Here is a 181,974-nt window from a genome sequence, read left to right on the forward strand (position 1 = left end):
GCAACGCCGAAATTACGTGCCGTAGGTACGACACATCGTAGCATACCTACGGCATGCAAAATCGTTTGTTATTTGGGGTTACCAACATTTTGCGCCGATGGCGCATTGATGTGCAATATAGCCAGACCCCATTGGGGTCAAATGTTGGTAACAACAATGCAAAAGCCAAGAAATACGTGCCGTAGGTACGACACATCGTAGCGTACCTACGGCATGCAAAATTGTTTATTATTTGGTGTTACCAACATTTTGCGCCGATGGCGCATTGAAGTTATTATTAATAAATTTTTTGTGCCCTTAATATACCTAAAAAGCACCCTACCCTTCATCCCTTGGCATATATTCCAGCTTCCTTTGAAAATACTTATCCCAGCTAATTTGCTGCACACGATTAGTCATATGCTGCGTATCTTCATCATAATCCAGGTTTAACTGTTTGTATTTTACATCAATGCGATCAAATATTTCCTGCGCCCGGTATAGGTAATCGGCCTCAAAACGTGTTCTGCCCACCTCTCGAAGTAATTCCTGCTGTTCCATGTAGGCAATATTGTAGTGCCCCTGCTCATGCTTCAATACTTCGGCAAGCATTTGTGATGAGGTGATCCGCGACCTATCCATCCACGACATATTCCGGTTCATAACCAGTCGAATATTAAAAAACAACTGGTAATAGCCATTTTTGCGATGCGCCTGGTACTTAAAATCAATAGTACAATGCGTATAAGCTATCGTTAATGAATGCGTTTGCGGCGCACCTCCAAAATCCTCAGCAGTTAGCTGACGATATTCCTGTGCCGAAGCCACCCGATGGCAGCCAACATACAGCGCAATAGCACATATCGCCCTCCTAAAAATCAACCTCATGAAATTTGATTAAAGTAAAAATTTTACTTTTTGACTTTATCAGACTGCAAAAGGTTTAAACTCATTACTTCTTTCATGGTACGCTCCATTGATGCAGTTGAGCCATCAAGGAATATCACATTACCTTCCGAGTTCTCAGCAAAATGTTTGATCGACTCGGTCCACATCGTAAATAAAATTACTGAAGTGTCCATATGAGCCTGCTCCATCTCTTTGGCAGCAGCAGTCATACCTTTAGCTACTTCCTGCCTGAACAAGGCTATACCCTGGCCTCTTAACTGTGCTGCCTGGCGCTCTGCTTCAGCAGCAATTTTAATCGCATTACCTTCCGCTTCTGCTGCTTTTGTCTTAGTGATCAATAAAGCCTGGCCTTCGTTTTCAGCAGCTGCCTTTAAGTTATTCGATGCCACTACCTGGCTCATTGATTTCAATATCACTTCATCAAAAGTGATATCGTTTAATTGCAGATCCTGCAGGTGGTAACCCCATGTTTCCAGTATTGTATCCAATTGCTCCTTTACGTGTTCTACTATATCCTTTCGCAGTATCAATACATCAGCCTGGCGTTTAGTTGCCACATACGCCCTGATCGATCCCTCAATAGTACGTATCAGAGCCTGCATCAGGTTACGTTCATCAACAAATTTAAAAGCCACATTTTTGATAGTTTCTTCGTTTTGATCCAGCACAGAATAAAGCAGCATCGCTTTAAAATAAACATTGGCCTGGTCAACGGTTACCGCCTGGAATTCCAATTCAACTGAACGGTTTTGGATAGATATCCTGCTGTAAACCTGTTCAATAAGCGGCAGTTTAAAATTAAGGCCCGGGCGCATGATCCTGCGGTATTTTCCAAATACGGTAACAACGGCAATAGTGCCCTGTTTTACAGTCACAAATGAGGAGAAGAGTATGACTAATACAATAAATCCAACAATCAATAAAGGTATTTGAGCGTTCATAATGGTGTTTTTATAGGGAATAAATATAGACTTTATTTTCTGGTGCGCTATTTGTTTTCTTCTAAATACGAATACCGATATCATCAATATGAACTTAAAGCGCGTTTTCGGAGGGATACTTACTTTATTAGGAATTGGCGGTCTGATCTATACCGGAGCTAGTATTATACAGCACGATGCTCAATTTACAACCCTGGCAGTAGTGGGCATTATTTCCCTGTTATTTTTCTTCGCAGGAATTAATTTGATAAAAACCACCGCCGACCAAACCTGAACGTTAATCGACTACATTAATTGATCCATCATCATCAATACTCAATCCTGATTCCGGGAAATCTATTTCTGTAAGCAACTGGATTCGTTTGACTGCACCGTTTAGTGTATCCAACATCAGCCCTCTGGCATGTGTTTGTCTGAACGAAATGATATTCCCGCTAATAAACTCACCTTTCTTATTAAGGTATACTTTCAGTAACGGGGCCATACCGCAAACACCTATTACACTCACACTTTTGTAAGTACAAAAATTACCAAGACTGTAAGCGATCAATCGCCCCTTATATTTTTCCATCGCCCTGCTTACATGCGGACCGTTACCCAATACAATATCAGCCCCCGAATCAATTGCAGCATGCGCAAAAACATGCACATCTCCTCTTTTGGCATTCAGATACGATTCCATTTTAAAAGGCACATGCTCATAAGAAGCACCCTCCGCCCCTCCATGAAAAGACACGATCAGGATATCACATTGTTGTTTAAGATCATGGATAATATGTCCGGCAATATTTAAGTCGAGCAGCGGCAGGGTATGTGCGTTGGGAGCAAATGCACAAAAGCCGTATTTAATGCCGTTCCGGGTAAAAACAGTATGGGGATAGATATCCAATCCGGCATAATTTATTCCGTAAGCATCCAGGGTTTTAACAGTGCTCTCATAGCCATTTTTGTCGAAATCAGTAATGTGGTTGTTGGCTAAACTTAATAAGTTAAAACCCGCGTCCTTTAACACCTTTCCATATTGCGTTGGCATCCTGAACAGGTAGGCTGAATCGAGTTTCTTCTTCCTGGCAGCCGGCATCCCTGTGTCCAGCAGTGTACCTTCCAGGTTACCGAAGACCACATCGGCACCTTCAAAGTATTTTACTGCAGGCATAAAACTACCTTTGGCACTATCGGGCGGTAATTTGCTGATATCCGGATAAGAAGAGCCCAGCATGATATCACCTACTGCGGCGATGCAGATGGTATCATGCACAACAACATACTTAACAACAGCTTTCTTAGTGGAAATTAACTTTTTATGGACGACATGCTTTTTTGCTACGTAGCCATCCTGCTCGCAGCCGGCCAGCATTAATGTTATTATAATTGTGAATAGGTAAAGAGATAATCTCATAACAAAAAAAAATCCTTTCGGTTAAGAAAGGATTAAATATCTTTTAGATTTCAGACAGAATGATAAGCTTTTTTCTCATATCTCACATCCGATATCTCAAATTTATTGTTGTGCGTTGCTATTGCTACTGCTAGCATCCGGCGATTCATCAAGTTCCTTTTTAAAGGCCTCTAACAAACGTCCTCCTTTATAAAAGTACCGGCTGTAATAACTATCATCCAAACTACTAATAGCTACACCTCTTGAAGAGGCATGTGCAAATCTGTTGTTTCCTAAATATATACCTATATGACTTATGCTACGGCTGTGTATTTTAAAGAAAACCAAATCACCTTCTTTCAAGTCATCTTTACTAACAGGGCTTACCATGCTAAAAATATCACGTGAGTTACGTTTGATGGTAAGGTTAAATACTTTACTATATACTTCTTTAGTAAAAGCAGAACAATCAATACCTTTTCTTGACTCACCGCCAAAATGGTACGGGGTGCCTACCCAGTCATATACGAATTGAAAAAGTTTAACATTAGAGGTGGTCGACAAAGCGACCCCCATAATTTGGGAGAAATATTCTTTAACTAAACCATCCTGCTCGTCCGGTGCTTTTTCAGTAGCAGCGGGTTGAGGGGGGGTAACTTTTGTTTGGGCCTGCACCGCACATATACTCAGGCTCAAAGCAATCGCAAGGATAATTTTCTTCATTTAATCTTTTTTTCTTTGTTGAATTAGGGACAACAGAGCGCTATAAAACAAGACGTTATGTCTTTCGTACGCTGCAAAACTATCTTAATTTTTTATAATTACAAATAAATGACACCTTTTTTTCAAATATCATAATCTATTATACGAGGTAAAAATTAAAATGGTTGCACAATTAATAAATTTAACTAATTGTTTTGCAGGACGATAGCTATTGCTTATCAGTTAATAATCATATCATTAATTTCTTTACAACAAATTTGTTGCGGTTTCGATATTTTCAAGGATATAATTAGATTTGCGCTTCTTAATAAGAAATTGATCGTTTACAGATGAGTTCAATCGAAATAAATAAAGACACCTACCTGATGTGGTATGAGTCTATGCTATTAATGCGCAAGTTCGAAGAAAAAGCAGGCCAATTATATGGTCAGCAAAAGATTCGTGGATTTTGCCATTTATATATCGGACAGGAAGCAGTTCTGGCCGGTGCTATGTCGGTACTGAAACCCGAGGATAGTTTGATCACCGCATATCGCGACCATGCGCACGCTATCGCCAAAGGTGTATCATCCAATTCCATCATGGCCGAATTATATGGTAAGGCTACCGGATGTTCAAAAGGCAAAGGTGGTTCTATGCACATGTTCTCAAAGGAAAAACACTTTTACGGTGGCCACGGAATTGTTGGCGGACAAATCCCGTTGGGAGCAGGTATCGCTTTTGCTGAAAAGTACAAGGGTACCGAATTTGTGAACGTAGCTTATATGGGCGACGGTGCAGTACGCCAGGGAGCTTTGAACGAAACCTTTAATATGGCTGCGCTTTGGAAACTACCTGTAATATTTGTTTGCGAAAACAATGGTTATGCCATGGGTACTTCATTGGAACGTACTACCATACAAACTGACATCTACAAAATAGGCTTACCTTATGGTATCCCTTCATCAGCGGTAGATGGTATGGACCCGGTTGCAGTTCATAATGCAATGGACGAAGCCGCTCAGCGTGCCCGAGCAGGCGAAGGACCGACATTTTTGGAAATGCGCACCTATCGTTATAAAGGTCACTCCATGTCTGATCCGCAGAAATACCGTACCAAAGAAGAGTTAGAAAGCTATAAAGCAAAAGATCCTATCGATGCGGTTAAAGACACTATTCTGAAAAAGAAATATGCTGATGAAGCATGGTTTGAGCAAATAGAAGAAAAAGTAAAAGCCGAAGTAGACGAATCTGTAAAATTTGCAGAAGAATCACCATGGCCGGAAGCTTCAGAACTATACACTGATGTGTATGTAGAAAAGGATTATCCTTTTATTATGAGCTAACCGTTATAATTATTATTAGATTTAAACACACAACTATTCAACAATAGTATATGGCCGAAGTAGTTAAAATGCCTAAAATGAGCGATACCATGACCGAAGGGGTATTGGCGAAATGGCATAAAAAAGTGGGCGATAAGGTAAAATCGGGCGATGTATTGGCCGAGATAGAAACTGACAAAGCCACGATGGATTTTGAATCGTACCAGGACGGAACCTTGTTATATATCGGTGTAGAGGAGGGTAAAGCTGTTCCTGTAGATGCTGTTATTGGTGTGATAGGTAAGGATGGCGAGGACTATAAAGCGGCATTATCTGCCGATAGCCCTGCACCCGCTGCCGAAAAGAAAGAAGCTGCTCCTGTTGAAGATAAAAAACCTGCCGCTACTGCTGCACCAAAGGTTGATACTTCAAAAATACCCGCTACTGTTATCCGTATGCCCGCCTTGAGCGATACCATGACAGAAGGCATTATTAACAAATGGAACTTTAAAGTTGGCGATAAAGTTAAGTCTGACGATTCATTAGCTGATGTGGAAACCGATAAGGCTACCATGGAAGTAGTAGGATACGAAGCCGGTACTTTATTATACATCGGTCCAAAAGAAGGCGAAGCTGCTCCTGTAAATGGGATCATTGCTATTGTAGGTAAAGAAGGCACCGACATTACTCCTTTGTTACAGGATACTGGAGGCTCTGCCCCAGTAGCAGCAGGAAGTAGCAGTAGCAGTGAATCTGCCGCATCTGCTACTCAGGAAACAACTGCCGCTGCTACTACTACTGCCACTTCAAGTGACGATAGCCGCGTAAAAGCATCGCCGCTGGCACGTAAAATAGCAAAGGATAAAGGCATCAACCTAAATGACGTTAAAGGATCTGCCGAAGGCGGCCGTATCATCAAAAAGGATGTGGAAGACTTTAAAGGAGCGCCTAAAGAAGTAGCGAGTAGCAGTAGCACTCCTGAAAAAACTGCCACTGCTCCTGCAACTGCCACTATTCCTCAGTACGTTGGACAGGAAAAATATACCGACAAGCCGGTTACGCAGATGCGCAAAACCATCACAAGGCGTTTATCTGAAAGCTTCCTGATCCCGCATTTCTATGTGACCATCACTGTTGATATGGATCAGGCTGTTGCTGCACGTGGTAAAATGAACGACGTAGCTCCGGTTAAAATATCTTTTAACGATCTTGTATTGAAAGCCTGTGCTGTTTCCTTAAAACAACACCCTGCTGTAAATGCATCATGGATGGGCGAAAGCATCCGTTATAACGAGCATGTGAACATTGGCGTTGCCGTAGCGGTTGACGAAGGTTTACTGGTACCAACAGTACGTTTTGCTGATGGCAAGTCATTAACCCAGATATCTGCCGAAGTAAAAGATTTTGCACAACGTGCTAAAGCTAAAAAACTGCAACTGCCGGAAATGGAAGGCTCAACCTTCACCATATCTAACTTAGGTATGTTTGGTGTTGATGAGTTTACAGCTATTATAAACCCTCCTGCTGCCTGTATTCTTGCTGTAAGCGGTATACAACAGGTACCGGTAGTGAAAAATGGCGCAGTAGTACCCGGAAACGTTATGAAACTAACCTTAACCTGCGATCACCGTGTTGTTGATGGCGCAACAGGTTCGGCATTCCTGCAAACGCTTAAAGCTATGCTTGAGGAACCTGTAAGGCTTTTAATTTGATGACGGAAGTCGGAGGTCAGAAAGTCAGATTTCAGAGGTCTGAGTTCAGAATTAGGATTTAGAGTTTAGAATTTCGAATTTAATACAGAGCGATGGGTTAATACCTGTCGCTTTTTTGTTGCTGAGAAGTGGTTTTGGTTTTTCCGCTAAATTCCTACCTTTAAAAAATCACGAACAGCCTCACGATGAAAAAAATTACTTTTTTATTTACTATAGCTGCATTAATTAACAGCTATACCTTTGCACAACAAATGAATATAAAGCCTCTTCCCTACCCTCAAACCAAAAAAGTTGATACCGTAAATACCTATTTCGGCACCCCTGTGCCCGATCCTTATCGCTGGCTGGAAAACGACCGGGCGGATGATACCAAAGAATGGGTAAAAGAAGAAAATAAAGTTACTCAAAACTACCTGGGCCAGATACCTTACCGCGATGCTATCCGCCAACGCCTCGAGGTATTATGGAACTACGAAAAATACAGTGCCCCGTTTAAAGAAGGCAAGTACACCTATTTCTATAAAAACGATGGCCTGCAAAGCCAGGCAGTATTATGGCGACAAATAGGTGATGGCGCTCCCGAAATATTCCTTGATCCAAATAAATTCTCGGCTGATGGCACCACCTCAATGCAAGGCATTGATTTCACCAAAGACGGTAGCATGGCCGCCTACCAGTTATCCGAAGGTGGTTCGGATTGGCGTAAAGTGATCGTAATAAAAACTACGGATAAATCGATCGTGGGTGATACGCTGATGGATCTGAAGTTTACCGGCATTGCCTGGAAAGGCAACGAAGGCTTTTACTATAGCACATATGATAAACCAAAAGTGGGCAGCCAGTTATCAGGCATGACACAATATCATAAACTATATTACCACGTATTAGGCACACCCCAAAGCCAGGATAAGTTAATATTTGGTGGAGAACAAGCCCCACGCCGGTATATTGGTGCTTACCTTACCGAGGATGAGCGTTTCCTTGTAATTAACGCTGCGGAAAGCACCACAGGTAACGAGCTCTATATCCAGGACCTGAGCAAACCGGGCAGCGGTATTGTAAACGTGGTGAATAATTTCGACAACCAGCACAACGTGCTCGATAATGTGGGCAGCAAACTATACATCCTCACCAATCTTTATACACCTAATTTCAAAATTGTAACGGTCGATGCTGATAATCCTAAACCGATCAATTGGAAAGACCTGATACCGGGCACCAAGAATGTACTAACTGCATCAACAGGGGGTGGAAAGATATTTGCTGAGTACCTGAAAGATGCCACCTCGTTTGTACAGCAATATAGTATGGACGGTAAACTGGAGCGTACTATTGCATTGCCTTCGGTAGGTACAGCAGGCGGCTTTGGCACAAAAAAAGAAGAAAAAGAGACTTACTATACTTTTACTAACTACGTTTACCCACCTACTATTTTTAAATACGATATTGTCACAGGCCAATCAACTGTTTATAAAAAAGCGGGGGTGCAGTTTGATCCTACGCAATTTGAATCAAAACAGGTTTTCTACAAATCAAAGGATGGCGCCAAAATCCCAATGCTCATCACCTATAAAAAAGGCACTGTAATGAATGGTAAAAACCCTTTATTGCTTTATGCCTATGGTGGTTTTGGGGTAAGCCTGACACCTGCGTTCAGTACATCCAATATTGTTTTAATGGAACATGGCGGTATTTATGCAGTACCTAACCTACGGGGTGGTGGCGAGTATGGCGAGAACTGGCATAAGGCCGGCATTAAAATGAAAAAGCAAAATGTTTTTGATGACTTTATTGCCGCTGCTGAATACCTGATCGCTAACAAATATACTTCTAAAGATTACCTGGCTATTTCCGGCGGATCAAATGGGGGCTTATTAATTGGTGCTGTTATGACCCAACGCCCTGATCTGTGCAAGGTGGCTTTCCCGGCAGTTGGTGTAATGGATATGCTGCGTTACAACCAGTTTACTGCAGGTGCAGGATGGAGCTATGATTACGGCACCGCAGAGGACAGCAAGGAGATGTTTGAGTACTTGTACAACTATTCACCATACCATGCGCTTAAACCGGCTAATTACCCGGCCACCATGGTAACTACTGCCGATCATGATGACCGCGTGGTACCTGCACATTCTTTCAAGTTTGGCGCTCGATTGCAGGAATATCAAAAAGGTCCTGCTCCTGTATTGATCCGCATCGAAACAAAAGCCGGTCATGGCGCAGGCCAGTCAACCGCGCAGATCATCAGCGGGCAGGCAGATAAATGGTCATTCATGTTCCAAAACATGGGCTTAGATTGGAAATAAAAATAAAAACCAAGTCATTGCTGTAAGGAGCAGGGCGGTTGGCGTGAAAGGCGCGACGAAGCAATCGCGAACTATGCATATCGGCTATGCACGGTTCGCGATTGCCTCCACCTATTGGCGGATCAATGACATAGTTAATAATTACTATGGGGAAAAATAATATCTTACTTTTTGTACTGTTGATTTTAATAAGCAGTTCGCAGCTTATCGCCCAAAAAAAGAACCTCAATATCGTTTATATCGGCGACAGCATTACGGCGGGCGGGCAGTTGAGTGATCCGGCTACAGAAGCACCTCCTGCAACTGCAAGTGATTGGCTCCGAAAGCAAAAGGATATAGGTACAGTCAAGTTCTCAAATCAAGGGGTAAGCGGTTTTACTACGGTTGATTTTTTACCATCGACGCATACAGTCTTTGCTAATGTCGATAAGGCGGCTAAAGCCTTTGATGATAAACAAGCCACACTCATATTTTCGATCATGCTGGGTACTAATGACAGTGCCTGCGATGGGCCTAATGGTTCTCCGGTATCTGCCGATCGATATCATGATAATTTAAAGACTATCATCGATAGCCTGTTAACGGGTTTCCCGGAGTGCAAAATTATTATTCAGCGGCCAACATGGTATAGCCCCAATACTTGCAATAGTGCCCGTTATTTACAGGAGGGGTTAACCAGGTTACAAAGCTATTTTCCTCAAGTAGATAAACTGATTGCTGAATATTCGGTAAGTAATCCCAAACATGTTTTTGCATCCGGCGAAGAAGCATTCCAATATTTCAAAGCTAATTATCTTACTGATTCCAATCCGGAGCAAGGTCAGGAAGGCATATTCTACTTGCATCCAAATAAAAAAGGTTCTGTAGCATTGGGTAACATCTGGGCTGCTGCAATCTATCAGCAAATCGTTAAAAACCAATAGCTTTTAAAAGCAAACAGGCTTCTCTTTTTGGGAGAAGCCTGTTATCTATTTTTAAACTATGATTTAGTGGTCGCGATCATGTCCATGACCGTGGTCACCATGATCACCATGTCCGTGGTCACCATGATCGCCATGTCCGTGATCATCACCATGTCCGCGTCCGTCACCGTGATCATGGCCGTAATGATTACCATTATCTTCATGCCAATGGTTACGATATCTTGCATCATGGCTATCGCGAATAACTACCTGGTCTCTACGGCCCCTGTAGCCTGCATATCTTGCCCTATAATTAGCATTGTGCATCCATGGATTGGGCTGATTCACCACTACCTTATATCCATGGTACATATCGTAGTTACGGTATGCGCCGGGTAAATAAGCCGCATGTATCCATGCATGGTTTTGAAAATAAACATATTGATGAGCCGGAACGTCATAATAAGCATCCACATCAGGAATATAATAATAGTCAACATGATCGTAACCAACAGGGCCCCATTCTGGCTGGGCGCCAATATTAATACCCACACTTAAGTGAACCTGGGCATTAGCTAATTTAAATGTTAAGCAGCTTAATAATATTGCTGCAGTAAAAATGAATCGTTTCATATAGTTAATTTAATTATTTGCTATTTGGTAGGTATGACAATAATTGTGTTAAAAAGTTTAATCCTTTTCTGCACTTGGTTGTATGTAAGCTTAATAAAATCCATAACGGGACGACGTCTCTTGACCAGAGGCTTTCAATTGCTCAACATAATTTTGCAGTGTTTACGTATTATTGATCCTGAGTGTTCTCTTTGTCTTCTACTTTTTTAGCGATCATGGCAAGTTGGGGTTTGCCTATTACTTTATAATCTCCATCCCCTTTTAATATGGCTGCAACCTGGTTTTTATCCTGCATTATTTTTATGGATTGCGCCAGCTCTTTGTCATACTTAAAGTTGGTTTCGTAACGACCTCTTTCATAATAGTAACGGGATGCTATTTCATTTTCGAGAATCTGTTTTATCTCCTCTTTATTTTGCTGCAGATCATTTTTCTTGCTGCTTGCCAGTTTAGCTTTTAAAGCGTCGTATTCGGTTTGTATATTATCAAACTGTTTTTCCTTGGTGGCTTCTGTTTTTAGATTATTAACAAGCTTTTCAGTAGAAGTGGTATAATTATAGTTTTTACCAGACAAGTATTTCGCAAAATCATTAAACTCAGCATCAGTTAAGTGGAAATCACGCGGATCACTTATTTTATCATGGCTATTACGATAAATAGTGGCGTAATCAAATATGAGCAGTTTTGAAACCAAAGCCTGTGTGATGTTTGCAAAACGGTCCTGCTTCACAAAAATATCCGGATAAACACCGCCACCATCATAAACAGAACGGCCATCTTTGGTTTTAAATTCATGCATCAGTGAGTCGGCAACTTTTACTACACTGCCATCATCCTTACGATGGGTATAATCAAGTGCTTGCACACAACGGCCTGATGGAATATAATACTTAGCAATGGTAATCTTTACCAGGCTATTGTAAGGCAAATTAAATGTTTGCTGAACCAGCCCTTTACCATAACTGCGTTGCCCGATGATTACTGCACGGTCAAGATCCTGCAATGAACCTGCAACAATTTCTGATGCAGAAGCGGAACGCCCATTTACCAATACGATTAAAGGCAAATTTGGCTCCGTAGGTGTATTTTGGGTACTATAGGTAAAATTCTTTTCTTTTATTTTCCCTTTTTGGGATACTACCTCTACCCCCTTCGGCACAAACAAGTTCACAATTTTTACAGCTTCCTGTAATATACCGCCGCCATTTGATCGCAGGTCAAGGATTATTCCGTTGGGATTATTCTTTTTGATATTGGTCAGCGCATTGGTCACCTCATCAGATGAGTTCTCCAGGAACTTATCCAGCTTGATGTAACCCATATTGCCGTCAACCATACCGTAATAGGTAACATTCGGTTGTTTTATTTCATCACGTACCAGGTTTTTTTCAACCGGTTCGGCCTCACCGCGTTTGATCAACAACTTAATTGTAGCGCCCTTTGTACCCTTTAAAAGCTGGCTAACCTGGTCGTTGTTTTTACCGGTAAGATCTACATTGTTAATTTTTACTAATTGATCACCTGCCCTGATATCCCCCTTTTGTGCCGGGAAACCCTGGAACACGTCAGATATATACACTTTTCCCTCTCTTGCAAAAATTCCTGCACCTATACCACCATATTGTGTACTAACATAGTGTAGCTTATACTCTTCAATTTCTGATTCCGGAACAAATTCTGTGTAAGGATCCAAACCATCCAGCATGGCATCCACACCGGTCTTTATCATCTTTGACGAGTTAATATCATCTACATAATTAATATTAACCTCTTTGTAAACAGAAGCAAAAACATCCAGGTTTTTTGATATCTGGAAAAGATCGTCGTTAAAACCCCATATACCTACAGCCAGCATTAGAATACCTGCCGCAAAACCCCACTTTTTATAATTACTTTTCATCACTATATGAGATATTAGACTTAAATAAAAGACAGCAAATCCTATACAAAAACTTGCAGAGTATAAAATTAATTAAAAGGTTTGATATATAAGCATATAAGGCACTTTAAGTGCCTCGATGGCTATTATTTTACCCCTATTAAAGCCTGTTATTATCTATATTGACTAAGGCTTTTTTCAAGGTAAATACCACGTACTTACGGTCGCGGTTTACCATCTCCATTATTCTACTGATCAGGCTGTCTTCCTGCCCTTCATTATATTGCAATTCTTCGTCGGTAAGATGGTTGTATTTGCGTTGTAATTTGATTTTTACACGTTCCCAGTCTTTACTGCTTATGGTGATTTCTGCCATTGTCAAATAAATGTTTTAGCAAAAATAGAAAAAATCGCTGACGACCGGAGTAATAATTTGGCTCGCAAATTGTTAAACCCCTGTCATAATAAACATCTAACTATTTATAAACTAAACTTGAATTTAAATGAAAAAGTATCTGTTAAGTGTCGCATTGCTGATAGCGGTTTGTATCAGTGCAAAGGCACAGTTCTCTGTCGGTATTAAAGGCGGTGTAAATTTCTCGCAAATCAATACCGATAATTTGAATGAATCAACCCGTACGGGTTACCAGGTAGGTGCATTTGCACGTTTTGGAAATGCATGGTATTTACAGCCAGAACTTTACCTGAGCAGCACTGGTGGAAAATTTAGCACCACCGATAATAACTTTAAAGCCCAGGTAAATTTCACAAACCTGAGTGTTCCATTATTATTAGGTCATTCATTTGGCTCCAAAGACCTGAATTTCAGATTGATGGCTGGACCGGTGTATACTTATGCGCTAAGCAAGAGTCAAGATCTTTCTGGTAATTTCAATGGAGCTATTGACGATTTTGGTCATTACAACAATAGCACTTTAGGTTTTCAGGCAGGCGGTGGTGTCGATATCGGCCCTATCACTGCCGACTTACGCTATGAAGGTGGCCTGACTAAAATAAATCCAGATTTTGGCCAAAAACAACACCTTTGGGCCTTGAGCGTAGGACTTAAGTTTTTCTAAACTGAATAGAAATCCAACAAAAAACGCCTCTTAATATTGGGAGGCGTTTTTATTTAAGTGATTTGTCTGTAGCGTAGCATCACACTTGATGCTTTCTCAGCTACACCTGTTTTGGCAAATCTTAACAAATCGCAAACCGTTAAATTCTGGTGCTTTTATCTCCGTAAAGTGCTCATGCTAATCCGTATTAGTCAGTTTTTTTGGCCATAGTTCAAATTAATTAAACCTTATTTAAAACTATTTCGTAGTAACTTTAAATTATTATATTCGGCCTAACCAACCCTTATTGCTTGAAAAAATTATTTACTCTCCTTTTTTTATTGTCTGTTACTTTTTCACTGAAAGCTCAAACCCAGGCTTATGGTGTGGTAGATACTGCTGATCTCAAATTGTCTTCCTGTGAGTTTGAAAAGGATGCAAATGCAATGGTGCTATTTAATACGTGTATGGCACATTATGACTATGGCTCTTTGCTATTGGAACATCATATACGTTTAAAAATATTTAACTCCAGTGCATATGATTTAGGAAATATTAATATTGACTTCCCAAGTAATAATGAAATAGAATCAATTCACGATTTACGTGCCGAAACCATCAATTTGAATCATGGAAAGGTTGAGATTATACCATTAAACAAAAAGGATATTTACAAACGAAAATTAGATAAGTGGAGATCCCAATACAGTTTTTCGTTTCCATCAATAAAGGATGGTTCAATCTTAGACTATTCCTATACTCAATGGATAAGCTACACCAACATTATACCCGAATGGTATTTTCAGGACAAGTTACCTGTTAAATTCAGCGAAATTAAGGTAATACCTCTTTCTGGCCGTGCCTTTACCTCCCATTTGCATGTAAAGCAGGAATTGGTTGAAAATGCAGATACTATAGTCGCAATGGCAAATATCCATTCTTTGCCCGAAGAACCATTTATGGATTCATATATCAATAATCTGCAATCAGTGTCATTTTCATTCGTAACCAGTTACGGTACAGACAAAAAACCCAATAATATAAAGAATACATGGACGGATATAGGAAGCGCATTAATATTTACAAAGGGTTATGGCCAGCAGTTAAAGATTAAACTTAAAGGTGAGGATCTAATAATTGAACAGGCAAAAGGTCTTAGTCCAGAGGGAAAAATAGCCTTTTTATTCAAAAAAGTCAAGGATTTGATGAGTTGTTACGATAGTGATAATTTATTTACACAGGAGCCCATCTATGACGCATGGCTAAGAAAGAAAGGAAGTCCATCTGAGATCAACCTGATTCTTTGCCGGTTGTTAACACAATCCGGATTGGTTACTTCTCCCTTGGGCGTAAGTACAGATTCTGACTCAAGAATAGATGCTAACGATGTTGAAACAAGAAATTTTGACAGAACGGTAGCTTATGTAAGTGTTAGTGGGAAGAATTATGTGCTTGATGCGTCTGAAAAAGACAATAAGTGGTATCAAATTCCTTTTGCTTTATTAAATACATACGGGCTATATATGAATGTAGAAACCCCATCAACAGGACTAATCCTTATTGAAGATAATGTGCCCGCCAAGGATATCGTGTATGTAAATGCTGAAATAATGCCCGAAGGAAAAATGATTGGGACAACTCAAATTAGCAGCTTTAGCTACAACAAAATAGATAAACTTTTACAGTATGACAAGCTTGGCGAAAAAAAATACGCTGAGCTTTTATATAGTGAAAACCATGATTTGAAAGTTGATTCTATTCGATTTCAAAATACGGAAAAGGATACAATACCGTTTATTCAAAATATCGCTTTTAAACTCAATCTTTCTGCATCAGACGAAAACTACATCTATTTTAACCCAAACCTATTTACACTTTTACAACAAAATCCGTTTTTAAGTGAGAATAGATACTCTGATATTAATTTTACCTACCGCAGATATTACGTGATTAGTGGAAGATATAAGATACCTGTTGGATACAAACTCAATGCCATACCAAAAACTGTTAATTTATTGATGCCTGATAAAAGCATTAGTTTTAAAAGAATAGCAGCTGAAGATGATGGGTATATACAAATTCACTATGTAATTAAGTTTGATAAATCACTTTTCCCTAAAGAGGAGTATTCAGGGTTGCGTGAATTCTACAAACGAATGCATGAAATGCTGAATGAACAGATCGTTTTAAAAAAACAATATCATTAAGAACTCTTACTTTTTTTTATGGAAAAATAACATTTTAAACATCTTAATAGTATATTCAACCAACCAAACCATACACAATGAACAAACTTTTTACCCTGCTGTTGCTGGGTGCTGTATCTCTTACAGCCAACGCGCAAACAGCCCCCACGCCTGCTACACAACCCTTTGGCAAGGTGGACCAATCCGATCTTGAAATGAAGACCTGCGATTTTGAAAAAGATGCTAATGCAGAAGTGCTTTTTGATAAAGGCACAGTTTCATTTACCGTAAACTATGATCTGGTTTTCGAGCGCCACGTACGCATTAAAATATTCAATGAAAAAGGCAAAGACCAGGCAAATGTTAAAATAGATTATTGGGGAGGCGGCGGTTTGGAAAATATGTCTAGAGTACAAGCCGAAACAATTAACCTTAACGACGGGAAAATTGAAATCATCAAAGTCGACAAAAAATCAATCTATACCCAAACCGTTGACAAACAACGCTCTGCACTGGTTTTTTCATTTCCAAATGTGCAACCAGGATCAATCATAGAGTTTAAATATACTTTAATGACCGAATCGATTGACGACTTTCCGGATTGGTATTTTCAGGATCGTATTCCTACCCGCTACAGCGAATTAAATACTTCCATACCCGGAGTTCTGACTTACAAGAATTTGGTTATGGTAAATATGCCATTTGTAAAAAACACACCTGATGTTAAGGCAATGTCCAATATACCTTCCCTGCCGGATGAGCCTTATATGGGTGCCCGCCATGATAATTATCAACGCATACTTTACCAACTATTAAGTATTAATGCGGGAGCAAATTCAAAAACTTATTCAGATACCTGGAAAAAGATAGGAGAAAATGAAGTTGGTTTTGATGATTTTGGAGGTGAGTTTAACCGGAAGCTAACTGGCGAAGACGCAATTATCAGCAAAGCAAAAAGCCTAAGTTCACAAGATGCAAAAATTGCTTATGTTTTTGATGAGGTTAAAAAAAACATGAAGTGGAATGAAGTAGATGTCCGCTATACTAATGATGGCACTCAAAAAGCATGGGATAAAAAAATAGGTAACTCTACTGAAATAAATCTTATTCTATATCATTTGCTTCATAAAGTGGGTGTTACTGGTTATCCAACATTGGTGAGCACAAAGAAAAATGGCAAAGTAAATCCTGCCTATCCTAGCAGGTATCAATTTAACAGAACCGTAGTATATATACCTATTGACACAGCAAGGTATTATTTGCTTGATGCGACAAACAAATACAATTCATATAAAGATGTGCCTGAAACCCTGTTAAATAGTTTTGGCCTATCTATTAATAAGGAAGATAAAAAATATGACCTTGTTTTTCTGCAGAAAACCGATCCTGTTAGATACGTGGCGCTAATAAACGCCGAAATTAAACCAGGTGGTAAGATGAACGGGACTGCTCAATTGAATAACTTTAGTTATGACCGTGCTTATGCAATAGAGAAATATAAAACCGATGGTGAAAAAAAATATATCGACTATTTGCGCAATGATGACAATAATTTAAAAATATCATCCATAAAATTTGACAATATGGATGTAGATACACTAGCACTAACACAGAACCTCGATTTTGATCTTGATCTTACGGGCTCGGATGAAAACTATATTTATTTTAATCCAAATTTATTTACAACTCTGGAGACCAATCAGTTCATAAATGAAAATCGCCATACTGACATCGACTTTGGGTATAAGAGCAATTATTCTATAAATGGCGTTTATAAAATCCCTGCAGGCTATAAGATTGATGCTATGCCTAAACCAATAACCATGACAATGCCTGATAATAGTATTATTTTCAGACGGATTGTAGGTGAGCAAGATGGGTCCGTGGTTATAAGGTTCTCAGTAAACTACAATAAATCACTCTATTTTAAAGAGACCTATCCCGAACTTCATGAATTTTTTAAGAAAATGCATGAAATGCTGAATGAACAAATCATATTAAAAAAAAGCTAAGAAATGTGCTATAATAAATATTTGAAGTGCCTGGTATTTACAATTTTGATATGCTTTTTAAATGTTGTAAGTGCCCACAGCCAGAATAAAGATATCCCCCAGGAGCTTTATAAAGCTTCTGGTATTCCTGATTCATTGAAAGATGATGCAAATTCGGTAGTGCGTTATAATTTGGAGGAATACAATGTATTGGGTCCTGGCAAAGAGATATATACTGCTCATACTATAGTAACTGTTTTGAACGAAAAAGGAAATCATGAGGCTGAAATCAGTTTTCCTTATAATAGAAAGTTCAGTGCTGTAACCGCCTTCGAAATGCGTATATACGACGCAACAGGCAACCTGATAAAAAAATATCATAAAAGTGATCTTTATGAACATGTTGCCGAAGGATATGAATCATTGGTAACAGATGACCGTGTCAAAGAAATCCGACATACCATTGCCAACTATCCAACTACTGTTGAAATGACCTATGAGATAGATCAGAATAGCCTGATAGGCCTTGGTGATTGGGGTATTCAAGGGCCTGAACAAAGTATTCAGAACTCTACCTGCAAAGTAAGCATAGCTGCCAATTCCGGTTTTCGATATCTCAACAAGAATACTTTTATAAAGCCTCAAGTAAGTGATGAGCATGACAAACAGGTTTATGCCTGGACCGTTTCAAATTTAAAAGCATTTAAACTTGAAGAAGGGGCGATGGCATGGTGTGTGATGCCTAGAATAGAGTTCGTACAAGACAAGTTTGAATATTACGGGTTGCCCGGAAATATAAGCACATGGCAGACTTATGGAAATTGGCAGCAGGCGCTCAATGCGGATGTTTGTAACTTAAGCCCACAGCGAGTATCTGAAATAAAGGCAATGACTGATACCATTAAAACCGATAAAGGAAAAGCTCGGTTTTTGTATAAATACATGCAGCAAAATATGCGCTATGTAAATATCAAATTGGGGGTGGGAGGATTAAAGCCCTTTCCGGCACAATTTGTAGATGAGAAGAAATATGGTGATTGTAAGGCATTATCTAATTATATGCATGCATTACTAAAGGCGGTAAATATAAATTCATATTATGCTAAGATAAATGCTGGCGAGAATGAAGAGCCAGCGACATATTCTTTCCCCATTGACTATTCTAATCATATTATTCTATGCGTACCTTTTAAAAATGATACCACGTGGCTTGAATGCACAAGTAACACAATGCCATTTGGGGTGTTGGGATCATTCACAGAAAATCGTAATGCATTACTAATTACGGAAGATGGGGGTAAGCTCGTTAATACACCTAAAAGTGCTGCGCAAGAGAATCAGTTTAATAGCGAAGCGCATATTATATTGGATCCAGAAGGTGGGGCGAAAACACAAGTGAAAATATTTAGCACCGGCGAGTACAGAGAGTTGTATTTAGCGATGTCCGCTAGAAAAATGGATGATCAGAAAGAATTTTTGATACGCAATTTGAATATTAAACAACCTTCGGCATTTGATTTCAAGTCGGAAAAGGATGAGAACGGGGCAAAAGAAATTGATCTTAGTCTTGAGTATGATCAATTTTGCGATGTGAAGGCTGGCGATAAACAATTCTATCGACCTTCGGCATTTTTATTATGGAGTACTAGCGTTCCGGTACTCGAAAAAAGGAAAACCAATTACTACTGGGACTACCCACGAATAAAGACATGTTCCACTACAATTGATCTACCCACAGGATTTGAAGTAGAAACTTTACCGGCTAATGCCAGTCTTAAATTCACTTATGGTAATTACGAGATAAACTACGTTTACAACAAGGATAAAAACCAGGTGGTAAGCACAGCTAAATTTGTTTTGAACAACCAGGTGATACCCGCTGCAAAATATACCGAGATGCAGCAATACATGGATGGCATTGCAAAAGCACAGAATAAAAAGCTGGTAATACGCAAGAAGGCATAAATTTGCCTGATGATATTCAGGCTGGATGAACGTTTATTATTCCCCGACCCCTCATATGCTGAAGAGGATGGACTTTTGGCAGTGGGGGGCGATCTTTCAACCAGCCGACTTTTATTGGCGTATCAGAGTGGTATATTCCCCTGGTACAGTGATGATACGCCAATACTATGGTACTCTCCGCACGAAAGATTTGTGTTGTTTCCCGATGAACTGAAGATATCTAAAAGCATGCGTCAGGTCATCAAATCAGGCAGGTTCGTTGTTACTCGGGATAAGTATTTTGAAAAAGTTATTGACGCATGTTCAGCTATTGGTCGCAAAGATCAGGATGGCACGTGGATAACTGATGATATGAAAAATGCTTATCTCCGTTTACACAATGAAGGCTACGCGCATTCTGTTGAAGTTTGGGAGCAGGATAATCTGGTTGGCGGTTTATACGGAGTGCAGATAGGTACAGTATTTTGCGGCGAAAGCATGTTCAGCCTGGTAAGCAATGCCTCAAAAATGGCTTTGATCAATCTATGCAACAGCGGCAAATACACTTTAATAGATTGCCAGGTACATACAGAGCATCTGGAATCAATGGGTGCACGGATGATAGACAGAAAAGAATATATGGCTATACTGCAAAATAACCCGGTATAAATTTAGTTTTGTAGTGTATGGAGCAGATAAACGTAAAAGAACGTATAATATTAGGCATCGACCCCGGAACAGCGGTTATGGGTTATGGCCTCCTGAAAGAAATCGGCTCCAAAATAGAACTGATCAGTCTTGGCGTGGTTAAAATGGAAAAGATAGACGACCACATGCTAAAACTGCAACGTATTTTTGAAAAGACCGTGCAATTGATAGATAATTATCACCCTGATTGCCTGGCAATAGAAGCCCCTTTCTATGGTAAAAACATTCAGGTAATGCTTAAGCTAGGACGTGCGCAGGGAGTTGCAATGGCAGCCGCACTTTCCCGCAATGTGACTATTACGGAATATTCGCCCCGTAAAATAAAACAGTCTATAACCGGTAATGGTAACGCCACCAAAGAGCAGGTTGCAGCCATGCTGCAAAATCTATTAAAGTTTAGTGAAACCCCCGAATTTCTGGATGCTACCGATGGCCTTGCTGTAGCCGTGTGCCATTCTTTTCAAAAGATCAGCACAAGTACCGGAAAAAGCAGCAGCAAAAAATCTTATTCTGGCTGGGACACTTTTGTGAAGGATAATCAGAAGAGAATTATTTGATGTGCAAATATGCAGATGTGCAGATTCTTATCGAGTTTATAAATCATTTGCACATCCGCACATCTGCACATCTGCACATTTTCACATCCGCAGAGCTTCCTTTATCTTTTCAGCAGTAGCTTCTAACTGTTCAGGTGTAAAGCTCAGCTTCGGTCTGGCAAAATTTAAGTCGCTTACATTGTTCATAGGGATCAGGTGGATATGCGCGTGCGGCACTTCGAGGCCAATAACAGCCACTCCTATCCTTTTGCAGGGTATGGCTTTCCGTAATCCTGTTGCAACTATTTTAGCGAAAATTTGCAGGCCAGTATATGTTTCGTCATCCAGATCGAATAAATAGTCAACCTCTTTTTTAGGGATCACCAATACATGCCCTTCAGCAAGCGGACTAATATCCAGAAACGCTAAAAACTCAACTGTTTCAGCCACCTTATATGCCGGTATTTCACCTGCTACTATTTTTGAGAAGATTGTCATTTTTGTGTTTTGGTTGATTGTGTTGATTAAGTTGAATGGTTGATTGAGTTTAAAAACTGCTTAACTTAATCAACCACTCACACAATCAACTAACGACTGATTTCCAGTATCTCAAATTCCATTTTACCCGCAGGTACGGTTATCTCTGTTTTTTCACCTACTTTTTTGCCCAATAAACCTTTAGCAATTGGTGAGCTTACCGATATCTTACCCGATTTAAGGTCGGCTTCACTTTCAGATACCAGTTGGTAGCTCATGGTAGCCCCGTTTTTTATATTTTTTATCTTGACAATAGACAGTGCCAGTACTTTTGATGTATCCAGTTTACTTTCGTCAAGCAAGCGCGCGCTGGCCAATAATTCCTGCATCTGCGAAATTTTAGCCTCGTGCAAACCTTGTGCTTCTTTAGCGGCATCATATTCTGCATTTTCAGAAAGATCGCCCTTATCTCTTGCTTCCGCAATGGCTTTAGATATAGCCGACCTGCCGGTTGTTTTCAATCGTTGTAATTCTTCCCTTAATTTTTCTAAACCTTCTTTGGTATAGTATGCTACCTCTGCCATAGTCTCCTTTATTAATTTCTTAGTTTGTAAATTGATACTAAAAAAAAATTGCCCTCCCAAATGTAGAAGGACGCGATTCCTTTAAAAACAAACAAGACTACATCGGCTATTGCCTACATAGTCTTGCTTATCAGTAAAACGAAGATAAGTGATTTAAGTTTTAATATCCAAATTTTTTGGCCGATAAATTAGACCCGTTCACACGTTCAATTTACTTAATTTATCTGCCATTACTTCGCTGATTCGCCTGTAAGAGTCGAATGTCCAGCCTGCTACGTGCGGGGTAAGTATCACTTTATTTGATCGGCGCAACTCATCAAACCAGTCCTGTTCTGCCAATGCCGGGAACTTCTCAACTTCCAGCACATCTAAACCTGCACCTAGTATTTTTCCCTGTTTTATTGCGTTTAAAACAGCTTTAATTTGCACTACCTTACCTCTTGAGGTATTCAGCAAAAAAATCGGTTTTTTAAAATGGAAAAGATATTCATCATTAACCAACCCCTTCGTTTCGGCAGTTAACGGAACGTGGAAACTTACTATATCGGCATGTTTCACAATTTCTTCCATGCTTACCTCGCGGGCATATTTATCGCTGAACCCGGTTTTATATTTGTCGTAAGCGATCACGTTCACATCAAAGCCCGACAGTTTCCTTGCAAAACTGCCGCCCATAAAGCCGTAGCCAATTATACCAACGGTTTTCCCCTTTAGTTCATAGCCGCGGTTTGCTTCCCTATTCCAGGTACCCTCTCTTACTTCAGAGTCCGAACGGTTAATATTATTCATCAGATTAAGTAGCATCCCAATAGCATGCTCGCCTACCGCATCCATATTACCCTCGGGGGCATTGATCAGTAAAATCCCCTTTTCCCTGGCATAATCTTCATCAATATTATCCATTCCTGCCCCTGCTCTGCAAATAAACCGGAGATTTTTACTGAGGTCGATAATCTTTTTGTCAACCAGGAATTTAGAACGGATCACCAATCCTTCGTAATCGCCTATGATCTCATATGCTTGCTCTGATTTTATAGTTGGTTGATAATAGCAATGATAGCCCAGGGTCTTCGCCTGCTCTATAAAAATGGGGTGTATATCGTCAACTATAAGTATATTTTTCTTTTCCATTTATTTTAACACAATTGCACCGGCCAATATATACGGTTTTAACTTATCATATTTCACAAACCACTCTCTTTCAGGCTCAAAGTTTTTTACATCATCGGATAAGATATTTTCTGTAGTAAACCAAATTCCTTTATCTGTAAACACATAGGTTCTTAATAATTGATCAGACGTAAGCGTATCGGCTGCTTCCATTAAACCATTATAAATATCAGTGTAGTTCTCCTTAATCTTTTCTTTGTCTATCTTATTTTCGTCATCTAAGATGCGCTTTTTCAATAATTCCTTATAGTTGGTGTATAACCACTTTAATCCTTCCGGACTAATTTCCTTATATATAGGATAAGTTTTACCCGTATGGATATTTAAGGTAAGCCATTGCTGGGCACCATCCGTATCATCACCTGTCATTTCATAATATGTCTTAAGGGATATCACATCGTTATTTACAAAAGTTACATTATAACTAAAGAAGATATGGCCCCTTTTTTCCCTTTGGTAGCGTTGAATAATGGTGTCTAAATTGTCGCCAAAAAATAAATTAGTATCGCACAAAGCTTTTTTTAACTCCGGATATTTATCTGATACCACAGGGATCATCAAGCTATCAGCCTCATCATCCTGATACTTCAGTATGATCTTTTTTGTAGTGATAATATTGCTGTAATCAGAAGTTTCTCTCCTTTGGGCATAGCTACAGCTAAAAAACAAGATAAATATAGATAAGAATAAGAAGTGTTTCATTACCGGTTTGCAGTGATCTTATTGGTCAAATTAACAAAATCGTCTACACTCAATCGTTCAGCACGCAGATCAAGCATTGGTTCACCGGTCAATTTTTCTTTGTTGATCAATGATGAAAGCGCATTACGTAATGTCTTTCGTCGCTGATTAAAACCAGCCTTTACCACCTGCCAGAAAAGTTTTTCATCGCAGTTTAATTGCTCCGCATTATTACGGGTTAGTCTTATTACTGCAGATAACACTTTGGGCGGCGGATTAAAAACACCGGCCTTTACTGTAAACAAGTATTCCACTTTATAATAAGCTTGCAAAAAAACACTGAGTATACCATATTCCTTACTCCCGGCTTTTGCACTGCAGCGTTCGGCCACCTCTTTTTGAAACATGCCTACCACTTCAATCACCTTTTGCCGGTTGTCCAATACCTTAAACAATATCTGTGAAGAAATATTATAGGGAAAGTTGCCAATGATCCCGAATGGCTCCGTAAAAACCTTGTTAAAATCCATCTCCAAAAAATCGTCGTTGATCAGACGTTCACCCAGTTGCGGGTATTTTTTTTGAAGAAACTCGTACGACTCCGTATCAATGTCGATCAGGTAAGTTTGCAAATCGGTCCGCTGTAAAAGAAAGTCGGATAATATCCCCATGCCCGGTCCAACTTCAAGCACCTGTGTATAGCCTACTGCCAACTGCAAACTGCCAACTATTTTGGCCGCAATGTTTTTATCAGTAAGAAAGTGCTGACCGAGATGCTTTTTTGCTCTTACCAATGACATTATTAATTCAATTATTTGCGCAAATTACGTCATATTTGTGCTTTAATCAGATTTTATAAGCCTAAAATCTTTTATTTGTATGTTTGTGGGTGCGGTTGACGCAAAGTGTTGGCTAGACAATCAATCAGTGTAATCATAACAAATCGGTGTAATCGTGTCAGAAAAACTTAAAATAGGTATTAGTATAGGTGATGTTAACGGAATAGGGCTTGAAGTAATTATCAAAACACTTGTTGACAACCATATATATGATTATTTCACACCTATAGTTTATGGCCACACCAAAGTGGCGTCTTTTCACCGCCGCACAATTAATGCAGCCGAACTAAATTTCCATGTGATCAATCATCCTTCACAAGCTCAGCACAAAAAACCCAATATGATCAACTGCTGGGAAGAGGATGTAAAGATCGAGTTGGGTACAGTTAGTGAAATCGGGGGTAAATATGCTTTGCTATCATTACAACGCGCAACTGCCGACCTTGTGAATGGCGACATCGATGCCTTGGTTACTGCTCCTATTAATAAAGATAATATTCAAAGCGACGAATTTAAATTTCCTGGCCATACAGAATACTTGCAGGAAATGGCCGGCGCTGCTGAATCATTGATGTTCTTGGTGAGCGACACCTTGCGTGTAGGCGTAGTAACCGGCCACATACCATTAAAAAATGTTGCCGAAACAATTACTGCAGATAAGATACTGGCAAAACTAAAATTGATGGATACCAGCCTTCAGCAGGACTTTTGGATACGCAAACCGAGAATCGCCGTTTTGGGCCTTAACCCGCACGCCGGCGACAATGGCCTGATAGGGAGCGAGGAAAAAGATGTTATTATACCGGCTATTGAAGAAGCCAGGTCAAATGACATATTGGCTTTCGGGCCATATCCTGCGGATGGATTTTTCGCCAATGGTACTTACATGCAGTTTGATGCCGTATTGGCCATGTACCACGATCAGGGGTTGATCCCTTTTAAACAAATATCTTTTGAATCCGGCGTTAATTTTACCGCCGGCCTAAATTTCGTACGCACCTCTCCAGATCATGGAACTGCCTATGATATTGCCGGAAAAAACCTTGCTTCAGAGATATCCTTCCGTGAAGCCATATTTACTGCTCTTCATATCGTTAAACACCGTCGGGAAACAGCTGTTCTCACAGAAAACCCACTGATTATCACGAAACTCTCCCGTGATAGAGACTAAATTTTTGCTTTAGTTCTGATTTTTTAAAATAAAAATCAAAAAAAGTTACATCTTTTTAAATTTTTTTATAAAGATTTATACCTTTATAAGGTTTTTATTGGCTCCCGCTAATAAAAGCACTGAACTGAACCATTAATTAAAACCAAAAACACTATGAAATCTACTCTACGATTTTCAAAAGTTTGGTGTTTAACGGCGTTATGTTTGCTCTTTTTGAGTGAAACCCATGCTGCTGAGCACCGGAATGTAGCAGGTATGTTAAATAACATATCTCCAAACAAAAAGGCCCTTGAACAAGCTCAAATAAAAGGGATTGTCAAGGATGAAACAGGATTGCCGCTCCCGGGCGTTTCTGTAAAAATAAAAGGCACAAGTACGGGTACACAAACTGGCGTTGACGGGTCATATACCCTTAATGCGCAAACAGGAGATGTACTGGTATTTACTTACGTTGGCTATTTAGTAAAAGAGGTAACTGTAGGAACCGGAGATACTGCCAATGTAACATTAACCCCAGACTCGAAAAACCTTAATGAGGTAGTAGTTACAGCATTGGGCATTACCAAATCATCAGCATCTATAAGCTACGACCAACAAACCGTAAGTGGTAAAGAATTGCAGGTAGCCAAAAGCCCAAGCTTTATTAACAGTCTTGATGGTAAAGTATCAGGTTTGCAGATAACCCAAAGTTCATCTGGTGCGGGCGGTTCAACTAAGGTGGTTTTAAGAGGTAACAAATCCATCGCCGGAAACAATAATGTTTTATACGTTGTTGATGGCGTTCCTCTCAATCCTCTTACCAGTGGACAGCCTAATGGACCATTTTCCTATGGCCCTGACGGCGGTGATGGTATTTCAAACATTAATCCTGACGATATCGAAAGTATGAGCGTATTAAAAGGCGCCTCTGCATCAGCTCTTTATGGAAGTGCCGCCGCAAATGGTGTAATTTTGATTACAACCAAAAAAGGTAAAGCCGGTAAAACATCTGTAACACTCAACTCGTCAACAACATTTGACAAAGCCGTTTTAACGCCAAAATTACAAACCACATATGCTCGCGGTGATACTGGTGTTACAAATAACACAGCTATCAATTCATGGGGCGCAAAGGAAGTTGCTGGTAGTCCAAATTTCCAGCCATCAGAGTTCTTTAAGACGGGTGTAAATGCCATCAATTCATTTTCATTAAGTACCGGCAGCGATAAAAACCAAACTTTTATATCATATGCCAATACGCATTCTACAGGAATAGAGCCCAATAACTCGTTTACTCGTAACAATATCACAGTTCACAATACAACAAAATTGTTGAGCGATAAAATGACACTTGATGTAAATGCAAGTTATATTTTCCAAAATACGGTTGACAGACCGGGTGTGGGTACTTATTTTAACCCTTTAACAAGTACTTATTTATTCCCAAGGGGAACTGACTTTAACCAGTATAAGAACTTCGAATCATACGACCCAACACGGAATATTCAATTACCAAATTGGATCACTCCTTATAATAATCCAGGCGCGGGCGGCGACGCTCTGCAAAATCCATATTGGATACAGTACCGCAACCTTAATAATCAGGGCCTAAATCGTTTACTGGCAACAGTACTGGTTAAATACGAGTTTAATAGCTGGCTAAATCTACAGGCGCGCGTAAGCCTGGATAAAGCCGATCAAACCAGTGACCAAAAGCTTTTTGCAGGTAGTACTACACTATTATCTGGTTTGGCTGGTAATTATACATATACATCAAGCGGGTCTAATCAGGTTTACAGCGATTTGCTGCTCAATTTTAACCGAGATCTGTCGCATGATTTTAATATCAATGGCACTTTAGGTGCTAGTATACAGGATAACCAAAATAGTTCGCTGGGTTTTGGTGGAAAGTTGGGTAATATTCCTAATTTCTTCAATGTTTCTAACCTGAGTCTTGCTTCAGGAAACCCGTTCAATCAAACTACTAAACAAGAAAATCAAGTACAATCAGTCTTCGCAAGTGTTGATTTAAACTATAAAAAGTATCTGTTTTTAGATATAACTGGCCGTACTGACTGGTCCTCAACTTTAGGTTATACAGTAGGTAATTCATTTTTCTATCCATCTGTGGGTTTAAGTGATGTTTTGAGTAGTATGTTTAAAATGCCTGATTTTATCAGTTTCAGTAAATTGCGCGTTTCATACTCTGATGTCGGCAATGGGCTTTTGCCTTACGCTGCTATTTCACAATACCCAATAACTAATGGCTCTCTCAGTTTTAACCTGACTGCACCTTTCCCAAATTTAAAACCTGAAAAAACCAGCTCATTTGAAGTTGGTACCGAATGGAGATTCTTTAATGATCATTTGAGTTTTGATGCGACTTATTATCACACAAATACACACAATCAACTGTTCAACGTTCCTGCTCCTATTGCTGGTGGATATAGCAACTATTATGTAAATGGTGGTAACGTCCGGAACGAGGGTTTTGAAGGCAGTTTAGGCTATAAAGGTAAAATCGCTGGTGATCTTCAATGGAATTCAACCGTAACATTTTCCCTGAACCGGAATAAAGTACTAGCATTATTTACTGATGCTACGGGAACTGTACATAATGAGTTCGAATTTGGAAATGCTTTTGACAGCTATTCATTACAGGCAAGGGTGGGGCAACCATATGGCGAGATTTATGCCAAGGACTTTAAAAGGGACGCCAGCGGAAATGTTGTAGTTGTTGGCGGTCTTCCTCAGCTGCAGGATACTCCGAATGGTAGTTTCTCGTATAAAGATGTGGGTAATCCTAGCCCGAGATTCTCCTTAGGATGGACAAATACATTCAAGCTTTCCAATTTTGATCTTGCTTTTACAATAGATGGGCGCTTCGGTGGTACAGTATTGGATATGACTGGTGCTTATTTAGATCAATATGGTGTATCGCAAGCTTCAGCAAATGCCAGGAATGCTACCGATGGCAGCCAGCCAAGCCTAGCCGCTGTACAAAAGTATTATCAGGTACAAGGTGGCCGCACTGGTGCCCTTGCGACATATGCTTACTCTGCCACGAATGTGCGTTTCAGAGAAGCAGCTTTAGGATATACCTTCCCGGGCAGTGTATTTAATAACAAAATAGAAAATATACGCGTTGCTTTGACAGGGCGTAATTTGTTCTTCTTTTACCTCAAAGCTCCTTTCGATCCGGAAACGACCCTTTCAACTAATAATACCTTACAAGGAATTGATCTGTTTGGACAACCAAGTGTAAGAACTTTGGGTTTCAACGTATCAGCAAGATTTTAATAATTAATATCAAAATTATAAGACATGAAAACGATATTTAAAAAAAGCAGGGTATTATGTATGGGCGCCGCTCTTGGCCTTCTTGCTATAAGCTCTTGTACAAAACAGTTTGACGCCTTCAACACGAATCCTAACCTGGTGACCAAAGCCCAGGCAGGAGGCGACTTTCAGTATATTGGGGGATTTATTCCGGTTATGCAGCAAAATATTTTTAGCCCTATTGATTATGTATACCAGTTGCAGCAAAACTTAAATGCGGATGTTTATTCGGGTTATATGATGTCGGGTGACCCATTCGGCGGCCCGAATAATACTAATTATTTTATGAAATCCGAATGGAATACCACAACCTTTGACCAGGCTTATGGTAATATTATGAACGGTTGGGCTACGGTAAAATCCTTAGCCAGACCGCAGGATCAGCATTTTGTTGCAATCGCCCTTATTCTTAAGGTAGAAGGCATGCATCGGGTAACCGATGTTTACGGGCCGCTACCTTACTCAAAATATGCAAGCAATGCATTTGCGATCCCATATGATAGCCAGCAAGCTATATATACCCGTTTTTTCAGCGAATTGGACACCGCTGTAAATATACTTACTGCTTACGTAAAAGATAATCCCGGTGCGAAACCTCTAGCCCCATTTGACACGTTTTACGGTGGCGATTATAAAGAATGGTTGAAATTTGCCAATTCGTTACGACTTCGTTTGGCAATGCGTTTAGCTTATGCAGATCCGGCAACTGCAAAAACACAAGCTGAGAAGGCTGCGGCTGATCCAAACGGATTATTAAGCACGGTTGCAGACGGTGCTTATTTAAATATGGTAAATGGCTTAAGCTATCAAAATCCAATATGGAATATCACTAATGCATACGGTGACATAGACATGGGAGCGCCGATGGAATCTATATTAAAAGGCTATAATGATCCGCGCATAAGTAATTATTTTCTTACTTCAACAGCAGTTCCTGGCACTCAAAAAGGAATCCGGAATGGTATTAATATAAGTAGTGGTAGTCAATATGCCGGTTTCTCATTAATTAATGATGCAGCGAATACACCAATTCTGATAATGGTGGCTTCAGAAAGTTACTTTTTAAAAGCTGAAGGGGCTTTACGTGGGTGGAATATGGGCAGTGGTACAGCTCAGTCATTTTATAATCAAGGTGTCGCTGTTGCCTTCCAGGAGAAAGGCGTAAATATGCCAGCTGGATATCTTTCAGATGCTACAAGTACAGCTGCTCCTTATGTTGATCCAACCAATGCCACCAACAGTGTAGGTGCAGGCTCTCCTTATCTTAACAATATTACCATCGCATGGAATCTTGGTGATCCATTCGAAAAAAGTCTGCAAAGGATAATTACCCAAAAATGGATCGCTATGTTTCCTGATGGTGAAGAAGCATGGGCTGAATATAGAAGGACAGGGTATCCCAAATTGTTCCCTGTAGTGGTTAATAACAGTGGTGGTACTATCCCTACCATTCCAGGCATTCGTCGTTTGCCCTTCCCGGCAGATGAGGTTACCAATAACCCAACAGGGGTTCAATCCGGTATCACTGAACTTGGTGGCCCTGATAATGGTGGCACTAAGCTATGGTGGGACAAAAATCCGAACCATTAATTCTAAACTTATAAATCGAAAGCCGGTCTCAAAACCGGCTTTTTTTATGCCCCTTCAAACCTGGTTTTCTATATTTAAACTTTTTTTTCAACAATTACTATTTTTCCATACATTTGCGGGCTAATTGTCGCTCATTGAAATCGCTTAAAACATACTCGATTCCTTTTACCGGCCTAAAACTGGGGAAGCATATTTTTGATTATGTGATCACAAATGCATTTTTTGACGAGTTCGAATATTCGCTTGTTAAGAAGGCTGATCTGCAATGTAAGGTTGAACTGGACAAACAGGAAACCATGCTGATACTGACATTCCATATCAATGGAACTATCAATATGGCGTGTGACAAATGCCTGGCCGAGTATCCGCAACCTGTAGAAATACACGAGCAGCAGATAGCCAAATTTAGCGAAGAGGATATTGATGAAAATGAAGAGATCCTCACCCTGTCAAAAAACGATCACGAGATCAATATTGCAGGGCTGATCTATGAATATGTAAATGTTGCCGCTCCTTTTATTGCGGTTTGTAGTGATGAAGGGAACACCCCATATTGCGATAAAGAAATGATTGATCGGTTAAATCAACTTTCAGGCAATGGCGGAGAAGATGAAAAAACGGACCCAAGATGGGACGTTTTGAAAAAAATTAAATGATATAATATTAGGAAGTTATGCCACATCCAAAAAGAAAATTTTCAAAATCAAGGACAGCAAAACGTAGAACACACTACAAAGCTGAAGCACCTACTTTAACTACTTGTCAAACAACCGGTGCCGTACATTTACCTCACAGAGCTTATACTGTTGATGGCAATTTATACTACAACGGCAAAGTCCTTATCGAAAACACAGCAGTAGCCTAAGTTTAATTTTCAAATATGAAGATTGGCTTAGATATTATGGGCGGTGATTTTGCTCCCAAAGCCACAGTTTTAGGAGCAATTGAAGCTTGTAAGGCTTTGTCGGGCGACCAAAAGTTAGTACTTATTGGCGATAAAGAAATTGCTGTATCCATTCTTCACGAAAATAATTTCAGCTCCGACCATTTCGAGTTCGTGCACACAACCGAAGTGATCGGCATGGCAGAACATCCCACCAAGGCTGTTGTTCAGAAACCAAATTCGAGTATTAGCCTGGGATTTCAGTTGCTTAAAAACAATGAGATACAAGCCTTTTCATCAGCAGGCAACACTGGTGCTATGCTGGTGGGTTCCATGTTCAGTGTAAAAACCATACCGGGTGTTTCGCGCCCTGCTATGACTACCATTGTACCCAAACTAAAAGGTGGCGTAGGTATATTGCTGGATGTAGGCGCTAACGCGGATTGCAAAGCAGAAAACTTATTTCAATTCGGTGTATTGGGCAGCCTGTTTGCCCAATGTGTCTATAATATCAAAGATCCGCGTGTTGCTTTGGTGAACATAGGCGAAGAAGAGGAAAAAGGTAATATTCTTTACCAGGCCACTTATCCTTTAATGAAAGAAACTAACCTGTTCAACTTTATTGGCAACGTAGAAGGGCGCGACTTCTTTAATGAAAGTGCAGATGTATATGTAGCTGATGGCTTTACAGGAAACGTGGCTCTAAAAATGGCCGAATCCTTTTATGTTCTCGGGCTTAAATTAAAGATAAAGGACGCTTTTTTTGACCGCTTTAATTACGAGCAATATGGCGGTAGCCCAATACTTGGTGTTAATGCGCCTGTAGTGGTTGGGCATGGGATATCAAGTCCCGAAGCGATCAAAAACATGGTTCTTTTATCAAGAGATATGGTTGAAAGCGACCTTGTGAATAAAATAAAAAACGCATTTCAGTAAATTCTATCTATATATAATGAATAAAATTCATGCTGCTATTACTGCTGTAAATGGATATGTTCCGGATTATGTTTTAACTAACCATGAGCTGGAAACAATGGTGGAGACGAATGACGAGTGGATAACAAGCAGAACTGGAATAAAAGAACGCCGCATACTAAAAGGCGAAGGCCTTGCTACCTCGGATATGGCAGTACCTGCCGTTGAAGGCTTACTGAAAAAAAGAGGAATAAGCGCCGAAGAAATAGAACTGATTATATTCTGCACTACTACACCTGATATGCCTTTTCCGGCTACAGCGAATATACTGGCTGATAAAATTGGTGCAAAAAATGCCTGGGGATATGACCTGCAGGCAGCCTGTTCAGGGTTTGTTTTTGGCCTGGCCACAGGTGCACAGTTTATTGAAAGCGGAAAACATACCAAAGTATTAGTAGTGGGTGGCGATAAAATGTCGGCTATAGTGAACTATAAGGACCGTGCTACCTGCATTATTTTCGGGGATGGTTGCGGAGCTGTCCTGCTTGAGCCAAATACCGAAGGCTATGGGGTACTGGATTCGATATTAAAAAGTGACGGTTCTGGCCGTAACTTTCTCCATCAAAAAGCAGGGGGTTCATTAAAACCGGCTACTCACGAAACTATAGATGCCCACGAACATTACGCATACCAGGAAGGACAAGCAGTATTTAAATTCGCGGTAACCAATATGGCCGATGTAGCTGCCGAAGTAATGGAGCGCAACAATCTAAATTCAGACGATATTGCATGGTTGGTACCGCACCAGGCCAATAAACGTATCATTGATGCTACCGCTAACCGTACCGGTGTAAGTGCCGATAAAGTGATCATTAATATTGAACGTTACGGTAACACAACAAATGGCACCATACCACTTTGTTTGTGGGAGTGGGAAAGTAAATTTAAAAAAGGCGACAACCTGATCCTTGCCGCATTTGGCGGTGGATTTACATGGGGTTCGATTTATTTAAAATGGGCGTATTGATGTGCAGATGTGTAAATATGCAGATGTGCAAATGCTCATTATAGAGATTATTTAATTTGAACTATATTAAATATGTTTTGTTAATTTGTTAATTACTAAATCAACTAACTTGTTCATCTGCATATTTGCATATCTGCACATCTGAAATTGGCATATTTGCACATCTGCACATTAACATATAACTTAGATATAATTCTTCAAAAACCAATTTATTCCAAACATGGATATCAAACAAATTCAGGACCTTATACGCTTTGTTTCAAAGTCGGGGGTAAATGAAGTTTCAATTGAACAGAACGATTTTAAGATCACAATAAAAACCAACCAGGCACCTACTTATGTGACCGCGGGCGTTCCTCCTGCGCAGCCTATGTATGAGCATGCACCTGTTGCTGCAAGCAGCGTCCCTGCAGCGATTGCTGAAACAGCACCAACTGTTGCTCCTGTTGCCGATACCTCACACTACATTACCGTTAGGTCACCAATGATTGGTACATTTTATCGTTCATCAACTCCTGAGAAACCGATGTTTGTTAACGTAGGTGATGAAATAAAACCAGGTACCGTATTATGCATTATCGAGGCGATGAAGTTGTTTAACGAGATCGAATCAGAAGTTTCAGGTCGTATTGTTAAAATACTGGCTGATAATGCATCGCCGGTTGAGTACGACCAGCCATTATTTTTGGTAGAACCTATTTAATATGTGCGAATATGCAGATGAGAAAATGTGCAAATGATTATTCTATCTGCATATTTGTAATCTGCACATCTGCACATCTACAATCTGCACATTAAAACTATGTTTAAAAAAATACTAATAGCTAACCGTGGTGAAATTGCCCTCCGTATTATACGTACGTGTAAGGAGATGGGCATTAAAACCGTAGCTGTATATTCTACCGCTGACAGGGATAGCCTTCACGTACGCTTTGCTGATGAAGCAGTGTGTATAGGTCCTCCAGCCAGCCGCGATTCTTACTTAAGTATTCCCAACCTTATATCAGCTGCAGAGTTAACCAATGCAGATGCTATACATCCGGGTTATGGATTTTTATCTGAAAATGCCAAATTCTCGGCCATATGTGCTGATTACGGCATTAAGTTTATCGGAGCTACTGCCGATCAGATCAATGCAATGGGTGATAAAGCCTCTGCAAAGGCGACCATGAAAAAAGCGGGTGTTCCTACTATCCCCGGTTCCGAAGGTTTGCTCCAGGATATAAAAGAAGGAATTGCTATTGCCAATAAAATAGGTTATCCGGTGATATTAAAAGCTACCGCAGGCGGTGGCGGTCGTGGTATGCGTGTAGTTTGGAAGGATTCGGAGTTTGAACCGGCCTGGGATTCGGCACGTACAGAATCTGCCGCTGCTTTTGGCAATGACGGGCTTTACCTGGAAAAATATGTAGAAGATCCCCGCCACATAGAGATACAGGTTGTGGGTGATCAATATGGCAAAGTATGTCATCTTTCAGAACGTGACTGCTCTATACAACGTCGTCACCAAAAACTGGTGGAAGAATCACCATCTCCCTTTATGACAGACAAACTGCGTAAAAAGATGGGCGATGCCGCTATAAAAGGTGCAAAGGCTGTAAAATACGAAGGTGCCGGAACAATTGAATTTTTAGTTGATAAACACCGCAATTTCTATTTTATGGAGATGAACACCCGTATCCAGGTAGAACATCCGGTTACGGAAGAAGTGATCAACTTTGACCTTATAAAAGAACAAATAAAGGTTGCTGCCGGTATCCCGATATCAGGTAAAAATTATGAACCAACCATGCATGCGGTAGAATGCCGTATAAATGCGGAAGATCCGTTCAATAATTTCCGTCCGGCACCCGGTAAGATCACCAATTTCCACTCACCTGGGGGGCATGGTGTGCGTATAGATACGCATGTGTATTCGGGTTATGTAATACCTCCTAACTACGATTCCATGATAGCTAAGGTGATATGCGTGGCACAAACCCGCGATGAAGCTTTAAGTACAATGGAGCGTGCATTAAGTGAGTTTGTTATTGAAGGGGTTAAAACAACCATTCCGTTCCACTTAAAATTATTGCAGGACCCTAATTTTAGGGCCGGTAATTTTACCACCAAGTTTATGGATACCTTCGAATTCACTAAATAAAAATCTTCATTAGTAAATTAAATCGTAAATAGCATTCTGAATAGCAGAATGCTATTTTTATACGGCAATGAGCAAAACAAGCGATAAAATAATCAAAGCGATAAAAGATAAGGGACAAAGCCTTGAGGGCGAAATGTCATTCTTTGACCATCTGGAAGCATTAAGGTGGCACCTTATCCGTTCGGCTTTGGCCATTGTCGTATTTACTATCGGCGTATTCATATATTATGATTGGATCTACGATCATATCATCATGGCGCCAAGCAATTCTAATTTCTGGACTTTCAGAATGATGTGTGACCTCGGGCAGTTTCTTCATCGCGATATGTGCCCCAGTAAGATCAATATCCAATTGATCAATACAGAAATGGCCGGTCAATTTACTCTGCAGATCGATTCATCATTGATGATCGGTTTAGTTTTGGGTATCCCCTATTTGCTATATGAATTGTGGCGATTTATCAAACCAGCCTTACACGAAAAGGAGCGTAAAGCAGCAAGCGGTTTTGTTTTTTATGCATCGGTTCTGTTCTTAAGCGGTGTAATGTTCGGTTACTATATCATAACCCCTATATCGCTTAACTTCCTGGCCGGTTATACTGTAAGTGCCAGTATTCAGAATTTATTTTCTATTGATTCCTATATATCGTCTGTTTCTACTTTAACCTTAGCTACAGGAATAGTGTTCGAGCTACCCATTCTGATTTACATTTTAGCAAATCTTGGTATAGCTACGCCTAAGTTCATGCGCGAAACACGTCGCTATGCTATCGTTATTATATTGATCATAGCAGCTGTTGTTACACCAACTCCTGATATGCTTACTATGACTGTTGTGGCTATCCCTTTGCTTTTATTATATGAATTAAGTATTGGTGTGGCAGCAGCTGTGGAAAGAAGAAAGAGGAAAAAAGCTGAAGAAGCAGATGCTTCATAATCTTTAAGGGTTTCTAACAAAATCTTTACCTTCGCTGCTTAAATTTATTAAATAGATTTGAGTAATGAATAACGACTTAAAACTCGCCATTGGTGCAGACCATGCCGGATTTGATTATAAACAGGCTATAACCAAATGGTTAAAGGCTGATAATTTGAAAGATTTTGGGACCTATTCCCCGGATTCTGTAGATTATCCGGACTTTGCGCACCCCGTTGCATCAGCAGTTGAAAGTGGTGAATTTGATTTCGGCATACTCATTTGTGGCAGTGCTAACGGTGTTGCCATTACTGCTAACAAGCACCAGGGCATCCGTGCAGCTATTTGCTGGAACGAAGAACTGGCCTCGTTAGCACGTAAGCATAACAATGCCAATATTGTGTGTATCCCTGCCCGTTTTATTTCGATAGACGAGGCTGAGAAGATCGTAAAAACTTTTCTGGAAACTGATTTCGAAGGCGGGCGACATGCAAACCGGGTTGGTAAAATAGCGTGTTAAATAAATTCTAAAAACTAAGTTCTAAACTCTAAAACAGAAATTAACTGATAACTAGTCTCTAACTAACAAATCTCTCATAATTAGCTGATCATTAACTGATGAAAAAATTATCCTTATGCATTGCGGCATTTGCATTAACTGCTTGCGCGTATGCACAAAAAAACACTGATCCTGAAAAGTACGCCAGGTACATTAATGCCGAAGACGCAAAGAAACATCTGAGCATTCTTGCTTCTGATGAATTTGAAGGCCGTGAAACCGGTAAACCAGGCGCTGACAAAGCTGCAAACTACATTGCAACTGAATTTAAAAAGCTGGGACTACAGGCTCCGGTAAATGGTTCATATTTTTTAGATGTTCCATTAGTAGAAAATTCTACTAAAATTTCATTTACTTTAAATGACCAGACCTTCACAAATGGCCAGGATTTTTATACCCGGTCGTCAATAGCAAATAAGTCAATTAATGCAATCGAAGTTGTATTTGTTGGTTATGGAACCGATGCCGAAATAGCCAACACCGATATTAGCGGAAAAATACTATTATGGATAAATGAGGACAAACCTGAAGCCGGTAAAACACCTAACACAAGTTACCGCCCATCCACCGCACGCACGCAAATAATTAAAAATCTGCAAAGCAAAAACCCGGCTTTGATATTAGCTGCCAATCCGGAAATTGCCGGCATGCTTAAAAAGTTCGGATCTTCAGTATTAGGAGGCCGTTTAACTATTAAAACAGATGATGCTAAACCCGTAAGCCAACTGGCAGCTGTAGTAAATATTACTACTGCATTGGCTGATCAACTGGTAAAAGCAAGCGGTAAAACTTTTGATGCGTTAAAAACCGGTGCTGCAAGTGCCACTGCCCCGGCACAATCTTTTAAAGCTGATATCAAAGTAAATGTCCAAATAGAAACTAAAGATGTAAAAGCTGTAGACGTATTGGGCTATTTACCTGGTACAGACCTAAAGGACGAGGTTTTAGTTTTCTCAGCACATTATGACCACATTGGTTTACTTTCAGATCCGAACGCGAAAGATAAAGTAAACAATGGCGCTGATGATGACGGCTCAGGAACAACAGGTATACTGGAGATTGCCAGGGCATTTACAGAAGCTAAAAAAGATGGCCATGGCCCTCGCCGCAGCATTTTATTTTTAGGCAATGTGGGTGAAGAAAAAGGATTATTAGGTTCTGAATATTATACCGATCATCCTGTATTCCCATTGGCCAATACTATTACAGATTTGAACATTGATATGATCGGTCGTGTGGGTTTTGAATATATAGGCAAGCCTGATTCTGCAAACTACGTGTATACTATTGGATCAGCTATGCTGAGTAAAGAACTGCACCAAATAAATGAGGATGCCAATAAAAAATACACCCACATTGAGCAGGATTATAAATATGATGATCCTAATGATCCTAACAGGTTCTACTACCGTTCAGACCACTATAACTTTGCCAAACATGGTGTGCCAATCATTTTTTACTTCAATGGTGTGCATGCCGATTACCACCAGCCTGGTGATGAAGTAAGCAAGATCAATTTCCCGCTTTTAGCTAAACGCGCACAACTGGTTTATTATACTGGTTGGGAATTGGCCAACAGGGATAAACGTCCTGTGGTGGATGCCGGTACAAAATAAGATCGTTTAACATAGTCTTAAAAAAAAATCAAAGGGTAGCCATTATTGTTACCCTTTTTTTTATAAAAAACTTAACTTAGCCAAATGGGAAGCACTGCGGATGAGTTTTTGGTTGCCTCTGAGCATAAGGCCTTTGATATGGACCACCGTCGTATCATCAATTACAACATTGGTAAATACGATGCAGCGGTTGACAAGGGCTTATCCCGGATCACCAACCTTGAAAATGCCAAACGCAAAGGGCATGTGATCAAATGGAAAGTGATGGAAAACCTGGATAAGTTTTTACCAGAGTTCGAATTAAACTTTCAAAGACGCGGCGGCAAAGTGATATGGGCCAATGATGCCGAAGAAGCCAACCGTGAGATATTAAATATCATCAAAAAAGCAGGCGCTAAAACTGTAGTCAAGTCCAAGTCAATGGTAACTGAAGAAATTCATCTGAATGAATATCTGGAGAGTAACCATATCGAATCCTTAGAAACAGACCTGGGCGAATATATAGTGCAGTTATTGGGGCAAAGGCCATATCATATTGTTACCCCAGCAATGCATCTATCCAAAGAAGATATTGCCAAATTATTTAATGAACGTTTCGGTACACCAATAGATGCCACGCCAGAGCAGTTGACCTTAAAGGCCCGAGAATTACTGCGCGAAAAATATGTACAGGCGGATGTAGGTATTACTGGAGCGAATTTTCTAATTGCCGATACAGGCAGCATCGCCATAAGCGAAAATGAAGGCAACGCGCGTTTGAGTATCAGTTTCCCTAAAATACATATTGCGATAGTCGGTATCGAAAAGCTCATACCATCTATGGCAGATCTGGATCTTTTTTGGCCTATGCTGGCCACCCATGGTACCGGGCAAAATCTAACGGTATACAACACCATATTGAGCGGCCCGCGCCAGCAAGATGAAACCGACGGCCCGGACGAAATGTATGTGGTATTGCTAGATAATGGCCGCACTAATCTGCTTGCTCAAAAAGATCAAAGACAGGGTCTGTACTGTATTCGTTGTGGCGCCTGTTTAAACGCTTGCCCCGTTTATAAAAACATTGGTGGTCATACTTATGAAACTACTTACAGCGGCCCTATAGGCTCCATTATAACGCCCCATATGCGTGGCATGGAAGAGTTTAAACACCTGAGCTACGCATCAAGCCTGTGCGGTAAATGCACCGAGGTTTGCCCGGTAAAGATCGATATACACAAAATGCTTTTACTTAACCGCAGGGATTCTGTGAAAGCAGAGATTTTTACTAAAAAAGAGCAATGGGGCTGGGCCATCTGGAAAAAAGGAATGCTTAGCCGTAAGCTGACAGACTTTTTTAGTGGAAAAACAAAAAATTATCTTTTAAAAAGGTTTTTCAAAAGCACCTGGGGGCACTTACGTGAGATGCCAAAAGTTGCCGAGAAATCATTCAGCAAAATGTGGAGCGAACGGAATGGGGAGTCTTAAGTTCTGAGTCTCGAGTCTTAAGTCAGCATAAAAAAAACTTAAGACTTAAAACTCAAGACTTACGACTTCACTAGTGTTTATTCCCAAACCCGAATTCCTTATAAGTATTTGGCATTTCGTCGCTGCTGCTGAAGGCAAAAGAATAGGTGGTCATCCAGGTTTCATAATCGGCACTTTTATCCTTTGATGGCTCCAGGTACAATGCACGTAAAACATAGATACCCTCCCTGGTCAATTTGAAATAGATCTGTCCCTGTTTATCCGACGATAGCTTTTGTGCGAATATATCTTTACCTGTAGCCGTCCCTATAAAAAGGGTGACAACCACATTTGCCGCTGGCTTACCTTTCAATCTTACTTCGGCAGTAATGTCTTTACCATAATTACCTTTATAAGGATTATCCTTTAATACTATTTCAAAGTCTTCATTCAGCGGTTTATCAAAATTATTAGCGCTGTTTTTTTCAACCTGCACCAAAGATTTCATGAACCAAGTGTATCTCTCCCTGAAACTGTCTTTGCTGCTGTTCTTTGCTTTTTCAGAATATTGGGTGAAACCCTCATCCTCCAATATTTTTATAAAATCATCGCTTTCAATATCATCAACAACAGGTTTGCGCACCATGCTGATCATATTCAATCCATCATTTGCAAGAGGTATAGAAAGTATTGGAGAAGCATTTGGCTTGGCTAATGTAGCAAGGTCTGTTTTCTTTGAGCCGGCATAATCCATAAACTTTGCCGTTTTTGACGATTCGTAATTGAGTTCATCCTGTTTAACAAGCTGGTTGGTGGTTATCAAATGCAGATCGAGCTTATCCCCTTTTTTTAAAAAGAAGTTCTCAGGCAGCAAAACATAGTCCTGAGCAACAGCTTTTAATGTGGTTAAAATAAATAAGCAAAAAATTAGGGTATAAGTTCGTTTCATAGTATAAAGATTGAAATCATGTAAACATACAAAGTTTTAAAAACTTCAGTAGTTTAGCTTCATGATTTTTAATCGTAAAAACATAGATAATGCCAAATTGGTGTCATTTTATAAAGCTTTATTATGGCCGCGCCTGATAGAAGAGAAAATGCTGATCCTTTTGAGACAAGGGCGCATTGGCAAATGGTTCTCAGGCATTGGACAGGAAGCCATCGCTGTAGGCAGTACTTTGGCTATGCAGCCTAATGAATATATCCTGCCCATGCACCGTAATCTTGGTGTTTTCACCACACGGGAAATTCCACTTTCGCGATTGATGGCGCAATGGCAGGGAAAAGCTTCCGGCTTTACAAAGGGACGTGATCGATCCTTTCATTTCGGCACCCAGCAATATAAAATTATCGGGATGATCTCACACCTCGGTCCACAAATGGCTTTGGCTGATGGTATTGCCCTGGCAGATGTGCTAAGCAAGAAAAACCGTGCAACGCTGGTTTTTACTGGAGAAGGCGGTACAAGTGAGGGGGATTTTCACGAGGCGGTTAACGTTGCGTCGGTCTGGAATCTACCTGTTATTTTCTTAATAGAGAATAATGGATATGGATTATCCACCCCTGTTAATGAGCAATATAAATGTGAGCAATTAAGCGACCGGGCAATTGGCTACGGCATAGAAGGCAGAACCATTGATGGTAATAACATATTAGAAGTTTACCATACCATCAATGAACTGGCCGAAGATATACGGCAAAACCCACGACCAATTTTGCTGGAATGTATGACCTTCAGGATGCGCGGGCACGAGGAAGCCTCCGGTACTAAGTATGTTCCTCAGCATCTGTTTGATGAGTGGAAGGAAAAAGACCCGGTAACTAACTTTGAAAAATTTTTATTGGATGAGGGTGCACTTATACCAGAATCCATACAGGTGATCCGTAGTGCTTTTACTTCACTTATTGATATTGAGATTGAGAAAGTGTTTAACGAACCGGATATTGTACCCAATGTAAGTACAGAAATAGCCGATATGTACGAGCCATTCTACTTCACTGATACGCATCCATCCGGCAATAAAACTAGCAAACGATATATTGATGCCATAAGCGATGGCTTGAGGCAGGGAATGCAGAAGCATGAAAAACTGGTGATTATGGGCCAGGATATAGCCGAATACGGCGGCGCTTTTAAAATAACACAGGGCTTTGTGGAAGAATTCGGCAGAGAACGTGTACGAAACACGCCTATTTGTGAATCGGGGATAGTAGGTGCCGCGATGGGCTTGTCGATAAACGGATACAAAGCAATAGTAGAGATGCAGTTTGCAGATTTTGTAACCTGCGCCTTTAACCAGGTGATCAACAACCTGGCAAAAACACATTACCGCTGGGATGAAAATGTGGATGTGGTGATCCGGATGCCTACAGGTGCGGGAACAGGCGCAGGCCCGTTCCACTCGCAAAGCAATGAGGCATGGTTTACGAAAACTCCCGGATTAAAAGTCGTTTATCCGGCCTTCCCGTCAGATGCTAAAGGTCTATTGCTTGCCGCGATAGAAGACCCTAACCCGGTTATTTATTTTGAGCACAAATATCTGTACCGCAGTATCAGTGAAGATATATATGATGAGGAATATATTATCGAAATCGGTAAAGCCAGAATCGTGGAAGAAGGTAACCAAGCCAGTATCATCACCTATGGCTTAGGAGTTCATTGGGCTTTGGAATATGCAAAGAGTCACCTTGAACAATCCATTGAGATCATCGACTTGCGCACCCTGCAACCATGGGACAAAAAAGCAGTTGAAACTAGTGCAAAGAAAACAGGCAGAGTATTGATATTACATGAAGACACGCTGACCAATGGCTTTGGCAGTGAGATCGCCGCTCACCTTGCCGAGTACTGTTTTGCATCGCTTGATGCCCCAATTATGCGTTGTGCAAGCCTAGATACCGCTATACCAATGAATAAGGCATTGGAGGACCAGTTTTTGGCAAAAGCGAGGTTGGGGGAGATAATGGAGAAATTGTTGAAATATTAGTGGTAACTTAGTATTTATGATGACGCTTGAAGATATTTACAAAGAAGACCCAACTCAACGTATTATTGACGAAGGTGCTGGTTGGGGTGCTGAGCAAATGCTTAAGGCCGGTGTACCTATTTTCTATAGGAATGAAAGATATCCTGAAACCCTAAAAGGAAATCTTTTTGTTAAAGAATATCCTAATGGCGCTAAGTTTTTAGTCCGGAAGGAACTTACAAGTGATTATCGTTTATTGGAAGAGATTATCAAACCACTAGACAAATAAATGCCTACTTTAGTTGTTATTGGTGGGCCCAACGGCTCAGGCAAAACTACGCTTACTTCATACCTGATTCAAAAGGGAAGGATTAAATCCTCGGTCATTAATCCAGACGAAATTGCTTTAAAAGAGTTTGGCAACTATAGTTTTCATGTGAAAGCAGCAAGGGTTGCTTTAGAAAGGCGAAAACAAGCAATTATTCAAAATGTCGATTTTGCGTTCGAAACAACTTTTTCCGGAAATTCGGAAATTGGTGAGGTTTTGGCCGCAAAATCAGCGGGATATAAAACAATACTTTATTACATTGCCTTAGAATCGATGCTGGATAATTTGACAAGGGTAGAAGAACGCACAACTAATTTAGGGCACCATGTTGAAAGAGAAGATATTGTAAGAAGGCACGAGAAAAGCAAGATTAATTTAATAAAACACATTGGCTTGTTTGATAAAGCCTACCTGTTTGATAATTCAGATACAAACCGTTCCCGCGTAGCAATTTTTGAAAATGGGAAACTGTTATGGTCAAACGAAAAACATATAAGTCATCCTTTTTATGAGGATCTTTTTAAACCATAATTATAAACTCGAACCATCCATATATTAAAGACATCACAACTTCTGATAATACTCCACTATAATTTCATGAAACCCATAATTATCCGGCGTAACCAGTTTAAAAGTGGTAGGGCTTAATTGTATTATTGATTTAACAAGTGTTGGCCCTGCCGGTATCGCGATCATGTACTTTAAATTGGGAATAGAATAAGTAAACGCCTGAATATAATTGTTCACCTGGTAACTAATACCGGCAGTTGATGTTGCAAAATTTAACGTATCAGCAACTAAAGTACCGGCACTGGCCGAAGAAGTATAATTAGGCGACCCGATAGAATTGTAGGTCGTATCACCTGCAAATGTTTCAACCTGTACTGAAGGATATGCGGTTGCATAAGCAGTAGTATCTGCCATTTTGTATAAAACCCATTTACCGGATATCCATGTAGGTTGATTAGAGTTATCCGAATTATTGGATTGATTACTTGCTGAATTACCAGAATTAGGATTTTCTTTTTTGCATGAGCATAAAAATGCAATTGCGCAAAACAGGATAATAAGACTCTTTTTCATGTCTGTAAGATTTAGAACAAATCAAATACAGTGCTTATACGGATGAAATCGGGTTAGGTATGAAAAATTATGAATTAAATCAGCTCGCTACCAGCTCCACCTCTGCAATCGGGCTAAATAAATAGATCCGCCGGGTTTGTATTTCGGTGCATTTATAGCGTTTTCTCAACTTTTCCTCCTTACGGAAAACACGGCCATTTTTTAGTTTAAACAGCGCATTCATCGGCACTTTTTCAACCGTAAGATGGGCTTCCGGCTTTGGCGCATCATATAAACGTAGCGATTTATATAAATGCAAATCAGTACAGCTTGATGCTGCAGGATTATTCAGATATCTTACAATAGCATGCTTTACATCAGGCGGAAAGATCTCCTGCTCAAAAAAGGGCTGCATCATTTTTTTGAAGTTGGTTTTCCACTCCGTGCCATGTGGTTTGGCTTTGTGTTTATGTTCATTCCAGGTATGTAAATGAGCAAACTCATGCACAGTAGTCACCAAAAATGCATAAACATTTAAATCGTAGTTGACGGAGATACGGTGGCCTTTTCCGGCATGTGGCGGGCGGTAATCGCCAAACTTACTGTTTCGGTTTCGGGAAATCTTAAACTCACACTTAAAGTAATCTATCCAACGGGCTATCAGCGGCGCAGCCGCCGGCGGAAGATACCTTTCTAATACTTTTACTTTATCCAATTTTACCTCATTGCAAAAATACTGTTTTTGAGCGGAAAGCAGAAAGTCCAAAGCTGAAAGCTCAGAGAAATCGCTTTTAGATGACGGGCGTATAAATTTGAGGCTAAAGCCATTTTAATGATTCCAGTTGTCCGTTGGCTGAAGCCAACGGCAATGAATAGTAAAAAAGTATAAAATTCATTGCCGTCCCATTTATGGGGCGGAAAGTATAAGAAGGTAAAGGGGCTTTAGCCAAAAAATCAGCGATAAGGTTTTAAAAGCGATTTCCCTGGCTTAAAACTATTTGAAAAAGCTTTTCGCTTTCAGCTTTATGCCTTTAGCTTATTTCAACAAATGGTAAGTAATCAAGCTTGCCAGATAAGCCAGCACCGTCATATAAGCAAACTGAGAAGCCGGCCAGCGCCAGTTTTTAGTTTCGCGGTAAACTACAGCTACTGTACTGGCGCATTGCATAGCAAAGGCGTAAAACATCATTAAGGAGAATGCTACAGCAACTGTAAATACAGGATTTCCATCGGGGTTTTTAGCCGTATGCATTTTTTGTTGTACGGATTCCATTTTCTCAGCATCGCCATCCACACTGTAAATTGTAGCCATCGTGCCGACAAATACTTCACGTGCAGCAAATGAGGTAATCAATGCAATGCCTATTTTCCAGTCAAAGCCAAGCGGTTTTATCACTGGTTCTATTACGTGACCCAGTACTCCGGCATAAGAGTTTTCCAGTTTTTCAGAAGCAACAACGCGATGGAGATCATCAGGTTTTAAATGCTGTGCGTATTGTGGTTGCTTGTATTTCTGTTCGATACGTTCAAAACGGTCACCCGGCCCATAGGATGCAAGCACCCATAATATCACGGATACCGCTATAATAACTTTGCCTGCCTGCAAAACAAATGCCTTGGCTCTATCGTACATCGAATAACCAACGTTTTTCCACCTGGGCATACGATATACCGGCAATTCCATAATAAAGTAGCCGCGCTCACGTGCCTTCAGTAAATATTTCATCACAAAGGCTACCGTTACAGCAGAAATAAGGCTGAACAAATACATCCCTGTTAAGGCCAACCCCGGCAAATTAAATACCCACCAAACATTTTTGTTAGGGACAACAAGAGCAATAAGCAACGTATAAACCGGTAAACGTGCCGAACAGGTAACCAATGGTGTAACCATTATGGTGATCATCCTGTCTTTCCAGTTCTCAATATTACGAGTACTCATAATGGATGGTACAGCACAGGCAAAGCCACCGATAAGCGGGACCACTGATTTACCATTCAACCCAACTTTACGCATGATCCTGTCCATCATAAACGTAACGCGCGACATGTAACCCGTATCTTCCAGTATCGAAATAAACCCAAACAGGATAGCTATCTGTGGTATAAATACCATTACACCACTTAAGCCTGCTATCACGCCATCGACTAAAAGGTTTGTCAGCGGACCAGCAGGTAGTATTGTATGCAATGAGCTTTGTACCCATACAAACAAGTCGCCGATCAACTCCATTGGGTAAGCAGACCATGCAAAAATCGACTGAAAAATAAATAGCAGGATGGCGAAGAAAATAATAAAGCCAAAGGTTTTATGCGTTAATACCTTATCGATCTTATTGCTCACGGACTCGTCCTGCGCCGTTTCCTGCCTCTTTACGGTGTCATAAAGCAAGTCATTAATAAAGTTATATCTCGCTATGGTTTCGGATGCCTGGGCTTTTTGAGAATGAAAATTAAACTCCTGTTCCAGCTCTTCAATGCGGTCGCTTTCGGCAGACGTTAAAAAATTGATGGTTTCGTGCTGATGTGCCAATTGCAGGGCATAATATGGGTTATCCACCTGCATCTCTTCGCTTATTTTAGCGATCAGTTGCGGAGCCATTGCCTCCACATCAATAGTATCTTCTTGTAGTGCTATTTTATTCGCGTAATTAATAGCAGATTTTAACTGATCAATCCCCTCATTTTTCCTGGCAGATATCGGCACAACAGGAACACCCAATTTCTGTGCAAATGCATTGACATCAATAGTTATCCCGCCTTTTTTGGCAAGATCCATCATGTTTAAGGCTACTACAACGGGCAGTTTCAGGTCGGCTACCTGGGTATAGAGTAATAAATTTCTTTTGAGGTTAGATGCATCCAGTATCACCACCACCAGATCAGGCCGGAGTGGATTTGACTTATCAGCTAAAACAGAGAACACAATAGATTCGTCCCTGCTTTTAGGATAAAGGCTATATGTACCCGGAAGATCTATGATTTGTGCGCGACGCCCATCGGGCAGGTCGCAAAAGCCGGTTTTTTTATCAACAGTAACACCCGGAAAGTTTCCTATTTTTTGATTGAGACCGGTAAGTACATTAAAGAGCGTTGATTTACCGGTATTGGGATTTCCTACAAGCGCTACTTTTATATCAGCATTCACTTATTATAACTAATGTAGAATAATCGTTGAAGCTTCTCTTTTACGCAGACTTAGCTGGTAACCTGATACATGAATGGCTATTGGGTCACCAAGCGGAGCTATACGCGAAACAGTGATCTGTTCGCCCGGTAAACATCCCATTTCCATCAACTTTACCGACATTTCCAAGTCAGTAAATTCCTTAACAATCCCAGTTTCTCCTACTTCAAGTTGTGAAAGCCTCATGTTGTTTATTCTTAAATCAAACAAATGTATACCTTATTTAAATTAAATCCAAATAAGAACAATTATATTACAATTCGACTTCTTTTTTGACTTTTCTTCTGAAGATCAGGCGAGTTTAGCAAAAGTGTTGCTGAATTTAGGATTTACTTTGATCTTACTAACATGCGGGCATCCGCAGCCTTTTCTAAAGATACCGCATGATGATAAGCTTATCACCGCAACCAAAACAAAAATATACTTAGCTTTTTTCATAATTTACTGCCCTTGATATCAGTATTACGCTAAAAATCCCCATAAAGGCGCCTATTGCATCAGCAAAAAGATCTGGCCATTCGCCGCTGCGCCATGTAAAGATGGTTAATTGTAATATCTCAATTAAGCCACCGAATAGTATGGAAATTATGGTGACTATAATTGCCGATTTATACGATAACAACTGTTCTTTTTGTTGCCTTATAATACCATTGCACCATAAAATCACCAGCATAAAGTAGAACCCGCTGTGCACCAGCTTATCAAAGCCCGGAAAAAATAAAGGTTCATGGCTAACACTTTCGCTAATTTTGATGGAACACATCAAAAAAACAAACAAGGCCCACAAAATAGTGAGCCTCTGATATTTTAAAACAATCTTCATTTAAACATTAAGCACCTACAAGTGATTGGTAAGCCTCTGCTGATAACAGACCTGCGATTTCTGAAGCGTCTTTTATGCTGATCTTAACCATCCATCCCTGGCCATACGGGTCGGTATTTACCAGTTCAGGCTGGCTGTCAAGTGCCGGGTTAGTCTCATTTACAGTACCTGTAAGCGGCATAAACAGGTCGGATACTGTTTTTACGGCTTCAACAGTGCCAAAAACTTCTTCTTTAGCCACCTCTTTCCCTTTTGAAGAGACATCTACATAAACAATATCGCCCAGTTCGTGCTGTGCAAATTCGGTAATACCTATGTAGGCATCATTACCTTCAACCCTTATCCATTCGTGGTCTTTGGTGTATTTTAATTCAGATGGGAAATTCATATTGATGTGCTTTTTAGTGGTTCAAAAATAAGAAAACTTTTAGATAACATGACTTAAATAACTTTCTTAAGAAGTAAAGAAAGGAAACTTAATACTGTAATCATTGTTAACTATTTATAACAACCAATAAACTACCATGAAAATGAAAAAATTAAGTTCAATTATGATGATCGCACTGGCGGCCTTAGCTTTCCAGGCGTGTAAAAGCGGGGTTAAGGACAGTAAAGATGCTGCAGACAGTTTGAATAAAACTAAAGATACTACACAAAACGCCGCAGCAACCGGTGGAATAGCCGTAACTGCTGATGATGCAAAATTTGCAACCACAGCAGCAGGTGATGGTGAGGCCGAAGTAAATGCAGGTAAAATGGCCCAAACTAAAGCAGTAAGCACTCGGGTGAAAGAGTTTGCCACAATGATGGTAAATGATCATACCAAAGCCGGTGATGAGCTGGCAGCGCTTGCAAAAACTAAAAATATTTCATTACCATTAACGCCTGACGCAGAAGGTCAAAAAGCAGCATCCGATTTAGCAGCAAAATCCGGGAAGGCCTTTGACAAGGCTTATATTAATGCCATGCTCGACGGGCATAAAAAAGCAGTAAAATTATTTGAAGACGCTTCACAAAATTGTAAAGATCCCGATCTGAAAGCATTTGCTACTAAAACATTGCCAACGCTAAAAATGCATCTTGATTCTGTTCAGGCTATTCATAAAAGTATGAAATAACAGAATAAACTATTTATTATAAAGGGTAAGTGAACAGCTTACCCTTTTTTATTGGATAAGCCTGAATAAAACAATATTTTTAATGCTCAATTCAGTCGCACCAATGAAGAAATTTTACTTTATCCTTTTTCTCCTTATCAGTTCGTTTCAGGCAATTAAAGCGCAAAAAAATAGTGAGTTCGAATCCAAAACTAAAGGATTAACCAAATACAGCGGCTACTTTAATTTCTATTGGAATGAGAAAACCGGCCAGATACTGTTGGAGGTTGATCGTTTTAATAATGAGTTTCTTTATGTGAATTCTTTGCCCGCCGGGGTTGGTTCAAATGACCTGGGTATGGACAGGGGGCAGATCGGAGGCTCGCGGATCGTTAAGTTTATCAGGATTGGCAACAAGGTACTGCTGGTACAACCCAATTACAATTACCGTGCGGTAAGTAATAATGCTGATGAGCGAAAATCTGTTGAAGAAGCATTTGCACAATCAGTTTTATGGGGATTTACTACCGAAGCGCAGGATAGCAGTAGGGCATTGATAGATATTACCCATTTTCTATTGCACGATAGTCACCAGGTGGCACGCAGGCTTGGTAATAATAACCAGGGAAATTATCATGAAGACGAAAGCAGGTCGGCCATTTACTTGCCTAACTCTAAAAGTTTCCCGGATAATACAGAGTTTGAAGCGATAGTTACCCTGGCGGGGACCGGAACCGGAGCTCAGATCAGTTCTGTTGCCCCTGATCCTGATTTTGTTACTGTGAGGATGCATCAGTCATTCATAAAACTGCCCGATGGTAATTATAAACCCCGCAAGTTTGATCCGCGTTCAGGGTTTTATGATAATGAATATATGGATTACGCCACTCCTATCGATAAACCTATTGTTAAGCGTTTCCTAACCCGGCACCGGCTTGAAAAGAAAGATCCTTCGGCTACAATGAGCGAAGCAGTTAAACCGATTGTGTATTATGTTGACCGTGGCGCGCCCGAGCCTGTTCGTACCGCACTGCTGGAAGGAGCATCATGGTGGAACCAGGCGTTTGAGGCTGCTGGTTATAAAAATGCCTTCCAGGTAAAACTGTTACCGGAGGATGCTGACCCGATGGATATTCGGTATAATGTTATCCAGTGGATACATCGGTCAACCCGGGGCTGGTCATATGGTTCATCCATTGATGATCCTCGTACTGGTGAGATCATTAAAGGGCAGGTTTCATTAGGTTCATTACGCGACAGACAGGATTTTTTAATAGCCGAAGGACTGGTACAACCTTATGAAGATGGTAAACCCACAAGCGATAAAATGATGAAACTGGCGCTCGCCCGCTTGCACCAACTGGCAGCACATGAGGTAGGGCATACATTGGGTATGCAGCACAACTTTACGGCAAGTGTAAATAACCGGGCATCAGTAATGGATTATCCGCCACCAGTTGTAAGTTTAAATCCAGACGGCACAATTGATTTAACCAAAGCTTATACTACTGAAATTGGCGGATGGGATAAACGAGCTATTTTGTATGGCTATCAGAATTTTCCTGCCGGAACAGATGATGACAAGGCGTTAAAAGATATCATGACCGAAACCTTGAAGGAAGGCTATTTATTTATTTCGGATGATGATGCCCGGCCGGCTGGTAGCGCTCATCCACAAGCACACCTTTGGGATGCAGGCACAAATGCAGCTGACGAATTGAACAGGCTGATGGATATCCGCAAACATGTTTTAGCCAATTTTTCAGAAAAAGCGATCAGACAGGATGCCCCAATGGCTACTCTGGAAGAAGTATTGGTACCGATGTACCTGATGCACCGTTACCAGGTAGAAGCAGCATCGAAGATGTTAGGTGGCTTGTATTATACATTCGCCCTTAAAAACGACGGCCAAACAGTCACCAAATTTGTACCACCAGCAGAGCAATGGAAAGCTTTTAACGCTTTAATGGGAACCATAACACCTGATGCATTGGCCCTACCGGAAAAACTGATCGAAAAGATACCTCCCCGTCCTATCGGCTATCCGCGTACAAGGGAAACCTTCAAATCGCGCACCGGGTTAACTTTTGACCCAATGGCTGCAGCCGAATCAGTAGCAAGCTATACGCTGGAATTTATGCTGGAGCCACAGCGCGCAACGCGTTTGGTTGAATATCATTCGAGAGATAATACCCAACCCGGTCTTTATACTGTATTAAACAAATTAGTAGACCAAACCTGGAAAGCTCCGCAACCGACAGGCTACAAAGGCGGGCTGCAGCGTTTGGTGAACGACCTGACTTTAAAGCAAATATTGGAATTGGCTGCCAATACAAAAGCACCGGAGAGTGTAAGAGGCATCGCCCTGCTGCAAATTGATGAACTGAAAAAATGGATGAATAAAACTGCATTAACAGCCGGTAATGAACAAAAGGCTAACTTATTATTTGGTTTATCGCAAATTAATGAGTTTGAAAACAACCCGGACAAATTTAAACCTGCTGAAACATTAAACATGCCCGATGGTTCGCCAATTGGGATGGATGAATATTAATTTCGGTACATAACATGCTATGAATTCTATAATATCGAATAATGAATTTTGAATGATGAACGTCGAAGTAACTACTTCATCATTCGATATTCTGTATTCGGTGTTCAATATTAAAAGATACTTATGAAAACACCTATAAAAACCGGTTTAATGGCTTACGGAATGTCCGGCAGGGTATTTCATGCACCGTTTATTAATGGGCATCCGGGTTTTGAATTGAGCGCTGTGGTTGAACGTCATGAGAAAAAGGCTGTGCAACGGTATCCGGGCATAAAAAGCTACAACCAAACAGAAGAGTTGTTGAGTGATAAGGAGATCGAACTGGTCATTATCAATACGCCTAATAACACGCATTTCGACCTTGCTAAACAGGCTTTGCAAGCAGGCAAAAATGTATTGGTCGAAAAACCCATTGCAGCAACCACTGCCGAAGTAAAAGAACTGTACGATCTGAGCCGGCAGGTAAATAAGCACCTGATGGTTTATCAAAACCGCCGTTGGGATAGTGATTTCTTATCAGTAAAAGAAGTCATAGAAAGCGGCCGATTAGGCGAACTTATCGAGGTACATTTTCGATTTGACAGATACAAGCCCATGCTTAGTCCCAAACTGTTTAAGGAAAATAAAAGCTCGGCACCTAACGGTTTGACCTATGATCTCGGTCCGCACCTCATCGACCAGGCAATCAGTCTTTTCGGTAGACCATTACGTTTTAGAAAAACTACCGGCACATACCGGGAAGGTTCTGAAGTTAATGATTATTTTAATTACCACCTGTCCTATCCTCATCAGTTGAATGTCAATTTAACTTCGGGACTACTTATTGCGGAACCATTGGCAGCTTTTGTCGTGCATGGCACATTGGGAAGTTATATTAAAGACCGGGTGGATGTGCAGGAAGCACAGTTAGGTAATTCGGTATCGCCCACCTGTCCCGAATATGGCATTGAGCCGACAGGCAGCGAGGGCAAGCTGGTGACTATGGGATTGGACAACCAGAAAAACACAGAGTTAGTTGAATCAGAACGGGGCCAGTATATGCAGTTGTTCGATGCAGTTTATCATACAATCCGTAATAACACGTTATATCCGATAACCGAAGAACATATTGCATGGCAGATTGAAATGCTGGAGGCCAATGGTTAATATTTTAAAATGATTGTAAATTTACAGTGGCATCAGTACTGACAATGATAAAAAGACTTACATTTATCGCCATAATGAAGAAATTGCTTTTGTTTTTTAGCCTGATCATCATAACAGGATGCACACAGGCCCAGATGGTTAAACAGGATATTACAAAAATACCTCCCTTTAAAATATTAAGGCCCGATAGTACTTACTTTACACCGGCCAATCTGAAAAAGAACAAACCGGTAATGATCATCTATTTCTCGCCGGATTGCAGCCATTGCCAGCACCTGGTGTATGAGATGAAACCTGAAATGAAGCAATTTGGCGACATACAAATAGTAATGGTAACTTTTACAGATTTTACCATGCTAAAAATGATAAAAAACTTTACCCGTGATTTCGATCTGGCAAAATACCCTAATATTACCGTTGGGACTGAAGGCCATACCTATGTAGTTCAGCAATATTACCAGGTAAGAACTACACCTTATATTGCTGTGTACGACCATAAAGGAAAGCTGGTAAAGGCATATGACAAGGTGCCTTCCATGAATGAATTGATCGCTACGGTAAAAAAGGCATAGCCTCAAACATATTGTTAATCAGCATGTTTAGAAGACGCAGGTAATAAAAAAATTACCCCGCCTGCTATTTTCTTATCAATAAAGTTACAAGCTTTCCTTCTAAGAAAATTTTAAAAAGGCCATTTTTGCTGTATGAGTTTTAATTCTGCTTATAAAATATTTTTTTCGCTTCTGCTATTTTTTGCTTTTGAAGCCAATGCACAGCAATCTGCCGTGAGTGCAGGCTCTGGAACCATATCAGGCAAACTGATTGATGCCAGCAATAATCAAACATTACCATTTGCGTCGGTTGCTCTGACAAGAAAGTCGGATAACAAGGCTTTAAATTTACAGACTGACATAAATGGAAATTTTACACTAACTGACCTAGCTGATGGTATTTATGCAATGAAGATCAGCTTCACGGGTTATCTGACTATTCATAAAGATAATATCAGTATCAGCGAGAATAATCGTGTAATCAATCTGGGCACTATAAAGATTAGCCCTGCCAAGGGAGTTTTAAAAGAAGTAGTAATATCTTCACATAAGGACCTGGTACAAGTAGGTATTGATAAAAAATCATTCAGTGTTGACCAAAGCCTGGTTAGCCAGGGCGGTTCGGCTACAGATCTGTTAACCAATATACCAACCGTGCAGGTTGATGTGGATGGTAACGTGAGCCTGAGAGGATCAAACAATGTGAAGGTATTGATCAATGGCAAACCATCAGCCTTAACAGGTAATGACCTGACCGATATTCTGCAATCTATCCCCGCAAGTTCTATTGAAACGATTGAAGTGATCACCAACCCATCCGCAAAATATGACTCAGAGGGTGATTCTGGCATCATTAATATTATTTTAAAGAAAAATGTAGCCATCGGGTTTAATGGCTCGGCCTCGGCAAGTGTGGGTACGCACAATACTTATAACGGCACGCTTAACCTGGCTTATCAAAATAGTAAAATAAACATTTATACCAATTACAGTTACCGCAAGGCTGACCGTATTGGCAATGGATCATCTGACAAGACAACCGGCTTTTTAAACAGCAACACCCAGCAAGAACAAAATCAGGTATCTGATCAGAAATTTACGTTCAGCGGTCATAATATCCGCAGTGGTATTGATTATAATATCGACCCAAAAACTACGATAAGCTTCTCAGATAACATCAACATCCGCGACCGTGACCGCGATCAAAACGGCAATACGCAAATAACCAATGATGGCGCTTTGCTACAGACGCTTGTCCAAAACAATACCACCCACAGCACCGGTACCAACCTGGATTTTAACCTGGATTTTAATCATAAATTCAAGAAAAAAGATGAGGAATTGACCGCTAATATTGGTTACTCAACCAGCCATGATAATGAATATGATTATCTTAATACAGCTTATAGCTTTTATAATCCTGACAGCGCTTATAATTACCAGCAAAACAATCACATTATAGGTCACCAGCACAACTGGAACCTGCAGGCAGATTATGTGCTACCACTGAATAACAATAATAAATTGGAAATGGGTTACCGCAGCACTTTCAGCACAAATGATAACAATTACCTGGTTGATACGGTGAATTCTATAACACAGGCACTAGATTATGACCCTGTGTTGAGTAACCATTTTATTTATCATGAGCAGGTGCATGCCATATATACTAACTATCAGCAGCAGTTTGGAAAGTTTGGTATACAGGCGGGATTACGTTTGGAGGAAGCACGCATCAATACAACTTTAACAGATACGCTGACGGAAAAACATTCTCAAAACTACCTGCGGCTATACCCGAGTTTGTTTCTGACTGAAAAGCTGACAGATAATCAAACCCTGCAATTCAGCTATAGTCGCAGGGTAACCCGTCCGCGGGGTAACCAAATATCACCGTTTATCGATAAAAGTGACCCGCTGAATTATACACAAGGTAATCCCAATTTGCAGCCACAGGATATCCACTCATTTGAGCTGAGCTATATTAATTATTGGAAGACGCTTACTTTGACATCATCTTTATACTACCGTCTTACTAACGATAATATTCAAAGGATCATCTCGCCGGTTACGTCCGAGATCAGCCTAACACAATTTGAAAACGTAAAAAGTGCTTCAAATGCCGGTTATGAATTGATTGCCAAAGTAAGTCCGTCAAATACTTTTGATCTAACGGGCAACCTGAACATCTATTATAAAAACATTGACGGTGATCCCTCATTGGGCCTGCAACCAACATCCGGTTTTTCATGGAACGCCAACCTGACCGCCAACATTAAGCCTTTCAAAAAGCTGGGGTTCCAGATAAGGGGTGATTACCAGGGCCCGCAGGTGATACCACAAGGACGAGCCGACGCTGTATATGGTATTGATGGGGGTGTTCGTTATGATATCAGTAAAAAACTATCATTCAGCTTCAACGGCCGCGACTTGTTAAATACCCGCAAATTTGCTAATACTGTAACTTACAATAATCCTGTAGAGAATTATTATTCAAACCAATACTCACAGCGCAGGTTTGCTACCGGAGTATATATAGCTACATTATCTTATAGATTTGGCGGCACACCAGGAAGGAATAAGAAGGATAAAAGCAAAGATCAACAACAGCAGGATCAAGATGTACCGGATGACACTAATTCTGCCCCAACTGGAGGAGGTGCCCCTGCTGGCGGTGGACCGGCTATGCAACGTTAACGGGAAGTTGCCCTGTAATATTTAAAGTAAAAGCTCTCTTTGCTTTGCAAGAGGGCTTTTATTTTTATTGCTGCTGCTGTTGTTGCTGCATCATTTCCATATAGCGCTGGTAACTGTTTTTTACAAACTCGTTCACAGGTTTAAATTTGGGCACTTCAACAACTTCTGTATTACTAACAATTTCATCATCCTCGTAGCCAACTGAAACTGCTACTTCGAGCATATGCTCTGATGCACCTTTGTATATTCCCTTTACCGGTGAACAATCGGAAAAATTACGACCTACGGCTAAGCGTACATGCGTTTCGTTAGCAATACAATTGTTAGTTGGGTCGATGCCAAGCCAGCCATAATCAGGGATGTATGCTTCGGCCCAGGCATGTGTAGCGCCTTCCCCACGCATGGTGGAATTTCGATGCGTGCAGATATATCCGCTTACATAGCGTGCGGGTATATTCACTAACCTGAGCATCAGGGTTAAAATATGAGCGAAATCCTGGCATACGCCGGCTTTTAATTTCCATATTTCATCCAACGTAGTCTCAACAGTAGTCACCCCCTTTATGTATTTAAAATTATCATACACATATCTGGAAAAACGCAGGGCAACCTGGTAGGGCGTATCATCCTTTGATTTTTCAGATTCAACCAATGCCTTAAGTTCATCAAAGCCCTCAAAATATTCCCGTTTCAGAAAATCGATATATGGCACCATATAGCGCAGATGCTTCAAATCCTCCCATTGCTGGGCCGGGAAAATATCGTTGCCCGGTAGCGGTCTATATTTTGTGTCAACCCATATTCTTGAACTGATCATCAGCGATGAATGCGGTTCACTGTAAGTAAAGCTACCCACTTTGTTGCCGTAATAATCAATATAAGTATCAATCGACGGGTCGCCGGTAATATTCAGTTCCTGCCTTACTACTTCCTGGTATTCGTCCTGTATCGGATATAAAATGATCTGATTAGCACCATCCCGTACCGGCGCCGGGTAAGAATATTTGGTGACATGCTGTATTTTAAATTCAGGCATAGTAAATTGTATTAATATATTATCTATCAGGAATTTGCAAAATAATGATTGTTCAAGGCATCGCCAATACCAAAGAGCTGGCTCCGTATCTGCGTCAAAAACAAATGCAGGCCTTCATCCTTTATCGTTTTTACCGAGCTGTATTTGATATGGCTTTGCAACCTGCCGATATAGAATGACAGTTCACGGTAATTATCCATATTGCTATCGTTCTTTAGTCGCTCGAAATAAAGTTGAATATGATTAACCGAATAAATTACCGATCGCGGAAAGTCATTATTTAACACCACCTGCTCCAGCACATTTTCGGCCTCGAAGCCCTCACGATAGGTTTTTAGGTAGATCTCATATCCCCCCAATGATTGTAACAAGTGTTTCCAGTAGGTAGTATCCATAAGCAGGTCAGGATTATCGTCTATCGATCCAAATTTGGTATCCAAAATATCTACCGACTGTATCCCACGCTCGAGGTATTTACCAATGTTCATATAACTACGCCCCTCACCACGCTCCATCGTTATCTCCACCGTGCCATAGTATAGCATCACCTGTTTGATCAATATATCCAGTACACTAATGGGATCATCCCTCCGAAGTGCATTATCTATTTTACCATCTTTTACGGTATGGTAATACTCGTTAAGACATTGCCACAAGTCTTTGGTAATATGCTCCTGTACGCCTCTTGCATTCTCACGGGCAAGCGTAATAATATTTAATATGGAATTTGGGTTGTTCTTCCCTGTCACCATATGCCGGATCACCGCCCGGCTGTCATTACCCAGTTTCTCTGTTTCTTCGCCACGGCCGGAAAATATCCTGATCACGGGTTCCCATGTAAACTCCTGCACTGTATCCTGCGACGATGCATAATTTATTTTGAGCATCCGCAAAATACCGTCGCTGCGCTCCACATAACGGCTTAACCAATATAAACTTGCTGCTACTCTGCTTAACATGTTGTGATATTTCGGATTTTTCGCTTTTGTTTGTTTTTTAATTGTGCTCAAGAGAGCTTCGCAGTTTCGGATGTTCGATTTCGGATTTTGATTATATAAATGCCTTTAAATTTAACCCATCTGCATATCTGCACATTTTCTCATCTGCACATCTACTTCTACGCCAACACCCATGTATCCTTACTGCCACCACCCTGCGAACTGTTTACCACCAGTGAGCCTTCTTTTAATGCCACTCGTGTTAATCCGCCGGGCACTATTTCGATACCATCCGGTCCACACAGGGCATAAGGTCTCAGGTCTATACGGCGTGGTTGTAATGCACCCTGGATATAGCATGGTGCTGCTGATAAGCTGATGGTTGGCTGTGCAATAAAATTGCGCGGATCTTTCAGTATCTCTTTTTTATAATCTTTTATTTCTTCCTCTGTTGATGCATGGCCCATCAGCATACCATATCCGCCGCTTCCATTGGTCTTTTTCACCACCATATTGTTGATGTTGGCGAACACATGTTTCCGTTCATCTACGTTGCCCAACTGGTAAGTTGGTACATTTTTAAGTATAGGTTCTTCATTCAGATAATAGCGGATCATCTCGGGTACATACACATAAACCGCCTTATCGTCCGCCACTCCATTACCAATCGCATTTACTATAGCCACATTGCCTTTACGGTAAGCACCCATAATACCCGCCACACCTAATATGCTTGACGGATTGAACACTAGCGGATCGAGATATTCATCATCCACCCTTCTGTAGATCACATCTACCTGCTGCAGGCCGGTGGTGGTTTTCATATAAACTTTCTGATTCTTCACCACCAGGTCGCGCCCTTCTACCAATTCAACACCCATTAACCTTGCAAGGGTGGTATGCTCAAAATAAGCTGAGTTATAAATACCAGGGCTCAGTAAAACGATGGTAGGATTGCTGATCTGCCTTGGTGAAAGCGATAGCAGGTTTTTGTACAGGATGTTTGGATAACCCGTTACGCTTCGAACACCGCACTGCGGCATCAGATCAGGGAAAAGGCGCTTAGTGATCTCCCGGTTCTCAAGCATATAACTCACGCCTGATGGTGTACGCAAGTTATCTTCGAGCACATAAAATGTTCCATCGTGATCCCTTATCAGGTCGATGCCGGCAATGTGCACATAAATATCATAGGGCACCTGCAACTGGTACATCTCACGCAAAAAATGCGGACAAGAGTAAATAATATCGATAGGCACAATCCCGTCCTTTACAATAAACTGGTTATTGTACACATCTTTCAAGAAAAGGTTGAGCGCATTAAGGCGTTGTTTGATTCCCTTCTCTACAAAGGCCCATTCTTCGGCAGTAATAATGCGGGGGATAATGTCGAAAGGAAATATCTTTTCGATCCCTTCACCGCTACTGTAAACTGTAAAGGTGATGCCCTGGCTCATGAAAAGCCTTTTAGCCAGTTCCTCTTTCCTTGTAAGGTCATCGGTCGACTCTTTTGACAGATAATCTATCACTTTACTGTAGTGGCTTCTTATGCTGTCGGCACCGTACATCTCGTCCCAAACACCATCGATTGGGCTATACTGATTAAAATAAGCTGGTTCCTGCATACTTTTCCACCTAAAAAACGACCATCTATTTATTAAAAATTGTAATTTATGAAGTATCCTACTAAAAAAGTAAATGGTTTTTGATAAATTTTCATAAAAATGTAGCTGAATATATGAAATTATTATCAATATTTACTATATACCTTAAAAATTCATAATAAAATCTAGTTTATTTAGATCAAAAACCCTAAATATTCTGAAATATCAAGTTTTAAACAGAAGCAAATAAGGATAGATATTCGAAATGGTTCAGGCTTGTTTTGATGCACATCCACTATAATACATTTAGTATATTAGCTTTGTTTCTTTATCACGATAAATGGCTGATCAAAACACTTCCAACAAATTAGGATTATGGACAAGCACCTCGCTTGTTGTTGGTAATATGATAGGTTCCGGTGTCTTTCTGATGCCGGCTGCGATGGCTGCTTTCGGAGGCATCGGTTTATTGGGGTGGCTGTTTTCCGCTATAGGCTCCTTCTTCCTCGCTAAAGTTTTCAGCAACCTTAGCAAGTTGATACCCAATAAAACAGGCGGTCCTTATGTGTACACACGGGCCGGATTTGGTGATTTTGCAGGCTTCCTGGTAGCATGGGGATATTGGATAGCCAACTGCGGAGCTAATGCGGCTATTGTTATTTCCTTCATCAGCGCGATGAGCGTATTTTTCCCATTCATGGCTACCAATACCGCGGCAGCTATCACTATTGGATTAGCATCGATCTGGTTAATTACAGGCATCAATTCATTAGGGGTAGCTTTATCCGGCAGATTTCAATTGGTTACTACTATTTTAAAATTACTGCCATTGGTTTTGATATCCGTTGGTGGTCTATTCTTTATAAAAACACAAAATTTTCATCCTTTTAATTTAAGCGGAAAGCCAATCTTTTCAGTAATAACCATCACAGCTACCATGACTATGTTTGCCTTTGTAGGTATTGAGTCCGCTACCATCCCGGCAGGCAGTACTGAACATTCAGAGAAAACCGTTTCACGTGCAACAATGCTGGGTATGCTGATCTCGACCATTGTCTATATCCTGGGGAGTATCAGCATTATGGGTATTATTCCGGCTGCCCAGTTGCAGCAATCCGCTACGCCTTATGCTGATGCTGCTGCCATTATTTATGGCCCCGCTGCAAGATACCTCGCGAGTGTGGGCGTGGCTATTGCCGCTTTCGGTGCGCTTAATGGCTGGACATTGATACAAGGACAGGTGCCTTATGCTGTGGCAAAAGATAAACTGTTCCCCGGTGTATTTGGCAGATTAAATAAGAAAGGTGTACCGGGCATCGGTATGGCCATCAGCAGCGGAATGACTTCCTTACTTTTGCTGATGAACTTTACCAAAGGACTGGTAGAGCAATTTAAATTTTTGCTGCTGTTAGCTACTCTTAGTATACTGATACCTTACCTGCTTTCTGCGGGTGCCTATATTATCCTTGGGACCAAGAAGCATGCTTTGCATAAAGCCAGTCGGGTAAGCGTGGTCGTACTTGGCTTGCTGGCTTTTGTTTATTCTTTATGGGAGATCTATGGATCTGGCGCAGAGACGGTTTATTATGGCTTTCTGTTCCTGATGGCTGGAGTGCCATTTTATATCTGGTTGAGTTATAAAAAGCATAGGGCGGAGGAGTAAAAGTATAATGCTTCTTAAATCATGCTAAAATCAAGTACACAACAAATAATACACAGTATTATTGATTCAATTTCAGCTTTCCCTGATTATACTGAGTTATCCATTGGTATTTATGAAAACGAATTAATGGACTATGTTGGCTTGCTGAAGGAAAATAATGTTATTAAACAGATTGACAATAAGAATACATCATTTGAAACGGGGTCTATAACAAAAGTCTTCACTGCGAATATCCTCGTACAATTATTTATGGAGAGCGGAGTGGAATTTGACGATCTGATTAGTAAATACTTATCGTTTAGTATAAAAGGAAACCCTTCTATAACATTAAAACACTTGGCAAGCCACACTTCAGGTTTACCAAGATTACCCGAAAACTTTTTCTCCTATCCCGAATATGTTTCAGATAATCCATATCTGAATTATGACGAGAAGAGGTTGATTACCTATTTAACAAAGGAATTGGAGCTTATTAGTCAGCCAGGCAAAGAATTTTTGTATTCGAATTTGGGAATGGGTGTATTAAGTTATGTGCTTTCAAAAACAGAAAACAAACCATTTTCTCAATTAGTAGAGGATCGAATTTTTAATAAGTTAGATATGTCGAATTCAACGTTTGATAGTAATGAACTTAATACACGAACAGCCAAAGCTATCAATAACGAAGGGGGGCATGTTGGCTATTGGGATGGGGGTATTTTAAATGGTTGTGTTGGTATCATATCCACTGCTGAAGATATGATGAGATTTGCAAAAAATGTACTGGATACAAGCAACAAAGTTTCTGATTTGCAAATGCGGGAAATGGCTACTGTCCGCCCCGGAGTAATGATGTGTATGGGATGGGCAAAGGGAATAGATAATGATGGAGCATCGGTTTATTGGCATAATGGAGGCACTGCTGGTAGCGCCGCTTCGTTGGCTGTCAATAGAGAAAAGTGTTCTGCTGTAATTATATTATCTAACATTGACCCTGAAAAGTACATGAAGCAGGTTGAACCTTTTGTATTAAAATTATTAAAATAAAAAAACGCCCTGAATTTCTTCAAGGCGGCTACTATATAATGCAGTTTTTTATTCTCCCTGCGACTGCTCATGCAATTCTTCCTGCCTAAACAGTTTAGCGCTGAAGAAATCGTTATTCATGCGGCCGATATTAGTCAGGGTGATCTCTTTAGGGCATTCTGCTTCGCAGGCACGGGTGTTGGTACAGTTACCAAAGCCTTCTTCGTCCATCTGTGCTACCATAGATTGTACACGACGGTAACGCTCTGGCTGACCCTGCGGCAACATACCTAATTGAGATACTTTAGCCGATACAAACAGCATAGCTGAAGCATTTTTACAAGCAGCCACACAAGCACCACAACCAATACAGGTAGCAGAGTTGAAAGCCTCGTCAGCAATTACTTTTGGAATGGCTATTTCGTTAGCATCAGGTACACCACCTGTATTTACAGATACATAGCCACCGGCCTGTTGTATACGGTCGAACGCTGAGCGGTCAACCGCCAAATCCTTTATTACCGGGAACGGTGCAGCACGCCATGGTTCGATAGTGATGGTTTGTCCATCATGGAAACTGCGCATGTGCAGCTGACAAGTGGTGATAGCCCTTTTTGGTCCGTGAGGATGGCCGTTGATGTACAGCGAGCACATACCGCAAATACCTTCACGGCAGTCATGGTCAAAATATATAGGGTCTTCTCCCTTGTGTACAAGGCTTTCATTCACCACATCCAGCATTTCAAGGAAAGACATATCCGGCGAAATACCATCCGCTTTATAAGTCACAAATTTACCCGCTGTTTGCGCATTCTTTTGGCGCCATACTTTCAGCGTCAGGTTCATGTTGTTAGCACTACTCATTCTTTATTAGATTTGAGATCTGAGATTTGAGATTTGAGATAAAGCCAATAGCTCTTTACAAAGTCAATACCAAATCTTGTAATTAAATTCTTACTTAGTTAAAACTTGTTGAAAAGCATAATTCATTTTCTGCAATTCATCAATTTGCTTTAACAAAGCATTTAATATATCATCGTTTAATAAACTTAATCGGTTCGCTATTACCAATTGTGTTTGCAACTCGTAAGATGAACCATTTGCTATACCTAAAAAGTTGCAAAACTCTTTGTTAGAGTTCCTTCCGGCACCCTCAGCAATATTTGAAGGAATTGAGACTGCTGACCTGCGTGATTGACTTGTCAAACCAAAACGTTCGTCAGAAGGAAATTGTGCGGTAGCCTTATAAACTTCAATAGTAAGGTCCATCGCTTTATTCCATATCTTCAATTCTTTCAGGTTGTGCATAGTTATATAGATTTTATATGAGGTGTTAGATATAAGAAACTGAAACACTCTGTCTCAAATCTCATATCTAACATCTCAAATCTTATTTATAGCTTCTTTGTGTTAAATGAACATTTTCAAATTCCAGCACTTCTTTGTTCAATACTTCAGGCTGGTTGTCGCCTTTATACTCCCATACGGCTACGAATGCAAAGTTATCGTCATCACGAAGTGCTTCACCTTCCGGTGTTTGTGATTCAACCCTGAAGTGGCCACCGCATGATTCTTTGCGCATCAGTGCATCGTCAACCATCAGCTCTCCCAATTCAAGGAAATCGGCTACACGACCTGCTTTCTCCAGCGATTGGTTCAATTCTTCATTCTCGCCTAATACAATGGCATTCTTCCAAAAATCAGCACGCAGGGTTTGAATTAAAACTTTAGCTTTTTTCAGACCTTCTTCGTTACGCGCCATACCGCAATACTCCCACATGATGTGACCTAGCTCACGGTGATATTCATCCACCGTTTTGGTACCTCTTAATGAAAGTAATTTTTGGATACGTTCTTCTACTTCTTGCTTGGTTTTTGCGAAAGCCGGGTTATTGGCATCAATAGGTTTTGGACCGATAGTTGCCAGGTAATCACCCAAAGTATAAGGGATCACAAAATATCCATCAGCCAATCCCTGCATCAATGCAGATGCACCCAAACGGTTTGCGCCGTGGTCAGAGAAATTAGCCTCACCTAAGCAATACAAGCCCGGCACATTGGTCATCAGGTTATAATCAACCCAAAGGCCACCCATGGTGTAGTGCACAGCCGGGTAAATACGCATTGGCTGTTTGTAAGGGTTCTCATCGGTGATCTGGTAGTACATGTCAAACAGGTTACCATATTTTGCCCTTACCGCATCTTCGCCCAAACGGGAGATCGCATCAGCAAAGTCAAGGAAAACGGCCACACCGGTAGAGCCTACGCCCCTTCCTTCATCAACCATTTCTTTGCCATTACGAGATGCAACGTCACGAGGTACGAGGTTGCCGAATGATGGATATTTTCTTTCAAGGAAGTAATCCCTGTCTTCTTCTTTTAAGTCGGTTACTTTCAGCTCACCTTTACGCAGTTTCTGAGCAAGCTCTACTGTTTTTGGAGCCCATACACGTCCGTCATTACGCAGTGATTCAGACATCAGCGTTAATTTAGACTGATGGTCACCAGTTACCGGGATACAAGTTGGGTGTATTTGCGTATAGCATGGGTTGGCAAAAAAAGCACCGCGTTTGTGGGCCCTCCAGGCTGCAGTAACGTTACATCCCATAGCATTGGTAGACAAATAGAACACGTTTCCGTAACCACCTGTACACAACAATACCGCATGACCTGAATGTGTTTCCACTTTGCCTGTCTCCAAATTACGGGTTACGATACCCTGTGCTTTGCCGTCAACAATAACCACGTCCAGCATTTCGCTACGGGTGTACATTTTTACTTTACCGGCATTGATCTGGCGGTTCAAAGCTGAATATGCGCCCAATAACAATTGCTGTCCGGTTTGACCCCTTGCGTAAAAAGTACGCGATACCTGTGCGCCACCGAATGACCGGTTATCCAGTAGCCCCCCGTACTCACGGGCAAAAGGAACACCCTGTGCCACACACTGGTCAATAATATTTACAGATACCTCTGCTAAACGGTAAACGTTTCCTTCGCGGGCACGATAGTCACCACCTTTAATGGTATCGTAAAACAAACGGTAAACACTGTCACCATCGTTACGGTAGTTTTTTGCAGCGTTGATGCCACCCTGTGCAGCAATAGAGTGTGCGCGGCGCGGACTATCCTGGAAACAGTATGCCTTTACATTATAACCCAGCTCGGCCAGTGAAGCAGCTGCCGAAGCACCCGCCAAACCGGTTCCTACCACAATCACATCGTATTTACGCTTATTGGCCGGGTTAACCAGTTTAAGGTTAAACTTATGCGTACTCCATTTTTCGGCTAAAGGGCCTTTTGGAATTTTAGCATCTAAACTCATATCGTGAAATTATAATCTCTAAATTCTAAACTCTAACTAACCTCAGTCTATCAGACTTACGGATTAAATTAACTATTATGGTACAATATCCAGTATATCACAGGCATAGCAGTAAACCCTAACGGGATGATTACCGCGAACAGCCAGGTACCAACAAATTCTACTATAGGCGTATACTTACGATGCACCCATCCCAGCGTCCGGAAGGCGCTCTGGAAACCATGCTTAAGGTGAAACGCTACTGCGACCATCGCTATCACGTAAAAGAGAACATACCACCATTGCTTAAAGCTTGTCTTGACACGGTCGTGCAGGTCTTTCACCCTTACAATCTCAAAGTTATTAACCGTTTGCACCGAGTTTTCAAAATCGGGTGAGGCTGGACTGAATTCAATCGACTGGGTTTGGCCCGATGACAGATCAGTCCGATATTCTTTGTAGGTCATACTGCCACTGTATTTGTAGCGGTACCAGAAGTCACTCATGTGTATCACTATGAACAAAAACAGGATAGCGCCCAAAAAGCCCATGTTTTTCGACTGCCATGTAGCATTGTCAGATGCTGTAACAGCATATCTTACCGGCCTTGCCTTGCGGTTAAGTGTAGTAAGCACAATGGCATAAATGGTATGCACCAATATGGACAGGTACAACAGGTAAGCGACCACCTCTATCGGCGGAAAATGCGTCAGGAAATTGGCGTAAACATTAAATGCAAAACCATCATCATGTTTAAACAACAACAGGTTACCCCCCACGTGCACGATTAGAAAGGTACACAAAAACAAGCCTGTTAAAGCCATGATCAGCTTTTTGCCCAGCGATGAGTTAAAGGTTTGTTTAAATTCGCTCATTACTTATTTAGATTTATTTAGCAAAAGTATTTATTATATGACAAAAGATAGAAATGCTTTGCGGTAATTGACAAGCAAACCGTTATTTAGAAACGTTCTAAGTTTAGTTGATTGAGTTAAGTGGTTGGTTAAGTTGATTTGGTTATAAATAATCAAACTAATAGAACCCGATCTAACTTAGTCTAACTTAATCCAACCTAATCAACCTATTACAATCACCTTATCTTCCAGCACCCCAAATATCCTATCATCTTTTTGCTGTCGGATGGCAACCCTGCCAGTGAATCTGCCGAATGATGGCAGTATGGCCTGTCTTTCTCCAAAGGCGAAACAGGGAATAGTGATACTTTGCCTGCCACGGCCCCTTAATGATACTCCGGGGTGGATATGACCACAGAACACATAACCCTCAGTTTGTTGTAATTTCTCTTCGCTAAGCGGATGGTGCAGCATCAGAAAAGGATCGATCAGTAATTCATCATGCAGTGCGATATTGAGATCGATATAATGCTGATCATTAATAATGTCGTGATTACCGCGAATGAGAATGATCTCCAGCTTAACGAATTGCTGTCGCCACAACCTGAACCATTCCCAGTCGGCATTCATATCGCTGTGAAAAAAGTCGCCGAGGAAAATGAGTTTTTGGGGCTTGTGCTCAAATATCAGGTCTGACAGTGTAGCCAGATCACTCTGCTCCATATTACGCGGAACGGCAATACCCGCCTTGCGGAAATGCCCTACCTTGCCCAAATGCACATCGGCGGCGATTAAGGCTTTTTGTTGTTTCCAGTAAATGGCTTTTTGCGGTAATAATATCAGGTCCTGATCAAGGAAATTAAAGTCGAGTCCGGCACAGATCGTCATGGAGCAAATTTAATAAATTATGATTACACCTGTAAGTATTGAGGTGTAGCGCTACGCTACATCTGCTACAGGATGCTATACCTGTAATCCGTGTATAGGTTTACACTTTATTTTTTGTCTGAACCAGAATTTTACTGAATTCTGGAAATTCTGTAATTGTGAAAATTCTGATTCAAACAGTTTTTCAATTTAGATTAAGTACCCTTCGGAACTTAAACTGGGAATTAATAATAAACGATGGATAACTAATAAAAAAATAAACTAACCATTTTTTGGTAATTTGATGAATTGTTTTTACATTTGATTAACCAAATCCAATGAATATGAAAAAACCAGTCAAAGCAGCAGTATTTAATCAAACGTAGCAATGGAGGTAATCATTGAAGACCGCTTTCTAGGTGAAGTGGCCAGTATTGGAAAGGTGCATGGAAAATCACCATATCCGCCAGAAGTGCTAATAGCTTTTAAAAAGCGATTGTTTCAGATCAAACAGGCAAATAATACTATTGATCTAAGAAATAACAAAAGCTTGCATTTTGAAAAATTGAAGGAAAAGAAATATGAAGGTAAATATTCAATCAGATTGAATATTGCTTACCGTTTAATATTTCGTATTGAAAACAATCAGAGTAGCCGATTAGAAATAATTTGCATAGAAGAAATAAACAATCACTACTCGTAACTTTAATCGTCCAGGAGGCGTTATACTTTTATGAATAATAATCAAGTATTAGATCATAACGGTAATGAAATTGAAATAGAGGCATTCCACCCTGGTGAATTTTTACAGGAGGAAATAGAAGCAAGAGAAATCCTAAAAAAGGATATTGCAAAATCTCTTGACATTTTGCCCCAACATTTAAGCGAAATTTTCGCTGGGAAAAGAAATATATCAGCAAGGCTTGCTGTAAAGCTTGAAAAGATTTTAGGAATCAGTTCCCATTACTGGCTAGGCTTACAAATGGAATATGATCTGTTTGTGGCCAAACAATTAGAAGCTCAAGTTTAATTTGAGCTTTTTTTATTTATAACCCACGCTCCTGCATGCATTCAGCTTGAGGTTATAACTTATCCAATTAATAATATGCTAAAGCAATATCAAACCTTTGAGTTGATTAAAGACCTCAATCCTGTAATCAAAAAAGGAATGCTTGGAGTAATATTGGAAATATACGATGCAGATAACTATGAGGTTGAATTTATAAAAGAGGATGGTACTAATTATGAATATGAGGGGCAAGGTACATTCACGATAAAATCCGACATAATAAAATAACATTCCACTGGTTTAAGAGTTCAGCACAGCGCTCTTAAATCACAAATGATAACGTTAAATCCTATAAATCAAGGTTCAGACAAACAAGGAGGCCCCCGATAAATCGGGGGCCTCTTGCTATTTATTAATCACTTAAACTATTATTTCTTACTGATCTCCATCACCTTGCTGAAACACGTTGTTAAACGCAGTTCCGTCAGGATAGTAACCGGTAATTACCAGGTTGCCGTTTCTCAGGCTTGGTAGTGCCCTGCTAATATCGTCAGAGTTATTAACCGGTTGTTTGTTTATGCTGGTGATGATAGAGCCTACAGGGATCTGTGTATCGTCGAACATCAATCCCGGACGAACCTGTGTAACCACCACACCAGAACGTACATGGAACTTAGCTTTTTCTGCTGAGCTCAACGGCCTGAAGCTTGCGCCCATTTTATTGTACAGTTCCTCAGATGATTTGCTGCCACCACGGCGTGCAACTAAATTACCTGCATCCGCTTTTAGCGTTACTGATACATTCTTTTCGTCATTACCACGCAATACGGTCAGGTCAATTTTATCGCCTGGCTGTAAACGTCCTACAGGCTCCTGCAAGTCTGATGACTCGTACACAGTTTTCCCACCTACTTTGGTAATAATATCGCCATGCTGCAAGCCTGCCTGTGCAGCTCCGCTGCCCTGGGCAACATCGTCAATATATAAGCCTACAGTTTTGCTGATGTGTAAGGCATCTGCCGCATCCTGGTCAAGCTCTTTGAAGCTTACACCCAAATAACCACGTTTTACGGCACCATATTTTTCAATATCATTCAACACTTTTTTAGCCAGGTTAATAGGGATGGCAAAACCATAACCCTCGTATGACCCGGTTTGTGAAGCAATAGCCGAGTTAATACCGATCAGCTCACCTTTAGTGTTCACCAATGCACCACCGCTGTTACCAGGGTTAATAGCCGCATCCGTCTGTATAAATGATTCGATACCAGAGTTCAGTTGTTTACGCTGACCGCGTTGACCCCCAAAAGGTGATTGCTGGTCGCGATCCTCGCTGCCGATAATGCCTATACCACGACCTTTAGCACTCACAATACCCGCAGTAACTGTTGATGTCAGTCTGAAGGGGTTACCTACAGCCAGTACCCACTCGCCTACTTTCACGGCGTCAGAGTTACCAAATTTTACGATAGGCAGGTCGCTTGCACTTACTTTGATCAATGCAAGGTCTGTATTAGGGTCAGTACCGATCACTTTCGCAGTATAGTGTTTGTGATCGTTAGTTACCACTTCAATTTTATCTGCTTTTTCAACCACGTGGTTGTTGGTAACGATAAAACCATCAGGAGAGATGATCACACCTGAACCTGAAGCCATCTGCGGACCCTGTGGCACTGCACGCTGACCAAACATATCACCAAATAATTGCTGCATCTGGTTCTGTCCGCTGCTCGCATCTGCCGCATAAGTAGTACGGATATAAACTACGGCAGGTGTTACTTCGGCGGCAGCAACCGTAAGGTCAACCTCCCCGGCCGATGATAAATTGGATGATGGTAATGGGTTATTTGTAAAATAGACTTTCTGTTTTTCTTCCAGGCTCATGTTGCCGGCATACTTATTCTCGATCACTTTGTATGTACCTAACGCCAGAGCACCGCCTAAAAACGCGGTAAGAATTGTTAAACCAAATTTTTTCATTTTCTCTAATCTGTTTTTTAAAATCATAATGAAGCTATAATTGCTCATTTTTAGTTAACTATGCTAATGCTGTTACACTTAGCATGTCAAATTTAATACCATTAAGACGTCATAATCAATGTTAAGTTATAGGGATTTTTGTTAAAATTTGTTAAAATTGATGGCTGTAATAAATTTACGATTATCAGGGCTTATTGCCCAATTGTAAATTTACTTAAAAGTTAAGCAAAATAAGTGAAAATAAGATTCTATAAATACCAGGGCGCAGGCAACGATTTTATTTTGGTTGATAACCGGAAAAATATTGTAAATCATCATGATCCTAAGCTGATAGCACACCTGTGCGACCGCAGGTTTGGCATTGGCGGCGATGGCATGATGTTTTTACAAGACAAGCCCGGCTATGATTTTGAGATGATTTACTACAATGCCAATGGGCAGCCAAGCAGCATGTGCGGCAATGGCGGGCGCTGTATTGTTGCTTTTGCCAAGTTTTTAGGAGTGATTGACACGGAGACTAACTTTTTGGCAGTCGACGGGCCGCATTATGCCAAAATTTCAGCAAGCGGCGATTGGGTGAGCCTGCAAATGATCGATGTAAACGAGATCAGCCAGGATAAAGACGCTTATGTGCTCAATACCGGTTCGCCGCATTATATCGAAATGGCTACCGGCTTAAAGGATAAAAATGTCTACCGCGATGGTTACGCCATCCGCAATAATGATACTTATAAAGCAAAAGGTATCAACGTAAATTTTGTTGAACCATTAAACGACGGTTACTTTGTGCGCACCTTTGAGCGCGGCGTTGAAGACGAAACCTTTGCCTGCGGAACAGGTGTTACAGCCGTAGCTCTGGCCATGGCCAAACACAACCATCAAACCGGCAAACTCAATACCCCCATCAAAGTATTAGGCGGCGATCTCAACATCCGCTTTGAGACCGACGGCACCAACTTCAGCAATATCTTTTTAGAAGGCCCGGCCGTGCAGGTGTTTGAAGGGGAAGTGGAGATTTGATTGTCATTGGTCATTGTGTCATTAGTCATTGGGAGAGATAATCATTAAGCACAAACAAATTCTTATTTCCTTGGGTTGATAAATAATGGCGAATGATAGAATCGAACTGGTTCGGGGTGATATCACCAAAATGCAGGTGGATGCAATTGTTAATGCAGCCAATACTTCTTTGCTGGGTGGCGGCGGTGTGGATGGAGCTATCCACCGTGCAGGCGGCAAAGCCATACTAGACGAATGCATCAAAATAAGAAACAAACAGGGCAGCTGTGAAGTTGGTGAGGCGGTAATTACTACAGCCGGTAACATGCCCTCAAAATATGTGATCCATACAGTAGGCCCGGTCTGGAGCCGAACCAAAAAGGACGCAGACGAATTACTTGCCAACGCCTACCGCAACAGCCTGAAACTGGTAGTAGAAAACAAAGTAAAAACCATCGCCTTCCCCAATATTAGTACCGGCATTTATCATTTCCCAAAAGATAAAGCTGCTGAAATTGCCGTCAAAACAGTAAAAGATTTTTTGTCACCAAATCAGCAGATAGACAAGGTGATATTTGTTTGTTTTGATGAGGAGAATTATGGAATATATGAAAAGATATTAGGTGAGTAGTTATATTTACGACTACTTAAACAATACTAACCTAAACCAAAAATGAAACTTGACCGCTACGAGCTAAAGGCTGGTAATAATTTAACTACGTTTGAGTTTATCAGTGAAGGTCCAAAGGGTCAAATCCCTAAACTAATTCAGTTTACTCCAACCAACTATAAAGATTTATATAACCTCGCCTTTGGAGATAAAAATTCTGAAACAGAACAAATTGACGATATTGTTATTTCGAACAATGGGGATAGTGAACTCGTATTAGCTACTGTTGTGGCAACTTTATATGCCTTTACAGATAAATATCCTGACACCTTGGTTTATGCTACAGGCAGTACAAAGGCTCGAACACGACTTTATAGAATGGGCATTTCTAAATATTTTGGAGATGCGCAAAGCGACTTCGAAATTTTTGGTCAGATTCACAATGAGTGGGAGCCTTTTGCTAAAGGGACGGATTATGAAGCATTTGTAGTGAAAAGAAAATTGTTTAATTTTGAGGTATGAGAACAATAAAAGAACTTAATAAGAAAAAAGTACCTGTTGTTCGTATTGACGAAACATTGGACAAGTATAACGATGTCGTATTGTTCCCTGAAAAAGTTGCCCAGGCTAATGAAATGCTACGCAAAGTTGGTCTTCCCAAGGAAAAAAATGACCAAACGTCAATTTCCAAATGATTAATCCACAGTGTTAACAATTATTTAACACCATTTACTTTTAATTAAGCAGAAAACTGTTTAGGTTTGAATTTTTTTGTTGATGTAACTTCTCTTACTTTTTTACCTATAAGAGAATGTTACGCGTCGACAGTTCAAAACCATGCCAGATAATTTATGCCGTTTGCCGGCATGAGTATCTCTCGTATGTGCTTGAACCACACATAGTTCAGCTAAATCCCAACGGCGAATTTTCATTAACCTACCAACGCCTTTTCTCAAATACCGCACAGGAATTCAGCGAATTTTTGGACGAAACGGACTTTAAACTGATCAAGCTGCTGGAGGAAATGGAGCAGGGCCATATCATCAAAAAGTTCTATAAAAAACCTATACGTCCGTTCGAGTTTTTCAGTAAGATATTTAACGAACAGCTTTTTGACACCATCCGCCCAAAAATAGAAAAGCGTATGGCCGATGCCCTGGCGCTATTACCCGGCAAGCAGATCTACTCCATGAGCAAGGAAGGCTACCCTGCCGAGCGCAAACTGCAAATAGCAGAGGAACCAGCTTCGGTGCTGTTCCACTTCAGGCGTGACGATACGGAGATCAGGTATTTCCCTACCATCAAATACCAGGGCATGCGCATCGAGTTCATGTTCAAAAATGCCGAGATTGTCTGTAACCAACCTGCATGGATGCTGCTGGATGATATTTTATATTATTTTGATAAAGGCATCGAAGGTAAAAAGCTTGTCCCTTTTCTCAACAAAAGATATATCGCGATCCCAAGATCGTCAGAGCAATCATACTTTGAAAAATTTGTGGCACCGCTGATAGAGAAGCACAACGTTTATGCCGAGGGCTTTACCATCAATACCGAAAAACATGAGGCTACACCTGTTTTAAAACCGATCTATATTGAAGGTGGCACATCGCAACTCCAGCTTTATTTTAAATATTCAGGCTACATTTTTCCTTATGGTGATGGACGCCAGGTTTCAGTAAGGATGGAGCGCAATGGCGATGATTATCTTTTCCATCGTATCAAACGTTCAGTTACCTGGGAGAAAAATAAGCTGACGTTTTTGGAGGAACTTGGCCTGCAAACCGTATCCACCCTGTTCCAAAACCTGGAAGTAGCAGGCACCGTAGAGGATGAGGACCGCTCCTTCTCAGTATTTGAATGGCTCAATCAGCACCACGACCAGCTACTGGCCGAGAGCTTTGAAATAGAACAACCCGAAGGGCAAAAACGCTACCTGTTTGGCAGCAGCAAAATAGACCTCGAGGTAACCGAAAATAACGACTGGTTTGATATTTATGCCGTAGTGTATTTCGGTAATTATAAGATACCTTTCATCCAGCTAAAAAATCATATTCTTAACCGTAAAAAGGAGTTTACACTGCCCAACGGCGAGATAGCTGTTATCCCCGAAAAATGGTTTTCGCAATACGGCAACCTGCTACATTTTTCTGAAGGTAGCGATGGGATCAAATTGCGCCGCCATCACATCGGCCTCGTAAATGAATTGGCCGAAGGCGAATTGGCCAGTATAACCATGAGCCGTAAACTCCAAAAATTAAGCGACTACGAGGACATGGGCGACATTGCTATGCCACATAGTTTCAAAGGCAGTTTAAGACCGTACCAAAAAGCGGGCTTTAACTGGTTCCACTTTTTGCAGTATTATCATTTTGGTGGCTGTCTGGCGGATGACATGGGTTTAGGTAAAACCATACAGACGCTTGCCCTCCTGCAAAAACACAAAGAGGACACAGAGACAAACGGCAGCAAGAGTACCTCGCTTATTATTATGCCTACCTCGCTCATCTATAACTGGCTCAACGAGGCTAAAAAATTTACGCCCAAACTGCGCATGATGGTACATACGGGCACGCTTCGTTACAAATCGCCGGAAGTATTTACCAATTACGATGTGGTGATCACTACTTACGGCATTACGCGTATAGATATTGAGTTGTTCAAGACCTATTTCTTTGATTATATAATTCTTGATGAGAGTCAGAATATCAAGAACCCTTCATCTAAATCTTACCAATCCGTAAAGCAGCTAAAATCACGCTTTAAGCTGATACTGAGCGGTACGCCGGTTGAAAATTCAGTGAATGATCTATGGACGCAGATGTCGTTCATTAATCCGGGATTATTGGGCAGTCAGCAGTTTTTCCAAAACGAATTTGTGACGCCGATAGAAAAGAAAAAGGATGAAGACAAAGCCCGCAAGCTGCAGGCGCTGATCAAACCTTTTGTTCTTCGTCGTACCAAGGAACAGGTAGCAACTGAATTACCACCAAAGACAGAAAACCTGTTCTACTGTAAAATGAGCGATGAACAGGCCAGCGTTTACGAGAAGGTAAAATCAGAATACCGCAACGAACTGCTGAAGAGTTTGGAAGACGGCACCTTTGCTAAAACTCAGATACAGGTTTTAACCGGATTAACCAAGCTAAGGCAGATCGCTAATCATCCGTCTATGATCGATGAACAGTATGAGGGCGACTCGGGTAAATTTGAGGATGTGGTACACACGCTTTCAAACGTGCTGGATGGCGGGCATAAGGTACTCGTGTTCTCCCAATTTGTAAAACAGCTAACTATCTACCGCAATTATTTTGATGAAAAAGGCATCCCTTATGTTTATTTGGATGGCAGCACCCAAAATCGCGGGGATGTAGTAAAACGTTTCCAGGAAGATGAGAAAACAAGGGTATTTCTGATCTCGATAAAAGCCGGTGGCGTAGGTCTTAACCTAACGGAAGCCGACTATGTTTTCATCCTTGACCCATGGTGGAACCCGGCTGTGGAACAGCAGGCAATCGACCGTACGCACCGCATCGGACAAACCAAAAACGTGTTCATCTATAAATTCATCACCAAAGATTCTGTTGAGGAAAAGATACTGGCGCTTCAACATCGCAAATTAAAAGTAGCCCAGTCACTCATCACCACCGAAGAAAGCTTTATCAAATCGCTCTCTGCAGATGATATTAAAGAGATCCTGGGCTAATTTATTCTGTCGTGAATTTAAATATCTATTGGACCAGGTAATTTAGCGGGATCTATTTCATCGCCGGGGCTCACATCCCCGCTGGTCAAAAAATTAATAAAGTTTTATCGCCGGGCAACATTTACACTATGTCTCGTCGTAATTAAGGTTAACTATAAACAAATTCATGTTTATATTGTATAAACATTACTCAAAACCACAACGACAATGAAAACACTATCCCTTTTCGCCTTGATGATCTTTTGCAGTGCCTTTGCATTTAGCCAAAGTAAAAAAGTAGCTGTCTGCTGCAGTCAGTCAACATCATCTACGCAAATGTTTGCCATGCTGGCGTCTGATAAAAAATTCGTTTTATCACACCCTAACCCAAAGCCATATCACTTTCAAAGCAGTATTGGCAAGGCTATTACCTATAAAACCGCCGATGGAAAAGACGCCAATGCTTTTGAAATGAAAGCAAAAAAATCTACCAATAATTGGCTTTTGGTAATACATGAGTGGTATGGATTGAATGATTTTATAAAACACGAATCGGAAAAATTATACGACGATCTGGGCGATGTGAATATACTTGACCTTGACCTATATGATGGAAAAGTAGCAACTAACCGCGATGATGCCGGCAAATACATGCAGGCGGTAAAAGAAGACCGTGCCCAGGCTATTATTAAAGGTGCCATAGCTTATGTAGGCCCTAAAGCACATATCGCAACTATAGGCTGGTGCTTTGGCGGTGGATGGAGTTTGCAGGCAAGTATTTTAGCCGGCAAACAGGATGTAGCTTGTGTAATGTACTACGGCATGCCCGAGCAGGATGTAAATAAGCTAAAAACATTAAACGGAGATGTATTAGGAAATTTTGGCAACAAAGACGCCTGGATCAACCCAAAAGTGGTAGCCAAATTTGAGACAGATATGAAAGCCGCCGGTAAAAAATTGGAATTGCATCAGTTTGACGCCGATCATGGTTTTGCCAACCCGAGCAACCCTATTTATGATAGCCAGGCAACAAAAGATGCCTACGGATATACCTTAGCGTTTCTGAAACCAAGGCTGAAGTAGATTTAGTTCATAGGTCATTGTTGATAGTTCATAGCAATAAAGGATGAACAATAAGTATCTTTTGCAATTACTATGAACTATCAACCATGAACCATCTGCTATAAAGTTTTTCGTAACATTGCACAAATTTTCACCTGTTGACTACTGCCTCCAAGAAAATATTCTCCTACCTGCTCAAAGCTGTAATTCTAGTTTTAGCAGGTATTTTTATTTATCATCGGGTAAACAACAATGATAATCTAAAGCAATTTGAAAATCTGATAGGCCACATCAGTCGTAGTCAGGTAATTGTCACCATGTCATTCGTTATATTTTTAATGGTGGTAAACTGGGTATTAGAGTCGCTTAAGTGGCAGTACCTAACCCGTACATTGGTTAAAATAACTACATGGGAGGCAATTGAGGCAGTATTTTGCGGTTTAACCTGGGCCATATTTACCCCCAATCGCATTGGCGAGTATGGTGGCCGGGTATTGTTTTTACCTAACCGCAGGCGCATACATGGTGTATTTGCTATGGCTGTAGGTTCATTCGGGCAAAATGTAATTACCAATGTGCTCGGCCTTATTGCGTTGATGTGGTTTGCTTTTACGTATCAACCCATTAATTTATGGCTGGCAGGCGGATTGTCAGTTGGTGCCATTGGCTTTATTGTTTTGATACTGGTATTTTATTTTCACATTCGCTGGCTTGTTACGCTATTAAATAAGATCCGTTTTCTTAAAAAATATCATCGTTTTTTTGACATCATAGGACGTTACGGGTTCCACGAGTTACTCAACATCATGTGGTTTTGCCTGGCCCGCTTTTTTGTTTTTTCATTCCAGTATTACCTGGTGATACATTTATTAATGCCGCAAATACCGGTTTTCCAGATGATGATGATGGTATTTATATTATTCTTTATCCAATCGGCCCTGCCTTCGCTTGACCTGATCGATGTTGGTGTGCGTAGTATGACAGCGTCTGCCTTTTTTGTTTATATTACCGACCAAAAATTAGCAGTTATTGCAGCGGTATCATCCATCTGGCTGATCAATCTGATTATTCCTGCTATTTTAGGTTCAGTATTCGTTTTAAAACTCAAATTCTTTGATCGCGCTTCTTAGTTGTATATCATTATTACTTACAGCCCTGTACCTTTTAGTACTGGTGTATCTTATTAAAGGATGGGCAAATCTAAAGCGTCCAAAAAATACAAACAATGCTCCTGCAACCAAAGTAACCATACTGATAGCTGCCCGCAATGAAGAAGCACGGATAAATTATACCATTGATGATATACTAGCGCAGGACTATCCCAAAAATCTTACTGAGATCATTTTTGTAGATGATCACTCAACTGACCGCACTGCTGAAATCATCCGTAGCTATGCAGATCGTGGAGTAAAGCTGCTGCAATTAAATGAGGATAAACCGCTTAATTCTTATAAAAAGAAAGCAATTGCTAAAGCAATTGACATGTCTACAAGCGATTTAATGGTAGCTACAGATGCCGATTGCCGCATGGGCAATAAATGGTTATCATCCATAGTCAATTATTTTGAAACAAGCGATTCGGTAATGATCTCATCACCAGTAGCTTATTTTGAAGAACGCAGCCTGTTTGAATATATGCAGACATTGGAGTTTGCTTACCTTATCGGTATCGGAGCTTCGTTCATCGGCAATAAAAGAGCATCTACCTGTAATGGCGCCAACCTGGCCTACCGCAAAGATGTATTTTATGAAGTTGGTGGTTTTAAAGGCATAGACGATCTGGCATCTGGCGATGATGAACTGTTACTACAAAAGGTAGCAGAGCGCTATCCCGGACGCATCGGTTTTTTAAAATTAAGAGAGGCAATTGTGTATACTCATGCCAAACATACATTGAATGAGTTTTTGCAGCAACGCCGCCGCTGGGCATCCAAATCAACTAAATATAAAGACAAAAAAATAGTTGCTTTAGCGGTTAGTATCTGGCTGTTCAACTTATCGTTACTGTTTAATGCGGGGTTAGGCTTCTATAATATTTATTTTTTCAAGCTTTTTGCCTTGCAGTTTCTATTAAAGTATCTATTTGAACTGGCTTTTCTGGTACCTATTACCGCATTTCTAAAACGCACAGGCCTGGTAGCTTTACTGCTACTGCTTATCCCTCTGCATATTATTTATTTTGTATACATCGGCCTGATGGGTAATACCCGAAAATATGTGTGGAAAGGCCGTGTAGTGCGATAAAACTTTGTTTTTGATATTAAATACGCGATATTTATCCAACTGATCTATTAAAAACAATTGGCCGAACTAACCCCATCCCAGCGCACCTGGAAAGAATTCAAACGCAACAAAATTGCTGTTGCTGGCCTTGTATTTATCTTACTTTCAGTACTTATAGCTGTACTCGGTTATCTGGTAATGCCCGATTCAACCCCGCTTGCCAATAAAATGACCATCCAACTCAGCATCAAAAAACCAGGAGCTACTTTCACTATGCTGCGTATCCGCAAAAGCGAACCGGTGGATACCGTTAACTTATTTACAAAAATGTTACATGGGCAGCCTTCTTTTTATACAGATGTCCCCATTACAGGCTATCATTTTGCAATGGACTCTATTTATGTGGATGAGTATATTGGGGAAGAAGATAAGCCGGAAAAAAAAGCGTATAGCGTGGTTGAAGTTATTACCGGAAAAAAATTACCTGATCTGGTCAATAAGCATCCCGCTTTTGGACCGAAATTGGTAAATGCTAAACAATTGGACGAAAAAATTATTTCAGAACAGATCATAAAACGGACCTTCTGGTTGGGTACAGATACTTATGGCCGTGATTTATTGAGCCGGCTTATTCTTGGCGCGCGGGTATCGTTGGCGGTAGGTTTTATGTCGGTAATTATTAGTCTGCTGTTGGGTATTACAGTGGGTGCAGTAGCCGGTTATTTTGGCGGATGGGTTGATTTATCATTAAGCTGGCTGATGAATATTTTGTGGGCTCTCCCCGCCCTGCTATTAGTTATTGCAATATCGTTTGCATTGGGCAAAGGATTGTGGGAAGTATTTATTGCCGTAGGCTTGTCTATGTGGGTCGAGGTGGGACGATTAGTAAGGGGGCAGGTATTAGGCTTAAAACAAGTAGAGTTTATCGAGGCTGCACGGTCAATGGGTTTTAATAACGCACGCATAATCCGTCGCCATATTTTGCCCAATATTATCGGGCCGATATTGGTGCTGGCTTCATCAAATTTCGCTTCGGCTATATTGCTTGAGGCAGGGCTCAGTTTCCTGGGCTTTGGCGCTCAACCGCCTATGCCTACATGGGGAAGTATGATAAAAGAACATTATGGATACATTATTATGAATTCTGCCTATCTTGCCATATTACCAGGATTGGCCATTATGCTAATGGTATATGCCTTTAACCTGGTGACTGTGGGATTGAGGGATGCATTCGATATAAAATCACAAAGTACACGTATTTAAAAAATTTATTCATTATTTTGAGCAGTCTCTAAACCACCAATGCAAAGTATCGAGGAAATCTCCGGGGAAGATGAGCTAATACGGCTGTTGCTTAAAAGGCAGTCAGAATTAAACTCATTACTTGAAGTTACCAGGGCCATCAACAAAAACATTTCGACACCTGTACTGATCCAGATGCTCGAAGTGATTATGCAGAATTATCTGCAGATAGGTAAGCTACGCTTTTTAATTGAGCATGAGGGCAGCTTTGTATGCATTTCCAGTTATGGTGGCGATGTTGAAAGTGCCAAGACATTGCATCAGGCGTGCAAAAAAATGAAAACCAAGTCGCCGGCGCCATTATCGAAGCACGAAGATCCCCTGCTAAAAAAGTACGACTATTTTATCCCCTTCCATCATAAAACCAAAGCCCTGGCCTACGCCCTGATCGGTGATTTTAATACAACCGATGAGATGCTGAACAATGATCTGAACTTTATCCAGACATTAATCAATGTGATTGTTGTGGCCTTGGAAAACAAGAAGCTTTTCCGTGAACGGATGGAGTCCGAACGTTTTAAGCGCGAAATGGAGCTTGCCCAGGAAGTACAAAATATGCTGATCCCACTCCGATTGCATAAAGAACCCGGTGTAGAGATAGGAGCCAAATATTTCCCGCATCAAAATATTGGTGGCGACTATTTCGACTTTGTGCGCATCAACGACCATGAGTTTTTATGGTGTATAGCAGATGTATCAGGAAAAGGAATATCGGCAGCTCTGCTGATGGCTAATTTCCAGGCAAGCTTACGTGCATGGGCCGCGGTAGAGGATGACCTCACCAATATTGTTGACCGCCTGAACCAAATCGTATTAAAAAACACAAAAGGCGAGCGTTTTATAACCCTCTTTGTGGCTAAATATAATGAGCATACAAGGAAGCTAAACTTTATAAATGCAGGCCATAATCCCTCTATATTATATAGCAACGGCCAGGCTGTATCACTTAAGCTGGGCACTACTATGATTGGGGTGTTTGATGAACTGCCCTTTTTAAACCAGGGAGAAGTAGATGTTGAACCCGGAAGTTTAATTTTTAATTATACCGATGGGCTAATGGATTACGATGTACCCACCCCAAAATTGTGGAACGAGGATAAATTGCTGAGTTTCGTAATAAATAACGGTAACCTTTCGCCAGATAAGTTTAACCAGACACTGCTGGATCACTTAAACCTGATCATCAAAGGCAAACCTATTGATGATATTACGCTGCTTACGATAAGGATATCTTAGGTTTTATAGTTGATTAAGTTAGAATGGTTGATTGAGTTGAAAAATTGAGTCAGTAGAAACCACTTAACCTAATCAACTAAATCTAACTTAATCAACCACCTTTCTCAAAAAAACATATTTTTGCAATATGCTATTGGCAAGGTATCAGTACGAATTGGTTGAGGCGGGTTGTGATGAAGCCGGACGTGGCTGCCTTGCCGGACCTGTATTTGCAGCAGCAGTAATATTACCTCACGATTTTGACCATCCCCTGCTTAATGATTCCAAGCAACTATCCGAAGAAATAAGATATAAGCTAAGAACCGAGATCGAAGAAAAGGCTATTGCCTATGCCGTAGCATTAGTTGACAATATAGAGATCGATGAGATCAATATCCTCAACGCGTCTTTCCTGGCTATGCACCGTGCTATCGAAAAGCTTAGTATCGATCCGCAGTTTTTAATTATCGACGGTAACCGCTTCAATAAATACAAAAAAACTCCTCATCAATGTATTGTTGAGGGTGATGCCAAATATTTCAGTATCGCCGCGGCTTCAATTCTCGCCAAAACTTATCGCGATGATTTTATGAAGCAGATTGCAACCGAGCATCCTGAATATGACTGGCATAGCAATAAAGGCTATCCAACCATAAAACATCGCGAGACTGTATTGAAAATGGGATTTACACCTTATCATCGCCGCACCTTCAGGGTAACAGACCCGCAACTAAGTATTTTCTAAAAGATGTTTTGATTAGGTGCTAACGGTTTTTACATTTGTTGAAACCACCAAACCAAAAATTGAAGGTCCTGATTCTGACACATCGCGTTCCATTCCCTCAAAATGGGGGTTATCCCATTGTGGTTTGCAATACCATACTCGGCCTGGTTAATTTGGGTCATGAGGTATCCCTGGTCTCTCTTAATGCTAAAAAACATATTCACGAAACCGAAGAGAAGGATGAACTACTCGATAGGATCAATTACCGCGTTTATGATATAGACACCAGTGTCTCGCTCTTTGACGGCTTACTGGATATTTTCAGTAAAAGCACCTATAACATCGATCGTTATTTCGACGAGGAATTTGAAAAATTGTTAATACGCACGGTAAAAAATACCAAATACGATATCATCCAGTTTGAAGGTTTATTTGTGGCGCCATATGTAGATGCAGTGCGAAAAAATTGCACATCCAAACTGGTTTATCGTGCACACAATATCGAGCACCAGATATGGGAAATGATGGCCCAGCAAAAGACCGATCCTTTTAAAAAGTTCTACCTTAAGTTGATGGCCCGGCGGATAAAGAAATACGAACTGTCGCATATCAATAAATTTAATGCAATAGCGGTATTTACCGGTCAGGATAAAAATGCTATGCTGCATTACGGAGCAACAGTACCGGTAGAGATGGTACCCCTGGGGGTCGAGCTTGATCATTATCATCCTGATTTTTCTAAAACAGAATTTCCAAGCCTATTTTTTTTAGGCTCGCTTGACTGGATGCCCAACCGGGAAGGAATAGAGTGGTTTCTGAAAACTTTTCATAATGATTTTGTGAATGATGACTTGCGTGCACGCTTCTATGTAGCCGGCAATGAGATTCCCGAAGAATTTGATGATTACGATGTAATGGGCAAGATATTTATACAAGGCGAAGTAGACGACGGGCTGGAATTTGTGAACAGTAAATCTATCATGATCGTACCGCTGCTTTCCGGCGGTGGTATGCGCGTTAAAATTGTGGAGGGGATGGCCATGCAAAAATGTATCATCTCCACCTCGCTCGGAGCAGAAGGAATTAACTATAAAAATGGCGTAAATATATTGATAGCCAATAACCGCGAAGAGTTTTTCAAGGCCATCAGGCGCTGCATAGCTGATGAAGATTATTGCAAGGCTGTCGGTTTAAACGCCCGCAAACTGATAGAGCAACAACACGATGTAAACAAGGTATCGGATATTTTAGTTGCCATGTATCAGTCGTTGTTGTAGAGTGGTTGTAGAAGTTGTAGATATTAGAAAGGTTGTAGAAGTGAAAAACCGTATGGGGCTCTATATATAAACTCCAGCAACTACAACCTCTCCAACAATTACAACCTTTTTAACAATTACGACGAAAGCAACAATTACAACCAAAGCAAATTATTACTTTTGCGACCAATTAATTTTTTATGAAGAATACGGCTTTAACCGATAAACATATTCGATTGGGTGCCAAAATGGTGCCTTTTGCGGGGTATAATATGCCTGTGCAATATGCAGGGATCAATGCAGAACATGAGACTGTGCGCAAGGGAGTGGGGGTATTTGATGTAAGTCATATGGGCGAATTTATTTTAAAAGGTGATAAAGCCCTCGATCTGATACAACGCGTAACCAGCAATGACGCATCCAAACTATATGACGGTAAAGTGCAATACTCTTGCTTGCCCAATGAAGATGGCGGTATCGTAGACGATCTGCTTGTTTACCGTATCGACGAAAAGACATACATGCTGGTGGTTAATGCCTCCAATATCGAAAAGGATTGGAATTGGATATCAAAATTCAATACCGATGGTGCCGATATGAAAGACATCTCTGACCGCACTTCTTTATTGGCTGTACAGGGGCCAAAAGCTGCCGAAGCATTGCAAAGCCTGACAGATATTGATCTTGGTTCAATGGAATATTATACCTTTAAAAAGGGAAAATTTGCAGGGATCGATAACGTATTATTATCAGCTACCGGATACACAGGTGCCGGTGGTTTCGAGATCTATGTAGATAATAAAGATGCCGAAAAGGTTTGGGATGCTGTTTTTAAAGCGGGTGAAGCTTTCGGTATTAAACCAATTGGCTTAGGTGCACGTGATACCTTACGTTTAGAGATGGGCTTTTGCCTTTACGGAAATGATATTGACGATGCAACTTCACCATTAGAGGCCGGACTGGGATGGGTAACTAAATTCAATAAGGAATTTACTAATTCAGCAGCCTTACAACAACAAAAGCAGGACGGAACGAAACGTAAACTGGTAGGTTTTGAAATGATAGACCGGGGCATCCCACGTCATGATTATGAAATTGTTGATGCTGATGGAAATATAATCGGTAAAGTAACATCGGGTACGCAATCGCCTTCATTACAAAAAGCAATCGGCATGGGTTATGTAAAAAACGAATTTGCCAAAGAAGGCACTGAAATATTTATCAATATAAGGGATAATAAAATTAAGGCGAAGATTGTAAAACCACCTTTCTATAAATAAACCCCCTACCCCCTAAAGGGGAAATAAATTAAAATATAAATATTCCATTGAAAATAGACGATCATCTTTCTCCCCCTTCAGGGGGCCGGGGGGCTAAACTTGAAGTTTGTTTATCCCCCGCTCTTCTATCCCTTTACAACGTAGAGGAATACATTGTTGTGATTGTAGATATATTCAGGGCAACCTCATCCATTTGTTACGGCATTGAGAATGGTGCCGAAGCGATTATTCCTGTTGCCGAAGTTGATGAATGCCTGGCCTATCGCGATAAGCAAGCCGGCTACCTGCTGGCAGCAGAGCGCAACGGCGAGGTTGTAAAAGGATTTGATTTTGGTAATTCACCATTTTCATACACAAAAGAAAAAGTGGCGGGCAAAACTGTAGTGCTTACTACCACAAACGGTACCCAGGCACTGCACTTATCGCGCTCAGCCAAAAAAGTGGTGATCGGTTCGTTTCTAAATCTTACCGCTTTGTGTAACTGGCTCAAAACGCAAAACGAGAACATCCTGCTGGTTTGTGCAGGTTGGAAAAACAACTTTAACCTGGAAGACACCTTGTTTTCGGGAGCAGTGGTAGAGCAGCTAAAATCCGGCGATTATAAAACCGATGATTCGGCAATAGCCGCCAATGATCTTTACCGGTTAGGCAAAAACGACCTTAACGCTTATCTGGCTAAAACGTCACACAGCGAACGATTGAAAAAATTAGGTATTGAAGCTGATATCGCTTTCTGCCTGAATGTAGATATAACTACCGCAATTCCTGTTTTGGAAGGAGAGCGACTGGTTAAGTTGCGGGTTTAAGTAGCAGTGGCAGTTTTTAACACCTTACTGCCACTGCAACTACCCACTGCTACTTTAACTTATCATTATTCCTGTGCCTGTCTGCATCGCGGATACTTTTCTTTTCAAGGTTCTTCTCCAAAGCCTCCGTCAGATCGACCCCCGTTTGATTAGCCAGGCAGATCAGCACAAAAAGCACATCAGCCATTTCATCAGCCAAATTCACTTCCGTATCCGATTTTTTGAACGACTGCTCACCATATTGCCTTGCCATAATATGGGCCACTTCGCCTACCTCTTCCATTAATATGGCGGTATTGGTCAATTCATTAAAGTAGCGGATACCGGTTGTTTTTATCCAGTTATCAACTGTTTTTTGTGCCTCTTCTATCGTCATTCTATTTGCTTTATAAATAAGACATTACTGCAACTTGCCACTGCTACTAAACTAGTGATTCTCTTTATCCTTTGTGTCCATAATAATAGTAACCGGTCCATCATTCAATAAGCTGATCTTCATATCAGCTCCAAAAATCCCTGTGGCTACTTTTTTGCCGGTCAGCTCTTCCAATGTTTTTATCATTTGCTCGTACATTGGAATAGCCTTGTCCGGCCTCGCAGCGCGGGTAAATCCAGGGCGGTTGCCTTTCTTAGTCTGCGCAAACAAAGTGAATTGTGATATCAATAAAATATCGCCGTTAACATCAGCAAGCGATTTATTCATCAAGCCATTCTCATCACTAAAAATCCGGATGGACGCTATTTTTTGAGCTAGCCAATGCAGGTCATCATCGGTGTCTGCATCCTCAATACCTAACAAAACAACGAAGCCTGTTTTGATCGCGCCGGTAATTTTATCATCTACTGTACAGCTTGCCTGGGTAGCGCGTTGTAAAACTGCTCTCATAATGGACTGTTTAAATTTACTCTCCAAAAAAATGAATAAATAATTATTTATTTTAATTTTTTAATTTAGAGAAACATTCGCAACCTTCCCTTATGATAGCCAAAATAAAGTTTCCCTTTGTTCTCGTTGTAGTGCTACTGTTAGCAGCTTGTAAAAAAGAAAAAACACCCCATAAATCCCAGCCAGATGTTTATATAGTTGGCTATCAAATTATTCCTGATAGAGTATTGAATCAGGCAACTGTTTGGAAGAATGGAATTGCTAGTTTATTGCCTGATTATAACTACAGATCTCAAGCAAATGCTATTGCTATAAGCGGTAAAGATGTGTATGTCGTTGGCACAGTAGTCGGCCCCAACTTTTATTCAAATGTAGCTACGATTTGGAAGAATGGTCAGCCCACATTCCTTACTGATAGTACAATCTTTTCCATGGCCACTTGTATCGCGGTAAATGGAAACGATATATATGTGGGTGGCTATTCAGGCGATTTTCATCCAACCATTTGGAAAAATGGAGTTCGAACGATCTTCTCGAATAATGAACTTGTAGACGTTGCCGCGATGGCTGTAAAAGACGGTAATATTTACGTATCGGGCTCATCAGAGGCGTCTAATAATTTTTCAAAGGCCACTTATTGGAAAAATGGTGTTGCATCATTTTTGCCAGATAATGATTTAGGCTCGGAGGCTAGCGCGATAGCATTTAATGGCTCTGATATTTATTTTGGAGGTGCAACCAGTACCACTAGTGGATTGATCGCAACATACTGGAAAAACGGCATGCCAGTATATTTAAAAAGCGATAGAGAATCCGTTGTCAATTCTATTTTTTTTAATGGTACCAATCTTTATTTGGCAGGTAATGCAGAAGACCCAACTACCTATAATTTTGTGGCAACCTATTGGAATAATGGAATATCAGCAAATCTGGCAAACGGCTCAACAATATCGTCAGCAAATGGAATTGCTGTAAACAATGACGATATTTATGTCGTTGGTCAAGCCGGAGGGAGTGCATTTTATTGGAAAAATGGCGTTCCTACTCAACTTGCAAGCAAAGGATCAGCCTATGCTATAGTTGTGGTGCCCCAATGATTACTTTTTTATGCCCTTGTATCATTCCCATGATAAATACTCAGGTAGCTTTCATAGCGGGATAGCTCTATTTTGTCTTCCTCAACTGCCTTTATAACAGCGCAGCCGGGTTCATTGATATGACGGCAGCTATTGAAGCGGCATTGGTTTAGCAGGGCCCGCATCTCAGGGAAGAAATGACTTAGTTCATTTTTTTCAATATCGATCACGCCCAATTCGCGGATGCCGGGTGTGTCAATAATATACCCTCCTTGTGGCAGTTCAAACATTTCGGCAAAAGTGGTAGTATGCATGCCCTTGTCGTGCCACTCAGATATCTCTGTAGTGCGAAGCTTCAGATCCGGCAGTAATGAGTTGATCAGGCTTGATTTGCCAACGCCCGAATGTCCGGAAAATAAGGTCACTTTATCTTTTATAATCTCAGCTATTTCGTCAACATTGGTTCCCTCTATTGCTGAAACTTCATAGCATGGATAACCGATATTTTCATAGATGGATTGATAGTCTGCCAATATTTCAAGTCCTTCATCGCTAAACAGATCGAGCTTATTAAACACCAACGCAGCAGGTATATCATAGGCCTCTGCAGTGACCAAAAAGCGGTCAATAAAGCCCAATGATGTGCGCGGCGACGCAAGAGTGACGATAAGTAGCGCCTGGTCTAAGTTTGCGGCTATAACCTGGGCTTGTTTTGACAGGTTGATAGACTTGCGGATGATATAATTTTTACGCTGATGGAGTTTGGTGATTACCCCTGTACCCTGCTCAGGCTCCAGTTCAAATTCCACCCTGTCGCCAACAGCAATAGGGTTAGTTGTAGTAATGCCTTTGGTGCGAAAAATACCTTTGATACGACAATCAAATTTTTGCCCATCATCTGTTTGTACCTGGTACCAGCTACCGGTTGATTTGGTTACGAGTCCCTCCATTGTCTGTGCAAAGGTATCAAATTTAACAAGGGCTTAAATAAGGATTATTTAGGTGGGATCGATCTCCATTTCGGCATCAGTCAAACCTTCCAGTTCGTGTGGATTATGAGTCACTATCAGGGTGGTGGCGCCGAGTTCTTTCCAAAGCGTTTTCAATTCAGGAATGAGCTCTGATTTCATTTTTGGATCAAGTGCCGAAAATGGTTCATCCATCAATAATAATTGTGGCTTAATTGCCATTGCCCTTAATATAGACAATCGTTGTTGTTGCCCGCCGGATAAATATTCGGGTTTGTGTTTGGCAAAAGTCTCCAGCTTACCAATTGCCAATAAGCGATCTATCCATTTATTATCTTCGGTAGCATACTCCATGTGCTGTCGCACGGTCATATTCGGGAATAAGGCATAATTCTGAAAAACAAAACCAACCCTTCTTTTTTGTGGCGAAAGAAAGATTTTTGCCGATGTATCAAGCCAGGTATTATCATCAACTTTAATTTCCCCTTTTTCGGGGTCGATCAATCCGGCGATGATCTTTAAAAAAGTGGTCTTCCCTGCGCCTGAAGGACCAAATATCTTAGTAATACTTCCCGACTGAAATTGTGCCGAAATTTTCAGCATCTGTTGCCCTTTATAAGCCTTCAGCTTTTTCTCAATATCTACGCTGATCATTCTAAAGGGCTTTTGGCTTTATATTTATTGAACACAAATATCGATATCACCATTACAAAAGTGATTGAAAATAAAATCAGAGAATATCCATTGGCTGCACCGTAATCCATGTTTTCGACTGAGTCATAGACTGCAATGGATGCCACCCGGGTTACATTGGGAATATTACCGCCAATCATCAGTACCACACCAAATTCACCCAATGTATGCGCAAAGGTAAGTATGACCGCCGTTAACACGGAAGCGCGGATATTCGGTAACAAAACATGAATAAATGTTTGCCGTTCTGTTTTACCTAAAGTGTACGAGGCTTGTGAAAGCGATAAAGGCAATTGCTGCAATGCTGATTTAATCGGGCCGATCATAAAGGGCATGCTATAGATCACAGAAGCCAGTATCAATCCCTGGAAAGAAAAAACAAACTGAAGATTAAACGTATCGTGCAACCATTTCCCAATTCCATGCCGCGGACTAAAAGCCAGCAACAAATAAAAGCCCAGCACAGATGGCGGCAGTACCAATGGCATGGTAATAATGGCTTCCAGTATGATCTTTACTACCGACCGGCCTTTTGATAACCAATAAGCCAATGGCAAACCGATAATCAGCAATAGCAATGTAGTGATGCTTGCCAATTTTAGTGTGAGCCATATCGGGGTTAGATCCATCTAGAATAATTCAATTAAAAGAGTCCATCATCGTTTATTTATACTTCTCCAATAATTGTTGTAAAATTTAATATTGACAGAATCTGGTATTACCAATATACCATTATAAGGGTGAGGTGGTTTAACGTGCAAAATACGTTCTAACGCATACATCTTTTCCGTATATACACTAAATCCTTTGAAATGCAAAGCAGTACTAACAGCAGGATTGTCTGCATCTTTCAAAAGTAATGGAACATACTTTTTATCGCCTGACATCCCTGCTTCGTACGTCCCTTGTATTATTTCTCCCGGTTTGTTACTATTAAGAAGTCGTGTTATTTCTTTATCCCGCTGACAAGAAGTAACTATCACTAACAAAGAAAATAAAACAAATTTGACATATCTTTTTGTAATTGTTCCACTATACTCCATACCCGTATTCCTTTAATATTGCTTTAGCGGCAGGACTTAGCATATATTCATAAAATTTAAGAGCATCGGTATTATCCTTAGTTTGTTTAATGATGATCATTCCTTGTTTTATTGGGGTGTAACTTTTAGGGTCGATCTCTTTCCAGTACAAGGTTGTCTTTCCCTCGGCATCTTTAACTAAAGCACGTGTAGTAAAACCTACATCTACTACACCTGTGGTAATATACGTGTTCACCTGGGCAATGCTTTCACCTGTAACAACCTTAGATTTAATATCATCCAGTATGCCTTTCAGCTTAAGTGATTCTTCGGCTGCCTTACCGTAAGGAGCAATTGTGGGATTAGCTATCGCGATCTTTTTTATTCTTTGGGATAATAAAGCTCTTTCCCAGTTTTCAAAACCGATGTTTTGTGTGCTGCAGATAATCAGGCTGCCATAAGCATATACTGCAGGCTCCTTTGCACCAAATCCTTCTTTATACAAAGTTTCCGGGAAACCCATATCAGCCGATAAAAACAAATCGAAGGGCGCACCGTTTTTTATCTGTGTGGTTAAATTACCTGATGAACCTACAATAGGCTCTATCTCAATACCGGTTTTCTGCTTAAAATCTTTCCCCAATACTTTGATCACGCTCTGCAAGTTGGCCGCTACTGCAACCTTTAAACTCTGGGCAAATAATGATACGGACATCACCAGGAATGCCGCCGTTACTATAATGGATTTCTTTATATTCTTCATAAGGTTCATTAAACGAATAACAGTATACATTTCTTGTTAAAAATACGACGCTAAGATTAATTTACATTCAAAAAAGAATTATTTAATAATGTATTTTATACACTAAGTTAAAATAATACTATATTGCATTAGCTTTTACTAACCAACAATTACAAACCTAATGATATGCCTGTATAACAGCAGGCATATTAATTTAACAAATGATTTCATGAAGAGTTCGGTCATCCGTCTAGCCTTATTAGCGTTGCTTTGTCTCCCATTATGTTTGAAAGCACAAACCGGTAAGTTTATCAATGTACGTGGAAAAGAAATAATCGACCCCAATGGCAAACCTTTCCTGATGCGGGGTACCAACCTTGGCAACTGGCTGATACCGGAAGGTTATATGTTTAAATTTAAGAGCATCAACTCACCGAGGCTTATTAATGAAGCAATTAGTGAATTAATAGGCCCGGACGAAGCCCGCGAGTTCTGGGAAAAATACCTGCATACTTATATTACCGAAGGCGATATCCATTATCTGAAAACATTGGGGGTCAACTCTATCCGTATACCTTTTAGCTACCGCTTATTTACTAAAGAAGATTATTTAGGCAAAAATGATCCCGACAGGGGATTTGAATTGCTAGACCCGGTAGTGGGTTGGTGTAAAAAAGAAGGCATGTATGTAATACTGGATATGCATAGCGCGCCGGGTGGCCAAACGGGGGATAATATTGATGATGGCTATGGCTATCCCTTCCTGTTCAAAAATGAAGCCAGTCAAAAACTGACAGCCGATATCTGGCGCAGGATAGCAGATCATTATAAAGATGAAACTGCAATATTAGGATACGACCTGTTGAATGAACCTATCGCTACCTACTTTAATGCTGCTGAACTGAACCCTAATCTTGAACCGGTATACAAAAAAATAACCGCCGCCGTACGTGAGGTCGATAAAAATCACCTGGTGGTATTAGGCGGTGCACAGTGGGATAGCAATTTTAAAGCCTTTGGACCACCCTTCGATTCAAAAGCAGTTTATACCTTCCACAAATACTGGACAGACCCAACTAAACAAGTAATACAGGATTATATTGATTTCAGGGATAAGTACAACGTCCCTATTTACTGCGGCGAAACCGGAGAGAATAAAGATGAATGGGTAGGTGCATTTAAAAACGTACTGGAACAAAATAACATAGGCTGGCATTACTGGCCTTATAAAAAAATGGATAACGTGGCCGGTTTTGTCACCTTTGACATACCTGCAGGTTACGATAAGATCATTGAATATACTGAAAAGCCGCGCAGCAGTTTCGAAGAAATCCGCAAAGCAACACCGGCAGATCGAGAAGCGATCAAAAAGGCACTTTATGATTTTATTAATAACAGTCGTTTTGAAAACTGCCGCCCAAACAAGGGTTATATTACAGCATTAGGATTAGGTACGAAGTAATCTAAAACCAAATATTATATAAATCGTATAAAAAAAATTCAAGTATGCCATTATCAATACAAAGAATGTCTTTTATCAAAATATTTAGCGCGATAGCTGTATCGTTTCTATTTTTTTCTTTTTTATCCTGTTCAAAGGATGGCCTGCCTGCAACCAAAATAGTTACTCCGGTAAATACAGATACCACACCAACTGTAAAACCTATTTACTCCCTGGTATGGTCTGACGAATTTGATGGCACCGCCGTTGACACCAGCAAATGGACTTATGATTTAGGAAACCTGAATGTAAATAATGAAAAGGAGTTCTATCAAACTCAAAATGCCACGGTGAGCAATGGCAATTTGGTGATCACCGCCAAGAAAGAGGTAGTTGGTGGTCAGCCTTACACCTCATCCAGGCTGAAAACCCAGGGCAAGTTTGCTCCAACCTATGGCCGTATAGAGGCAAATATTAAATTACCAATGGGTATGGGCATGTGGCCTGCCTTCTGGATGCTTGGGGCTAATATTAACTCCGTATCCTGGCCGCAATGCGGGGAACTGGACATAATGGAGCATATCAACAATACCAGTACCATTTACGGTACTATGCACTGGGATAGCAACGGGCATGCGCAATATGGGAGTACCACTTCCACTACTCCGGGCGATTATCATCTATATGCAATTGAATGGGACGCTAACGAGATCAGGTGGTATGTTGACAACACTTTATATCAAACCGGTAATATTAAAAGCGACATCAACAACACAGGCGCTTTCCAGCTGCCTTTCTTTATCCTTTTAAACCTGGCGGTAGCAGGCGATTTCCCTGGTCAGGTGGTAGATGAAACGCTTTTTCCTGAGAGTATGTATGTTGATTACGTAAGGGTATACAAGCAGACAAATTGATTTAGTCGGAAAGTCAGAAAGACCGAAAGTTGGAGATATTTTAAACTTTCGGACTTGTGCGGACTTACTGACTTACGGACTATAAAAATAAAATTGTCATTGATACGGTTTTTATTTAGTTTCGGCTAAGTATAAACCGTTTTCTTATTTAAAATCTACCATACCGATGAAACTTAGCAGCCTTGTTTTGTTATTCTCTGTGCTTTCTATCGCCACTTTTGCGCAATCCGTGAAAACTTACCAGGTAAAATCACCCGATGGAAAGATCGACATCACTGTTACCACAGGTAAAACTGTAAGCTGGTCCGTGAAGCATGAGGAAACGGATGTGATACTACCCTCAATTATATCTATGTCTTTGGATAAAGGAGATGTTTTGGGTAAAAATGTTGTGGTAAAATCGGCAAAAACCGTAGCGGTAAACCAGGCAATTAAAACGCCGATCTATAAAAAAGCTGAAGTAAAGGATAATTATAACCAACTTGTATTAACATTTAAAGGAGATTATGGTCTGGCGTTCAGGGCATATAATGATGGTATTGCTTATCGCTTTGTAACTGTCAGGAAAGGGAATATCACTGTTAAAAATGAAGAGGCCAATTTTAATTTTAAGGATGACGATAAGGCTTTTCTTCCATTTGTAAATGACTACCGCAATCACGATAAATTCAATACTTCATTTGAATCACATTACGATAATATCAACCTTTCAGCTATAAAAAAAGACACTTTAGCATTTATGCCTGTGTTGGTGGATCTCGGCAACGGTAAAAAAGCAGCAATACTTGAAGCTGATCTGCAGGATTACCCAGGAATGTATGTAACCGGCTCACAGGATAATGGGCTAAAAGGTGTGTTCGCACCATACCCTACTGAAGAAGCTTCAAAAGGCATTAATTACGTGGTAAGCAAAAGAGCAAATTATATTGCGAAAACCAAGGGCATGCGCAGTTTTCCATGGCGTGTTGTGGTGATCAGCACCGAAGATAAACAGCTTGCCAATAATGATATGATGCAAAGACTGGCCGAGCCGTCAAGGGTGAAAGATATATCCTGGATAAAACCCGGTAAGGTGGCCTGGGATTGGTGGAACGATTGGAATATCAGTCATGTTGATTTTAAAGCGGGTATTAATGTGCCTACCTACAAATATTACATTGATTTCGCGGCAGCAAATAAACTGGAGTATATTATTATTGACGAAGGCTGGTCGGACGATCATGATCTGAATAAATTTAAACTGGATGTTCAGGAAATCGTTAATTATGGTAAACAGAAAAACGTAGGGGTGATACTTTGGTCTACCTGGTATGCGATCACCCGTGATCCGGACGAACTTTTTGCAAAATTTTCGAAAATGGGTGTTGAGGGTTTTAAAATAGATTTTATTGACCGTGATGATCAAAAGGCTGTAAGTTCATTATACGACCTGGCACAAAAAGCAGATAATAATCATCTGTTGGTTGATTATCACGGCATGTACAAACCAAGCGGTATGCAGCGTACCTTCCCTAATGTGATCAATTGCGAAGGTGTAAAAGGTCTGGAAAACATGAAGTGGGGAGTAGATAATCAACCCGGATATGATGTAAGTATCCCATTCATCCGCATGATGGCAGGACCAATGGATTATACACCAGGCGCTATGCGCAATGCCTCAAAAGCAGCTTTTCGCCCTGTAAACAGCAACCCGATGAGCCAGGGAACACGCAGTCACCAATTGGCGATGTACACTATTTTTGAGGCACCGTTACAAATGCTTTCTGATAACCCGACTACTTACAGGGAAGAGCAGGAAAGCACTGATTTCATTGCTGCTGTACCCACAGTATTTGATGAAACTGTTGCTTTAGACGGAAAAGTTGGAGAATATGTAAGCATAGCGCGGCGCAAAGGCAACACCTGGTTTGCAGGAGCAATGACCAATTGGGATAATCGCCAGATAAAAGTCGATCTGTCCTTTTTGGGTGATGGAAAATATAAAGCGATCCTGTTTGAAGACGGCGTAAATGCTGACCGTGACGGAACTGATTATACACGCAAAGTAATAACCGTAACCTCAAAAGATCACCTGGACATAAAAATGGCATCCGGCGGTGGCTGGGCGGCGAGGTTTGAGAAATTGTGATGGGTGACTTGTGATCGGCCAATTTAAAAATATCGAACACCGAATTTTGGATATCGAATGATGAAGTAATAAAAAACCACTTCGATACCCGCCTACCGGCAGGCAGGTTCGGCGTTCGATATTCATTATTCGATATTATAAATTCTTAAAACTTCAGATTTGCTTTAAGCCAGGTTTGTACAGCTTCTTGTGTAGCAACTTCAACAGGCATTTTATCGTGGATCAGCTTTTCCATTTTATTACCTGTATTGGCAAAACGATAATCCCAAAGGGCCATCAATCTGTTGATGAGATAAACTACCTCATTTCCTTCTTCTCTCGAAAAAAGCGTTTCGTCAGGCTTACCATTTGTACGCGGATCATTCGGCACATAGGTACTCCATTTGTAATCGCTGTAAAATAAATTTCTTCTTGAAAAGAGGATCATACGTAGCTAATTTCTATAAAGGTAGCATTTATAATCAGTTTGCAGTTTGCAGAACACAGTTTGCATTTAAAAAAAACCTGAGCAGTTAATATCGAACACCGAATATAGAATTTCGAATAATGGAGTAAACAGCATTTCGAAATTCGGTGTTCAAAATTCATTATTCGATATTTTAAGCGATTTTTAGAAACACGAAACCTATAAAAACAGTAAAGCCCCTGATGGGCAGGGGTCTTTACTAACCAATTATAAACCTAAATTATGAGAAGGGCTGTAGGAGAAGGGGTCGAACCTTCACGAAGTGGTTATTCTTATTGCTAAGAGTTTCCCAAAACCTTCGCCACCGCGACAAGGAGGTGTGTCTGCCAAAAATTTCACCATCCTACAGTATATTAGTCTTCAGTTTTGAGTTATCAGTAATGAGTAAGATCGCTCATTACTCAAAACTCACTACTCGTAACTTAAACTAGCTGTTGGGGAAGGGGTCGAACCTTCAAGGAGTAGTTAGCCCCAAAGGGGTTTCCCAAATTCTCCGCCACCGGGACAAGGAGGTGTGTCTGCCAAAAATTTCACCACCCAACATTGTTTTTTATTTAAAGAACAGTAAGCTTTATCCAATTGCTTATTACAAATTTAACAGGAGTATCAATTTCTTGCAAATATTTCAATAAAATATTTTTATTTTTAATTTTATTTTAATTAAACTTGTATTTAAATAGCGAATTGAAAATTTATGTCCCACAGAAAAGCTCAAAATTTAGAAATTGATAATCTCGACATACAGATTTTGTCGATTTTAATGAAAAATGCGACAACTCCGTACACTGAAATCGCCAAAGAGTTGATCGTTTCCGGCGGAACCATCCATGTTCGGATGAAAAAATTAGAGGAAATGGGTGTAATAAAAGGAGCCAGTCTGGAGGTAGATCCACAGAAGCTCGGTTACGATATTACAGCATTCCTGGGCATTTATCTGGAAAAGGGATCACAGTATCATGAGGCTGTTAAGCAACTAAAAACTGTTAAGGAAATAGTTGAGTTACACTACACTACCGGTAGTTACAGCATCTTCGCCAAGATAGTATGTCATGACACTAACCACCTGCGCGAAGTACTGAATGAGAACATCCAGGGCGTAAAGGGAATTCAACGTACTGAGACCTTTATCTCATTAGAAGAAAGCATCAGGAGGCAGATCACTTTGGAATAAAATTTACATAAAAGAATTGTCATCCTGAGCATTGCGAAGGATCTTCTTCAAAATACAGGGCGAAGATGCAAGTCGAAGAAGATGCTTCATTTCATTCAGCATGACAATCTTAAACTGTTATCACTTTTGATTCTTTATTTAAATTTTCCTTTTAAAGCTGCCAGCTTAATGGCCATATCCGTTTCCGGTTGATCTTGAGCTTTTCTCTCTGTAAACGGTTTAGCCTGATATTTTGGTTGTTCCCTCGGTTTTGGTTGCTCCCTTGGTTCATTAGCCTTCATGGATAAGGAGATTCTTTTTCGATTTACGTCCACTTCTGTTACGGTCACCTCTACCTTTTGATGTACTTTAAGCACTTCGTTAGGGTCTTTAATAAATCGGTTTGTGATCTGGCTTAAATGTACCAAGCCATCCTGGTGAACACCGATATCCACAAATGCACCAAAATTGGTGATATTGGTGACTATGCCGGGCAGTTTCATTCCTATCTTCAAATCACCGATAGCATTTACCCCATCTGTAAAGCTGAATGCTTCAAACTGTTCACGCGGATCGCGACCCGGTTTAGCCAGTTCGGCCATAATATCATTCAGCGTAGGCAAGCCAACCGTTTCAGTAGCATATTTCTGCAATGGAATGCTTTTTCGCAGTTGCGTATTGCCCATCAGTTCTTTTATCGAGCAATTGAGATCTTTCGCCATTTGCTCCACCAAACTGTATCTTTCAGGGTGTACGGCACTAGTATCCAATGGGTTTTCTGCATCGTGGATGCGCAAAAATCCAGCTGCCTGTTCAAAAGCCTTATCGCCAAGCCTTGCTACTTTTTTTAACTGATCGCGGCGTTTAAAAGCACCGTTTTCATTACGGTAGTCCACAATATTCTGCGCCAATTGTGGACCAAGGCCCGATACATAAGCCAATATTTGTTTAGATGCCGTGTTCAATTCAACCCCAACCGCGTTCACACAACTGATCACCGTATCATCCAATGATAGCTGTAATTTATTCTGATCTACGTCATGCTGGTACTGCCCTACCCCTATTGATTTTGGATCGATCTTTACCAGTTCTGCCAATGGGTCCATCAACCTGCGACCGATTGATACTGCCCCCCTCACTGTTACATCTTTATCCGGAAATTCCTCACGTGCAACATCAGATGCCGAATAGATCGATGCGCCGCTCTCATTCACCATCACAATATTGATATTTGGTACATCCAGGTTGCGTACAAAAAGCTCGGTTTCGCGGCCGGCTGTTCCGTTGCCGATTGCAATGGCTTCTATATTGTATTTTTCAATTAAGTGCCTGGTCGTTTTCTCAGCATCCTTTGCACTGCCTGCCCCGGTATGAGGAAAGATTGCTGTGTATTCTAATAATTTACCCTGTTCATCCAAACAAACAACTTTACACCCGGTACGGAAACCCGGGTCGATAGCCATTGTGCGCTTTTGACCAAGCGGAGCAGCCATTAGTAGCTGGCGCGCATTTTCTGCAAACACCCTTATTGCCTCTTCATCAGCTTGTTTTTTGGTGAACAGGCGGACTTCTGTTTCCATCGATGGTTTTAGCAGGCGTTTGTAGCCATCAGCTATCGCCAGTTTTACCTGTTGCGACGATTCATTATTGCCGTTTATAAAAAGCTGCTCTAATAAATAAACCGACTCATCTTCTGGCGGTTGGATATCCAGCCAAAGCATTTCTTCCTTTTCACCACGGCGCAGAGCTAATATGCGGTGTGACGGCGCCGATTTTAAAGGCTCTGTCCAGTCGAAATAATCCTTGTATTTAATCCCCGCCTCTTCTTTCCCAGCAATAACTTTAGATTGAAAAGTGCCCTTTTCCAAAAACAAAGCACGCATTTTGGTACGTACTTCGGCATTTTCACTGATATGCTCGGCTATAATATCCCTTGCTCCTGCCAGCGCTTCTTCGAGTGAGTTTACGCCTTTTTCCTCATCGATATATTTAGCAGCTTCTAATTCCAAGTCAATCCTGCCTTGTTCCAATACCAAATCGGCCAACGGTTGTAAACCTTTTTCGCGTGCTGTAGTAGCCCTGGTTTTACGCTTAGGTCGGTAAGGCAGATAAATATCTTCCAGCAACACCATCGTTTCCGCCTCATTGATCTGCTTCTCTAATTCAGAAGTTAATTTGCCCATTTCAGTGAGCGATTTCAGAATGGCTTCGCGGCGTTTATCCAACTCACGCAATTGCTGTACACGGTCGCGTATGGCGGCTACCTGCACTTCGTCAAGGCTGCCTGTCATTTCTTTACGGTAACGGGATATAAAGGGCACGGTGGCACCCTCATCCAGCAAAGCAGCCGTAGTACTTACCTGTTTTTCGGCAATGTTTAATTCTAAAGCAATTTTTCTGTAATGAACACTCATATATCACAAATCGGAATTGCGAAGTTGACACTCTTTAGGCAGAATAGGAAATGGTGTTTAAAAGTATTTTTTCAAAGTGTTGCAGGTAATGGGCGTAACCCTGTAACGGTGTGCAACATATCAATAGTTAAAAAATTTCTCTTGGTTAACTGATGCCGTTATATCAAAATTGACACGTTAATTTGGACAATTCTTATTATTTGTGTTACTATATAACTGTTGTATATTAGCATATACTAAACCTTCTAAATGAAACAAGCATTAAAATATAGTTTAAGAGTCTGGATAACCACAGCATTATTATGGCCTATTTATATAACAGTTATTAGCATTTTCTTTTATAAAGAAAAAAATGACTGGAATGATTTTACTGAGCCGTGGTGGGTTGGCCCGTTGTTGTTATTAGGCGAATTAATATTGTCAATACCAAGCTGTGGTATAACTTATTTGCTGTCAGCGTCACTCATCGGCGACTTTAAAATACGTCGGATAAAAACTATTTTATCCATCTTAAGTCCACTTCTGTGTATATTGCCAACAGTGTTGCTATCACGTGGCCATATATATATATTCAATACTTACGAATTTGTTGCTTTTTATTTAACGTATTGCGCAGCTCTAAATACTTGTATATGGCTTTACAGACTAAAGCCATATACAAGTGTCTCAAAGGGCGTAATATCTCTCCCAAAATGACACTCCCCCTACACACCAATTCACCCTGCATTTTGAACTTACAACTTTATTATGCAAATTTGCGAGGCTTATAGAGAAAGACGGAGGGATTAGACCCTGCGATGTCTTAGCAACCTGTGCTTACAAGGTGCTACGTTCTACTTATCCGCCTCAAAAATGGATAGGAAAGATAAGCGAAAGTCAATTTTATAACCGACTTTTCGAAATAAGCTTTTGATTTAGATATGAGATTTGAGATGTTAGATATGAGATGCAATTGTATTGCTTCTTATGTCTCCATTTAATTCTCAGGTCTAAGATGATATATGAATTGATGAGCTGATTTTCTGTCTCACGTCTCATATCTCACATCTCAAATCTATTAATAATGGATATTAGAAAAGAATTAGAGAAACGCATACTGGTAATTGACGGCGCGATGGGTACCATGATACAGCGGTATCAGCTCACCGAGGAGGATTTTCGTGGGGAAAGGTTTCGTGATCACCAATCAGACCTGAAAGGGAATAACGACCTGCTGAATATTACCCGTCCCGATGTGATCAAAGCCATACATCAGGAATATATTGATGCCGGTGCTGATATCATCGAAACTAATACCTTCAGCACACAATGCATATCACTGGCGGATTATCATATGGAGGACCTGGCTTATGAATTAAGCTACGAAGGTGCTCGTATTGCCCGTGAGGTGGTTGATGAACATAATAAGAAATTTCCTGATCGTCCACGTTTTGTTGCCGGTGCTGTCGGACCCACCAACCGTACGGCTTCCATGTCGCCGGATGTAAATGATCCGGGTTACCGTGCGGTTACTTTTGACGATCTGGCGGAGGCTTATTATGAGCAGGTGCGTGGTTTAGTGGACGGCGGTTCAGACCTGTTACTGATCGAAACCATATTCGATACACTGAATGCCAAAGCGGCCATTTTCGCTATCAAACGTTATGAAAATGAATGCCGTAATGCCGGCAAAGATCGCAATTTTTACAGGAGCACATCTAACATCATGATTTCCGGTACTATCACCGATGCTTCGGGGCGTACACTTTCGGGGCAAACAGTTGAGGCATTCTGGAACTCTGTTCGCCATGCAGGCTTATTGTCTGTTGGATTGAACTGTGCCTTGGGTGCAAAAGAAATGCGACCGCACTTGCAGGAACTTTCTGAAAAAGCCAATGTATATACTTCCGCTTATCCCAATGCAGGTTTGCCGAACGAATTTGGGGGTTACGATGAGATGCCGCATGAAACTGCACATTTGATCGAGGATTTCCTTGATTTCGGGATGGCAAATATTGTAGGCGGGTGCTGTGGTACCACACCCGATCATATCCGTTGCATTGCCGAAAAAGCAGCAAAAGCAACTCCGCGTAAACTACCTGAAGTAGAATCTTACTTGCGTTTAAGCGGGTTGGAATCTGTCAACATAACACCCGAAACCAACTTTGCCAATATAGGCGAACGTACCAATATCACCGGATCACCTAAATTTTCCAAACTGATTTTGGGCGAGGATTACGAAGGCGCTTTAGTAGTTGCCCGTCAACAGGTAGAGGGTGGTGCTCAGGTGATCGACGTGAATATGGACGAGGGCATGATCGACTCGGAAGCAGCAATGGTGAAGTTTTTAAACCTGATCGCATCCGAACCGGATATAGCCAAACTGCCTATCATGGTCGATTCGTCTAAGTGGACAGTGATCGAAGCCGGGCTTAAATGTTTACAGGGCAAAGGCATTGTCAATTCAATTTCCTTAAAAGAGGGTGAGGATAAATTCAAAGATCAGGCCCGCAAAATATTAAGCTATGGCGCTGCCGTAGTGGTGATGGCATTTGACGAGCAGGGACAAGCTGATTCGCTTGCCCGCCGTATAGAGATCTGCCAACGCAGTTATGATATTTTGGTAAACGAAGTAGGCTTCCCGCCACAGGACATCATTTTCGACCCGAATATTTTAACGGTAGCTACAGGATTAGAAGAACATAATAACTATGCGGTCGACTTTATTGAAGCTACCCGCTGGATAAAACAAAACCTGCCACATGCAAAGGTTAGTGGAGGGGTAAGTAATATCTCGTTCTCCTTTAGGGGGAACAATGTGGTACGCGAAGCGATGCACTCTGCATTTCTGTATCATGCCATCAAAGCCGGATTGGATATGGGTATAGTAAATGCCGGGATGCTGGAGGTTTACGAACAGATACCAAAGGACCTCCTTGAGAGAGTTGAAGATGTCTTATTAAATCGTCGCCCGGATTCTACTGAGCGACTGGTTGAGTTTGCTGATACCATCAAATCAAAAGGCAAAGAGATCGTACGTGATGAAGAATGGCGCAAAGGGTCGGTGGAAGAACGCCTATCTCATGCACTGGTTAAAGGTATTATCGAATACCTGGATGATGACGTTGAAGAAGCTCGCTTGAAATTCGCCAAACCTTTAGAAGTGATCGAAGGGCCGCTGATGGATGGAATGAATGTGGTTGGTGATCTGTTTGGAGCAGGAAAGATGTTTCTGCCGCAAGTAGTGAAGTCTGCCCGCGTAATGAAAAAGGCGGTAGCTTACTTGCTTCCCTTTATTGAACTTGAAAAACAAAGGGTAATTGACTCCGGCGAAGATACAACCGCTGCACGGGCCAATGCCGGCAAGGTTTTAATGGCCACTGTAAAGGGCGATGTGCACGATATAGGTAAAAATATAGTTGGCGTTGTATTAGCCTGCAATAATTTCGAGGTGATCGATTTGGGCGTAATGGTTCCGGCGCAGCGCATTATTGATGAAGCCCGGAAACAACAAGTTGACATTATCGGTTTAAGTGGATTGATCACTCCCTCATTAGATGAGATGGTTCACTTTGCCAAAGAGATGGACCGCGAAGGTTTTACCATTCCGCTCATTATCGGCGGTGCTACCACCTCGCGCATACATGCTGCTGTAAAGGTTGCGCCAAATTATCAGCATGGCGTTATTCACGTACTGGATGCCTCAAGAAGTGTCGGCGTTTGCAGCAACCTGATGAACAAGGAACTGCGCGACGATTTTATAAATAACACAAAAGCTGAATACGAAAAAGCACGCGAAGCGCACCTGAACAAACGTTCGGACAAACGCTTTGTGAGCATTGATGAAGCAAGAAATTTAAGACTGCAAATCAACCTGAACGGTTCTATCCCACCAAAACCAACCTTTACTGGAACTAAGGTTTTTGAGGGGTTTCCGTTGGAAGAGTTAGTGCCGTATATTGATTGGACACCATTTTTCCATACCTGGGAATTGCGTGGTAGTTATCCCAAAATATTTGATGATAAATATGTGGGTATCGAAGCTAAAAAGCTTTATGATGACGCACAGGCACTGTTAAATAAGATAGTAAAAGAAAAACTGCTCCAGGCAAATGGTGTGATCGGTTTTTGGCCGGCTAATAGTGTGGGAGATGATATTGAATTGTATACTGACGAAACCCGTACACAATTGCTGACCAGAATACATACCCTGCGCCAGCAATCAGAAAAAGTAAAAGGTGAACCTTATTATGCCTTATCTGATTTTATAGCACCAAAAGAAAGCGGCGTACCTGATTATTGGGGCGGCTTTGCGGTAACTGCAGGCATTGGCTGTGATGAGCTGGTTGCAGAATTTGAAAAGGATCATGATGATTACAACAGCATTATGGCAAAAGCACTAGCCGATCGATTAGCTGAGGCATTCGCAGAGAAAATGCACGAATTAGTTCGTCGCGAGTACTGGGGATATGCCAAAGAAGAACAATTAGGAGCGGAAGACCTTATTAAGGAACAGTATCAGGGCATCCGTCCAGCACCAGGGTATCCCGCTTGTCCGGATCATACTGAGAAGACCACCCTCTTTGAGTTATTAAAAGCTGAAGACAATGCACATATGCACCTGACAGAAAGCTTGGCCATGACACCAGCGGCTTCTGTGAGCGGGTTCTACTTTGCGCACCCGCAGTCACGCTATTTTGGCTTGGGCAAGATCAGCAAAGATCAGATAGAAGATTATGCGAAGCGTAAGAACATGTCAGTAGAAACTGTTGAACGCTGGATGGGACCGAATCTGAACTATTAGCCCCCCGACCCCCTAAAGGGGGGGAACAAACGGGAGCATTTATGCTATATTTGACACAAACTATTGATAAAATAATTAAATAAAACTAACTCCCCCTTTAGGGGGCCAGGGGGCATGAAAATAATCGAACATATACAAAACGCCAAAGGCAAAACACTTTTTTCATTCGAATTATTACCGCCAATTAAGGGCAACAGCATACAAAGCATTTATAATGCTATTGATCCCCTAATGGAGTTTAAGCCTCCGTTTATTGATGTTACTTATCATCGGGAGGATTTTATTTATAAACTGCACGACAGTGGCTTGTTAGAAAAAGTGTCCTATCGTAAGCGCCCTGGTACGGTTGCTATTTGTGCGGCTATCATGAACAAGTATAAGGTTGATGCTGTACCTCACCTGATCTGTGGTGGTTTTACAAAGGAAGAGACAGAAAACGCATTGATCGATCTTCAATTTTTAGGTATCGATAATGTTTTGGTATTGCGCGGTGATGCCCGCATGGCTGATGCCGGTTTTATACCTACTCCCGGCGGACATTCTTATGCTACCGATCTGTTACAACAGGTAGTGAACATGAACACCGGGAAATATTTATATGAAGATCATGAAGTGGTAAATGCCGATTTCTGTATTGGTGTAGCCGGTTATCCCGAAAAACATTTTGAGGCACCTAATCTAAAAACGGACTTTAAATACCTGAAGCAAAAAGTAGATATGGGCGCACATTTTATCGTGACCCAAATGTTTTTTGATAACAATAAATATCGCGAGTTTGTAAAAGCATGCCGTGAAAATGGCATCAATGTCCCTATCATACCGGGACTAAAGCCTATTACCTCGTCTAAGCAACTGATCAATCTGCCTAAAATATTCCATATCGATATACCAGAGGATTTGAGTGAAGCAGTACATAACTGCAAATCAGAAAAAGATGTAAAAGATGTGGGTGTTGAATGGATGATCAATCAATGTAAAGAACTGATCGAATTTGGCGCACCTGTATTACACTTTTACACTATGAGTAATCCTGGCCCTACAAGAAAAATTGCGGAAGCGATATTTTAAGAATATATAATTTGATACTAACGCCTTGGAAGCATTAATTATTAAATGCTTCCAGGGCTTTTTCTATTCTACCAATGGTTTCCTTTTTGCCAAGCAATACAGCAATATCAAACACATGCGGACCAAATTTGCCCCCAACCAGCATAATGCGGAACGGCAGCATCAGTTCTCCTGCCTTGATGCCTTTTTCTTCAGCCAATGATTTGAAAGATTGTTCTAAATCTGCCGGTTCAAAAGATGCTTCGGTATTGCCCAACATGCTGATAAAAGCGTTGAAGAATTCCGTTTTAGCATCGGTCCATTTAGGCTTAACAGAAGCAAGGTCGTATTCTTTTGGTTGCTCAAAAAAGTAAGATGACTGGTGATAAAAGTCAGGAAGCAGGGTACAGCGTTCCTTCACAAGGTCGATAACAGTTAGCAATAGTTTCTCATCTTTAACTACGACTCCTTTATCAGTCAAAACTTTTATAACATCCGACTTCAGACTTTTGGCATCCGACCTCTTTATCCATTCCGAATTGAACCACTTAGCTTTTTCGAAATCGAATTTTGCCCCCGCTTTATTTACCCTTTCAATAGAGAACTTTTCAATCAATTCGTCAAGTGTAAATATTTCGTTGTCGGTACCATCATTCCAGCCCAGCATTACCAGCAGGTTTAAAAAAGCCTCGGGCAAAAATCCAAGCTCCCGGAAACCGGGTGTCAATTCACCAGTCTTTTCATCAAGCCAGCTCATAGCATATACCGGGAAACCCAGTCTTGCACCATCGCGCTTGCTTAGTTTGCCGTGTCCGTCAGGTTTTAATATCAATGGCAAATGCGCCCATTGCGGCATATCGGCCTTCCAGCCTAAATATTCCCACAGCAGCAAATGTACAGGCGCAGATGGCAGCCATTCTTCCCCACGGAAGGCGTGGGTTATCTTCATCAGGTAATCGTCAACCACTACTGCCAGGTGATAAGTAGGCATACCGTCAGCCTTCAGCAACACTTTATCATCACTCTGGCTGGTGTCAAAACTCACATGTCCGCGTATCATATCCTCAAAATGGATATTCTCATTTTCAGGCATTTTTATGCGGATCACGTGCGGTTCGCCAGCCGCCAGCAGTTGGTCTACTTGCTGTTGTTTAAGTGTTAATGAGTTACGTAATGTATCGCGGTAAGCATGGCCATATTGAAAATTTGGTATCTCTTTACGGTTGTGGTCAAGTTCTTCAGGGGTATCAAAAGCATAATAAGCATGGCCCTGCATTACCAGGCGCTCTGCGTATTCACGATAAATTGCTTTACGTTCGCTCTGGCGGTAAGGCGCATATTTGCCACCTGTAACCGGACTTTCATCAGGTTTCAAACCACACCACTCCAGGCACTCCAATATATATTCTTCAGCGCCTTTTACATAACGGCTCTGGTCAGTATCCTCTATACGTAAAACAAAATCGCCACCATGTTTTTTGGCGAAAAGATAATTGAACAATACGGTGCGCACGCCACCTAAGTGGAGGCCGCCTGTTGGACTTGGCGCAAATCTTACCCTTACTTTTTTATCTGACATTATGTGGCAAAGATAGATTTTTTTAGTCGGGAAGTCCGCATAAGTCGGAAAGTCAGAAAGTAGAATATGGCTTTTATCTTGCTTTTTAGCCTATTAACAGCGGTAAGTAAATTTAGGTGCGATCAACTATTCGACTATATAGCTCTCTTGCGGACATTCCGACTTATCCGGACTTTCGGACTCTCCGATTAATTAACAATTTTATGTAATTTGGTCAGGATTTCCGCGTTCCGTATCCAGTCGTCTTACCCGGCTTTCGGACCTCCGGACTTCCCGACTAAAACATGAACCCGTACCAACAAAGAAAACGCTGGAAATATTCGCTGCTCGCATTTGCCGTGGTGATAACCAGTGGTTCATTATTTTATACCCGGTACCTGGTCAGAAGCATCAAGCAATCTGAACATACCCGTGCAGAAATATGGGCGCTCAGTATTAAACAGATAACAGCGGCTGATGACAATGATTTTTTGCAATATGTTTCTACGGTTCGCGATAGCTTAAGCGTGCCCGCCATTATTGTAGATGATAAAGGCGATTTTATTACTACCAGGGGACTTGACACCACCAAAACATACATCAAAGTTCCTCAATTGCCAGGGATAAAAGGCGCATCACAAAAAAAGTATGATCCGGCTTATTTCGAAAACGAACTGGAATCGATGAAGTTGCAACATGAACCTATCCGCCTAAAAGTATTCGGTGCAAACTGGTATGTTTATTATCATGATTCGTTTGTCCTTACCCAGTTAAAAGTATTCCCGTACATACAATTGTCGGTTATTGCTATCTTCCTGCTGGTCGCCTATACAGCGTTCAATACCTCGCGCAAATCCGAGCAAAACCAGGTTTGGGTGGGGCTTGCTAAAGAAACCGCGCATCAACTCGGTACACCCATTTCCTCCTTAATGGCTTGGGTCGAACTGATGAAGGAGAAATTTAATGCCGAGGATGATCCACTGATCGCCGAGATGGAAAACGACATCAAACGCCTCGAGATCGTGGCCGACCGTTTTTCAAAGATCGGCTCGAAACCGGTATTGGAAGATCATTCGGTTTATGACGTGGTAAAAGATTTTGTTGATTATTTTAAGATAAGGGTTAGCAATAAAATCAATTTCGAGATCGAAGGTAATACCTACTTGAGGGCTGGTTTAAACATACCACTTTTTGATTGGGTGTTGGAAAATCTGCTTAAAAACGCCGTTAACGCCATTGAGAATACGGGAAATATAAAGGTGGAAATATCCGGCAGTAAAACAAAAAAACAGGTTTATATTGACGTGACTGATACCGGAAAAGGGATACACCGTTCACATTTTGATACCGTTTTCAGGCCCGGATATACTACCCGGAAACGAGGCTGGGGATTGGGCCTGTCGTTAACTAAACGTATGGTAGAGAATTACCACGATGGACAGATATTTGTAAAAGATTCTGAAATAGGCAAGGGAACCACATTTCGCATCGTACTAAAAAGCTTGACCAATGATACACACACCACAACCTAATGAATATCCTCCATTTGCAGCGCACTATATTAGCCTAGTTCCGGGCCCGGAAGTACTTGAACTGCTCGAACAATCTAAGGATATCGTTTATAACCTGTTCAGCAATATGAGCGAAGAAAAAGCCCTATATGCTTATGCGGAAGGCAAGTGGACCTTAAAACAAATGCTTGGTCATATGATCGATACCGAGCGGACATTCGCATACCGTGCACTCTGTTTTTCAAGGAATAATATCGAGTTGCCAGGTTTTGATCAGGATATCTATGTAAACAATACTGATTTTAACAGCCGCACCATAAAAAGCCTGGCTGATGAATATAAAGCTACGCGCGAATCGAATCTATTTCTTTATCGTTCTTTCAGCGATGAACAATTATTACGCGGCGGGATCGCAAGCAAAGCGCCGACAAGTGTCAGGGGACTGATATATATGACAGCCGGGCACGAGCTGCATCATTTAAATTTGATCAAGGAGAAGTACTCTTAATCAGAATCAAGATTTAAGAGCCAGGATTCAAGATCGAAATATTATAAAAATAAAAAGGCCCGGCATAGCCGAACCTTTCCTGACTCTTGATTCTGAATCCTCGCTCTAAGAAATTATTCCTGCTCAGGGTTATCAGAAATTTCTTTCTTTTCTATGCGGTAAGAAGCAAATAAACCTAATCCTCCGAATATGGCTATAAGGGCGAAGTATATAGCTACATTGTCGTCATCGTAATCTGCGGTTTTTAGAAGTGTACGACTGAGTATATTAGCAAGCAACAGTCCTACACCCGCTCCCATAAGTAGCAATGCCCATTTCAAAATCGGATATGGTGCTGAACGTGGTTTGTACCTTCGGGGATCCATTCCCCGCTCTATCATCGCCATTCTTTCTCTTTTGTATAGGTAAACTATTCCAAAAACCATTGCAAAGAAGCCAAGGCAAATAAGTATTCCGGTCATCATCCCGAATTCGGGGGTATCTAAATTATTCATGATATTAATTTTTTTTAAGTTATGATTTTTTGTTCTCAAACCACCATTCCGGTGTATTTGAAAGCTATGACGACATGGTTTTAGAGGAGGTTACACTCTTTCTGAAAAAAGTTTGCAGACTTTTGTAAGTTGCAGTGGCAGTAGCGAGTGGCAGTAAAGAGTTATATAAATATGTATACAGGGTTTAATTAAGATAATGTACCAATTTATGACTGCTACTGCAACTCACAACTGCTACTGAAGAATTAACTATATTTACATAAGGCTGTAACCTTAGCAGTGAAGAAGTAGTCAGAGGTTGTATATAATGCAAAGCAAGCTTTCAGATATAGAATTGATAGAACAAAGCCTGGCCGGGAACCAGGCAGCTTACGCCGACCTTATAAGACGGCACCAGCGTTTTGTTTTTACGCTTGCCATGCGTTTTAGTAAAAACCGTGAGGATGCCGAGGAAATAGCACAGGATTGTTTTATTAAAGCTTACCGCTCATTGTCAAACTTTCAACGGCAATCCAAATTCAGCACCTGGTTGTATAGTATTGTTTATACAACAGCGATGACTTTTTTGCGGAAGAAAAGGGTTGACACCGACTCGATAGATGATGAGAACACTTATATTCAATTGGAGAACCATTCATCTGGTTTTGACAGTAATTCAGTTGAAAATAAATCGAGGTCATATTACCTGAACCAGGCGATAACACAATTACTGCCTGATGATGCGGCGATCATCACCTTGTTTTATATGGGCGAACAATCGCTGGAGGAGATAGGTAATACATTGGGTATCGAGCCAAACACAGTTAAAGTAAAACTATTCAGGGCGCGCCAACGTTTGAAAGAGAAGCTGGAGCGCAATTTAAAGCACGAGGTGAAAGAACTGATATGAATACGATGGAGGAAAAACTTTGGAACTATATTGATGGCACTTGCTCTGAGGAGGAAAAGAAAGCCATTAATATATTAATTGCGCAGGACGAAGTTTACCGGCGCAAATACGAAGAGCTGCTGGCCCTTAACCAGGAGTTCTCAAAAATGGAGCTGGATGAACCGCCAATGGCCTTCACTTATAATGTTATGGAAGCCATACGTGCAGAGCACGCACAACAACCCCTTAAAGCAGGGATAGACAAGCGTATTATTAAAGGCATCTCAGGGTTTTTTATTGTAAGCATTCTCTTACTAGTGATTTATGCACTGTCAACACTGCACCTAACGCCTGTCAATATTTCAGGACATCTGCCTGATAGTCTGAAACTTCCTGACATAAAAAATTATTTGAATAAACCGGTATTAGAAGGATTCCTGTTTTTTGATGTGGTATTGGGGCTGTTTCTATTTGATGCTTATTTACGTAAACGCGGTATGTCAAAACACGTATAATTTAGATTGAAAGTGTATGGCAAATGGAACACTCTGTAAAGAAAATAACACACCTCTTTTGATGCCCGGCATTCTCAATTAGTCAATTAACGTGCATACAATAAAAATGAAATTAACTTACAATTATGGTATAGTAATTGCGTTATAATAATTGAACTGGCAATCTTGCCGGTTTAATTGTGATAAGGTTTAGGTTGAAAGCCCCCAAACTGCAAGAGTGAGGGGGCTTTTATTTTGCCTCTATTTTAATATAGAACAATGAACTTTGACTTCGAATATTAAGTATACTTTTATCACTTCGACATTTAAAATTCTGTATTCGATGTTCGTTATTGCTGATCTTATCCACCCGACTCCTGAGCTTGCTTTTTCATTTTATTATTAGCCACAATAACAATCTCAACCCGGCGGTTTTGCGCGCGACCAGCTTCGGTACTATTATCAGCTATAGGTTCAGTTGCTGCTTTCCCATCAATTCTCATTCGTGAGCCTTCAATGCCATCATTTAACAGGTAATTTTTTACAGAAGAAGCCCTGTGTACTGACAGATCTATATTATCTTGCTGCGTTCCGGCATTATCGGTATGCCCGATGATCAATATATTAGTTTCAGCATTTTTTTGTAGTGATGAAGCTAAGTTTTTCAGGTTGGTTTCAGCATCCTGTTTAATATCCGCTTTACCCGCATCGAACAATATGCCCGAATCAAATTTTACTATAATGCCCTCACCCTCGCGGATAACCGTGGCACCGGGGACAGTTTGTTGTATCTCTGCCGCCTGCATATCCATATTACGGCCTATAAAAGCTCCGGCTGTACCGCCAACCGCTCCACCAATAATGGCTCCCATGGCTGTATTTCCTGCCGTTTTACCAATAAAAGCGCCAACAATGCCCCCGGTTCCGGCACCGATTGAAGCGCCTTGCTGAGTTTTGTCGAATGTATGGCAACCTATACTTAAGCCACTTGATGAAGCAACTATCAAACTATAAAGAAATATTTTAATTCTCAAATTCCTCATTCTCACATTTATATACATAGTAGTGGGCAAAGCCGATGCCATAGGAGGGTTTTAAAATAACTACCGCATATTTTTCTTATAGCTAGATTTTAGATTACATGGTGGTAATTTTTTTAATTTTAAAGATAATTTTCATCGCGATTAAATAATTACCGGCCTCTTTAAAGGACGGGACAAAGACAACAAAAAAGCCCCTATAAACAGGGGCCTTTCTTTTCAGAAGTATTTGACAATCAATTATCAGTCGCTCCGGGTATACTTGCAACACGATATCCGGTACCATTAGCATCCTGATACTCTTCATAAAAAACATTATCCGGCGAAACATAGAATTTCTTGTTGTTCAAAGTAACTTTACGGCAATCAGCGGGTAATTGGTCTACCACATCGCCTACTTTTATTTTTAATTCAGGTGCGGTAGCTGTTGTAGTTGTGGTTTGATTATTATTAGGTACATTATTATCCATGATCGGATCGTCATTGTCTGACATAGGCTGATCATTAACATTGCCTCCACTACCTGTATTCAACACTCCATCTTTACCAACTACGATATATACAGTCCGTCCATTGCCGTCAACACTTGCCTGGTAATAAACACCGTTCAATTCATAATACTCTGCACCATCAATCATGATCGCTTGTGCACCCGAAGGAAGGGAAGGAACTGCTGCACCAATCGGCGGAACAACTACTTCATACCCGCCATTGTACGGCCTATAAAAAGCACCGCTGTAATAATAGTACTGCAATGAGTTATAATAAAATGGATAGTATCCATAAGGCAGTACACCTAAATAAAATCCTATGTGCGGATATCCCCATCCAAAGCCAAACCTGAACCCGGATCCGTAACCGTGATATCCATAATATCTGCCACCGCGATAGTAACCACCATGATAACCGCCATAGTACCGTCCGCCACGATAATAACCTCCGCGATTACCGTAGGCACCGCGGTAACCATAGGCACCATGCGCAACTACGCCGCCTCTTACAGAGCCACGATAAGCATAGGCGCCTCGTCCACCTACTGCCCCATGAAAAGCACCTCCATTATGCACGCCTGCATTCCCATGAAAACTATTGCCGCCGCTATGAAAACTACTTCCGCCGTGACCCCCACCACCGTGGAAACTTCCACCGCCACCACCATGGGAACCCCCACCGTGAAACCCACCGCCGCCATGAGAACCACCACCACCGCCGTGTCCACCGCCACCACGATGCTGTGCATCAGCACTTGTAATTAATGCAACAGTCAGCATCCCTGTGAATGCTATTGCCGATATGTATTTAAACCACTTTTTCATAATCAAAGTTCTTTATCTAAATGTCTTTTGTTATTCGACTAAAGTCATTGCCAAAGGTTTATTTAACTCAAGTCGATTTTCTATTTAAAGCCAGATCATAAGTAAAAAACAGGCCATTAACGACGAAAGGCCCGATATACCGGGCCTTTTTTTATTCATCTTAATAATCTTTATCAGTTTTGTTTTTCGTCATCTGCCGGAATGCTTACGATACGGTAACCTTTAAAGTTATGCTGATCTGTAAAGTCTTCATAGTAGATACCGTCAGGCGATACATAATATTTTTTACCGTTCAGATTTACTTTCCGACAGCCATCTGGCAGTTGATTCAGGATATCGCCAACTTGCGGAGCCGGTGGGTTATTATTATCAGATGCTTCGCCATTTGTATTCAGCACACCATCTTTACCTGCTATCACATAGTTGGTTTTGCCTTTGTCATCAACATTTGCCTGGTAATACACCCCATTAAACTCGTAGTATTGCTGACCATCGATCACAATAGATGAAGCACCTTTTGGCAATGCTGGCACAACAGCACCAACGGGAGGAACAGTTACTTCGTATCCGCCGCCATCATAAGGCCTGTAAAAAACACCTCCATAATAATAATACAGATCGGAGCCATAATAAAACGGGAAGAAACCATAAGGCAAAAATCCGATACGATATCCTAAGCTGGGATAACCATAATAGCCAAAGCCATATCCGCCATGAAACCCAATGCCGATACCACTATGGAAGCCGATACCATGACCGAAACCACCACCGATACGTACTCCGCCACCGCCGTGAAACCCACGCTGAGCGTTAGCAGTAGAAACAAATGCGATTGAAAGCAATCCGGCCAGCGCAAATCCGGAGGCATATTTATATAACCTTTTCATAATTTTTATAAAAACTTAATTTTCTATTTTAAAGTATAATTTAGATCGAAATCCGCTACAAAGTTTAACGCAACGATCAATTCTAATGCTATTCTAATCTCTCCTATTTTAAAGAGAGATTTCGAGTTGATTACTGCATTAATACGTTTAAAATTATTCCAATAAAATACAATTATGATGGTTGTATCGATTTTTTACGATTTCAGGACATTCGGATAACTAAAAAGCCCCGGAAATACTTCCGGGGCCTTTTAATCCTACTTTTTCAGTTCAGTTACTGAAAATGTTTAGTGTAAATTTCCTTTTCCATCAGATGTGTAAGCGCCCATGTCGGCATTATATGCAGTGTTTCCATGTCCTATAGCTGGTGAACCTGCCTGTAAATGAAAATCATTGCTATTAGGAGCGCCATTTGGATTCAAAAATGAACCATCAAAGCTTTTAAACATCGGGTCACCTGTTGAAGTACCTGTTGAAATGATATCGGTAGATTGAACAACACCAAGGGCTCCGGCTGGATAATAATCTTCTCTTAAACTAACTGTTATTGCTGTGCCCGGAGGAGTCATAGTTAAAGGTGTGTTATCAACAAAAAAGTCAGCTGTTGAATAGAATAAATTAGAACCGTAATTAACGTTGTTAGCGCCGTCACTCTGAAATATTTCCAGACCATGGTAGCAGTTGACTATGATATTGTTATAAACATTGCCTTTTGCACTCAGCCCGAGTGAAACTCCACTGCCTGGTGCGGCAGCACCTCTTCTCCATCCACATGCTACAATGGTATTATTATAGACGTCAACATTTGTTAAGTCTGCGGTAAGCACCGCGTCTGTTTCTAATTTTATACCTGTACCAGCCTGACTAAATATTACATTATAAGCTACTTTACCTGTAGAACCAGTTTTAATATCAATCGCCTCGCCATCATTACTGCCCCCCGATTGAATAGTATTTCTTAAAATGGTTATTTTCGCGCCGCCAAACAAAGCCAAACCGTCATTCCGACCGTTTTCAACCCAGCTATCTTCAATATCTACGGTTATAGGTCTGTCAACGACAAGTGTTTTTCTTGCGCTACCTGTATTGTCGGCGCCGCCTGTATTTAATATTTTGGTCCATTTAATTGTTACCTCTTGTGCACTGTCGCAAGCAAAACCACCCCAGGTACCAGGGTTATTCGAGTCAGAATTGAAACTTACCGGACTTGCTTGTGTACCCAAAGACTGAAATACCCCCTGTATTTTGAACTGTGAATTATTTTTTACAATGATAATAGCACCTGGCTGGGCTAATAACGTATCGCCTTTGTTGACATTTATGTCAGCGGTTACGGTATAAGTGGAGCCGGTTAATAGTGTTCCTTTTATAGAACCACTGATGTTGCCCGCAGCAATTGGATGTGAAGGCTGGATCACCGGTTTTATACTCGTTGTGCCTCCCTTTTTTGAACAGGAAGACATGGAAGCCACTAAAGCGACAGCGGCTAGCCAAAAAGAAATTTGCTTGGTTTTCATATTTATAATTTGTTAATTACTATTAATAATTGCTGCGTACACCCAAGTTTAATAGTAGCACGGGGATAGGCCCGCGGTTTGCTTATACGTAGTTCGCCCTCTCAGTGTTGCATTTTGGGCAAAAACTATCGGTGGTGGAAGAATAAAAAATAGTTAATTATTTATCAGTTTTACTGCTCGCCATCTGCCGGTATGCTGACAATGCGGTAACCTTTAAAATTATGCTGATCTGTAAAGTCTTCATATAAATACCATCAGGCGATACATAATATTTTTTACCGTTCAGGTTCACTTTACGGCAGCCATCAGGCAGCTGATTCAGTATACCAACAACCTGGAGGGCAGGAAAGTATAAATCAGATCAAAATCTGCTGTAAAGTTTAATGCATATGATCAATTCTAATGTGGCCCTTTTTAAAGAGATATTCCACGCTGGTTACGCATTTATGCTTTTAAAAGTATTTCAATAAGTTTAATTATGGTGGTTGTATCGGATTTTTTTAATTTCACGACATTCGGATAAACTAAAAGGCCCCGGAAGTTTTCCAGGGCCTTTTAATCCAACTTTTTCAATTCTACTTTTTCAGTTCCGTTTCGTACAGAACTTTCCCGGTGTAATTAATTGCCTTTACATTTATTCGGGTGCTATCTATCGAAAAATACATAAAGCCATGTTCAGAAGCCTGGAAACGGCTGTATGGTATGCCTTCTGTAACTTTTGTCAACTCTGATCCCGCTCCTGAAATAAACTGATGAGTAAACCCTTCAGGTTTTAAGTGCTGCAACGAGTGTTCGTGACCGGATAAATAAATGTCTACCTTATGATCTTCGAAGGTTTTAGCCAGTGCTTTTCGCATGGTCAGCGTATCATAATTAGTAATACGCGGCCCAACAGTATAATAAGGATGGTGACCGACCACAATCTTCCACTTTACATCTGCCGAAGCCTTTTCGAGCGTCTCGTTTAACCATTTCATTTCGGTTTCTACGTAGTCCGCTTTGTTCTCGTGCAAAAATGGGTCAGTATCCATCATCACAAAAAGCACCTTATCCTTTACATTTTCCTTTTCGGCGCCTTTTATTTCTTTATCTTTTTTCAGCGTGACTTCTTTTGTATAATACCTGGCCGGCATATCCCAACGACGACTGATCTTACTATATCTTACCTGCGCATCTACATCTGTATGATAGTCATGATTACCTAAAACCGGGTACCAATCACACTGCAGCGCATGAGCGGTATAGATATTTTCAAATGAATAATGAAACAAAGGGTCATTCTCACTCACCACACCTGAAGGATAAAAGTTATCCCCGCATGAGATCACAAAATTATTCGGATGATCAGTACCCCATTGCCCCATTTGTTTGGCCACTTCCAGCTGGTCGTATTCACCATTTCTGCCCCAGTCGCCCAATGCCATAAAATGCAGGGGGAACTCATCCTTTATTGCAGGCAGCATGGTCAGGTCTTCACTTTCCAGGTGCGTTACCCGGGGCGCTGCCAAGGCCCCTATTGAAGGTATCAATGTAGCGCTGACAGCAGTCAGAGCGGTAGTTCGTACAAAATCTCTGCGTTTCATATTAATATTAGTTTAAACGGTATACCAATAGCTTAAAACTATCCGGTATCTGGGTCTTCGTTCCTTTCTGGAAATCTACAACCGGGAAATAAAGCTTATGTGTTGAAAAATCCAAAGCCATAGTTTTAGCGCGATTCTGTGTAGTTATTGTTTGTACAAGGCTATAATTATCCGCCGTATTTTGTTTAAAGACAGTAGCCGTGCCATCACCATTAGAAGCGATAACCAATTTGTTCGCTGCATCATAGATCACCGCATCCACACCGGCGCCGATTGGCAATGTTTGTACCACCTTCCCGGTAGTAATGTCAATCACGCTCATGCCTTTATTTTCGCGGCAAACGGTAAACAGGCGCTGATTATCTTTGTCGATAGCCAAACCTGTAGGGCCACCGCAAGGATTTAGCGGATAGTTTTTTATCACCTTCATTGCTTTAGCATCGATCACATTCAGGCTGCTTTTATCTTCCAGGTTATTGTAGATCAACCCATTCCCGTCAGACACTGCAAATTCAGGAGCGCCACCCAGTTCTATAGTGCTAATTTGTTTTAACTCCTGCGGGTCAACAACCATCGCAGCGTGGTCATCACCACCAAAAACAAATATTTTTTTTGAATACGGGTCATAAATAATACCATCAGCATCTTTCCCGGTTATGGGAATTACTTTGATAGTTTTGAATGTTTTAGTATCGAACGCAACAACGGCGCTTCCTTTTCCATCGCTGATAAAGCCCCTGTTCAATTCATTTACTACGGCTATACCATGAACCCCCTTCATGTTTTCGATAACAGCTACCTGTTTTTCAGTTTGCAGGTCGACCACGTTCACAGCAGTACCATGCGAAGCATATAAAACATGATTTGCCTGGTCAATAAAGGCATAATCATAACCGCCATTACCGGTAAGCTGGATAGTTTTATCGGCCACATAGTTTGGATTTTGAGCCATTGCACACAAAGGAAGCAGGGCGAAAGAGATTAATTTAAGTGTGTTTTTTAAAGTTTTCATTGGATTAATTTTTTTAATGAGCAACGCTAAATTGCATTCAAATACTGAAAACATTTAGTGTTTGTTTCCTTTACCATCAGTTGTATAAGCCCCCATATCCTGGTTACCCAGTTCAGGATGCTTAGTATCAAAACTTGGATTACCTGCACCAAAAGCAGGTGATCCTGTCTTCAAATGAAAATCATTAGTATTTGGATATCCATTAGGAGCGGCTACTGTGCCGTCGAATTTTACGAACAATGGGTCAAGATTACCGACTTTAGTCGAGATCAGGTCAGTAGGCTGCGGAGTTCCTGAAGCTCCTGCCGGATAAAAATTGGCTCTTAAGTTAATTTGAATAGTTGGATCAACAAGATCGGTAAATGAATCAACTGTAGCATAAAATAAATTATTACCATATGTAGTGTGTACTACATCGGCATCATTAAATATCTCTAAACCATGATAACAGTTTACATAAATATTATTATATATATGCCCTATTGCATTTACCCCTACAGATGTTCCACGCCCTGGCTCGGCAGAACCTCTTCTCCAGCCAACGGCAACTACCGTATTGTTATAAACATCAACTTCTGTTTGAGGAAAAGGAATATTTTTATTAGTTTCAAGTTTTATCCCGCTGCCAGCCTGGCTGAATATTACATTATATGCAACTACACCTGTTGTACCAGATTTTAAGTTGATCCCTTCGCCATCGGTACTTCCTGATGAACTAATGGTATTACGGAGAATGGTTACTTTAGCACCGAACAAGCCCATCAAATCATCCTGGCCGTTTGTAAACCATGAATCTTCAATATCAACGGGAACTCCAACTGTGTTAACAACAATTGTTCTCCTCGCGCTTCCTGAAGCGTCCGGGCCTCCGGTATTGTCAACATGAGTCCATTTAATAATAATCGCCTGTGCACTATCAGCCTGAAAACCGCCCCATGTACCGGGCTTATTTGCGTCTGAGTTAAAAAACACAGGACTGTCCTGTGTCCCCAGTAAATTCAAAACACCCTGAATATTAAACTGAGCATTATTTTTTACCACAATTATGGCTCCTGGCTGTGCCGATAAGGTGTCACCTTTTTTTATTGTAATGTCTCCTGTTACCGAATACGTTTGCCCCGTTAATAACGTGCCTTTTACAAACCCACTGATGTTACCTGGCGCAATAGGGCTTGATGTGGGTATTTTGATTTTGGTGAACGTATTTACTTCTGCTTTTTTACATGAAGAAGTAACAGCGATAGATAATATGCTTGTTAGTATTATATATATGTGTTTTGTTTTCATCTTAATAATTTTTGAATTATAACGAATACCGTAAACCTAAATTAAAACTCACATTATAGAGGTCTTTTGACTGTATCAAGTTGTCAATTTTAACGGTGGTGGGCGTATTTAAAATATTATTAACCTTTGCAGTAAGTGTAAAATGCCGGCTTACCTGCTTCTCTCCTGATAATGCTAAAAAGGATTGTGGCTGTGTATAATAATCGTAGCCGTATCCGTTGTAAATGAACGGAATGGTTTTGCTGGTATAAGTGTACGCTAACTGTATAAATTCCTTATGCTTATCGTTTTTATATAATAATGATAAGTTTATCACATTGCCTGTTTGCCCCTGCAATGGCCTGTCTTGAGGCTTTAAAATACTAGTATCTTTCCCTTGAGCGGTTTTAGTGTTATATACTTTAGGAGATTTTATATTTGAATAGGTATAGGTATAATTACCTGATATTCCTAAATTACCAAAATACCTGCTGTACACAACTTCAGCACCTGCAACTTTAGCAGTACCAAAATTTTGCGGTTGTGTTGATGCCTGCCCTCCCTGGTCAAGACCTTGCAATGCAAATTCTATAGGATTTTTGATATTCTTATAAAAAGCCCCTAAAAAAAACTGTTCTTCGTTCTTTGGAAAAAGCTCATATCGTAAATCATAGTTATCCGCTTCAGAATGTTTTATAAAAGGGTTACCGTTAATATCAGTAGCTTCTCCAAATGTTGCCGTAGGAACCAGTTCAAATAAAGCGGGCCGTGAAATTGACTTGAAATAAGAAGCTCTGAAATTAGATAGATCATTTAACTTGTATTTCAACTGCAAACTTGGTAATAAGTCTGTGTAGGTTTTTCTTTCGCTACTTAAGACGGTTAGCACTACAGGATTAGTATCATAACCTTGTTTGGTTCCTTCTACGCGCACGCCGCCTATAACATCCAACTTATTTAATGTTAGTTTAAACTGTCCATAGCCAGCGGTGATATCTTCAAATGCTGTATAATTGGAAACATCACTTTGCAAACTCCCGGTGACATTATAAACTATCCAATTGGCACTATAAATATCGGTAAACGGGCTTTTAACACCATTAGCCTCAGGCGCCGGCTTTAATTCATATTGATTTTGTTTATTGAAACGCGTGCTGTGGCGATATAATCCACCTGCTTTCAATTGAAGTGAGTTATTATTCCCTCCCAAATCTGTAGTATAACTTAAGCTTCCCGTAGCGCTCAGATCTTTATTGCCATTTTTAGACCATATCCTGGATATTGCATCAAAATAGTTTGGCGTACTTGTAAAATCAGGATTGATCAGGTGATTTAATGTCAGATCAGCCCTGTCTGGCGAATTGGCTGTAGCATTCGAGTAGATTCCAGCCCAGTCAAATTGAAAATGTTTAGCAATGATATGTTTGCCACTAAGTTTTAAATTTTCAACATACTGATTTTGGATATAAGAACGGTTATCATTATATACCGTACCCGTGCCCGGACCAACGCGACCGCCATTACCCCCTATAATTGAAGTATCTATACTTAACCGGGCCTGGGCAATATATGTATAGAGGAAAACATTATCCAGCGATATTTTATTCTTATCGTCGAACTTATAGTCTAAATGTCCTGATAACCCATTGTTTAATTGTTGTGTTGAATACGTTCTGTTTGCTACATCAGAGATAATCGGCCTATTATTGTTTTGGGGATCGAGTATGGCAATATTAAACTCAGAATTTGTACCATAATATTGATTCTGATAGCTGTCAGATACAATAAAGCCTAACTTGTTATTAAAAAATCTTCGTCCATAAGTAAAACTTGCCAACGAAGTTGGAGGCGCCGTCGTTTTAGTAAAATCAAGGTTGGGCCTTGAAAAATAACCAGGCGGAGCTAAATATCCACTTCCAAATCTATCAATCGGGCTTTTTCTTTGAACAGCTCCTTCGTCAAAGCTATCATATTTACGATTAAAAAATATAGCACTGTAACCTAATGAAACATCTGCTTTAAAGTATTCATGGTCCGGGGCATCTTTGAAAACCAGGTTAACGGTACCACCGATTGCATCACCCTCCATTTCGGGTGTAAGCGTTTTACTAACCTCAATACGATCTAATAGATCAGATGGTACTATAGTCAATGAAACAAACCTTGAAACAGGGTCGGGGCTCGTTACTTTTACACCATTAATAAGGGAATTATTATAACGTGGTTCTAATCCCCGGATAATTGCATATGCTTCGTCCGATCCGCTGTTACGTTGCAGGGTTACAGCAGAAACTCTTGTAATTGCTGTTGCCGCATTAAGGTCGGGTGAACGCTCCATTGCTCTTGCCGAAAGGACATTTGTAATGTTATTAGCATTTTTTTCGGATTGCCTTGAAGAAGATTCATTACTTTCATTCAGTTTGCCGTACACATTTACTGTGTTAAGATCCTTTTTGTGTTCGGCTAATGGGATATTTAAAATAATTACTTGTCCGGCAGCAATATTTATCTCTTTTTCAAATTCCTCGAAACCAATATATTTAACTTTGATTTTGTATTCTCCGGGGCTAAGCTTATCGAATTCAAAATTTCCGAACGCATCTGTAACTGCCCCCTTGTTTAAATTGTCAAAATGGATGTAAGCTCCGGGCAATGGTTCATTGCTTGTGCCATCTGTTATCCTACCTTTCAGTATTGCATTCTGAGCTGATGCAAGCGAAGCAAATAAGAAAAAAACAATAATTAGGTAAAGTCTGCTGATCATAAACTTTCAATTTTTCAGCAAAACATCGGCTCAATCCTGTGGAAATTCTGAATAAATCGCCTTGGAACAATTACTTAATCTATTGATAATTAATCATTAACAAACATGCACCATCCCGCCTGTTTTGTAACAAAATGCATACAAAAAAGTGAACTTAATTTAACATGGATTAGATATCAATACAAAGGTTTACATTGAAGCCCTTCTCTTGTGAAGAAGGGCTTCAAATCATTTTGGCAGGTAAAATCTATTACTTCCGGTAGAGCATAAATACGTTGCCGGGGCTTAAGAATTTATAATAACTATTATTTTTTCACCTCAAAAGTAAAATACTGGCTTCCGGCTTCACCATTAGCGGTAATACCTTGTATTACACAAATATATTTACCTTCCTCGTCTGAAGTATAAAATGTTACCTGGTTTTTACCTTGTAAACTTGTATTTATATTTGGTGCCCAAAACAGCAGACTTCTAAAATCGGGCATCCGGTTCGCAGCCTGTTTGTCCGTCTCATAGGCCGGCGAATAAAATACCCTTTGTAACTGCATGCCTTCATAATCAACTACTACAGCGTGCGGATCAAGCTCTACACCTGCAAGGTCGCCTTTGTAAGAAGCGTAACTCAAAATACCTTCTGCATCCGCAGGACCCCAAAAAAACCTGTCTTTTACCACATCCAATCTTTTTATTTTTAACGGGTCCACCGCCATCACTTTATTCATATCAAAAATAGGTATGCCGTCAAGCATTACCAGTGGATCCCCTTCTAAAAACCCTTTCTCGCTGATCGCTCTTATCTCATATTTTTTCTGCGGATGAAATACATTTACCTCTCTTATATATTCACGCAACACTTCTTCCATCGTAGTAAAGCGGGTGTAATCATCCAGTCTGTAAACCTTATCAGGTTTGCCATAAAACCCGGTACTGTCTACAACAGGTTCATAAAATTGCCTGGTCTTGCTTCCGGCATAAATATTCTGGATCTGCATAGCCATGTTTTGTGTTTCAAGCGGCTTCTGCATATCGGCAGTAAGATTAAATGCAGGCAATATGTTTTTTGAATATTGCTCAGAAAAAGGACTTGCAATGTCTATCCGATAAGTACTATCCCGTTGTGTGTTTGTTTGCACAACAATTTCACCCGGACCGTATAGATCTTTGGTATTGAATAATAACCTTCCTGACGAATCACTTACAGCGGTAAATAGCTGAACTCTTTTGCCCGGAACGCCAAAATAAGCTACCACTTCATTTGCAGGTTTATTAGTTGCCGGGTCAATCATTTTTCCGCTTACAATATGACCATTATACTCGGGCAAAAATGCAAAGGCAGCGGGTTTGTTTTTTAATACATCATCCCATTGAAATCTGCGCCAGCCCTGTGTTAGCATCAGGTTATCAACAGCTTCATCAACATCCGCATTATTATGTCTTAAATAGTAGTCCGGTGATTCGACATTTCCGCGCAAATCAGAGCTTAGCCAAAAATAACTTGCAATATCTCCCGGATCGGCCGTTTGATAGGCATCCAGATGGTATACTGACAAAGATAAATTAGCATTCAGTTGCTTACCGGATTGATCTTTGGCTAAAACAGAGACATTTACTTTTTTACGGGTTCCATAATTTTGCTGATCAGCAGAAGCATCAATTGCCAGGCCTTTAACAGGGCGCTTAAAGTAAAGACGTTCGCACACCGGTTGTTTATCGCCATTAAAAATTGTGATATGCGATATACCATCATCCAATGCTGATTTATCAATAGTAAAATTGGCCGATCCGTTAATTAAACCTGCCCGCTTTGCTACCTTTACTAATTGCCTGGTATGTGCAAAAAGATAAACACCGCCATCTGAACTCTCTACATTAGCCTTTACACTTATCTGTAATTGTCCCGAACCATTATCGGTTAGGCCCATCACATATCCCTGGCTATTACCCGCAGGAAAATTCTTTATTACAGGACCGCCATTAACTACCCTGATAACTGCTTTGTAAGTACTGCCTGCAGCAGGTGTAATCGCAAAATGACCCATTCCAAATCTTAATGATTTAAATCGAACAACAGTATCATTCTTTTGGTCGATAATTGCCCCATTAAAGTCAATTCCTTTACCATCTTTACCCACAGCTTTAAGCGCAACATTACTGCTGATGCCATTTACCAAATATCCGCCTTCGGGAAAAAACTGAACATCATAGTCTGTTTTGCCTGGCATTGCTGAGGCAACCGGCGCACGTTGTGGATTAACTATAGTAATACTTTTCTCGAAATAATAATCAGGACTAAAATTCTTCATCCAATTAGTATATGCCCTGAAATGGAAATTACCATTATTAACAGAAACCGGGATGTATAAAGATCCGCTTCCGTGCCCGTTATGTAATTCAACCTTTGCTTGTATTACAGGGTTATTGCTATCATCCAACACCTCAACATAAGCAACCTTGCTCAGATTTAATGGCTTATTGTAGCTCCCATCCACTACATAAAGTTTAAACCATAATATTTCGCCTGTGAGATAAGCCCCTTTATCAGTATGAACAAATATCTTCTCCTGCAGAGCTTGTTGCCTGTAGTTATTAAAACTCGTCTGGATTTCGTTTAGCGTTTGGGCTGAACAACTAAATGAACCTAAAATTGCCAAAGCAATAATTCCGGTTACATTTCTGAAAATACTGATCATTTGTTTCATGTTATTAATGTCTTATGTTGGCTGTAAATTCTTATTCAATTTAATAAAATATCTTCTGTATCTATTGACTTGTCCAAAAATCAGGAGCCTTACTCGTTCCTCTTAAAGTGCAATCCACACATACGCCCGAAGATGCTGTATAGCCAGTTGGCGGATGCCCGGGTTGTTGTATCGGTTCAACAGGTATATTAATGGTTCCGGGCGCATATAGGTAGGACGCTACGTCATTATTACCCGTTTTAGGGTTTGAATATAAATAGGATGCCAATAAACATCCACTGTACGGTGTAAGCGGCCTCCATTGCGCTCCTACAGGCAATGCCGAAGTAGAGATAAATATTCTTTTTTGTGTAACCGTACCTGCCGTTATGTAACCAATAACCTGTTCTGCCGGAATAGTAGTACAATGTATATTCCCTGTTAATGACGAGGGTTGCGGATCAAAAATACCACCTAATTGCTCTGTGTTTTTCCGCAGCTGCTGATAATAATCATGTGCATCGGGCGTCAAAGCATATTGTTTCACAAGTATGCTGTAACGTTCGGTAAACTTTTCAGAGTTTGATGGTATAAATCCAACTGGCTGACTTGTCACTATATCGTTGGTTAGTTTTGCCGTTGAATTCAAAATAATATCACTTGATTTGTCCGACTGCCAGCATTTATAGATCTGAGCTGTCGCACCTCTGAATACTATCGTATCAACAGGGTCCGTTTTCAACATTAACTGCGAATCAAATGCCGCATGAATTATCCACGTTTCGGTATAATCCCAACGATAATAACGCGTATTGTTAGTAGGGTCATGTGTGGCGGCGTTAACTTCCATTCCATCGCTTTTAGCCTGGAAACTCAAGCTGTCAATCGCCGGTGAAATTTTTGCCGCGACATAATCAGACTGATAAACTTTGTTATCAGCGGTAGTAATCTGAAGTCGATATTTGCCGGATGGGTTTAGATTCAACCCTACCTCGATATAATATCCAGCGCTTGTTTCTGTTAACGGATAACTGGTATTAGCATCACTTTGTACTACCACAGATGCGCCTGTCTCGGCAGGTGCTGCGCTACCGGGTGTTGATAGTGCAATCGTATGTGTCAAACGGATGATGGTCGTATCTGCACCAGTATTTATCATCCCTTCAACCACAAGATGGCTTGCACCTGATGCTACTACGGGAGGTAAATACGGCTTCTTACATCTTAACATACTCACTGACATTAATAGCAGTAAAAAAATTATATATTTTGTTTTCATCATTGGTCGGTCCAGAAACTCGGTCGCTTATTAGTGCCCCTTAAAGTGCAATCCATTACCCCTTTCCGTCAACGGATAGCTGATATTGGCATCACTTTCAATCTCTACAGTCGCATTTAACTCAGGTTTTGTAAGGGTGTCAGAATACAGCGCTGTAGTACGGCTCAATTTAATTACAGTCAAATCCTGGCTGGTATTGATCGTGCCTTCAACAACCAAATAATTGCTATTTGTTGCAACAACCGTTGGCAAATACGGCTTTTTACAGCTATTAAATGCACAAAGACCAATCATTAATATGTATATATACGTATTCATTATTGCCAAAAACTTGGTTTTTTATTTGTTCCCCTTAAAGTACAATCCACGCACTCCCTTGATGCAGCTGTGTACCCTAATGGTGGGTGGCCCGGTAATCCTATCGCATCAATGGGTATTAAAGGATTAGGGTTGTTATTTGTTAAATAATTAATGTAAGCGTCCACCTGGTTAGGGGGCCCAGGGGGATACACATAAAGGCAGCATGACTGCCCCGGAAAGGCAAGATGACAATTAGTATAAAATGGCGTAGTTGGCCAGCCAGGCAATTGCTGTTTCTGAATAAATATGCGCTGGCTTGTTGTACTGCCAACAGTAATATAGCCAATAACCGGTTCAGACGCATTATTAACAGAATGTATATTCCCCTCGATCTCTGATGGTAATGCATCAAAGATGCTTCCCAATTGTTCTGTATTTTTTTTCAGGTTGGTATAAAAAGTATATGCTTCCAATGATAAAGCATACTGTTTTACTAAAATGCTGTATTTATCCTCTATTTTCTCAGCTGTTGATGGAATAGAGATAACAGGATTATCAAAAATTACATCCCGGGATAGCTTGGCTGACGATCCTAAAACTATTGTGCTTGAAATATTATTTGCCCAGCAATCGGTAATATTGTCTGTGATCATGTTGCGCCCTAGGACCGTATCACCGTTAGAATAAAAATAGGACGGAAAGTTTGAATGAAACATCCACGTTTCCTGGTATTCCCAACGGTAATAAAATACTTTATTGCTGTTATCATGTGTGCTTACATAAATATTTACTCCAGGCCCCGAAACAGTTCCTTTTATATCATAACTAACACTATCAATAGGTGGTGAATTTAGCACTTCCACATAATCTGATAAATATTGCCCGCTATTGGTTTTTATTCTTAAACGATATTTATGAGAGCCATCAAGATTTAAACCTGCTGATATATACTTTCCATCAGTAGCTTCTGTTAGAGAGTAAATTGTATTTTGGTCGCTTTCTACTGTCAATACTGCACCCAGTACCGGGTTATCAGTAGCCTTACTCGAAAGTTTAATAGTCCGGCTTACTTTAATAATTGTTGAATCGCTACCGGTATTAATTACCCCCTCAACTACCAGGTAATTATTATTGGCGGAAACAATAGCTGGTGCATACGGTTTCTTACATCCCATAACTGAAATTATTAAAATCAAAATATACGCCTCCCTTTTCATAACTCTGTTTTCTCATTGCCAAAATGGTGGTGGTTGTTTTTTTCCTCTTATTGTACAATCCGCGCATTCACGACTTGTAGTAGTATAAACTGATGGGGTTAAAGGCGGAAAACCATCTATTGGTATAAACAAATCCGGATTTAAAACTATTGTGTTGATGTACAAGTCTGAACCAACATGCACAGTATCTAAAGGGCAGCTATAAGGATAAGTTGGCCGCCATTCATCAGGTAATTGATTTTTTGAAATAAATACGCGTTTTGACGGAACTGTACACACGCTTATATAACCAATTACCGGTAATGATGTATTACTGATACAATGTATATTACTCTCTATCTGCGATGGTTGTGCATCAAAAATACTTCCTAGTTGTTCTGTGTTTTTCCTTAATTCTGTCCAAAAAGTATAGGCTGCACTGGTCAAAGCATACTGCCTTACCAGGATACTATATTTCATTTCTATTTTTTCTGATGTAGACGGTACCTGGGCTATCGGATTTTGATATATGTTATCCTGCTGCAAATTGGATGATGAGCCCAATACCACATCGCTCGAAATATCATTTGTATAGCAAATAGTTATGTTTTGGCTAGGCTGCCTAACTAATATTTGAGATCCATCTGAAATATAGTTCGATATATATTTAGCCTGAAACTGCCATGCTTCGTCATAATCCCATCGGTAATAGTGTGTGCTGTTGGTGGCATCATGTGTGTTGGCATAAACCTGCAAACTATTATTAACAGGGTTTACATTAAAACCAATACTATCAATAGGCGGTGTAATTTTTACCGGAACAAAGTCTGAAAGATATTCCTGGTTATCACTTGTTTTTATTCTTAACCGGTAATTTCGGGCCTTGTCAAGATTTAAACCGGTTGATATATAATTTCCGATGCCGGCTTCAATTAAGGGGTAAACAGCATTCTGATCGCTTTCAACAATAACTGCCGCACCTTGTAGAGGGTTACCGGTTATTTTACTCGAAACATTAACAGTTCGGCTAAGTTTAATGATGGTAGAATCTGCACCCGGATTGATCACACCCTCAACCACCAAATAGCTATTATTCGCAGCGACAATAGCCGGGGCAAAAGGTTTTTTACACCCCAGACCTGTTATAGTTGTTGCAGCAATAAAAAAAACTATTTTCTTTGCCATTTTCATTTCCAAAATGATGGTTGTTTATTTGATCCTCTGATTGTACAATCAGCGCATTGAGCATCTGTAGATAGATAACCGACATCCTTACCTTGTGACTCAATTGGATATATTGCAAATTCACTGGTATTCAACGGAAGCAGAAATAGTGCAACATCGTTTTGGCAGTCTCTATCATGGCAATACAATAAGGTGTCTAATTCACACTGATAAGGGTAAACAGCAATCCAGTTGGCGGGTAGTTGGCTGTTGGTAATAAAAATCCTTTTTTGCTGAACATTGGTCACACTTATATAACCAACAACCGGCTCCGAGGGCTTTGTAATACAGCGTATATTACCTGGTATTTCTGATGGTTGTGTAGAAAAAATGGTTCCTAATTGCTCTGTATTCTTTTTAAGGTTTTGCCAAAAGTTGTAAGCCTCACTTGTCAAGGCATATTGTTTAACCAGGATACTATATTTGGTTTCTAACTTTTCGGATGTAGATGCGACTTGTGTAAGCGGGCTTTGGTAAATTACATCTTTAGCCAGCTTAGCAGAGGAGCCTAGTAAAGTAGTACTTGAAACCTGGTTCCCATAGCAAGTAAATATCTGCTGCTCGGCTGTACGAACTTTTAATTTAGTGCCGTCTGTAATGTAATTGGTCCCGTATTTTGCGTGGAAGTTCCATGTTTCAGTATACTCCCAACGATAATATCGGGTGGCATTATTATCATCATGCGTGTTGACATAGAGCTGTATCCCGTTACTTTGCGTAATAAAACCAACGCTGTCAATTGGTGGTGTAGGTTTTACCGCTTCAGGGTCCGAAGCATATTCTTTTCCGTCTGAGGTTTTTATATACAGATGATATTTATGTGTATTGTCAAGATTTAAGGCTGGCGATGCATATTTCCCTTTTCCAATCTCTGGTATTGAATAAGTAATATTTTGATCACTCTCAACTAAAACCTGGGCACCCAATTCGGGATTGGCTTTCATTGTATCTGCAATATTCACTGTACGGCTCAAATTGATAATAGTTGAATCCTGTCCGCTGTTTATCACACCTTCAACCACCAGGTAATTGCTGTTTGATGCTGCAATTGATGGCGCATATGGCTTCTTACAAGCTGTTATTGCCATAGCCGAAAATGATATTGCACATAAATACTTGCTCATACTCATTTAAAACCTTATATTATAGTTGATAAATGGTATTGGCTTGGCAAATATGGATAGCTTGTATCCGTTTATAGCCCCGCCTTGTTCGGTGAAATACGTTGAATAAGCATTGGCACGACCGGTCAAATTATACACCCCTATATTCCAAGAATTATGGGTCAGTTGATGCACCCGGTGATTGCCTTCTATATTTAATGCAATATCTGTCCTGAAATAATCCGGGATACGATACTGATTCCGGTCAGAGTAAAAAACCCTCTCCGATCCGGCATATTCATATTTAGCTATTGGCAACGTTATTGGCCGCCCTGTGCTGTAGGTAAAGTCCAGAGAAACGCTAAACCTGTGACTAACCCTGTAATTACCGGTAAAGTTGAAATCATTCGGTTTGTCATAGTTGGCCGGGTAAAAACTGCCGTTATTGATCAGCTCGCCTGCATTCGGGTCAGCCTGTCTCAGGAAGGTTCTTGAATAGGTATAGCTGATCCAGCCGTTCAGCTTTCCTGCTGTCTTCTTGATCAGAAACTCTATCCCGTAGGCTTTCCCCTGCGTCTCCACCACATCCTGCTCGATATGCTGGTTCAGCAGCAGCGTCGCCCCGCTCTTGTAATCCAGGTAATCCGATATCCATTTGTAATATACTTCCACCGAGGTCTCTATCGTATTGGCCTGGTTGTTATGGTACAACCCCAGCGAGGCCTGTTTGCCAAACTGCGGTTTGATGTTCGGATCGCTCAGCTTATAGGTGTCCGTGGGTGAGATCGCTGTCGTGTTCGACAGCAGGTGGATGTATTGTCTGAGCGTATTGTACGATGCCTTCAGCGAGGTGTTATCACCCAAACTGTAGCGTGCCGACAGCCGGATCTCCGGGCCGCCATAGGTGTTGATTACCTTGTTCTTCCCATAGGTCGTGCTGTCTACGATGTTCACCCCTTCTTTGGGCAGGTTCGGCGCGTAATTGTCCACCGTCTGCGGGCCCAGATAGGCGTACAGCGAGTAGCGGATACCCGCACTGATCGACAGTTCCGGGGTCACATCATATTTGTCGCCCAAATACAGCGCGCTTTCCAGTGCCTGTTCCGCCGGTACGATATCCGGCACCACCAGCGATTTTTCTCCGTTGGGTTCATTATCCCCCGGGTTCAGGTGGTAGTTGATCGCGCTCAGCCCGAAGTTGATCGTGTTCTTCGGGTTCAGGTAATAGTTAAAGTCCGCCTTAAAGTCGTATTGCTTGACCTCGAAGTTCAGCTTATAGGCGGTTACCGGGTTGGCCGAGCTCGATACATCGTACTGGTAGTCGTCTATCCCGGTCATAAACACGCTGTAGAGCTTATTGCTGAAGTTATGCTTCCACTTGATGTTGGCATTCCGGTTACGGTAGCCATAGGCCGTATCGCTGTTCAGCCTGAACTTATCCTGGCTCAGATAGGTGGTGATATAGATATTGTTCTTCTCGTTGATCTGGTGGCTGATATCCAGGTTGGCGTCGTAGAACGAGGCCGAGCTGTGCTTGTAGGCTTCCGGCAGCAGCGTCAGCAGCCAGTCCGAATAGGTCGTCCTTGCCCCGAAGATGAACGAGGTCTTATCCCTGATGATCGGTCCTTCCACGTTCAGCCGGCTGGTCAGCAAACCGATGCCTGCCGTGCCCGTGAATTTCTTTTTGTTCCCTTCCCGGTCGGCTACGTCCAGTACCGAGGACAGCCTGCCGCCGTATTTCTCCGGGATGGTACTTTTATACAGCTCGATGCTCTTGACGATATCCGGGTTAAAGGCCGAAAAGAAACCGAAAAAGTGCGAGGGGTTATAGATCGTGGCATCGTTCAGCAGGATCAGGTTCTGGTCGGCCGAGCCGCCCCGTACGTTAAAGCCGGTGGTAGCCTCACCCACCGATTGCACGCCCGGCAGGGACAGCACTACCCTTAATATGTCGGCTTCGCCGAAGGCCGTCGGGATCTGCTTGATGCTCTTGATGTCCAGCTTGTTTACCCCCATCTCCACGCTGCGTACATTGGCTACCTTTTCCGCCGAGATCTGCACCTCTTTCAGCGAGGTCACCTGTTCCTGCATCTCGATGTTCAGCTTGCCGTCCGAATACAGAATGATCCTTCTTTTGGTGTCCTTCATCCCCAGGCCCTTGATCGTCAGCGTCTGGCGTCCCCGCGGCAGGGTCAGCGAGAAATAACCGAACTGGTCGGTAGCGATACCCGTCCTGGTGTCCGGGTTATAGATGCTCGCCCCGATGATCCCTTCTCCCGATTTCGAGTTCTTCACATAGCCCGCCAGGTTCGCTGTCCCCGACTTGATGTTGTTCGTCCGGATGCCGATCTCGTACAGCTTGTTCTCCGTCGTCGCCTCTGGTACCTTCTTCGACTCTTCCGTATAGTCAACTATTGCTCCTTGCGCGGGCGCATTTGCTGCGGTAGGTTGCGCATTAAAAAAACCTGCTGTTAAACCTGTTCTTATCTCCCGACCCTTAGTTATAAATACCTGTTGCTGTGAGATGGCATAATGAAAATCGGTTTTACTAAAAGCCATATACAATATTGCATCCAGCGTTTTATCAGTAGCCTGAAGTGTTATTTTTAGGCTATCAAGCTGTACCGGGTCATAATAAAAATGATAACCCGTCTTTGATTCCAGTTCGCTTGCAAATTGCTCGATTTTAGCTTGCTGAAAATTAACGCTGATCAATTTTTTATCTCCGTCCTGGCCATTTGCCAGTTTAAAACAACACAGGAAAAGAAGACCCAAAAAGTAAATTTTTTTCATTAGAATAAAGGTTCAGTAGTCGATTTCGTTAGAGCTTAGAACTTTCCCTTGCTCAATTTATCTTAAGTATGGTTGGTTTATGTGCGTATGTACAGATCAAGTTGCTCAATTCGTTAAATGATCATAATAGGCTGCTATTTTCGCCATAGCATCATCAGGATTGGCATTATACTTGATTTTATTAGTTTTGAGATATTGCTGAAGCTCACTTTTTTTATCTTTTAGAACATTCAGAATAGAACTTTTACTGCCGATTTTATAATAGATATTACCTTTTCTGAGGTAGTAATCATTTGTTGAAGTGAAAAAAGTCTCCAGAGTGAGCACTGACGAATTTGGCGCGCTTTGGATAGTTTTTGATCTCCTGGCCAAAATCTCAATCTTACCACCATAGAGCTGATCGTAATAACCAGATACGATGCCTGATTTATCATTGTTTATTGAATCTGCATCCAGCCTGATAAAATAATGATTGGAGAAAGAAAAATCATGTACCCGGCCTTTTAATAAGCTAAACATGGTAAACTTATTATATAAAAGTACGACAAGGGCATCTTTATAAACATCATACATCATAGGTACATTTTTATAAAGTATGCCATCATAGGTCACTTCTCCCGGCTCCCAACCCTGAGCATCATATGGAAAAAGGGCGTTTCCCTTTGTATGCGGATCGTATGGTAAGTATTCGTGTCCGTCATATAATCTTGATTGCTGTCCAATTGATTTATAGAAATTTGAAACGGTTTGAGTGATGCTTGTTTGAAGATAAGAACTATCATTCAACGGAGTCTGTCCGAATGATTTGGCAATAAAAAACAGGCTCAAAAAACACAGGGCAGCTATTTTAAGTAGACTTTTTTTCATTAAAATGGGATAAATTGGTTATGACAAAAGAGAAAGATGGAATATACTATACTTTTAGTTATAAATCAAATAGTTATTTTAAAAACATACCAAAAAGTCTTTATCTGTATCAATGTTGTTACCACAAATAACTTCAATAACAATAACAAATGGCGCTCAGAATCGTATTAATTGGTTCTACTGTATTTAGTACTATTAATCCGTTCTTTCAATAAATACGGTAAAACAATTAAAAATTGCAACACTAAATCAATCCAAATTATTAATTATGAAAGCTTTAAAAGTTTTGGTTATCATTTTATTGGCAACTTTCAGTTTCCAGGCAGCAAGCGCACAAGTAAGACATCACCACAAAAAGTATCACAAAGTGGCTAAGAGACACCACAGAATTGTTAAACATCACTAAAATAAAAAAGGCTCTCCCGATCACAATCAGGAGAGCCTTTTTCAATTAGCTTATTATATAAGGTATTATAGTTTACGTTTAACCTCTACATTTTCATAGGCTTCTACTATATCCCCAACTTCGATATTATTAAAGTTGTGTATGTTTAAGCCGCATTCGTATCCCGCATTTACCTCTTTCACATCATCCTTAAAGCGTTTTAACGAAGCTAATTCACCCGTGTAGATCACTACACCTTCGCGAATTATCCGGATCTTGCTGTTACGCGTTATCTTACCATCAAGTACCATACAACCTGCGATTGTACCCACTTTACTAATCTTGAAGGTTTCGCGTATCTCTACGTTAGCCACAATCTTCTCTTCAAACGTAGGAGCAAGCATGCCTTCCATTGCAGCTTTTATCTCGTTTATTGCGTCGTAGATAATTGAATAAAGCCTGATATCGATCTGTTCCTGCTCAGCCAGTTTACGTGCACCACTAGAAGGACGTACTTGGAAACCAATGATAATCGCATCAGAAGCTGAAGCCAGCAATACATCTGATTCTGATATCTGCCCTACAGCTTTTGAAATGATGTTTACTTGTATTTGTTCTGTAGAAAGTTTAAGCAGTGAATCGGACAGTGCTTCGATTGATCCATCCACGTCACCCTTAACAATAATATTTAACTCCTTAAAGTTACCAACCGCCAAACGACGACCGATCTCATCAAGTGTAATATGTTTCTGTGTACGTAAGCCTTGTTCGCGCTGTAACTGAAGGCGTTTATTGGCTATCTCACGAGCCTCTACTTCGCTTTCAAGGGCGTTAAATTTATCACCGGCAGTTGGAGCGCCCTGCATACCCAACACCTGTACAGGTGTTGAAGGTCCTGCAAAATCAACTCTCTGGCCCCGCTCATTAGTCAATGCCTTTACACGTCCGCTATAACAGCCGGCCAGTATAGGATCACCAACCTTTAGTCTGCCGGCCTGTACTAATATAGTAGTAACTATACCACGACCTTTATCCAGGGCAGCTTCAATAACAGTACCTATAGCACGCTTATTGGGATTAGCTGTTAGCTCGAGCAATTCTGCTTCCAGCAATACTTTTTCTAAAAGTTTATCTACGTTTAAGCCTGTTTTAGCAGATATCTCCTGCGATTGATATTTACCGCCCCATTCCTCAACCAAAATATTCATGGCTGATAATTGTTCGCGTATCTTATCCGCATTTGCACCCGGGCGATCTATCTTGTTAAATGCAAATATTATAGGTGCACCTGCAGCCTGCGCGTGGTTTATGGCTTCGCGTGTTTGCGGCATCACACTATCATCAGCAGCAATAACAATAATTACAATATCTGTTACCTGTGCACCCCTTGCACGCATAGCGGTAAACGCCTCGTGACCCGGTGTATCCAGGAACGTTATTTTTCCTTTATCATCTGGTAATGTTACCTCATATGCACCAATGTGCTGGGTAATACCACCTGCTTCTCCACCTATAACATTTGTTTTACGTATAAAATCCAGCAATGAAGTTTTACCGTGGTCAACGTGTCCCATAATGGTCACAATTGGCGCACGTGGTATCAAATCTTCCGGATTATCCGGAGTATCCAAGTTACCTTCTTCGTCCTGTGGTTTTACAAATTCAACCTGGTAGCCAAATTCATCAGCCACAATGGTTAATGTTTCTGCGTCAAGTCTTTGGTTGATTGACACAAACATGCCCAGGCTCATACAAGTGGAGATGATCTGCGTAACAGAAACATCCATCATTGAAGCTAACTCGTTTGCAGTTACAAACTCGGTAACCTTCAATACTTTTGACTGGAGTTCCTGCTCTAATGCCAATTCTTCAGCACTTGCTGCAACATCATCACGTTTTTGCCTGCGGAACTTAGCACGCTGAGCAAATTTCCCCGACTTACCGGCCCCGCTTAAACGGGCCAGTGTTGCCTTGATCTGGTCTTGTATTTCCTTTTCTGAAGGCTCTTCCTTAGGCGTGTTAGGCGTATTGTTACGATTACCTCTGAAATCAGGACGGTTTCCACCACCTCCAGCAGGCCCTGTATTTGCACTCCTGTTCCTGAAATCAGGGCGATTGGGATTAACAACTCCCTGAGGTGGTTGATTTTGTTGCTGATTATTATGGTTACTGCCTCCCTGGCTATCTTTACGCTTTCTTTTGCGCTTATGGTCAGCAGCACTATTGGTATTTGACGATGAAGCGATCGGTTGATTACGTTTTGGTTCGTTTACAGGTAACTGTATTTTACCAATTACGTTCGGGCCGGTTAACCTTGCGGCCTTGGCTCTAATTACCTCATCAACCTCAGGTTCTTCAGCAACGGGAGCCGGAGTCTCTGCTACTACCGGTTTTTCAACAACCGGCGGTTTAACAGGTACTGGCTCTTCTTTTATCTCTTTTACTTCTTCCTTTACCTCTTTTACAGGTTCAGGCTCCACGGCTTTTACAACCGGTGGTGCCGGTGGTGGTGTTACTATTTCTTCCTTCTTTGGTTCTGGTTTAACTTCCGGAACTATCTCTTTTTTAGCAACTACCGGCTCTTCTTTTTTCTCAGCAGCAGGGAACGGTGCATTCAGATCGATCTTACCAACTACTTTTACACCAGGTAAACTTATATCACTGCGCTCCTCGGTCTTAACAGGCTCTGGCTTCGGTTTTTCAACCGGAGCTGTAAAATGCCCGCTATTTTTGATCAGAATTTCTTCATTTTCAAAATCCCTTGAGCGGCGTGTTTCACTTGGCTTTTCAGGAATATGGCCAGGCTCTTCCTTCCTTATCTTCCCAATACTTATCTGCTTGGCCTCTTCCTTAATAATTTTATCCGCAGCAAATTCCTTGAGCAGGGTATTATACATCTCACCGTCGAGAATGGTGTTGGGATGCTTTTCGAGCTTGAATCCCTTTCCACCCAAAAAATCAACGATGGTACCTGTACCAATGTTCAGCTCCTTTGCTGCTTTAAATAGTTTTATAGATTTGTCGTCTGACATTTATTATTACTTTCTCTGCTTTATTGCTGCAAAAATACGATTTTAATTTTGCTTATTCCTGTTTATTCAAACTCAGCTTGCAGAATTGATAAAACTTCCTTAACAGTTTCTTCTTCGAGATCAGTACGTTTAACCAACTCATTAACGGTTAAAGCCAGTACTGATTTCGCTGTATCCAGACCGATACGTTTAAATTCGTCCAGGATCCAGCTTTCTATTTCGTCTGAGAATTCTTCAATATCCACGTCCTCATCCTGCTCATCTGCTTCGCGATAAACATCTATTTCATATCCTGTCAATTTACCTGCCAGTTTGATATTATGTCCGCCACGACCGATAGCTAATGATACCTGGTCTGGTTTTAAATACACTGCGGCTGTTTTTTTCTCATCATCCAGCTTAATAGATGTTATTTTGGCCGGAGATAAAGCACGCTGTATATATAGTTGTAAATTATTGGTAAAGTTAATTACGTCAATATTCTCATTTTTCAACTCACGTACGATACCGTGTATACGAGATCCCTTCATACCCACACAGGCACCAACCGGATCAATACGGTCATCATATGATTCAACAGCTACTTTTGCTCTTTCGCCCGGTTCACGTACAATTTTTTTGATGGTGATCAGTCCGTCGAATATTTCCGGTACTTCCAGTTCAAACAAACGCTGTAAAAATTCAGGTGCTGTACGCGAAATAATGATCTTTGGATTGCTGTTTAGCATATCCACCTTGCTCACTACCGCTTTTACATTATCGCCTTTTTTAAAGTAATCTGCAGGTATTTGTTCTGATTTTGGTAATAATAGCTCATTGCCTTCATCATCCAGTACCAATGTTTCCTTTTTCCAAACCTGGTAAACCTCACCGGTTACTATTTCACCTACACGGTCTTTATATTTCTTAAATACTTCGTCTTTCTCTAATTCAAGGATCTTAGAAACCAGGGTCTGGCGTGCAGCTAATATTGCACGGCGACCAAAACTTTCCAGCGTGATCTGCTCTATATATTCATCACCCACTTCCAAATCCGGATCATATGTTTTTGCTTCTGCAAGTTCAATTTCCAGATCATCATCTTCTGAAAAACCATCTTCCATAACGGTACGTGTGCGCCAGATCTCTAAGTCACCATTATCAGTGTTCACGATCACGTCACAATTCTCATCATTACCATACTTTTTCCTGATCATGCTTCTGAAAACGTCTTCCAGTACGCTCATCATAGTTGGCCGGTCAATGTTCTTGAAATCTTTAAATTCCTGAAAAGACTCAATTAAATTAATATTGCTCATTTTTTACTTGAATGATATTAAAACTTTTGTTTCTGTTATTTGTGAAAAAGGCACCACAACTTCTATTGTTTCGGCCTTTTTCCCTTTTTCTTTATTCACTTCTTCTATAATAACGGCATCTTCCGTTATTCCTGTTAATTTACCTTCTTTTTTACTGCCATCAGCCAATTTAATGGATAATTGCCTGCCGACATTTTTCACATATTGCCTGGGCAATACCAGTGGTGCATCAATACCCGGAGATGAAACTTCCAGGTTATAAGCATCTTCCAGCACATTTTCTTCTTCCAAATGGAACCCTACGTGACGGCTTATCTGCGCACAATCGGCAATGCCTATCCCCTTTTCACCATCAACAAGTATTACCAGCCTTCCGTTTGAATGCATTTTTACATCCACTAAAAATAGATCGGTCCGCCCTTCAGCGGATATTTTTTCTTCAACCAATTCGGTTACCCTTTTTTCAATATTCATCATCCGTTACTTTTGGGCAGCGATTTTTTTTAGGTAAAATAAAAGAGGGGACTACGGCCCCCTCTAATTCTTTTAATTACGCTGCAAATATACAAATTTTATTTCAAATTCAATAGCCTGCTCGTTTTTTAGTAGCTAAAAACCAAATCTTTATGGCCTAATGTTCCGGGGCGCTTTTTGTCCCTAATATATTGCCAGGCATCTTCACTTTCATTATGCGGGTAGTAACGCAAAAAGTATGCTTGCTTTCTTTTAAAGGGGGTATCGGGCGTAAAAACTACTGAAGTATCAGCAAACTTGTATTTACCGGGTTGCTCCTGCTGGTAATCTTTCATGTCCGTGTCAGCAGGCATTTTGTAAACAGGCAGCAAACTTTGCCCGATATTATTGGCAGTATCCCTGGCGATATCAGCAATAACCGCTTTATCAAATCCACTTATTTTTACAGAACGATTACTATCTATAAGATTTATTGTCAGGTTTAGTTTTGCCTGCTTCTTAGTACATCCTATGGAAATTACCAGTAATAAATATAAGCCGATTCTTCTCATTTCCGATAAAGGTAAGCAAACCTTCAAAATAACATTCGGCTGATATTTAAACTACTGTAAACACGATACTTTATTATATTTTTGCAGCTCTATATTATGGGCAAAAAAGGAGTTTTATTGGTTAATCTGGGTACACCTGATAGTCCGTCGACTGCAGATGTACGCCGTTATCTTCGTGAATTTTTGATGGACCCCCGCGTGATTGATATCAACCCGTTAGCGCGCACATTATTGGTAAAGGGCATTATTGTGCCTACCCGCGGACCAAAATCAGCTAAATTGTACCAAAAGATATGGGACGATAAAACCGGTTCCCCTTTATTGCATTACAGCAAATTGCAACAGCAATTATTACAGCAGCGCCTGGGTGATCAATACATTGTCGAACTTGCCATGCGTTATCAAAACCCGAATATCGAATCGGCTTTAGAAAGGTTGAAGGCAGCTTTGGTCGATGATATCCGGGTAATACCTATGTTCCCTCAATATGCATCAGCGAGCACTGGTTCTGTTTATGAAAAGGTAATGGGATTAGTTGGCCAATGGCCCACAGCCCCAACAATATCTTTTATAAATTCTTTCCATGATAACAAGTTGATGATCGAAGCCTTTGTTGATAATGCTTTGAAATATCGGCCTGAAACTTACGATCATATTTTATTCAGCTTTCATGGCCTGCCACAACGCCAGATGATCAAATCAGATCATACGCACAGCCATTGTTTAAAAGTAGCCGATTGCTGCCAGACCCTTACCGAAGCCAATAAATTTTGTTATTCTGCACAATCGTATCATACTGCAAGGCTGATTGCTGAAAAATTAAATATCCCAAAGGAAAAGTACACCATCTGTTTCCAATCTCGCCTTGGTAGCGACCCATGGGTACAGCCTTACACCAGTGAGGTTGTTGCCAAATTAGCAAAAGAGGGCAAAAAACGCCTTTTGGTATTTTGCCCGGCATTTGTAGCTGATTGCCTTGAAACCGTATATGAGGTGACCACAGAATACGGTGACGAGTTTAAAGCATTGGGCGGCGAGCATGTACAATTGGTGGAGAGTTTGAATGATTCGCCGCTATGGATCGATGCGTTGGAACAGCTAGTCAGGCAAACTAACAATAACCCCGCTTCACTCGCCTAAATTCATTTTAAAATTTATTGCATTTAGCGCATCATTTTATTGGAGATCTAAATTAATTTAATTTACTTTGTATTTAAAAGTACTTTTAATAGATAAAGATGAAAGTAAAAATGATCCTTCCGGCTTTAACAGAAGCCGAAAATCCTTTTTGGCGCCCCATTAAATATTCTCTGTTTCCTCCCTTAGGGCTGGCCACATTAGCAGCCTATCTTGCGCCTGATGATGAGATCGACTTGCAGGATCAGCATGTCGAAAAGCTTAACCTTGACGACAGACCCGATCTTGTTGTGATACAAGTCTATATTACTAATGCCTACCGTGCTTATCAAATGGCTGATCATTATCGCAAAATGGGCTCATACGTGATTTTAGGAGGCCTGCATGTAACCTCACTTCCGTTGGAGGCTGCTCCGCACGCCGATACAATCTTTCTAGGCCCTGGGGAAGATACCTTTCCTAAATTTTTAGAAGATTTCAAAAATAAAAAACCGCAAAAGGTTTATCGTTCCGCTATACGAACGCTCGAAAAAGTGCCGCCAATAAGGAGGGATTTGATCAAAAGACACCTGTACCTGGTACCCAATTCAATTGTAGTAACGAGGGGCTGCCCGCATCATTGCAGTTTTTGTTATAAGGATGCCTTTTTTGAAGGTGGCCGCACCTTTTATACGCAGGAAGTAGACGATGCGCTCGCAGAAATTGACAGGTTACCTGGACGACATCTATATTTTCTGGATGACCATCTACTGGGCAATGCCCTATTTGGTGAAGCCTTGTTTGAAGGTATGAAGGGAATGAACCGGCTTTTTCAGGGTGCTGCTACTGTTGATTCTATACTAAGAGGGAACCTGATCGAAAAGGCAGCTGAAGCAGGCCTGAGAAGTCTTTTTGTGGGCTTCGAAACGTTTTCTCCTCAAAATCTTAAACAAAGCAACAAAAAACAAAACCTTGAAAAAGACTATACAAAAGCAGTTAACCGTTTGCACTCGTTGGGGATAATGATAAACGGTAGCTTTGTTTTTGGCCTTGATGAGGATGATAAAGATGTTTTCAAAAGAACAGTGGATTGGGGAGTCAAAAACGCGATCACTACATCAACTTATCATATTCTGACACCTTATCCCGGCACTGAACTATTCAGAAGTATGGAAAAACAGGACAGAATACTTACCCGCAACTGGGATATGTATAATACACGAAATGTGGTTTTTGAAACAAAAAAACTCACAGCCGATGAGCTAACCAATGGTTATGAGTGGGCATATAAGCAGTTTTATAAATGGAATAATATTTTTGAGGCCAGTCTTAAACATGAGTTGCACACTCATAAATTGAAACATTTTTTTTATGCGGGCGGATGGAAAAAATTCGAGGCTGTCTGGAATTTTTTGATAAAAACAAAAAACCTTAATAATACGCTACCGCTGCTTGAAGGCGTACTGGCAAAAGTAAAAGGCATTGACAAGACGAACATACTGCCCGAAATACAAACACATCCGTAGTTTAAAAATATCTTATAGCCCTATTACAATCTTATCCACTCACTCACAATCTTCGCTGACAATAAACACAATGGTATCCCACCTCCGGGATGCACGCTTCCGCCACAGAAATACAAATTCTTGATTTTGACTGAACGATTGGCGTGGCGTAAAAATGCTGCGAAGCGGCTGTTTGAACTGGAACCATAAATAGAGCCCTGGTAAGAGGATGTTTGGTTTTCTATTGACCTTGGATCAAGTACAGATTCGGCTACAATTAAATCAGCAATATCCGTTTTAAGAATACGGGATAGCTTTTCTTGTATATTAGTTCTTGTTTCTTTTATTAGTTGGCCCCAATCCTGTCCTTTGTTTGCCGGGACGTTGATCATCACAAACCAATTTTCGCAACCGGGAGGTGCATCATCGGGTTTAAATTTTGAGCTGATATTGACATATACCGTCGGATCATGATGGATAGTTTGCTTTTGCCAGATATGCTCAAATTCTGTTTTATAATCGGTGCTGAAAAAGATATTATGAAGATCAAGCTCCTCAAACTTCTTTTTGATTCCCCAATAAAATATCAGTGCAGAACTGCTTCGCTCCTGGTTCAGTGTTTTCTTGGGGAAAAGATGAGAATGATCGCTCAATAATTTATGATACGTAAACCAGACATCCATATTAGACACCACAATATCAGCCTCAATAATACAATCACGTATTTTTATACCAATTGGTTTTTTATTTTCTAGGATGACTCTCTCAACCGGTGAATTATAATGAAACTTAACTCCAATTGATTCTGCAAGCTGTACCAGGCTGCTCACAATGTTATACATTCCCTTCTCTGGGAAGTATGCTCCTAAATGATGTTCCAAATGCGGTATTACATTTAGGGTAGCGGGCACCTGGTAAGGGTCTGATCCGTTGTAGGTAGCATAGCGGTCGGCATATTGCACCATATGCTCGTCCTTAAAAAGGCTGTTATTAGCCTCGTGCATTGTGCGGGAAGTGTCTAATTTAGGTAATCGGAACAACGCGCGTACAGCGTCAAAAGTAAAATAGGTTTTTAAGCGATGCAGCGACTGCTCAAGAAATATAGGACGACTTATTTGATAGATCCGGCTACTGTTTTCTAAGTGTTTTCGGATAGCGTCCGCATCACCGGTCAGTTTTTCAACTTCATTTATAAATTTCTCTTCATCAGCATAAGCAGTTAACCGACTGCCATCTTCATAAAAATACTGGCATAATGTATCCAGCTTTTGATAGCTGAAATATTGTGACGGCTTTTTACCAGCAAGCTCAAATAACTCATCCACATATTGCGGCATGGTGAACAAACTCGGACCCGCATCAAACCGAAAGCCGTCTTGTTCAAACTCAGCTATCTTTCCCCCAGCATAATTATTAGCCTCGAAAACCTCAACCTGGTAGCCTTTTACCGCCAACCGGACAGCTGTTGCTATCCCGGCTATTCCGGCACCAATGATCACAGCTTTTTTTTGAGGCATGTGGCAAATATAAACCCGATACGCAAAAAAAGGCAGGGTTTTTAACCCTGCCTCTAATAATTGCTATTTTATTGTTATGCGTGATGGTGAGCGCCCTCACGGATCTCTTCGATCATTTTTTGGTTAAACGCTTCCAGATCTGCCGGAGTGCGGCTGGTTACTAAACCATTATCTACCACTACCTCCTGGTCTATCCAACGTACACCGGCATTTCTCAGGTCAGTTTGTAGCGATGGGTATGATGTCATTGTGCGTCCGCTTATCAGTCCGGTTTCTATTAATAGTTGCGGTCCATGACATATGGCGGCTACTGGTTTACCGTCTTTTAAAAATGAGAATGCAAACGCCACAGCTTCTTTATTTTGTCTCAGCTTGTCCGGGTTCATTACACCGCCCGGCAGTATAAGTGCATCATAATCATTAGGGTTTGCCTCGCTCAACTGCTTATCCACATTAATTTCGATGCCCCACTCCGTTTCATTCCAGGCTTTTATTTTGCCCATTTTGGGTGAGATCACATCCACTTTTGCCCCGGCGGCTTCCAATGCTTGCTTAGGGCTTGTTAATTCTACTTGCTCGAATCCTTCTTCTGTAAGGATAGCTACCTTACGATCATTTAAACTTGCCATAATATCTGTGTTTATTAATTGAAAATTAAATTTCTTTCTATAAACTACGTTTGGCAGGAAGCAAGGTTTTTGATTTTTTCAGAAATATTGCCTTTATACGTATTGCAGGGCATATTTCATAAAGTTGCTGGTAAGGCCGAAGTCTTCGGTTCCTTTGCGACGGATGAAATAGAAATCACGGGTTATTTTTAACCCTTCTATAGGTACTTCTACCAGGTCACCTTCGGCCAGCTGGCGGATGATCGAGGGACGCGGCATGAAGCCCAGGCATTGGTCGGCCAGTAAGAAATTCTTTAAGGCCTCGGTTCCGCCCAGTCTTATTTTAACAGACAAGTCGGCTGGTTTAATATGATGATCAGACAATGCTTTCAACAAGGCGTTTAAAGTACCTGATCCCCGTTCACGCAGTGCAACCGGAGTTTTCAAAAGCTGTTTTATGGTCAGCGATTTACCCGCCAGCGGGCTTTTTGATGAACAAACCGGAATTACCTCATCGCTCATAAATGGGTTATAAGAAACGGTTGTCAGCTTGTTATCTACCTCAATAATACCGATGTCTACTTCGTGGTTCAATAATGCATTCAGGATATATTCCGAGTTACGGTTAACCAGTTGCACATGCACATTAGCATATTCGCGCTGAAAACCGGAAAGTATGGATGGTAAAATGTATAGCGCAATGGTGGTACTGGCGCCAAGCCGCAAATGACCTGCTGCCTGTGACACATTACTTAGAACGGACAGGTCATATTCGATTTTACGCTCAATTTCAGTAGCCTGTAATAAATATTCATTCAGGCGTTTGCCAGCTTCGGTTAACAGAATACTATTTCCCTTGCGTTCAAACAATGGCACTTTATACTGATCTTCTAAAGCCTTTACATGCTTGCTGATGGCGGGCTGTGTTACAAACAACACCTGAGCCGCCTTTGAGAAACTCAAATTGGCAGCTACTTCCATAAAAACACGGTGAGCAAATGAGATCATTTTTTCAGATTGTCATTGCGAGCGAGAGCGTGGCAATCGCAGACTGTGCATGTCCGCCCTGTATAGTTCGCGATTGCTTCGTCCCTCGCAATGACAAGTTTATTAATTTTTGCGCTAATGTAAGATTATTTAATTCTTCACCCGTTCAAAATATTGACCTGTAAATTTATAAGTTATGAAATTTCCATTCGCCCTTCCATTTTCTAAAACCACAGGTATCTTTAAAATTGTAGATTTTTCGTCGTAACCTATTTCAGCCAATTCTCCAGAACCATCAGAGTTGTCAATATAATTAAACTCAATATTGCTATGCAGTCCAGTTTTGGTTTTAATAAGTTTCACATTGTCATTCAGCGTATCATTTTCAATTGAAAAAACCTGCACACCATGTATATATTCCTGACTGCTCATTTTAGCAGAATAAATAGCAAGATAATATGTCCTTCTATCCCTTTTCAAGGTGTATATCGTATCATAAGCCGTATTAGCCCCTCCAGTTGAATTTGTATTTTGTCCTTTTTTATATTGAATCACATTCTCATAGGCAACTTGTGTGCCGCCCATTCCGGTATCCCAGAAATAAATTCTTAATCTGCCATCTGCTGACCCAATCATTCCTAATCCGGAAAAATCAAAGGATTTAAATGGCTGTGTAAGCGTAAATGGGAAATTAGATGTATAGTACATTAATTTTTTACTGAATTTATCATTTTCTTCCCCAAGTGAATCAGGGTTATATCTGCTTGTATCATTACTATATAAATCTGATCGTCTCCAATAATCAATCTTCTTAAATGATTTTAAAAGATCATCCTCTATCTGCTTAGGTGTTTGAGCAGATAGATCATAACTAATGAAGCACAAAAAACTAAATAGAACCAGGCTTAACGTTTTCATGGTATTAAAGATCTTTATTCGCCTTTTACTTTCTCAAAATACTGGCCATTGAATTTGTAGGTAATGTACGTTTCCGTTGCCCACATATTTTCAGCAATCAGGGGGAATGTTATTGTTTTTGCCTTAGGATCATACTCAAGCGTAATTTCACTCATATTATCTGAATTTGTAAGATGCTGATCGTAGGAATAATACAATTTATTAGTTAGTCCGCTTTTGGTTTTTATGAGCTTTACCTTATCATTTAATCTCCCATTTTCAATAGTAAATATCCTCATCCCTTCTCCCCTTGCATTTAGTGAGAAAATCCCAAAGTAAGTAGCCAGGTAATAGGTTTTGTTGCCCACAATCAATGTGTAAAGTCTATCATATTTGCAAACATAATTATTCCCGTTTCGGGTTGTATCCAATACTATATTGGTTCGCTCTCCCCATTTATATTGAATAACATTTTTAAAAGTGTGCTGTAAACCCCCGAGGTCGGTGTCCCATGAATATATTTTAAAAAGGCCGTCAGACGATGTACAGCTCAATCCTTCCACCGGGAATCTTTCCTCGATTGTGAACGGATACCTTTCGCCATAAAATTTCAATTTTTTATAAAAATTATCATTTGCCCGGGCTAATGAATCGTATACTTCGCCTATACTATCAGTTGATTTTTGCGCGTTCCAACAATCAATTTCCCTAAACGATTGGAGAAGATCATCTTTGATTTTTTTAGGCTTTTGAGCGGACAGGTCAACAGTAATAAAACACAAAAGTGTTAGCAGGAATAGGTTTAGAGGTTTCATGATACAGGTAAAAGTCCGGAAATAAAAATAGGGATAATCAACGATCATCCCTATCAAATTTATTATCCGAATAAAAATTTTACACTTCTGCAGGCTGGCCTATCAAATGATTGGCAACCAGGTACTCTGCTATTTGCACTGCGTTGGTAGCTGCACCTTTACGCAGGTTATCAGATACGATCCAGCAATTCAGTGTATTTGCCTGACTTTCGTCCCTGCGTATACGGCCTACAAATACTTCGTCTTTTTCGTGTGCATCCAAAGGCATCGGGTATTTCAGGTTAGCTACATCATCAACTACCGATACACCGGGCGCTTTTTCCAAAATTGATCTTACTTCTGCCAGATCAAAATCATTTGCAAACTCAATGTTTACAGATTCTGAGTGACCACCGACAACCGGGATACGTACTGTAGTAGCGGTAACTTTGATGCTGTCGTCACCCATGATCTTCTGGGTTTCTTTGATCATCTTCATTTCCTCTTTAGTGTAACCGTTGTCGGTAAATACATCGATATGCGGTAACACGTTCAGGTCGATCTGGTATGGATAAGCTTTTGGGCCGTCAATCCCCTTACGTTCGTTAAATAGCTGGTCAACAGCTTTTACACCGGTACCTGTTACAGATTGGTAAGTTGAAACAACGATCCTTTTGATCTTATATTTATCATGAAGTGGTTTTAAAGCCACTACCATTTGTATGGTTGAACAATTTGGGTTGGCAATAATTTTATCTTCTGCTGTCAGTACATCGGCGTTTACTTCGGGCACTACCAATTTCTTGGTTGGGTCCATGCGCCATGCTGATGAATTATCTACTACAGTTGTCCCGGCTTCGGCAAAAAGAGGCGCCTGTGCCAGTGATGTGCTCCCGCCTGCTGAAAATAAAGCAAGGTCGGGCTTTTGTTTTATCGCATCCTCAACAGAAACCACCTTATACTGCTTACCCTTGAATGTTACTTCTTTACCAACACTCTTTTCTGAAGCTACGGGAATCAATTCTGTTACCGGGAAGTTGCGTTCTTCAAGAATCTGCAACATTTTAGTGCCCACCAATCCTGTGGCACCTACAACTGCGACTTTCATTATAATGATTTGTTTTTGATTTGTAATGAAGCTTCCTTCGGAGGTTTCATTTTTTAAATTATTATGTAATTAATTGAACCCCAAATATCCGATTTTTTTCGCTTTTATTAAACACATCCCACTTCGAATTGTCTGAATCTTAATTTATTGGACCATAGCGAGGCCAAATTTTAATTAATTGTAAAAACAATGCTAATAATTTCAAATTCTATAAATTCACCGGCATCGTCAATTCCTGTTCAGACAAAAAAATCTACCTTTGCGCATTAACTGAATTTACATGAGCGAAAAGATATTAGTGATCGGCGCTAATGGCCAGATAGGGACAGAACTGGTCAACGCTTTAAGGAATATTCACGGCGCCGAGCAGGTTATTGCTTCGGATATCAATAGTCCAATATATGCTATCCGGCACAGTGGGCCGTTTGAGCTTGTGAACGTACTGGATAAAGATAATTTACATCATATTTTTACCAAACATCAGCCTACGCAGGTCTATTTGCTGGCAGCTATTTTATCTGCCGTAGGCGAACAAAAACCAAAAATGGCCTGGGACCTTAATATGACCGGGTTAATACAAGTGTTGGATTATGCTGTTGAGTTTAAAACCAAAAAAGTATTTTGGCCAAGCTCGATAGCCGTTTTCGGACCGCATTCGCCACAGGAAAATACGCCACAATATTGCGTGATGGACCCGAACACGGTTTATGGTTTTAGTAAACTGGCAGGCGAGCGCTGGTGTGAATACTATTATAATAAGTACGGGTTGGATGTAAGGAGCCTCCGTTACCCCGGATTAATAGGCTGGCGGGCAAATCCGGGTGGTGGTACTACAGATTATGCGGTGCATATTTTTCATGAAGCATTGAAAAAAGGCCGTTATGAAAGTTTTCTATCAGCCAATACCGCGTTGCCGATGATGTATATGGATGATGCCATACGTGCTACTATTACGCTGATGGATGCACCACCAGAAAAACTGAGCATACGTTCGTCTTACAACCTGGCAGGTATTAGCTTTACACCGACGCAATTAGCGGATGAAATAAAGAAAACGATCCCCGGGTTTGAGATCAGCTATGCAGCAAGCGACCCACGACAAGCGATAGCCGATAGCTGGCCAAAATCAATCGATGATAGCTATGCACAACAGGATTGGGGTTGGAAATTAGAATATGACCTGGCCCCGATGACAGAAGACATGCTGAAGAATTTGAAAAACGTAATTTGAGGTGAAGGGTGAAAGGATAAAGGCAAAAGGGCTTTATTACGTTAAATAAAAGAAACAAGTATTATATTAGCTGAGTCCATGGACAATAGACCATGGACCATTGACTTTTAAAAAAATGGGAAGAGCATTTGAGTTCCGAAAAGAAAGAAAATTTAAACGCTGGGCCAAAATGGCGGTTCAGTTTACCCGTTTAGGTAAAGAAATTGTAATGGCGGTAAAGGCCGGCGGTGGCGATGTGAATACCAATTCGCGTTTACGGACGGCCGTGCAAAATTCCAAGGCCGTTAACATGCCTAAAGACCGTGTTGAAGCTGCTATTAAAAGGGCCGTGAGCCGTGATGAAAAAGATTACGAAGAAATTGTATATGAGGGCTATGCACCGCATGGCGTAGCCGTATTGGTGGAAACTGCTACTGATAATACCAACCGTACTGTTGCCAATGTACGCAGTTACTTTACTAAAACAGGTGGCGCTTTAGGCAAAACCGGCTCGCTTGATTTTATCTTTACGCGTAAGTCTGTTTTTACTTTTGAACCTGGCGACCGCGACCTGGAAGAACTGGAATTAGAACTGATAGACGCCGGCTTAGAAGATTTGTTTGTTGAAGCTGACGAAACTGGCAATGATATTGCTGTACTTCATACAGCATTTGAGGATTTTGGCAAAATGCAGAAAGCTTTGGAAGAAGCAGGGATCGAAGTGAAATCAGCAAAACTGGAGCGTATTCCGCAATCATTCCATGAAGTGACAGAAGAACAAGTCGCCGATGTAATGAAGCTGATCGACAAACTAGAAGAGGATGACGATGTGCAGGCGGTATACCATAATATGGCGGAGTGAGTTGATTTCGGATTTCGGAAGTCCGATTTCGGAATTGGTTGATTGAGTTGGATTAAGTTATGAGATGAGAATCAGGGGAATCCTTTAATCGTATAAATCAAGGTTCAGACATTATGCCTCTTTTCAGTTCACGTAAGGAAGAAAAAAAAGTAAAGGTCACGTTTTCTAACGGGATACTTTTTGTTGAGAAACCTGATGGAAAAAAACAGGCTTTTCCATTGGAATGGTTCCCTAAACTATTGAATGCGAGCGATGAAGAGCGTGAAGACTGGAAGCAAACTGACAAAGGAATCCACTTCAATAAATTAGATATAGACGTAAGCTATTAGATGGCGTACATAATATAGGAAACGGCAATATCTCATATTTTTCCTTAATTGTAAATCTAAAAAGATGACATTCGAAGAATTTTTTCAGAAGAAAAAGATCAGCCTGGTTTCCCTTGAACAGGGTGAACCCTCTCTTTTTTCTGAATTTAAAGTTCACTTCGAACAGATGGGTGAAAAAAGTTTTGACCACACCAAAAAATACTGGTTCAACAAGTTAAGATTGCGTTTCCCGGCCCCACCGGAAGTTAAGGTTGAAAAAGTAGCGATCGAAAATCCTTTGGCCGAGCAAACGATAAATGAAACTTTATCGGAAACCCCTTCATCAGCCAATGTGGGGTTTAAACCACGTTTTAAAGCAGGGGCAACAAAACCGGCTGAAACAATATCAAATCCCGAACTTATTCCAGAGAAGCCTGTCGAAAATATTGAACAAGTTATTCCTTCACCCGCTATAGGATTCAAGCCTAAGTTTAAAGCAGGAGTTACTAAATCAGCAGAGCCATCACCAAATACAGAACCTGCTCCTTCTGAAACACCGATTGAAAATCCAGAGCAAGCCACGCCAAAACCAGCAATAGGATTTAAACCAAAATTCAAGGCTGGGGTTACAAAGTCAGCTGAGCCTTCAAATACTGAATCTGCACCTTCTGAAACACCGACTGAAAAGCGGGAACAAGAAACTCCCAAACCTGCGCTAGGATTTAAACCGAAATTTAAAGCTGGGGTTACCAAAACCACTCAGCCAGTTCCGGAAAAAACCGAAGAACCAAAGGACGAAACACCTGCTGCAGGTCAGTCTGCCGAAAATACCGAAGCCAAGCCTGCTTACAAGCCCCGCTTCAATATGAAGAATATCAAGCCGAAAGAGGGTGAATAAATCTTTTATATCTTCTTCAATACCTCTTCCAGTTCTGTAAAATTATTAATTGCATACGGTGCATCAACAACTTCACCAAAACCATATTCAGCATAAATAAAAGGCAGGTTATTTTTATTAGCGGCTTCAAAATCTCCCGTAGTATCACCAATATACACAGCATTACGCAACTCATTCCGGGAAATGATCATCTCTATATTTTCGGCTTTCGGTTTGCCGGTTACGCCTATACATTCATAATCAGCGAACAAATTGCCTAGTCGATGCTGGTCAAGAAAATTTTCGATATATCCTGTAAGGCAATTGCTTACAATAAACAGTGGATATTTTTCTGATAATAGTTCCAGTTGATTTTTTACACCCGGATAAAGCTCGCCTCCGAACTTTTTCATATGAAATTTCTCTTCTTTGGCATAAGCCGCTGCCATATCATTGTATTGATCGGGGGGTAAAAAGGTAAAATATCGACTGAAGATATCATCCATCAGTTTCCCGGCAAATGAATGGGCCAACTGTTGAGTGATCACAAAATCCTTTACTCCCTTATTCTCTAAAGCCTTATTCCAGGCCATTGCACATGAGGCCGACGCATCCCAAAGCGTGCCATCAAGGTCGAATATTAATCCGTCTGCTTTCAAAACTAAAAGTGCTTTATAGTTTCAGTGATGTGTGCCAGGTGATGCTTTCCGTGCCAGGCATATATTGCCAGGTTACGTTTAAGCGGCACCGTATCTCCAGATTGGGGGTGTACAAACGTGCGGTTCCATTGCTCTTCGGTAAAATTTTCAAATAAGGCCACCATATGCTGGTGTATTCCTTCCAATAATTTTAAAGACGACTCAATTGGCAAACGATAATCAGGCAATAATGCCCAGTCGGCTTCTTCATATGCTTTTATGGTGGGGTTTTCTTCTGTCAGTGCCCATTTAAAACGAATGATCGAGTTCATATGACTGTCAGCTACGTGGTGTACTACCTGCCGGATAGTCCACCCGCCTGTGCGGTATTGTGTGTCCAATTGTTTTTCGGTCAGACCTATCACCGCATTACGTAATTTACCTGGTAATACTTTGATATCATTTATCCAGCCATTTATCGCATGTTGTGTATAGGACACAGGCGTTTTAAATCTCCCGGTTGGATATCTTAGCTCTTCGTCAGTCATAGTTTAGTTTGATGTGAGTTGATTTAGTCCGCAATTTAACCTATTTTACATTTAATTGCCAAGATCACAATTCTCAAAATTTTAAACAGGCAGGCAAACTGCGATTGTTTTTGTGATAGACAAGCTTTAATATAATTTAGCGTTTACACATTGTTTATTAAAACCGATGATCAGAAAATTATTAACTCCCCTGTTGTTATTTGCTTTTTCATTTGCCCATGCGGAGACCATCAAAACCGATGTATTGGTAATTGGCGGTGGCGCCAGCGGTGTGGCGGCGGCTATACAAGCAGCACGGAGTAAAGTAAAAACATTACTTGTTGAACCCGGCCCCTGGCTTGGCGGCAGCATGACCATGGGCGGTATGTGCGTACTGGATGCTAACCGTAATTTACCATCGGGAATATGGGGGGAATTCCGCCGAAGAGTAACCGATTATTACAGGCCACGATTAGGCTACGATACCACGCATAATTCTATTCTGCGATTTGAACCCTATACTGCGGCGGGAATATTAAAAAAGATGACCGACACGGTAAAAAACCTCACCGTCAAACTAAATACTCCATGGACAGGTATTAAAAAAGACGGAACAGGTTGGGAAGTCACAATCACTGTAAATGGCGAGATATTAAAAGTAGATGCCAAAATTGTGATTGATGGTACAGATACTGGTGAGGTAGCGGCAAAAGCGGGAGCGCAGTTTGACGAGGCAACTGAAAACATTATCTGGATAGCTATTTTGAAAGATTTCGGTCGGAATGCAAATAAAAATATACCCAAACCCGAAGGATATGATCCGGCATTATATGCCTGGCTTAAGGGAAAAGATACCAGGCAAATGTTGAAAGATGCAAGTATACCGAATGATAAATACATGATCAATTGGCTCGGTAGTGACAAGCCAAAACCGGGTACCGGGGATGAACTATATAAAAGTGCAAGGCTGCGTACGCTGGGTTTAGTTTATTATCTGCAAACAGAATCAGGGTATAAAAATTTAGGTTTGGACGATCAATTTGGCACACCTGACCATTTGCCGCCAATGCCTTATGTCATCGAGTGCAAACTAACAAAGGGTGCTGTAAAAATGGTTTTAGATGATATTTATAAACCATACGACCGGGAGTCAAAACTATACCGAACATCAATTGCTGTTGGAGATGCTGTTCCAGCAGGTATTGCAGAAAAACCTTTTCCTGCTTATTCTATTCCTCTAGGTTCAGTGGTTTTAAAGGATGTGGATAACCTATTAATAACTGAGAAAGCCCTTTCGGTAAGCAAAGATGTAAATGCCAGTACAGCAAATCCATCTGTCCAAATGACATTAGGCCAGGGTGTTGGTGCAATAGCCGCCTATTGTGCATTTTTCAAAACCACTACCAGGCACCTCAGCGTAAGAGTAATTCAGGGCGAGATCCTGGATTATAAAGGGTACCTTCTTCCCTTTACGGATATCCCTCAAAAGAGTCACTATTTCAGGGCGATACAACAAGTGTGCGCGACGGGCTTATTGAGGGGTATCCAAAAAACCAACGGCAACAACATCGAGATACATTTTGAACCGGATGATATTGTAAAAACTGAAGAAATACAACCTACCCTGACAGAAATATATACGCGAGGGTTTTTATGGTTCAATAAAGAAAAACCCGGTGCTCAATTCACACTGGGTAACCTGTTATCCCTGATAAGTGATTATACATTGACAGATCCTAAAACTTTGCAGCTATACGTACAAAAATTCTGGGCAACACAATTTGGGTTGACAGGCAGCTTTGATTTGAACCGCCCGGTAACAAGACTTGAATTTGCTGTTTTAGCCAACAGATATCTAAATCCGTTTGCAAAAACGGTTGACCTGAGCGGAAGGATTGTGAACTAAGCAAATTATATATACTGCGGGTGTTTGCAAACACCCGCAGTATATTCTTCAGGCATGTACTGCTTCCTGTTCCGCTACCACATTTTTTGCGCCATTCATGAGCGCCTGGTGCATTTGAACCAATCCGAGTGTCGCTACCTCAATGGCTTCGATCATCCCTATCGTAAAAATTGCTTCAGCAGGAGTAGTGTACCCCTTTCGATAAATGAGCTTTAGAAGATTATCAAAATCATCATGGCTTGCTCTTAGTTGGGCGTAATGTGCTTTCACAGAAGCTACTTTTTTCTCAACATGTGCCCTTTGTTCGGTTTTCATGTGCTACATTTTTTTTGGCCTACTCTATAAGATCCCTTTTCGGCTTATCGGGTGCTTACTCTTTTACCGGTTTTCAGCTTTTCCCTTTTACAGGTTTAGTTTGGCATATAATTATGATAGTTTGAGTTTTTGATAACCAGTTACTTTAAAACATCACTTCTGCTCAGCTTTCTATTTCAGCTCCGGGGCAGCAACGATATTCCTGAGATTTGTCAAGTAAGTCGATCTGACGTTTTAACAGTTGATTTTGTAATTTTTTATTTTCGAGATCAAGTTTTATTGATTCGTGTACATCTTCTTCGCAGATATCACAATCATCCAAACAGCCTTTCACCATAATTCCCGGAGTAGGCAATGCCATAGATGTATGAAAACCATATTGCTTTTTGGCACCGTCAGAAACAGAGCCATCTTTGTTTAACAAACCAACCTGTACAAGCTCGGCCTTCACAATGTCTGTTACTTTTTGTATAACAGCTTGCGGTAAAGGCGGCTGATCCAGGTTAAAAAAACCGGCATTTGCAAACTGGGCTCTTTGGATAACAGTAGCATTATCCTGTACAGCAGCTTTTGGAAAATTTGTAGCCAAAACTTTGGTTGATAAGATACCGACACCATCACTTGATGCAAATGGAGTTGCTGAAATACGGGCGTTATCCAGCTGATTGTTATATACACGGATAGTAATGGCATCTAAGCTGAAATCTACTGTATAGGCCTTATCTATTTGATAAAACAAAAATGTTACCGCATGACAATGATTAGGGTTTTTAAATTCCCGTGATGATGATTCAAACTGATCTTCTGACGATGTTTCAGCGTGGGCACGCGATTGGACTTCACCAATAGAAACACTTGCAGATTTACGTGTGCTCATTGCAGTTTCATTGTGCTTACTTTGTGCATGCTGGTTTAGTTCATTTGCAAACGAAGATGTACCCGAAGCATTAAAGTTGCCGCTCATGTTTGCTTCGCCGCCAAAGCCCAGTATATCAACACCTGCGTCACCATGCCCATCAACATGCGATTTGTTATTATAGCTTGAGTTCTGACTGTCTTTGCTTGTAAAATCAAACATGGAATCGCTCATTTGCTGCGCCTGAAAACTCTCTTCCGAAGCCTGAACGTTACGATTGGCCACATCAGAACTTGTATCAAGTGTAAACTTTGTGCGCCTGTCAGACGTAAATAAACGAACAATTTCCCCGGGCAATAAAGTGTTGGTGTATACAAGGTCACCCTGTAACAAATCGCCAGGACAACGTTTGTAGGTAAATGTAAATTTCACTTCAACTCCAACAGGAAAATTTGCGAACTCACGAAATGCTTCTAATTCGGGCCGGTAATTAAGCCTGTAATTGAAATGCATTATCTCGCAAAGTTGTTTAGGGTCAAGTACGGGGCAGCAGCCTGCCTGATCTTTTGAGGCATTTTTCATTGTTATAAGATTTTTCGCCTACTCTGCAATATCCCTTTTCGGCTTATCGGGCGCTTACTCTTGTATGGGTTTTCGGCTTCCCCCTTGATATTTAAATTTTGCATCCGTTAAATAGTAGGGGCTTTATTTAGTAAAGCTAGGGACATCAAAAAGGGAAACTGCCAGTATTACTACGGGAATTGTAACAGTATTTTTACGTAAATTATTGTCGTTTTTTAACGGTGTGCTTTACAGCGATTTATTTGACAATGGAAAATGCCTGTCGCTGTATTTAAATAGAAGAGATAAGAATTATTTTAAAATCGCATACAGATGCTCATCCATCACCAAGTTGTTTTTGATGACGGCGTTTCGCATTATTCCTTCCTTAACGTATCCTGCTTTTTCGAGCACCCGCATAGAAGCAGGATTTTTACTATAAACACTGGCTTGGATGCGGATAAAATCAAGCTGGGTAAAAGCATAATTAGTTATTAATTTAACTGCTTCGGGCATAATACCCCTACCCCATAGTTCTTCGCTAAGCCAATAGCCTAATATGGCAGTTTTGCGATAAACGTCTTGCCGGGGTTCAAGGCCAATGCCACCTACTACTTCATCATTAATTGTAATGGCAAAATTGACCAACGGGTTTTGGTTGATCAGGTTATTCACCCAAAGTATGGCATCGTCCATAGTATATGGCGACGGAAACCTGTCCATCAGGCAGGCAAACACTTTCGGATTATTCGCATTCTTTTGCAAAGAGACCTCATCGCCCTTTTTCCATCTGCGAATAATAAAACCATTGCCTTTTAATTCCATACTCTATCTATATAACCGCTAAAATACTATTATTATCTATTTGCTAAATTGCACGGCTCAATAATAAAACATGAAGAAATTATTTACGCTGATCCTGATCAGTGCCTGCGCCAATGCCTTTGCTCAAAAACTGGAAAAGCTGACTGTTGAAAAGATCATGCGCGATCCGAAATGGATTGGTACCTCGCCATCAAATATTCGTTGGAGCGATGATAGCAAAAAGGTCTATTTCAACTGGAATCCAGAAAAGGTTGACCTGAATGAACTGTACAGCATCACTCCTAATGATACCAAGCCGCAGAAGGTAAGTTTGGATGAACGAAAGGCATTGTCATCAGCAAACGGCAGCTGGAATAAAAAACATACCATCAAACTTTTCGAAAAAAACGGGGATATTTTTCTTTCTGATATCATTAAAGGAAAGATCATACAATTAACCAGCACAGTTGAACGGGAAAGCAACCCGGTTTTTAGTGGTGATGAAAGTCGCGTGTTATTTATTCGCAACGATAACTTGTATGCGATACAGCTAAATAGCGGTGAGTTGGTACAGCTAACAAATTTTGTGCGTTCAGGTTCGCAGGCACAAGCATCTTCTGGTAGAAAAGGCCGTCAAAATAATGATGCCAAAACCAGTGATGGTTCAGCTAACACACAGGAAAAATGGCTGATGGACCAGCAGCTGGAACTGTTCGACATAATAAAAGAAAAAGATAAGACCGACAAGCTGAATGCTGCTGACCGCAAAGCCCTTCAGCCTGAAAAATTGAAGGAGATCAATGTAGATGATAAACGCATCAGAGGTTTAGAATTGAGTCCAGACGGACATTACATCACTTATCGTCTGGTTACTTTGCCTAAAGATGAAAAGTTGACCATCGTTCCTGATTACGTTACGGCATCAGGTTTTACTGAAGATATACCCAACAGGGAAAAAGTTGGCGGTCCGCAGGAAGTTTCGGAGACTTATATTTTTGACAAGCAGCAGGATACCGTTTATAGTATTTCGACCAAAGATATACCTGGCATAAAAGATCTGCCTGATTATGTAAAAGATTACCCAAAAGAACTAGAAGCACGCACTAAAAAGAATGAGGACCGGAAAATAGATATCAACGGCCCATACTGGAGTGAAGATGGTAGAAATGCAGTGGTTGTGATCAATGCGCAGGATAACAAAGACCGCTGGATCATGAAACTTAACCCGGAAAATGGACAACTTAGTCCGCTTGATCGTGAGCGCAACGAGGCCTGGGTAGGTGGGCCAGGCACAGATAATTTAGGCTGGATCGATAATACTCATTTTTACTATCAAAGCGAGGCAAGTGGTTATTCACATATTTACCTGGTCGATGTAACCACAGGGGACAAAAAGCAACTGACTACCGGAAAATGGGAAGTACAAACCTTGGAGCTATCAAAGGATAAAAAGACATTTTACTTCACTGCCAACATAGAGCATCCAGGCATTACTCAGTTTTACCGCATACCAGTAACTGGTGGTGAACCTGTTAAATTGACGTCGATGAAAGGTGGTACTGAGATAACTCTTTCGCCTGATGAAAAATGGCTGGCTATCCGTTATTCTTATACCAATAAACCATGGGAGCTATACCTGCAGCCTAATAAACCGGGTGCAAAGACTGTACAGATCACCAATTCTGTCAGCGAAGAATATAATTCTTACCCATGGCGCGCGCCGGAGATTATCACATTTAAAAACCGATATGGCAGTGATGTTTATGCACGGGTTTATGAACCTAAAAATCCTGATCCCGCAAAACCGGCTGTGGTGTTTGTGCATGGTGCAGGCTATTTGCAAAACGTCACTTACTCATGGAGCTATTATTTCAGGGAGTTTATGTTTAATAATATGCTCGCTGATAACGGTTACTATGTAATGGATATTGATTACACAGCCAGTGCAGGTTACGGGCGCGACTGGCGTACAGGTATATATCGTCATATGGGCGGCAAGGATCTGAGCGATCAGGTGGACGGGGTAAAATACCTGGTTTCTAAATACGGTGTCAATCCAAAGCATGTGGGCATGTATGGCGGTTCGTACGGTGGATTTATGACACTGATGGCTTTGTTTACAGAGCCCGATGTATTTACTTCGGGTGCGGCTATACGTTCGGTAACTGATTGGGCGCATTACAATCATGAATATACCGATGAGATATTGAACGAGCCTTACAATGATGAGAAGGCCTACAGGCAAAGCTCGCCTATCTATTTTGCCAATGGCTTAAAAGGTAATTTGCTGATGCTGCATGGCATGGTAGATCAGAATGTGAATTTCCAGGATATTATAAGACTTACTCAAAAGTTGATAGAGTTGCATAAAGACAATTGGTGGCTTGCCCCCTATCCCGTAGAAGATCATGCGTTTGAAGAACCAAGCAGTTGGGCCGATGAGTATAAACGGATATTTAAGCTGTTTGAGGAAACGTTGAAGAAATAAATTCTCCGTGTAAGCAAAAGTGATTTCGAATCTTTATTCGAAATCACTTTTATTAATTATGATTAGGCCAACGTTACTACGGCCCATAATGCAACTCCTGAGATCAACACCCAAAGCATCACTCCCTGGAATAAAGGAACAATGCCTACAGATTTTAATACTTTAAAAGACAGGCTTGAGCCGATAAGGAAAAGTGTAAGTGTAAGGCCTGTTTTGGCGATGCTTGTGATATAAGGTACAATGGGTTTTATAAAAGGTACATAGGTATTTACCAGCATGGCTACTATAAACAATCCGATGAAATAAGGAATGCTTATTTTCTTGCTACCCGTTTTAAATGCCAGGGTGGTAATAAATGCAACTGGGATTATCCACAGTGCACGCGCCAATTTAACTGTGGTGGCCACTTGCAGGGCCTGTGCTCCATAGTGTGAAGCTGCTCCTACTACAGAACTGGTATCATGTATTGCAATAGCGCACCACAAGCCAAACTGTGTTTGCGATAAATGCAGCCCATGACCAATAACCGGGAAAATAAATAAAGCGATTGAGTTAAGGATGAATATAACACCCATTGCAACGGAAATTTGCTTCTCCTCCGCTTTTATAACGGGCGATAAAGCCGCTATTGCGCTTCCGCCACAGATAGCGGTACCGGCAGATATCAGGAAAGAAGTTCGCTTATCAACCTTAAGGTAACGGCCTGCAATGATGCCGACTGTTAATACGGTTATGATTGATGCTACTGTAAATAAAATTCCCTGGCGGCCTGCCTGTATGGCGCTGAAAATGTTCATCCCGAATCCTAAGCCGACAACGGATATTTTTAACAGCCAGTTGATTGCTTTATGATTGAGGTGTGAAAAGGGATTCTCAACTAATTGCGCCAATATCAACCCAAGTAATAATGCTATGGGTGGCGACATGATTGGGAAAAGACAAAATAGTAGTGCCAGTATGAAAATTATTTTCCTGGCAGTATCATTTAAATGTAATACTTGTTTGTGGTTTTTGAGCCCTGCTGCGTCCATCTCTTTTATGTTTTAACAGCACAAAAGTGGGCAGCAATTGGTCGCGGGTCAAATCGTAAATATTAATCACCCATTACTTAAAGTTATGAATAGTGCTGGGTAAAATGAAAAAACAGATCGGCCAAGCCGGTTATTTTTCCTTGTAAGCTGATCAGATAAAAGCTGCGTTCGATGGATAGGTTTTCTACATCAATAATTTTAAGCTCGCCCCTTTTAACTTCGTCAACAATGGCGTGGACAGATAGAAAAGCCATAGAAGGGGAATTTAAAAGATAGGATTTGATGCTCTCCGTATTCCCCAAGCGGATCTCGACAATTAATTCGGAGTGGTTAATTCCCGCATTCTTTAATGCATGATCAATTACTTCCAATGTACCTGAACCTTGTTCGCGGAGCACAAAGCGGATATTTTTTAACTCATCAGGCTTTAATAAATTTCTGTTTGCCAAAGGATGCTTGCTGCTGCAAACCAACACGATCTCATCCTTCAAAAACTCATGATAACTGATCTCCGGGTTTTTTGAATAGCCCTCGATGATACCAATCTCTATTTCTTTGTCAAGCAAAGCTTTTTCAACCTGGGTGGTATTGCCCGTAATCAGGCTCAATTGTACATCCGGAAATTTAGTTCTGAATTTCGCTAAAAGCGGCGCAACAATGTATTGAGCAATGGTGGTACTTGCCCCAATTCGTAATAAACCTTCTTTACGTTTACTGAGTGCGTTGATCTCGTAGGCCACATTTCTGTAAAGCTCAAATACTTTTTCAGCATGATGGAGCAGCAACTCACCGGCATCGGTCAGCACGATACGATTGCCCTTGCGTTCAAATAGTTTGGCTTTATACTGTTCTTCGAGTTCGTGAATATGCTTGGTTACTGCCGGCTGGGTAATGAATAATTCTGCTGCAGCTTTGGTAAAACTCAGCCTTTTGGCAACAGTATAAAAAACTTCAAGCCTGAAATCGGACATTAGGCTAATATAAGACTATTAGTATTGTTCCAGTGCAGCTTTCACCTCTTCCATCAGCCACATTGGGGTTGAGGTGGCACCGGCTATGCCTACTTTGTCGTTCGGTGCAAACATGGATATATCCAACTCATCAGAAGACGAGATAAAATAGGTATTGGGATTGTGTTTGCGGCAAACCTCGAACAATACCTTACCATTGGACGATTTGCGCCCGGATACAAAAACGATCTTGTCAAACTTAGCTACAAAAGCAGGCAGGTCTTTATCACGGTTGGATACCTGGCGGCAAATGGTGTCATTGGCCTTTATTTCGTAACCACGGGCTATCAACTCATTTTTGATGCTGTAGAATTTCTCGGTGCTTTTGGTAGTCTGGCTGTATAGGGTGATCTTTTGCGGCAATTCGGCATTATCCAGTTCTGCAATATCCTGGAAAACTAATGCTTCGTTATTGGTTTGTCCGCTCAGTCCGATCACTTCCGCATGGCCATGCTTACCAAATATTAATATCTTCTCGTTACTATCGTGAGATGTCTTGATGCGGTTTTGCAGTTTCAATACCACCGGGCATGAGGCATCGATCAGCATGATGTTATTTTCCAGGGCTAAACGGTAGGTTTCGGGTGCCTCGCCATGCGCACGGATCAGCACTTTTTCGTTATGCAGATCCTTTAACTGGTCATGTTCTATAATGCGTAATCCTTTGGATTTTAAGCGCTCTACTTCCTCATCGTTATGTACAATGTCGCCCAGGCAATACAAGTAACCATCTTCGGCCAGTATTTCTTCGGCCATGTCAATAGCATACACAACGCCAAAGCAAAAGCCCGAATCCTGGTCAATGGTAACCTTTAATTGATAATCGCCCATAACGAATGCAAATTTACGGCAAAAATTGTTAAAACACGATTTTGCGATTTATCGAATTATTATGATAAATGGCACATAGCGAGTAGATATAAAAGTCCGAAGAAAATAAATTCTGTTAGCAGCAGTACAGGGGCTACAATACTTTGCTTTTTGAAACGGAACAACTCAAATACCAGCAGCATAAAAGCGCTCGCAAAAAACCAGCAGATATAATTCTTTACAGGAATAACATCATTGGCCCAACGCCAGTAATCCAAATGTATCGCCATTAATTCTATCAGCACATCTAATAATACCAATAACAACGCACCAGTTATTATCCGGAAAAACATGCTTTTTAATCGGCTGCGGTCCATCAGCACTCCGGTAGAATAGGTCAGCAAAAACCAATTGAAGCCGATAATCAATGGCACGCCCAACAATTGAAGCCCTAAAGTTTTACCATAGTGGTAATCCCCGAACAACCAATGTTTGTGAACGCCTATCCATTCGGCAGTAAATCCTAAAACGAACACCACTAATACAAAAAACAAAAAGCGGCCGTCAAAATGGTTATGATTTAACACAACCACTGCCAGCATCAGTAATAAATGAAAAGGGACTATATAAAGGAATAATAAGCGCGTAGCCAGTATACTTAGGCCGATAAGCCCAACAATGTGAAACAAAATAATGATAGAAACGGATATTTTACTTTTTGCGGATTCCTCTTTCAGAAGGTTGTGGGATCTCATATTTTCCTGCCTTTCCATTCGGTAGTTTTAGTTAGATATTTTTGGATGGCTGAAAAAGCGATCAATACCAGGCTGAACATTTGCAGCGGATGCAATATAACGTTTATAAAAGCATTCTGGCCGGATTCCAATGAGATCATAATGCGCGTCAGAATGATCAGGCCGATCATCATCGCTATCAGTTGGAGATTTAAGGTGATCATCACCATCATTGGGCCACCAATTAATAGTATGAGAAAAATGAGGAAGCTGAAGACATTATAATTAAAGGCGGCCAAAAAATTCTTGCCAAAACCATTTATCGCTTCACCGTAACTAGTATACATCCGGCAGGTGATCATTCCGTTAGCCAATAAACTTTCGCCGTTAAAGCCTGCAATTTTTACCTGTTTCATGATCTCCACATCTTCTACTATCTTGTCCATTGCACTTTTATGCCATTCGTATTGCCGGTAAACCTCAGTATTAAATAACATAAACTGGCCGCTGGCTGCTGCCACACTTGCATTTTTGGAGAGATATACCAATCGCAAAGGCAAAAGATTTAAAAGGATGTAATGCATTAGTGGAACGGTTACCCTTTCGCCAATGGTTATCATTTTCTGGTTAGTGAAGAGGCTCAACAAAGCCAGGTTCCGAAAATGCATGCGGTGTACGGCGCTGTTGATCAGGCCATCAGAAACCTGTTCATCTGCATCGAGGAATAATAAGAACTCGCCCTTTGCCTGCCTGGCTAACTGGTGACAGGCGTAATTTTTACCCAGCCATTGCCCGGTTAATTCCTTGCCTTTTATCACTCTAAAATTAGAATGCTTTGCGGCAAATTCGGCGCAAATGGCATAGGTTTGGTCAGACGAGTCATCGTCAAGAATGATCACTTCATAATCCTTGTAATCCTGTTGGTATATGGATGTTAGTAACGTTAAAATATTTTCTTCCTCGTTGCGGGCAGGGATCAGAATGGATACCAGGTTGGTATATGATTTGTTTACCCGGCGAAGTTTGGGGTCCGAAATAAAATTAAAAATCGTTACGGCAAAGCGCAGGATAATAAAAAAGAAAGTGGCGTAAATGACAATGATCACTTTATATCACAATTTCGGTTTGCTGCAATTTAGTATTCTCATAATGCTTTTGATAGGCATTTTTTAAATCTTCAAAACTCTTACCTGTATATTCTTCCTGTTTAAGATAAACTGTAACGCTCTGTTTTTTGTGCTTAAAGTACTGTATAAATGTTGTGGCAAACAATAACTGGAAATTCTCTTCCGCTTTTTGTATCACCTTCATAATGCCCTTTTCAAAATTTATTTCATTCACAAAATTAGAGTACAATTTCCCTTGTGGAAATATCAACACCAGGTTTTGCGGATCATCCAATAGTTTTGCGGCATAGTCTAATGACTCCAACATCTCCTTTGATTTTTTATTGATCGAAAATGCGCCTCCGTATTTAACATATTTTAAATGCAACGTGGTGTCCTCGCGCACCATTACGTGAAACGTCTTTTTTAAAACTTTCTGATTGATAATGTATAATATCAGCGAATCCCAAAAACTAAAATGATTCGCTATCAATAAAACCGATTTATTAGGGTCAATTTCAATTTGGTTATTTATAATTTCATGAAAATGACAGCTAACTATCCAGCGGGTATAATTGTGTAAAATCCAGCGGATAAATACGTTATTTTGATTGCGGATCATTTAAGCAAGTTAATCAATGTTCCGCATTAACCTGATCTTTCAAGGCCTTTTTATGGTGCGCATTTATCAATGCCTTTACCTTGTCATAATCAAAATTGCGGTTGGTACCACAATCTAAAAGGTGAAAATATACTGATGGCTTAAGGCTCTCAAAGTATTCAACAAATGCCGAGTAATAAATGATCTGGCAATCGCCTTTGATCTTCTTTACAATATAATCTATTCCACGTTCAATATTGATCTCCTCAATATGATTGGATTCCAGTGCACCTTGCGGAAAAACTGCAACTAAATTTTGAGGATCGTCCAATAACGCAGCGGTATATTGCAATGATTTTATCACCTCTTTGGACTTCCGATTAATAGAAAATCCACCTAAAAGATTAAAGAACATCCTCTTTTTGATATGGTCTTCCTGCATCATGATATGGAAATCGCGATGAAGATAAGTATGCGTTAAATGCCCGGCAAAAAAACCATCCCACCAGCTAAAGTGATTACACAAAAGCAATACAGAGTGGCCTGGTAAAATATTGACTTCGTTATGCTTTAAAACTTTAAATGCTTTGCGCAGCCTGTAAGCCAGGTAAGGGGCAAACAGTTTTTTAACCAATTGATTGCTGCGCTGAGGTATCATTCAGACAAATTTACTAAATACTCATCCAATGCCGGCACTACCAGCCAATGGCCTAATGGAACTTCATGCACTTTGGCATTTTCCAGTTGACCGATGAATGGCACAGCTGCCGATTTAGGGAATAATTTATCATCCCGCCCAAAAATCAAAGTGCATTTTATTTTATGCTGATTAATAAGTTTGGCTACTTTAATAGTATCTGGTTTAAGTTGCCGTATCAGGTTCAAGGTATAATACACATCAAGCCTCTTCTTTTTTGTATCAACCTCATTATAGGCGATGGTATACAGGTTATCATCAATAAAGCGTGTCCTTTTTAGATTTCTTAACAAAGCCGGAGTAATCCATTTACTTTTAGTAGCCCGGTTGAAAAAATATTTTCCCAAAGGCTGATCTGTTAGAAAATGGAAACCTTTATACACCGACAATCCATCTGGCGCCATTAAAATAATTTCATCTATCAGGTCGGGATATTCTTCAACTAATATCAGTGCCAGTTTAGCGCCTATGGAATAAGCCATTAATGATACTTTCTGTTTGCCATAGATTTTAAACCATTCATCTAAGTAAGCCTTAACCGTGGCCTTGGGCATACCATAAAGGATTTGCTTTTCGTCCCAACCTTCTAATTCACTTTCGCCATGGAAAAAATGGTCAAAGCCGTAAACATGGTATCGGGATAAAACAGAGTTTTTTAGAACATGGAATTGTTTGCCGGTCATGCCGTACCCATGGAAAGCAAGCATAGGTTTATCGCCGCTGCCATATTCATGATAATGTATCTTACCTAAGCCCGGAATCTGCAAAAAGCCCATAGCAGGCAATATTAAGGATAATGGGTAAGATTGAAAATAAATGAATAAAAAAGGATTGATTATTTGTCGCTGGCTCGTTTTGGCTGAAGCCACTTAGAGCTTTTATTTGTCCGTCCCATAAATGGGACGGCAATGAATTCTAAATCGTTTCCGCTGGCTAAAGTCAACAGAAACCTTAAAATGGGGGCAGCAATGAATTTCTAAATCATTTCGGCTGGCTAAAGCCAATGTAAATCATAAATTGGGTGGGAATAATTATAATTTCATTGCCGTTGGCTTTAGTGGCTGTTGCACGACCACCGTTCCACAACTTTTTTAATAAAGTGAGCCTAATTAGAAGTTGATTACCGGATGTTTAGTAAAGATGTCAAATAATCGAGATAAGTAATTATTATCACTTAAAATTAGCTTGTCTGCTTTTGATATGACTTTATTTAGCAATTTTGAAGCCTTGTTCAATTCTTGTAAATCGCTCTTGATTGTGCGTGGCTTATATTTCAGTAGTTTCTTAAGATTATAAGCGGTTGCGGCTATGTTTAAGCATTTATTTGCCTGATCAAGGCCTTTTGAATTCACCTTTTTTATACCCAGATAATTAACAAGTGTACCAATTACCGGTTCAACCGTACTTTGTCTTTTTTTCATCAGCCGGGCAGCTTTTTTGGTTTGCATCCGCAGATGCATCTGGTCATAATAGGGCTTATCAATGGTTGTTTTTATAGCCATATACTTTTTATCGCCTATGCAAATATTTTTAAACGGGCATCCCTGGCAATGTTTCCCGGCAATGACATAACGCTTGTCGTTCTCACTAATCCCGCTAAAGGTTAATGCTTTCCCATTTCTGCATTCATAATAATCATCTTCCGAATGATAGATAAATCCCTCACGTTCAAATTTAAATCTACCAGTGTTAGGTATGTACGCGGTGATACCTATTGCTTGTAATGTTTTTAATGCAGTTCCACTGCTGTAGTTGGTATCAGCTATCACTTCCTGTATCGCAATATCATTCTCTTTCAAATTGCTTGTCAAATAGGTAAGTACAGCTGGCAGGCATTGGCTATCTCGCTTATCAGCTAAAAATACCTTCGCACAAGTGATCATATGAGAAGCTGTATCTACACTTACCTGGCCAAGATAATTCAGAGCCGTTGGCTTACCCGGCTTGACAGACATCTTTGCATCAGGGTCTGACGGGCTATAATGGGTATCATTACCGGGGTTGCTTTCAAGCTTTAGACCTTTATCATCACAGCCTTGTTTTTCTTTAAGCTTTAGAACAGGACTTTCTTTATCTTCATCCTCATTGGCTTTTAGTTCCCGGCCAAAAGTTGTTGCATCTTCCAGTATTTCCTTTTCAACCATGCTGTCCAGTGATGCATTCGCCTTAATAAAGAAACCGTCAACAGCCTGTCTTCTGCCGGATATCATTCCTTTATCAATACATTGCTTCAATACACGTTTAAATACCGCTGTAAATACATGTTCACCATATAATTGCCTGGTTCTGCTTACGGTGCTGTGCCATGGCAGTTCTTCACCCAGATCATAGCCAATGAAATAAAGTATATCCATCCGAAGACGAGAGGCTGAGATAATGCGGCGGTCGCTGTTCAGGTTCTCCAAATAACCTACCAGCATCAGTTTCATAAATACAACCGGATCGATGCTTTTCTGGCCCTCTGTTCCATAATATTCTGCTGTCAACGGATAAATAAACCTAAGGTCCAGTTGTTCTTTTAATCGCCTGTAAAAATTATCAGCAGGCACATAGTCTGATAATTGAAAGTTTACAAAGAGTTTTTCCTGATATGTCTTTTTGCCTTGCATGATACAAAATACTAATAATCAGATATTTAAACAAATCAAGTTTTCAACATCTTAGTCGTGCAACAGCCACTTTAGCCGACGGAAAAGATGCTATTGACCACTGCTGGGGCTTTAGCCAAAATAATTCTCTACCCATGATCTTGAATATAACTCATGATCATTTCTGTAGCCCCTATATGTTCCCTTATATATGCTTTGATCTTTTGGCTGATGGGCTGATACCTAAGTTCGTCTCCCGTTAAATAAACTGCAATTTTCTTAAGCTCACTTTCGTTATGGATACTGAAACCTAATCGTAGTTCTACAAGGTCTCTCGCCTCTTTAAATTTTTCATAGTTAAGACCGAAAATTACGGGCAAACCAAAAGCAGCCGCCTCGAGTGTGTTGTGTATTCCTGCACCAAAACCACCGCCTATATAAGCAATATCTCCATATTGATATAAGGAGGATAGCATACCAATATTATCAATAATTAAAACACTGTAATTTGAGATTTGAGATTTGAGATTTGAGATTTGAGAATACCGAATACTGGAATCAAGAGGCAATTGTTCAATTAATTTGTCGATCTTTTCTTCGCTAATCTCGTGCGGTGCGAAGATAAATTTCCAATGAGGATAATCAGGCACCAGCCTTGCCAGTAGTACTTCATCTTCCGGCCAGGTGCTACCTGCAACAAATACTTTATGTCCCCTGCTGAATTCTTCAATTACCGGGAAAGATTTAGGCTGTTGCGCGTTAATCCAAACCCGGTCAAAACGTGTATCACCACTTACCGATACGTTATCGATATTTATTTTTTGCAGCAGCAGTTTTGAATCCTCATCCTGAACAAAAAAACGGGTTACAAATTTGAGCATTCTGCAATGCAGACCTCCATACCATTGAAAAAACACCTGGTTTGGCCTGAATATGCCCGAAATAATATACAAAGGGATATCCCGCTTATGCAATTCCTTAAAAAAATGGTACCAGTATTCGTACTTGGTAAAAACAGCAACTACCGGATTTATTGCAGCTATCAATTTGCGTGCATTCCGTTTTGTATCCAGCGGCAGGTAATAAACTGCATCGGCAAGCGGAGTATTTTTCCTGATTTCGAAACCTGAAGGCGAAAAAAACGTTATGACTATTTTTAAATCAGGATTTGAAGCTTTATAACTGGTTAATACCGGCAGGCCTTGTTCAAATTCGCCTAACGAGGCAAAATGGAACCAGGCGCTTTTTGTGAATTGTTGATATTCGATTTTTTTCCGGCCATCGAGCCAGAGTTTTGCCTTTTTGTTAAAAAAAGCAGCTATCATTATCAAAAAGAAATAAAACCGTAGGGCTAAGTTATAAAGCAGTAACATTGAGTTTGAAATTCTTACCTTCGCGGGTATAAAAGTAATAACAATAAAAATAAATTACGTATGAAACGATCATGACTACCGCTAAAAAAATTGGATAGTCAATGATAATTTTATTACCACTAAAAAACAAACTATACTATGAAAATTGCTGTGGTTGGAACAGGTTACGTAGGGCTAGTTACGGGAACTTGTTTAGCCGAAACGGGAAACCAGGTTACCTGTGTAGACATCAACGAAAAGAAAGTAGAAATGATGAAAAGCGGCCAGGTGCCGATCTACGAACCAGGTCTCGAATTATTATTTAACCGCAATATAAGCCACAACAGGCTTAGCTTTACCACAAACCTGCAGGAGGCCATTAAAGATGCAAAGATCATCTTCCTGGCACTTCCTACCCCTCCTGGTGGAGATGGTGCTGCCGACTTGAGCTATGTACTGGGTGCCGCAAAAGATATTGCCAAACTGTTAAAAGAATATAAAGTGATCGTCACCAAATCAACTGTACCCGTTGGCACAGCCGATAAGGTAACTGCCATCATGAAACAACACACCGATTTGGAGTTCGCGGTTGTATCTAACCCTGAGTTTTTGCGGGAAGGCGTGGCTATTGACGACTTTATGAAACCGGACCGTGTGGTGATAGGAACAATGGATGAGCGGGCCCGCAAACTGATGGGCGAATTATATTCACCTTATGTGCGTCAGGGCAATCCTATTGTTTTTATGGATGAGCGTTCATCAGAGCTTACAAAATATGCTGCCAACTCCTTCCTGGCTACCAAAATATCCTTCATGAACGAGATTGCCAACCTTTGCGAAAAGGTGGGCGCCGATGTGGATATGGTAAGGCGTGGTATCGGTGCTGATGACCGTATCGGCAGGCGCTTCTTATTTTCGGGTATTGGTTATGGAGGCAGTTGTTTTCCGAAAGATGTGCAGGCTCTGGCCAAATCAGCTGAGGAGAATGAATATGAATTCAGGATACTGAACTCAGTAATGAAGGTTAATGAGATACAGAAGAAAGTTCTGGTTGAGAAATTAAAAAAATACTTTAAAGGTGATATAAAAGGCAAAAAATTTGCCATGTGGGGCCTTGCTTTTAAACCAGAGACTGATGACATACGTGAAGCCCCTTCGTTGTATGTGATCGATGAATTATTAAAAGCGGGAGCATCGGTTGTTGCTTTTGACCCTGAAGCAATGAATAATGTAAAGGCTTTATTGGGCGATCAGATCAGCTATGCTGAAAATCAATACAAAGCACTGAAAGATGCAGATGCTTTGCTGATCGTTACCGAGTGGTCTGTTTTCAGAACGCCGGATTTTGATTTGCTTGAAAATCTCCTGAAAAATAAAGTTATTTTTGATGGACGTAATTTATATGATCTGCAAAAAATGATTGATTGCGGTTTTTACTATAATAGCATAGGCAGAAAAGTAATTGAATAAATGAAAGATCGCAAACGTGTTTTAATAACCGGGGCAGCCGGATTTTTAGGTTCGCACTTATGCGACAGGTTTATCAAGGAGGATTACTATGTTATCGGCATGGATAACCTGATCACCGGCGACCTGCGCAATATCGAGCACCTGTTTAAACTGGAGAATTTTGAATTTTACCAGCATGACGTTTCCAAGTTCGTACACATACCGGGGGAGCTCCATTACATATTGCATTTTGCTTCGCCGGCCAGCCCGATAGACTATTTAAAAATTCCTATCCAAACATTAAAAGTAGGCTCACTGGGTACACATAATTTGCTCGGGTTAGCTCGTGCAAAAAAAGCCAGGATGCTGATCGCCTCTACTTCTGAAGTTTATGGTGACCCCAATGTAAATCCACAACCCGAAGAATACTGGGGGAATGTAAACCCTGTAGGTCCACGTGGTGTATATGACGAGGCTAAGCGTTTCCAGGAGGCTATTACGATGGCTTACCACACTTTTCATGGCCTCGAAACAAGAATAGTTAGGATATTTAATACTTATGGCCCGCGTATGCGGCTAAATGATGGGCGTGTTTTACCTGCATTTATTGGACAGGCCCTGCGAGGTGAACCATTGACTGTTTTCGGAGATGGCTCACAAACACGTTCATTCTGTTATGTTGACGACCTGATAGAAGGAATTTATCGCTTATTATTAAGTGATTATGCACAGCCTTTGAATATTGGCAACCCTGACGAGATCACTATACGTCAGTTCGGTGAAGAGATCATCAAACTAACAGGTACCGATCAGCAATTGGTTAGTTTGCCACTGCCGGCTGATGATCCAAAACAACGCCGCCCGGATATTACCAAAGCAAAGGCTATACTGGGTTGGGAGCCAAAAGTTTCAAGAAGCGAAGGTTTGAAAATTACTTATGAGTATTTTAAATCACTTCCTAAAACAGAAATCCTGCATAAAGATTTTACCTATTACAACAAAAAATAATGTCAAAAATATTAGTTACAGGTGGCTTAGGTTATATCGGCTCACATACCGTGGTTGAGCTGATCAATGCCGGTTTTGAACCAGTAATTGTGGATGACCTTTCCAATTCTCATCCTAAAATTTTAGATCAGATCACTAAAATAACAGGCCATAAGCCAGTATTTCACCAGCTTGATCTAAGTGATGAGCATACGGTTAAAAATTTGGCCACCGCTGAACCTGATATTGCAGGCGTAATTCATTTTGCAGCTTTTAAAGCAGTAGGTGAGTCGGTGCAACTACCCCTAAAATATTACCGGAACAATATCTATTCATTAGTTAATTTATTGGATGCCTATTATGGTAAGCCGATAAATTTTGTGTTTTCGTCCAGTTGTACAGTTTACGGTCAGCCGGATGTTTTACCGGTTACCGAGCAGGCGCCTATCAAACCTGCACAATCGCCTTATGGCAATACCAAACAAATAGCGGAAGAAATATTATTCGATACCGTTTCAGCAGGATCAGCATACAAAGTGATCGCTTTAAGATATTTTAACCCGGTAGGTGCACATGATTCCGCTTTAATAGGCGAATTACCTATTGGTGTACCACAAAACCTGGTGCCTTTTATCACACAAACCGCTATCGGTAAACGTGAAAAGATCACCGTTTTCGGGGATGACTACAATACACCGGATGGTAGCTGCGTTCGTGATTATATACACGTAGTTGACTTGGCCAAGGCCCATGTAGCTGCATTAAAACTAATGGAGAACAACAATTTTTCGGGCTATGATGTGTTTAATATTGGTACAGGCACCGGCACTTCAGTATTAGAGGCAATTAAAACCTTTGAAAGAGTATCAGGCTTAAAGCTAAATTATAGCATAGGCCCACGTCGTAGCGGTGACGTGGAGCAGGTTTGGGGTAATGTATCCAAAGCTGCAGAAAAATTAAACTGGAAAACAGATTTAGGTATTGATACTATGATGTCCTCAGCATGGGCATGGGAAAAATATATATCGCAAAATCCTTTATAGAAATAGGTTAGGATAGGGAATGAAGAAAATAATAATTACAGGTGGGGCAGGTTTCATCGGGTCGCATGTTGTTCGCCGATTCGTAACCAATTATACGGATTACAACATCATTAACCTGGATAAGCTTACTTATGCGGGTAACCTGGCTAATTTGAAAGACATTGAGCATTTGCCCAACTATAGGTTTATAAAAGGGGATATCACCGATACAGAGTTTATAAATGATCTTTTTGAAACAGAACAGCCTGATGCGGTTATTCATCTGGCTGCCGAATCGCATGTAGACAGGTCTATTACCAACCCGATAGAGTTTGTGATGACCAATGTTGTGGGTACCGTAACTTTGTTAAATGCTGCCCGCCATAGCTGGAAAAATCGTTATCATTCCACCCGTTTCTATCATGTATCCACTGATGAGGTTTATGGCAGCCTGGATGAAAACGGCATATTTACAGAGGCAACCAATTACGATCCGCATTCACCATATTCGGCTTCCAAAGCAAGTTCTGATCATTTTGTAAGAGCTTATCATGATACTTACGGATTGGATACCGTAATTTCTAATTGCTCAAACAACTATGGTTCTTACCATTTTCCTGAAAAGCTGATCCCGCTTGCTATAAATAATATCAAACAAAATAAGTCAGTTCCCGTATATGGGAAGGGCGAAAATATACGCGATTGGTTATGGGTTGAGGATCATGCACGGGCTATTGATGTGATATTCCATAAAGCAAAAACAGGGACAACCTATAACATAGGGGGCCACAATGAATGGAAGAACATTGACCTGATTAGACTGTTATGTAGTATATTGGATAGGAAATTAGGCAGGCCAGAAGGCGAATCAGCTAAATTGATCACTTTTGTGACAGACAGGGCCGGGCACGACCTGCGGTATGCAATTGATGCCACCAAATTAAAAAATGATTTAGGCTGGGTTCCGAGTATCACATTTGAAGAGGGATTGGAGAAAACAGTAGACTGGTACCTTGCTAATGAGGAATGGTTAAGCGATGTAACATCGGGGCACTATCAGCAATATTATAATGAACAGTATACTAACAGATAAAAATGTTTAGCTTTTTTAAGAAGAAGGATGCTCACGTTGCGATAAATTATGAACCCATTTGGGTAGATATGCACTCGCATGTTTTGCCTGGCATAGATGATGGCGCGCGTAATGTCGAAGATTCTATAGTGCTGATCGATAAGATGATGGAGCTGGGGATCAAAAAGATCATCGCTACTCCGCATATAATGGCTGATTATTATAAAAACACTGCTGAAACCATTAATAATTCACTTGAAATATTAAAAGCTGAGTTAAAAGAAAGAAACATCGATATAGAAATAGAGGCTGCTGCAGAACATTATTACGACGAAACTTTTGATGCCCGTATAAATGATCATAAGTTGATGACTATGGGTGATAATTACGTGCTTTTTGAGTTTTCATTCATCAGTATGCCGCCTAATGCTGTCGGTGCTATTTTACGTATGAAGGAACTGGGTTATAAACCAATCCTTGCCCACCCCGAAAGATATCCTTATATGGATATTGAACAATTAAGAAATATGCGCGACTGGGGCTGTATGTTGCAGATCAATACCATATCGCTAACCGGATATTTTGGCAAAGACGCTAAAAAAATGGCTGAAAGCCTGGTAGATAATGAACTGGTGGATTTTATATCAAGCGACATGCACCATTTAAAGCATGCCGAAGCATTCAAAACTGCATTGAAATTGCCTCATGTGATAAAATTGTTGAGCAATTACCCGCTTAAGAATATAATGCTGAAATAAGAATCAGGAATAAAGAGTCAGGAACCGGGACTCAGTAAGTAAAATATCCTGGTCCCCGGCTCTTGTATGTTCGGAAGATCGATTAATTCTTTATTGCCGGATCTGGTTTATTACTAGTGGCTACACTTCCTGCTTTTCTTTCTTCTTTCGGAGACTCAGTTGATTTTGAATCCTTAACTGTTGTTACCCCGGCATCACCTGGTCTTTGTTTCAGGGAATTTAATTCAACGGTTAATGAGTCATTTTTACTGGTCCACTCTTTTTGTTGTGCCTGTAATCCGTTAATATCCTTATTTAATTGAGTTATTTTGGATCCCTGGCTTTCAATAGTCATATTCCTGACAATAAGCGCTTCTTTTAAGCTGTCAGCTTTATTTTCAAGTCGTTTTATTTCTTCATTATGAGTATCTGTCGTACCCTCCAGCTTTGCTAATTTTATTTCTAATTGAACTAAACTTTCATTTTTGACGGACAGAGCTTTTTCGAGACTATCCGTCTTCCGGGTTAAAATTTCAATTCTTTCTTTTTTGCTTTGTGCATACACACTGGTCATTCCGGATATCACCACGCCAATCACTAAGATGACTAATTTTCCCCTTTTCATGATAATTAAATTTTATTGCCGCACATTAGTTATGTATTATTTATTCATGATCAGCGCGTTTAAATGAACGGAAGTATCGGATAAAAATTAGGGAAATTTAGACTGCAAGGCTTTCTTACCCATAAACAATCGAGAAAATTTATTGTTTACAAGTTAATAAATTTATTGCACAAAAATACGGTGGGAAGTGTATTGCCGAATTTTTGACTTCAAAATTTATACATAACTACTGAAAGTAAGTGCTAAATCCGAAATTAAACATCCGGAATTCGAAATAGAAATCACTCGTATCTTAACGCCTCAACCGGATCAAGTCTTGAAGCTTTTTTTGCGGGATAATAGCCTGATATCAAACCGATCAGTGTGCAAAGACAAATAGCGGCCAAAAGCCATCCCCACGGTATAACGAAAGTACCACTGATCTGCACGGCGATTAAATTCCCTATGGCGATGCCTAATATAATACCGCCTATACCCCCTATAATGCATATTACAATGGCTTCGATCAAAAACTGCTTGCGTATAACAGCAGGCGTAGCCCCGATAGCTTTACGCACACCTATTTCGCGGGTGCGCTCGGTAACTGAAACAAGCATGATATTCATTAAACCTATAGCCGCACCTAATAAAGTTATTACACCGATAACCACACCACCAGCTGTCATTCCGGCTATCTGGCCGGCTAACTCTTTTTGGATTGAGTCACTCCTGGAGATTTCAAAATTGTCCGCTTTATGGACATTCAACCCACGTACGTTCCTGAATAAAGAAGTAGCTTCACCTACAGTGGCATCCAGTGTATTTGGACTGCTTGCCTTTACCGTAACTGTGAATGAAATATTTTTTAGGGTATCCATCTGCTTGGCTTTAAGCACGGGTATGATGCAAAACTTATCGCCGCCAAAACCAGCACTTGATCCTTTTGAAGCAAAAACACCAACTACCCTAAACTTGAAATTACCAATAAATATAAATTTATTGATCGGATCTTCATTTTTAAAAAGGCGCTTTTTTATCTCGTTACCTATCATCACCACATTGTCGCCATGCTGCAATTCCGAAGCAGAAAAATTACGACCGAAACCCAGTTTGCGACCGCCTGTGGCTAAATAATTTTCGTCAGAGCCGGTAACTGATATATTGGGGTTAGTTTTAAGATTGCTGTATTTAGCTACTGCAGTTCCGGTTACATCCAGGTTGATAGCCGTTACAGCAGGCAGGCTAAACAATGATTTAAAGCGGGATGCTTGTTCGTAAGTGATGCTGGGATAGACCTTACGATGTCCGCCACCGCCAAAATTGAGTCCCTCACCCCGATTTTGCAGGGTGAAGGTATTAGCCCCTAAGTCGGCAAAAGCATCATTTGTATACTGTTCAATACCACCAATAGCTGTTAAAATACCTACCAGCGCCATAATTCCGATTGCAATAATTAGCGAGGTAAGCGAAGTACGCAACCTGTTACCGGCAATAGATTGTAAAGCTATCGCAATGTTTTCTTTAAGAGAGGTTTTTACCGGCATAGCGCAAAATAAATTCTGTTGTATGACTAAGCTATATGCCGGTTTGTTACAATCATTGTGGACTTAAATATTCTTTCTGCGCTAAATAGTAGTATGCCCAAAACATATGGTGTACAAAAACATTCTTCGGATCGCTTTGAAATTTTGAACGATAGTCTTTATCGGGCATCAATACTACCTGCGAACCACAGCTCGTATAGTTATTGTCATGAAGATAAACCGGCTCAGTAAATTTAGGTAAATACTTTTTTATCAATACGTATACCTGGGTCCCTAAATATTTCTCGTTTGCCTGTTGGGCTTTTTCAGGCTTCTTTTTCAATTGGCTATAATGATCAAGGTAAACTTCTTTGAAAAAGGCTTGTTTTTTTGTCACCTCATCTGTATTGGTATATGGATTTGGCGAACTGAAATCATTTAACGTCTGAATAGAAAAAGGTGTTTCAGGTACCCAATCGGCAGCGTTTCTTACAGATATACCCCATCCCCCACGTGTGAGATAATCATAATCATATACATAATAGCCATTGCCTGGTTTTGGAGGCGCACTGCAATAAGTTTTAAAAGTTATGTTATTAGATAATAACTGGGTTGCTTGCAGATCAGCAATATAAGAGCGTAGCAAGTATGCTATAGCTGCGCCTTGGCTGTGCCCCATAATGATAAAGTTTTTATATCCCTTTGCTTCGTTTAGCCAGATTATTTTAGGAATAATAGTTTTTGAAAGATCAGCTAAACCCAGCAGCCAGCCAATGTGCACCCCTGCTCTTGGATCGCTAGCCAGATGATATTTAAAGCTAGTTGAATTATCGATATGCAATTGTCCGCTTGCCGGCACCATTGCTGCATAAAAATTTTCGAGCCAGCTGGCATCTGATTTTGTAGTACCCCTTATACTGATCACTGCTGTACCCTTCGTGTTTACCCATAATTCCCACCTGTTTTTTAACGGCCCTTCCGGCGAACGATAGATAATGCGATATTGACCTGGTAGCGGAGTAGGGTCTCCCTTCAGTGTATCCTTAAACTGCTGTCTTGATATACGTAGCATTTCAAGGTATTCATTTGCGTCAAAGCCAGGTTTTAGTTGTGCATTAGTAACCGTTGTAAGTAATAAAAAAAAGATCAGGGGGTAAAAATATTTCATAATTACAGTTAAATTTTAATTAGGCATAAAAAATATTCACCAAAAGGCGATAAACCTTAAACGGTAATTGGTTTAAAAAAGATTCTTTAGATAGCGGTTTATTTAATGCATTTATATCAGGTGGTTATAAATTGAAACAGGTTTATAATTAGCTAAAATAAATTTCACCTTCAGCAATAATAAACTAAGATTTCAGTTAAAGACCAATTTAAAAAGACAAAGGCTTGATTTCATCAAAGCCATTACCTTTAAATTTTTTATATAATAGCTTAAAGACACTTAATTGGCTTAACAAGCACCTTTGCGAAAGGAAATTGTGTATTATGATCGTTCTCCGATTCAGAAGGAAGTTTAAAGGATGTTGCGACTGATAATCTGAAATTTTTTATTCGTTATTTAATAGGAGCTAAAAAGTTTCAATTGGTAGAGAGTGCCTGCTACAATATAAAGACCTAAAATTGTATCATAATTGTTACAAAAATAAAAAAGCATCCGCCTTTTGACGCATGCTTACTAAAATCTTATAATGAATACTATTTATACCGAAAATGAAGTGCCACAACCGCAGGTACTGGCGGCATTAGGATTATTAAAAGTAAAGCCACGGGCATTTAACCCGTCCTGGAAATCGATCTGCATACCTGCTAAGTACAGGCCATGAGCTTTATGCATATAAACTTTAATGCCATCGATCATATATATCTGGTCTCCGTCTTTTTGCTGGTCAAAACCTAAAACATAGCTCATACCAGAACAGCCGCCACCTTCAACACCCACACGCAGACCGAACTCATCATTCAGTTCCTGCTGATCTTTTAATTTGTTCAATTCTTTAATAGCGCCCTGTGTAAAGGTTACCGGTGCCAATGCAGTTTCAACAGCTGTACTCATCTTATTTTAAATTAACTATACAAATATAAGGTAAAATGCAGATTTTTGCTTTTTGTCAAATATTTATGACCTCAGCCTAACACTAAATTATATGAACTCTAATTACTTACTTGAAATTTTAAAACTGATTGTTGCCGGTGTAGGCGTGGTTTATATGGCTTTTTATCTGTTAAAGCCTTATCTGGACAAGTCGGAAAGCCTGCAATTGATAGAACTTAAAAAAAGCATAAGCAGTCAGACTTTGCCTTTACGTTTTCAGGCTTATGAGCGTATTGTACTATTTGTTGAGAGAGTGAACCCCTCAAATATGCTCGTACGCGTGGGTGGTACCGAGCTTTCGGCGGTTGAGTTGCACAGTATTGTAGTAGCTGAGATACGGAATGAGTTTCAGCATAACATCACACAACAGATATATGTAAGCAGCCGTGCATGGGCCATCGTGAAGCGTGTGAAAGATGATACGCTGAGCATAATAACCAATGCAGTGAAAGGGTTACCTGCAAATGCCACTGGTCTGGATCTAAGCAAGACTATACTTGCACATTTGAGCCATTTGGACGATAATCCTTATGATATTGCCCTGAACATCATAAGGGAAGATATGGAAGCATTCTTTTAATATCGGATTTCGGATTTTCGATTTCGGAATTCGATATTTAAAAGTGTTATAAATATTGCATTTAAAAAACGTGGAAGTATTTAAATTGAAAATTCTACATTCGAAATCAATTTATGTCCGGTAAAAAATTCACGACTACCTCGGGTATCGAAATTAAAGAAGTTTATTGCCAACCTTCAGCAATGAACGAGTTGCCGGGCGAATTTCCGTTCACACGGGCCATTCAGAAAGATATGTACCGGGGTAAACCCTGGACCATGCGCCAGTATGCCGGGTTCTCCACAGCTGAAGAGTCAAACAAACGCTATCATTACCTGCTCAGCCAGGGAACGATGGGCCTTTCAGTGGCGTTTGACCTGCCCACGCAGATTGGCTATGATTCGGACAGTGATTTTTCTGAGGGTGAAGTAGGCAAGGTTGGTGTTGCAATTGATTCGTTAAAGGATATCGAGGTATTGTTTGACGGTATTGAGCTGAAAAACATCACTACTTCCATGACCATCAATGCGACGGCATCCATTCTTTTGGCCATGTATATTGCCTTAGCCAAAAAGCAGGGAGCTGATCTGAAACAACTATCAGGCACTATACAAAATGATATCTTAAAAGAATATGCTGCACGCGGGACCTATATCTACCCGCCAGTGCCTTCCATGCGGCTTATTACCGATGTATTTGAATATTGCAGCAAGGAGGTACCGAAATGGAACACCATTTCTATATCGGGCTACCATATCCGTGAGGCAGGTTCAACAGCCGTACAAGAACTGGCATTTACTTTGGCCAATGGCAAGGCTTATTTACAGGCAGCTTTAACCAAGGGACTGGATATAAATGTATTCGCCAAAAGACTGTCCTTCTTTTTTAATTGCCATAATAATTTTTTTGAGGAGATAGCGAAGTTCAGGGCTGCCCGGAGGATGTGGGCACATATTACCAAAGACCTGGGTGCAACCGATCCCGGCGCTCAGAAACTACGTTTTCATACGCAGACAGGCGGATCAACCTTGACTGCCCAGCAACCCATGAACAATATAGTAAGGGTAACTACCCAGGCGCTTGCAGCAGTTTTGGGCGGAACACAATCCTTACATACCAATGGGTATGACGAAGCGCTATCATTACCTACAGAGACAGCAGCTAAAATTGCTCTGCGTACACAACAGATCATCGCTTTTGAAAGCGGAGTAACGGACACAGTTGATCCGATGGCAGGTTCGTTCTTTATAGAAGAGCTAACCAACGAGCTGGAAAAAGCAGCACAGTTGTATATAGATAAAATAGACGCTATGGGCGGGGCCGTTAAGGCCATTGAGCAGGACTATATACAACAGGAGATAGCCCGGTCAGCTTATGAATATCAGAATGAGATCGAAAGCGGTGAAAAAGTGATCGTCGGAGTCAATCGTTTTATACAACAGGAAGCTCCTGCCGAGAATGTTTTCAGGGTGGATGATTCGATCAGAAAGATGCAGGCTGATAAAATAACCGAATTAAAATCTTCCAGGGATAGTGCTGCAGTCAATGATGCCCTTCATCAATTGAGCGAAGCTGCCAAAGGAACTCAAAACTTAATGCCCTTTATACTAACTGCGGTCGAAAGCTATGCCACCCTGGGGGAAATTGCGAACACCTTGCGGGGAGTATTTGGAGAATACTGACAAATCTGTCTTTTTTTCCAGCCAATTGACAGTAAAGCCCATTCTGTCATATCCACAAAAATGGCCTGTTAAAAAATTATTCAACGTATTAACAGGCGGTTAACTTTTAATACATTCATGACATAAAACGGTGGCTCAACTATTGATACACCAATAACGTAAAAGGAATATTATTATTTATGAAAAGCAAACTAAAAAAGCAGGAGAAAAATGCAAAAACAGCGTTTACACTGTTGGAAACTAATATTTGCCACTCGTGCAAAATATAAGTTTTTTATTTTATAATTCCTCATATATATCATTAATATATGATGAAATTATTCAATTAAATTTTAAAATTTAATTTTTTAAATAGCTTTTTTTTTGAATATTCGATGTTCCGTAACAGCCCCATTGGATGTGTCGTTGGGGGGTTGTAAATCAAGATTTTAATAAAAACTTAT

At 40.7% G+C, this 181,974-nt stretch carries 161 protein-coding genes and 1 riboswitch; of the genes, 77 read left to right on the top strand and 84 right to left on the bottom strand.

Annotated elements, in window-relative coordinates; genetic code table 11:
- Positions 1-318: 318 nt before the first annotated feature.
- The gene (locus ACPPVU_RS25060) at positions 319-867 is read right to left on the bottom strand and encodes a DUF922 domain-containing protein (RefSeq protein ID WP_426669470.1); all 549 of its coding nucleotides are present in this window, start codon (positions 865-867) and stop codon (positions 319-321) included.
- Between the two features lie 23 nt (positions 868-890).
- Positions 891-1,829: an SPFH domain-containing protein gene (locus tag ACPPVU_RS25065; RefSeq protein ID WP_426669471.1), complete on the bottom strand. Its 939-nt coding sequence runs from the start codon at positions 1,827-1,829 to the stop codon at positions 891-893.
- An 88-nt stretch (positions 1,830-1,917) separates the two neighbouring features.
- On the opposite strand from ACPPVU_RS25065, the gene ACPPVU_RS25070 reads away from it, so the two are divergent.
- Entirely contained in the window at positions 1,918-2,103 is a 186-nt protein-coding gene (locus tag ACPPVU_RS25070; protein ID WP_426669472.1) for a hypothetical protein, read from the top strand.
- Between the two features lie 3 nt (positions 2,104-2,106).
- Here ACPPVU_RS25070 and ACPPVU_RS25075 read toward each other — a convergent pair whose 3' ends face one another.
- Together ACPPVU_RS25075 and ACPPVU_RS25080 are read right to left on the bottom strand one after the other, a co-directional pair.
- Positions 2,107-3,186, bottom strand: a complete 1,080-nt coding sequence (locus ACPPVU_RS25075) for a CapA family protein (protein ID WP_426669473.1) — start codon at positions 3,184-3,186, stop codon at positions 2,107-2,109.
- 144 nt (positions 3,187-3,330) lie between these two features.
- Positions 3,331-3,930, bottom strand: coding sequence for a C40 family peptidase (locus ACPPVU_RS25080; protein WP_426669474.1), 600 nt, complete (start codon positions 3,928-3,930; stop codon positions 3,331-3,333).
- 329 nt (positions 3,931-4,259) lie between these two features.
- On the opposite strand from ACPPVU_RS25080, the gene pdhA reads away from it, so the two are divergent.
- From pdhA to ACPPVU_RS25100, 4 genes are all read left to right on the top strand, one after another.
- Positions 4,260-5,255: a pyruvate dehydrogenase (acetyl-transferring) E1 component subunit alpha gene (gene pdhA, locus ACPPVU_RS25085; RefSeq protein ID WP_426669475.1), complete on the top strand. Its 996-nt coding sequence runs from the start codon at positions 4,260-4,262 to the stop codon at positions 5,253-5,255.
- Positions 5,256-5,305: 50 nt separating this feature from the next.
- The gene (locus ACPPVU_RS25090; RefSeq protein WP_426669476.1) at positions 5,306-6,946 is read left to right on the top strand and encodes a 2-oxo acid dehydrogenase subunit E2; all 1,641 of its coding nucleotides are present in this window, start codon (positions 5,306-5,308) and stop codon (positions 6,944-6,946) included.
- 185 nt (positions 6,947-7,131) lie between these two features.
- The gene (locus ACPPVU_RS25095) at positions 7,132-9,252 is read left to right on the top strand and encodes a prolyl oligopeptidase family serine peptidase (protein ID WP_426669477.1); all 2,121 of its coding nucleotides are present in this window, start codon (positions 7,132-7,134) and stop codon (positions 9,250-9,252) included.
- Between the two features lie 146 nt (positions 9,253-9,398).
- The gene (locus tag ACPPVU_RS25100; protein WP_426669478.1) at positions 9,399-10,175 is read left to right on the top strand and encodes a GDSL-type esterase/lipase family protein; all 777 of its coding nucleotides are present in this window, start codon (positions 9,399-9,401) and stop codon (positions 10,173-10,175) included.
- 63 nt (positions 10,176-10,238) lie between these two features.
- Here the strand turns inward: ACPPVU_RS25100 and ACPPVU_RS25105 are convergent, their stop codons facing one another.
- The 3 genes from ACPPVU_RS25105 to ACPPVU_RS25115 form a co-directional block, all read right to left on the bottom strand.
- Complete coding sequence (locus ACPPVU_RS25105; protein ID WP_426669479.1) at positions 10,239-10,787, bottom strand: hypothetical protein; 549 nt, start codon at positions 10,785-10,787, stop codon at positions 10,239-10,241.
- 169 nt (positions 10,788-10,956) lie between these two features.
- Positions 10,957-12,687 carry a S41 family peptidase gene (locus ACPPVU_RS25110; protein WP_426669480.1) on the bottom strand — a complete coding sequence of 577 codons (1,731 nt, stop codon included), beginning with the start codon at positions 12,685-12,687 and terminating at the stop codon, positions 10,957-10,959.
- A gap of 139 nt (positions 12,688-12,826) precedes the next feature.
- On the bottom strand, positions 12,827-13,042 hold the full coding sequence (locus ACPPVU_RS25115) for a hypothetical protein (RefSeq protein WP_426669481.1): 216 nt from the start codon (positions 13,040-13,042) through the stop codon (positions 12,827-12,829).
- 127 nt (positions 13,043-13,169) lie between these two features.
- On the opposite strand from ACPPVU_RS25115, the gene ACPPVU_RS25120 reads away from it, so the two are divergent.
- From ACPPVU_RS25120 to ruvC, 6 genes are all read left to right on the top strand, one after another.
- Complete coding sequence (locus ACPPVU_RS25120) at positions 13,170-13,745, top strand: porin family protein (RefSeq protein WP_426669482.1); 576 nt, start codon at positions 13,170-13,172, stop codon at positions 13,743-13,745.
- Between the two features lie 290 nt (positions 13,746-14,035).
- Positions 14,036-15,931, top strand: coding sequence for a DUF3857 domain-containing protein (locus ACPPVU_RS25125; RefSeq protein ID WP_426669483.1), 1,896 nt, complete (start codon positions 14,036-14,038; stop codon positions 15,929-15,931).
- Positions 15,932-16,008: 77 nt separating this feature from the next.
- Entirely contained in the window at positions 16,009-17,922 is a 1,914-nt protein-coding gene (locus tag ACPPVU_RS25130; protein WP_426669484.1) for a DUF3857 domain-containing protein, read from the top strand.
- Between the two features lie 3 nt (positions 17,923-17,925).
- Positions 17,926-19,866 (top strand): DUF3857 domain-containing protein, encoded by a 1,941-nt coding sequence (locus tag ACPPVU_RS25135; RefSeq protein WP_426669485.1) that lies wholly within the window; start codon positions 17,926-17,928, stop codon positions 19,864-19,866.
- Positions 19,867-19,875: 9 nt separating this feature from the next.
- A complete protein-coding gene (aat, locus tag ACPPVU_RS25140; RefSeq protein WP_426669486.1) occupies positions 19,876-20,514 on the top strand; it encodes a leucyl/phenylalanyl-tRNA--protein transferase in 639 nt (212 codons plus the stop codon).
- Positions 20,515-20,531: 17 nt separating this feature from the next.
- Positions 20,532-21,110, top strand: a complete 579-nt coding sequence (ruvC, locus tag ACPPVU_RS25145) for a crossover junction endodeoxyribonuclease RuvC (RefSeq protein WP_426669487.1) — start codon at positions 20,532-20,534, stop codon at positions 21,108-21,110.
- An 81-nt stretch (positions 21,111-21,191) separates the two neighbouring features.
- Here the strand turns inward: ruvC and ACPPVU_RS25150 are convergent, their stop codons facing one another.
- The 5 genes from ACPPVU_RS25150 to rsmA form a co-directional block, all read right to left on the bottom strand.
- Entirely contained in the window at positions 21,192-21,587 is a 396-nt protein-coding gene (locus ACPPVU_RS25150; protein ID WP_426669488.1) for an HIT family protein, read from the bottom strand.
- An 89-nt stretch (positions 21,588-21,676) separates the two neighbouring features.
- Positions 21,677-22,150 (bottom strand): transcription elongation factor GreA, encoded by a 474-nt coding sequence (greA, locus tag ACPPVU_RS25155; RefSeq protein WP_426669489.1) that lies wholly within the window; start codon positions 22,148-22,150, stop codon positions 21,677-21,679.
- Between the two features lie 198 nt (positions 22,151-22,348).
- On the bottom strand, positions 22,349-23,281 hold the full coding sequence (locus ACPPVU_RS25160; RefSeq protein WP_426669490.1) for a 2-hydroxyacid dehydrogenase: 933 nt from the start codon (positions 23,279-23,281) through the stop codon (positions 22,349-22,351).
- A complete protein-coding gene (locus ACPPVU_RS25165) occupies positions 23,282-24,022 on the bottom strand; it encodes a hypothetical protein (RefSeq protein ID WP_426669491.1) in 741 nt (246 codons plus the stop codon).
- Positions 24,022-24,801: a 16S rRNA (adenine(1518)-N(6)/adenine(1519)-N(6))-dimethyltransferase RsmA gene (gene rsmA / locus ACPPVU_RS25170; protein WP_426669492.1), complete on the bottom strand. Its 780-nt coding sequence runs from the start codon at positions 24,799-24,801 to the stop codon at positions 24,022-24,024. Before rsmA ends, ACPPVU_RS25165 begins: the two co-directional genes overlap by 1 nt.
- 154 nt (positions 24,802-24,955) lie before the next feature.
- Between rsmA and pdxA the strand changes: the two genes are divergently transcribed.
- The 13 genes from pdxA to ACPPVU_RS25235 all read left to right on the top strand — a co-directional run bounded on the left by pdxA (position 24,956) and on the right by ACPPVU_RS25235 (position 40,445).
- Positions 24,956-26,011 carry a 4-hydroxythreonine-4-phosphate dehydrogenase PdxA gene (gene pdxA / locus ACPPVU_RS25175; RefSeq protein ID WP_426669493.1) on the top strand — a complete coding sequence of 352 codons (1,056 nt, stop codon included), beginning with the start codon at positions 24,956-24,958 and terminating at the stop codon, positions 26,009-26,011.
- 153 nt (positions 26,012-26,164) lie between these two features.
- On the top strand, positions 26,165-29,290 hold the full coding sequence (locus ACPPVU_RS25180; protein ID WP_426669494.1) for a SusC/RagA family TonB-linked outer membrane protein: 3,126 nt from the start codon (positions 26,165-26,167) through the stop codon (positions 29,288-29,290).
- Between the two features lie 24 nt (positions 29,291-29,314).
- A complete protein-coding gene (locus ACPPVU_RS25185) occupies positions 29,315-30,919 on the top strand; it encodes a RagB/SusD family nutrient uptake outer membrane protein (protein ID WP_426669495.1) in 1,605 nt (534 codons plus the stop codon).
- 134 nt (positions 30,920-31,053) lie between these two features.
- Entirely contained in the window at positions 31,054-31,575 is a 522-nt protein-coding gene (locus tag ACPPVU_RS25190; RefSeq protein ID WP_426669496.1) for a YceD family protein, read from the top strand.
- A gap of 17 nt (positions 31,576-31,592) precedes the next feature.
- The gene (gene rpmF, locus ACPPVU_RS25195; protein ID WP_426669497.1) at positions 31,593-31,784 is read left to right on the top strand and encodes a 50S ribosomal protein L32; all 192 of its coding nucleotides are present in this window, start codon (positions 31,593-31,595) and stop codon (positions 31,782-31,784) included.
- Between the two features lie 15 nt (positions 31,785-31,799).
- Complete coding sequence (gene plsX, locus ACPPVU_RS25200; RefSeq protein WP_426669498.1) at positions 31,800-32,738, top strand: phosphate acyltransferase PlsX; 939 nt, start codon at positions 31,800-31,802, stop codon at positions 32,736-32,738.
- Positions 32,739-32,754: 16 nt separating this feature from the next.
- Entirely contained in the window at positions 32,755-33,744 is a 990-nt protein-coding gene (locus tag ACPPVU_RS25205; RefSeq protein WP_426669499.1) for a beta-ketoacyl-ACP synthase III, read from the top strand.
- A 220-nt stretch (positions 33,745-33,964) separates the two neighbouring features.
- A complete protein-coding gene (gene accB, locus ACPPVU_RS25210) occupies positions 33,965-34,447 on the top strand; it encodes an acetyl-CoA carboxylase biotin carboxyl carrier protein (RefSeq protein ID WP_426669500.1) in 483 nt (160 codons plus the stop codon).
- 99 nt (positions 34,448-34,546) lie between these two features.
- The gene (gene accC / locus ACPPVU_RS25215) at positions 34,547-35,887 is read left to right on the top strand and encodes an acetyl-CoA carboxylase biotin carboxylase subunit (RefSeq protein ID WP_426669501.1); all 1,341 of its coding nucleotides are present in this window, start codon (positions 34,547-34,549) and stop codon (positions 35,885-35,887) included.
- 67 nt (positions 35,888-35,954) lie between these two features.
- Positions 35,955-36,824 carry a twin-arginine translocase subunit TatC gene (gene tatC, locus ACPPVU_RS25220; protein ID WP_426669502.1) on the top strand — a complete coding sequence of 290 codons (870 nt, stop codon included), beginning with the start codon at positions 35,955-35,957 and terminating at the stop codon, positions 36,822-36,824.
- A gap of 64 nt (positions 36,825-36,888) precedes the next feature.
- Positions 36,889-37,323, top strand: coding sequence for a ribose 5-phosphate isomerase B (gene rpiB, locus ACPPVU_RS25225; RefSeq protein ID WP_426669503.1), 435 nt, complete (start codon positions 36,889-36,891; stop codon positions 37,321-37,323).
- 98 nt (positions 37,324-37,421) lie between these two features.
- Positions 37,422-38,978 (top strand): M28 family peptidase, encoded by a 1,557-nt coding sequence (locus tag ACPPVU_RS25230; protein ID WP_426669504.1) that lies wholly within the window; start codon positions 37,422-37,424, stop codon positions 38,976-38,978.
- An 84-nt stretch (positions 38,979-39,062) separates the two neighbouring features.
- Positions 39,063-40,445: a LutB/LldF family L-lactate oxidation iron-sulfur protein gene (locus tag ACPPVU_RS25235; protein WP_426669505.1), complete on the top strand. Its 1,383-nt coding sequence runs from the start codon at positions 39,063-39,065 to the stop codon at positions 40,443-40,445.
- A 70-nt stretch (positions 40,446-40,515) separates the two neighbouring features.
- Here the strand turns inward: ACPPVU_RS25235 and ACPPVU_RS25240 are convergent, their stop codons facing one another.
- On the bottom strand, positions 40,516-41,373 hold the full coding sequence (locus tag ACPPVU_RS25240) for a DUF4198 domain-containing protein (protein ID WP_426669506.1): 858 nt from the start codon (positions 41,371-41,373) through the stop codon (positions 40,516-40,518).
- Positions 41,374-41,434: 61 nt separating this feature from the next.
- Here ACPPVU_RS25240 and ACPPVU_RS25245 point away from each other — a divergent pair, with 61 nt between their 5' ends.
- Genes ACPPVU_RS25245 through ACPPVU_RS25255 form a run of 3 tightly spaced genes read left to right on the top strand, consistent with a single transcriptional unit; the run spans position 41,435 to position 44,249 of the window.
- The gene (locus ACPPVU_RS25245; protein ID WP_426669507.1) at positions 41,435-43,411 is read left to right on the top strand and encodes an alpha-ketoacid dehydrogenase subunit alpha/beta; all 1,977 of its coding nucleotides are present in this window, start codon (positions 41,435-41,437) and stop codon (positions 43,409-43,411) included.
- Positions 43,412-43,427: 16 nt separating this feature from the next.
- A complete protein-coding gene (locus ACPPVU_RS25250) occupies positions 43,428-43,679 on the top strand; it encodes a hypothetical protein (protein ID WP_426669508.1) in 252 nt (83 codons plus the stop codon).
- Positions 43,680-44,249: a zeta toxin family protein gene (locus ACPPVU_RS25255; RefSeq protein WP_426669509.1), complete on the top strand. Its 570-nt coding sequence runs from the start codon at positions 43,680-43,682 to the stop codon at positions 44,247-44,249.
- Between the two features lie 33 nt (positions 44,250-44,282).
- On the opposite strand, the gene ACPPVU_RS25260 is transcribed toward ACPPVU_RS25255, so the two are convergent.
- The 6 genes from ACPPVU_RS25260 to gcvH all read right to left on the bottom strand — a co-directional run bounded on the left by ACPPVU_RS25260 (position 44,283) and on the right by gcvH (position 49,178).
- Entirely contained in the window at positions 44,283-44,801 is a 519-nt protein-coding gene (locus ACPPVU_RS25260; protein ID WP_426669510.1) for a hypothetical protein, read from the bottom strand.
- Between the two features lie 79 nt (positions 44,802-44,880).
- Entirely contained in the window at positions 44,881-45,495 is a 615-nt protein-coding gene (locus tag ACPPVU_RS25265; RefSeq protein ID WP_426669511.1) for a SprT-like domain-containing protein, read from the bottom strand.
- 321 nt (positions 45,496-45,816) lie between these two features.
- The gene (gene feoB / locus ACPPVU_RS25270; RefSeq protein ID WP_426669512.1) at positions 45,817-47,928 is read right to left on the bottom strand and encodes a ferrous iron transport protein B; all 2,112 of its coding nucleotides are present in this window, start codon (positions 47,926-47,928) and stop codon (positions 45,817-45,819) included.
- Between the two features lie 9 nt (positions 47,929-47,937).
- Positions 47,938-48,153: a FeoA family protein gene (locus ACPPVU_RS25275; protein ID WP_426669513.1), complete on the bottom strand. Its 216-nt coding sequence runs from the start codon at positions 48,151-48,153 to the stop codon at positions 47,938-47,940.
- A 238-nt stretch (positions 48,154-48,391) separates the two neighbouring features.
- Positions 48,392-48,790, bottom strand: a complete 399-nt coding sequence (locus tag ACPPVU_RS25280) for a VanZ family protein (RefSeq protein ID WP_426669514.1) — start codon at positions 48,788-48,790, stop codon at positions 48,392-48,394.
- Positions 48,791-48,797: 7 nt separating this feature from the next.
- Positions 48,798-49,178 (bottom strand): glycine cleavage system protein GcvH, encoded by a 381-nt coding sequence (gcvH, locus tag ACPPVU_RS25285; protein ID WP_426669515.1) that lies wholly within the window; start codon positions 49,176-49,178, stop codon positions 48,798-48,800.
- A 142-nt stretch (positions 49,179-49,320) separates the two neighbouring features.
- On the opposite strand from gcvH, the gene ACPPVU_RS25290 reads away from it, so the two are divergent.
- From ACPPVU_RS25290 to ACPPVU_RS25310, 5 genes are all read left to right on the top strand, one after another.
- Positions 49,321-49,908 (top strand): DUF4142 domain-containing protein, encoded by a 588-nt coding sequence (locus ACPPVU_RS25290; protein WP_426669516.1) that lies wholly within the window; start codon positions 49,321-49,323, stop codon positions 49,906-49,908.
- A gap of 103 nt (positions 49,909-50,011) precedes the next feature.
- Positions 50,012-52,441 (top strand): zinc-dependent metalloprotease, encoded by a 2,430-nt coding sequence (locus ACPPVU_RS25295; protein WP_426669517.1) that lies wholly within the window; start codon positions 50,012-50,014, stop codon positions 52,439-52,441.
- Between the two features lie 123 nt (positions 52,442-52,564).
- Positions 52,565-53,587, top strand: coding sequence for a Gfo/Idh/MocA family oxidoreductase (locus ACPPVU_RS25300; protein WP_426669518.1), 1,023 nt, complete (start codon positions 52,565-52,567; stop codon positions 53,585-53,587).
- Between the two features lie 74 nt (positions 53,588-53,661).
- Complete coding sequence (locus tag ACPPVU_RS25305; protein WP_426669519.1) at positions 53,662-54,159, top strand: TlpA family protein disulfide reductase; 498 nt, start codon at positions 53,662-53,664, stop codon at positions 54,157-54,159.
- A 132-nt stretch (positions 54,160-54,291) separates the two neighbouring features.
- Positions 54,292-56,835, top strand: coding sequence for a TonB-dependent receptor domain-containing protein (locus ACPPVU_RS25310; protein WP_426669520.1), 2,544 nt, complete (start codon positions 54,292-54,294; stop codon positions 56,833-56,835).
- A gap of 64 nt (positions 56,836-56,899) precedes the next feature.
- On the opposite strand, the gene ACPPVU_RS25315 is transcribed toward ACPPVU_RS25310, so the two are convergent.
- The 3 genes from ACPPVU_RS25315 to ACPPVU_RS25325 form a co-directional block, all read right to left on the bottom strand.
- On the bottom strand, positions 56,900-57,871 hold the full coding sequence (locus tag ACPPVU_RS25315) for a transglutaminase family protein (protein ID WP_426669521.1): 972 nt from the start codon (positions 57,869-57,871) through the stop codon (positions 56,900-56,902).
- 26 nt (positions 57,872-57,897) lie between these two features.
- The gene (locus tag ACPPVU_RS25320; protein WP_426669522.1) at positions 57,898-58,830 is read right to left on the bottom strand and encodes an alpha-E domain-containing protein; all 933 of its coding nucleotides are present in this window, start codon (positions 58,828-58,830) and stop codon (positions 57,898-57,900) included.
- A gap of 158 nt (positions 58,831-58,988) precedes the next feature.
- Positions 58,989-60,434 (bottom strand): circularly permuted type 2 ATP-grasp protein, encoded by a 1,446-nt coding sequence (locus ACPPVU_RS25325; protein ID WP_426669523.1) that lies wholly within the window; start codon positions 60,432-60,434, stop codon positions 58,989-58,991.
- 319 nt (positions 60,435-60,753) lie between these two features.
- On the opposite strand from ACPPVU_RS25325, the gene ACPPVU_RS25330 reads away from it, so the two are divergent.
- Entirely contained in the window at positions 60,754-62,076 is a 1,323-nt protein-coding gene (locus ACPPVU_RS25330; RefSeq protein ID WP_426669524.1) for an amino acid permease, read from the top strand.
- A gap of 21 nt (positions 62,077-62,097) precedes the next feature.
- Complete coding sequence (locus ACPPVU_RS25335) at positions 62,098-63,102, top strand: serine hydrolase domain-containing protein (protein ID WP_426669525.1); 1,005 nt, start codon at positions 62,098-62,100, stop codon at positions 63,100-63,102.
- A 48-nt stretch (positions 63,103-63,150) separates the two neighbouring features.
- Here ACPPVU_RS25335 and ACPPVU_RS25340 read toward each other — a convergent pair whose 3' ends face one another.
- From ACPPVU_RS25340 to pdeM, 5 genes are all read right to left on the bottom strand, one after another.
- The gene (locus ACPPVU_RS25340) at positions 63,151-63,945 is read right to left on the bottom strand and encodes a succinate dehydrogenase/fumarate reductase iron-sulfur subunit (RefSeq protein ID WP_426669526.1); all 795 of its coding nucleotides are present in this window, start codon (positions 63,943-63,945) and stop codon (positions 63,151-63,153) included.
- Between the two features lie 90 nt (positions 63,946-64,035).
- Positions 64,036-64,389, bottom strand: coding sequence for a four helix bundle protein (locus ACPPVU_RS25345; RefSeq protein WP_426669527.1), 354 nt, complete (start codon positions 64,387-64,389; stop codon positions 64,036-64,038).
- 82 nt (positions 64,390-64,471) lie between these two features.
- Positions 64,472-66,406: a fumarate reductase/succinate dehydrogenase flavoprotein subunit gene (locus ACPPVU_RS25350; protein ID WP_426669528.1), complete on the bottom strand. Its 1,935-nt coding sequence runs from the start codon at positions 66,404-66,406 to the stop codon at positions 64,472-64,474.
- A gap of 68 nt (positions 66,407-66,474) precedes the next feature.
- Positions 66,475-67,260 carry a succinate dehydrogenase cytochrome b subunit gene (locus tag ACPPVU_RS25355; protein ID WP_426669529.1) on the bottom strand — a complete coding sequence of 262 codons (786 nt, stop codon included), beginning with the start codon at positions 67,258-67,260 and terminating at the stop codon, positions 66,475-66,477.
- A gap of 201 nt (positions 67,261-67,461) precedes the next feature.
- Positions 67,462-68,127: a ligase-associated DNA damage response endonuclease PdeM gene (gene pdeM / locus ACPPVU_RS25360; RefSeq protein WP_426669530.1), complete on the bottom strand. Its 666-nt coding sequence runs from the start codon at positions 68,125-68,127 to the stop codon at positions 67,462-67,464.
- 367 nt (positions 68,128-68,494) lie between these two features.
- On the opposite strand from pdeM, the gene ACPPVU_RS25365 reads away from it, so the two are divergent.
- The 3 genes from ACPPVU_RS25365 (at position 68,495) to ACPPVU_RS25375 (ending at position 69,403) form a co-directional block, all read left to right on the top strand.
- Positions 68,495-68,809, top strand: a complete 315-nt coding sequence (locus ACPPVU_RS25365) for a type II toxin-antitoxin system RelE/ParE family toxin (RefSeq protein ID WP_426669531.1) — start codon at positions 68,495-68,497, stop codon at positions 68,807-68,809.
- Positions 68,810-68,839: 30 nt separating this feature from the next.
- Entirely contained in the window at positions 68,840-69,136 is a 297-nt protein-coding gene (locus ACPPVU_RS25370) for a HigA family addiction module antitoxin (RefSeq protein ID WP_426669532.1), read from the top strand.
- A 75-nt stretch (positions 69,137-69,211) separates the two neighbouring features.
- Entirely contained in the window at positions 69,212-69,403 is a 192-nt protein-coding gene (locus ACPPVU_RS25375; protein WP_426669533.1) for a DUF4926 domain-containing protein, read from the top strand.
- Between the two features lie 147 nt (positions 69,404-69,550).
- Here ACPPVU_RS25375 and ACPPVU_RS25380 read toward each other — a convergent pair whose 3' ends face one another.
- A complete protein-coding gene (locus tag ACPPVU_RS25380; protein ID WP_426669534.1) occupies positions 69,551-71,095 on the bottom strand; it encodes a Do family serine endopeptidase in 1,545 nt (514 codons plus the stop codon).
- Positions 71,096-71,329: 234 nt separating this feature from the next.
- Between ACPPVU_RS25380 and dapF the strand changes: the two genes are divergently transcribed.
- The 14 genes from dapF (at position 71,330) to ACPPVU_RS25450 (ending at position 86,257) form a co-directional block, all read left to right on the top strand.
- Complete coding sequence (dapF, locus tag ACPPVU_RS25385) at positions 71,330-72,115, top strand: diaminopimelate epimerase (protein ID WP_426669535.1); 786 nt, start codon at positions 71,330-71,332, stop codon at positions 72,113-72,115.
- 85 nt (positions 72,116-72,200) lie between these two features.
- The gene (locus ACPPVU_RS25390) at positions 72,201-72,725 is read left to right on the top strand and encodes an O-acetyl-ADP-ribose deacetylase (protein ID WP_426669536.1); all 525 of its coding nucleotides are present in this window, start codon (positions 72,201-72,203) and stop codon (positions 72,723-72,725) included.
- Between the two features lie 42 nt (positions 72,726-72,767).
- Complete coding sequence (locus ACPPVU_RS25395; protein ID WP_426669537.1) at positions 72,768-73,226, top strand: DUF6934 family protein; 459 nt, start codon at positions 72,768-72,770, stop codon at positions 73,224-73,226.
- Entirely contained in the window at positions 73,223-73,399 is a 177-nt protein-coding gene (locus tag ACPPVU_RS25400) for a hypothetical protein (protein WP_426669538.1), read from the top strand. Before ACPPVU_RS25395 ends, ACPPVU_RS25400 begins: the two co-directional genes overlap by 4 nt.
- A gap of 116 nt (positions 73,400-73,515) precedes the next feature.
- Positions 73,516-76,410 (top strand): DEAD/DEAH box helicase, encoded by a 2,895-nt coding sequence (locus ACPPVU_RS25405; protein WP_426669539.1) that lies wholly within the window; start codon positions 73,516-73,518, stop codon positions 76,408-76,410.
- A gap of 207 nt (positions 76,411-76,617) precedes the next feature.
- Complete coding sequence (locus tag ACPPVU_RS25410) at positions 76,618-77,472, top strand: dienelactone hydrolase family protein (RefSeq protein ID WP_426669540.1); 855 nt, start codon at positions 76,618-76,620, stop codon at positions 77,470-77,472.
- A gap of 137 nt (positions 77,473-77,609) precedes the next feature.
- Positions 77,610-78,581 carry a hypothetical protein gene (locus ACPPVU_RS25415; protein WP_426669541.1) on the top strand — a complete coding sequence of 324 codons (972 nt, stop codon included), beginning with the start codon at positions 77,610-77,612 and terminating at the stop codon, positions 78,579-78,581.
- Positions 78,565-79,695 (top strand): glycosyltransferase, encoded by a 1,131-nt coding sequence (locus ACPPVU_RS25420; RefSeq protein WP_426669542.1) that lies wholly within the window; start codon positions 78,565-78,567, stop codon positions 79,693-79,695. The genes ACPPVU_RS25415 and ACPPVU_RS25420 overlap by 17 nt, the downstream gene beginning before the upstream one ends.
- Before the next feature lie 57 nt (positions 79,696-79,752).
- The gene (locus ACPPVU_RS25425) at positions 79,753-80,937 is read left to right on the top strand and encodes an ABC transporter permease (protein ID WP_426669543.1); all 1,185 of its coding nucleotides are present in this window, start codon (positions 79,753-79,755) and stop codon (positions 80,935-80,937) included.
- Positions 80,938-80,976: 39 nt separating this feature from the next.
- Positions 80,977-82,212 (top strand): PP2C family protein-serine/threonine phosphatase, encoded by a 1,236-nt coding sequence (locus tag ACPPVU_RS25430; RefSeq protein ID WP_426669544.1) that lies wholly within the window; start codon positions 80,977-80,979, stop codon positions 82,210-82,212.
- 127 nt (positions 82,213-82,339) lie between these two features.
- Positions 82,340-82,936: a ribonuclease HII gene (locus tag ACPPVU_RS25435; RefSeq protein ID WP_426669545.1), complete on the top strand. Its 597-nt coding sequence runs from the start codon at positions 82,340-82,342 to the stop codon at positions 82,934-82,936.
- 59 nt (positions 82,937-82,995) lie between these two features.
- The gene (locus ACPPVU_RS25440) at positions 82,996-84,192 is read left to right on the top strand and encodes a glycosyltransferase family 4 protein (protein WP_426669546.1); all 1,197 of its coding nucleotides are present in this window, start codon (positions 82,996-82,998) and stop codon (positions 84,190-84,192) included.
- 179 nt (positions 84,193-84,371) lie between these two features.
- A complete protein-coding gene (gene gcvT, locus ACPPVU_RS25445) occupies positions 84,372-85,451 on the top strand; it encodes a glycine cleavage system aminomethyltransferase GcvT (RefSeq protein WP_426669547.1) in 1,080 nt (359 codons plus the stop codon).
- 47 nt (positions 85,452-85,498) lie between these two features.
- Positions 85,499-86,257, top strand: coding sequence for a 2-phosphosulfolactate phosphatase (locus ACPPVU_RS25450; RefSeq protein ID WP_426669548.1), 759 nt, complete (start codon positions 85,499-85,501; stop codon positions 86,255-86,257).
- A gap of 49 nt (positions 86,258-86,306) precedes the next feature.
- Here the strand turns inward: ACPPVU_RS25450 and ACPPVU_RS25455 are convergent, their stop codons facing one another.
- Positions 86,307-86,633: a nucleotide pyrophosphohydrolase gene (locus ACPPVU_RS25455; protein ID WP_426669549.1), complete on the bottom strand. Its 327-nt coding sequence runs from the start codon at positions 86,631-86,633 to the stop codon at positions 86,307-86,309.
- A 51-nt stretch (positions 86,634-86,684) separates the two neighbouring features.
- The gene (gene dtd / locus ACPPVU_RS25460) at positions 86,685-87,143 is read right to left on the bottom strand and encodes a D-aminoacyl-tRNA deacylase (RefSeq protein ID WP_426669550.1); all 459 of its coding nucleotides are present in this window, start codon (positions 87,141-87,143) and stop codon (positions 86,685-86,687) included.
- Between the two features lie 92 nt (positions 87,144-87,235).
- On the opposite strand from dtd, the gene ACPPVU_RS25465 reads away from it, so the two are divergent.
- Positions 87,236-88,240 carry a hypothetical protein gene (locus tag ACPPVU_RS25465; protein ID WP_426669551.1) on the top strand — a complete coding sequence of 335 codons (1,005 nt, stop codon included), beginning with the start codon at positions 87,236-87,238 and terminating at the stop codon, positions 88,238-88,240.
- Between the two features lie 8 nt (positions 88,241-88,248).
- On the opposite strand, the gene rsgA is transcribed toward ACPPVU_RS25465, so the two are convergent.
- The 5 genes from rsgA to modA are packed head-to-tail and all read right to left on the bottom strand — an operon-like array spanning position 88,249 to position 91,665.
- Complete coding sequence (rsgA, locus tag ACPPVU_RS25470; protein ID WP_426669552.1) at positions 88,249-89,169, bottom strand: ribosome small subunit-dependent GTPase A; 921 nt, start codon at positions 89,167-89,169, stop codon at positions 88,249-88,251.
- Positions 89,170-89,217: 48 nt separating this feature from the next.
- Entirely contained in the window at positions 89,218-89,841 is a 624-nt protein-coding gene (locus ACPPVU_RS25475; RefSeq protein WP_426669553.1) for an ATP-binding cassette domain-containing protein, read from the bottom strand.
- Positions 89,838-90,509, bottom strand: a complete 672-nt coding sequence (gene modB / locus ACPPVU_RS25480) for a molybdate ABC transporter permease subunit (RefSeq protein WP_426669554.1) — start codon at positions 90,507-90,509, stop codon at positions 89,838-89,840. The genes ACPPVU_RS25475 and modB overlap by 4 nt, the downstream gene beginning before the upstream one ends.
- A gap of 27 nt (positions 90,510-90,536) precedes the next feature.
- Positions 90,537-90,923 (bottom strand): hypothetical protein, encoded by a 387-nt coding sequence (locus ACPPVU_RS25485; protein ID WP_426669555.1) that lies wholly within the window; start codon positions 90,921-90,923, stop codon positions 90,537-90,539.
- Positions 90,913-91,665, bottom strand: coding sequence for a molybdate ABC transporter substrate-binding protein (modA, locus tag ACPPVU_RS25490; protein ID WP_426669556.1), 753 nt, complete (start codon positions 91,663-91,665; stop codon positions 90,913-90,915). Before modA ends, ACPPVU_RS25485 begins: the two co-directional genes overlap by 11 nt.
- A 208-nt stretch (positions 91,666-91,873) precedes the next feature.
- Here modA and ACPPVU_RS25495 point away from each other — a divergent pair, with 208 nt between their 5' ends.
- The 3 genes from ACPPVU_RS25495 (at position 91,874) to ACPPVU_RS25505 (ending at position 96,127) form a co-directional block, all read left to right on the top strand.
- A complete protein-coding gene (locus ACPPVU_RS25495; RefSeq protein WP_426669557.1) occupies positions 91,874-93,106 on the top strand; it encodes a glycoside hydrolase family 5 protein in 1,233 nt (410 codons plus the stop codon).
- A gap of 65 nt (positions 93,107-93,171) precedes the next feature.
- Positions 93,172-93,999: a glycoside hydrolase family 16 protein gene (locus ACPPVU_RS25500; RefSeq protein ID WP_426669558.1), complete on the top strand. Its 828-nt coding sequence runs from the start codon at positions 93,172-93,174 to the stop codon at positions 93,997-93,999.
- Between the two features lie 166 nt (positions 94,000-94,165).
- Positions 94,166-96,127 (top strand): glycoside hydrolase family 97 protein, encoded by a 1,962-nt coding sequence (locus ACPPVU_RS25505; protein ID WP_426669559.1) that lies wholly within the window; start codon positions 94,166-94,168, stop codon positions 96,125-96,127.
- 145 nt (positions 96,128-96,272) lie between these two features.
- Here ACPPVU_RS25505 and ACPPVU_RS25510 read toward each other — a convergent pair whose 3' ends face one another.
- Positions 96,273-96,554, bottom strand: coding sequence for a hypothetical protein (locus ACPPVU_RS25510; protein WP_426669560.1), 282 nt, complete (start codon positions 96,552-96,554; stop codon positions 96,273-96,275).
- 733 nt (positions 96,555-97,287) lie between these two features.
- On the opposite strand from ACPPVU_RS25510, the gene ACPPVU_RS25515 reads away from it, so the two are divergent.
- Positions 97,288-97,764, top strand: coding sequence for an Lrp/AsnC ligand binding domain-containing protein (locus ACPPVU_RS25515; RefSeq protein ID WP_426669561.1), 477 nt, complete (start codon positions 97,288-97,290; stop codon positions 97,762-97,764).
- 134 nt (positions 97,765-97,898) lie between these two features.
- Here ACPPVU_RS25515 and ACPPVU_RS25520 read toward each other — a convergent pair whose 3' ends face one another.
- Positions 97,899-100,157 (bottom strand): Tex family protein, encoded by a 2,259-nt coding sequence (locus tag ACPPVU_RS25520; RefSeq protein ID WP_426669562.1) that lies wholly within the window; start codon positions 100,155-100,157, stop codon positions 97,899-97,901.
- Positions 100,158-100,918: 761 nt separating this feature from the next.
- Positions 100,919-101,029, top strand: a riboswitch (SAM riboswitch).
- Between the two features lie 191 nt (positions 101,030-101,220).
- On the opposite strand from ACPPVU_RS25520, the gene metH reads away from it, so the two are divergent.
- Positions 101,221-104,940, top strand: a complete 3,720-nt coding sequence (gene metH, locus ACPPVU_RS25525; protein WP_426669563.1) for a methionine synthase — start codon at positions 101,221-101,223, stop codon at positions 104,938-104,940.
- Between the two features lie 114 nt (positions 104,941-105,054).
- Positions 105,055-106,008 (top strand): methylenetetrahydrofolate reductase [NAD(P)H], encoded by a 954-nt coding sequence (gene metF, locus ACPPVU_RS25530; RefSeq protein WP_426669564.1) that lies wholly within the window; start codon positions 105,055-105,057, stop codon positions 106,006-106,008.
- A gap of 34 nt (positions 106,009-106,042) precedes the next feature.
- On the opposite strand, the gene gltX is transcribed toward metF, so the two are convergent.
- Positions 106,043-107,566 carry a glutamate--tRNA ligase gene (gene gltX, locus ACPPVU_RS25535; protein ID WP_426669565.1) on the bottom strand — a complete coding sequence of 508 codons (1,524 nt, stop codon included), beginning with the start codon at positions 107,564-107,566 and terminating at the stop codon, positions 106,043-106,045.
- Positions 107,567-107,850: 284 nt separating this feature from the next.
- On the opposite strand from gltX, the gene ACPPVU_RS25540 reads away from it, so the two are divergent.
- The gene (locus ACPPVU_RS25540) at positions 107,851-109,077 is read left to right on the top strand and encodes a sensor histidine kinase (protein WP_426669566.1); all 1,227 of its coding nucleotides are present in this window, start codon (positions 107,851-107,853) and stop codon (positions 109,075-109,077) included.
- The gene (locus ACPPVU_RS25545; protein WP_426669567.1) at positions 109,055-109,564 is read left to right on the top strand and encodes a DinB family protein; all 510 of its coding nucleotides are present in this window, start codon (positions 109,055-109,057) and stop codon (positions 109,562-109,564) included. Before ACPPVU_RS25540 ends, ACPPVU_RS25545 begins: the two co-directional genes overlap by 23 nt.
- A gap of 113 nt (positions 109,565-109,677) precedes the next feature.
- Here ACPPVU_RS25545 and ACPPVU_RS25550 read toward each other — a convergent pair whose 3' ends face one another.
- Positions 109,678-110,058 (bottom strand): DUF6249 domain-containing protein, encoded by a 381-nt coding sequence (locus tag ACPPVU_RS25550; RefSeq protein WP_426669568.1) that lies wholly within the window; start codon positions 110,056-110,058, stop codon positions 109,678-109,680.
- Positions 110,059-110,365: 307 nt separating this feature from the next.
- On the opposite strand from ACPPVU_RS25550, the gene ACPPVU_RS25555 reads away from it, so the two are divergent.
- Together ACPPVU_RS25555 and ACPPVU_RS25560 are read left to right on the top strand one after the other, a co-directional pair.
- Positions 110,366-110,947: an RNA polymerase sigma factor gene (locus tag ACPPVU_RS25555; RefSeq protein WP_426669569.1), complete on the top strand. Its 582-nt coding sequence runs from the start codon at positions 110,366-110,368 to the stop codon at positions 110,945-110,947.
- Positions 110,944-111,441: an anti-sigma factor family protein gene (locus tag ACPPVU_RS25560; protein WP_426669570.1), complete on the top strand. Its 498-nt coding sequence runs from the start codon at positions 110,944-110,946 to the stop codon at positions 111,439-111,441. Before ACPPVU_RS25555 ends, ACPPVU_RS25560 begins: the two co-directional genes overlap by 4 nt.
- A gap of 341 nt (positions 111,442-111,782) precedes the next feature.
- Here ACPPVU_RS25560 and ACPPVU_RS25565 read toward each other — a convergent pair whose 3' ends face one another.
- The 20 genes from ACPPVU_RS25565 to ACPPVU_RS25660 form a co-directional block, all read right to left on the bottom strand.
- Positions 111,783-112,463, bottom strand: a complete 681-nt coding sequence (locus ACPPVU_RS25565; RefSeq protein ID WP_426669571.1) for an OmpA family protein — start codon at positions 112,461-112,463, stop codon at positions 111,783-111,785.
- A 233-nt stretch (positions 112,464-112,696) separates the two neighbouring features.
- The gene (locus ACPPVU_RS25570; RefSeq protein ID WP_426669572.1) at positions 112,697-113,776 is read right to left on the bottom strand and encodes a DUF6515 family protein; all 1,080 of its coding nucleotides are present in this window, start codon (positions 113,774-113,776) and stop codon (positions 112,697-112,699) included.
- A gap of 173 nt (positions 113,777-113,949) precedes the next feature.
- Entirely contained in the window at positions 113,950-114,663 is a 714-nt protein-coding gene (locus ACPPVU_RS25575) for a DUF6515 family protein (protein WP_426669573.1), read from the bottom strand.
- A 287-nt stretch (positions 114,664-114,950) separates the two neighbouring features.
- Positions 114,951-116,180, bottom strand: a complete 1,230-nt coding sequence (locus ACPPVU_RS25580) for a right-handed parallel beta-helix repeat-containing protein (protein WP_426669574.1) — start codon at positions 116,178-116,180, stop codon at positions 114,951-114,953.
- Positions 116,181-116,755: 575 nt separating this feature from the next.
- Entirely contained in the window at positions 116,756-117,763 is a 1,008-nt protein-coding gene (locus tag ACPPVU_RS25585) for a metallophosphoesterase (protein WP_426669575.1), read from the bottom strand.
- Between the two features lie 7 nt (positions 117,764-117,770).
- Entirely contained in the window at positions 117,771-118,775 is a 1,005-nt protein-coding gene (locus ACPPVU_RS25590) for a YncE family protein (RefSeq protein ID WP_426669576.1), read from the bottom strand.
- Between the two features lie 54 nt (positions 118,776-118,829).
- Positions 118,830-120,062, bottom strand: coding sequence for a right-handed parallel beta-helix repeat-containing protein (locus ACPPVU_RS25595; RefSeq protein ID WP_426669577.1), 1,233 nt, complete (start codon positions 120,060-120,062; stop codon positions 118,830-118,832).
- Between the two features lie 16 nt (positions 120,063-120,078).
- Positions 120,079-122,805: a TonB-dependent receptor domain-containing protein gene (locus tag ACPPVU_RS25600; RefSeq protein ID WP_426669578.1), complete on the bottom strand. Its 2,727-nt coding sequence runs from the start codon at positions 122,803-122,805 to the stop codon at positions 120,079-120,081.
- 305 nt (positions 122,806-123,110) lie between these two features.
- Positions 123,111-125,504 carry a hypothetical protein gene (locus ACPPVU_RS25605; RefSeq protein ID WP_426669579.1) on the bottom strand — a complete coding sequence of 798 codons (2,394 nt, stop codon included), beginning with the start codon at positions 125,502-125,504 and terminating at the stop codon, positions 123,111-123,113.
- Between the two features lie 61 nt (positions 125,505-125,565).
- The gene (locus tag ACPPVU_RS25610; protein WP_426669580.1) at positions 125,566-126,714 is read right to left on the bottom strand and encodes a DUF4249 domain-containing protein; all 1,149 of its coding nucleotides are present in this window, start codon (positions 126,712-126,714) and stop codon (positions 125,566-125,568) included.
- Between the two features lie 78 nt (positions 126,715-126,792).
- Positions 126,793-127,080, bottom strand: a complete 288-nt coding sequence (locus ACPPVU_RS25615) for a DUF4249 family protein (protein WP_426669581.1) — start codon at positions 127,078-127,080, stop codon at positions 126,793-126,795.
- Complete coding sequence (locus tag ACPPVU_RS25620; RefSeq protein ID WP_426669582.1) at positions 127,080-128,237, bottom strand: DUF4249 domain-containing protein; 1,158 nt, start codon at positions 128,235-128,237, stop codon at positions 127,080-127,082. Before ACPPVU_RS25620 ends, ACPPVU_RS25615 begins: the two co-directional genes overlap by 1 nt.
- A 54-nt stretch (positions 128,238-128,291) precedes the next feature.
- Complete coding sequence (locus ACPPVU_RS25625) at positions 128,292-129,443, bottom strand: DUF4249 domain-containing protein (protein WP_426669583.1); 1,152 nt, start codon at positions 129,441-129,443, stop codon at positions 128,292-128,294.
- A gap of 2 nt (positions 129,444-129,445) precedes the next feature.
- Positions 129,446-130,606, bottom strand: coding sequence for a DUF4249 domain-containing protein (locus tag ACPPVU_RS25630; RefSeq protein WP_426669584.1), 1,161 nt, complete (start codon positions 130,604-130,606; stop codon positions 129,446-129,448).
- A 6-nt stretch (positions 130,607-130,612) separates the two neighbouring features.
- Positions 130,613-133,378, bottom strand: a complete 2,766-nt coding sequence (locus ACPPVU_RS25635) for a TonB-dependent receptor (RefSeq protein WP_426669585.1) — start codon at positions 133,376-133,378, stop codon at positions 130,613-130,615.
- A gap of 105 nt (positions 133,379-133,483) precedes the next feature.
- The gene (locus ACPPVU_RS25640) at positions 133,484-134,245 is read right to left on the bottom strand and encodes a hypothetical protein (RefSeq protein ID WP_426669586.1); all 762 of its coding nucleotides are present in this window, start codon (positions 134,243-134,245) and stop codon (positions 133,484-133,486) included.
- A 471-nt stretch (positions 134,246-134,716) separates the two neighbouring features.
- Positions 134,717-137,662 carry a translation initiation factor IF-2 gene (infB, locus tag ACPPVU_RS25645; RefSeq protein ID WP_426669587.1) on the bottom strand — a complete coding sequence of 982 codons (2,946 nt, stop codon included), beginning with the start codon at positions 137,660-137,662 and terminating at the stop codon, positions 134,717-134,719.
- Positions 137,663-137,724: 62 nt separating this feature from the next.
- On the bottom strand, positions 137,725-138,960 hold the full coding sequence (nusA, locus tag ACPPVU_RS25650; protein WP_426669588.1) for a transcription termination factor NusA: 1,236 nt from the start codon (positions 138,958-138,960) through the stop codon (positions 137,725-137,727).
- A 3-nt stretch (positions 138,961-138,963) separates the two neighbouring features.
- The gene (rimP, locus tag ACPPVU_RS25655) at positions 138,964-139,434 is read right to left on the bottom strand and encodes a ribosome assembly cofactor RimP (RefSeq protein WP_426672231.1); all 471 of its coding nucleotides are present in this window, start codon (positions 139,432-139,434) and stop codon (positions 138,964-138,966) included.
- A gap of 128 nt (positions 139,435-139,562) precedes the next feature.
- Entirely contained in the window at positions 139,563-139,985 is a 423-nt protein-coding gene (locus tag ACPPVU_RS25660) for a hypothetical protein (protein ID WP_426669589.1), read from the bottom strand.
- Positions 139,986-140,081: 96 nt separating this feature from the next.
- Here ACPPVU_RS25660 and hemH point away from each other — a divergent pair, with 96 nt between their 5' ends.
- Complete coding sequence (hemH, locus tag ACPPVU_RS25665) at positions 140,082-141,125, top strand: ferrochelatase (RefSeq protein ID WP_426669590.1); 1,044 nt, start codon at positions 140,082-140,084, stop codon at positions 141,123-141,125.
- A 98-nt stretch (positions 141,126-141,223) separates the two neighbouring features.
- Positions 141,224-142,627, top strand: coding sequence for a B12-binding domain-containing radical SAM protein (locus ACPPVU_RS25670; RefSeq protein ID WP_426669591.1), 1,404 nt, complete (start codon positions 141,224-141,226; stop codon positions 142,625-142,627).
- A 23-nt stretch (positions 142,628-142,650) separates the two neighbouring features.
- On the opposite strand, the gene crtD is transcribed toward ACPPVU_RS25670, so the two are convergent.
- The 6 genes from crtD to ACPPVU_RS25700 all read right to left on the bottom strand — a co-directional run bounded on the left by crtD (position 142,651) and on the right by ACPPVU_RS25700 (position 148,517).
- Entirely contained in the window at positions 142,651-144,123 is a 1,473-nt protein-coding gene (gene crtD, locus ACPPVU_RS25675) for a 1-hydroxycarotenoid 3,4-desaturase CrtD (RefSeq protein ID WP_426669592.1), read from the bottom strand.
- A gap of 74 nt (positions 144,124-144,197) precedes the next feature.
- Positions 144,198-144,752 (bottom strand): type 1 glutamine amidotransferase domain-containing protein, encoded by a 555-nt coding sequence (locus ACPPVU_RS25680; protein WP_426669593.1) that lies wholly within the window; start codon positions 144,750-144,752, stop codon positions 144,198-144,200.
- A gap of 93 nt (positions 144,753-144,845) precedes the next feature.
- Positions 144,846-145,739 carry a LysR substrate-binding domain-containing protein gene (locus ACPPVU_RS25685; protein ID WP_426669594.1) on the bottom strand — a complete coding sequence of 298 codons (894 nt, stop codon included), beginning with the start codon at positions 145,737-145,739 and terminating at the stop codon, positions 144,846-144,848.
- Positions 145,740-145,868: 129 nt separating this feature from the next.
- A complete protein-coding gene (locus ACPPVU_RS25690; protein WP_426669595.1) occupies positions 145,869-146,636 on the bottom strand; it encodes a hypothetical protein in 768 nt (255 codons plus the stop codon).
- 14 nt (positions 146,637-146,650) lie between these two features.
- Positions 146,651-147,430 carry a hypothetical protein gene (locus ACPPVU_RS25695; protein WP_426669596.1) on the bottom strand — a complete coding sequence of 260 codons (780 nt, stop codon included), beginning with the start codon at positions 147,428-147,430 and terminating at the stop codon, positions 146,651-146,653.
- Between the two features lie 79 nt (positions 147,431-147,509).
- The gene (locus tag ACPPVU_RS25700; protein WP_426669597.1) at positions 147,510-148,517 is read right to left on the bottom strand and encodes an aspartate-semialdehyde dehydrogenase; all 1,008 of its coding nucleotides are present in this window, start codon (positions 148,515-148,517) and stop codon (positions 147,510-147,512) included.
- Positions 148,518-148,797: 280 nt separating this feature from the next.
- On the opposite strand from ACPPVU_RS25700, the gene ACPPVU_RS25705 reads away from it, so the two are divergent.
- The 4 genes from ACPPVU_RS25705 (at position 148,798) to ACPPVU_RS25720 (ending at position 151,795) form a co-directional block, all read left to right on the top strand.
- Positions 148,798-149,748 carry an NAD-dependent epimerase/dehydratase family protein gene (locus tag ACPPVU_RS25705; RefSeq protein WP_426669598.1) on the top strand — a complete coding sequence of 317 codons (951 nt, stop codon included), beginning with the start codon at positions 148,798-148,800 and terminating at the stop codon, positions 149,746-149,748.
- A 115-nt stretch (positions 149,749-149,863) separates the two neighbouring features.
- The gene (locus ACPPVU_RS25710) at positions 149,864-150,589 is read left to right on the top strand and encodes a YebC/PmpR family DNA-binding transcriptional regulator (RefSeq protein WP_426669599.1); all 726 of its coding nucleotides are present in this window, start codon (positions 149,864-149,866) and stop codon (positions 150,587-150,589) included.
- 113 nt (positions 150,590-150,702) lie between these two features.
- A complete protein-coding gene (locus ACPPVU_RS25715) occupies positions 150,703-150,918 on the top strand; it encodes a DUF2442 domain-containing protein (protein ID WP_426669600.1) in 216 nt (71 codons plus the stop codon).
- Between the two features lie 64 nt (positions 150,919-150,982).
- The gene (locus tag ACPPVU_RS25720) at positions 150,983-151,795 is read left to right on the top strand and encodes a hypothetical protein (protein ID WP_426669601.1); all 813 of its coding nucleotides are present in this window, start codon (positions 150,983-150,985) and stop codon (positions 151,793-151,795) included.
- Between the two features lie 5 nt (positions 151,796-151,800).
- On the opposite strand, the gene ACPPVU_RS25725 is transcribed toward ACPPVU_RS25720, so the two are convergent.
- Together ACPPVU_RS25725 and ACPPVU_RS25730 are read right to left on the bottom strand one after the other, a co-directional pair.
- Entirely contained in the window at positions 151,801-152,433 is a 633-nt protein-coding gene (locus ACPPVU_RS25725) for an HAD family hydrolase (protein ID WP_426669602.1), read from the bottom strand.
- A gap of 2 nt (positions 152,434-152,435) precedes the next feature.
- Positions 152,436-152,960, bottom strand: a complete 525-nt coding sequence (locus ACPPVU_RS25730; protein WP_426669603.1) for a YfiT family bacillithiol transferase — start codon at positions 152,958-152,960, stop codon at positions 152,436-152,438.
- 166 nt (positions 152,961-153,126) lie between these two features.
- Between ACPPVU_RS25730 and ACPPVU_RS25735 the strand changes: the two genes are divergently transcribed.
- Entirely contained in the window at positions 153,127-154,845 is a 1,719-nt protein-coding gene (locus ACPPVU_RS25735) for an FAD-dependent oxidoreductase (protein ID WP_426669604.1), read from the top strand.
- Positions 154,846-154,893: 48 nt separating this feature from the next.
- Here the strand turns inward: ACPPVU_RS25735 and ACPPVU_RS25740 are convergent, their stop codons facing one another.
- The 3 genes from ACPPVU_RS25740 to ACPPVU_RS25750 all read right to left on the bottom strand — a co-directional run bounded on the left by ACPPVU_RS25740 (position 154,894) and on the right by ACPPVU_RS25750 (position 157,402).
- Positions 154,894-155,160 (bottom strand): hypothetical protein, encoded by a 267-nt coding sequence (locus tag ACPPVU_RS25740; protein WP_426669605.1) that lies wholly within the window; start codon positions 155,158-155,160, stop codon positions 154,894-154,896.
- Between the two features lie 163 nt (positions 155,161-155,323).
- On the bottom strand, positions 155,324-156,598 hold the full coding sequence (locus ACPPVU_RS25745) for a hypothetical protein (protein WP_426669606.1): 1,275 nt from the start codon (positions 156,596-156,598) through the stop codon (positions 155,324-155,326).
- 291 nt (positions 156,599-156,889) lie between these two features.
- Positions 156,890-157,402, bottom strand: coding sequence for a GNAT family N-acetyltransferase (locus ACPPVU_RS25750; RefSeq protein ID WP_426669607.1), 513 nt, complete (start codon positions 157,400-157,402; stop codon positions 156,890-156,892).
- A 70-nt stretch (positions 157,403-157,472) separates the two neighbouring features.
- Here ACPPVU_RS25750 and ACPPVU_RS25755 point away from each other — a divergent pair, with 70 nt between their 5' ends.
- On the top strand, positions 157,473-159,869 hold the full coding sequence (locus tag ACPPVU_RS25755; RefSeq protein ID WP_426669608.1) for a prolyl oligopeptidase family serine peptidase: 2,397 nt from the start codon (positions 157,473-157,475) through the stop codon (positions 159,867-159,869).
- 62 nt (positions 159,870-159,931) lie between these two features.
- Here the strand turns inward: ACPPVU_RS25755 and ACPPVU_RS25760 are convergent, their stop codons facing one another.
- The 10 genes from ACPPVU_RS25760 to ACPPVU_RS25805 form a co-directional block, all read right to left on the bottom strand.
- The gene (locus ACPPVU_RS25760; RefSeq protein ID WP_426669609.1) at positions 159,932-160,900 is read right to left on the bottom strand and encodes a YeiH family protein; all 969 of its coding nucleotides are present in this window, start codon (positions 160,898-160,900) and stop codon (positions 159,932-159,934) included.
- Positions 160,901-160,983: 83 nt separating this feature from the next.
- Entirely contained in the window at positions 160,984-161,871 is an 888-nt protein-coding gene (locus ACPPVU_RS25765; protein WP_426669610.1) for a LysR family transcriptional regulator, read from the bottom strand.
- 18 nt (positions 161,872-161,889) lie between these two features.
- On the bottom strand, positions 161,890-162,741 hold the full coding sequence (locus tag ACPPVU_RS25770; protein WP_426669611.1) for a 4-hydroxy-3-methylbut-2-enyl diphosphate reductase: 852 nt from the start codon (positions 162,739-162,741) through the stop codon (positions 161,890-161,892).
- 59 nt (positions 162,742-162,800) lie between these two features.
- Positions 162,801-163,493, bottom strand: a complete 693-nt coding sequence (locus ACPPVU_RS25775; protein WP_426669612.1) for a carotenoid biosynthesis protein — start codon at positions 163,491-163,493, stop codon at positions 162,801-162,803.
- Positions 163,472-164,560, bottom strand: coding sequence for a glycosyltransferase (locus ACPPVU_RS25780; RefSeq protein ID WP_426669613.1), 1,089 nt, complete (start codon positions 164,558-164,560; stop codon positions 163,472-163,474). The genes ACPPVU_RS25775 and ACPPVU_RS25780 overlap by 22 nt, the downstream gene beginning before the upstream one ends.
- Position 164,561: 1 nt before the next feature.
- Positions 164,562-165,182 (bottom strand): 1-acyl-sn-glycerol-3-phosphate acyltransferase, encoded by a 621-nt coding sequence (locus tag ACPPVU_RS25785; RefSeq protein WP_426669614.1) that lies wholly within the window; start codon positions 165,180-165,182, stop codon positions 164,562-164,564.
- A gap of 13 nt (positions 165,183-165,195) precedes the next feature.
- The gene (locus ACPPVU_RS25790; protein ID WP_426669615.1) at positions 165,196-165,819 is read right to left on the bottom strand and encodes a lysophospholipid acyltransferase family protein; all 624 of its coding nucleotides are present in this window, start codon (positions 165,817-165,819) and stop codon (positions 165,196-165,198) included.
- A complete protein-coding gene (locus tag ACPPVU_RS25795) occupies positions 165,816-166,634 on the bottom strand; it encodes an alpha/beta fold hydrolase (RefSeq protein ID WP_426669616.1) in 819 nt (272 codons plus the stop codon). The genes ACPPVU_RS25790 and ACPPVU_RS25795 overlap by 4 nt, the downstream gene beginning before the upstream one ends.
- A 333-nt stretch (positions 166,635-166,967) precedes the next feature.
- Entirely contained in the window at positions 166,968-168,467 is a 1,500-nt protein-coding gene (locus ACPPVU_RS25800) for an IS1182 family transposase (protein ID WP_426669617.1), read from the bottom strand.
- Positions 168,468-168,595: 128 nt separating this feature from the next.
- Positions 168,596-169,771, bottom strand: coding sequence for a 3-deoxy-D-manno-octulosonic acid transferase (locus ACPPVU_RS25805; RefSeq protein ID WP_426669618.1), 1,176 nt, complete (start codon positions 169,769-169,771; stop codon positions 168,596-168,598).
- A gap of 186 nt (positions 169,772-169,957) precedes the next feature.
- Here ACPPVU_RS25805 and ACPPVU_RS25810 point away from each other — a divergent pair, with 186 nt between their 5' ends.
- From ACPPVU_RS25810 to ACPPVU_RS25830, 5 genes are read left to right on the top strand one after another with little or no spacing between them, the layout of a single operon-like run.
- Positions 169,958-171,268: a UDP-glucose dehydrogenase family protein gene (locus ACPPVU_RS25810; RefSeq protein WP_426669619.1), complete on the top strand. Its 1,311-nt coding sequence runs from the start codon at positions 169,958-169,960 to the stop codon at positions 171,266-171,268.
- A complete protein-coding gene (locus tag ACPPVU_RS25815) occupies positions 171,269-172,255 on the top strand; it encodes a UDP-glucuronic acid decarboxylase family protein (RefSeq protein WP_426669620.1) in 987 nt (328 codons plus the stop codon).
- The gene (gene galE / locus ACPPVU_RS25820; RefSeq protein ID WP_426669621.1) at positions 172,255-173,277 is read left to right on the top strand and encodes a UDP-glucose 4-epimerase GalE; all 1,023 of its coding nucleotides are present in this window, start codon (positions 172,255-172,257) and stop codon (positions 173,275-173,277) included. Before ACPPVU_RS25815 ends, galE begins: the two co-directional genes overlap by 1 nt.
- Positions 173,278-173,296: 19 nt before the next feature.
- The gene (gene rfbB / locus ACPPVU_RS25825) at positions 173,297-174,349 is read left to right on the top strand and encodes a dTDP-glucose 4,6-dehydratase (RefSeq protein WP_426669622.1); all 1,053 of its coding nucleotides are present in this window, start codon (positions 173,297-173,299) and stop codon (positions 174,347-174,349) included.
- A gap of 2 nt (positions 174,350-174,351) precedes the next feature.
- Positions 174,352-175,086 (top strand): tyrosine-protein phosphatase, encoded by a 735-nt coding sequence (locus ACPPVU_RS25830; protein ID WP_426669623.1) that lies wholly within the window; start codon positions 174,352-174,354, stop codon positions 175,084-175,086.
- Positions 175,087-175,168: 82 nt separating this feature from the next.
- On the opposite strand, the gene ACPPVU_RS25835 is transcribed toward ACPPVU_RS25830, so the two are convergent.
- The 4 genes from ACPPVU_RS25835 to ACPPVU_RS25850 all read right to left on the bottom strand — a co-directional run bounded on the left by ACPPVU_RS25835 (position 175,169) and on the right by ACPPVU_RS25850 (position 179,251).
- The gene (locus ACPPVU_RS25835; RefSeq protein WP_426669624.1) at positions 175,169-175,690 is read right to left on the bottom strand and encodes a hypothetical protein; all 522 of its coding nucleotides are present in this window, start codon (positions 175,688-175,690) and stop codon (positions 175,169-175,171) included.
- A 281-nt stretch (positions 175,691-175,971) separates the two neighbouring features.
- Complete coding sequence (locus tag ACPPVU_RS25840) at positions 175,972-177,213, bottom strand: ABC transporter permease (protein WP_426669625.1); 1,242 nt, start codon at positions 177,211-177,213, stop codon at positions 175,972-175,974.
- 52 nt (positions 177,214-177,265) lie between these two features.
- Entirely contained in the window at positions 177,266-178,360 is a 1,095-nt protein-coding gene (locus tag ACPPVU_RS25845) for a lipase family protein (RefSeq protein WP_426669626.1), read from the bottom strand.
- 537 nt (positions 178,361-178,897) lie between these two features.
- Positions 178,898-179,251, bottom strand: coding sequence for a HesB/IscA family protein (locus ACPPVU_RS25850; protein WP_426669627.1), 354 nt, complete (start codon positions 179,249-179,251; stop codon positions 178,898-178,900).
- A gap of 91 nt (positions 179,252-179,342) precedes the next feature.
- Here ACPPVU_RS25850 and ACPPVU_RS25855 point away from each other — a divergent pair, with 91 nt between their 5' ends.
- On the top strand, positions 179,343-179,870 hold the full coding sequence (locus ACPPVU_RS25855) for a hypothetical protein (RefSeq protein WP_426669628.1): 528 nt from the start codon (positions 179,343-179,345) through the stop codon (positions 179,868-179,870).
- A gap of 113 nt (positions 179,871-179,983) precedes the next feature.
- Entirely contained in the window at positions 179,984-181,531 is a 1,548-nt protein-coding gene (locus tag ACPPVU_RS25860) for an acyl-CoA mutase large subunit family protein (protein WP_426669629.1), read from the top strand.
- The last annotated feature ends 443 nt before the right edge of the window (positions 181,532-181,974 follow it).

It is taken from the genome of Mucilaginibacter sp. McL0603, assembly GCF_049992945.1.
Classification (GTDB): domain Bacteria; phylum Bacteroidota; class Bacteroidia; order Sphingobacteriales; family Sphingobacteriaceae; genus Mucilaginibacter.

Coding starts and splice junctions, on each gene's coding strand:
- ACPPVU_RS25300 (WP_426669518.1), top strand. CDS start 52,565: ATGAAAACACCTATAAAAACCGGTTTAATGGCTTACGGAATGTCCGGC.
- ACPPVU_RS25575 (WP_426669573.1), bottom strand. CDS start 114,663: ATGAAAAGGTTATATAAATATGCCTCCGGATTTGCGCTGGCCGGATTG.
- ACPPVU_RS25235 (WP_426669505.1), top strand. CDS start 39,063: ATGGGAAGCACTGCGGATGAGTTTTTGGTTGCCTCTGAGCATAAGGCC.
- ACPPVU_RS25245 (WP_426669507.1), top strand. CDS start 41,435: ATGATTTTTAATCGTAAAAACATAGATAATGCCAAATTGGTGTCATTT.
- ACPPVU_RS25605 (WP_426669579.1), bottom strand. CDS start 125,504: ATGAAACAAATGATCAGTATTTTCAGAAATGTAACCGGAATTATTGCT.
- ACPPVU_RS25850 (WP_426669627.1), bottom strand. CDS start 179,251: ATGAGTACAGCTGTTGAAACTGCATTGGCACCGGTAACCTTTACACAG.
- ACPPVU_RS25350 (WP_426669528.1), bottom strand. CDS start 66,406: ATGAGTTTAGATGCTAAAATTCCAAAAGGCCCTTTAGCCGAAAAATGG.
- ACPPVU_RS25755 (WP_426669608.1), top strand. CDS start 157,473: ATGAAGAAATTATTTACGCTGATCCTGATCAGTGCCTGCGCCAATGCC.
- gltX (WP_426669565.1), bottom strand. CDS start 107,566: ATGTCAGATAAAAAAGTAAGGGTAAGATTTGCGCCAAGTCCAACAGGC.
- ACPPVU_RS25560 (WP_426669570.1), top strand. CDS start 110,944: ATGAATACGATGGAGGAAAAACTTTGGAACTATATTGATGGCACTTGC.
- ACPPVU_RS25590 (WP_426669576.1), bottom strand. CDS start 118,775: ATGAAAACTTTAAAAAACACACTTAAATTAATCTCTTTCGCCCTGCTT.
- ACPPVU_RS25550 (WP_426669568.1), bottom strand. CDS start 110,058: ATGAATAATTTAGATACCCCCGAATTCGGGATGATGACCGGAATACTT.
- ACPPVU_RS25585 (WP_426669575.1), bottom strand. CDS start 117,763: ATGAAACGCAGAGATTTTGTACGAACTACCGCTCTGACTGCTGTCAGC.
- nusA (WP_426669588.1), bottom strand. CDS start 138,960: ATGAGCAATATTAATTTAATTGAGTCTTTTCAGGAATTTAAAGATTTC.
- rsgA (WP_426669552.1), bottom strand. CDS start 89,169: ATGGAGGGACTCGTAACCAAATCAACCGGTAGCTGGTACCAGGTACAA.
- ACPPVU_RS25775 (WP_426669612.1), bottom strand. CDS start 163,493: ATGGAAAGGCAGGAAAATATGAGATCCCACAACCTTCTGAAAGAGGAA.
- ACPPVU_RS25405 (WP_426669539.1), top strand. CDS start 73,516: ATGTTACGCGTCGACAGTTCAAAACCATGCCAGATAATTTATGCCGTT.
- ACPPVU_RS25735 (WP_426669604.1), top strand. CDS start 153,127: ATGATCAGAAAATTATTAACTCCCCTGTTGTTATTTGCTTTTTCATTT.
- ACPPVU_RS25310 (WP_426669520.1), top strand. CDS start 54,292: ATGAGTTTTAATTCTGCTTATAAAATATTTTTTTCGCTTCTGCTATTT.
- crtD (WP_426669592.1), bottom strand. CDS start 144,123: ATGCCTCAAAAAAAAGCTGTGATCATTGGTGCCGGAATAGCCGGGATA.
- tatC (WP_426669502.1), top strand. CDS start 35,955: ATGAGCAAAACAAGCGATAAAATAATCAAAGCGATAAAAGATAAGGGA.
- ACPPVU_RS25660 (WP_426669589.1), bottom strand. CDS start 139,985: ATGAGAAGAATCGGCTTATATTTATTACTGGTAATTTCCATAGGATGT.
- infB (WP_426669587.1), bottom strand. CDS start 137,662: ATGTCAGACGACAAATCTATAAAACTATTTAAAGCAGCAAAGGAGCTG.
- metH (WP_426669563.1), top strand. CDS start 101,221: ATGGATATTAGAAAAGAATTAGAGAAACGCATACTGGTAATTGACGGC.
- ACPPVU_RS25080 (WP_426669474.1), bottom strand. CDS start 3,930: ATGAAGAAAATTATCCTTGCGATTGCTTTGAGCCTGAGTATATGTGCG.
- ACPPVU_RS25315 (WP_426669521.1), bottom strand. CDS start 57,871: ATGCCTGAATTTAAAATACAGCATGTCACCAAATATTCTTACCCGGCG.
- ACPPVU_RS25380 (WP_426669534.1), bottom strand. CDS start 71,095: ATGAAAAAATTTGGTTTAACAATTCTTACCGCGTTTTTAGGCGGTGCT.
- ACPPVU_RS25570 (WP_426669572.1), bottom strand. CDS start 113,776: ATGAAAAAGTGGTTTAAATACATATCGGCAATAGCATTCACAGGGATG.
- ACPPVU_RS25610 (WP_426669580.1), bottom strand. CDS start 126,714: ATGTTAAGATGTAAGAAGCCGTATTTACCTCCCGTAGTAGCATCAGGT.
- ACPPVU_RS25120 (WP_426669482.1), top strand. CDS start 13,170: ATGAAAAAGTATCTGTTAAGTGTCGCATTGCTGATAGCGGTTTGTATC.
- ACPPVU_RS25370 (WP_426669532.1), top strand. CDS start 68,840: ATGAATAATAATCAAGTATTAGATCATAACGGTAATGAAATTGAAATA.
- ACPPVU_RS25515 (WP_426669561.1), top strand. CDS start 97,288: ATGTCCCACAGAAAAGCTCAAAATTTAGAAATTGATAATCTCGACATA.
- ACPPVU_RS25845 (WP_426669626.1), bottom strand. CDS start 178,360: ATGAAATATTTTTACCCCCTGATCTTTTTTTTATTACTTACAACGGTT.
- gcvH (WP_426669515.1), bottom strand. CDS start 49,178: ATGAATTTCCCATCTGAATTAAAATACACCAAAGACCACGAATGGATA.
- ACPPVU_RS25745 (WP_426669606.1), bottom strand. CDS start 156,598: ATGAAAAATGCCTCAAAAGATCAGGCAGGCTGCTGCCCCGTACTTGAC.
- ACPPVU_RS25495 (WP_426669557.1), top strand. CDS start 91,874: ATGAAGAGTTCGGTCATCCGTCTAGCCTTATTAGCGTTGCTTTGTCTC.
- gcvT (WP_426669547.1), top strand. CDS start 84,372: ATGAAGAATACGGCTTTAACCGATAAACATATTCGATTGGGTGCCAAA.
- ACPPVU_RS25485 (WP_426669555.1), bottom strand. CDS start 90,923: ATGGAGTATAGTGGAACAATTACAAAAAGATATGTCAAATTTGTTTTA.
- ACPPVU_RS25355 (WP_426669529.1), bottom strand. CDS start 67,260: ATGAGCGAATTTAAACAAACCTTTAACTCATCGCTGGGCAAAAAGCTG.
- ACPPVU_RS25800 (WP_426669617.1), bottom strand. CDS start 168,467: ATGCAAGGCAAAAAGACATATCAGGAAAAACTCTTTGTAAACTTTCAA.
- ACPPVU_RS25540 (WP_426669566.1), top strand. CDS start 107,851: ATGAACCCGTACCAACAAAGAAAACGCTGGAAATATTCGCTGCTCGCA.
- ACPPVU_RS25640 (WP_426669586.1), bottom strand. CDS start 134,245: ATGAAAAAAAGTCTACTTAAAATAGCTGCCCTGTGTTTTTTGAGCCTG.
- hemH (WP_426669590.1), top strand. CDS start 140,082: ATGGGCAAAAAAGGAGTTTTATTGGTTAATCTGGGTACACCTGATAGT.
- ACPPVU_RS25160 (WP_426669490.1), bottom strand. CDS start 23,281: ATGGAAAAGAAAAATATACTTATAGTTGACGATATACACCCCATTTTT.
- ACPPVU_RS25545 (WP_426669567.1), top strand. CDS start 109,055: ATGATACACACACCACAACCTAATGAATATCCTCCATTTGCAGCGCAC.
- ACPPVU_RS25400 (WP_426669538.1), top strand. CDS start 73,223: ATGAGAACAATAAAAGAACTTAATAAGAAAAAAGTACCTGTTGTTCGT.
- metF (WP_426669564.1), top strand. CDS start 105,055: ATGAAAATAATCGAACATATACAAAACGCCAAAGGCAAAACACTTTTT.
- dtd (WP_426669550.1), bottom strand. CDS start 87,143: ATGAGAGCAGTTTTACAACGCGCTACCCAGGCAAGCTGTACAGTAGAT.
- ACPPVU_RS25395 (WP_426669537.1), top strand. CDS start 72,768: ATGAAACTTGACCGCTACGAGCTAAAGGCTGGTAATAATTTAACTACG.
- ACPPVU_RS25595 (WP_426669577.1), bottom strand. CDS start 120,062: ATGAAAACAAAACACATATATATAATACTAACAAGCATATTATCTATC.
- ACPPVU_RS25785 (WP_426669614.1), bottom strand. CDS start 165,182: ATGATCCGCAATCAAAATAACGTATTTATCCGCTGGATTTTACACAAT.
- ACPPVU_RS25325 (WP_426669523.1), bottom strand. CDS start 60,434: ATGCAGGAACCAGCTTATTTTAATCAGTATAGCCCAATCGATGGTGTT.
- ACPPVU_RS25090 (WP_426669476.1), top strand. CDS start 5,306: ATGGCCGAAGTAGTTAAAATGCCTAAAATGAGCGATACCATGACCGAA.
- ACPPVU_RS25765 (WP_426669610.1), bottom strand. CDS start 161,871: ATGTCCGATTTCAGGCTTGAAGTTTTTTATACTGTTGCCAAAAGGCTG.
- ACPPVU_RS25410 (WP_426669540.1), top strand. CDS start 76,618: ATGAAAACACTATCCCTTTTCGCCTTGATGATCTTTTGCAGTGCCTTT.
- ACPPVU_RS25810 (WP_426669619.1), top strand. CDS start 169,958: ATGAAAATTGCTGTGGTTGGAACAGGTTACGTAGGGCTAGTTACGGGA.
- ACPPVU_RS25860 (WP_426669629.1), top strand. CDS start 179,984: ATGTCCGGTAAAAAATTCACGACTACCTCGGGTATCGAAATTAAAGAA.
- ACPPVU_RS25750 (WP_426669607.1), bottom strand. CDS start 157,402: ATGGAATTAAAAGGCAATGGTTTTATTATTCGCAGATGGAAAAAGGGC.
- ACPPVU_RS25720 (WP_426669601.1), top strand. CDS start 150,983: ATGACATTCGAAGAATTTTTTCAGAAGAAAAAGATCAGCCTGGTTTCC.
- plsX (WP_426669498.1), top strand. CDS start 31,800: ATGAAGATTGGCTTAGATATTATGGGCGGTGATTTTGCTCCCAAAGCC.
- ACPPVU_RS25185 (WP_426669495.1), top strand. CDS start 29,315: ATGAAAACGATATTTAAAAAAAGCAGGGTATTATGTATGGGCGCCGCT.
- ACPPVU_RS25335 (WP_426669525.1), top strand. CDS start 62,098: ATGCTAAAATCAAGTACACAACAAATAATACACAGTATTATTGATTCA.
- ACPPVU_RS25670 (WP_426669591.1), top strand. CDS start 141,224: ATGAAAGTAAAAATGATCCTTCCGGCTTTAACAGAAGCCGAAAATCCT.
- ACPPVU_RS25730 (WP_426669603.1), bottom strand. CDS start 152,960: ATGACTGACGAAGAGCTAAGATATCCAACCGGGAGATTTAAAACGCCT.
- ACPPVU_RS25835 (WP_426669624.1), bottom strand. CDS start 175,690: ATGAAAAGGGGAAAATTAGTCATCTTAGTGATTGGCGTGGTGATATCC.
- ACPPVU_RS25465 (WP_426669551.1), top strand. CDS start 87,236: ATGATAGCCAAAATAAAGTTTCCCTTTGTTCTCGTTGTAGTGCTACTG.
- ACPPVU_RS25710 (WP_426669599.1), top strand. CDS start 149,864: ATGGGAAGAGCATTTGAGTTCCGAAAAGAAAGAAAATTTAAACGCTGG.
- ACPPVU_RS25790 (WP_426669615.1), bottom strand. CDS start 165,819: ATGATACCTCAGCGCAGCAATCAATTGGTTAAAAAACTGTTTGCCCCT.
- ACPPVU_RS25600 (WP_426669578.1), bottom strand. CDS start 122,805: ATGATCAGCAGACTTTACCTAATTATTGTTTTTTTCTTATTTGCTTCG.
- ACPPVU_RS25275 (WP_426669513.1), bottom strand. CDS start 48,153: ATGAGGCTTTCACAACTTGAAGTAGGAGAAACTGGGATTGTTAAGGAA.
- ACPPVU_RS25135 (WP_426669485.1), top strand. CDS start 17,926: ATGTGCTATAATAAATATTTGAAGTGCCTGGTATTTACAATTTTGATA.
- ACPPVU_RS25625 (WP_426669583.1), bottom strand. CDS start 129,443: ATGGCAAAGAAAATAGTTTTTTTTATTGCTGCAACAACTATAACAGGT.
- ACPPVU_RS25705 (WP_426669598.1), top strand. CDS start 148,798: ATGAGCGAAAAGATATTAGTGATCGGCGCTAATGGCCAGATAGGGACA.
- ACPPVU_RS25760 (WP_426669609.1), bottom strand. CDS start 160,900: ATGGACGCAGCAGGGCTCAAAAACCACAAACAAGTATTACATTTAAAT.
- ACPPVU_RS25390 (WP_426669536.1), top strand. CDS start 72,201: ATGGCGAATGATAGAATCGAACTGGTTCGGGGTGATATCACCAAAATG.
- ACPPVU_RS25130 (WP_426669484.1), top strand. CDS start 16,009: ATGAACAAACTTTTTACCCTGCTGTTGCTGGGTGCTGTATCTCTTACA.
- pdhA (WP_426669475.1), top strand. CDS start 4,260: ATGAGTTCAATCGAAATAAATAAAGACACCTACCTGATGTGGTATGAG.
- ACPPVU_RS25340 (WP_426669526.1), bottom strand. CDS start 63,945: ATGAGTAGTGCTAACAACATGAACCTGACGCTGAAAGTATGGCGCCAA.
- ruvC (WP_426669487.1), top strand. CDS start 20,532: ATGGAGCAGATAAACGTAAAAGAACGTATAATATTAGGCATCGACCCC.
- ACPPVU_RS25690 (WP_426669595.1), bottom strand. CDS start 146,636: ATGAAAACGTTAAGCCTGGTTCTATTTAGTTTTTTGTGCTTCATTAGT.
- accC (WP_426669501.1), top strand. CDS start 34,547: ATGTTTAAAAAAATACTAATAGCTAACCGTGGTGAAATTGCCCTCCGT.
- ACPPVU_RS25565 (WP_426669571.1), bottom strand. CDS start 112,463: ATGAGGAATTTGAGAATTAAAATATTTCTTTATAGTTTGATAGTTGCT.
- rfbB (WP_426669622.1), top strand. CDS start 173,297: ATGAAGAAAATAATAATTACAGGTGGGGCAGGTTTCATCGGGTCGCAT.
- rpmF (WP_426669497.1), top strand. CDS start 31,593: ATGCCACATCCAAAAAGAAAATTTTCAAAATCAAGGACAGCAAAACGT.
- ACPPVU_RS25505 (WP_426669559.1), top strand. CDS start 94,166: ATGAAACTTAGCAGCCTTGTTTTGTTATTCTCTGTGCTTTCTATCGCC.
- ACPPVU_RS25110 (WP_426669480.1), bottom strand. CDS start 12,687: ATGAAAAGTAATTATAAAAAGTGGGGTTTTGCGGCAGGTATTCTAATG.
- modA (WP_426669556.1), bottom strand. CDS start 91,665: ATGAAGAATATAAAGAAATCCATTATAGTAACGGCGGCATTCCTGGTG.
- ACPPVU_RS25695 (WP_426669596.1), bottom strand. CDS start 147,430: ATGAAACCTCTAAACCTATTCCTGCTAACACTTTTGTGTTTTATTACT.
- ACPPVU_RS25295 (WP_426669517.1), top strand. CDS start 50,012: ATGAAGAAATTTTACTTTATCCTTTTTCTCCTTATCAGTTCGTTTCAG.
- ACPPVU_RS25635 (WP_426669585.1), bottom strand. CDS start 133,378: ATGAAAAAAATTTACTTTTTGGGTCTTCTTTTCCTGTGTTGTTTTAAA.
- ACPPVU_RS25430 (WP_426669544.1), top strand. CDS start 80,977: ATGCAAAGTATCGAGGAAATCTCCGGGGAAGATGAGCTAATACGGCTG.
- ACPPVU_RS25070 (WP_426669472.1), top strand. CDS start 1,918: ATGAACTTAAAGCGCGTTTTCGGAGGGATACTTACTTTATTAGGAATT.
- ACPPVU_RS25620 (WP_426669582.1), bottom strand. CDS start 128,237: ATGGGATGTAAGAAACCGTATGCACCAGCTATTGTTTCCGCCAATAAT.
- aat (WP_426669486.1), top strand. CDS start 19,876: ATGATATTCAGGCTGGATGAACGTTTATTATTCCCCGACCCCTCATAT.
- ACPPVU_RS25105 (WP_426669479.1), bottom strand. CDS start 10,787: ATGAAACGATTCATTTTTACTGCAGCAATATTATTAAGCTGCTTAACA.
- ACPPVU_RS25615 (WP_426669581.1), bottom strand. CDS start 127,080: ATGAATACGTATATATACATATTAATGATTGGTCTTTGTGCATTTAAT.
- greA (WP_426669489.1), bottom strand. CDS start 22,150: ATGGCAGAGGTAGCATACTATACCAAAGAAGGTTTAGAAAAATTAAGG.
- ACPPVU_RS25580 (WP_426669574.1), bottom strand. CDS start 116,180: ATGAAAACCAAGCAAATTTCTTTTTGGCTAGCCGCTGTCGCTTTAGTG.
- ACPPVU_RS25230 (WP_426669504.1), top strand. CDS start 37,422: ATGAAAAAATTATCCTTATGCATTGCGGCATTTGCATTAACTGCTTGC.
- ACPPVU_RS25180 (WP_426669494.1), top strand. CDS start 26,165: ATGAAATCTACTCTACGATTTTCAAAAGTTTGGTGTTTAACGGCGTTA.
- ACPPVU_RS25150 (WP_426669488.1), bottom strand. CDS start 21,587: ATGACAATCTTCTCAAAAATAGTAGCAGGTGAAATACCGGCATATAAG.
- ACPPVU_RS25855 (WP_426669628.1), top strand. CDS start 179,343: ATGAACTCTAATTACTTACTTGAAATTTTAAAACTGATTGTTGCCGGT.
- ACPPVU_RS25630 (WP_426669584.1), bottom strand. CDS start 130,606: ATGAGCAAGTATTTATGTGCAATATCATTTTCGGCTATGGCAATAACA.
- ACPPVU_RS25240 (WP_426669506.1), bottom strand. CDS start 41,373: ATGAAACGAACTTATACCCTAATTTTTTGCTTATTTATTTTAACCACA.
- ACPPVU_RS25320 (WP_426669522.1), bottom strand. CDS start 58,830: ATGTTAAGCAGAGTAGCAGCAAGTTTATATTGGTTAAGCCGTTATGTG.
- ACPPVU_RS25830 (WP_426669623.1), top strand. CDS start 174,352: ATGTTTAGCTTTTTTAAGAAGAAGGATGCTCACGTTGCGATAAATTAT.
- ACPPVU_RS25060 (WP_426669470.1), bottom strand. CDS start 867: ATGAGGTTGATTTTTAGGAGGGCGATATGTGCTATTGCGCTGTATGTT.
- galE (WP_426669621.1), top strand. CDS start 172,255: ATGTCAAAAATATTAGTTACAGGTGGCTTAGGTTATATCGGCTCACAT.
- ACPPVU_RS25115 (WP_426669481.1), bottom strand. CDS start 13,042: ATGGCAGAAATCACCATAAGCAGTAAAGACTGGGAACGTGTAAAAATC.
- ACPPVU_RS25095 (WP_426669477.1), top strand. CDS start 7,132: ATGAAAAAAATTACTTTTTTATTTACTATAGCTGCATTAATTAACAGC.
- ACPPVU_RS25330 (WP_426669524.1), top strand. CDS start 60,754: ATGGCTGATCAAAACACTTCCAACAAATTAGGATTATGGACAAGCACC.
- ACPPVU_RS25065 (WP_426669471.1), bottom strand. CDS start 1,829: ATGAACGCTCAAATACCTTTATTGATTGTTGGATTTATTGTATTAGTC.
- ACPPVU_RS25435 (WP_426669545.1), top strand. CDS start 82,340: ATGCTATTGGCAAGGTATCAGTACGAATTGGTTGAGGCGGGTTGTGAT.
- ACPPVU_RS25100 (WP_426669478.1), top strand. CDS start 9,399: ATGGGGAAAAATAATATCTTACTTTTTGTACTGTTGATTTTAATAAGC.
- ACPPVU_RS25740 (WP_426669605.1), bottom strand. CDS start 155,160: ATGAAAACCGAACAAAGGGCACATGTTGAGAAAAAAGTAGCTTCTGTG.
- pdeM (WP_426669530.1), bottom strand. CDS start 68,127: ATGACGATCTGTGCCGGACTCGACTTTAATTTCCTTGATCAGGACCTG.
- ACPPVU_RS25075 (WP_426669473.1), bottom strand. CDS start 3,186: ATGCTGGCCGGCTGCGAGCAGGATGGCTACGTAGCAAAAAAGCATGTC.
- ACPPVU_RS25795 (WP_426669616.1), bottom strand. CDS start 166,634: ATGGGCTTTTTGCAGATTCCGGGCTTAGGTAAGATACATTATCATGAA.
- ACPPVU_RS25510 (WP_426669560.1), bottom strand. CDS start 96,554: ATGATCCTCTTTTCAAGAAGAAATTTATTTTACAGCGATTACAAATGG.
- ACPPVU_RS25680 (WP_426669593.1), bottom strand. CDS start 144,752: ATGGCAAGTTTAAATGATCGTAAGGTAGCTATCCTTACAGAAGAAGGA.
- ACPPVU_RS25685 (WP_426669594.1), bottom strand. CDS start 145,739: ATGATCTCATTTGCTCACCGTGTTTTTATGGAAGTAGCTGCCAATTTG.
- ACPPVU_RS25345 (WP_426669527.1), bottom strand. CDS start 64,389: ATGCACAACCTGAAAGAATTGAAGATATGGAATAAAGCGATGGACCTT.
- ACPPVU_RS25805 (WP_426669618.1), bottom strand. CDS start 169,771: ATGATAGCTGCTTTTTTTAACAAAAAGGCAAAACTCTGGCTCGATGGC.
- ACPPVU_RS25815 (WP_426669620.1), top strand. CDS start 171,269: ATGAAAGATCGCAAACGTGTTTTAATAACCGGGGCAGCCGGATTTTTA.
- ACPPVU_RS25840 (WP_426669625.1), bottom strand. CDS start 177,213: ATGCCGGTAAAAACCTCTCTTAAAGAAAACATTGCGATAGCTTTACAA.
- ACPPVU_RS25165 (WP_426669491.1), bottom strand. CDS start 24,022: ATGAAACACTTCTTATTCTTATCTATATTTATCTTGTTTTTTAGCTGT.
- ACPPVU_RS25375 (WP_426669533.1), top strand. CDS start 69,212: ATGCTAAAGCAATATCAAACCTTTGAGTTGATTAAAGACCTCAATCCT.
- rimP (WP_426672231.1), bottom strand. CDS start 139,434: ATGAATATTGAAAAAAGGGTAACCGAATTGGTTGAAGAAAAAATATCC.
- ACPPVU_RS25700 (WP_426669597.1), bottom strand. CDS start 148,517: ATGAAAGTCGCAGTTGTAGGTGCCACAGGATTGGTGGGCACTAAAATG.
- ACPPVU_RS25365 (WP_426669531.1), top strand. CDS start 68,495: ATGGAGGTAATCATTGAAGACCGCTTTCTAGGTGAAGTGGCCAGTATT.
- ACPPVU_RS25455 (WP_426669549.1), bottom strand. CDS start 86,633: ATGACGATAGAAGAGGCACAAAAAACAGTTGATAACTGGATAAAAACA.
- rsmA (WP_426669492.1), bottom strand. CDS start 24,801: ATGTCATTGGTAAGAGCAAAAAAGCATCTCGGTCAGCACTTTCTTACT.
- ACPPVU_RS25290 (WP_426669516.1), top strand. CDS start 49,321: ATGAAAAAATTAAGTTCAATTATGATGATCGCACTGGCGGCCTTAGCT.
- ACPPVU_RS25260 (WP_426669510.1), bottom strand. CDS start 44,801: ATGAAAAAGAGTCTTATTATCCTGTTTTGCGCAATTGCATTTTTATGC.
- rpiB (WP_426669503.1), top strand. CDS start 36,889: ATGAATAACGACTTAAAACTCGCCATTGGTGCAGACCATGCCGGATTT.
- ACPPVU_RS25205 (WP_426669499.1), top strand. CDS start 32,755: ATGAATAAAATTCATGCTGCTATTACTGCTGTAAATGGATATGTTCCG.
- ACPPVU_RS25255 (WP_426669509.1), top strand. CDS start 43,680: ATGCCTACTTTAGTTGTTATTGGTGGGCCCAACGGCTCAGGCAAAACT.
- ACPPVU_RS25305 (WP_426669519.1), top strand. CDS start 53,662: ATGAAGAAATTGCTTTTGTTTTTTAGCCTGATCATCATAACAGGATGC.
- ACPPVU_RS25555 (WP_426669569.1), top strand. CDS start 110,366: ATGCAAAGCAAGCTTTCAGATATAGAATTGATAGAACAAAGCCTGGCC.
- ACPPVU_RS25250 (WP_426669508.1), top strand. CDS start 43,428: ATGATGACGCTTGAAGATATTTACAAAGAAGACCCAACTCAACGTATT.
- ACPPVU_RS25475 (WP_426669553.1), bottom strand. CDS start 89,841: ATGATCAGCGTAGATATTGAGAAAAAGCTGAAGGCTTATAAAGGGCAA.
- ACPPVU_RS25500 (WP_426669558.1), top strand. CDS start 93,172: ATGTCTTTTATCAAAATATTTAGCGCGATAGCTGTATCGTTTCTATTT.
- ACPPVU_RS25715 (WP_426669600.1), top strand. CDS start 150,703: ATGCCTCTTTTCAGTTCACGTAAGGAAGAAAAAAAAGTAAAGGTCACG.
- modB (WP_426669554.1), bottom strand. CDS start 90,509: ATGGATCTAACCCCGATATGGCTCACACTAAAATTGGCAAGCATCACT.
- accB (WP_426669500.1), top strand. CDS start 33,965: ATGGATATCAAACAAATTCAGGACCTTATACGCTTTGTTTCAAAGTCG.
- ACPPVU_RS25770 (WP_426669611.1), bottom strand. CDS start 162,741: ATGGGCGATTATCAATTAAAGGTTACCATTGACCAGGATTCGGGCTTT.
- ACPPVU_RS25280 (WP_426669514.1), bottom strand. CDS start 48,790: ATGAAGATTGTTTTAAAATATCAGAGGCTCACTATTTTGTGGGCCTTG.
- ACPPVU_RS25520 (WP_426669562.1), bottom strand. CDS start 100,157: ATGAGTGTTCATTACAGAAAAATTGCTTTAGAATTAAACATTGCCGAA.